A 230,686-nucleotide genomic window follows, 5' to 3' on the forward strand; every position below is an offset into this window, starting at 1 on the left:
AACGTCCTCATCAGCCAGTGGAACACGACCACAAACGACACATATACGGTCGAACAATTCCAAGTAAATCCGAACCGATAGGAACGAACAGTGCTTGCCAGATCTTTCGCTGCAGCTCTGAGCGCTACTGCGACCGCACTACTGACGGCTTGTGCAGCCCAGGCCGGTCCGCCGGCGTTCCCGGATTTGAGCAAGTACACACCAGTGAATCCTGCCGAGTACACCATTGAGCTAGCCAATACAGGTGGCCCCTCAATCCCTGTCGTGTATTTCGTAACCCCCGATGGCATTCCGTGCACTTTCACGGACGGATCAGCGGGATGCATCGGCGACAACCTGCCCGGGATTCAAAGCAAGGACAAGAACCCCTACACCTACGTCGACACCGTGAGTGGAATCCAGCGCGCCGGCTCGACCCAATTCGTGAACAACTCGGTACACGGCACGCCGATCAAGCAGCTCCCCCCGATGCACTCGATTGCGGTCGGTGGCGTGACCTGCGGGGTTGACGGAGCGGGCCTGACCGCGTGCAAAGACTCCGAGAACGAGGGCTTCATCCTGTCGCCGTCGTGGTCAGGCTGGCTGAAACACACCGGATAGCGGGACCGAGCAACGGTCACATTCCGGCCAACTAGCTCGACATTCCCCATCAGTGGGCCAGGCCACATATAACTGTCGCCTAGTCTTGAGCCTCGTGCCTGCCAGGACTGCCCGTCTCGTCGCGATCATCGCGGGCCTTGCCGGTCTGCTGCTCTGCGCGCTGACCCCACTGCTGCCCGTCAAGCAGACGACCGCGACCATCTTGTGGCCCCAGGCCCCAAATGCCAGCGGAAACGTCTCTGACCTCACCGCCCCGCTGGTGTCCGGTGCACCGCTTGCGCTGGATGTCTCCATCCCGTGCGCGGCCATCGCGACGCTGCCCGCCGAGGGCGGTCTGGTCTTCTCGACGATCCCGCCCGACGGCATCGACGCCAGCCGCAACGGCCTGTTCGTGCGGGCCAACACCGCCGACGTCGTCGTCGCGTTCCGGGACACCGTCGCCGCGGTCGCCAAGCGGTCCGACGTCGCCGCAGGGAAGTGCAGCAATCTGCACCTCTGGGCGACCAACGGCGGAGTCGGCGCCGACTTCATCGGCCTGCCCGGAGCCGCTGGCACCGGCAGCGTGGAGAAGAAGCCCCAGGTGGCCGGCATCTTCACCGGCCTCAAGGTGCCGGCGCAGCCGGGCTTGTCCGCGCGCGTCGACGTCGACACCCGGTTCATCGTGGTCCCCACGTTCGTGAAGTCGGCCGCCATGGCGCTCGGCGTGCTGCTCACGCTGGTGTCGATCGTCGCGCTGGCACTGCTGGACCGCCTGGACGGCCGCCGCGTGCACGACGGCTGGCAGCGCTTCTGGAAGGTCGGCCGCTGGCACTGGCTGGCCGACATCGCGGTATTCCTCGGTCTGGCCGGCTGGCACCTGATCGGCGCCATCTCATCCGACGACGGTTACAACCTGACCATCGCGCGGGTCTCCAGCCAGGCCGGTTACGTCGCCAACTACTTCCGCTACTTCGGCGCCTCCGAGGCACCGTTCGACTGGTACCAGTCGGTGCTCGCGCACATGGCGACCGTCAGCACCGCGGGCGTGTGGATGCGACTGCCCGCGCTGCTGGCCGGCATGGCCACCTGGACACTGCTGTCCCGCTGGGTGCTGCCGCGGCTCGGCCCCGGCGCTCGCGGCGTCTCGGCGAACGCCATCGCGGTCTGGACCGCGGCCGCGGTGTTCCTGGCGGCCTGGTACCCGTTCAACAACGGCCTGCGCCCCGAGCCGCTGATCGCCTTCGGCGTGATCGCGACCTGGGTGCTCATCGAATACGCCATCGCCACCCGGCGCCTGGCCCCCGCTGCCGTCGCGATCATCGTGGCGGCATTCACCGCGACGACGGCGCCGCAGGGCCTGATCGCACTGGCCCCGCTGCTCGTCGGCGCCCGTGCGCTGGTCCGCACGGTCCGCAGCCGCCGGGCCGGCACGGGCCTGCTGGCCCCGATCGCGACGCTGGCCGCGTCGGCGTCGCTGATCCTGACGGTGATCTTCCGAAACCAGACCCTGGCGACCGTCGCCGAATCGGCGCGCATCAAGTACACCGTCGGCCCGACCATCTCCTGGTACCAGGAATTCCTGCGCTACTACTTCCTCACCGTCGAGGACAGCGTCGACAGCTCGATGACCCGCCGGTTCTCGGTGCTGATCCTGCTGCTGTGCCTGTTCGCCACCCTCGCGTTGCTGCTGCGCAAGGGCCGGGTCCCCGGCTTGGCCAGCGGTCCGGTGTGGCGTCTGCTCGGCAGCACCATGCTGGGCCTGCTGCTCCTGCACTTCACGCCGACCAAGTGGGCCGTGCAGTTCGGTGCGTTCGCCGGGCTGTCGGGTGCTTTCGGTGCGGTCATCGCGTTCGCGTTCGCGACGGTCGGACTGCACAGCCGGCGGAACCTGGCGCTGTACGTAACGGCACTGCTGTTCGTGCTGGCCTGGGCGACGTCCGGGATCAACGGCTGGTTCTACGTCGGCAACTACGGCGTGCCGTGGTTCGACCGGCAGCCCGTGCTGGCCGGTCACCCCGTCACGTCGATGTTCCTGGTGCTCGCGATCATCTCGGCGCTGCTCGCCGGCTGGCTGCACTTCCGCATCGACTACGCCGGCCACACCGAGGTCGCCGAGACGCGCCGCAACCGCGCGCTGGCATCGACGCCGCTGCTGATCGTCGCAGTGATCATGGTCGTGCTCGAGGTCGGTTCGATGGCCAAGGGCTTCGTGCAGCGCTACCCGCAGTACACGACGGCCCGCGCCAACCTGGACGCGCTCGGATTGTCCGACAAGAGCTGCGCCATGGCCAACGACGTGCTGGTCGAAGCCGACACCAACGCCGGCACGCTGCAGCCCGTGCCCGGCCAGACCTGGGGCAAGTACGGACCGCTGGGCGGCGAGAACCCCGTCGGCTTCACCCCGAACGGCGTCAGTGACTCGCTCGCCCCGCCGCACCCGGTGGTCGCGAACCCCGGCACCGTCAACTCCGACGGGTCGCCCAACAAACCCAACGTCGGCGTCGCCTTCGCAGCCGGCACCGGCGGCGGCTACGGCCCGACGGGCGTCAACGGCTCCAATGTGTTCCTGCCGTTCGGTCTGGACCCCGCCCGCACCCCGGTGATGGGCAGCTTCAAGGAGAACGGCGTCGCCGCCAAGGCCACCTCGGCCTGGTACCAGCTGCCGCCGCGCAGTGCCGACCGGCCTCTCGTCACCGTCGCCGCCGCCGGCGCCATCTGGTACTACGACGAGGAGCACGAGTTCCACTACGGCCAGTCGCTCAAGCTGCAGTGGGGTGTGCACCGGCCGGACGGCAGCTACCAGGCCCTCGCCGAGGTTCAGCCCATCGACACCTTCGCTCAATACGCCTGGCGCAACCTGCGGTTCCCGCTCGCCTGGGCGCCGCCGGAGGCCAACGTCGCCCGCATCGTCGCCGACGATCCCAACCTGTCGGAAGACCAGTGGTTCGGGTTCACGCCGCCGCGGGTCCCGACGCTGCAGAGCGCGCAGCAGTTCCTCGGGACGCAGACGCCGATCCTGATGGACATCGCCACCGCCGCGAACTTCCCGTGCCAGCGCCCGTTCTCCGAGCATCTGGGTGTGGCGGAGCTGCCGCAGTACCGCATCCTGCCCAACACCAAGCAGGTCGTGGTGTCGTCGAACATGTGGCAGTCCGCGCAGAAGGGTGGCCCGTTCCTGTTCATCCAGGCCCTGCTGCGGACGTCGACCATCCCGACGTACCTGCGCAACGACTGGTACCGAGATTGGGGCTCCATCGAGCGGTACGACCCGGTGGTGCCGCCGTCCGTGGCCCCGCCTGCAGCGATTGACCAAGGCACCATGACCGTCAACGGCTGGAGCCGCCGCGGCCCGATCCGGGCCCTGCCATGACCGGGACGGGAATGAACGCACAGCAAGTCAAGGTCACCCGGTGGGTGGCGATCGTCGCGGGCCTGATCGGCTTCGTGCTGTCGGCGCTGACGCCGCTGCTGCCCGTGGTGCAGACGACCGCGCAGCTGAACTGGCCGCAGCAGGGTCAGTTCGGCAACGTGACCGCGCCGCTGATCTCGCAGACGCCGGTGACGATGACGGCGACGATCCCGTGCGACGTGCTGCGGACGCTGCCGCCGTCGGGCGGGCTGGTGTTCGGCACGGTACCCAAGGACGGCAAGCAGGCCGCGCTCAACGGCTTGCTGGTCAACGTGTCCAGCAGCCGCGTCGACATCACCGATCGCAATGTGGTGATCGCCAGCGTGCCGCGGCTGAAAGCCATTGGTAATCCAGGTTGTTCGCGCATCGAGATCATCTCCGACAAGAACGGGACGTTCGCGACGTTCGTCGGCCTGACCGGTACCGACGGCAAGGAACTGCGCACCGGGTTCGCCGACCCGAACCTGCGGCCCACCGTCGTCGGTATCTTCACCGACCTGAAGGGCGCTGCACCGCAGGGGCTTTCGGTGTCCGCAACGATCGACACCCGGTTCATCAACCGGCCGACCATCATCAAGTACACCGCCATGTTCGGCGGTATCGCGGCGACCATCGTTGCGCTGCTGGCCCTTTGGCGGCTGGACCGGCTCGACGGGCGCCGCATGCAGCGCCTGATCCCCAGCCGTTGGCGGACCTTCAACATCGTCGACGGCGTCGTGGTCGGCGGGTTCCTGCTGTGGCATGTGTTGGGCGCCGGGTCATCTGACGACGGCTACATCCTGCAGATGGCGCGCGTCGCGCCGCACGCGCAGTACATGATCAACTACTTCCGCTGGTTCGGCAGCCCCGAGGACCCGTTCGGCTGGTACTACAACGTGCTGGCCCTGATGACGCACGTCAGCGACGCCAGCATCTGGATTCGCCTGCCGGACTTGATCTGTGCGCTGATCTGCTGGCTGCTGCTGTCGCGCGAAGTGCTCCCCCGGCTCGGGCCCGCGGTGGCGGGCAGCAAGGCCGCCATGTGGGCCGCGGGCCTGGTCCTGATGGCCGCGTGGATGCCGTTCGACAACGGCCTGCGTCCCGAGGGCCAGATCGCCACCGGCGCCCTGATCACCTATGTCCTCATCGAACGCGCCATCGGCACCAGCCGGCTGACGCCGGCCGCCCTGGCCATCATCAGCGCGGCGTTCACCCTGGGCATCCAGCCCACCGGTCTGATCGCCGTGGCGGCCCTGCTCGCCGGTGGCCGCCCGATCCTGCGCATCCTGGTGAAGCGGCGCCGCGAGGTCGGCACGTGGCCACTGATCATGCCGCTACTGGCCGCCGGCTTCGTGGTCCTGACGGTCGTGTTCGTCAATCAGACTGCGGCAGGGGTGTTGGAGGCCACCAGGATTCGCACCGCGATCGGCCCGAGCCAGGCCTGGTACACCGAGAATCTGCGGTACTACTACCTGTTCCTGCCGACGGTCGACGGCTCGATGACCCGGCGCTTCGGCTTCCTGCTGACCGCGCTGAGCCTGTTCACGTCGATGTTCATGATCCTGCGGCGCAAGCGGGTTCCCGGCATCGCGCGCGGCCCGGTGTGGCGCCTGATGGGCATCATCTTCGCCACCATGTTCTGCCTGATGTTCACCCCGACCAAGTGGGTGCACCACTTCGGCCTGTTCGCGGCCGTGGGCGCCGCGATGGCGGCGGTGGCCACCGTGCTGGTGTCGCGTTCGGTACTGAAGTCGGCGCGCAACCGCATGGCCGTCACCTCGGCGGTGCTGTTCCTGCTGGCGCTGGTCTCGGCCACCACCAACGGCTGGTGGTACGTGTCGAGCTACGGCGTGCCGTTCAACAACGACATGGTCGCCGTCGGTGGCATCAAGCTCAGCACGATCTTCCTGGTGCTGTTCGTGATCACCGCGCTGTGGGCGTTCTGGCTGCACTTCAAGAGCGACCGCCCCGAAGGCCGCCTCACCCGGCTGGTCACGGCGGCCCCGATTCCCCTCGCCGCCGCGTTCATGGTCGTGGTGTGCGTGGCGTCGATGGCCATCGGCGCGGTGCGCGAATACCCGACGTACTCGAACCTGGCGAGCAACCTGCGGGCACTGAAGGGCGGCTGCGGGCTCGCCGACAACGTCCTGGTAGAGCCCGACTCGAACGCCGGGTTCCTGACGCCGCAGGCCGGCGACTACGGGCCGCTGGGCGCGTTGGGCGGCGCGGGTCCCGTTGGCTTCACTCCCAATGGCGTGCCGAATCGCATTGTGGCCGAAGCAATTCGACTCGACTTCCCGGTGTCGGGTACCGACGCCGACTGGGATGCCGCAGTCAAGCTGACGACCCCGGGCATCAACGGGTCGACGGTGCCGCTGCCCTACGGTTTGGACCCCGCGCGGGTGCCGGTCGCCGGGACGTACACCACCGGCCCGCACTCGCAGGCCAAGCTGACGTCGGCCTGGTACGGCCTGCCCGCCGCTGATGCCGCGCATCCGCTGGTCGTCGTCACCGCCGCCGGCACCATCACCGGGAACAGCTCGCTGAAGGGCCGCACCGAGGGGCAGACCGTCGAGCTGGAGTACGGCCGCACCGGCCCCGACGGCCGCCCCGTGCCGGGCGGGCGGGTCGTGCCCTACGACATCGGCCCGACGCCGTCGTGGCGCAACCTGCGCTTCGACCGTCGCCAGATTCCGGCCGACGCCACGTACGTTCGCGTTGTGGCGGTGAACCTCTCGCTCAATGAGGGCGACTGGATCGCCGTCACCCCGCCGCGGGTGCCCGAGCTCAAGACCGTCGAGCAGTTCATCGGCAAGACCCAGCCGGTGTTGATGGACTGGGCCGTCGGCCTGGCGTTCCCGTGCCAGCAGCCGATGTTGGTGCGCAACGGCGTGACCGAGGTGCCGAAGTTCCGCATCACCCCGGACTACACCGCCAAGAAGCAGGACACCGATACCTGGCAGGACGGCATCAACGGCGGCCTGCTGGGCATCACCGACGTGCTGCTGAAAGCCCACGTGATGTCGACGTACCTGTCCGACGACTGGGGCCGGGACTGGGGCTCGCTGCGCGCGTTCACGACGGTCGTCGACGCGACGACGGCCGAGCTGGACCTGGGCACCGCGGTCCACAGCGGCCTGTGGTCACCGGGCAAGATGCGAATCAAGCCGTAGCTCGCCGCGCCGAATGGCCTGGGGTACCAGGCCATTCGGCGTTCGATGTCATTGCCGGCGCCACCAGTGGGTGTCGGGCGCACCGGTCTTGTCGACCGACCTGAGGGTGAACGCCGTCGGCGTCACCGACACGGGCTCCAGCGCCCACTCCGACGGCGGCTCGATGGGTTCGTCTGGCCTGCCTGCCACGAAGCCGAACTGTGCGGTGACCGGGGTTCCCTCAGTGCTTCCGATACCGCAGGCGGCGACGCTGAACCCTGCGACCACCGCCCAGAGCGCCGTACCGCCCTTGCTGCTGTTCACCGTCTCCACGCTAGGACAGGCGTCATACCCGAGCCGACGGCACGCACTCTTGACAGATTCCCAACTAAACGCAATTATTAACAACCAAATCCAAGTGGTGCAGCTCACAAATCGAGGGAGGTGTCGTGGCAACCACAGGGCCCGCTCCGCGCGATGCGACAGCAGCCCTCTACGCCGATCAGCGCCAACAGCAATTGCTCGAGACGCTCCGGCGCGATGGTCGCATCGACGCCGCCCGGATCGCGTCCGAGCTCGGCGTGACGGGCGAGACCATCCGCAAGGACCTCATCCTCCTGGAACGCCAAGGCTTGTTACGCCGGGTGCACGGCGGCGCGGTGCGCGTCGACTACCTCTCCTACGAGCCGGCAGTCGAGACCCGGACCGAGTTCCTCGCCGAGAAGGCCCGCATCGCAAAGGCCGCGCTCGCACACCTTCCCGACCGTGGGTCGGTGCTGATCGACGCCGGCTCCACAACCGCACAACTGGTCGAGCAGTTTCCCGGCGACCGCGAACTCACCGTGTACACCAACTCATTGACGCAGGCACTGACCCTGGTCAGCAGGCCACAGCTCACGGTATACACCCTGGGTGGCCGGGTCCGTTCGAAAACCTTTGCCGAAGTCGATGATTGGGCCGCCCGCGCACTCGCCGAGATCAACGTCGACGTCGCGTTTCTGGGCGCCAACGGCGTCAGCGCCGACCGAGGGCTCACCACCCCCGCCCCGTCCGAAGCCGCCGTGAAACGACGCATGCTCGCGTGCGCGCACCGCCGCATCCTGCTCGCCGACCACAGCAAGTTCGGGGCCGTCAGCGGCGCCCAGTACGGCCGGCTGGAAGACATCCACCTACTCATCACCGACACCGGCGTCGACAGCCATCAGCTCTCCGAACTCTCCGCTGCCGGAGTGACCGTGGAGCAGGCGTGATATCTACCGATACCCCAACGACTTTCGCGAAGAGCTGAGTTCACCAGTCCGACATCGCGTGATCCACCACGGCGTTGCCCGCTGCCCAGAAGGAGAAATCACATGGCCGATCCGAAGATCCTCGGCCTGGTCCTGGCCGGAGGCGAAGGCAAGCGACTGTCGCCACTGACACTCGACCGGGCGAAGCCCGCGGTGCCGTTCGCCGGACTCTACCGACTGATCGACTTCGCGCTCTCGAACCTGGTGAACGCCGGAGTTCTGCGGATCGCCGTCCTCACGCAGTACAAGAGCCACAGCCTCGATCGCCACATCACCACGACGTGGCGGATGAGCAGCCTGCTCGGCAACTACGTGACGCCCGTACCCGCGCAACAGCGCCTGGGCCCGCAGTGGTACACCGGCTCGGCCAATGCCATCCACCAGTCGCTGAACCTCATTCACGACGAAAAACCGGATCTGGTCGTGGTTTTCGGAGCCGACCACGTCTACCGCATGGACCCACGACAGATGATCAAGCAGCACCTCGACGGTGGTGCGGGCGCCACCGTCGCCGGAATCCGGGTGCCGCGCACCGAGGCGAGTGCCTTCGGCGTGATCAAGACCGCACCCGACGGCCGGCAGGTCGAGGCGTTCCTGGAGAAGCCGGCGGACCCGCCGGGCCTACCCGACTCCCCCGACGAGGCATTCGTCTCGATGGGCAACTACGTCTTCTCGACCGAGGCGCTCATCGACGCGCTGAGCGCCGACGCCGACGACGAATTGAGCAAACACGACATGGGCGGCGACATCATGCCGATGATGGTCGAACAAGGCCGCGCCCAGGTCTATGACTTCCAGAGCAACCTGGTCCCGGGCTCTCATGCCGAGAACAGCGGCTACTGGCGCGACGTCGGCACGCTGGACTCCTACTACGACGCTCACATGGACCTGTGCGCCGTGGTCCCGGCGTTCGACCTGTACAACAGCGCATGGCCGATCCTCACGCACATTCCACCGCACCCGCCGGCGAAGTTCGTCCACGACGACGGCGACCGGGTCGGTCGCGCCGTCAACAGCGTCATCTCCAACGGCGTGATCATCTCCGGCGCGCTGGTACGCGAATCCGTGCTGTCGCCGGGTGTGCGCGTGGAGGAGTACGCAACGGTGGACCGCTCGGTGATTCTGGACAACACCGTGGTGGGCGCACATGCCTTGGTACGCAACGCAATCGTCGACAAGAACGTCGTGATTCCGCCGGGCGCGCAGATCGGAGTCGACAGCGAGCACGACCGGGCACGCGGCTTCGTCATATCAGAGGGCGGCGTGACGGTCGTCGGCAAAGGCCAACGGGTCACCGCATGACCAACAACCGAGTAGGAAGCACGAGGTAGAACATGACCGGGAAGCGAACCGCGTTGCCACTGCCCGCGCCGGCCATCCGGCCGGTGGCCGACGAATGGGAATGGCAGGAGTCTGCCCGTTGCCGCTCAATGGATTCCAGCGTTTTCTTTCATCCCGACAACGAGCGCGGTCGGGCGCGCAGACAACGCGAACAACGTGCCAAAGAGATTTGTCAGCAGTGTCCGGTGAAGGCCCCGTGCGCCGCCTTCGCGCTGCTGTCCGGCGAGCCGTACGGCATCTGGGGCGGCGTCTCCGAGTCCGAACGCCTTTCCGCGCTGGGTATTTCAGACCCGCGCGCAGCCGGAAACCTGAGTACGGCAATACGCCGCGAAGCCCGGCGCGCCGGTCTGGCTGCCGCGAGCGGCGAATAGCACCACCCTGGGCGACACCGACCTCATTCGTGGTCGACGACCGCCGTGCGCACACACTCGCGCAACCACTGCTGCCGGCGATCGAGCTCGAACGCGGGATGCCAGATCATCCGGTAGGGCATGGTGGCGATCTCGGCCGGTGCGGGCAGCAAACGTAGTTCGGAGTCGGTGACCCAAGCCTCGACGAAGCGACCGGGAAGCGTTGCCACCAAATCGGTTCCATGCAGCATCGGGAGCGCTGCGGTGTGATACGGCACGGTGACCACCGCCCGGCGCGGCCTGCCCAGCTCCGCGAGGCGGTAGTCGATATCGGGCTGCTTCCCATCCGCCACGTCGTCGACCACATGGCCGAAACCGAGGTAGTCCGCCAAGGTGAGCGCGCTTCGGGTGGCGAGTGGATGCCCCTCGGAGACGACGCACTTGAAGTGTTCGGTGACCAGTCGGGTGACGTTCAGATCGTCCGGCGCGTGGCCTCCGAAAAGGCCCAGATCGACCGCGCCACGACGGATTTGATCCGCGATCCCGTCCGGGCGCCAGCTGTGAAACCGTACTGCCGTGTCAGGTGACTGCGACCCGATCAGACGCGCGATGGCCGGGCCGTAAGTGTGGACGGCGTAGTCACTGCCGGCAATATTGACCGGCTGCGTTGCTGCGCGGGGATCGAACTCCGCAGGCGAGAGCAGGGTTTCGAGTAGCGGTATCAGCGTGGTGAGCTGGCGGTGGATATCCTCGGCGCGGGCCGACAACCGGAATCCGTCCGGATCTCGAACCAGCAGCGGATCGTCGAGCGGCCTGCGCAGGCGCTGCAAGGCGCGACTCATGGCAGGTTGACTCAGCCCGACGCGAGACGCCGCGCGCGATACCTGCCGTTCCTCCAGCAGGGCGACCAGCGGCGCCAGCAGATTCAGATCTGCCCGCTCGATATGCGTCGTAAGCATACATATCATCATAGATATGCATGTGACAGATGCTCACTCCGCGAGCAGGCTGGATGCCATGAAGATCTCCGGCAACACCATTTTCATCCCGGGTGCCACGAGCGGTATCGGCCTCGCGCTGGCAATCGCCCTGCGAGACAAAGGAAACAAGGTCATCGTCGGCGGCCGTCGAGAGCAACTGCTCCGCCAGATCACCGCCGAACATCCCGGCATCGACGCGGTCCGCATCGACACATCGGACGCCGACACCATCCAGTCCGTCGCTGCGCAGGTGCTGGCCGAGCATCCCGATCTGAATGTGGTGATCACCATGGCCGGGGTGATGAAGATCGAAGACTGGCACGCCCCGCAGAGCTCGCTGGCGGCCGCCGAATCGACGATCACCACGAACGTGCTGGGCACGATCCGGCTCATCGCCGCATTCATCGAGCATCTGCAGACCCGACCCGCTGCCACGATCATCACCGTGTCATCGGGTCTGGGATTCACCCCACTCAAGGTGACCCCGAGCTACAACGCTTCCAAAGCCGCCATCCACCTGCTGACCGAGACGCTGCGGCTGCAGTTCGCCGGTTCCACCGTGGAATTCAAGGAACTTCAGCCGCCTGCGGTACGGACCGATCTGGTGCCCGGACAGCGCGACAGCGAGTGGGCGATGCCGCTCGAGCAGTTCGTGAGTGAAGTCGTCGACATCCTCGAGAACCAGCCGGATGCCGACGAGATTCAGGTGGAGAACGTCAAGTTTCTCCGCTATGCCGAAGTCCGCGGTGAGTACGACCACGCGGTGGCCGTCCTGAATTCGGCTGACCCGCAAAGCAACTAGCCGGAACGGCCGGCTCAGGCCACGCTGACGGCCTCGGCCGGTGACGCAGGCGCGACCACCGTCAGCGGGGTGCGGATGTAGCGGGTCCACGTCAGCGTCAGTGCCGCCACGTAGAACGTGACGAAGACCCAGAACGCAGCGGTGGCCGAACCGCTGGACAGGTAGGACTGCCGCAGCGCCAGGTTGATGCCTACGCCCCCGAGCGCGCCGATGGCGCCGGCGAAACCGATGAGGGCACCGGACATTCCGCGCGACCAGTTCAGCCGGTCGGTCTCGCTACCCACCACGGCGTGGCTGCGGGCCTCGAAGATCGACGGGATCATCTTGTACACCGAACCGTTGCCGATGCCCGACAGGATGAACAGCGCGACGAAGCCCACGATGAAGCACGCCAGGGTGGCCGCGTCGACAGCGCCGCCGGTGTGGTCGTGGTACGTCGACGCCGAAATCAGCAGTGCACCAAAGAGGATCATGCCGGCGAAGGCCGCCACGGTCACCCGGGCACCGCCGATGCGGTCGGCGAGCTTACCGCCGTAGACCCGAGCCACCGAACCGAGCAGCGGACCCACGAACGCGATCTGCGCCGCGTGCAGCGCCGCCTGCGCGGCGGTCTGGCCACCGGCGACGAAGTTGATCTGCAGGATCTGGCTGAAGGCGAACGAGAAGCCGATGAACGAGCCGAAGGTGCCGATGTACAGGAACGCGATGCTCCAGGTGTCGGACTCGGTCAAGATGGCGCGCATGGCGCCGGAATCGATCCGATGCTGCGCAAGGTTGTTCATGAACAACGCGGCACCGATCGCCGCGACGGCCAGCAGCACCAGGTAGATTGCACACACCCAGTAGGGCGCGCGGTTACCCGCGACGGCGATCACCAGCAGGCCCACCACCTGGATGGCCGGCACACCGAGATTGCCTCCGCCGGCGTTGATTCCGAGCGCCCAGCCCTTGAGCCGCTGCGGGTAGAACGCGTTGATGTTCGTCATGGACGATGCGAAGTTGCCGCCGCCGAGACCGGCGAGTGCCGCACACACCAGGTACGGCCACAACGGGAGTCCGGGGTGGGCCAGCAGCCACATGCTGCCCAGCGTCGGAATGAAAAGGACGAGCGCGGAGAAGACGGTCCAGTTGCGGCCACCGAAGGTCGCGGTCGCCATCGTGTACGGGATGCGCAGGCAGCCACCGACGAGCGTCGCGGTGGCCGCCAGCAGGAACTTGTCCCCGGCGGTGAAGCCGTACACCGACTGCGGCATGAACAGCACCATGACCGACCACATGGTCCACACCGAGAGCCCGATGTGCTCCGCGATCACCGACCAGATCAAGTTCCGCCGGGCGACGAATTTGTTGCCGGCTTCCCAGGCAACGATGTCTTCAGGGTTCCAGTCGGTGATGGTCCGCGATCGAAACATACTGCAAACGTAGAGTTTTCATGTTTCCCCGACGCTCCGGGCGATGACCCGGTGGTGACGATTCACTCACCTGCCGCGCGGCCGAGCTGTGAAGAGACCCGGCTCACACCCAACGGTTGCGTGGCGGCGGTGCCTGCGGCGTCACCCAGGCCTTCGCGTACCGACTGTTGCTCGCGCGCTGCGGATCCCGGCTCCGGTAGACGACGTACGGCCGCACCAGGTAACCGACGGGGGCGCTGAACATGTGCACCAGCCGCGTGTAGGGCCAGATACCGAACAGCGCCAACACGATGAGCACGTGAACCTGGAACGACAGCGGCGCGGTCGACATCAACTCGGGCGTGGGATGCGGCGTGAACAGGCTACGCAGCCAAGGGGATACCGTCTCCCGGTAGTTGTACGCCGACAAGACATTGCCCAGGGTGTTGACCATGCCGGTGACCAGGGCGCCGACCAGCAGCAGGTACATGAGCTTGTCGCCGGCAGTGGTGGCGGCACGTACCGCCGGCACCGTGGTGCGGCGGTACAGCAGGATGGCGGCGCCCGCGATCACCGCGAACCCGGCCGGCGCGCCCATGCCGATCGCCAGCAGGTGGTAGGTGTGCTCGGAAATGCCGACCGCCGAGGTCCACGACTCCGGGATCAGCAGGCCGACAACGTGTCCGCCCAATACACCGAGGATGCCGAAGTGGAACAGCGGGCTGCCCAGCCGCAGCAGTCGGCTCTCGTAGATTTGAGACGACCGGGTGGTCCAGCCGAATTGGTCGGTCCGGTAGCGCCAGATGTGCCCCAGCACGAACGACGTGAAAGCGATGTACGGCAACGTCATCCACAAGAGGTTGGTCATCGTCGCCCTCCAGCCAGGGCCGGATCCATCATCATCGGATCCATGCCGAACGGGTCCAAGCCGAGGTCCTCCTCGGGCGGACCGTCGGCGGCGAGTTCAGTGATGCGCCGACGGTCGGCGGTGTTGATCGGCGGCAGGGTCGCCAGGACCGCGGCCAGTAGACCGGCGTACGGAGAATTGCTGTCCTGCAACGAGAGCCGGAGCAGTTCGAGTACCGGGACGTGCTCGGCCAGGAGGCGCTCGCCACGCGCCTGGTCCACGGTGGCCGCGAATTCCAGCACCAGCGGCAGGTAGTCGGGCAGCTCTTCGTCGCCGATGGTGATGTCCGCCTGCCGGTAGGCGTGCTTGAACCGCAGCAGCGCCATCCCGCGCTTACGGGTGTCACCGTAGGCGTAATACGTCAGATGCAGGCTGGCCCGCCGGCGCATGTCGAACGTCTCGACGTAACGGGTGGCACGCTCGGTCGCGTCCGTCTCGCAGAAGTACCGCAGGAAGTCGGTCACGTGGGTACGGATCGGCTCGGGCAGTTCGCCCGCAGCCGCCGCCAATTCATCTGTGAGCGCGCTTGTTTCGGCGGTCGGGTAGTCGAGCAACAGCGCAGTGACGCGCCACACGAGGCGCTGCTGATGCTCGGACAGGTCAGGACCGGTCGCCGTCCGGCGCCCCAGGGACAGGAGCTTCATCGGGTCGGCACCAGCCCGTCAGGGCTGCGCCCGTCCCAGTTGAGCAGATTGACGCGCGTCGGATCATCCTTCGGCACAGCGCTGTTGGTGTCGACGAGGTGGAACTTGTCGGCCATCGCGTCGAAGGCCGACATCCCCGGGCCACCGTCACCGTCGAGGCTGCAGCCGGTCGCGATAGCGTCGAGACGGTGCGCGTCGGAGCCGGCACCGCTCGGAATGACGTACCGGTCCTGGTATTTCGCGATGGCCAGCAGCCGGTACATCGACTCGATCTCCTCGCCGGTGAGACGCACCGACTCTGGAATGGTCTCGTCGAACTCCTCACCGAGGTTGGCCGACCGCATGTAGGCGCGCATGGCGGCCAACCGCTGCAGGGAGGCCCGAACCGGCCCGACCTCCCCCGCGGTGAACAGCTCGGCGAGGTACTCGATCGGGATGCGCAGGGTGTCGATGGCGCCGAACAGGTTGTTCTTGTTCTCGCCGTCGTGGCCGGTCTCCTTGAGGATGTCGACCACCGGGGACAGCGGCGGGACGTACCAGACCATCGGCATGGTGCGGTACTCCGGGTGCAGCGGCAGCGCCACCTGATAGTCGACGATCAGCCGGTAGACCGGTGAATTCTGCGCGGCCTCAATCCATTCCGGTGAGATGCCGGCGCGCTCGGCCTCGGCGACCACCCGCGGATCATGCGGGTTGAGGAACACGCCGAGCTGAGACGGATAGAGGTCCTTGTCATCGGTGACCGACGCCGCTTCCAGCACCTTGTCGGCGTCGTAGAGCATGACGCCGATGTACCGCAACCGGCCGACGCACGTCTCCGAACAGACGGTCGGGATGCCGACCTCGACACGCGGGTAGCAGAACGTGCACTTCTCGGCCTTGCCGGTCTTGTGGTTGAAGTAGATCTTCTTGTACGGGCAACCGGTGACGCACTGGCGCCAGCCGCGACACTTGTCCTGGTCCACCAGGACGATGCCGTCCTCTGCGCGCTTGTAGATGGCGCCCGACGGGCACGACGCAGCACACGCCGGGTTCAGGCAGTGCTCGCAGATGCGGGGCAGGTAGAACATGAACGTCTGCTCGAATTCGAGCTTGACCTTCTGACTGACCTCTTCGACCTTGGCCAGCAACGGATCCCGCCCGACCTGCTCGGGTCCGCCGCCGAGGTCGTCGTCCCAGTTGGCGCCCCAGGTGACCTTGGTGTCCTGCCCGGTGATCAGAGACTTGGGCCGCGCCACGGGTGTGGTGTCCATCAGCGGCGACGACAGGAGGTTGTCGTAGTCGTAGGTCCACGGGTCGTAGTAGTCGCTGACCGTGGGCAGGTCCGGGTTGGCGAAGATGTTCAGCAGCCGCTTGAACCGGGAGCCCGATTTGAGCGTGAGCTTGCCGCGCTTGTTGAGCGTCCAACCGCCCTTCCAGCGTTCCTGGTCCTGGTATTGGCGCGGATATCCCTGTCCGGGACGGGTTTCCACGTTGTTGAACCAGACGTACTCGACACCGCTACGGTTGGTCCACGCCTGCTTGCAGGTGACGCTGCAGGTGTGACAGCCGATGCACTTGTCGAGGTTCATCACCATCGCCAGTTGGGCCATGACTCTCATTGGTCTACTCCGCGAGCTTCGTATCCGGTCATGTCAGTACTCGACTTCCTGCGAACGGCGACGGATGGTCGTCACCTCGTCGCGCTGATTTCCGGTGGGGCCGTGGTAATTCAGCGCAAAGGACTGCTGGGCATAGCCGCCGATCAAGTGCGTCGGCTTGATCATGATGCGGGTCAGGGCGTTGTGGATACCGCCACGCTTACCGGTCTTCTCGGTACGCGGCACGTCCACCGCCTTGTCCTGGGCGTGGTACATGAAGACCAGACCCTCGGGCATCCGGTGGCTGACGATCGCGCGGGCATTCACCACACCGTTGCGGTTGGTGCACTCGATCCAGTCGTTGTCCTTGACCCCGATCTTGGCGGCGTCGACATCCGACATCCAGATCGCCTGTCCACCACGCGAAAGCGTCAGCATGTACAGGTTGTCCTGGTACGCCGAGTGGATTGACCACTTGGAGTGCGGCGTCAGGTAACGCACGGTGATGCCACCGCTGGTGTCACCGACCGCCGGTTCGTCGAACAGTGCCGTCATGTCCAGCGGCGGACGGAACGTCGGCAACTGCTCCCCCATCTCGTCCATCCAGTCGTGGTCGAGATAGAAGTGCTGGCGCCCGGTGAGCGTGTGCCAGGGCTTGAGCCGCTCGGTGTTGATGGTGAACGGCGAGTAGCGCCTGCCACCGGTCTCCGAACCCGACCACTCAGGTGACGTGTTGACCGGCATGGGGCGGGACTGCGTGTCCGCGAAGGTGATTCGCTTGCCTTCGTTCTCGGCAGCCAGGTCGACGAGCTCGGTCCCCGTGCGGCGCTGCAGGGCCTCGAAGCCCTCCACCGCCAGGCGGCCGTTGGTGGTGCCGGACAGCGCCAGAATGGCTTCGGCTGCGTGGGTGTCCTTGGCCAGCGACGGCCGTCCCGCCGCGACGCCGCGATCGGACACCCCGTTGACGCCGGCCAGGTATTCGACCTCGGCGTCGGGGTGCGTGGTGACGCCCTTGACCGTCAGGCCCAGGGTTTCCACCAGCGGGCCGAGCGCGGCCATCTTGTCGGCCAGCGCCGGGTAGTCGCGTTCCACCGTCACCAACCGCGGCATGGTCTTGCCCGGAATCGGTTCGCATTCACCGGCTTTCCAGTCCAGGACCTTTCCGCCGGGCTGGGCGGTGGCGTCGGAGCTGTCGTGTGCGAGCGGCATCGCGACGATGTCCTTGCGCTTACCCAGGTGCTTCTCGGCCAACCACGAGAAGCCGCGGGCGATCCGGTGGAAGGCGTCGAAGTCGGTCTTGGTCTCCCATGGCGGCGAGATGGCCGGCGAGAAGGCGTGGACGAACGGGTGCATGTCAGTGCTCGACAGGTCGTGCTTCTCGTACCACGTGGCGGCCGGGAGCACGATGTCCGAGTACAAGGTGGTACTGGTGTTGCGGAAGTCCAGGGACAGCAACAGATCCAGCTTCCCTGCCGGCGCCTCGTCGCGCCAGCGCACGTCCTGCGGGTGCACTCCGTCCTCGTCGCTGGCCGCTACGTTGTTGTCGGCGCCCAGCAGGTGCTTGAGGAAGTACTCGTTGCCCTTCGCCGACGAGCCCAGCAGATTGGACCGCCACACCGTCAGACAGCGCGGGAAGTTCTCCGGGGCGTCCGGGTCCTCGCAGGCGAACTGCAGGTGCCCGGACTTCAGGCCGTCGAGCACATGCTGCGCCGCGTCCTTGCCCTGACGCTCGGCCTCGTCGGCCAGGTCCAGCGGATTGCGGTTGAACGTGGGATAACTCGGCATCCACCCCAGCCGGCTCGCGAGAGCGATGTTGTCGGCCGCCGTCCGGCCGGCCAGCGTGCCGGTGGCGAGCGGCGACGTCATCGGTTCGGTGGTGAACCGGTCGTAGCGCCACTGGTCGGTGGCCAGGTACCAGAACACGGTGCCCTGCATCTGACGCGGTGCGCGCTGCCAATCCAGCCCGAATGCCAGTGTGCCCCAGCCTGTTACCGGACGGCACTTCTCCTGGCCGACGTAGTGCGCCCAGCCGCCGCCGTTGACGCCCTGACAGCCGGTGAGCATGACGAGAGAAAGGAACGAGCGGTAGATCTGATCCGAATGGAACCAGTGGTTGGTGCCGGCACCCATGAGGATCATCGAGCGCCCCTTGGAACGCTCTGCGTTGTCGGCGAATTCACGCGCGATACGCTCGGCGGCTTGGGCCGGCACGCCCGTGATGGCCTGCTGCCACGCCGGGGTGTACGGCTCGGTGGCGTCGTCGTAACCGGCCGGCCAGGTGCCCGGCAGGCCGTCACGGGCCACGCCATACTGCGCCAGCATGAGATCGAAGACCGTGGTGACCCGCTGGCCCGCAACGATTCTGGTGGGCACCCCACGTTCCAGCACACCGGGCTGGTCGGTGTCGAACCGAGGGAGTGCAACGGTAGCGACATCATTGGCGCCACCGTGCAGCGTGAGGAGGGGGTCGACCCCCTGCAGGTCCAGGTTCCATTTCCCTTCACCGGAGGCGGTGAAGCGATGGCCCAGGGACCCATTGGGCACCACCGGGGTGCCGTCGGCGTCGAGCAGTACCGGTTTGGAGACCGCGGCTTCCGTGTCCGCGTGTTCGCCGCCGAGATCCGCTGCGGTGAGGAACTTTCCGGGGACCAGCCGGCCGTCACGCTCGGTCAGGGCGACCAGGAACGGCAGGTCGGTGTACTTCTTGACGTAGTCGGTGAAGTACGGGGTGTTCTTCTCGACGAAGAACTCCTTGAGGATGACGTGGCCCATCGACATCGCGAGCGCGGCGTCGGTGCCCGGGTGGGCCGGCAGCCATTCATCGGCGAACTTGGTGTTGTCGGCGTAATCCGGCGACACCACAACGACTTTCTGGCCGCGGTAGCGCGCCTCGGTCATGTAGTGCGCGTCGGGCGTGCGGGTGACGGGGACGTTCGAACCCCACATGATGAGGTAGCCGGCGTCGAACCAGTCGGCGGATTCGGGCACGTCGGTCTGGTCGCCGAACACCTGCGGTGACGCCACCGGCAGATCGGCGTACCAGTCGTAGAACGACAGCATCGACCCGCCCATGAGCGAAATGAATCGCGCCCCAACGGCATGGCTCACCATCGACATGGCCGGGATCGGCGAGAACCCGGCCACGCGGTCGGGTCCGTAGGTCTTGACGGTGTAGACGTGGGCGGCCGCGGCGATCTCGGCGGCCTCCCACCATTCCGCGCGGACGAAGCCGCCGCGGCCGCGGGCAGACTTGTAGGCCTTGGCCTTCACCGGGTCCTCGACGACGTCGGCCCACGCCAGCACCGGGTCGTTCAGCCGCGCTTTGGCTTCGCGGTAGTAGTCGAGCAGCAGACCGCGTACGTACGGATACCGCACGCGCGCAGGCGAATACGTGTACCAGGAGAACGACGCGCCGCGGGGGCAGCCGCGCGGCTCGTATTCAGGCTTGTCGGCGCCGATCGACGGGTAGTCGGTTTGTTGCGACTCCCAGGTGATCACGCCGTCCTTGACGTAGATCTTCCACGAGCACGAACCGGTGCAGTTCACGCCGTGCGTGGAGCGCACCACCTTGTCGTGTGCCCAGCGGTCGCGATAGAAGTCGTCCGCCGATCGCCCGCCGACCTTGTGAATCGTGCGCTGGTCGCCGGAGATTTCACCGCGGTGAAAATACTTGGACAACCGCAACAACGCGTCGCCGGCCATCGCCGGGCTTCCTGCCAACTCGGCCACAAAGCCCTCCTCTCGAGCCGTCGGAACATGAGGTTAGAGCCGGTCAGAAGGCTGTCAAAAGAACGCACATGCCCCCTCCGTGCCTGTGCGACCGCGTTAACAGGGCTGTCATGTCATGAAACAGAGGCGATTTCGGCATCGCGGGTTCTACCTGCGGTGATCTGTTGATCAGGGTAAACGCGGAGCGGCGCGGTGCGTCGCCCGTCACATTGCCGAGGGGTCGCGATCCGGAATGTTATCAGCGCGGTAACAAACCGCAGCCGGTACTCGGAACGATGGATTCCCGCCAAAGACAGGCCACCGGCACCGTCACGGACGTCCTGATATGTCCCGCACCGACGTGAAAATCACCCTTGCCGTTCGAATGTTTGTTCGATACGGTGTGTTATGGGAATCGCACCGGATCTCAACGCACTCCTCGACCACCTGCGCGGCGTGGTCGTCCCCGAGAACATGTCGGGCGAGGACGCCGTCAACGTCACGCGGCTGCTGCTGCTGATCCGGGGCGTGGTCGACCATCTCGCCGCGACAATGACCGCGGTGCTCGACCGGTTGGGGGTGGCGGCATCGCAGGGCCGGTCGCCGCGCGAACTCCTGATGTCGCTGGGGTGTGCACCCTCGGTCGCCGAACGGCTGATCCGGGTCGGTGGAGCCTTACCGATGCTGCCAACCCTCGCCGCCCATGCCGGCGACGGGGCGATCCCCGGCGAGCATGTCGACGCGATCGTCAAGGGCATCAACCACATCCAAGCCCGCGCCCCCGGACCAGTCGACGAGGAAGCCCGGTTCGTGCAGGTGGCCGATCTCTTGGGGCAGTTCTTCTCCGGGGCCACCCCCGCCGACATCGGCAACCGAGCCCGGCGGCTCGGCAATCGGGTTGCGGCGGCTGAAGGCGGGCTGCCAGCCGCCGAAGACCGGTCGATCAACACCGTCGACCACCACGTCACCTCCGACGGGCGGGTCCAGGTCCGCGCGGACCTGGACGCCGAAGTCGGGGCCAAATACATCGCCGCGATGGAAGAACACTCGGCGCCGCGACCCGAACCCGACGGAACCCCCGACGTGCGGTCGGCGGGGCGGCGGCGCGCGGATGCGCTGGAGGCGGTGCTGGATATCGCCGCCCGCGGCGGCGACACCGCCAGCGCGCCGCGCACCCAGCTGCTGGTGACGGTGCCCGCCGACACCCCGGACCTGGCCACGCTGGAATTCATCGGATCGATCAGTTCGATGACCCTGGACCGGCTCACCTGCGACACCACCGTCACCACCATGATCGTCGACGGCGAACAGGTACCGCTCGATATGGGTCGGGAGAAACGGCTGTTCCCGCCCCATCTACGCAAGGCGCTGTATCACCGCGACCAGTGCTGCATCAAATGCGGCGCACCCCCAGGGCGCACCCACGCCCACCACATCGTGCACTGGACCCACCACGGCGAAACCAGCCTGGGCAACGGGTGCCTGCTCTGCCCGGCCTGCCACGCCAACGTGCACCACGACGGCTGGGACGTCGTCATGGGCCTGGACAAGCATCCCTGGCTCATCCCACCGACGACCGTCGACCCACAGCGAAAACCCATCCCCGCCTACAACCGCCGCACCATGCGCCTCGACCACGCCGCATAACACCTAAAGCGTTACGCACCTTGACAACTCAATAGTGAGCCTGGCCCTCATGTTCGCGCGGCGGGTGGAATTCGCATCCGCCGCGCGAACATCAGAGCCGCGAATCCAGCAGCGATCTAGGGTGTTCCGATGAAATCGACGCCCGCGGTGATCGCCGGGCGGTGCCGCAGAATCCGGTAGTGCGCGAGCCGGCCCAGACCCTTCGTGGTCTCGAGGCGCGCGCCCGGCCAGGCCTCGGCGATCTCGGTGCTGGACGAATACGGGCTGTCCGGATCATCGGGGTCGTGGATGAGCAGCAGCGGCCGGTCGCCGGCGTGCACGGCCGACGCGGTGATGTCGGTGTCCAGCAGCGGCATTCCGAGCCGTCTATCTAGACGCCGGTGCAGGCGATCCCGGATCCGCCGCCCGAAGTTGTGCCGTTCAGCGAAGGCGTCCAGGTACCACGTGAAGTCGCCCATCGGCGCGAGGAACACCAAACGCCCGGTCTGTGCACCGCGCGCCGCAGCCAGCGCAGCCGACTTCGCACCCAGCGAATGACCGATGACGGCATGCGCCGGACCGTGCTGAGCGATGACGGCCCGTACCGCCTCCGCGCACTCGACGATGGTAGTGCGGCCCGGCGCCAGCGCTCCCGGCTCGGAGTCGTGATGGCTGGGCAGGTCGAAGGCGATGACCCGATATCCCGCCGCGACCAGGGGTTTGACGAAAACCGCCATGTGCGCCCGGCACCCGCCCCAACCGTGTACCAGGTACACGAGCGGACCCGAGCCCCACGACTGCCCGGCGATGCGGTGGCCGTCCCACGACGCTTCCAGTGGCGTGCTGTCCGGCAGACCGGGCGGCATCTTGGTGCTCAGGTCGACATCCGGCACCGTGCACCACAATTCGGTGGCCCAGCGGGCCCCGATCGCCGGCGCGAACCGCTCCAGCCACCAGAAGGCGCGGCGCGTTCGGTCCGGGACCGGCGGGAGCACACCGGCGTCGGTGTCGGTCACCGCTTCGCCGTTTCGAGCCTGCCCGCTACGCGATTCCGTCAATGCCATGCGTCAACCGCCTTGGTACGAAGAGTGTCATCCTGCGACGACCGTCGCTGACGATCTGGCACTACCCACAATGGCCCCGCCGCAAACATCGGCCGCCGGACGCAAATGTCCCCCAAACACCGTGTGCCGGGGGACATTTGAGTCAGCTCGCGAGAGATCAGAGTGGCGTCAGGCCGTGCTTGCGCGCGATACGGTCGTGCTTCTGCTTGTCGCGCAACAACTTCAGCGACTTGCGCAGCAGCAACCGGGACTCGTGCGGCTGGATCACCGCGTCGATGTAGCCACGTTCGGCCGCCGTCCACGGAATCGCCATGTTGGCGTTGTAGCCCTCGATGAAGTCCGCCTTGATCTTCTGCACCTCGGGCGCCGTCGGATCCGGGAAGCGCTTGACCAGCAGCTGCGCCGCACCCTGGGCACCGATCACCGCGATACGCGCGGTCGGCCAGGCGAAGTTCAGGTCGGCAGACAGCTGCTTCGAGCCCATGACGGCGTAGCCACCGCCGTAGGCCTTGCGGATCACGAACGTCACCTTCGGCACATCGGCCTCGACGATGGCGTTGAAGAAGCGGCCACCGCGCTTGATGATGCCGCCCGTCTCCTCGGCGACACCCGGCAGGGCGCCGGGGGTGTCGACGACGAAAACCAAAGGCAGGTTGAAGGAGTCGCAGAAGCGGATGAACCCGGCCGCCTTGTCGGAGGCCTCGTTGCCGATGGCACCCGCCATGAACAGCGGCTGGTTGGCGATGACGCCGACCGGCCGGCCGTCGACCCGCGCGAACGCGGTGATCATCTCCGGAGCGCGCTGTTCGGCGATCTCGAAGATGTCGCCGTCGTCGAACATGCGGAGCAGGATGTCCATCATGTCGTAGCCGGCGTTGTCGGCGTCCGGCACGATCTTGTCCAGCTCGAAGTCGCTGGGCGTCAGCTCGGGCTCGAGGCCCGGGTTGACGATCGGCGGATCGTCCCAGGTGTTGGCGGGCAGGAAGCTCAGGTAGTCGCGGACGTACTGGAAGGCGGCGGCCTCGTCCTCGACGACCTTGTGGATGTTGCCGCGCTGCGCCTGGACGTCCGCGCCACCGAGCTCGTCGAAGGTCACGTCCTCACCGGTGACGTCCTTGATGACGTCCGGGCCGGTGATGAACATGTAGCCCTGGTCGCGCACGGCCACCAACAGGTCGGTCTGGATCGGCGAATACACCGCACCACCGGCGCACTTGCCCAGGATGATCGAGATCTCCGGCACCGTGCCGCGCAGCATCTCGTGGCGGCGGCCGAGCTCGGCGTACCAGGCCAGCGAGGTGACGGCGTCCTGGATGCGGGCGCCGGCAGAGTCGTTGATGCCGATGATCGGGCAGCCGACCATGGCCACCCACTCCATCAGCTTGGCGACCTTGCGGCCGAACATCTCGCCGACCGAGCCCTGGAACACCGTCTGGTCATGGCTGAACACCGCGACCGGACGGCCGTCGATGGTGGCGTGGCCGGTCACCACACCGTCGCCGTACAGCGCGTTCGGGTCGCCCGGCGTCTTGGCGAGCGCGCCGATCTCGAAGAAGCTGCCCGGGTCGACGAGCGCGTGGATGCGGGCGCGGGCCGACGGAATGCCCTTCTTGTCGCGCCGCGCCTTGGCCTTCTCGTCACCGGGATCGGCCGCCAGCTCCAGCTTTCGGCGAAGCTCTGCGAGCTTCTCTGCCGTCGTGGCAGGGCTGCGCTGTTCGGTAACTTCAGTCACGGTTCTCCTACTACTTCCCGGCCTGGATCTGGTTGATGGCCTGGCTCATGTGCGCCCCGACCTTGGCAATGTACGGCTCGTCGATGGCCTGGATGTGCTCGCCGCCGATATTCACGACCTCGAGATCGGGCGCGAACTCACCCCAACCGCCGTCGGGCTGACGGGTCGCGTACGCAGGTTCGAACACGATCGCGTCGTCGTGGTAACGGTCCGCCATGTAGAGCACGACGTGGCCGTCATACGGCTGGATGTCGATGGTGTCCAGCGCGCGGTTGTCGAGATACGACGTGCGCTGGTGCTCGATGATGCCGCCCGGGATCTGCACGCCGCTCTGCGCGACGATGTCCAGAACGAACTTCACCTGGCCCTCGTCGTCGAGCTTCTCCAGCTCCTCGTACGGAATCTCCGGAATCTCGACGTTGAAGGTGCGCTCGGCGAAGCGGGCATAGCGATCCCAGCGGGCTCGCATACCGGCCTGGCTCTTGTCGATCGGCGTGCCGGGTCGCACACAGTCGATCAACCCGACGTACTGCACATCGGCACCGGCCTGCTTGAGCCCGATGGCGCACGCGTACGCCAGCGCCCCACCCAGCGACCAACCGGCCAGCACGAACGGGCCCTTGTGCATCTCCAGCAGCTTCGGCACGTACTCGGCGGCGCGCTCCTCGATGGAGCCTTCGACGCGTTCGATGCCGTAGACCGGGATGTCCTCGGGCAGGCGCTTCAACAGCGGCTCGTAGACCACCGTCGAGCCACCGGCCGGGTGGAAGACGAACAGGGGTACCTGCGACCCACCTTCTTTCGGTGCCCGCAGGGTGCGGACGAAGCCGTCCACCACGCCGTCTTCCAGCTGATCACGCACGATCGTGGACAGCTCTTCGATCGTCTTGGCCGTCCGCACCTGCTCGACCGTCACGATGCCCTCGGCGCGCTCGGAGAGCCGCTCGGACAGCTTGGTCGCGGTCGCGTCGTCGACGGCGGGCAGTTCGTTGAAGATGCCGCCCGGCGACTTGCCGGTGACGATCGCCCACGTCGCGAAGGTGACGCGCTCAGCCGCATCGCGCGGCGGCACGTCGGCGCCGAGCGCCTCGGTGACCGCTTCCTGCGTGAGGACCTTGGCGGCAGCCGCAGCAGCGGTCGCCTGGCTCGGTCCAGCCGGTCCCGACGGGTTGGTCGGCGGCGGCGGGACGGCCGCCGGGCCGGCTGGGTTCGTCGGGGGCGGCGGAACCTCCAGCGCGACAGCGGAGTCCGTGGCGATCTCGGCCGCCGCCGGCTTGTCGTCGTCCTTGTCGGCGAGCGGGTGCCCGGCCTCGGCCAGCTTGGCCTCCAGCTCGGCGACCGTCGTCGCGCCACCCATCAACTCGGCCTGCGCGGCGGCGATCTCCTCGGCCGTCTGCCCCTTCTGCGCCTCGGCGAGCTGACCGACCTCGTCGCGGTGCTCGATGGCGTAGTGGATCAGCTTCTCCACCGCGTACAGGTTGGCGTCACGCACCGCGGTCAGCTGGATCGGCGGCAGGTCGAAGTCGTACTCGACGCGGTTCTTGATCCGGACCGCCATCAGCGAGTCCAGACCCAGCTCGATCAGCGGAACCTCCCACGGCAGGTCCTCGGGCTCGTAGCCCATGGCGCCACCGACGATGGCACCCAACCGGTCCGCGACGGTCTCGCCGGAATCCGGCGACCACTTCTTGAAACCGGCGGCCAGGCCGGCGCCCGCGGTCAGGTTGTCCTGCAGGATGGCGGCGTCGTCTTCGGGTTCCGGTGCGGCGGCGGCGGTTTCGGCCACCGATGCGCCGACGGCGGCCGGCAGGGCCGTACCACCCATGGCGACCGGCAGCGCCGCACCGTCACCACCGCGGGTGACGACGGCGTCGTACACCAGGGTGAAGGACTCGCCCATCCGGGCGTGCACCTGCACCGTGCCGCCACCGGGGTGCCGGGTCAGCGTGGTGACCAGGCGCGCGCCCTCACCCGGGATGGCACGCTGCTCGTAAGCGGTCAGCGCCGCATCCGGAAGCACCTGCGCCGCAGCGGCTTTCACCAGCTTGGCCAGCGCCGCGGCGTCGACCTCGCCGCGCGGGGCGTACTCCCACACGTGCCGGCCGTCCGGGGTCGCGACGTGGCTGCCCGGCTCGATGGCCGAGCTGTCGGCTGTGAAGTGCGCGTCCAGCCAGTGCGGCTTGCGCTTGAAGCGCGTCGGCGGGATGGGCGCGTAGTCGACGGCCGGGTTCTCGGCCGGCGAGAACAGCGTCCGGAAGTCGAGGTCGTGGCCGTGCACGAACAGCTGGGCCATGGCGTTGGTCATCGAGTCGACCTCGTCCTGCTTACGGGCGAGGGTCGGGATCAGCTGACCGTCATGCAGGCCGGCCGACATCGTGGTGAGCCCAACCTGCATGAGCGCCACCGGGTTCGGCGCGAGCTCGAGGAAGGTGGTGTGCCCGTTGTCGACGGCGTTGCGGATGCCGTGGGTGAAGTAGACGCTGTGGCGCAGCCCCTTCTTCCAGTACTCGACATCGTGGATCGGCTCCGCGCCGGCCCGGATCAGCTGACCCTCGTGCACCGTCGAGTAGTAGGCCGTCTGCAGCGGGCGCGGTTCGATGCCCTGGATTTCCGCGGACAGCTCACCGAGCAGCGGGTCCATCTGCTGCGTGTGGCTGGCGCCCTTGGTCTGCATCTTGCGGGCGAACTTGCCCTCGGATTCGGCGCGGGCGATGATCGCGTCGACCTGCTCCGGCGGACCGCCGATGACGGTCTGGGTCGGGGCGGCGTAGACGCACACCTCGAGGCCCGGGAAGTCGGCGAAGACCGTCTTGATCTCCTCGGCCGAGTACTCGACGAGCGCCATCAGGCGGATGTACTCTCCGAACAGCATGGCCTCGCCCTCACCCATGAGGTGGGCGCGCGAGCAGATCGTGCGGGTGGCGTCGGCCAGCGACAGGCCACCGGAGAAGTAGGCCGCGGCCGCTTCACCGAGCGACTGGCCAACCACCGCACCGGGTTTCGCGCCGTGCGCCTTCAGCAGCTCACCGAGCGCGATCTGCAGCGCGAAGATCACGGTCTGGACGACCTCGATCGGGTATTCGCAGGTCTCGTTGGTGTAGTCGATGGCATCGTCGAGGATCAGCTCGACGACCGAGTAGCCACGCTCATCCTGGATGAGCGCGTCGACCTTGTTGATCCACTCCGCGAAGATCGGGTCGTTCAGGTACAGGCTCTTGCCCATCTTGCGGTGCTGCGCACCGAAACCGGCGAGCACCCACACCGGGCCGTTGGTGACCGGGCCATCGGCGGCCAGCACCAGCGGGCTCTGCTTGCCCTCGGCCAGAGCCCGCAGACCCTTGACCGCTTCATCGTGGTCGTGCGCGAGAATCACTGCGCGCGAACGGCCGTGGTTGCGGCGCGACAGCGAGCGACCGATGGACTCCAGCGAGTACGACCGGCCCACCTCGCTGTCGATCCAGTCCGCCAGCTCAGCGGCAGCCGACTTCTTGCGCGAGGTGAGGAATCCCGAAACTGCAAGCGGGACAATGCGCTTGACCGGCTCGGCAGCCTCCAGTTCGGCGCGGCCGGCCTCGATCAGCTCCAGCGCCCGCTCGGTCAGGCCGGGGAGCTCGGGCTCATCGTCGGTCCCGTAGCCGTAGAACTCGGCGTCACCACGCGTGTCGTTGTCGTCGTCGATGAACTCGCCGTACTCGTCCATCTTGACGCCACCGACGTAGACGGCGTTCGCGTCGGACGACGGCTTCTCCTCGGCCACAACCTCTTTCGGCTCCGGCTCGACGAGGTCGCTGGGCAGCACCTGACGCATGACGATGTGCGCGTTGGCGCCGCCGAAACCGAAACCGGAGACGCCGGCGATGGCGTGACCGCTGTAACGCGGCCAGTCCGACAGCTCGGCGTTGACCTTGAGGTGTTCCTTGTCGAAGTCGATGTACGGGTTGGGGCCCGCGTAGTTGATCGATGCCGGCAGCTTGTCGTGGTACAGCGCCAGCGTCATCTTCGCGACGCTGGCCGCACCGGCAGCCGACTCCAGGTGTCCCACATTGGATTTCACGGCGCCCAGCAGTGCCGGCTTGTCGGCGGCGCGGCCACGGCCCACGACGCGGCCGAGTGCGTCGGCCTCGATCGGGTCACCCAGGATGGTGCCGGTGCCGTGCGCCTCGATGTAGTCGACGGTCTTGGGGTCGATGCCGGCGTCCTTGTAGGCCTTGCGCAGCACCGCTTCCTGCGCGTCGGGGTTGGGGGCCAGCATGCCGTTGGAGCGGCCGTCGTGGTTGATGGCCGAACCGGCGATCACCGCGAGGATCTCGTCACCGTCGCGACGGGCGTCGGCGACGCGCTTGAGCACGACCATGCCGCCACCCTCGGAACGGGCGTAGCCGTCGGCATCGGAGCTGAACGACTTGATGCGGCCGTCCGGCGCCAGGACGCCGCCGACCTCGTCGAAGCCGACCGTCACCATCGGGGTCACCAGGGCGTTGACGCCACCGGCGAGCACGACGTCGGCTTCACCCGAGCGCAGCGCCTTGACGCCCTCGTGGATCGCGACCAGCGACGACGAACACGCGGTGTCGATGGCCATCGACGGCCCGCGGAAGTCGAAGAAGTACGACACCCGGTTGGCGATGATGGAGCTCGCGGTGCCGGTGATGGCGTACGGGTGCGTGATCGACGGGTCGGAGACCGACAGGAAGCTGTAGTCGTTGGTCGAGCTGCCGACGAACACGCCGACCGACTCGCCGCGCAGCGACGACGCCGGGATACGGGCGAACTCCAGTGCCTCCCAGGTCAATTCGAGCGCCATCCGCTGCTGCGGATCGATGTTGTCGGCTTCCATCTTGGCCAGCGCGAAGAACTCGGCGTCGAAGCCCTTGATGTCCGACAGGTAGCCACCGCGGGTGCGGGCCTTGGCCACGCGCTCGGCGATCCGGGGCTCGGACAGGAACTCTTCCCAGCGGCCCTCGGGCAGGTCGGTGATGGCGTCGCGGCCTTCGACCAGCGCCTGCCACATCTCGTCGGGCGTGTTCATGTCACCCGGGAAGCGGGTGGCCAGGCCGACGATCGCGATGTTCATCGCGTCGTCGTCGGCGTCGCGGGACCAGTCCTCGGCGTTCGCGGCGTCCGTGTCTTCCTCGGGCTCGCCCTCGACGATGACCTGCGCCAGCGACTCGATGGTCGGGTGCCGGAACGCCACCGTGGCGGTCAGCGTGACACCGGTGAGGTCCTCGATGTCGGACGCCATGGCGACCGCGTCGCGCGACGCCAGGCCTAGCTCGACCATCGGCACCGACTCGTTGATGGAGTCCGCCGGCTGACCGGTGGCATTGGCCACCCAGTTGCGCAGCCACTCCCGCATCTCCGGCACGGACATGCCGTTAGCCCGAGCGGGAACCTGCCCCTCCTGCGGCGAAGTGTCGATTTCGTTCGAATTGTCTTCGGTGTCAGTCATTTTCACTGTTCACTTTCGCCGCCGGACAGGGGAGCCGGGTGTGGGTCAGTTCAGATCGTCGGGGAAGGCGTTGGCCACCTTGCCGCTGCGCAGCGTGCCGTCCAGGTACGCCGCACGGGTGGCCCGGCGGCCGATCTTGCCGCTGGAGGTGCGCGGGATGGCGCCGGCCGCGGTCAGCAGCACGTCGCGCACGGTGACGCCGTGACGGACCGCGATGGCGGCCCGGATGTCGTCGACGATCGGCTGCGGTTCGAGCTTGTGCGCGCCCGGGGCGCGCTCGGCGACGATGACCAGCTGCTCGGAGCTGTCGTCGGGATCGCGCTTGAGGCCCGAGTGGGCGTCGGCGAAGACCTCGTCGGGCAGCTGGTTGGCCGGCACCGAGAACGCCGCGACGTAACCGACGCGCAGCGCCTTGCTGGCCTCCTGCGCCGAGTACTCGAGGTCCTGCGGGTAGTGGTTGCGGCCGTCGATGATCACCAGGTCCTTGACGCGGCCGGTGATGTACAGCTCGCCGTCGTGGTAGGCGCCGTAGTCGCCGGTGCGCACCCAGGTGGCGTCGTCGGCCGCGCCCTCGGCGTGCGACGGGCTGGTGCGCGACTTGAGGGTGTTCTGGAACGTCTCGACGGTCTCCTCGCGCTTGCCCCAGTAGCCGGTGCCCATGTTGGCGCCGCTGATCCAGATCTCGCCGATCTGGCCGTCGGGCAGCTCGGTGGCGGTCTCGGCGTCCACGATGACGGCCCATTCGTCGACACCGACCTTGCCGGCGCCGGCCTGGGCGACAGCCTTGGGCGAGTCGTCCGGGACCACCACGAAGGTGCCGGTGTTGAGGGCGTCGCGGTCCACCGACACGATGGTCGGCTCGTCGGCCGACGGCGTGGTCGACACGAAGAGCGTCGCCTCGGCCAAGCCGTAGGACGGCTTGATGGCCTTGGCGGGGAAGCCGAACGGACCGAAGGCCTCGTTGAACCGGCGCACGGTCGCCGCCGAGATCGGCTCGCTGCCGTTCAGCACGGCCTTGACGTTGGAGAGGTCGATCTTCTCCTTGGGCACGCCGCGGGCGGCGGCGTGGTCGAACGCGAAGTTCGGGGCCACGGAGATGGTGCCGCCGGTGTCGCCTTCCTTGCGGGCGAGCTCACGGATCCAGCGCTCCGGCCGACGCACGAAGGCCGCCGGGGTCATGAACGTGAAGCTGTGGCCGATCATCGGCGCGAGCAGCGCGGTGATCAGGCCCATGTCGTGGAAGAACGGCAGCCACGACAGGCCGCGGTCGCCCTCTTCGCCCTCGAGGGCCTCGACGACCTGCACCACGTTGGTGGCCAGGTTCAGGTGGGTGATCTGCACGCCCGTCGGGATGCGGGTCGAACCCGAGGTGTACTGCAGGTAGGCGATGGTGTGCTCGTCGACGTCGTCGAACGGGATCCAGGTGACGGCGACCTCGTCCGGCACGGCGTCGACGGCGATGACACGCGGACGTTCATTGGCCGGGCGGCTGCGGAAGAACTTGCGGACGCCTTCGGCGGCGGCGGTCGTGGTCAGGATGGCCGACGGCTTGCAGTCGTCGAGCACGGCGTGCAGGCGGCCGACGTGGCCGGGCTCCGACGGATCGAACAGCGGCACGGCGATGCGGCCGGAGTACAGGACGCCGTAGAACGCCACGAGGTACTCGAGGTTCTGCGGGCACAGGATTGCAACGCGGTCGCCCACCTGGGTCACCTGCTGCAGCCGCGCGGCCACGGCTTTGTTGCGCGCGCTGAACTGCGACCAGGTCAGGTCTTTGGCCTCGCCGTCACGCTCCGTGGAGAAGTCCAGGAACCGGAACGCGAGCCGGTCCCCACGGACCTTCGCCCAGCGCTCGACGTGCTTCACGATGCCGGCGCCGTCCGGGAAGGTGATCTTCCCGTTCTTGACGAACGGGTTGTGGAACGCCATCAAAATCTCCTGTTCACAGCCTGCCGCGCTGGTTACGTCGTATGCGGCCAGTCACGCCAAATCCCGGCAAATGGTACCGGGCAGTAGCGATATGCCACCCCAAGATGCCCAGTCAATGATAAGACCGTGCTCTTAGCTATCTCTTAATGTTAGGTGACGCGAATTCGCAGGCCAAATCGCCCCGCCGGTTTTGTACTCGCCAGTAGCCAACAAGCGATGTCAGCCGTGTTTGGGGTGCGGCGCGTTGTCGACGAGGTCCTTGGCCCAGTTCAGCGTCCACTGTGTGGAGGTCTGGCCGTCAAGGCTCCAGAACTGCGTCGTGTTGTACAGCGCGTGCACCGGTCCCGCGGCGCTGCCCGACAGCGTGGCGAGCGTGCTGGGCAGGTTGACGACGTTGAACGCCTCGGTCGGCGCGGCGCAGATCAGGTCGCCCTTTCCGCAGATCTCGTTGACCCGGTCGTTGAGCGCACCGAAGCCGCCGACGCGCGGTCCCGTCATGTTCAGCCCGAGCATGCCGAGCGGCAGTTCGTGCAGCGTGATCTCGGCGCCCTGTCCCGGCGGGTTCGGACCGATGTCCTTGCCGACATTGGGCTGGCGCCGGCCGTCGGCGATCAACGTCACGCCGAGCACGAGGTCCTGGTCGATGGGACCGCGGCCGTTGCCGATGTCGCTGGCGATGTCGCCGGCGATCACCGCGCCCTGTGAGAAGCCGATGATGACGAAGCTCGTCAGCGGGCAGCGGTTGTTGATGTCCGTGATGGCTTCGACGGCCTTCTTCTTGCCCTCTTCGCGGCTGTCGTTGTACGACATCTGGTTGTCCGCGGCCAGCGGGTTATGGAACTGCGCGGTGTAGGGCACCGTGTACTGCGCCAACCGGTCGGCACCGAACTGCTGGCCGAGCGGGTTGCTGACGTTCAGCAGCAGCGCGATCGGGAACGACGGCGTCGGGTTCAGCGGGTCGAGCGCCCGTGAGGACTCCCAGGTGCCCGGGATCGAGATCAGCTGCACATCGGGGCAGTCGGCCGACTGGTACGCCGGCCGCGGCTTGGACGGCTTCGCGCTGGGACCGGACGTCGGCGGCTGCGCCGAGGGCGGCGTCGGCCCCGGGATCTCACCGGGCTGACGCAGCCACACCACGATCGCGAACGCGACCACGATGACCAGCAGTGCCACCGCACCCGCCGCGGCAATGGCGAGGATGCGATGGCGGCGGCGGCGATTGTTGGTGGCCATGTGGTGTGAGGTCTCCTGCGGGCTGAATCAAGCGGTTGCCATCCGAATCTAGTCAGCAGGCATCACGGACTGGTCACGCCGACGCCTTCCGTCGGCAAGATCACTCCGGTTGGGCTAGCGGATGACGCTCACCAGTTCGCCCGACATGGCACCGAGCTGACCGCTCCAGCTGCCCCAGTCGTGCTGCGGGCCGTCGGGGAAGTCGAAGTGCCCGTTGTGGCCGCCCACGCTGCGGTAATGCGCGTAGAAGGCGCGGTTGCTGCCCTGCGCCTGGTCGCAGTAGCCGATCATCGCGGCCGGGTCACTGCAGGTGACCGTCGACGGGCTGAACACCCAGATCCGGGTGTTGTTCTGGTTCAGCAGGCTCACGTGCACATCCGGGTCGTGCCACTTCCAGCGGCCCAGCTGCGGGGCGCCCCACATGCCGTAGGTGTCCACGCCGCCGAACTCGCGCATCCCGGCGGTGATGGCGCCGTTGAACGTCGTCGACGACGGGGTCAGGAATCCCGACAGCGAGCCCGCGAAACGGAACCGGTCCGGGTGGAACTCGGCCAGGGCCAGCGCGGCGGTGCCGCCCTGGGCCGCACCGACGACGCCGTGGCCGTTGGGGGCCAGGCCCTTGGTGGCGGCCAGATAGTCCGGGAGCTCCTGGCTCAGGAATGTCTCCCACTGCTTGCTGCCGTCCTGCTCCCAGTTGGTGTAGAAGCTGAACGCGCCGCCGGCCGGTGCGACGACCGAGATGCCCTTACCGGCCAGCGTGCCCATGGCATTGCCCGCGGTGACCCAGTTGCTCACGTCGGGGCCGGCGTTGAAGGCGTCGAGGAGATACACCGCGTGCGGACCGCCGGCCTGGAACGTCACCGGGATGTCCCGGCCCATCGCGGCCGAGGGCACCATCAGCGTCTCCACGCCCGCGGCCCGGGCCGTTCCGGTACCCGTCAGCAGGCCGCCGGCGAGCACAACCGCCGCCGCCGTCCCAGCCATCGTCCGGAACATCCCCCGCATTGCCTGCAGCCCCATAACCAACCTCACCTGTTCGTGATCGTCGAGCGTCCTGAACCCGCGTTGTAGTGAACCACATCACCTCGGCGGATGGTGACCGAACAACGGGAGGGAACGTTGCCACGGGGTGCCGCGGTGTGGGCCGGTCAGGGCATAAACGACTGGCGGCGACGACCCGTGAAGGTCGCCGCCGCCAGTGCGAGTTGTTGCCAGAGGATTTACCTCGGGATCAGGTTGTTACGCCTGGCCCGAAGCACCCAGCACACGCTGCAGGTCAGGCTTCATGGCCTGCAGCTGCTGGCCCCAGTAGCCCCAGTCGTGGGTGCCGCTGTTGGGGAAGTTGAACACACCGTTGGTACCACCGGCAGCCAGGTAGGTCTGCTGGAAGGTGCGGTTGGTGCGGATGGTCAGGCCCTCCAGGAACTTGGCCGGCACGTTGTCGCCGCCCAGGTCGCTCGGGTTGCCGTCGCCGCAGTAGACCCACAGACGGGTGTTGTTGGCGACCAGGGTGCCGATGTTGACGAACGGGTCGTTGCGCTTCCAGGCGTTGTTCGGGTCGCCAGTGGAGCCCCACATGTCGTCGGCCTTGTAGCCGCCGGCGTCACCCATCGAGATATTGACCAGGAACGGCCACCAGCCCTCGGACAAGTTCAGGAAGCCCGACATCGAGCCCGCGTAGATGAACTGCTGCGGGTGGTAGATGGCGAGGGTCATCGCGGCCGAACCGGCCATCGACAGACCGACAGCAGCGCCACCGGTCGGCTTGACCGACTTGTTGGCCTGCAGGTAAGCGGGCAGCTCCTGGGTCAGGAAGGTCTCCCACTTGTAGGTGGAGCAACCGGCCTTGCCGCAAGCCGGCTTGTACCAGTCGCTGTAGAAGCTGGACTGGCCGCCGACCGGCATGACCATCGAAATGCCCGAGCCGTTGTACCACTCGAAGGCGGCGGTGTTGATGTCCCAGCCGTTGTAGTCGTCCTGCGCGCGCAGGCCGTCGAGCATGTAGAGGGCCGGCGAGCCCGCGCCGCCGCTCTGGAACTGGATCTTGATGTCGCGACCCATGGCCGCGGACGGAACCTGCAGGTACTCAACCGGCAGACCGGGACGCGAGAAAGCCCCTGCAGTCGCCGTTTCACCGACGACACCGACAAGACCGGGCAGCGCTGCCGCGGCAACGGCCGCAACCGCCATCCGGCGCGGCATGGCCTTGGCCATCGACCGCATCTTCCCAACGAAACTCATACCGCTCCCTAATCTTTCCTATGACGGCGTACGGACAACCCTCATCCCCGCCTCTGCCGTTGAGGCGACGATCAGGCCGGGCGCACACGCCCGAGTGGTTATCGCCGCATGGTTCACCGGCGTTACCTACGCTTCAGACCGTGCCAGCGCTCGTGCGCTGAAACTACGGACCGGTAGCCGGTAAGCCAGTGTAAGGGGTCGACAGCCTCGGAGGCACATCGAGCCCACACCGGTGCAGCTCGTATAACGGCACGCGATCGATCCGGTAACGGGTAAATGTGAACGCGTGTACCAGATTTGACATGAACCGGTGGAAGCCCATCGGCGCGCGTACCGAACTGAGCATCGTCTCGGTCTCCGGGCATGTCAGCGCGACCGCCGCCTGCGCCACCCAGTCCTCGTCCAGGTACGTCGGAATCCACGGGCGCTTGCGCAGGTACGGCCCCTCGGCGACCGCCCAGTCCGGGAACAGGTCCTTGTCGTGGCCGATGCGCGCGTCGTCCAGCCGCGCCGTGTGGGCGGCCAGCGGGTTGGCGAGGCCGATCTGGTCGATCACCCGGACCTCGAGCGGCAGGTTCATGCCCATCATGCCCAGGTTGGTGAAAAAGACTGTGTGCGGACCTTTTTCGAACCAATTGGGCGGGGGTGGCGACGTCGGGTCCGGAACCGGCGGCGGCATGGCCGGAACCACGTCCCACTGGTCGTAGTTGCCCGACGGCAGCAGCAGCGCCCCGACCGGGGTGTTGTCGATGGCCGCCAGCACCGCCCGCATGCGCGGATAGTCCAGGTAGTCCGCGGCCGTCAGCGGATGCGCGTGCCCGGTGGCCTGCGAATAGAAGCGCCGTTCGTCGACGATGCCGGAGTAGGTCACGCGGGTGGCGTCATATCCGAGCCCCGGCGAGTTGGCCGCCCACAGCGACCAGCCGACCACCGCCAGCCACAGGGCGGTCGTCGTACCGGCGAGCGCGTAGCCGACCTCGCGGGCGATGTTCTTGCCGTCGGGAAGGACGATCGGAATCACCGCAACCGGGATGACCAGGCAGAACAGCGGAACCAGCAACACCCGGCCGTGCATGAAGTCACCACCCTGGCGCAGCCAGTACAGGCCCTGCACCAGGCCGCTGCCGGCCATGAAAATCACTACGGCAGTGGGACTTTGAATCCGGCGGGCCAGAGTGCTGTAGCCGCGCGGCGCCGACTGGCCCCACCACGGCCGGCTGTGAGTGACGAACAACACAATCGCCAGTGCCACGGTCAGCACCGCGGGCACCCACAACAGATAGGGCCGGTTGAAGTTGCCGAGGTAGACGAAGCCCTGCTGCCACTTGGATCCGGTGGCGTCCTTGGCCAGCGCGGTGATCGGCACCAACAGGCCGTAGTAGCCCATCCGGAAGATCTCGTAGGCGATCGGGAGCAGACCACCGGCCACCAGGATGACGACGCGGCGGCGCCGGCCCCGGGCCGCGACCAGCAGCATGACCAGGGCCACCCCGCCGATCAACGCCAACTCGGGCCGCACCAGGACCGACAGGCCGGCCAGACACGCCAGGGCGCCGTCGAACCGGGCGCTGGTGAGATTCGCGTCGCCGTCGCGGCCCTCGGCGGGCGCGCGCAGGGCACCACGGCCGGGAGGAGCGATCGAGCTCTGACACCAACACACCATCACCCACCAGAGCAGCCCCAGGTAGGCCATGATCAGGCCGTTCTCCAGGCCCGAGGTCGCGAAGTCGCGCGCCGGCGGCACAGCCATGTAGACGAGGGCGCCGGCCGGCACCAACAGCGCGCGGCGGCCCCGCAGCCCGGGGGCGTACAGCCGGCCGGTGCCGAGCATCGCGAAGACCAGGCCCGCCACACTCAGCGTCAGCGCCAAGACCAGCGCCACGTACTCGAGCTGCACCGAGCCGCCGATCCAGGCACCGACGGTGACCAGATAGGTCCACAGCGTCGAGGTATTGGACTCGACGCGCTCACCGACGTTGAAGACGGGGCCGTTGCCGGCCAACAGGTTTCGCACCGTGCGCAGCACGATGAGGCCGTCGTCCGCGATCCACCGGCGCTGCCAGGCGCCCCAGCCGAACAACGCGGCGGACACCACGACGCTCAACCACAGGCTGATCCGCGCGGCCCGGCCATACGGAAAGACCGGCCCGCGCAGCAATTGCCGAGCGGGCGAATCGGTCACCGGATCAGTCCGGGCAGAATCGCGGCAACGAGCGTCGCGACCAGGGCCACGCCCAGCAGCTGCAACACCCGGTCGTTCAGCACGATCTCCTCGGGCTCACCCGCCGCGCCACTGTCGACGTCGACGGCGTAACGCAGGATCGCGATGGTGAACGGCACCAACGACACCGCGAACCACGTGCCCTTGTTGCCCTCGAAGGCCCACAGGCCGTAGCAGAGCACCACGGCAGTCGCCGACAGCGTCCAGACGAACCGCAGGTAGCTGCTGGTGTAGGACTCCAGTGCCTTGCGGATCTTCGCGCCCGTGCGTTCGGCGAGTTGCAGTTCGGCGTAACGCTTTCCGGCCGACATGAACAGCGAGCCGAACGCGAACACCAGCAGGAACCACTTGGACAGCGGGATGCCGGCGGCGACACCACCGGCGATGCCGCGGAGCGGAAACCCGGAGGCGTTGATGCAGATGTCCAGCACCGCTTGATGTTTCAGGCCGAAACAGTAGGCCAGCTGGGACGCGATATAGACGGCCATGACGATCGCCAGGCTGGGCGTGAGCCACCACGAGATGGCCAGCGAGCCGACACCGAGCACGACGGCCAGCGAGTAGGCCAGCTGTACCGAGACGACGCCGGCGGCGATCGGGCGGTACTGCTTTGTCGGGTGCAGGCGGTCTGCTTCCACGTCGCGGGCATCGTTGATCAGGTAGATACACGACGCAGCCATGCAGAACACCACGAACGCGACGCCGACGGCTTTGAGCACCTCGGTGTAGCTGTAGTGCGCCTGCACGCCGAGGGCTGCCAGCGGTGCGACCAACACCAGGACGTTCTTCACCCACTGCCGCGGCCGCAGCGCCTTGACGATGCCGGCGGCCAGGTTCTTTGGTGGCCCCAGCTCCTGCGTCACTTCGGTCATGCCCCAGCCTTCGGTTCGCGCTTTGCAGTTCGCTCGGAAATCGCGCCGACTGATTCGGCGACCGCGGTTCCCACCACGACACCGGTCAGGACGTCAGTGGGATAGTGCACGCCGAGAACCAAGCGCGACAACGCCATCGGCGGCACCAGGAACCACGGCAGCGGCAGGCCCGTGGCCCGGCCGATGAGGATCGCGGCGGCGGTGGTCGACGTCGCATGCGCCGACGGGAAGCTCAGCCGGCTCGGGGTGCCGACGTTGACGGCGATGGCCGGGTGTTGCGGGCGTTCACGTTTCACGACCCGCTTGATCAGCACGGCCGCCGCATGCGCGAAGAAGGTGCCGACACCGGCCGTCACCCAGGCCCGGCGACGCTGCGGTTGCAGCAGCGCGCCCAGACCACAGACGGCGAACCAGCCCAGGCTGTGCTCACCGAAGTACGACAGCACCCGGGCGCCGGCGAGGACGCCGGGACGGCCGGTCAGTGCGGACTGGACGCCGACCAGGATGGCGTCCTCACCGCGCGGGACGTCGGCAATGACGTCACCCTCGATGCCTCCAGCGCCTTCGAGGCTCACCGGGCACCGGCCGATTCGGGCTGGGAGGCCAACAGCACGGTCTCCCACCTCTCCTTGCTCGTCAGCTCCGGCAGCGCGTTGCGGTAAACCTTCCGCAGGCGGTTGAAACTGCGGGCCAGCAGCGCCTGACGCTTGAGCGATTCCCGCAGCAACTCGAACATCTTCTCGCGGTCGCGCTGGCGGTAGACGACACCGCGGCCGTCGGCAGTGGTGACGGTGACACCGTCGACCATGCACAGCGAGAACCAGCGGGCGTCCTGCGTCGCGACGTTGATCTGCGGCCGCACATGGTGTTCCGGGTCGTGCGGCTTGAGCTGGTTGACGACGCCACGAGTGAGCCGGATCGCGATGGCCGGCGGGCTGGTGGGAATCTTGACCTTCCGGCGCCACTTCTTGTCCGATGGCGCGGGCAGCGAGGTGGCGCTTTCCAGCACAACGGCGTCGGGGTACTCGTTACGCATGGCGCGCACGTCGGGCAGTGCGGACTCGAGGATGGTGAACAGGTTGTCCGGCCCGGCGAGGAAGTCGTCCATCGCCCGGTTCTGGATGGCCACCGTCGAATACTCAAGGCACAGCAGGTGTTTCATGGTCGCCTTGAAGTGGCTCGCAACCAGGCCACGGATGTTGCCGTCCCAGTGCAGCGCCGCCACGACGAGGCGGTTGCGCAGGTGGAAGTACGCCTGCCAGTCGATGGCGTCGTCCTTGTCGCTCCACGCCATGTGCCAGATCGCCGCGCCGGGCAGCGTCACCGTCGGGTAGCCGTGTTCGCCCGCACGCAGGCCGTAGTCGGCGTCGTCCCACTTGATGAACAGCGGCAGCGGCTGCCCCAGCTCCTCGGCGACGGCGCGCGGGATCATGCACATCCACCAGCCGTTGTAGTCGACGTCGATGCGGCGGTGCAGGATTCGGCTGCGGTACTCCTCCTCGTCGGCGAGGGGGTACTTCGCGAAGTTGTGGTCGTACTCGGCGTTGATGGCGTGCGTCCACATGAAGTTGGCCGAGTCGACCATCTCGCCCATGACGTGCAGGTGCGAGGGCTCCTGCAGGTTGAGCATCTGGCCACCGACCAGGGTCGGCGTCTTGGCGAACCGGTTGAACGCCAGCGCCCGCAGGATCGAGTCGGGCTCGACGCGGATGTCGTCGTCCATGAACAGAATCTGTTCGCAGTCAGTGTGTTTCAGCGCTTCGTACATCACGCGGCTGTAGCCGCCGGAGCCACCGAGGTTCGGCTGGTTGTGGATGGCCAGCCGGTCGGCCAGCGGGGCCGCCGCGGCCGCGAAGTCGGGGTGGTCCTTCACCTTGTTCGCACCCTGATCAGACACGATGACCGCGCCGATCACCTGGTCCACCAACGGATCCGACGTCAAGGCCGCGAGCGCGTTGACGGCGTCCGCCGGCCGGTTGAAGGTCGGGATACCGATCGTGATGTTCGCCCGCCCGGGCGCCTCCACGGGCGCGTACCAGCCGGCGCCCAGCACCGTCACCGCGGTGTCGGTGGTGATGTCGAACCAGATCCAGCCGCCGTCCTCGAACGGCTCCAGCCCGATCTCGAACTCGACCACTGCCGGCAGGCCGTCGTCGCCGCTGGCGATCTCGCTGCCGCCCACGGTGATTCGGGCGCCGGTCGCCTTCGAGCGATAGACGTCGACACGGGCGCTGCCGGTCAGCTCGACGCGCAGCACCACCGAGGTCAGGATCGACCAGCGGCGCCAGTAGCTGGCCGGGAACGCGTTGAAGTAGGTGGCGAACGAAACCTCGGACTCCCCACCGATTTCCAGCGTGGTGCGGGTCGGGGCGTGTGCGCGCCGGGCGTTGGTGGACGACTCCTCGATGTACAGCTTGCGGACGTCGAGGGGCTCACCCGGACGGGGCAGGATGACCCGCGACAGCAGGCTCACCGCACGGGACTCTCCCGACGCCAATGCGCCGGACGGGATGTCGCTCATGGTCTTCAGCTACTTTCTGTACCGGCGTCGCCGAGTGCCGCGCCGTCACGCAGATGCGGCATCAGCACGTTGTCGTACATGTTCAGCGCACTGGCGATGGCCATGTGCATGTCGAGGTACTGATAGGTGCCCAGCCGGCCCCCGAACAGCACTCGGTTCTCCTCGGTTTCGGCCTTGGCCCTGGCGCGGTAGGCCGCCAGGATCGCGCGATCCGAATCGGTGTTGATCGGGTAGTACGGCTCGTCGTCGTCGTTGGCGAAGCGCGAGTACTCCCGCATGATGACGGTCTTGTCCGTCGGGTAATCCCGCTCGGGGTGGAAGTGCCGGAACTCGTGGATGCGGGTGAACGGCACGTCGGGGTCGTTGTAGTTCATGACGGGCGTGCCCTGGAAGTCTCCGATGGGCAGTACTTCCATCTCGAAGTCCAGCGTGCGCCAGCCCAGCCGGCCCTCGGAGTAGTCGAAGTAGCGGTCGAGCGGGCCGGTGTACAGCACCGGCGCGCCGGGGCTCTCGGCCCGCAGCTGCTCGCGCACGTCGAACCAGTCGGTGTTGAGCACGACGTCGATGCGCTCGTCGGCGGCCATGTTCTCGAGCCACGCGGTGTAGCCGTCGACCGGCAGGCCCTCATACGTGTCGTTGAAGTAGCGGTTGTCGAAGTTGTAGCGCACCGGCAGGCGGCTGATGATCGACGCGGGCAGGTCCTTGGGATCGGTCTGCCACTGCTTGGCGGTGTAGCCCTTGACGAAGGCCTCGTAGAGCGGCCGGCCGATCAGCGAGATGGCCTTCTCTTCGAGGTTCTGCGCGTCGTCGGTGTTGATCTCGGCGGACTGCTCGGCGATCAGGGCCCGCGCCTCGTCGGGGCTGTAATAACGCCCGAAGAACTGCGACACCAGGCCCAGCCCCATCGGGAACTGGTAGGCCTGGCCGTCGTACATGGCAAAGACGCGGTGCTGGTAGCCGGTGAAGTCGGTGAACTGCCGCACGTAGTCCCACACCCGCTGATTGGAGTTGTGGAACAGGTGGGCGCCGTACTTGTGCACCTCGATGCCGGTTGTGGGCTCGGCTTCTGAATAGGCGTTGCCGCCGAGATGGTGACGGCGCTCGACGACCAGCACCCGCTTGTCGAGTTGGGTTGCCGCGCGCTCGGCAATCGTCAGTCCGAAGAATCCGGAGCCGACGACGATGAGGTCATAAGGGCCGGAGGACTGGGTCGCAGCGCCCCGGGAATCAGCGGAGGTCATCGGCGTTCAGGGTATCCGACAGAGGCCGTTCGGCCCGAAAACACCCGGTCGGGTCGGGCAGTGCGCGGGCCGGTCGCAATTCGCTCACGATTCCGCATCGTCACTCTAATCCCACTAATCACAGCTTTAACATCGATGACGTCAGTACCGACGACTCAGCAAGCCAGCTCGAGCCGTACCCCACAGATTGAGGAGACTTCCGTGCCTAACCGACGTCGACGCAAGCTCTCGACAGCCATGAGCGCAGTCGCCGCCGTGGCCGTCGCAAGTCCGATCGCACTCGTGGCGGTCGCCGAGATGACCCCGGCAAACCCGACTCCGCAGCACCGGGAATTCGTCCAGGCCGCGCTCGTGACCGACCTCCCCAACGAGGTCATGTCCGCGCTGTCGCAGGGCCTGTCCCAGTTCGGCGTCAACCTGCCGAACCTCATGGGCGGAGCCGCGAGCTCCCCCAGCCCCCTGACCGGCGGCCTGTCCCCGCAGACCGGCCTGACCCCGGGCCTGGGCACCAGCCCCAGCCTGGGCGCCACCCCAGGCCTGACCCCGCCGGCCGGCCTCACCCCGGCGGGTGGCCTCACGCCGCCGGCCGGCCTGACCCCGGGCCTGGGCACCACCCCGGCGACCGGTCTGACCGCACCCGGCCTGACCCCGCCGACGGGCGCGACCGCACCCGGCCTGACCCCGCCCACCGGCCTCACCGGCACCAGCCCGTCGGCACTGACGCCGGGCCTGCCCGGCGCCGGCCTGCCCAGCGCCGGTCTCACGACCCAGGGCGCGACCCTCCCGAGCGTGAGCACGCCCGGACTGACCGCTCCCGGCCTGAACGCCACGGGCCTGACCACGCCGTCGATCAGCGCGAGCCCGGCCGGGCTCGGTGCCGCCGGCATGCCGATGACCGATCCCAACGCCAGCCTGGGCCTCGGCCCCGGCCAGGGCCTCGGTGGCAGCTACCCGATCCTCGGCGACCCGTCGGTCGGACTGGGCGGCGGCGACGGCCTCGGCCTCGGCGCGGCCCCGAGCAGCGGCGGCGGCGGACTGATCAGCGACCTGACCAGCGCCGCCAACCAGCTGGGCGCGACCCAGGCCATCGACCTGCTGAAGGGCATGGTCGTGCCGGCCATCACGTCGGCGGTCAAGTCCGCTCAGGCCGCCCCGGCGGCAGCCGCCGCGGCCGCACCGGCAGTGGCCGCTCCCGCGGTCTGACATCCGTCACACACAACTGAAGACCTGTAGCCGAGACGGCACCGCAGAAGCCCCAAGGCTCTGCGGTGCCGTTGCGGCGTCTTGCAGAGAATTGACAGCCCAGTAATCCGTGTCGAAACACGGGTAACACCTGACACATACGTAACATTCGCGCTGTGCCGCGCCGTCGTCCCGCACCGTCAATACTGTTGTCCGCTCTGGCGGCGACCGTCGTGATGGTGCCGTTGGCCGTCAGCGGCATCCCCAACATCCCCGGCCTGACGGACGACAAGCCGTCGGCGCCGGAGCTCCACACGCAGCCACTGGCCGGCGTCGGGGGCGGACAGACCGTCCGGGAAATCCATCAGGACACTCCCTTCTCCCTGGTCGCGCTCACGGCGTCGGACTTCACCGGAACCTCGGCCCGGGTGCGCGCCCAGAAGGCCGACGGATCCTGGGGCCCCTGGTACGAGGTCGAGGCGCCAGATGGTGTCGGCGAGGCGCGCGCCACGACGCGCGGCACCGAACCCGTGTTCGTCGGCCGCACAAATACCGTGCAGATCGCGGTGACCCGGCCCGCCGAAGCCGCTGCCACGCCACCCGCCGGCGACCGGCCGCAGGGTCCCGGCCTGGGTTACCGACCCGTCGACGTCGAGAAACCGTTGGGCCCCAGCATGAAAGCGGTGCTCATCAGTCCGCCGGAGGCACCGGCCGATGTGCAGTTCCAGCCGACCGCGGTGTCGGCGCCGAACCAGCCACCCAACATCATCAGCCGGGCCCAGTGGGGCGCCAACGAGAGCGTCCGCTGCGGACAACCGGTCTATGACCCGGGCGTGCGCGCCGCCATCGTGCACCACACCGCCGGCAGCAACGACTATGCGCCCGAGGATTCCGCGGGCATCGTCCGGTCGATCTACGAGTACCACACCCGCGAATTGGGTTGGTGCGACATCGCTTACAACGCCCTGGTCGACAAGTACGGCCAGGTTTTCGAGGGCCGGTTCGGCGGCATGACGCGCCCCGTCGAAGGTTCGCACACCGGCGGATTCAACGTCGACACCTGGGGTGTGGCGATGCTCGGCGACTTCGACGCCGTGCCCCCGACCCCGCTGCAGCTGAAGATGACCGGCCGGCTGATCGGCTGGCGGCTGAGCCTGGACCACGTCAATCCCCTCGGCAGCGTGGTGCTGACGTCGGGCGGTGGCTCGTTCACCCACTTCCCTGCCGGCGCGACGCCGACGCTGCCGACGATCTTCACCCACCGCGACGTCGGCAACACCGACTGCCCGGGTAACGCCGCCTACGCCGCCATGGGCGAATTGCGGGATATCGCAGCATCTTTCACGGCCCCACCGGGTGCCCTCAGTGCGATGGACATGCTGCGCGGCGGTGCCATCTTCGACAAGTGGCAGGCGATGGGCGGGGCATCCGGCCCGCTCGGCGTCGCCACGTCACCGGAGGCCGCGGCCGACGGGCACACCCGCTACGCCACGTTCGACCACGGCGCCATGTACTGGTCACCGGCCGCCGGCGCCCAGCCGCTCACCGGTGCCCTCTACGACGCCTGGGGCGCACTGGGTTTCGAACGCGGCGCACTCGGACTGCCGACCAGCGGCGAAATCGCCGAACCGCAGTGGATCGTGCAGAACTTCCAGCACGGCACCCTCAACTTCGACCGCGAGAACGGGACCGTCACGCGCGTCATCGACGGTGTGCCGCAAGAACTTCCGCCGCCGCCGAAGCAGGAGCCGGTGCAGCTCGAGCGGTTCAGCCGCATCGAGATGCAGAGCTGACCCGCTAGAGCCACCAGCGTTCGAGCACCCGGGCCACCCCGTCGTCGCTGTTGGTCGTGGTGACCTCGTCGGCAGCCTCCAGGGCCTCCGGATGCGCATTGCCCATCGCCACCCCCAGGCCGGCCCAGGTCAGCATCGGGATGTCGTTGGGCATGTCACCGAAGGTCACGACGTCGTCGGCGGTCAGACCCAGCGGGCGGATGATCTCGGCGACTCCCGTGGCCTTGCTGATGCCCAGCGGCACCACCTCGATGAGCCCATTGTTGGTCGAATAGGTCAGGTCGCCCGTGACGCCGACATGCGGGGCCAGCGCCGCGGCCAGATCGGCGCTGTGCGCGCCCGCCTTGCGGATCAACAGCTTCACCGCCGGCACGCTGAGCATGTCCTCGACCGACACCTCGGTGTTGTCGGGGTTGTGCCAGGCATGCTCGTAGCCGGGTGAACTCGCAAACTGCGGCATCGACTCGTCGAACGCGGTACGTCCCACGCGTTCGACCGCCAGCCCGACGCCCGGGATAACCCGGGTGGCGATCTCGGCCAACTCGCCCAACGCATCCGGGCTCAAGGTGTGGGCCGAGACGATGCGGTCCGTCGCGGAGTCGTAGAGCACCGCACCGTTGGCGCACACCGCGAGCGGCGACAGCCCCAGGGCGTCCACCACCGGCGGTATCCAGCGCGGTGGCCGGCCGGTGGCGAGCACGAACTTCGCGCCGTTCGCGACGGCGGCCTGCACGGCGGCGCGGGTCCGCGGCGTCACGCGCTCATGGGTGTCGAGCAGCGTGCCGTCGACGTCGGTGGCGATCAGCGCGGGCAGCATCACCGGCCCCCGGCTTCCCGACGGGCCCGCTCGGCCTTCTCCAGCACTTCGGCCTCCTCAGGCGTCGGGGCGCCGCCACCCAGCCGGCGCGGCACCCAGTACTCACCCGCCGGGTGCGGGTATTCCTCCTGCACCGCATGGAGCTGATCGGTCATCGTCTGCTGCAGCATCGCCATCACCTGGGCCACCGGACCGTTCGCCGAGATCGGCGCACCCACCCGGACGATGACCGGAATCTTCTTGCGCCCCAACCGCTTCGGGTGGTCCTTGGTCCACATCCGGTGCACACCCCAGACGATGACGGGGATGATCGGCACCTGCGCGTCGAGTGCCATCCGGGCCACGCCGGTCTTGAACTCCTTGAGCTCGAAACTGCGGCTGATCGTGGCCTCCGGGTACACCCCGACCAGTTCCCCGGCGCGCAGCCGCTCGACGGCGACGGGATACGCGTCGCCACCGGAACTGCGGTCGACGGGGATGAGCCCGGCCCGCTTGACCAGGAAGTTGCCCATCGGCACCTGCTGCACCTCGGCCTTGAGCATGAAGCGGACCCGGCGGCGGCGATGGGTGGCGGCCAGACCGGCCGGCAGGAAGTCGACGTAAGCGGTGTGGTTGATCGCGATCACCGCACCGCCGGTATCCGGAATGTGTTCCAGCCCTTGGTAAGTGATGCGGGTTCCCGTGGCGGCGACCGCCGCCTTTGCGGCAATCTCGATGCCGCGGAAAACTGGCTCCATGGCGCTACTCCGGCGCACCTTCCGCCTGCCGCGCCGCGCGGCGTGCCGCCTTCTCGCGCGCTTCGTCGAGGTCCATCTGGTCGGCCTCGGCCAGCGTCGGCGCCCCGCCGCCCAACCGATGCGGCACCCAGAACTCGCCGGCGGGATGTTCGGGATAGCGGTCCTGGACCTCCGACAGCAGGTGCTGCATCCGGGCGTGCAGCAGCGCCGTCAGCTCGGCCGCGGGCAGCGTCGGGTAGATGGGTTCACCGACGTGGATGAAGATCGGCACCTTGGGTCGGCGCATGTTGCGCGGATGGCCCTTGGTCCAGATCCGCTGGGCGCCCCAGATGATGTGCGGGACGATCGGCACGTCGGCCTCGATGGCCATGCGGGCCGCGCCCGACTTGAACGCCTTGATCTCGAAACTGCGGCTGATGGTGGCCTCGGGGTAGACGCCGACGAGCTCGCCCGCCTTGAGTTGCTTGACCGCCTCGGCGTACGAGTCCGCGCCGCTGCCGCGGTCGACGGCGATGTGGCGCATCTTGCGCATCAGCCAGCCGCCGTACTTGTTGTCGAAGACTTCCTTCTTCGCCATGAACCGCACCTTGCGGCCCCGCTTCTGCATGACGGCGGGCAACCCGGCGAACGTGAAGTCGAAGTAGCTGGTGTGGTTGATCGCGACCACCGCGCCGCCGCTGACCGGCAGGTTCTCCGCGCCGGTCACGGTGAATTTCAGACCCTGTGCCCGCCACACCGTGCGTGCCAGTTTGATCACGGTGCCATATACCGGTTCCACGGGGATCAGCCTAGTGCGGACCGCCGGTACTACGCCCAGAAAGGTACGCAAGGCTAGTCAGGTGACCTTCCCCAGCGGACCTGTTCCCGTTCCCGACGTCGTCCACGCGCTGGCCGCCGGCCGCCCCGTGACCGCGGTCTGGGAGAACGAACTCGGCGGCGTGACGTTCGCCATCGGCGCCGGCGACGAGTACGTCAAGACCTATCCCGCCGAGCACGCGCCGTTGCTGACCGACGAGGCCGTGCGGCTGCGCTGGGCCGGGCAGTACATCGCCGTCCCGCCCGTGCTCGGCGAGGGCGCGGGCTGGCTGCACACCGTCGGCCTGCCCGGCCGCGCCGCCGTCGACCCGCGCTGGGCCGACGATCCCGAGACCGCGGCCCGCGCGATCGGGGCCGGACTGCGGGCCATGCACGACGCGCTGCCCGTCGCGGACTGCCCGTTCGGGCGGCCCTCCTGGGTCGGGGCGGTCCCCGACCCCGACCGGCTCGTGGTCTGCCACGGCGACGCGTGCTCGCCGAACACCCTCATGAGCGACGACGGCGCGTTCGTCGGGCACGTCGACATCGGGGACCTCGGGGTGGCCGACCGGTGGGCCGACCTGGCCATCGCCACCATGTCCCTGGACTGGAACTATCCCGGCAACTACGAGGCCGCCCTGCTGGACGCCTATGGGGTGGTGCGCGACGACGAACGCATCGCCTACTACCGCTCGCTCTGGGACGCTCCGGAATCCGGCTAGACTCGCTGACGAACTCGTCACCGCCAAAAGGGGCATTAGTGCAGGTCACAAGCGTTGGACACGCCGGATTCCGGATCGATACCGCCGCGGGCAGCATTCTGTGCGACCCGTGGGTGAACCCGGCCTACTTCGCGTCGTGGTTCCCGTTCCCGGACAACAGCCAATTGGACTGGGACGCGCTCGGCGACTGCGACTACCTGTACGTCAGCCACCTGCACAAGGACCACTTCGATCCGGAGCACCTGCGCGCCCACGTCAACAAGGACGCGACGGTGCTGCTGCCCGACTACCCGGTGCCGGATCTGCGTCGTGAGCTCGAGGCCCTCGGCTTCCACACGTTCTTCGAGACCACCGATTCGGTGAAGCACCGCGTCAGCGGGCCCAAGGGCGACCTCGACGTCATGATCATCGCCCTGCGCGCCCCGGCCGACGGTCCGATCGGCGACTCGGGCCTCGTGGTGTCCGACGGCGAGACCGTCGCGTTCAACATGAACGACGCCCGCCCGATCGACCTCGACATGGTGGCCACCGAGTTCGGCGACGTCGACGTGCACATGCTGCAGTACTCGGGCGCCATCTGGTACCCCATGGTCTACGACATGCCGGCCCGGGCCAAGGAGGCCTTCGGCACCCAGAAGCGGCAGCGGCAGATGGACCGCTGTCGTCAGTACATCGCGCAGGTCGGTGCCACCTGGGTGGTGCCGTCGGCCGGCCCGCCATGCTTCCTGGACGCCGAATTGCGTTGGCTCAACGACGATCACGACGATCCGGCCAACATCTTCCCCGACCAGGCGGTGTTCCTGGACCAGCTGCGCAGCCACGGCCACGACGGCGGGCTGCTGATGATCCCCGGCACGGTGGCCTCGTTCACCGGGCCGGCATTGGACTCGCTGGTGCATCCGATTCCCGACGCCGAGGCCGAGGCGATCTTCACCACCGGCAAGGCCGCCTACATCGAGGCCTACGCCCAGCGCATGGCGCCCGTGCTCGCCGCTGAGAAGGCCTCGTGGGCACCGGCTTCCGGCGATTCGCTGCTGGAGCCGCTGCGCGCCAAGTTCGAGCCGATCATGGCGGCGAGCGACCAGATCTGCGACGGCATCGGCTACCCCGTGGAGCTCCGCATCGGCACCGAGACCGTGGTGCTGGACTTCCCGAAACGCGCTGTGCGGGAAGCCATTCCGGACGAGAAGTTCCGCTACGGCTTCGGGATCGCACCCGAACTGGTGCGCACCGTACTGCGCGACGACGAGCCGGACTGGGTCAACACCATCTTCCTGTCCACCCGCTTCCAGGCCTGGCGCGTCGGCGGCTACAACGAGTACCTGTACACGTTCTTCAAGTGCCTGACCGACGAGCGCATCGCCTACGCCGACGGCTGGTTCGCCGAGGCGCACGACACCTCGGCGTCGATCGACCTGGGCGGCTACGAAATTCAGCGCCGGTGCCCGCACCTGAAGGCCGACCTGTCAAAGTTCGGGATCGTCGAGGGCAACACGCTGACGTGCAACCTGCACGGCTGGCAGTGGAACCTGGACAACGGCCGCTGCCTGACCTCCAAGGGTCACGAGTTGCGGAGCGCCAAGCGGTGACGAGCGCCCAGTCCGGCGCTCGCTCGGACGCGCACTACGACGACGGCCAGATCTTCCTGGACCGGCAGGCGATCACGTTGCGCCGCTACCACTTTCCGTCGGGCACGTCGAAGATCATCCCGCTCGGCGCGGTCCGCGGCTACAAGGCCGAGTCGCTCGGCTTCATCATGGACCGGTTCCTGATCTGGGGTGGCACCGACCCGCGGCGCTGGCTGCCACTGGACATCTGGCGGCCCATCAAGTCGACGCTGGTGACGCTCGACGTCGTCGGCACCACGCCGGCGCCGGCGTGTACCCCGTTGCGGCCCAAGGAGTTTCTGGCCACGCTCGAACAGCTGCTGAGCGAGCGGCGCTAACCCGCCGCGCGCACCGTCTGCCGCAGCTCCGAGACATCGTCGGACGCGGTGTCGTACACGCGCACGATGGCCCGGTCGCCCGGCTTGAGGTAGGTGGACTCCCCGAGTTCGGTGTAGCGCGTCGCGCCGATGCCGACGAGCAGGTGCGCCGGGCGCCCCGCGGCCACCATCAGGGCGCCGACATCCTCCAAAGGTGTGTCGTCCGAACCCTTCTGGTTCGCCAGCCGGTCGACGATCCAGTCCAGCAGCTGCGTCCCGTAGTACGAGTAGCCCAGCAGCGGGCTGTCCTGGCCGTACGCCTGCTCGACACCGCTGCCATCGTCGAGGAAGCTCGCCAGCCGCAGCGACGACGTCGGTCCGTCGGGGCTCAGGTCGTCGATCGCGAAGAACCGCGGGGCCACCCCCTTGGAGGCCGGACCCCAGTTCTTCTTGTGGCTGATCTTCGGTGCGTTCGGCCGGCGGATCGAGCAGTCGTTGAACGCGCCCAGCGCGAACGGCCGCAGCCCGACAACCCGGTCGCCCGACCACGACACCTCGCACGCCAGCCCGACCTCGGGCTCGATCTGCAGGTTCAGCGGGGTGTCACTCACCGGCAGGATCACCGCGTCGGTCGACAGCGGGAACTCGCCGAGGAACGTGTCGCTGCCCGGCGCGTACCAGGGGAAGATGCCCTTCGGCGCCCCGCCCTCGGACCGGACGTTGACGAAATCGACTGCCTCCCCGGCCTGTTCGAGGTGTCCGGCGAAGTTGCCCGCCACCCCGAAGCCGAACCAGCCACGCATGTCGTCGAGGTCGAGATCGATCATGGCTGCCACCCTACTGCGGTCGTGACCAGCACCGACAAGCCACAACCAAGTCGCGCTTAAGTCACGGGCACCAGGCTGTGCACAACCGATCACGAGGAGTCTGCCGTGCCCACCTCCGTCCGCCCCGTCACCGTCGCACCCCGCCGGCCTGGCGAACCCGAGCCCGACCTCCTGGGCATCACGCTGGCGCACCGCGCCATGCTCGTCGACCTGGTCCGGCTCACCGAGCTCGCCAAGGCCGTGCGCGACCGCGACGTCATCTGCACGCCCGCCCGGGCGCGCGCCATCTCGCAGTACATCGAGCTGCTGTGCGACTCGATCCATCACCACCACAGCACCGAGGACACCGTGCTGTGGCCGGTCATCCAGGCCAGCGTCGGCGCCCACCTCGATCTGAGCGAACTCACCGACGACCACGCGGCGCTCGACCCGCGCCTGGATCAGCTGCGGGCCCGCGCCGCGGCGTTCCGGCTGTCCAACGGTGACCGCAAGGTCGCGTTCCTGATGGCGTTCGAACTGGCCGAACTCACCGCGCTGCTGACCGAGCACATCAACGACGAGGAACTCGACCTGTTCCCCCTCATCACCGAGCACGTGTCGGTGGACGACTGGGAGGAAGTCGAGGCGGCCGCCCGCGCCGGCAGCCGGATGTCGTTCGACGGCCCGCGCTCGCTCGCGGTGATGACCGACGACGAGCGCGCCTCGATGGCAGGCAAGTTGAGCATCGGGCTGCGCGCCTTCCTCGCGGTGCTGATGTTCCGGCACCGGCGCGTGATGCGCACCGTCTTCGGCGACCTCGCGGAGAGCCGGCTCGAGGCCCTGGCGGGCCAGCCGACGTAGTCCGTCAGTCGATGAAGCTCCGCGCCTCGGCCGCGAGCCGCGCCCGCAGCGTCTCGGCGGCCTTGCGGTACCGGCGGGCGTCGTCAGGCCGGCCCAGTGCGTCGGCGGCCGCGGCCAGCGCGTCGTCGACGGGGCCGACCATCAGCCCGTCGACCCCGAGCCCGGCGATGCTGCCGGAGTAGCGCTCCAGTTCGGCCGCGCGGTCCCGTACCTCGTCGAGGTCACCCATCGCCACGGCGGCATTGACCCGCAACACCGTGAACGGCACCCAGAAATAGGCCCGCTCGATCGGTTTGCGGTCCGGCCACAGCGCCCGGGCCTCGGCCTCGCGGCCCCGGGCGAACAGAGCCAGCACCGCCGCGTCCAACGCGGCGACCGAAATCTCGCGGTAGAAGAACACCAGCTCGTCGGCCAGCGTGCCCAGGTCGCCGAGGCCGAACTCACCCGTCACCCGGCCGACCATCGCCAGCTTCGCGCCATTGGCGGCGCCGTTCTCGGCCATCCGCGCGGCCAGGTCGGTGTATGCGCTCACCGCCTCGTCGAGCCGGCCGGCGAGCAGGTACATCCGGGCCTGGAACAGGCCGAGCACGCCGAGCAGGTGGACCAGCTGGCCCGTGCTCGCGCGCGCCACCGCGAGATCGACGTGGCGCTTCGCCGTCGCCAGGTCGGAGCGGTTGCCGGCGGCCAGCGACAGCAACCAGTGCGCCACCGCCTGATAGTCGGCCTGTTCGGCGGCTTCGGCGGCCTGCAGCAGTTCGGCGGCGAGCGCGTCGCGCTCGGCGTCGAGGTCCGGTCCGAGGGCGCAGAACGCGTGCACGTTGAGCGCGGTGCACAACAGGCGGCCCGCCCCGGGATCGTCGGCGTACACCTGACGCGCCAGCGCGAGCATCTCGGTGCTGGCAGCCAGCGCGCCGTCCGGGTCGTTGCCCTCGAGTTCCACGTAGAGCGCCTTGAGCAGCCGGATCCGGTCCGCCGCGGAAACGTCGCCGGCCAGCACGTGCCGCAGCAGCCCGATCATCTGGCCGTCGGATTCGTCGTACTCGCGGTCACGCCACACCAGCGGGGTGTCCCACGCGGTGAGGATGCGCACCACCAGGTCATCGCGCGACCGGCCCGACACCAGCTGCAGCGCGCACTTCATCTCACTGCGCGCGGTGACGGCGTCGCCGGACTGCGCGAGCGCGGCGATCAGGCCGCAGCGAACCTCGATGTCCTGATCCAGCATCGCCACGCTCGGCGCCAGCTGCCGGCTGGCGGCGAGTTCGAGCATCTGGACCGCGGCCCGCCACTGCCGGGCGGCTTCGGCGTGGGCCCCGACCGAACTCGCGTCGCGAGCCGCGGTGGTGGCGAAATCGGCTGCCGCCGAAGCGGTTTCCGCGGTCGCGGAGGCGACGGCGTGGTAGGCCAGCGCAGCCGGGTCGACCGAGCGGCCCGGTGCGCGCAGCAGCTCCAGCGCCGCGGCATGCAACCGGGACCGGCGCAGTTTCGAGGTGTCCTCGTACAGGGTGTCGCGGACCAGACCGTGCGCGAACTGCAGCCGGCCGGGCGTCGGCTCGTCGAGCAGGCCCAGCAGCACGGCCGGTTCCAGGGCGTCGAGCAGATCGTCGGGGTCACTGCGGCCCAGCTCGGCCAGCAGGTCTACGTCGATGTCGCGGCCCAGCACCGCGGCCTGGCGTAGCGCGGTCACCGTGGGACCGGGCAACCGGGCCAGCCGGCGCCGCAGCACGTCACGCACGCCCACCGGCACCGATGCCCATACCGCGTCGGGCCCCTCGGCGGCCATCAGCCGGGCCAGTTCCCGCACGAACAGCGGGTTGCCGCCGGTCCGTTCGCGCAGCAGGCGCAGCGCCTCGCCGCTGGTCGTCAGGCCGCAGTCGGCGGCGACGGCGGCGGTGGCCGCCGCGTCCAGGCCGCCCAGGATCAGGTGCGCTGACGTGTGGACCGTCAGCGCGGCCCGCGCCACCTCGAGTTCGCCGCGATCCTCCGACGGGCGGTAAGTCGCGATGACCAGCACGCGACGGTCCTGAATCCGGTCGGCGACGAGGCGCAGCAGCTCCAGCGTGAGGCCGTCGGTACGGTGCAGGTCGTCGAGGATGACCGCAAGGGGCTGCCGGTCGGCGACGGCGTTCAACGCATCGGCGACCGCCTGCCCCAGCCAGAACGTGCCCTGGTCGGTGGCGGCGTCGTCGTGCAGCAGCGGGGCCAGCGCCTGCCGGTCCTGATCCGTCGCATCGACCAGCTCGCGGAGCACCTCGGTCCACGCCCACCCCGCCGGCGCGCCGTGGACTTCCTGACACCGGCCGTGCACGGTCCGCCAGCCGGCCGCGCGCAGCCGGGCCGCGGCGGTCGCCGCCAGTGTGGTCTTGCCGGAGCCCGCCTCACCGCCGACCCACAGCACCGCACTGGCGCCGGCGGCGACGCGGCGCGCCACGGCGTCGATGGTCGCGAGCTCCTCGGCGCGGCCGTATGCCGCCTGCCCGGTGCGCTCGCGCGGCGCGGCGTCCGGGACCGCGGTCGACGGGAGCGGCACGGGCCGTGACGGTTCCAGATGGTCGGCCTGACGCAGGATGTCGCGCTCGAGATCGCGCAGGGCGCGGCCCGGCTCCAGCCCCAACTCGTCGATCAGGTGCTCGCGAGTGCGGCGGAGCACCTCGAGCGCGTCGGCCTGCCGACCCGTGCGGTAGAGCGCGGTCGCCAGGACCGCGGCCGCGCCTTCCCGCCCCGGATGCGCGGCGACGTGTCCTTCCAGCGCCGCGACGGCGGTGCCGTAGCGCCCGAGCTCGACGTGCGCGGCGGCGTGACTTTCCACCGCGGCCAACCGGAGTTCGGTCAGCCGCGAGACCTCCGGCACCGCCCACAAGGCGTCACCGGCTCCCGCGAACGGCTCGCCGGCCCAGCCGGCGAGCGCGCCGTCGAGCAACTGCGCACGCCGCAACGGATCTGATTCATCCTGCGCCGCAGCCACTTTCGCTTCGAAGGACCAGGAGTCGACGGCGTCGTCCGGCAGCCGCAGGCAGTATCCGGGCGCGGCGCTGACCAGGATGCGGGCCGGCGCCCGGCGCTGCCGGCCGGGTTCGAGCACGCGGCGCAGATGCGAGACGTAGACCTGCAGCGCGGACAGCGCCTTGGGCGGCGGTTCGCCTTCCCACAGATCGTGGATGAGCCGGTCGACGGACACCGTGTGCCCGCGCGCGGCCACCAACCGGGCCAGCAGCGCCCGCTGCATGCGCGCGCCCAGGTCCACCGGATCGTCACCGACCCACGCGCGCACCGGACCGAGCACCGTCACCCGCACCGGTTGTGCCACCGTCATGCCCCCGCCGACGTGGTTCCTACTTGGGCTGTAACACCGAGGTGCCGACGTACGGCACGAGTGCGTCGGGTACCCGGACGCTGCCGTCGGGCTGCTGGTGGTTCTCCAGGATCGCGACCAGCCAGCGGGTCGTGGCGAGCGTGCCGTTGAGGGTCGCCGCCGTCTGCGGCTTGCCGTTCTCGTCGCGGTAGCGGGTCGAGAGGCGCCGGGCCTGGAACGTCGTGCAGTTGGAGGTCGACGTCAGCTCGCGGTACGCCTGCTGCGTCGGCACCCAGGCCTCGCAGTCGTACTTGCGGGCCGCCGACGAACCGAGATCGCCTGCGGCGACGTCGATCACGCGGTAGGGCACCTCGATCATGGCGAGCATCTGACGCTGCCAGGAGAGCAGCTTCTGGTGCTCGACCTCGGCGTCCTCGGGCTTGCAGTAGATGAAGGCCTCGACCTTGTCGAACTGGTGCACCCGGATGATGCCGCGGGTGTCCTTGCCGTAGCTGCCGGCTTCGCGGCGGAAGCACGACGACCAGCCGGCGTACCGCAGCGGGCCTTCGGACAGGTCCAGGATTTCGTCGGAGTGGTAGCCGGCCAGCGGCACCTCCGACGTTCCGACGAGGTACAGATCATCGGCTTCGAGGCGGTAGATCTCGTCGGCGTGCGCACCCAGGAATCCGGTGCCGCGCATGACTTCCGGGCGCACGAGCACCGGCGGGATCATCAGCGTGAACCCGTTCTCGGTGGCCAGCCGTACGGCCAGCTGGAGCAGGCCGAGCTGCAGCAGGGCGCCCTGGCCCGTCAGGAAGTAGAACCGCGAGCCCGACACCTTGGCGCCGCGCTCCATGTCGAGCAGGCCCAGCGCCTCGCCGAGTTCCAGGTGGTCCTTCGGAGCCTCGATGGTGGTCGGTGTGCCGATCACATCGAGCACCTCGAAATCACTCTCGCCACCGGCGGGCACGCCGTCGATGATGACGTTGCCGATCGCCATGTGCGCGGCGGTGAACCTCTCTTCGGCCGTGCCCGCACGAGCTTCGGCGGACTTGACCGCCTCGGACAGTTCCTTGGCCTTCTCCAGCAGTGCGGGCCGCTCCTCCGGCGAGGCCGCGCCGACGAGCTTGCTCGCCGCCTTCTGGTTGGCCCGGGCGGTGTCGGCCTCGGCGATGGCGGCCCGCCGGGCCGCGTCAGCGTCGAGCAACGCATCGACAAGGGCCGGGTCTTCGCCACGGGACCGTTGCGATGCCCGTACCCGGTCCGGATCTTCGCGGAGCAACTTGAGGTCGATCACGGGCGTCAGACTACTTTTCTCGCCGGGACCGTGGAATGTCGAGGGCCCGTAGCGGGGCCCGGCCACAACCACATAACGGTACAACTGCAACTCTTGTCACAGCTCCTACGGCGGCTGTCACAATGGAACCGATGTTGGACGCACCCCCGGCAGTCGAACAGGGCCTGGACACGCCCGCAGACGCGCCGAAGACGACGACCACCTGGCGGCAGCGCATGCACGGCATGCATGCCACCGGGACGCAGCGCGCGCTCGTCCTCACCGCGCTCGGCGGACTGCTCATCGCCGGTGTCCTCACCGTCATCCCGGACGGCTCGCTGGGCCCGACCGGGCTCGGCTTCAACACCGGCCGCGTCAACGCCGGCCGCGTCAGCGACACCCTCGACCACGCCAAGCCCGGCGAGTGCCTCAACTGGCCGGACCGCTCGCCGGACGCCGTCGAGATCGTCGACTGCAAGAACGAACACCGCTTCGAGGTGGCCGAATCCCTGGACATGCGGACGTTCCCGGGCAGTGAATACGGCCCCGACGCCGCGCCGCCGTCGGACGCCCGGATCAAGCAGATCAGCCAGGAGCAGTGCCAGAACGCGGCGCGCGACTACCTCGGCCCGCGCTTCGATCCGAACGGCAAGTTCGCGGTCAGTCTGGTCTGGTCGGGCGACAAGGCCTGGAAGACCAAGGGGCAGCGCCGCATGCTGTGCGGCCTGCAGCTGCTCGGCCCCAACAGTCAGCAGCTGGCCTACAAGGGCAAGGTCGCGGACGTCGACCAGTCCAAGGTGTGGCCGGCCGGCACCTGCCTCGGCATCGACCCGGCGACCAACCAGCCAATCGACATCCCGGTCGACTGCTCGGCGCCGCACGCCATGGAGGTCACCGGCGCGGTGAACCTGGCCGACAAGTACCACGACGTCATGCCTGCCGAACCCGACCAGCTGGCGTACATCAAGGACAACTGCACCAGGGCCACCGACGAGTACCTGGCCCCGGTGCAGCTGCGCGCCACCACGCTGACGCTGATCTACAGCTCCATCGCGCTGCCCAGCTGGACCGCCGGCAGCCGGCAGGTGTCGTGCAGCATCGGTTCCTCGCTCGGCAACGGCGGCTGGTCGACGCTGGTCAACAGCGCCAAGGGTCCCTTGCTGATCAACGGGCAATCGCCCGTCGCGCCGCCGGCCATCCCGGAGGAACGACTGAACCTGCCGCCCATCCCGGTCGTCGAGCCGCCGGTGGACACGTCGTCACAGGGCTCGTCGTCATCGTCATCGTCATCGTCGTCATCGTCGTCGCAGGGTTCGCAGTCCGGTCAGTCGAGCCAGAACCAGCGCAGCCAGCAGACCTCACAGTCGCCACAGGGCAACCAGCACATGCCGGGCCAGACCGACACGTCGAACCAGAACGCGAACGGCAACACTCCCGGTACCCCGCAACAGCAGCAGGGCAACACGTTCCTCAACGGTCCGCCGCCCGCGCCCGCGCCGCCGCCCGGAGCCGGCGCGCCGCTCGACGGCCCGCCGCTCGAGGAGGCGCCCGCGCCGCCGCCCGCCGGACCCGTGGGCGGGGGTGCGCCGCCCGGACCGGTGGTGCCGGCGCCCGCGCCCTAGCCCATGCCGGTACGCATGGGCCGACAGCGGTTCGAGGAACTGGTGTCCGACGCGCTCGACCTGATCCCGCCCCGGCTCGCCGCGGCGCTCGACAATGTCGTGGTGCTGGTGCAGCCGCGGAACCCGGACGATCCCGACATCCTCGGGCTGTACGAAGGCGTCGCGCTGACCGAGCGCGATTCCTTCTACGCGGGCGCGCTGCCCGACACCATCACGATCTACCGCGACGCCCTGCTCGACATGTGCGACTCCGAAGAGCAGGTTGTCGACGAGGTCGCCATCACCGTGATCCACGAGATCGCCCACCACTTCGGGATCGACGACGAGCGGCTGCACGAGTTGGGCTGGGGCTGAGCCGCGCGGCAGCGCGGCATTGTCGGCCCGCGGTGCTACAACAGAGTTCATGAGCACCACCTGCCGCAATTGCGTGGATGGGCTGGCGCACTGCCACGGCACGGTCATCGTGCACGTCGGCCTGCCGGCCGAATGCACCGACGAGACGTGCGCGCTGCCCGAATCCGAACACACCCTGCGCATCGACTGCGACGTGGTCGGGTGTGGCTGCGCAGAACCCGCGATGGGTCTGCGCGCCGCGGGATAGTCAGGCCATCGGATCGGGCGCCGGCCGCGCCAGCGGGTCATGGCCCGGGTAGAATGGCGGCGTCTTCACGCCCCACTGCACGCAACTCCACCGTCCGTCGGTGATCGGGCTGAGCACGACGCATTCGGCGTTGAGCAGATGATGTTCCAACGCGAAATCGGCGTCCACACCGGCCAAGTGGGCGGCGACCAGCCGGATCGCCGCACCGTGACTGACCACGACGATGTCGCCGGCCCAGTCGTGATCATCGAGGCTGCGCACCCGCAGGTTCGTCAGCACCGGCACATACCGGTCCAGCACCTCGCGGCCGGTCTCGCCGCCCGGCATCGCGACATCCAGCTTGCCCCGCTGCCAGTCCTCGTAGATGGCGTCGAACTGCTCGATGGCATCCGTATCGCTGCGGTCTTCCAGGTCGCCGACCTGCACCTCGTGGATACCGTGTGCCTCGACCGGATCGAGGCCGAGCCCGTCGGCGATCTCGGCGGCGGTCTGCTGTGCACGCGCCGCGACCGAATGCACCACCAGGCCGACGGGATGCGCCCAGTCGATTCCGAAATCGCGAGCCTGTTGGCGACCGAGCTGGGTCAGCGACGCCCCCGGCGGCCGGGTGTCCAGCCGTTTGGCGACGTTCGCCTCCGACTGGCCGTGTCGCACCAGAACCAAACGGCCACTCATCCGCGTTGCCCCTCTCTCAACCCCGCCAACCACTGCGCCGCCTCATCGGTGACCGGCGGCGCCGCACCGGCAGCCACCCCGGTCGGCCATGACCCCAGGTACCGCACGTCGGCCACCCGCCGGTGCAACGCCTTCAGCGCCTCGGCGACCGGCGCGTCGTCGATGTGTCCGACACAATCCAAGAAGAAGATATAGGTACCCAATTCCGTTCTCGTGGGCCGAGATTCGATACGGGTCAGGTCGATGTCCCGGATCGAGAACTCCGTCATCGCAGACACCAGGGCACCCGGTTCGTTGCGCAACCGCAGCACGACGGACGTCCGGTCGGCGCCGGTGCGCGGCGGCGGCGGGCCGGGACGGCCGACGAGCACGAAACGTGTTCTGGCGTTGGGCTCGTCGACCACACCGTCGGCCAATGAGTCCAGTTCCCACCGTACCGCCGCGAGCGCGGTACTGACGCCGGCGTCCACCAGACCTTCGGAAACCTGCTGCGCCGCACCGGCATTGGAGATCGCGGGCACGAGGGTGGCGTGGGGCAGCTGTACGGCCAGCCAGCGGCGCACCTGGGCCGCGGCCACCGGGAACGCCGCGATGGTCGACACCGCATCGGCGGTGACGCCCGGCCGGACGACGATGCTGAACGCGACGTCGAGCGTGTGCTCGGCGAAAATCTGCACCCCGCTGCCGGACGACAAGCTGTCCATGGTCGGCAGCACCGAGCCCTCGATGGAGTTCTCGATCGGCACGCACGCGTAGTCCGCGGACCCCACCCGGACGGCTTCCACAGCCGCGCTCGAGCTGTCACAGGCGACCGGTTCGAAATCCGGGTCGCCGGCGACCAACTGCAGCATGGCCGCTTCGGTGAAGGTTCCCTGCGGCCCGAGGTAGGCGATGCGTGCCACGTCGCAACCCTACTGGCTGCCGGTCCGGCGAGGCCCGCGACGCGGGCCTTTCGAGAGGCCTTGCGCCAACACCATCCACTAGTTAACTTAGGCTTACCTCACTTACTAGCGAAGGCGGGACATGCGCGACCTCACGACGACAATCGCAGCACCGACCACGGCAGAACGCGTCCGCAGCGCATGCGCCCGGGCCGCCGACGCGACGCTGGCCGCCGACGGCGTCACGCCGACCACCACGCCGGTCCACCACCTGCTGGCCGACGGCTCCGTCGTCCTGACCGTGCCGGCGTCCGGCCTGCTCGCCGCCACCGTCACGGCCGCCGGGGCGCGCGGCGTCGCCGCCATGCTGGAGCTGACCGACCTGGCCGCCCTACCGCTGCGCGAACGGGTGCGCTCACTGGTCTGGTTCCGCGGCCGCCTGCACGATGTGCCCGCGGCACGCGTCCCGGCCATGCTCGACCTCGTCGCGTCGGAGAATCCGCACCCGGCACTGCTCCAGGTGAATGCCGGAGCTGACCACGAAGACCCACACACGCTGGTCCGGCTCGAGATCGAGTCCGTCGTGGTGGCCGACGCCACCGGCGCCGAGTCGGTGCCCGTCGGCGCGCTCCTCGCGGCCCGGCCCGATCCGTTCTGCGCCATGGAGTCGCACTGGGTACAGCACATGGAGAGCGCACACCGCGACATGGTCGACCGGCTCGCCAGCCGGCTGCCGGTGACGCTGCGCCACGGCCACGTGCGCCCGCTGGGCCTGGACCGCTACGGCGTCCAGCTGCGCATCGAACGCGAAGACGGCGACCATGACGTCCGGCTGCCGTTCACCAAGCCCGTCGACGATGTCACCAGCCTGAGCCGGGCCATCCGCATCCTGATGGGCTGCCCGTTCCTCAACGGGCTCCGCGCGCGCAAGCTCTGAGGGCGCCGATGAGCCGCTTGCGCGAAGAGCATTAGACCGGCGCGGTTACCGTAGCTGCGATGACGGGGCCGCAGCAGGAGCACACCGAACGTCGCGCGCTGCGCCTCGAGATCGTCGTGGTGCTGGCGGTGACGTTCGGCCTGTCGGCCTACACGGCCGTCGTCAGCCTGGCCGAGGCCGTCATCCTCGGGTTGTCCGGGCAGAAGGTGGCGCTCAACCACCGCCGCTCCCCGATCGACTTCATCGACTTCCTGCTCAATCTCAGCCCGGTCTTCACCCTGGTCGGTTGGGGCTTCCTTGCGCTGTACCTGTTGTGGCGCAGCGGCTTCCGGCCCGCGGCGATAGGCCTGGGGCGCTTCCGGTGGCGCCCCGACCTACTGGGCGGCCTGGGACTGGCCGCGCTGATCGGCCTGCCCGGTCTCGGTCTCTACGTCGCCGGCCGCGCGCTGGGCATCGGCGTCGACGTCGTCCCGAGCACGCTGGGCGACACCTGGTGGCGCATTCCGGTGCTGCTGCTGATGGCGTTCGCGAATGCCTGGGCCGAGGAGATCATCGTCGTCGGGTTCCTGCTGACGCGCCTGCGCCAGCTGGACGTCTCCGCGACCAAGTCACTCATCCTGTCGGCTCTGCTGCGCGGCACCTATCACCTGTATCAGGGGTTCGGCGCCGGACTGGGCAACATCGCGATGGGCCTGGTGTTCGGGTACACCTGGCGGCGCACCGGCCGGCTGTGGCCGCTGATCATCGGGCACGGCGTGATCGATGCCGTGGCGTTCGTTGGCTATGCCTTGGCCGCCCGCCATTTGGGCTGGCTGCATCCCGCGTAATTCCGCCGGACGGCAGCCAAGCCTTACCTCTATTCGTATTCAGCAATTCGAATTAATGGATATTGCATACGTCACAGCGGGTAAGGATATGCTTTCCTGAATTAGGTTGACCTTGCATGACAAGGCCATTTGACCTGCACTATCTTCATTTTCATGACCGACGTGACGCGCCTCGAGACGAAATTCCACCAACTGCTCCAAGAACAGATTCGGAGCGAATTCGGCGCGTCTCAGCAATACATTGCCGTCGCCGTCTACTTCGATGGAGAAGACCTCCCACAGCTCGCCAAGCACTTCTATGCGCAGGCCGTCGAAGAACGCAATCACGCCATGATGCTGGTGAAGTATCTGCTCGACCGGGACATCGACGTCGAGATCCCGGGCGTCGACCCGGTGCGCAACAGCTTCGCCTCCCCGACCGAGGCCCTCAAGCTCGCGCTCACCCAGGAACGCGTGGTCACCGAACAGATCAGCCGCCTGGCCAGCGTCGCCCGCGAGGAGGGCGACTACCTCGGCGAGCAGTTCATGCAGTGGTTCCTCAAGGAACAGGTCGAAGAGGTCGCAACCATCACCACGCTCGTGAAGATCGCCGACCGCGCCCGCGAAAACCTGTTCAATCTCGAGGATTTCGTCGCCCGCGAACTGGCCGGCACGGGTGCCGCCGACCCGACCGCGCCCGAGGCCGCCGGCGGCAACCTCTAGCCGTCAGGCCTCCGCGTCCTGGCCGGAGTCCCGGCCCGCGCCGGTCAACCCGTTCTGCAGCCAGTCCTTGGTCCGGCCCGGGTGATTGGTGGCGACCCACCCGACGCCGAGATCGGCGCAGTAGCGCACATCCTCGTAATGGTCGACGGTCCAGCAGTAGAGCGCACGCCCGTGCGCGGCCGCATGGTCGACCAGTTCGGGGTGCTCACGCAGCGTGGTGATGGACGGGCCCACTGCCGTCGCCCCGACCGTCGTCGCCGCGCTGCCACCCAGGTACCTAGACGTCTCGCCGAGCAGCACCGTCGGCAGCATCGGTGCGGCCCGGCGGATACGCCACACCGCGGCGGCCGAGAACGACATCACCACGGCGCGAGCGAGATCGGCCGAAGCCGGTGCCGCGATGCCGTACCGGTGCAGCAGTGCGAGCACCTTGCTCTCGACCAGCGCGCCGTACCGCACCGGATGCTTGGTCTCGATGAACAGCTTCACCGGCCGGCCCCAATCGAGCGCCAGCCGGATCAGGTCGTCGAGGGTGAGTAGGCCCGCCGAACTCTGGCCGCCGTCGGCCCGGCTGGGATGCCATGCGCCGTAATCCAATTCGCGCAGCTGCGCCAGGCTCATCTCACTGACCAACCCGGTGCCGTTCGACGTGCGGTCCACCTTGCGGTCGTGCACACACACGAGGTGTCCGTCCCGCGTCAGCCGGACATCGCATTCGAGGCCGTCGGCGCCCTGACTCAGGGCCAGTTCGTAGGCCCCCAGCGTGTGCTCGGGCCGCTCGGCCGATGCGCCACGATGTGCGACCACGAAAGAGTTGTTGCGTGTGCCGTCCGTCCCGCCAGTGCCGTCCACGCCCATGGTCCTATGCTGCCGGTTCCTCCGGCGTGGGCTCAACCGGAACCGCCGATTGGGCGCCTGATTCTTCGGCTTGTTCGGCGTCCACGACGACCCAGCGCTGCGCGGGTGCGTCGGCCTGCGTCCGTTCGAAGGCGTGGTAGACGCGCAGGACCATCGCCAGCGACAGCATGCCCATCAGGTACCCGATGATCGTGATCTCGGTGCTGTCGGCGATGCCCTGCGGGTCGGTCGCGAACATGCCCACGATGGACCAGACGACCACCAGACCCGAAACGGCCCAGATCGCCCACCAGATGCCGATCGGGCGGCGCAACGTGCTCATGCGGTTCTCGACCGTGGCCATCTCGGTGACGAACACCGGCGCGAGGAACATGTTGACCACCGGGACGAGGCAGCCGACCCACAGCACCCAGCGGCGGCGCGGCTCGGTGGTGCCGGCACGGTGATAGGCCGCCGCGCGGCGGGCGATCAGCCAGTTGGTGAACACGATCGCCGTCGCCAGCACCGCGAACAATGCGACGACGCTGGACGCGACGCCGAGCCAGCTGCCTCCGATCGCCACCCACGGGTTGAGCAGCACGGTGCGGTTGATCAGCAGCAGGATGTAGCGCACGACGTGCATCAGCGCCGCGGCGCCGAGCGCGATCATCGTGATGGCCGCGACCGTCTGCACCACCGCGGTCGACGGTCCGCGATGCGTCTGCTCCGACTCGGCGGGCTGCCCGGGCGCCTGGGCGAACTCTTCGGTCAGGCCCCAGCGCGGGATGTGGTCGTAATGCGGGGTCGGCCCCAACGGCGGCTGGTGCCGACGCGGCTTCGGTGCCGGACCCGGCCGGACGGCTATCCAGCGATAGCCGCGCGACGATTTCGTCTGCCCGGCGGCCGGCGTCTGAGCGACGGGCGCGAGCAGCGGACCGCGGCAGCGCGGGCACCACTGGCGCTGGCGATCACGCACGTTCCAACGCGTCGAGCACCGGGAACAGACCTGGATCACGGAACCAGCCTACGGGCCCGTCAGACGGCGCCGGGGGCGCCGTCGTCGGCGACGATCGCGCGGCCGGCCCCGGACCAGGCCAGCATGCCGCCGTTGACGTTGATCGGCTCGAACCCGTTGCGCGCCAGGTAGTGCGAGACCTTCAGCGACCGGCCACCGGCATGGCAGATGACGTACAGCGCGGCATCACCGTCGATCTCCCCCAGCCGGGCGGGCACCTCGCTCATCGGAATGTGCTGCGCGCCCGCGGCATGGCCGCGGGCCCACTCGTCGTCTTCTCGCACGTCGAGCAGGACCGCCGTCGAGTCGAACTCGGCGGGCAACTGATCGACGTCAATCTGTGGCACGTGCACATCGTCCATGCGTACATGCTGGCACGGGCAGCGTGCGCGACCACAGCACGCCACGACAGCAATCGGAGAACTATCCACAGTTTCCACAGGTTCATCCACAGGACCGGGCGCGGGCCGATGACGGCCGTACCGGCCACAGCGTGCCCAACGCATAATTGACTGGGGATAAACAAGGGGCCATTGGTCCTCGTTGATCAACAGGGCGACACGCGGCGTGAGCGAAAAAGCTTGCCGAGCTAAGTAATTCTGGGGCCGCGGATCCGACCCGCGGCCGATGGAGCCCGATTTCCCCGTCCCGCTGGCAAACGGTTATGATCGGCGTCACAACATCGGGTTGTGACAATCCTCACTCCGCTCGAGATCGGGAACTAAGGATTGTTCTGGCAGGTCAGGGAGTATGCAATGGCGGCACATCCGTTGCGTCCGGGATCGGGCGCATCGCCGGAGTGGCATTCCGCGTTCCCGTCGCGCACCCACAGCCAACTCGTCGCGTGCGTCCGCGCCGGCATCATCGCGTTGTTCCTGCTCGTCGTGCTCGTTCTGATCGTTCTGGTCTAAAGGCCCAACAGGCACAGATCACACCGCCGTTGACGGGGTGTCCTTGCGGTGCGCGCAGGGATGGAGCAATGTGGTCTCGGATCTGTGGACGAACCCCAACTAGGGTCGTTGATCCCGCACGCGATCATCTAAGGAAGGAATCCTGTGGCTGAGTACACCCTGCCGGAACTGGACTACGACTACGGCGCCCTGGAGCCGCACATCTCCGGTCAGATCAACGAAATCCACCACAGCAAGCACCACGCGGCCTACGTCAAGGGCGTCAACGATGCGGTGGCCAAGCTTGAAGAGGCGCGGGCCGGCGACGACCACGCCGCGATCTTCCTGAACGAGAAGAACCTGGCCTTCCACCTCGGCGGCCACGTCAACCACTCGATCTGGTGGAAGAACCTGTCCCCCAACGGTGGCGACAAGCCGACCGGCGAGCTGGCGCAGGCCATCGACGACCAGTTCGGCTCGTTCGACAAGTTCCGCGCGCAGTTCACCGCCGCCGCCAACGGCCTGCAGGGCTCGGGTTGGGCGGTGCTGGGCTACGACAGCCTCGGCGGCCGGCTGCTGACCTTCCAGCTGTACGACCAGCAGGCCAACGTGCCGCTCGGCATCATCCCGCTGCTGCAGGTCGACATGTGGGAGCACGCCTTCTACCTGCAGTACAAGAACGTCAAGGCGGACTACGTCAAGGCTTTCTGGAACGTCGTCAACTGGGCCGACGTCCAGGAGCGCTTCGCCGCGGCGACCACCAAGACCAACGGTCTGATCTTCGGCTGATCTCGCGCTTTCCGGGTAACGGGGCGTCGCGCTTCTGCGCGGCGCCCCGTTCTCGTATCACCGATGCGCCCACCGCGCGAGCCGGAAGCCACATTCAGCTCACGTGACACTTCTGGCACTCGGGCCATCTTGCGTGCTAACGCGCCACTGCCGCACCCTGGAATCAGCGATCCACTGCCGTATCGACAGATTGCTGATCGAGGTACCGGAGGGCAGCCATGGAGAGGTCTGGGCAAGCAGTCGAGATTGCACCGTTTCATTCCGGCGGCGCATTGAAGGGGTTCGTGGTGTCGGGCCGGTGGCCGGATTCCACCAAGGAATGGGCTCAGCTACTGATGGGCGCCGTCCGGGTCGCGTCACTGCCCGGGTTGCTGGCAACAACCACCGTCTTCGGTACGCGCGAGGAACTGCCAGAACATCCACAGCCCGGCACGGTCGGTCTCGTTCTCGCCGAAGGGCCCGTTGTTGGCGAAGAGGCGGTGACACCCGGATACTTCGCCGACCACCAGCCGACGGCGCTGTTGATGCTCCATCCGCCCGCCGAGACGACCCCGTCGCTCCCGGAGTGCCGGGGTGCCGCGTCGGGCTGCCTCCTCTTACCGGGGCTGCCTTACCTTGGCCTCGATCACCGGGCCGCCTGGGTCGAAGCCGAGGCGGACGGCACCATCACCTCGATGGTCAGCAGGGTCGGCGTCGATCCCATCAGCCACCCCGATACCGCCATTCTGGCGATGCTGCTTGCCGCCTGACCCAACAGTGGGTTAACAGCAAAGAAGTAGGCGATTTCGCCAGGTCACCGGGCGGCGGGCCGGGGCGCTCCACATGCAGCGTGGGCGGTTGCCGTGTCCTGCCGCTCCGGTTAATGGCCGGTACGCTAACGGCAAACACTTTGGACGACACCGACCGCCCCGCACCCGGATTGCTGAATCGTCCACCGCCCGACAGAGACTGTGACGCGACTTGCAGCCGAGGTCCGGGCAAAATAGCATACGCGTCAAAATTTGCCTCATCAGGCCGTGGGCGGGCGCCGGGATCCACCCTTAGAACCGCAGCTCGCAGCCTTTTGAACCGACAAATTTGGTAGCTGGATCGAGTTTTCCGTGGTTTGCACTTGGCTCTCGGCGCAACTCTCGCTACGATAGTCAGCAAATAGTGACACTGACGCCTGCAGATATCGCTAAGTGGAGGAATAACCGATGAGCATGACGTTCGCCGCTCGGCTGAACCGGCTGTTTGACACCGTCTACCCGCCAGGACGCGGTGCTCACACATCTGCCGAGGTCATCGCCGCACTCAAGGCCGAGGGTGTGACCATGTCGGCCCCCTACCTGTCGCAGCTGCGTTCGGGCAACCGGACCAACCCGTCCGTCGCGACCATGGCGGCGCTTGCCAACTTCTTCCGGATCAAGCCGGCCTACTTCACCGACGACGAGTACTACGAGAAGCTCGACAAGGAACTGACCTGGCTGGCCAACATGCGCGATGAGGGCATCCGCCGCATTGCCGCTCGTACCGTCGGCCTGTCCCCTGAAGCCAAGAAGGACCTCGCCGACAAGGTTGACGAGCTGCGTCGCCAGGAGAACCTCGACAGCTGACCCGGTTAGCCCGACCGGGCTCGACCACATTACGACCAGCGGATTCCGTTAATCCGCTGGTCGTACTGCTTTCACCCGACCGACGGACGCCTTGGCGGCGGTTCCGGTCGCCTCAGCCTTGCCCTGCCGATCCAGTTCGCGGTACTGCGCGGCAATCGCCAGAATCCACTCTCGGTCCGAATAGTTCGCGGGCTGTCTGAGCCAGCTCGGCCCGGGGAACTTCGTTCGCGATCCGCCCTTCGGCCGGCCGCTGCGGCCGTCGTAAATCCAGCTGGCCACCCGCCGCGCCTGCACATCCGGCGCCACGTCGACGCGGTCACTGCTACCGGCGCCGCCACCGTCCAGAACCGCGGTGGCCTCCAGGTACAGCGCGTCGGAGATCAGTGACATCTGTTCGGCCACCCGGAAGAGCAGCGGCCCGCGGGGCCGCACGCCGATCCCGATGTTCGGATGACGACGGCTCAATTCGGCCAGGAGCGGGGCGATGGTCCGCAGTTCGCGCCGCGCCCCGAACCAGTCTTCGACGCTGGGCAGGAGCGAGCCGCTGGCCACTACGAGCATCGCGCAGCCGAGGATGGTCGCCGCCGCGCCGACGCCGATCAGCTGGGTGCTGCCCACGGCTCGCAACAAGATGAAGGCGCTGGCCAACACGATCAGCACGATGCCGACGCTGAAGACGAACAGGGCCCGGCCCCGCCGGGTGCGGTTCGAGTTACGCACGCCGGCCCACGCGACCAGCGTCAGCGCCAGCAGCACGTACAGCAACGGCAGCAGCCAGGACAGCGAGTTGCCGCCCGACCCGAGATTGCGGCGCAGGTACTCCTCGGGCGCCATCTCGGGCTGGCGCGGCGTCAAGAAGAACAGCACCAGCGTCAGTGCCGCGATCGCCGCGGCAACGCTGTACTGCGCCAGGGCAATTCGGCGGATCGCCAGCGGCTTACGACTCGACGACGCCGACGTGATCATGACGCAGCTGCCGGCGGCGCAGGCGATCAGCGCGACCTGGCTGAGCATGCTGGACACGTTCGGCCAATGCAGGATCGTGTCGAGCAGCAGCGTGAGCGGCTCCCAGTTCAGTGCCGCGACCAAGCCCAGACTGCCGAGTGCGACGATCATCGCCGCGCTGACGAGCGACTGCTTGTTGACCAGTGCCCAACCGATACGAAGGCCGGTCGCCAGGCCGAGCAGGCCGGCGATTACCCAGATGATCAACCAAACGCCTCGCCGAGACGGATCTGAACGATCGAGGAGCGGTCAGAAGGCAGCCGGCCGAGCCGATGGATCAGCAGCGCGGCGAAATCCTCGGCTTCCTGTTCGGCTTCCTCGCCGGCCGGGCCCATACAGCCGGTCCGCTGATTCAGCATGTAGCCGATGAGATCGGAACTCGCCAGTTCCATGGAGTCCCTGGCGGCCTCGACGACGGAGACACCCTCATGACCGAGAACCAGGTGGCCGAGCTCGTGGGCGAGCGTCCGGTCCCCGGCCGGGAGTCCCTTTTGCAAGAGGAACACATCGCGGTCGTTGTACTGGCGCCACTGACCACAAACCCCTGGCGGCAGGTCGGCCATGGTCACCTCGATCGGGCGACCACGATCCTCACTGACCGCTTCGACGAGACGGGCAAGTGAGACTTCACCACGTCGCGGGGCAAGATCCAGCACCGAATTGACTGCGCGTGTGACACGGCGGCTCGCGGGCATGCCGAACCCCCTTTCACTGCGATTGGCACGGTTGCCATCAATTGTGCCGCAGACCCATTCCGTCAGGTCATAAATCGTGCAGTGCCGCTGCGGCGGACCACGTGACCAGCGCGCGCCTGCCGGTACCCGACCAACCCACCAGCGCCGGTCAGGATGAGGATGCCGGTGAAGCCGGGGACGGCCACCGCCGCCACCTCACTGAGACCGGCCGCACGCAGGTAGTCAGGATATCCGGCGCGGAAAGCGGGTTCGGCGATGATCTCGTTCTTGGTGCCGAATGTGGTCGGCTGCGGTGACCGCACCGCAGGCACTTCCGCCGGCGCGCTGACCACGACCGGGTTGTCCAGTTTCAGCGCGGGGAACGCCGGAGGTTCCAGCACCGGCGCTGTCGGCAGGCTCGCCATGACCGTGGGCATGCGGTTCGGACGCCCGACGTTCAGGTTCATGGTCGGAACGACCTGCTCGCTCAGCATCGAAAGCGACGTCTGCATGAACGGCAGTGATGTCGCGGCGTCGAGCGTCGCGTTGGTGAGTCCTGCGACGAAGTCATAGACCGGCTCGATGTGGGCGAGGACGAACACCGGAATCGCGGCGAGCTGCGCCAGCACCGGGATGTTCGACATGTCGGGCAGCTGCGGGAGCTGGTCCCACCGAGGCAGTCGCGGTACCAGCGACGCCAGGGGGATCTTCGTCAGATCGATGCTCTGCACGGCGCCGGTCGACGTCGTGTGGACGGCCGCGGTCGGCAGGGAGAACGTCAGCCCCATCAAGTTGATGCTGGTGGTCGCCCCGGCCGGGGTCGCCTTGACCGGCGTCTTGGTGGGCGAGGTGGCCGGCGCGGCAGGGCTGTCCGAACCGCTTCCCGGCTTGACGCCCCCCGGTGTGGGAACCGTCGGCAGGCCGGGCAGCTTGGGCAGGCCGGAGAGGGCGGGCAGACCCAACAGGTTGGGAAGGCTGGTCAGGCTGGGAAGCCGGATCCCGGGGAAGCTGGCCGCGGCTGCGGCCGCGGGCGTCGGACCGGTAGCGGCAGCCGGTTCCGGCTGGCTGGTTCCGACTGTCGTCGCGGGGGCGGTGGTGCCCGTCGCCGTACCGGCTTCGGCCTGCTGAGTCGACGAGCCGGCCGACGGCTGATGTTCGCCAGCGGCCGGCTTCGGCGTTCCAGAATCCTCTGATCGCGCCGGAGAAGTGGCATTTTTTTGTTTGCTGGAGGCATTACTTTCGGACGTATTCTTGCCGGAATCACCGGTTTTGCGGCTCTTCATGATTGAGGGTGTAGAACGGTCAGCTGCTGTCGGCCTGTGATTGGGGTGTCTGGTTGGCTGGGTGTGTGCCGGAGGAGAAGCGGAAGAGTAAGAGGAAGAGCGCGGTGTCCGGGGGTGGTGTGGACCTGTCGATGCTGCAACAGCTGATGGCCGATGCTGGCCGGGATTTGTTCGCGGGAGTGTTCGATGAACCGACACCCGAGGTGGGAGCTGTGCCGGAGCGTGTGCGGGGTTTCCGGGTGCGGGTCGACCTGATGTACGCCAAGCCGCCGATCTGGCGTCGTCTGGTCCTGCCGGGTGACCTCGTGCTCGATGAGCTGCATGACGTGCTGCAGGTTGCGATGGGCTGGCAGGACGGTCATCTGCATAAGTTCGGTGTCGGGGCGGACCGGCGTACCCGTGTCTACTTCGTCACCAGATTTGATCTCAGCGAAGGCGACGACGGTCTCGTCGAGGACGGTGTGCGCCTGGATCAGGTGGTCTCCGGTAAGGGCGACCGGTTGTTCTATGACTACGACTTCGGCGACGGATGGGAGCACGTGCTGGTGGTCGAAGACGTTCTCGATGATCCACCTTCGGCTCCGGTGTGCCTGGCGGGCAAGATGGCCTGCCCGCCGGAGGATTGTGGTGGCTTGGGCGGCTATGAGGAATTGGCTGCGTGGGTTCGTGGCGGGTACGACCCGCGGGCAACACCGATGGGGCTGGGTGCGCAGGAGATGCGCGACTGGCTGCCCCGAGGCTGGCACCCCGATCGTTTCTCGGTGACCGAGACCAATGACGCTCTGGCCGCGTCGAATATGCGTTGAGGACTCTTCACTGCCGAGGTGCAAGGAGCTGAGTTCGGAAGCCTCCGGTCTCGAGCAGTGACCGGGCGATGTAGTTGGTGAGGTTGCGGAAGCCCAGCGCGGATCCGCGCAGGTGTTCGAGGCGGCCGTTGATCGCTTCGGTGGGCCCGTTGGAGGTGCCGGGGCGGTCGAAGTAGGCCAGCACGTCGGCGGCACGCTTCTTCAGGGTCCGTCCCAGGGTGATCAGTTCGGTCAGCGGCTTGGGAACGCCGGTGCTCAGCGTGGTGATCAGCGCCGCCATCATCGTGCGGCCTTTCGTGCGGTCGGGTTCACGATACGCGGCCACGGTGCGCTGATACATCTGCCAGGTGGCCTCGACTTCTGCGTGGGCGTCGGCGGCGAACAAGGCGGCCAGCCGGGTGCGCTGGCGGTCGGTGAGCAGATCGGCACCGGTGTGCAGGGTGCGTCGGCAGGTGTAGAGCGGGTCGGACTTGCGGCCGCGGTGCCCACATGTCGCCAGCTGCACCCGGCGGCGGCACTCATCGAGGGCGTTGCCAGCCAGGCGCACCACGTGGAAAGGGTCCATCACCGTCGCCGCCTCGGGCAGTTCCTCGGCGGTAGCGGTCTTGAACCCGGAGAAGCCATCCATAGCAACAACGTCCACGCCGTCACGCCAGTCCTGCGGCCGCTCGGCCAACCAGTCCTGAAACGCCTTTTTTGAGCGACCCTCGACCATGTCGAGCAGCCGAGCCGGACCGGTCCCGTCACGCACAGGGGTGAGATCGATGATGACGGTGACGTACCTGTCACCGCGACGGGTGTGCCGCCAGACGTGCTCATCGACGCCGATCACCGCCACGCCGTCGAAACGGGCCGGATCGGCGATCAGCACCCGTCGGCCTTCTGCCAGCACCGCGTTGTTGGCGGTGTTCCACGACACCGCGAGCGCTTCGGCGATGCGAGCCACGGATAGATGCTGGCAGACAATGGCTTCCAGCGCCCACCGCAGAGCACGCCGCGACAGCTTGGCACGTGGTTCGGCCATCCTGGTGGTGTCTTGTCGCCACACGTGGGCGCAGCCGGCGCACCGGTAGCGACGGATGGTCACCAGCAGTGTGGTGGGGCGCCACCCGAACGGCTCATGGGCCAGAGTACGGGTGAGGCTGTCGCGTGGGATGCCTTCTTCGCCGCAGCGACGACACCACCGGTCCTCGTCGGTCACCCGGCACGCCAGCACAGCACGGCCGGGCTCAAGGCGTTGTCCGGTCACCTGCAGCCCAAGTTCGTCGAGGCGGCAGAAAGTCGTCAGGTCAGCGCAGGCGAAGCCCGCCCGACCGGTAGCGTCAGGCACGTCGAGGTCTTTCGGATGAGGAGTGTAGGAACCCTCATTTTCGAGAGACCTCGACCTCTATCCCGGCAACGACGCGCCAACCACCTCTACACCCTCATCTGTGAAGAGCCGGTTTTGCCGGGGTCGTGAGCACCGGCTTCGGAACCACTGTGAGCAACGCCGCCGGAGGCGCCGCTCTTATCCTTTTTCACGCCCGAACCGGTACCACCGGTCGACGGCGCCTGCGACTGGCCACCCGCCGGCTTGGCCGGCCGCGTAGGGGCCTTGTGCCCGCCACCAGCGGTTGAGCTGCCACCGGGCTTCGTGCCCTCGTGGGACGTCCCGCCACCGTGGCCGCTCGATCCACTACCGGAAGCTGCTGAATCAGCGAAGGCGTTCGCGCCCCCCATGCCAGCGATCAACAGCCCAGATGCCATCAGAGCGGCAGCTGCAGCTATTCGTTGGCGTGGCGCCATCGGTCCCTCCGCTTTCATGGCATCAAAAACCCGCTCCGATGAATTCCGAATAATTGTCGCACAGACGCCGGACTTTGTTTGCTGGATAAAGTAGCCAGAAATGTGGGAAATTCCACCCCGGAATTGCGGCGCAATTCGACCCAAGACCCAGTGCCCGATTCCGGCTCACGGACGATAGGGTGACGTCACCATCGCAGCAAGATCGTGCACACGTGTCGAGACGACCGGGAGGTCAGCCGGAATGGGCCTGTTCAAGCGACGCAAGAGCCGGGCAACCCGTCGCGCCGAGGCGAAGGCGATCAAGGCGAAGGCAAAACTCGAGGCACGGCTGTCTGCCAAGAACGAGGCCCAGCGCATCAAGGCGGACGGCCGTCGGCAAACGAAGCGGGACCGGGCCGGGGTGAAAGCCCAGCGGGACAGCGACAAGATGGCACTCAAGGTTGCTGAGACGCAGCTGCAGGCGGTCCGTGAGGGCAAGCTGCTGTCGCCGACCAAGATTCGCCGGCTGTTGATGGTGTCGCGCATCCTCGCCCCTGTTGTCGTCCCGGTGGCGTACCGGGCCGCGATTGCCGCGCGCGGCGTTATCGACCAACGCCGCGCGGACCAGCTGGGTGTCCCGCTGAGTCAGATCGGGCAGTTCTCCGGCGCCGGCGGCGTCTTGTCCGCCCGCATCGCGGGCGCGGAGCGCTCGCTGCGCCAGGTGGCCGAGAACAAGCCCAAGGATGCCGAGACCAAACAGTTCGTGGCGACACTGTCGGGCAAGCTGGCCGACCTGTCAGCGGCGGTGACGGCGGCGGAGAACATGCCGGCCCCGCAGCGGCGGACCGCGCACGCAGCCATCGAGAGCCAGCTCGACGGCATCGACGCGGACGTCCTGGCCCGCCTCGGAGTGGCATAACCGCTCAGAGGAGCATTCGCATGGCAGACGAGCAGAATTCCCCCGACGAGTCAGAGCCGGGCGTCCCCGCGAAGGAGACGCCGGCGAAGAAGACTCCTGCCAAGAAGACTCCGGCGAAGAAGGCCGCGGCAAAGAAGGCGCCCGCCAAGAAGGCGCCGGCGAAGAAGACGCCCGCCAAGAAGGCCGCGACCACCGCCCCGGCCAAGAAGGCCCCCGCTAAGAAGGCTCCGCCGAAGGTGGCCCCACCAGCGGCCCCGACTCAGGAGATCCCTGCTCCCCCGCCCCCGACTCCCGAGCCCCCGGCGCCCGCACCGCTGCCCGTGCTCAACCTGGCGCCGCCCGTTCCGCAACGCTCGCCGGTGCCTGTCGCCGCGGTGCTCGCCGCGGGCGTGCTGGCCTTGCTCGTCGTGCTGCTGGCCCGACGCCGCGCCACGGACTGACATCGCCCCTGAGATAATCGGCGGGTGACCATCGAACCCCGCGCCACCGCCGACCTCGTCGACGAGATCTATCCCGACGTCCGCAGTTGCGATCTGCAGTTGCAGAACTACGGCGGTCGGACCATGTTCGCCGGCCGGATCACCACGGTGAAGTGCTTCCAGGACAACGCCTTGCTCAAGTCGATCCTGTCGACGCCGGGTGACGGCGGGGTCCTCGTGGTCGACGGCGACGGCTCGATGCACACCGCCCTCGTCGGCGACATCATCGCCGGCCTCGCCCACGACAACGGTTGGTCGGGCGTCATCGTCAACGGACCGGTGCGCGACGCGTCGACGCTGCGCACCATCGATGTCGGCATCAAGGCGCTGGGCACCAATCCGCGCAAGGGCACCAAGACCGGCGCGGGTGAGCGCGACGTCGAGGTGACCTTCGGCGGCGTCACGTTCGTCCCCGGCGACGTCGCGTACTGCGACGAGGACGGCATCGTCGTGGTCGCCGGAGGCGACAAATAGGCCGAGTCACGCCTTCCATCCAAAGCCCCGGCATTACCGACAACGGAAAACCCCCCAAAATCGCAGATTTTGGGGGGTTTCGCGGCATAGCCGAGAACTAGGCGTTCACGGCAACCCGGTGCTTGGTGAACTGCAGGGCCTGCTCGTCGACCTTGCCGTACCGGATGGTCCGCATGTCGAAGAAGTAGTTCTGCTTGAGCTTCCAGGGCGCTTCCGAACCCGACTTGGGCAGGCTGTCCATGGCCCGTTTGAAGTAGCCGGGGGTGAAGTCCATGAAGGGCAGCTCGTCCACGCTGTCACCCGGGTGCTGCGGCTCGACGCGGTCAAACCCGTTGGCGTCCATGTAGTTCAGTACGCGGCAGATGAACTCGGACACCAGGTCGGCCTTGAGCGTCCAGGACGCGTTGGTGTATCCGAAGGTGATCGTCATGTTGGGGACGCCCGACAGCATGAGGCCCTTGTAGGTCATGGACGAGGGCAGGTCGATCGGCTCGCCGTTGCGGTTGGCGGTCGCGCCACCGAACAGCTGCATGTTCAAACCCGTTGCGGTGACGATGATGTCGGCCTGCAACTCCTCGCCCGAGGTCAGCTTGATGCCGTTCTCGGTGAAGGTCTCGATGGTGTCGGTGACGACGCCGGCCTTGCCCGAACGGATCGCCTTGAACAGATCACCGTTGGGCGCCAAGCAGACTCGCTCGTCCCACGGGTTGTAGCGCGGGCTGAAGTGCTTGTCGTAGTCGAAGCCCTCAGGCAGCCGACGCTCGGCCATCTGGCGCAGCGCCTTCTTGAACACGGCCGGGAACTTGCGGGCGAGCTGGTACTGCCCGGTGCTGTAGCCGATCTGCTTCCAGCGGTTCACGAAGTGCGCCAGGTGCTTCGGCAGGAACTTGTTGGTCTGCTTCGCCACCGGGTCCTCGAGCGGCAGCGCGCCGATGTAGGTGGGCGAGCGCTGCAGCATGGTCACGTGGCCGACGCCGCCGTTCACCAGCGACGGGATCAGCGTGACGGCTGTTGCGCCGGAACCGATCACGACGACGTTCTTGCCGGTGTAGTCCAGGTCCTCGGGCCAGTGCTGCGGGTGCACGATCTGGCCCTTGAAGTCGGCCGCGCCGGGGAACTCGGGCGAGTAGCCCTCGTCGTAGTTGTAGTAGCCGCTGCACACCGACAGGAATGACGCGGTGATCTGCTTGCTTTCGCCGCCGGCCTCGATGTTGATGGTCCAGCGGTTCTCGGCGTCCGACCAGTCAACCGACGTGACGCGCTGACCGGTGCGGATGTGTTGCCGGATGCCGTTCTCGTCGGCGGCCTCGTTGATGTAGTTCCAGATCGACTGACCGTCGGCGATCGACTTGGCCGACTCCCACGGCTTGAACCGGAAACCGAGGGTGAACATGTCGGAGTCCGAGCGGATGCCGGGGTACTTGAACAGGTCCCACGTGCCGCCGATGTTCTCCCGGCGCTCCAGGATCACGTAACTCTTGGTGGGGCAGCGGTCTTGGAGGTGCCAGGCGGTGCTGATGCCGGAGATTCCGGCACCGACGATGACAACATCGAAGTGTTCGATCATGGTACCGACGGTATCAACATGGTGTTGAGCCGGTCAACAGTGTGTTGAAAAACTCGACAAACTGTTAGGCTCAGCTGCATGAGTACCGCCGCACAGACCCGGGCACCCCGGGGCCGCCGCGCGGCTCGACCGTCCGGCGACGACCGGGAAGCGGCCATCCTGGCCACTGCGACCAGTCTCCTGGAGCAGCGATCGTTCTCCGAGATTTCCGTCGACGACCTGGCCAAAGGCGCCGGCATTTCCCGCCCGACGTTCTACTTCTACTTCGCTTCCAAGGAAGCGGTGCTGCTGTCACTGCTCGACCCGCTGATCAAGCGCGCCGACACCGGCTTCGACGGCGCGCTCGAAGACATGCCGGCGGACCCCAAGAAGGCAATCCGGCACGGCATCGAGATTTTCTTCAGCTCATTCGGTTCCCACCCGGCCACGGCGCGAGCCGGCGTCGAGGCCGTCAGGACGGTTCCCGAACTACGCGAGTTCTGGGCCGGCCTGATGCAGAAGTGGATCAACCTCACCGCCGCCCTGATCGCCGCGGAACGCTCGCGCGGCAGTGCGCCGGACACTGTGCCCGCCCGGGACCTGGCGACCTCGTTGAACCTGATGAACGAGCGCATGATCATGGCCACCCTGGCCGGCGAGCCCGGGGCCGTCGCACACGACGACGTCGTCAACACCCTCACCCACATCTGGCTGACCAGCATCTACGGCAGCTGACCTTTCGTGCATCGAACGTCTGTGCGAACATATGTTCGTGTCGGACGTCCAAGCACACGCCGGGGCAGCCATCCTGCACGCCGATCTCGACTCGTTCTACGCCTCGGTCGAGCAGCGCGACGATCCCGCGCTGCGCCGCCGGCCGGTGATCGTCGGCGCCGGCGTGGTGCTCGCCGCCAGCTATGAAGCCAAGGCCTTCGGCGTGCGCACCGCGATGGGCGGGCACCAGGCCCGCAGCCTGTGCCCGCAGGCCATCGTCGTCCCACCCCGGATGTCCGCCTATTCGGAGGCGAGCCGAGAGGTCTTCAAGGTTTTCCATGACACCACGCCGCTCGTCGAGCCGCTGTCGGTCGACGAGGCCTTCCTCGACGTCAGCGGTCTGGGCCGGGTGTCCGGCACCCCGGTGCAGATCGGCGCCGCGCTGCGCGAGGCGGTCCGGGAGCGCGTAGGACTGCCGATCACGGTCGGCATCGCCCGCACCAAGTTTCTGGCGAAGGTCGCGAGCCGCGAGGCCAAGCCCGACGGGCTGCTGCTGGTGCCGCCGGACCGCGAGCTGGCGTTCCTGCATCCGCTTCCGGTGCAACATCTCTGGGGTGTCGGCGCCAAGACGGCGGAGAAACTGCGCGAACACGGCGTCGAAACCGTGGCCGACGTCGCGGCCCTGACCGAGTCGGCGCTGGGCGCCATGGTGGGCGCGGCCATGGGACGTCAGCTGTTCGCGTTGTCGCACAACACCGACCGCAGGCGCGTGACCACCGGTGTACGACGGCGCTCGGTCGGCGCCCAACGCGCCGTCGGCAGACGCGGGAACACCATGTCCGACAACGATATCGACGCCATGATCATCAACCTGGTCGACCGCATCACCCGCCGCATGCGCAGCAGCGGGCGGACCGGCCGCACCGTGGTCCTGCGACTGCGGTTCGACGACTACAGTCGAGTGACGCGGTCGCACACCATGCGCCGCACGACTGCGTCGACGGAGGAAATCCTCACGGCCGCACGCGGATTGGTTGCCGCGGCAGGGCCGATGATCGCCGAGCGCGGGCTGACGCTGATGGGGTTCTCGGTGTCGAACGTCGACACCGCCGGCACCGAACAGCTCGAGCTGCCCTTCGATGGCGAGCCCGACACTGCCGCGGTGGACTGCGCCGTCGACCTGGTGCGCCAGAAATTCGGCAACGCCTGCCTGACGCGCGGCGCGCTGGTCGGCAAAGATCCCGGCTGGGAAATGCCGATGCTTCCGGAATAGACCGTGCGGCGCCAGCTGCCGCAGCGGAAGGCTGTCATCGGTGCCTGGCCCCCCGCCGGGCCTTGCGGTTTCGATCCGTCTTGACCAACCACATGGCGGCGAACTCCTCGTGCCTGCGCAGGCCGAGCCGGTTACAGAACATGTGACTTGCGCTCTGCAAAACACCGGGAGTCATCACAGCGGCGCTGTGAGCTGGGTGCTCCCAGAAGCTGCGCATATCAGCGACCAAGCCGTTGCCCTCATCGACCCCTGGCTGCCGCTGGCGCAACTCCGTTTTGATCTTGTGTACCACCGAACCGAGCTCCCCGCCGTAGTGATCGATAGTGGCGCCGACCACTTCGTTGGCGCTGACTCTATTCGGATCGAGACCGTCCAACCACTGCGCCAGGATGCCAGCAGCTGCCTCGATGCCCGACCTGACCAGGCGCGGCGTGTCGGTCGCGGGTAAGGACATACTGTCCAAGATCGGCAGCATCGCAACTATATGTGCTGACTCTCGGCAAAACAGCCGTTCATAGACCTGAAAGCTCCGGGGTCCGCCATAGCGTTCTAGCTCGCGGTGGTAAACAGGAATCGTATAATCACCGATGCGCCCGGCCAGCCGGGCCTCTGCCAGCCAAGCCAAGACCCCGGCGAGCTCCACAACGGGTCGCCTGACTCGCAAGCGCAGCTGGTCTTGGTCGTTTTGTCGATAACGCACGAAATACCAGTCGCCGACGAGGTCGGGGAAGTCGTCGGCAAAGGCCCTCAAGACGCGGTCGTGGGAATTGCTGGCCGCGTCTATGGCGAACGCCGTCCAGGCACCTCCCGGCACCAACAACCGCTGTTCGTCGTCGGAGGGGTCATGCAGTGGCCAACCAAGGAGGTCCGGCTCGCCGCGCCGTGTTCCCGGCGCTGCAACGGTCACCGCCACCTCAGCTGCGTGCATTGCCGACCGGTGATCGCGGATAACGCCTGTCTGCTCGGGCTCCGGTGCGCGATACAACCACTGGCTTCCGTCGATGATCTCGTCGAGCAGTAGGTCCAGGTGCCGTGGATGCCGCGTGTCGAGGTGCAGCTGGTTGTCGTAAGGTCCGACCAGCACGTAGCGGCTTATGCCAGTCGTGGTGATCCACTCCTTCAGCGCGACCTTGGATCGGTCTGCACTCGCCGGGAACCGCCATCGCTGTTCTGTGAGCGTGACACCCTTGTATCGGACTTCCGGCAGGCAATTCATGATCGACTCGGCCTCACCCCAGGACCAGAACGGCCGCTGGATCCCTGCATCGGAAATATCGCGTAGTAGCCGAACAGCTTTGGCTGAAGCGCGCGTCGTTGCCATGGTCAACTGACGGAAGCTCAACGGTGTGCCGTCGGCAAGCACCGTCCGCATACGTCCCTCGGCGAAACCGAGGTAGACGTCAGCGAGCGTGAGCACGGCACCGGCTGACTTAGGAGGACGCGCATTGACTGCCAATGTCATTGGGTAGAGCGGTGCGGTCGTGGACACTTCGTTGATCGAGTCCGACCCAGCAATGTAATCCACTCCGCAGAGGATGCCTCGGCCTCCTGTGCTATCGGCCCACCAGGCGCTATCGATCTCGACACAGCGCCGTGCGAAATCGTATGCACGGGGCATTACGGCGGTGAAGCGACCAACGGCCGATCCACCCGGAAAGCCCATGCCAATAATCGACGCGCGCAAGCCCAGAGGTTCGCGGCGGAGCTTGAGTATGACGTCGAGCGTACTCGGTAAGCCGCTTGGCTCCGAGAAGCCTGCCAGATCCGCATCAGTCAGCTCCACCGCATCCAACCGGTCAGCTGCAGCCTGCTGTAGCAGTCGGCCAATGAGAGCCCGGCGGCGTTCGACATCAGGATCTTCTTCGTTGGTGATAGCCGGGCGCCGCTGAGCGACGGCCTCGTAGGCGCGCGGGTAACCGATCCCGAGTTCCTCGTCGATGGCCGTCAGGAACGGCACAAGGGTTCGGCCGTACCGTTCCGCGAACTCGTCAGCAAACTCGTTGAGTCCCGAGTTCATCGGCAGGTGTCCCATTGTCGGAGCCAGGGCTGTGACGGCATTGCGTGCCGCGTCAACGACCAGCGTTGGGATTTGACCCGACACGTCCAGTTCGAGGTCGACATGGATGTCTCTTTGGACGCCGCCAACGAAGGACAAATGCAGTAACTCGTCGAGGCTGCCATCTTTTGCCGGATCCGACGCGTCGCTGTACTTCGCAACAGCAGCTCGCATCTCGACGACGCCCTCGACGGCGTCGGGCAGCCGCACCAACGGGTCGCTGTCGAACGCGGAATGCTCCGCCTCACACAACAACACCTCGGCCGCTAGCAGCTGGTCGATCAGTTCGCGGACCTTCGTTCGGCCGGCAGTTGGGTACGCCGCGGCTACCTGCCGCTCGACGTCCTGCCTCGTCGCGGTGCCCGAACAAGCCGCGACTGCCAGACGGGCAGGCCCGGTGGCCCTGATCGAGGACTGCGTGTGCGTGTCGTTAGAGCCACGCATGACGCGGACGACCATGCGGTCGGCACGTTCCATCAACGCCGGATTGGGATATAACCGCACCTGCGGCATCGTCCGCGCCAATCGCACCAGCCGTCTGGTTACCGCGCCGGACGCCCGAACGTGTCGGATATGAGAAGGCCCGAGCAAAGGCTCAACGTCGCCAACCGCCAGCACAGCGACACCGGCGAACGCGCCGAACGGCGTACATCTGCTGCTAAGGCGCAGCGCGTACTTCAGCAGGCCTTTGTGCAGGCGTCTGCGCTTTCTCGCCGGCGTATCAGCCGCCGAGCTCTCCAGCAACTTGTCAACCTGACTTGCAAGGCCGGGGCTGGCGATCAGCACTGCCTCGCGTATGGCATCGGCCGACCACAACAGCGCGATCGCGTCGAGGTCACCCCACTCAGCGGGGTAATCGGGATACTCAGCCACTGTTCCCAGAGAGCACCGAATAACAGCGACATCGGCGGGCGCGCCCAACTGCGCATGTGTACTACTCAATGCTAGATCTGTCATTCAAGGTTTATCCATCAAGACCGAGATCAAAGAGGCGGAGTGTCCGCCCTGGACTGTGACGGTGTGACGGCAGCTGCAATCGAACGGGTGGTGCTCGCAGACCGCTGAATCAAAGAGCGCTAGCGTTGCAGATTCGATGGTATGACGAGCTGCGACGCTGCAACAACTGGAACCACTGTGACTGAAGTAAGCATATTTGATCGGTTACGGGTCCGGGCACACTAACTATGCACTAGCAGAACAGCCACCTTATTGCATGTTAAGCCTCTTCGCCGGACTTGCTCAATTCTCGATCAGCTAGACTTTAAGTTCGAGCGCACGCTTTTGCCATTTTTCTCATTTGCTTTGACCCACTTCCTACGCGCAGTGCTTTCCGTTCGATCCCCCTGGCTGCGTCCACCATGTTTTTGTCTGGGTGACCTGAACGACCGTCATAGTGACGGCCGTCACCCCAGCCACGCACTCATAACCCGATTCAGGAGGAGGCGCCCCGCCGGGACCCCCGACAAGGCCTTGCGGGCGATTGAACTGTGTGTCCAGATCGAAACTGGCCTTCGATGTGCCGATGGGATCCATCGCGTTTGAGAGGTGAGCGTCAGCCTGCTCGGCCGCCCATCTAAGCTGATCTAGGCTCTGCTGCCCGATCTTGGTCGCATCTTGAACCAGGTTTCGCGTGGCCGGTGTCAGCGACGACAAGTTGGTCGGCGGCACGACACGGCTACCTCTCGCGTCAACTGTGATCGCATATTGCCCGAGGGTAGCCCTCAGCTCAGCCAGTTGCCTCTTGACCTGCCGAATCTCATTCGCCGCCGTATTGGCTGCTACCGCCACTGCCGACGCAGCCTGGCCATGTTGGTCCAACCCGTCGGCGTACTTCTCGGTACGTGCACGAGCCGCGTCTGCGCCCTCACCGCGCCAGGCGTCAAATGCAGACAGCCCCATCAAACTCGACCACGCCTCCGAAGCAGCTGCTGCTCTAGCTGCGGCCGCCGCACCTACGGCACTAATCGACTCGGGGTCCCACTCGTCAATGTCAGCTACCGACAAACCCATAGAACACCGGCCCCATCAGATGCACTCGGCCATTTATAAACCGAGCTTGGACGTACATTCGACTCAAATATCGTTGCCCAACAAGCACCGACCGCCCCGCACTCAATTCATCAGTTTCAACCTCGCCCCCGGACCTACACCATGACAACTTTCCACAAACAGCCGTACCGCCTCAGTCGGTTGCCGAGTAATAGCTGCGCCCCGGCGTGCGCGAACTGTTTCGCTGCGCCGAAAGGCAGCCAGCCTATCGATCCAGGCGTGTCGATGACATCCCCGGCATAAAGACTGTTCTGAACAATATCAATAGATTGAGCACGACGAGCATGGCATTTACATAGCTTCCGGGCGCGTGCATCGACGGAATCAATAGGACAAGTACACATAAAGTTGCCAATACGATTTTCGGTCCAGATTTTGCCCACATCCCACCACGAATCAAAACGACGAGAAGAATGCAGTACACCAGCGATGCAAGGATCCACCAATACTCGATCCACCAATGTCTAAGCATGGTCAGACTCACCTCCAATCGATACACGCGGACGCGACCTCGACTCAGTCCTCACTTGCAATGCTGCCCATCCGATCCACCCGGCTGCGTCCACCAGGTTTTTGTTTGGGTCACCTGAACAACCGTCATCGCGACTCCCGTGGCGGCGGCTACACATTCATAACCCGATTCGGGAGGAGGCGCCCCAGCTGGACCGCCGACAAGACCCTGTGGGCGGTTGAACTGCGTGTCGAGATCGAAGTCGCCACGTTTCGCCGGACCTGAGTCCGCTATGCTCGCGGCCGCACTTCGCACCGAGCGGGCCCCAGATTCGTCCGCTTGACCATATCGCTTTGCCGCGGAAGTGAGGTTCTCACCGTGTTCAGCAAGAGCCTGATAATGCGCCCTTGTCGCTTGCTGCCAATCGCTCGCCATCGACGCCAGGGCGCGAGCCGAATGACCCACCCAACGTGACTGAGCCGAAGCAAGTGTGTTGTCGACACTGGTGAACGCCGCGTTAATAGTTCCTGCAACGTTTCCGACCTCGACACCCGACCTATGGATCTCGGATGGATCGACCCTCAATTCGCTCATACGTGCCCCCACCGCTAAAACATCCGCTACCGCGGCTCCATCCACCCACACTAACCCGGACGTGCGCTCCAAATTCGCACGAATTTCCGATGGCTCGCTCGTCGGATCGTTGTGGGAGGACTTGGGCCTTGCCCCCATGTAGTGGACACGGGATTTGTGGTTACGCGGCTACTGGCAGCGTAGCCGGTGTTAGGGTCCTTTCGTAGGTCGCAGGGCTGGAATAGCGGCACCGGGAGTGCCGTCGTTTGGTGTTGTAGCGAGCCAGCCAGCGGAACACTTCGCGGCGGCAGGTAGCAGCGTCGGGCCAGTGGCTGCGGTCCTGCAGGATCTCGCGTTTGAGGGCGGCGTTGAACGATTCGGCCAGCGCGTTATCGGCACTTGACCCGACGCCACCCATAGACTGGGTGACCTCCAAGTCACGGCAGAGGTTCGCGAAATCCCTTGAGGTGTACTGACTTCCGTGATCTGTGTGGAACACTGCACCGGTCAGGGAGCCGCGCAGCGCCGCAGCGGCTTTGAGGGCATCTTCGACCAGTTCGGTGCGCATGTGCTCGGCGATCGCCCACCCCGCCACCCGTCCGGAGAAGCAGTCGATCACGGTCGCCAGATACAGATTCGAACCGCTTGCCAATGGCAGGTAGGTGATGTCGCCGACGTACTTGACGTTGGGTGCCGCGGCGGTGAAGTCCCGGTTGAGCAGGTCCGGGACTTTCTGTTTGGCCGGATCCGGCGTGGTGGTCTTCACCCGTCGCCGGCGGCGGTAGCCGGCGATCCCGGCACTGCGCATGACCCGGGCCACCCGCTTGTGGTTGACCCGCTCACCGTCGGGTGCACCGTCGTTGAGTTCAGCGGTGATCCGCGGCGCCCCGTAGGTGTTGTCCTCATCGTGCACGGTGCGGATACGCGCGGCCAGCGCCTTGTCAGCGGCCTGGCGGGCGGCGCGTCCGTCGGCAGCGGCCAACCAGGCGTAGAACGATGAACGCGCAACCTCGACGACTGCGCACAGCCACTTCACCTCGAAGGTGTGCAGGTGGTCGGCGACGAACTGGAAGCGGCTCACCAGTTCGTCTCCCCGGCGAAATACTTGGCCGCCGACCGCAGAATGTCACGCTCGGTAGACAACCGAGCCTCCGTGGCGCGTAACGCCTTGTTCTCGGCCCGTAGCCGGGCCAGCTCCTGCTCTGGGGTCTCAACGCCGGGGCTCGGCTGTGCTGCTGCGGTGGGGTTGCGGTGCCTGATCGGCACCCCGGCGGCTTTGCACCACGCTGAGAGCGTCACACCGGAGATGCCGAGTTCGTCGGCGATCTGCGTGATCGTGGCGCCCTCGGTGTCTCGGTACAGCGCTACCGCGTCCCGTTTGAACTCGTCAGGGTAATTTTTCCTTGCCATCGTGGTGGATCATCTCGCTTCCCCCGCCAACCTTGCGGGATTCAGCGTGTCCAACACACGGGGTCAAGTCCCCTTGGCTATCGCGCGTTGATAGTCTGAGCGAGCGGGGCGTTGGGCTCTCGTGGGGATTTCATACGCGACCGGGGGGCACGTTGGATGGTGATGAATGGGAAGGGTCAGACGACTGGGCTGACGACGCGGATTCCTATGACTACATAGCCCCACCCGGTTACATCGATGTCGCCCCCTTTAGCACTCTCACCCAGGATGACGAAAGCACCGCACCGATCACGCTCGCGGTCAGCGTGACCAATGGCGCGGGCACCGTCACTGCCACAGCGACCATCAGCGGCTGGCTGCAACGCATCGAGCTGGAACCGCAGGTGGCGTCAATGGACGAAACCCAATTAGCCCGCGAGATCGTCGCCACCGCCGCACTGGCAAGCTTGAAGGGTCGGGCCAGTCAGCGCTCGCTGATCGAAGACATGCTTACCCATCAAGGCGCCGACAGTCACATCGCCCGCGACTACGTCGACGAATACATGAACTTGCCGACGCCGGCTCAAGCGGCCGAGGCCGAAGCCGAAGCCAACGCGCGGTACCTGCGCGGCGAGTATTGAAACTAACCGGTCCGGTACGTCCATCCCGCGTCGTCGACGCACTGCTGGATCGGGATCTTGATGTCGTCGGTCGTGATCAGGTGGTACATGCAGTTCGAATTGCCCGACCAGAACAGCCGCAGGTCGCCGGTGTCGTGACACTCGATCCATTGGCCTTCGGCGTCTTGGCGCCATTCGACCAGGTGATCCCCCGCGTGTAGGAGCCGGTTCTCGGCGTCCAGGCGCAGATGGATCTGGAAGGTCAGCGCCACTGCCAGGTCTTCGAGCAGCTGCCGCCAGTCCGGATCGTCGGACTTCCACTCGGCCACCAGGTCGACGCCCTCGGGAGCGCCGTCGCGAATCAGCCACGGGCGCGCTGGACTGTTCAGCTGCAGCAGGCAGCCGTGCAGTTCACTGTCCGGGGATGATTTCAATGCTGAGCGCAATGTTCGATCCCTTGACGTCGACGGCCCGCACCGTGGCGCGGCGCGACTTCGCGCCGGTGACGACGGTGCACGTCTGCGCCGCTCCCACCTTGCCCTCGAGACCGCCGTCGCACACCACCGAATCGATGGTCGATGTGGTCTTGGTGCTCAGCTTGTCCTTGACCGCCGTCTCCAATTGGCCTTTGGACATGGTGGTCACCCCGCCGCCGACGTGCACGGAGCACGAAGTCAGCAAGCATGCCGCCGTGAGCAGTGCGGCCCATCGCGGCGTCGATCGACCAGCCATGATGAATCAGTATGCCCGCGCGCCGAGTTCAGAACTGCGCAACCACGAAACCCGCCAGCAGCACGAGAAATCCACCGACCTCGCCGAGGATCAGCGCCAGCATCCCGGCGTGCAGGCTGCCGCTGGGGTGCTCGAACTGGTTGGTGGTGTCCTGGCGAAACCCATGCTGGATGTACGCGGCGATCGCGACGACGAAGAAGAACACCAAAACCATTGCGGCCGTGAGGTTCACCCACGCCGGCCAGGCACTGAGCTGCACGAACACCGCGACCAGCAGGGTGGCGAACGAGTACATCAGCGCGGCCCGGTGCGCGATGTCCACGTAGGGATGCGCCAGATGGTCCGGATTGACGGCCATCTGCCGGTACTTCCAGATGCCGAGAACCAGCGCCAGCAGGAAGATCAGGCCGGCGGCGAAAAGCGTGACGGCGGTCGCCGTACCGAGAACCATGGGCCCGACGCTACGCGCCGGCCCACGACAGCAGTCGCTCGACCGGCCAGGTGTTGACGATCCGCTCCGGCGGCACGTCGGCATCCAGTGCCCGCTGCGCCCCGTAGCCGAGGAAGTCCAGCTGGCCGGGCGCATGCGCGTCGGTGTCGATCGAGAACAGACACCCGGCGTCCAGGGCCAGGTTCAGCAGCCGGGTCGGGGGGTCGCGCCGTTCGGGGCGCGAATTGATCTCCACCGCAACATCATTGGCGGCGCATGCCGCGAACACCGCCGCCGCGTCGAACTTCGATTCCGGCCGGGTGCCGCGGGAGCCTTCGACCAGGCGGCCCGTGCAGTGGCCCAACACGTTGGCTTGGCCGCCGGACACCGCGCGCACCATGCGCCGGGTCATCGCGGCGGCGTCCATCGACAGCTTGGAGTGCACGCTGGCCACCACGACGTCCAGCCGCTCCAACAGTTCGGGTTCCTGATCCAGCGAGCCGTCTTCGAGGATGTCGACCTCGATACCGGTGAGGATCCGCATCGGCGCGAACCGGTCACGGATTTCGTCGATGACGTCCAGCTGTTGACGGAGCCGGTCCGCGCTGAGGCCGTTCGCGACCGTCAACCGCGGCGAGTGGTCGGTGAGCGCGCAGTACTCGTGGCCCAAACGCTGTGCGGTGGCCATCATTTCGCTGATGGGTGCCCCGCCGTCAGACCAGTTGGAGTGCAGGTGCAGATCGCCTTTCAGCGCCGCGCGCAGTTCTCCCCCACCCAAATCGGCTGCCGCCGTACGAAGTTGGACCAGCGCGTCGGGCTCACGACCGGCCCAGGCCTGGGCGATCACGGCGGCGGTCTTGGGTCCGACGCCGGCGAGTGTCTGCCAGCTGTTGGTCCGGCCCAGCTTCTCGCGTTGTTCGGGTGTCAGCGCCTCCACGACGTCCGCGGCTTTGCGATAGGCCATGACGCGACGGGACTCCTCACGCGCGCGGTCTTTGTAGAAGGCGATCTCCCGCAGCGCGGCCACCGGGTCCATGGCGTCCAGTCTGCCAATGCTTCGAGAAAACTCACAGGAATTAGGAGCCGGTCGTGACTAGTTTCAATAAGCGTGCGATTCGCCTTCAAAACCTCACCGCAAGACACCACCTGGTCGGACATGCTCGCCGTTTGGCAGGCCGCCGACGATATCGACGCTTTCGAGTCCGGCTGGACCTTCGACCACTTCTATCCGATCTTCTCCGACTCGACCGGCCCATGCCTGGAGGGCTGGGTCACGCTGACCGCGCTGGCGCAGGCCACCAAGCGGCTGCGGGTCGGCGTTCTGGTCACCGGCATCCACTATCGGCACCCGGCAGTGCTGGCCAACATGGCGTCCGCGCTGGACATCGTGTCGAACGGCCGGCTCGAGCTGGGTATCGGCGCCGGCTGGAACGAAGAGGAGTCCGGCGCCTACGGCATCGAGTTGGGCTCCATCAAGGAGCGGTTCGACCGCTTCGAAGAGGCCTGCGAGGTGCTCAAAGGCCTACTCAGCCAGGACACCACGACCTTCGACGGCAAGTTCTATCAGTTGAAGGACGCCCGCAACGAGCCGAAGGGCCCGCAACAGCCGCATCCGCCGTTCTGCATCGGCGGTAGCGGCGAGAAACGCACCCTGAAGATCACCGCCAAGTACGCCGATCACTGGAATTTTGTCGGCGGGACGCCGGAGGAGTTTGCCCGCAAGCGCGGCGTGCTCGCGGCGCATTGTGCCGACATCGGGCGCGATCCCAATGAGATCACCCTGTCGGCGCACGTTCGGCTCGGCCAGGACCGGGACTACCGCAAGGTCGTCGACGAGGCCGCGGGCCTGGGTGCCGAAGGGCTGGACCTGGCGATCATCTACATCCCGCAACCGCACGACCCGGCCGTGCTGGAGCCATTGGCCGAAGCCATCCGGGACTCCGGGCTACTGACGGCCTGAGATACGGCAACCGCCCGGAGCCGAGAATTCGGTTCCGGGCGGGCGTGCGTTCTTAATTATCGCGGAGGTCACAAATCAATAACGATCAGCAAATCAGCTGACGTTACCGCCGAATACGGCCGGCTGCGGCAGTCGATCAGGCGCTAGACGCCGAAGCGGACCATGTCCGCGGCGGTGACCAGGCGCTCGTTCTTGGCCGGGAACTCGCGGCTCTTGACCGGGTGACGGAACAAGGACCAGGCAATACGTCCCATGCGTGAACGTGAAAGCGGGTTGTTGTACACGGTGATCACTCCTGCGGTCGGCGATTGGTTGCACCGTGGGGCCAGACTATCGCACGGCCCTCGCGTTTTCATTACAACGCCGGTCATCGGCAAACCTTTGGAGGCGCGCCGAAAGTAACAGCGGCGTGTCGGATGTGACTGGTGTGATTCCTGATGCAGGAGAAACCCTTAAAGTCTTCTTAATTTAAGAGGGTGGGGCGCCGACCAAGTGACCTACGAGACAATATGAGCTACGTCACGCGGGCGAATCAGACGGGAAGTTCGCGCGGCTTCCGAAACACGTCGTCGAGCGTGACGGTCCGCAGATTGCGTTCCTTCAGCAGGTCGACCAGCTGGCCGTAAACGTGCGTCACCGGTAGGTGGTTCAGGTGGCCGATGACGACCGTCTGCTCGGTGACGTACTTGCCCGCCATCTTGAGGATGTAGTCCTCGGTGACGATGTTCTCGTCGCCCAGCGATCCCGTCCACATCGTCGGCGTCGAGTAGCCGAGCTCCGCCGCGATCCGATCGACGATCGCGTTGTGGCTGCCATAGGGCGGCCGGTAGTACGGACGCGAGTCGACCCCGAAGGTCGACTGCAGGAACTTGTGGTTGCGCTCGAGCTGGTCGACGATCTCGTCCTTGGAGAGCTTCGCCAGGTCCGGATGCGACCAGGTGTGGTTGCCCAACTGAATCTGCCCCGACTCCACCAGCGGCAGCATCAGGTCCCGGTTCTCGGTCCACGACTGGTAGCGGCCGTTGACGAAATAGGTGAGCCGCATGCCGGTGTCCCGTGCGAGCTTGGTGTACGCGCACACCACCTCGGAACTCACGCCGTCGTCGAGCGTGATCGCCACGCGATTGCCGGCCACGTCCGGCAGGCTGCTGAGCTCGCCGCCGCCCGGCAACGCCAATCCCATGCCCCGCTGTACCGGTTCCTTGGGAGCCTTCGGCGGCGCTGCGGCCACGGTCGCGGCCGGCCCGTCGACGGCGCACCGCGCCAGACCCACGCCGGCCACCACCGAGGCCGACAAGCCCACGAGAAAGCGTCGCCGGCTCAGCTCGGAGCCGGCGAACAGGGATGCGGGTGCAGTGGAGTAGTTCGCCATAAGTATTCAGTTCTGGTCGATCGGGACCCGAACCGATCAATTGTGCAACTCCAGTCACACCAGCCTCACGCGACACACCCGACGGTATCGAGTCGTTATCAACGGCATCCGCCGCTCAGATAGCAGTTCGCCGGCCCCAGGAAACCCGGGACCGGCGAACTATGCGTCTGACAAAACTACCGCTGCGGCGCAGCCGTCGGCTTGATCGGCTTCGGCAGTGCCGACTCACCCATCAGGTAGCGGTCCACGCCGGCAGCCGCGGCGCGACCCTCGGCAATGGCCCACACGATCAGCGACTGACCGCGGCCCATGTCACCGGCGACGAAGACGCCGGGCACGGTGGTCTGGAAGTCGTTGTCCCGGGCCACGTTTCCACGGTCGGTGAGCTCGACGCCCAGCTCGGTCAGCAGGCCCTCGCGTTCGGGGCCGACGAAGCCCATGGCGAGGAAGACGATGTCCGCCGGGAGTTCGAAGTCCGAACCCTCGACCTTCTCGAACTTGCCGGCCTTCATGACGACCTCGTGCACCTTCAGTGCCGAGACCTTGCCGTCGGTGCCCAGGAACTCCTCGGTGTTGACCGAGAAGACGCGCTCGCCACCCTCTTCGTGTGCCGAGGACACCCGGAACATGAGCGGGTAGGTCGGCCACGGGGTCGACTCGGCGCGCTCCTCCGGCGGACGCGGCATGATCTCGAACTGGTGGATGCTCTCGGCACCCTGCCGGTGGGCGGTGCCCAGGCAGTCGGCGCCGGTGTCACCACCACCGATGATGACGACCTTCTTACCCTTGGCCGTGATCGGCGGCTGGCCGTCAGGTCCGAGGACGTCGTCACCGAGCTGCACGCGGTTGCCCCACGGCAGGTACTCCATGGCCTGGTGGATGCCGTCGAGCTCGCGGCCCGGGATCGGCAGGTCACGCCATGCGGTCGCGCCACCGGCCAGGACCACCGCGTCGAAGTCGTCCTGCAGCTGCTCGACGGTGATGTCGACACCGACGTTGACGCCGGCGCGGAACTGCGTGCCCTCGGCCGCCATCTGCTCCAGGCGACGGTCGATGTGCCGCTTCTCCATCTTGAATTCCGGGATGCCGTAACGCAGCAGGCCACCGATGCGGTCGGCCCGCTCGAACACGGTCACGTCGTGTCCGGCGCGGGTGAGCTGCTGGGCCGCGGCCAGGCCGGCCGGCCCGGACCCGACGACGGCGACCTTCTTGCCGGTCTTCACGTCCGGGATCATCGGCTTGACCCAGCCCTGGTCGAAGGCGTTGTCGATCAGCTCGACCTCGACCTGCTTGATGGTCACCGGGTCCTGGTTGATGCCGAGGACGCACGACGCCTCGCACGGCGCCGGGCACAGCCGCCCGGTGAACTCCGGGAAGTTGTTGGTGGCGTGCAGACGCTCGATGCCGTCGCGCCAGCGGTCCCGGTACACCAGGTCGTTCCACTCGGGGATCAGGTTCCCGAGCGGACAACCGTTGTGGCAGAACGGGATACCGCAGTCCATGCAGCGCGAGGCCTGGACCTGCAGGGTCTCCTTGGAGAACTCCTCGTAGACCTCTTTCCAGTCCTTGAGGCGCAGGTCGACCGGCCGGCGGGTCGGGGTCTGACGGTGGGTGTGCTTGAGGAAGCCGTTCGGATCAGCCACGAGCGGCCGCCATGATCGCTTCGCTGACGTCCTCGCCGGCGGCCTCGGCCCCGGCGATCGCCTCCAGCACCCGCTTGTAGTCGCGAGGCATCACCTTGATGAACTGCTCCTTCTGATTCTGCCAATCGTCCAGAATCCGCTGTCCCACAGCCGATTCCGTCCCGTCGACATGGGCGGTGATGATCTCGTGCAGCCACAGTTCGTCAGTGGCGTCCAGCGCATCGAGATCGACCATCTCGCCGTTGATGTTGCCCGGCAGGGCGCCCTTCGGGTCGTACACGTAGGCCATACCGCCGGACATACCGGCGGCGAAGTTACGGCCGGTCTCCCCGAGGATGACCACCTTGCCACCGGTCATGTACTCGCAGCCGTGGTCGCCCACGCCCTCGACGACCGCCACGGCGCCCGAGTTACGCACCGCGAACCGCTCGCCCACCACACCGCGCAGGAACGCCTGGCCGCTGGTGGCACCGAACAGGATCACGTTGCCGCCGATGATGTTCTCTTCGGCTACGTAGCCCGCCGGCGCGTTCTTCGACGGGCGCACCACGATGCGTCCACCCGAAAGACCCTTGCCGACATAGTCGTTGGCGTCGCCGTTCACCCGGAGGGTGATGCCCTTGGGCAGGAACGCGCCGAAGCTGTTACCCGCCGAGCCGTCGAACGTGATGTCGATGGTGCCGTCCGGCAGACCCTGGCCGCCATGCACCTTGGTGACCTCGTGGCCCAGCATGGTGCCGACGGTGCGGTTCACGTTGGTGATCTTCATGGCGAGGCTCACCGGCACCTTGGACTCGATGGCGTCCCGGCACTCGGCGATCAGCTGCTGGTCGAGCGCCTTGTCCAGACCGTGGTCCTGGCTCGACGTGCAGTACAGATCCTGCTTCATGAAGGCCGACTCCGGCTCGTACAGCACCGGGGTCAGGTCCAGCTTCTGCGCGCGCCAGTGGGCGACGGCCTTGCTGGTGTCCAGCGCGCCGACCTGGCCGACCATCTCGTTGATGGTGCGGAAGCCCAGCTGCGCCATGAGTTCGCGGACCTCTTCTGCGATGAACAGGAAGAAGTTCTCGACGAATTCCGGCTTGCCGGTGAACCGCTCGCGCAGCACCGGGTTCTGGGTGGCCACACCCACGGGGCAGGTGTCCAGGTGGCAGACGCGCATCATGATGCAGCCCGAGACCACCAGCGGTGCGGTGGCGAAACCGAATTCCTCGGCACCCAGCAGCGCGGCGACGACGACGTCGCGGCCCGTCTTGAGCTGACCGTCCACCTGCACGACGATGCGGTCGCGCAGACCGTTCAGCAGCAGGGTCTGCTGCGTCTCGGCCAGGCCCAGCTCCCACGGTGCACCCGCGTGCTTCTGCGAGGTCAGCGGCGTCGCACCGGTGCCACCGTCGTGCCCGGAGATGAGCACCACGTCGGCGTGCGCCTTCGAGACGCCCGCGGCGACGGTCCCGACGCCGTTCTCCGACACCAGCTTCACGTGGATGCGGGCCTCGGGGTTGGCGTTCTTCAGGTCGTGGATCAGCTGCGCCAGATCCTCGATCGAGTAGATGTCGTGGTGCGGCGGCGGCGAGATCAGACCGACACCCGGGGTCGAGTGCCGTACCTCGGCCACCCACGGGTACACCTTGTGCCCCGGAAGCTGACCACCCTCACCGGGCTTGGCGCCCTGGGCCATCTTGATCTGGATGTCGGTGCAGTTCGTCAGGTAGTGCGACGTGACACCGAAGCGGGCCGACGCGACCTGCTTGATGGCGCTGCGTCGCCAGTCGCCGTTGGCGTCCCGGTCGAAGCGCTCGACGTTCTCGCCGCCCTCACCCGAGTTCGACCGTCCGCCGAGGCGGTTCATGGCGATGGCCAGCGTCTCGTGGGCCTCGGCCGAGATGGAGCCGTAGCTCATCGCGCCGGTGGAGAACCGCTTGACGATCTCGCTGGCAGGCTCGACCTCATCGATCGAGATAGGTTCGCGCACACCGTCTTTGAAGGTGAACAGGCCACGCAGGGAGGCCATGCGCTCGCTCTGGTCGTCGACCAGCTTGGTGTACTCCTTGAACACCGAGTACTGCCCGGTGCGGGTGGAGTGCTGCAGCTTGAACACCGTGTCCGGGTTGAACAGGTGGTATTCGCCCTCACGGCGCCACTGGTACTCGCCGCCGACCTCGAGCTCGCGGTGCGCCCACTCGTCGGGCCGGTCGAGGTAGGCGAGGCTGTGCCGCGCCGCGACGTCGGCCGCGATGTCGTCGAGGTCGATACCACCGGTGGGACAGGAGATGCCGGTGAAGTACTCGTCGAGCACGCGCTGGCTGATGCCGACGGCCTGGAACAGCTGGGCGCCGGTGTAGGAGGCCAGCGTCGAGATGCCCATCTTGGACATCACCTTCAGCACACCCTTGCCGGCGGCCTTGACGTAGTTGGCCTTGGCCTGGTCGCTGGTCAGACCGGTGATGACACCGCGGTCGACCATGTCCTCGACGGTCTCGAAGGCCATGTACGGGTTGATGGCGGCGGCGCCGACACCCACCAGCATGGCCATGTGGTGCACCTCACGGGCGTCACCGGACTCAACCACCAGGCCGACCTGGGTGCGGGTGCGTTCCCGGACCAGGTGGTGGTGGACGGCCGCCGTCGACAGCAGCGACGGGATCGGCGCGAGCCATTCGTTGGACTCGCGGTCCGACAGCACGATGATGCGGGCACCGTTGCGGATGGCCTGCGACACCTTGGTGCGCACGTCCTCCAGGGCGCGGCGCAGGCCCTCGCCACCGTCGGCGACGGGGTACAGGCAGCTGATGACCGCGGCACGCATGCCGTGCTTGCGACCCCGGATCTCGTGGTCGGGGTCGACGCAGATCAGCTTGGACAGGTCGCCGTTGCGCAGGATCGGCTGCGGCACGACGATCTGCCGGCACGAGTTCTCGTCCGGGTTCAGCAGGTCACCCTCGGGGCCGATGACACCCGAGAGGCTGGTGACGACCTCTTCGCGGATGGCGTCCAGCGGCGGGTTGGTGACCTGGGCGAACAGCTGCTGGAAGTAGTCGTAGAGCATCCGCGGCCGCTGCGACAGCACAGCGATCGGGGTGTCGGTGCCCATGGAGCCCAGCGCCTCGGCGCCGGTGCGTGCCATGGGCACGACCAGCTGGGTGACCTCTTCGTTGGTGTAGCCGAACGCCTGCTGACGCAGCACCACGCGGTGGTGCGGCATCTTGACGTAGTCGCCCGGGGGCAGGTCGTCGATGTGGAACAGGCCGTTGTCGAGCCACTCCTGGTAGGGGTGCTCGGCCGCCAGCTTGTCCTTGATCTCCTCGTCGTCGACGATCCGGCCCTCGGCCATGTCCACGAGGAACATGCGGCCGGGCTGCAGGCGCATCTTCTTGACGACGGTCGACGGGTCCAGATCCAGGACGCCGGCCTCGGAGGCCATGACGACCAGGCCGTCATCGGTGACCCAGATGCGCGAGGGGCGCAGGCCATTGCGGTCCAGGACCGCGCCGACGATGGTGCCGTCGGTGAAGCACACCGACGCCGGGCCGTCCCACGGCTCCATGAGCGACGCGTGGTACTGGTAGAACGCCCGGCGGGCGGGGTCCATGGTCTCGCTGCGTTCCCACGCCTCGGGGATCATCATCAGCACGGCGTGGTGCAGCGGACGTCCACCCAGGTGCAGGAGTTCGAGCGCCTCGTCGAACCGTGCGGTGTCCGAGGCGCCCGGCGTACAGACCGGGAAAATCTTGTTCAGGTCGTTGTGGAACCCGAACACGTCGGTGTGGATGAGCGCCTCACGGGCCCGCATCCAGTTCTCGTTGCCGTTGACGGTGTTGATCTCACCGTTGTGGGCGACCCGGCGGAACGGGTGCGCCAGCGGCCACGAGGGGAACGTGTTGGTCGAGAACCGCGAGTGCACGATGCCGAGCGCGCTCTTCATCCGCTCGTCCTGCAGGTCCAGGTAGAACGCCTTGAGCTGCGGGGTGGTGAGCATGCCCTTGTAGACGATGGTCTTGCCCGACAGGCTCGGGAAGTACACCGTCTCGCGACCGGGGCCGTCCTGACCTGGGCCCTTGGTGCCCAGCTCATGTTCGGCCCGCTTGCGGATCACGTAGGCGCGGCGCTCGAGCTGCATGCCGTCGGCGCCGGCGATGAAGATCTGACGCAGGGTCGGCATGGCGTCGCGCGCCAGGGCGCCCAGCGACGACTCGTCGAACGGCACGTCGCGCCAGCCCAGGACCTGCAGGCCCTCGGCTTCGACGATCTTCTCGACGGCCTCGCACGCCAGCTTGGCGTCGCGGGCCGACTGCGGCAGGAAAGCGATGCCCGTGGCGTAGCTGCCCTCGGCGGGCAGCTCGAAGCCTTCCTCCGCGCACACGGCGCGGAGGAACTCGTCGGGTACCTGCAGCAGGATGCCTGCGCCGTCGCCGGTGTTCGGCTCGGCACCTGCAGCACCGCGGTGCTCCAGGTTCAGCAGTGCCGTGATCGCCTTGTCGACGATGTCGCGGCTCCGACGTCCGTGAATGTCCGCGACCATGGCGACGCCACAGGCGTCGTGTTCATGCGCGGGGTTGTACAGCCCGACCTTGCTGGGTCCGCCGTGCTGCGGCGCCATTCCCACCTAACCCTTCACCATCTTCTTTACGAAGCATCGCTTGACCGCCGCTTTCAGCGGCGCCAGCGGACTGAGCGACGGTATGCCAGCGTGCAGCACTGAACGACGGGCCGTCCCGCTCGCCTCGATTGAGACAAAACGATATGACAAACCCGGCCTGACATGCCAACTTAGGCAGGCCTAACGAGGTTGCTGCGACTGTGGTCGACAACACTCGAAAGCTACCGGTCGGTAGCGCCAATTTTATTGGAGCCCTTGCGTTTTCGCCAATCAATTCCGGTCACACCCGAACCGGACCCACCCGCACCACCGGTCACGACACCCATGTTTGGTTTGCTATATATCACATTTCCGCAGGCTGTTACCAAAAATTTATTTGCTGCAAAGATTGCTCAGATTCTTAGATTCGCGGCCCGGACACCGGGCAACCTCCGGTCACCTATGGGCGGCTGTTCAGCAACGACCGCCGACTGCGAGACCTATCGGCGGGACGCTCGAAATGCTGTTTGCTGACCCGGCTTTTTCGACTGGAATTGGAGGGTTTGACCAAATGAGTGCTCCCACGATGACACACAGGCTGGCGGCGGAGGCCGTCGGCACCTTCTGGCTGGTCCTCGGCGGCTGCGGCGCCGCGGTCTTTGCCGCCAACCCGACCGAACACACCTCCATCGGCATCGGATTCCTCGGTGTCGCAATCGCTTTCGGCCTCACGGTACTGACGGGCGTCTACGCCTTCGGCGCCGTCTCCGGCGGTCATTTCAACCCGGCAGTCACCCTCGGTGCGGCGCTGGCCCGCCGGATCGAGTGGAAAGCGCTCCCCGTGTACTGGATCGCCCAGGTGGTCGGCGGACTCGTCGCCGGCGGGGTCATCTACTGGATCGGCAGCGGCCAGAAGGGCTGGTCGGCGACCGGCAACATGGCCGCGAACGGTTTCGGTGACCACTCACCGGAACATTTCGGCCTGGCCTCGGTGCTCATCACCGAAATCGTCCTGACCGCGATGTTCCTGTTCGTGATCCTGGGTTCCACCGACGCTCGGGCGCCCAAGGGCTTCGCGGGCCTGTCCATCGGCCTGTCCCTGACCCTGATCCATCTGATCTCGATCCCGATCTCCAACACCTCGGTGAACCCGGCACGCTCGACCGGCGTCGCGTTCTTCAACGGCAACGGGGCACCCACGCAGCTGTGGGTGTTCTGGCTGGCGCCGCTCGTCGGAGCCGCCATCGCAGGCGTTGCCTACCCGCTGTTGTTCGGTTCCGCATCGGAGCCGGATCGGGACTAGATCTTCTTCAAACTCGGAATCGCCTGGCGCGCACCGAATCTCGGATTGCGCGCCAGGCCACTGACCTCGAGCAACCGTACCGCCCGATGCCGGTGCGGCCGGAGCGGTTCCAGCAGTTCGACCATCGCTGTGTCGTCGATCGGGTGACCCAGCAGGGTCCAACCGACCATCTTCGCGAGGTGATAGTCGCCGACCGAGAGCGCGTCGGCGTCGCCGAACGCCTTCTGCACCGTCTCGGCAGCCGTCCACAACCCGACTCCCGGCAACGACATCAGCGCCGTCGTCGCGGTCTCCGCCGTCAACCGCTCCAGCGCGTCGGCCCGCTGCGCGCAGCCGACCAGGGTGCGGGCCCGGCCGGGGTCCACGTTGGCCCGGTGGAATTCCCAGGACGGGATGCGGCGCCACGCCTCGGCGGTCGGCGGCAGCCGCATCCCGGCCGGCGCCGGGCCGGGTGCCGGCGCGCCATACCGCATGGTCAGGATGCGGAACGAATTCCACGCATCCCGGCCTTGTACGCGTTGCTCGAGGATCGCCGGGATCAGCACCTCGAGCACGCGGCCGGTGCGGCACAGCCGCAGATGCGGAACCCGCCGCCAGGCTTCGGCGATGGTCGGTTCCGCCGGCGCGAACCCCGTCGCGTCGTCCTCGGCACCGACAAGCCCGGGCAGCCGGTCCAGAAATTCGGCCGCGCCGTCACCCCACACCTCGCACTCGACGGTCTTGAGGTCGGGTGAGCTGAGCCGTGCCGTCACTCCGCCGGTGCGCATCAGGCTGGTGCGCCAGATGACGCCGTCGACGGTCCGGAAGGTCGGATCGGTCCCGCCGCGGCGCAGCGGCGACAACGTCAGTCCGAGGCCGGCCGGGCCGTCCAGGGCCAGGCTGGCGGTGGGCACGGATTCAGGTTAGGCGCGATGCCGCACGATGTCGGCCTTGTCCGGATAGAACGCCACCCGGCCGGCGATTTCCGCGACCGCCGGGTAGGGCTGTTCGTAGGTCCAGATGACGTCCTCGACGTCGCCGACGTGGTAGTAGCCGGCATCACCCTTGTACGGGCAGTAGCTGGTGGTCGTGCTGCGGGTCAGCGCCGACCGGTCGACGTCGGCGAGCGGAATGTATTGCACCGCTGGATAATTCGACTCCTGCAGGGTGAGTGCATCGGATGTCTCCGCGACCACCTGGCCATTGACCGTGACGGTGACGCGTCCGGCGGTCGGCGTGATCGTGATGGGGTGGGCCGCAGTGGGCTGCAGCACGGGACGCTCGGTCATGCTCATTGCAACACCTTTCTTCACAACGCCGATTCCCGACATGACGCTGGGCCTGTCACCAGTGACAGGCCCAGCCATCAGACGGCAACTACTGACGGATTACAGCGCAATCCAGATGCCGAAGAACCAGAAACCCCACGCCATGAAGCCCGGGTCCCACACCGGGTACACGGTGTAGCCCCAGTAGTCGAACGGCGGAGGCGGCGGAGCCCACGGCGGCGGCGCCACCCAGATGATGTTCGGCCTCGGCGGTGGTCCCCAGCCCCACGGGCCCGGCCCATGGCCCCACGGCGGCGGGCCGCCACGCCAGTGCCAGTCATTCGGTCCCGGGTCGCCCGGCCTGGGGTGCCAGTTGCCCTGGTCTCCGGGATGCCAGTTCCCCTGGTCGCCCGGATGCCAGTCATCGTGATTACCCGGGTTGCCGGGCGGTGGCCCGCCGGGCCCGCCGCCGGGACCACCGGGATTTCCGGGCGGACCGCCGGGGTTTCCGGGCGGACCGCCGCCACCCGGACCGTGCCCGTTACCCGGACCATTGCATACCTGCATCGGCGGGCAGGGTGCAGGCTTCGCCTGCGCGATATTGACTCCCAATCCCATGATCGCCGCGCTCACACCAGTGGTGAGCGCGGTAGCTGCCACAAACGTCTTTTTGCTCATATCAACCCAACTCCTTCGTTGGAAGGTGCCGTCACGCGGTATATCGCCGGGATACCCCCAAACGGTTACCCGCAAAGGTCGAGCATTCTTGTTGCGCCAGCGACAATTACCGCTTGCCCTACCCCCGGACGGTCTGTCTACGATCAGCCCCATGACCGCACAGGGCCCCGCCTCCGTCACCGCTGCCATCGAGATCGCCGCCAGCCCGTCGGCTGTCTACGCGTTGCTGACCGATCTGCCCACCTTGGCCTCGCTCGCCGAGGAGGCACACACCATGGAGTGGCAGAAGGGCTCGTCGGCGGTACCGGGTTCGGTGTTCAAGGGATACAACCGCAACGGCTCGAAGACGTGGACCACCAGCTGCACCGTCACCGAGGCCGAGCCGGGTCGGACGTTCGGCTTCGCCGTGAAGTCCTCGATCGTGCCCATCGCGCACTGGCGCTACGACATCACCCAGACGGCGAACGGCTGCCGCGTCGCCGAATCGACCTGGGACAACCGGCCGGGTCTGCTGAAGCTGTTCGCCGCCTCGCTCACCGGTGTCGCCGACCGTGATGCGGCCAACGCCGAGAACATCCGGTTGACGCTCGAGCGGCTGAAGGCCCGCGCCGAAGCGGCCTGACCGGCTTCCTCAAGCCTGTCAGCCCCACGCATACCGGTGGTACTGCGACATGTGCCGCATACCGGGTATCGCGCGCATGACGGCCGCCGTCACGCGCAGCCCCGTCGGCAGCCGGTCGTAGCCGTCGGGGCCCAGGGCGGACTCCCATGACAGCAGCCGCAGTCCCGGCACCGCCGACAGGACGTCGTCCGGGCCGTCCATGGCCCACTTCAACGTCGCACCCGAACGGCGCACCACGGAGTTCGTCCACTGCAGTTTCACGCCCAGCCGGCTGAAGGCGTCGAATTGCAGTTCCCCGCTTGGGAAATGCGCCACGATGCGACGGAACAGGGCCTGCCCGTCGGCCTCGCTGAGATACATGGTGAGACCCTCGGCGATCATCAGGACCGGGCGGTCGGCCGGGATGTCGGCGAGCCACGCCGGGTCCGTCACCGATGCGGACACGATGTGGCAGTGCTCGCGGGGAGGGTAGAGCTGACGCCGCAGATCGGCGACCTCCGGGTAGTCGATGTCGTACCAGTCGACGCCGGGCCCGGGGTCCAGCCGGTAGTACCGGCTGTCCAGGCCGCAACCCAGGTGCAGCACAACGGCTTTCGGATGCACGGCCAGGAACTGCCGGGCCGTCTTGTCGAAATAGGCCGACCGCAGCGTGATGCCCGGTGACCGGGCAGCCGTGACCGTGGTCTGCGACCAGTCGTAGTCGATGCGCGCGACGACATCCCGGGCATAGGTGTCGTGCAGGACCGGGTTCGGCAGGTCGGCGTCGAGCGCCTTGCCGTACAGCGTGGCAAGCATCGTCTGCGGTGCCCCGGTCAGGTCCACCTGCAATCTGTCCGTCATGTTTTCGACGCTAGCCGTGACCGCCACTGCGGCGCCACGACTTAACGCCGTACGGCGCGTTGTTCAGCCCGCGGACTTCTGGGCCTGGCGAGCCTTTCGCAGCCCCACCCAGAACCGCGCCGCTTCTCGCACCGCGTCCTCGACCGGCCTTGGCTCCCAACCTAATTCGGCCCTGGCCTTGCTGCAGTCGACGGGTGCCTCGGCGCGCATCAGCCGCAGCGACGCCAGCGACATGTGCTCGTCGGTGCCTTTGATCCGGCCTTTGACGGTGCCCATCGTGGCGAGCGCATAGGTCACCGGCAGCGGCAGCGACCTGGCCGGCGCCTGCACCCCGGCCTCGGCCGCGGCGATCCGCGCCACCGCGGCATTGCTGATCATCTTGTCGGAGATCAGATATCGCTCACCGGGCCGGCCCTTGCCGGCCGCCAGGATCAACGCGCGGGCGGCGTCGTTGACGTCGACCGCCTCCAGTTCGATGCCGCTCATCACGAACGGCAGCTTCCCGAACGCGGCACCGGCGATGATGGCGCCGTGCGGCGTCCGGCCCCAGTCGGTTCCGCCGTACGTGGTGGACACGCACATCGCGACCGCGGGCAACCCCCGCTCGCGGGCGTATTCGAGCACCAGTTTCTCGGCCTGCACGCGCGACCGCACGTACGGCGGCAGGGTGCGCTCGTCGGCGATGTCGTCCTCGGTGGACACGAAGCCGCGCTTGCGCCCCACCGTGGCGTAGCTGCTGGTGAAAACGAATTTCTTGAGATGCGAGGCGATTTCGGGCTCCACCGCGACATCCAGCACGTTGCGGGTGCCCTCGACGTTGGTACGGAACAACGGCGACGGGTCCCGGAGCCAGCCACGGGTGTCGACCACGCAGTAGTAGACGACGTCGGCGCCGGTCATCGCGGCGCGCAGGGTGTCGTCGTCCCAGATGTCGCCCTCGTAGCGGGTCACGTCGAGGTCGTCGATGCCGATGGTGTTGGCGCCGGCCCGCACCATGACCCGCACGTCTTCCCCGGCCGCCACGAGCTGCCGGGTGACGTGTGAGCCGAGGTAGCCGTTGGCCCCGATGACGAGGGCGGTCACCGGCGTCCCCTGCCACCGACCTTGCGCATCCACTCTTCGGCCACCTCGGGCAACGTGCCCAGCGCTTCGGCCTTCTTGCACCACGCCATGGTGGTCTCGAGGAACTTCATGGGGTTGTAGATGTCTTCCTGCTTGCTCCACAGGCCGTCGCCCGCGTACGTCATGATCGAGATGTTGGTGGCGCCGATGATGGTGCCGTCTCCCGGATCGCGCATGGGGTTGTCGAGTTCGCAGATGACGCGGCCAGTGGCCTCGTCATAGACCTTCCACAGCGACGGGAACGACGTCATGTAGCTGCCCGGGAAGTTCTCCATGGTGTTCCAGATCCAGGGCCGCACTTCCTCGCGCCCGCGCATGGTGCCCATGGCGTGCTCGATGTACAGCACGTCCTCGGTGTAGTGGTCGGTCCACGGATCCCAGTCGCGCGTCTGGGCGGCGCGGTCCACGGTCTGCTCGAAGACGTCGAATGCCGCGATGAGTTCCTCGCGACTGAAGGTGTTGCCCGTCACAGGAAAACTAGAACACGTTCTAGCGACGTTTGTCGAGCACTTGCGCAGTCGCCGGGACTTTGGTTCTCTGGAGTCAAAGCGAGGAGGCGTACATGACCGACACTGCGACCGCGATCCTGGCGGGCGGCTGCTTCTGGGGGATGCAGGACCTGATCCGCAAGCAACCGGGCGTGCTGACCACGCGCGTCGGCTACACCGGCGGATCGAACGATCACCCGACCTACCGCAACCACCCCGGCCACGCCGAGGCCGTCGAGATCATCTACGACCCCAGCCAGACCGACTTCCGGGCGCTCCTGGAGTTCTTCTTCCAGATCCACGACCCGTCGACCGTCAACCGGCAGGGCAATGACGTCGGCACCAGCTACCGCTCGGCCATCTTCTACACCGACGACGAGCAGAAGCGCATCGCCGAAGACACCATCGCCGACGTCGACGCCTCGGGTCTGTGGCCCGGCAAGGTGGTCACCGAGGTGACGCCGGCCGTGCCGTTCTGGGAGGCCGAGCCCGAGCACCAGGACTACCTGGAACGCATCCCCAACGGCTACACGTGCCACTTCCCGCGGCCGGGCTGGAAACTGCCCAAACGAGCGTGATTTGTGTACGATTTTCCGCGCCAGCCGCGGAAAATCGTGCACAAATCGCTAAGTCCCGGCGCGCTCGGCGATCAGCCGGGCGACCAGTTCGGGATGCTGATCCGGCAGCCAGTGGTTGGCGCCCTCGACGATCTCGAACTTGTACGGCGCATGGACGAACTGCTCGGTGAGCAGGGCGCCCTTGCGGCCGAGCGCGATGTCGCCGTCGCTCCAGATGTAGGTGGTGGGCCGGACCACCGGCGTGAACGCCGTCTTCGGGTTGACGAACGGCATGGCGCGGTACCAGTTGAGCGCGGGAGTCAGCGCCCCGCTGTCGAACACCTCGGCCTGGGTGACGGCCAGCGCATCGGCGGTCATGCCACTGCGCGGCATCGCCAGCTGCGCGAATCGTTCACCGAGCCAAGGTAGTTGGAAGATCAGCATGTAGTACGAGTGCAGCGCCTGCGTCCCGACGGCCATCGCCTTCAGGAAGGCACCGGTGTGGGGCACCGACACCGCGGTCAGGGTGCGCACCAACTCGGGTTTCGTCGCCGTCAGCGCCCAGGCGATCGCGGCGCCCCAGTCGTGCCCGACCACGTGCACCGGCCCGCCGACCAGGTCGATCAGCGCGGCGACGTCATCGGTCAGCTTGGGAATCGTGTACTGGCGCCGGCCCTTCGGCCGGGCACCGGGTGAATAGCCGCGCTGGTTGGGCGCCAAGGTACGGAAACCATTGGCGTGCAACAGCTCCGACACGGCGGTCCAGGACTCGGCGGTCTGTGGGAAGCCGTGCAACAACACCACGACGTCGCCGTCGATGGGGCCGGAGTCGACCACATCGAAGGTCAGTCCGTCATTGCGGTACTGCGTAATCCGTTCGGTCACAGCACGAACCTACAGCGGGGTGACGCGCCTGCGTAAGGTCACGCGACCACCGTCTTTCGGCGTGTAGGCCACGCCCCGCGAGAAGACCTTCTCCCCCGGCGCGCTGGTGACCTGAATGGCTAAGTGCCGCAACACCGTCCGTAGTACGACGTCCATCTCGACCTGCGCGAACACCGCACCGACGCAGCGCCGGGTACCGCCACCGAACGGCAGGAACGCCAGCGGCGGCCGCCGGCCGAGGAAGCGCTCCGGGTCGAACCGGTCGGGGTCGGCGAATTCCTTTGCGTCCTCGTGCATGTGGTCGATGGCGACGATGATGGAGAAGCCCCGCGGGATGACCCATTCACCGAGCTGGAAGGTCGGCGCGTACACATGCCGGCCGGCGAAGTCGATGATGGTGCGAATGCGCTGCACCTCCAGGATGGTTGCCAGACGGTACTCGTCGGTCTCACCGGCCGCCACCTCGCCTTCGAGGCGCCGCAGCACGTCCGGGTGCCGGGAGATGCGCTCGAAGACCCACGCCATGGTGGCCGCCGTCGTTTCGTGGCCGGCCGCCAGCAGCGTCAGCAGTTCGTCGGCGATGTCGCTGCGGGACATCGCCGTTCCGTCCTCGTAGGTGCTGCGCAGCAGCAGCGCCAGTACGTCGTCACGGCTCTCGAGCTGAGGGTCGGCGGCGACCGCATCGATCAGCCGGCCGACCACCTCGTCGTACCGTCGCCGGTATTCGGCGAGCCGGCCCCACGGCGTGAAGCGGCCGTAGGTACGCGGCGGCATCGGCAGCACCGCCAGCCGCGACCCCAGGGTGACCCACGGCGGGATGATCCGCCGTAGTTCATCGAGATGGTGACCGTCGGCGCCGAACACCGCGCGCAGGATGGCGTTGAGGGTGATGTGCATCATCGGCTCGATGGTGGGGAACGACTTCCCCTCGGGCCAGGACGCCGCCGCACGCAGCGTCTCCTCTTCGAAGATGCGCTCGTAGTTCTTGATGCTCTTGCCGTGGAACGGCGGAGTCAGCAGCTTGCGGCGCAGCCGGTGCTCGGAACCGTCGAGCGCGAAGACCGATCCACTGCCGAGGACGCGCGACAGGTTCGGCTGGATGTTGCCGACGTCGACGGGGTTCGCGGCGAACACCTGTTTGGCCAGTTGCGGGTCGGTCACCATCACGGCCCGACCGAAAACCGGTGCGTCGCAGGTGAATACCGGACCGAGTCGCGGCACCATCCGGTTGACGAACTTCCGCCGGTTGGTCGCGAACGCCACCCCTTGGAGAATCTTGGGCACCCCGGTCGCCGGCGGTAGGTGGATCGCCGGCGCACGCTCGGTGAGTTCAGCGGTGACGGTTTCGGTCATGGCACGCTCCAAGCCACTGATTACGCGGTACCACGGTGTACCGCGTGGTTATCCGGTACGGTACCGGCTGGTACCAGAGGTGACAAGGGTTTTGGGAGAGCGATGGCAGACGGCGAGGTCAACGCGGCGCAGACGGCGGCGCAGCCGTTCCGCGGGCGGCTGCTCGACGGGCTGGCCACCTCGCTGGAGACCCGGGGCTACCGCGACACCACCGTCGCCGACATCGTCCGGAACGCCAAGACCTCGAAGCGCACGTTCTACGACCAGTTCGCGAGCAAGGAAGAGTGCTTCGTCGAGCTGCTGCGCGCCAACAACGAGGACCTCATCGCCCGGATCCGCGCCGCGATCGATCCCGACGGCGACTGGGAGCAGCAGGTGCGCAACGCGGTCGACGCGTACGTCGCGCACATCGCTTCCCGGCCCGCGATCACCCTGAGCTGGATCCGGGAGGCGCCGGCGCTCGGTGACGCCGCGCTGCCGCTCAATCGCCTGGCCATGGAGCATCTGACCGACATGGTCGTCGATCTCACGAGCGGTTCGGGATTCGAGCGCGCCGGCATCGCCCCGATCAGCCGGCCGGTGGCCCTGATCCTGCTGGGCGGCCTCCGTGAACTGACGGCACTGCTCGTCGAGGACGGCCGCGACGTCGCAGAGCTCACCGAGCCGGCAGTCACCGCCGCGCTCGCGATGCTGGGACCCGCTCGTCAGCGCAGCATCAGCCGGGCTGACTTCTCCAGCCGCCCGGCAATCTCGTCGTACGACGTGAACCCCATGCCGGCCCGAACCAGCGCGCCCGAATAGAGCATCTCCAGTGACTCGATGACGTCGTTGTCCACGTCCGGGCCGAGTGCGGCGGCCAATCGCGAGCGAATGTCCCCGGCGATGCGCTGCCGCAGCACCTCGACATCCGGGTCGCGGCCGAGCAGCGCGTTGGTCACGGCCCCGGCGAACTCCGGCTCGTCGATCACCAACAGCGCGATGTGCCGCAGCACCTCGGTCACCCGGGTGGCAGGATCGTCGGAGTCGTGCGCCGCGGGGGGTGACGACGCCAGCCGGCGCCAGAACACCTCGGCGACCAGGTGTTCCTTCGACGAGAAGTAGGTATAGGCCGTCGCCGCGCCGACACCGGCGTCGGCCGCGACCCGGCGGACCGTCAGCCCCGCGAAGCCTTCGCGGCGCAACAGGTCGAGCGCGGCACGGCTCAGCCGGTCGACCGTATCGGCCTGTTTGGCCGTCAACCGGCGCCGGGTGGGCTCAAGCGCCTGTTCAGACACGTGTCCGGACGCTACGGCAACCAGCGAAGCGCAGCAAGCGGTCTACCGTGGACACATGCGGGCGTTGATCGTCGTCGACGTGCAGAACGACTTCTGCGAAGGGGGATCGCTTGCGGTCTCCGGCGGTGGCGAAGTGGCTCGCGCGATCACCGGCCTGCTGGCCCGCCGCCAGTACGACCATGTCGTCGCCACGGCCGACCACCACATCGACCCGGGTGCGCATTTCTCCGACCAACCCGACTTCCTGACCTCATGGCCGCCGCACTGCGTCGCGGGCACACCGGGCGCGCAGTTCCATCCCGAACTCGACGTGTCCACGGTCGAGGCGGTGTTCCGCAAAGGACCGTATTCCGCCGCATACAGCGGGTTCGAAGGCGAAGACGACACCGGCACCGCGCTGGCGGACTGGCTGCGCGCCCGCGGGGTCGACGAGGTCGACGTGGTCGGCATCGCCACCGACTACTGCGTCAATGCGACGGCAGCCGACGCCGCCGAAGCCGGGTTCCGCACCCGCGTCCTCCTCGACTACACCGCCGGGGTGTCGGCCGACGGCACCGCGAATGCCGTTGCCGCCCTGCGAGATTCCGGCGTCACGGTGGTCTAGACAGTCGGGTCCACCGGCCTGCCCGTCCACCGCGGCAGGCGTCCGGCCTGCAGCGCCCGCACCCCCGCCTTGGCGTCGTCATGCGCCATCACCGCGCGGTGAATCTCGGTCTCCCGCTGCCCCACCTCGTCGCGTGACAGCTCGAAGGACTCCCAGAGCAGCCGCTTGCTGGCCGCCACCGACATCGGCGCAGTGTTGTCCGCGATGTCACGCCCGCCGCATGGGCGCCTTCGCCTTGGTCGAATTGCAGAAGCTGCGGCACGACCGCACCGAGTTGGTCACCCGCACGGTTCAGCCCGCGCTGTGGCTGCTGATCTTCGGCCAGACCTTCTCGCGGCTGCACGTCATCAACACCGGCAACGTGCCCTATCTGTCGTTCCTGGCGCCGGGGATCATCGCCCAGTCGGCGTTGTTCATCTCGATCTTCTACGGCATCCAGATCGTCTGGGACCGCGACGCCGGCATCCTGGCCAAGCTGATGGTGACGCCGTCGCCGGCGTCGGCACTGATCACCGGCAAGGCGTTCGCGGCGGGAGTCCGATCGATCGCCCAGGTGATCGGGGTTCTGGTGATCGCGCTGCTGATGGGCATCCATCTCAGCTTCAACCCGCTGCACATCCTGGCCGCCATGGCGGTGGTGATGCTCGGATCAGCGTTCTACTCTTGTCTGTCAATGACTTTGGCTGGGCTGGTCCGCAACCGCGACCGGCTGATGGGCATCGGCCAGGCCATCACCATGCCGCTGTTCTTCGCCTCGAACGCGCTGTATCCGGTGGACATCATGCCGGGTTGGCTGCACGCGCTGTCCACCGTGAACCCGCTGTCGTACGAGGTGAACGCGCTGCGTTCGCTGCTGCTCGGCACGCCGGGCAACACCCTGCTCGATGTCGCGGTTCTCGCGGTCACGGCAGTGCTCGGCATCGTCGCAGCGTCGGCCCTGCTGCGCCGTTTGGTCCGCTGACGAACGCTGTTCGGCTACCTAATCGGCTCTCATCTCACGCCTAGGCGGCGGGCGTTGACTCGTCTCATGAAGCACAGCATCGTCGCGGTCGTCCTGGATGCCGGCACCGAAGCCGGCCTCGCCACCGCCCACAGCCTGCTGGCCGACGGACACCGCGTCGTGGTGACGGCACGGCAGGCCGGCCCACTGGTCCGCATCACCCACGGCTACCCGCCGACCGTGTCTACGCGCTCGCGGCCGACACTCACGATCGCAGCCAGCTCGACCAGGTGCTGGCCCTGAGCCGCGCCCGGTTCGGCCGCGTGGACATGATCGTCGACCCCGCGCTGTATCGCTCGGTCCTGCCTGCTTCCGCCTGAATTGCTGTTAGGTTCGAGCCAATCGGCAGATCACGGCCACAAGATTGGAACGAACGTTGCGCAACGCCCTCAAGATCGCTGCAGCAGTCTTCACCGTCGCGGCAGTTTCCGCCGCCGCCACCGAAACCCTGGCCAATTCCCCGGCCACCATTCCGTTCATCCCGACGGGCATCAGCCAGTCGGCCAGCAGCGTCGGCTTCGCCGATTCCGACGTCTACGGTATGAACGCCGACGACATCAACCACACCTTCGACCTGATGTCGGCGACCGGTGTGCGCACCGTCCGCATCATCATTCCGTGGGCCGGCATCGAGGGCACCCAGGGCAGCTTCAACTGGGGCCAGGTCGACACCGTCGTCGGTGCGGCCAATGCCCGCCACATGTCGGTCGTCGGCGCCATCGTCGCGACGCCGGCCTGGGCCGTGGCGCCGGGCGCCATCCCGATCAGCAGCCCGCCGGCCTCGGCCGCGGTGTACGGCGATTTCGCCGGCGCGGTGGCCGCGCATTACCGGGGCCGCGTGGACGCCTATGAGATCTGGAACGAGCCCAACGCCGTGATGTCCTGGACGTCCGGCCCGCAGGGCCCGGAGCCCGCCGTCTACGCCGACATGCTCAAGGCGTCGTACCCGAGGATCAAGGCCGCCGATCGTGGCGCCGTCGTCATCGGCGGTGTGGTCGGCGCGGTCGTGTCGTTCGGCTCGCTGACCCTGGACCCCGTGACCTTCATCCAGCGCATGTACGCCGCCGGAGCGGCCGGTTCGTTCGACGCGCTGTCGTTCCACCCGTACCACTACAACCTGAAGTTCTCGGCCGGCGCCGGAGTGCCCAACTCACCGCTGAGCCAGACCGACGGCATCCATCAGGCCATGGCGGCCAATGGTGACGGCGGCAAGAAGATCTGGGCCACCGAGTACGGCGAGCCCAACTCTGCCGTCGACGAGGCCACCCAGGCCGACTACATCCGCGACTTCCTGGCCAAGTGGCGCACGCTGCCCTACGCCGGTCCGTCGTACATCTACACCACGCGCGACCGCGTCACCGGCAGCTCGAACCCCGAGGAATCCATCGGCGTCTACCGCTCCGACTGGACCCCGAAGCCGGCTCAGGCCGCCGTCAAGGCAATGACCTAACCGCTGACGATGTTCGCGATGGCGCCCAGCGGCAGGTCCAGCCAGTGCGGCCGGTGCCGGGCCTCGTACCCCGCTTCGTAGACCGCCTTGTCGAGTTCGTAGGCGGCCAGCAGTTCCGCATCGGGTTCGGTGCCGCCGCCCTCGGCATAGCCGGCGCAGAACGCCGCCCGGTTGCGGTCGGCCCATTCGCGGGCGCGGGCGGCGAGCTGCTTGCGGCGCTGTTCGTTGCCGCCGCCCTCGGTCAGCCGCTGGAACGCCGCGTACTGATAGGACCGCAGCATCCCCGCGACGTCCCGCAACGGTGAGTCGGGGGCGCGGCGCTGATCCAGGGACTGCCCGGGTTCGCCTTCGAAGTCGATCAGCAGCCAGGTCTCGGGGGTGCGCAGCACCTGGCCCAGATGCAGGTCACCGTGGATCCGTTGCACCGTGATCGGCTGCCCCTCCAGCGCGCGGTAGCGACTCTCGATGGCCGCGGCATACTCGCGGACCTGCGGCACCGACGCGGTCACCGCGGCCAGCCGCTCCAGCATGGTCTCGACGGGAAACAGCGCCGTGGCGGTGCCGAGTTCGGCGGCCAGCGTGGCGTGCACCGCGGCGACGGACTGGCCCAGCCGCTCCGACTCACCGGCGAAATCACCACCCACCTCGTTGGCGTACAGGTCACCCTCGGCGTACAGATCCCGGGTGCTGGCGACGGCCATGTCCCAGCCCTCGGCGGCGTTGTCGGCGAAGCGGGCCAGCATGCCCAGCGCCGTCTCCGGTCCGCCGTCCAGCGACATCGTCCCTAACAGCGGCGCCACATGCGGGCTGCCGGCCCGGCCGAGAACCCGGGTGAGCTCGATGTCGGGATTCACTCCGGACGTCACGCGACGGAACAGCTTGAGGATGGCGGCTTCGTCGAACACGACGCTGGTGTTGCTCTGTTCGGCGCCCATCACGCGCGCCGTCTCGCCCGCGGGCAACTCGGCGTCGGGCTCCGCGGCGAATGAGACCGGACCGACCGTCGCCGAATCGGCGATCAGGCGTAGCAGCAGGTTCGCGACTTTCGGGTCACCCAGCGCGTCACCGACCTCGCCGTCGCCTTGACGCAGCACCAGCTGATACCGCTCGCCGGGGCCGTCGTCGTAGCTGACGTCGAGCAGCACCAGGTCGATGTCCTCGCGCAGCGCCACCACCAACGCCGGTTCGGCATCGGCCAGCTCTCGGTTGCGGCCGGCGTACCAGCGCTGCTGGGTCAGGTATTCGGTCAACTGTGGATCCATCACGGCTCCTCACCGACGGGCGCACGCAACGAGAACCAGTAGAAACCATGCCCCGGCAGTGTCAACAGGTAGGGCAGTTCCCCGATGCGGGGGAATTCGACCTGGCCGGTCAGTTCGACCGGTGTGTAGCCGTTCCAATGCTGCAGGTTCAGTTCGATCGGCTGGGGAAAACGGGACAGATTGTTGACGCACAAAACAGTGTCAGCCTCACCATCGTCTCGCACGAGCTCGCGGACATAGGTGAGCGCCGACGGATTGGAACCACCGAGTTCCCGGAACGAGCCGACGGCGAACGCGTCGTGCCGCCGCCGCACCGCGAGCATGGTGCGCGTCCAGTTGAGCAGGGAATTCGTGGTGTCGCGCTGGGCTTCGACGTTCACCGCCTGATAGCCGTACACCGGGTCCTGGCTCGGCGGGACGTAGAGCCGGCCGGGGTTGGCGGTGGAGAACCCGGCGTTGCGGTCGGCCGACCACTGCATCGGGGTGCGCACGCCGTCGCGGTCACCCAGCCAGATGATGTCGCCCATCCCGATCTCGTCGCCGTAGTACAGCACCGGGGAACCGGGCAGCGACAACAGCAGCGCGGTGAACAGCTCGGTCTGGTTGCGGTCGTTCTCGAGCAGCGGGGCCAGGCGCCGGCGGATGCCGACGTTGGCTTTCATCCGCGGATCCTTGGCGTACTCGGAGTACATGTAGTCGCGCTCTTCGTCGGTGACCATCTCCAACGTGAGCTCGTCGTGATTGCGGAGGAAGATGCCCCACTGCGCGAGGTCGGGGATCGGCGGCGTCTGGGCCAGGATCTCCGAGATCGGGAACCGGGACTCCCGGCGCACTGCCATGAAAATCCTTGGCATCAGCGGGAAATGGAACGCCATGTGGCATTCGTCGCCACCGGTCTCGGGATCACCGAAGTAGGCGACGACGTCCGCCGGCCACTGATTGGCCTCGGCCAGCAGCACCCGGCCCGGGAATTCGTCGTCGATCACCTTGCGGCAGCGCTTGAGGAAGGCGTGCGTCTCCGGCAGGTTCTCGCAGTTGGTGCCCTCCCGCTCGAACAGGTACGGCACCGCATCCAGCCGGAATCCGTCGATGCCCAGACCCAGCCAGAAGCGCAGCACGTCGATCATCGCTTCCTGCACCGCGGGGTTCTCGTAGTTCAGGTCGGGCTGATGGGAGAAGAAACGGTGCCAGTAGAACTGCTTGCGCACCGCGTCGAAGGTCCAGTTGGACTCCTCGGTGTCGACGAAGATGACGCGCGCGTCCTGGTACTTCTCGCTGGTATCACTCCAGACGTAGTAGTCGCCGTAGGGCCCGGCCGGGTCGCGGCGGGATTCCTGGAACCAGGCGTGCGCATCCGAGGTGTGGTTCATCACCAGGTCGGTGATGACGCGGATGCCGCGCTTGTGCGCGGCATCCAGCAAAGCGACGAAGTCGTCGACGGTGCCGAACTCCGGCAGCACCTTGTAGAAGTCACGGATGTCGTAACCGCCGTCACGCAGCGGCGAGTCGTAGAACGGTGGCAACCAAATACAGTCGACACCAAGCCATTTCAAATAGTCGAGTCGCTCGGTGAGACCTCGGAGGTCACCTGAGCCGTCGGCGTCTGAGTCGTAGAAGGCGCGGACCAACACCTCATAGAAAACCGCGTGCTTGAACCAGGTGCGGTCCTCGGGGAGGACTCGCGCATGTCCGAAGTCTGCGGCGCTTGGATGTTCCACGCCACCGTTGGAGGCGTCCATCGTCAACCAACGTACCCGCGCCTGGGTAGGGTGCAAACGTGGCGACACGCGATCATGGCGACCCAGGTGATGCTCCGACAATCCCGCCGCCGCTGGCCGAAATCGTCAACGCGACCCGGCCCTCGGCCGCCGAAGAGGCCCGCACCATCGCGGCGTCGACCAACACCGGAACCCTGGCCACCCTGACGGCCGACGGCGATCCGTGGGCGTCGATGGTCACGTATGGACTGCTCGGCGGTTCGCCGGTGCTGTGCGTCTCGAATCTTGCCGAGCACGGCCGCAACCTCGCCGGCGATCAGCGGGCCAGCATCTCGATCATCGCGGCCAGCACCGACAAGGATCCGCTGGCCGGTGGCCGGGTGACCTTGGCCGGCCGGGTGGCGCGGCCGGAGGGTGCCGAACGCGACGCCGCCCGGGACGCCCATGTCGCGGCGGTGCCGGCCGCGAAGTACTACATCGACTACACCGACTTCGCCCTGTGGGTGCTGCACGTCGACCGGGTCCGGTGGGTCGGCGGCTACGGCCGCATGGACTCCACCACGGGCGCGGATTACGCTGCGGCCCAGCCGGATCCGGTGACGCCGTCGGCCGCCGGGGCCATCGCGCACCTGAACGCCGACCATGCCGACTCGCTGGCGGCCATGGCCCGGGTTCTGGGCGGCTACCCCGACACCGAGTCGGCGACCTGTACCGGCGCCGACCGCTACGGCCTGGACTTACGGGTCGACACCGCCCGCGGCATGGCCTACACCCGGGTCGGCTATGCACAGCCACTCCAATCCATCGACGAATTACGTTCCGCGACAGTCGAATTGGCTCGACTGTCCCGTCAGGTTTAGGATTCGCATCATGTCTGATCGCCCGGAGAGCTGGGAAGCCGCATTCGACCTGATCCGCACCCGCGGCTACGAGCGCCGTGAGGAGCCGTTCCGGCTGGCCAGCGGGCAGCTGAGCCACGACTACATCGACGGCAAGTACGCCGTCGACAACGGCGTCAGCCTGACGATCGTCAGCAAGGCGGTGGCGGAACTCGCCGCGCTGCGCGGTATCGAGTTCGACGCCGTCGGCGGCCTGACCATGGGTGCCGACCCGCTGGCGCACGGCGTCGCGATGGTCACCGGCAAGGCCTGGTTCTCGGTCCGCAAGGAACAGAAGGCCCGCGGCCGCGAGCAGTGGATCGACGGCACCCGCATCGAACCGGGCACCCGCGTGCTGCTCGTCGACGACGTGATCAGCACCGGCGGCTCCACCGAGATCGCCTACGAACGTGTCACCTCCCTCGGCGCGGTGGTCACCGGTGTCATCCCGATGGTCGACCGCGGCGACATCGCCACCGAGCGTTTCGCCAAGCGCGGGGTGCCGTTTGCCGCACTGGTCAGCTACCGGGATCTGGGCATCGAACCGGTCAAGGACGTCTAAAGCGCGGACACGCGCGCCGATACCGAGCAATTGGCGCGACCCACCCCTAGCATCTGGGAGGTGGCTGACAGCGACGACCCAGAGCGCGAACTATCGCCGGGTGGCGTGCTGGAATCAGCCGCCGAGGAGCCGGACGACGACCCGGACACCGATCCGTTCCGCGCCGTCGACCCGGGGCCGCACGGCACGGGACCGTTTGCCGGCCCGACGACCGGCTCGTTCGTCATCCCCGAACCGGAGCCGACGGGCGACACCTTCGACGCGTTCAACACCGACACCTGGCGGTTCCGCGAGCCGCCGCCACCCTGGTACCGCAGGAAAGACGCCCGCCTGCTGCTGATCGTCGTCACCGTCGCGGTGATCGCTCTCGTCGTCTCACTGGTGGTCCTGGCCACCCGCCGGGATTCCGGCGCCGACGAGGCACCGGTGGAACCCAGCGCCACGACGACGACCACCACCACGACGACGCCGGCCCCGTCGACCTCGTCGACTCCCGCTCCGCCGCCGCCTCCCCCACCGCCGGCCGAACCGCCTCCGGCCGCGGCGCCCCCGGCGTACCACGCACCGGCCGCGCCGCCCGCACCGACGCGTCCGCCGGAGATCAACGTGACGCGCATGCCCATGAGCGTCGCCCCGAACCCACGCCACCGCTGATGACCGATCCCGCCGCCCTGTTCTCCGCCACGCCCGTTGCGGTGCTGGCGACGGTGTCCGGCGAGGGCCAGCCGCACGTCGTCCCCGTGGTTTTCGCGGTCAGCGGGGACCGGCTCTATACGGCGGTGGACGCCAAGCGGAAGTCGACGCAGCATCTGCGGCGGCTGGACAACATCGCGGCCAACCCGCGGGTGAGTCTGCTCGCCGAGGAATACGACGACGACTGGTCGCACCTCTGGTGGGCCCGGGCCGACGGCATCGCCACCGTGCACCCCAGTGGCGACGAGATGGCGATCGGTTACTCGCTGCTGCGCGCCAAGTACCACCAGTACGACCGGGTGGCGCTGGACGGCCCGGTGATCCGTGTCGCGATCAGCAGATGGAGTTCGTGGCACGCCTGAGGGCTTGAGTCTTGTGCCGACGGTTGCGACAGGAGCATGGTGGACGTGAGTCGTCGATAGGGGCACGCCATGGCCGACAAGTCGAATAGCTCATCCGGAGCCGCGCCCAGTGCGGACAGTCCGGCCGCGATCCGAAATGTGGTCCTGGTGGGGCCATCTGGGTCCGGCAAGACCACCCTTGTCGAGGCACTGCTGCTGCATGCCGGCGTGCTGACGCGGGCCGGGACGGTGCTGGACGGCACCACGGTCTGCGATCACGAGCCGGCCGAAGTCGAGCAGCAGCGGTCGGTGGGCCTGGCGCTCGCCTCGCTTCAGCACGGGGCGGTGAAGATCAACCTGCTCGATACCCCGGGCTACGCCGATTTCGTCGGCGAACTGCGGGCCGGCCTCCGCGCTGCCGATTGCGCGTTGTTCGTGATGGCCGCCAACGATGTGGTGGACGCTGCCACCAAGGCGCTGTGGCGCGAATGCGCTGACGTCGGGATGCCGCGCGCCGTCGTGGTGACCAAACTCGACCACGCCCGCGCGGCGTTCGCCGGGGCGGTGCAGTCCGCGCAGGAATCGTTCGGGGACAAGGTGATTCCGCTGTACCTGCCCGAGGGGGACGGGCTCGTCTCGCTTCTGGCGGACGATGCCACGTTGATCGAGGGCATCATCGAGGAGTCCGAGGACGAGACGTTGATGGAGCGGTACCTGGGCGGCGAACAGATCGACAACGCGGTGCTGGTCGCCGACCTCGAGCGCGCCGTGGCCCGCGGCTCGTTCTTCCCGGTGATCCCGGTGTGCAGCACCACCGGTACCGGAGCTGCCGAACTGCTCGACGTCATCGCCCGCGGGTTCCCTTCTCCCCCAGAGCATGTACCGCCGCAGGTGTTCACCCCGGCCGGTGTGGAGAAGTCCGCGCCCGCCTGCGATCACGCCGCCCCGCTGTTGGCAGAGGTGGTGAAGACGACGTCGGACCCGTACGTCGGCAAGGTCAGTCTGGTCCGGGTATTTTCCGGCACCATCAGGCCCGACACGACGGTTCACGTGTCGGGCCATTTCAATTCGTTCGCCGATCCCGCCGCCGGATGCGCCGCGCACGAGGACCACGACGAGGACGAGCGCGTCGGCGCGCTGTCGTTTCCGTTGGGCCGCAAGCAACGCCCGGCGGCCGAGGTGATCGCCGGCGACATCTGCGCCATCGCGCGGCTGACGTGCGCCGAGACCGGGGACACCCTGTCGGACAAGGCTTCCCCGCTGGTGTGCCGGCCGTGGACCATGCCCGCGCCGCTGCTCCCGATGGCGATCGTGCCGCACGCCAAGACCGATGAGGACAGGCTGTCGGTGGGGTTGACCCGGCTGTCCGCCGAGGATCCGACGCTGCGCATCGAGCAGAACCCGCAGACCCACCAGATCGTGTTGTGGTGCATGGGCGAAGCCCATTCCGCGGTGGTCCTGGACGCGCTGTCGCGGCGGTTCGGCGTCGCGGTCGACACCACGGAACTGCGCGTCCCGCTGCGAGAAACGTTCGGCGGCAACGCGAAAGGCCACGGTCGGCACGTCAAGCAGTCCGGCGGCCACGGGCAGTTCGCGGTGTGTGACATCACCGTCGAACCGCTTCCGGAGGGGGCCGGATTCGAGTTCGTCGACAAGGTCGTCGGCGGTGCGGTGCCGCGGCAGTTCATCCCGAGCGTGGAGAAAGGCGTTCGCGCCCAGATGGATCGGGGCATCTGCGGATACCCGATGGTCGACATCCGCGTGACCCTGCTGGACGGCAAGGCGCACAGCGTGGACTCGTCGGATTACGCCTTTCAACTCGCAGGCGGGCTGGCGCTGCGCGAGGCGGCCGCCGCCGCATCGGTGAATCTGCTCGAGCCCATCGACAGCGTCCACATCGTGGTGCCCGACGAGATGGTCGGCGCGGTGATGAGCGACCTGTCCGGACGGCGCGGCCGCGTACTCGGGACCGACACCGCCGGTGACTCCTGCACCGGCATCGACGCCGAGATTCCCGAGATCGAGCTGACCCGGTACCCGATCGAACTGCGGTCGTTGTCGCACGGCGCGGGGTCCTTCACCCGCTCCTTCGCCCGCTACGAACCCATGCCCGAGGCGGTGGCGGCGCGGGTGCGCTGACCTCTGCGCAGTGATCCACGACTTTGGCAAACCTGATCGTGACTGACATCACCCGATGTCATAGTGTCGTCAGATTCGTGCACGCGCGGGCGGGCACCAGGGATGTCAAAGGGGACACCTGTGGGGACACAGTCGGGGCTCAGTCTGCGTAAATCCGGTCGGTACCGCCTGGCAGTGATCGCCGCGGCCATGGGTATCGCAGCGGCGACCAGCCAGAACGTCGCCTGGGCCGAGACCGGGACAACCGATTCGCCAGGCACCTCGACCAGCCAGTCCGGACCGCAGAAGCCCGGCCCCGCCAAACCCAAGCCGGCGAACACCGACAAGAAGGACAAGAAGAAGCCCGGTAAGAAGGCCGGCAAGACCGAACCCGACGCGGGCAAGTCCGCCGCGTCCGGCACCAAGCCGGACGCGGCGACCGACACGTCGGCCACCGACCCCAAGTCCGGCGTGGATCCGGAAGCCAAACCGGACCCGAAGCCGGCCGCGAAACCCGACCCCAAGCCGGCCGCCAAACCGGCGAAGAACGGGTCCGATTCGGTCAAGCCCGCAGGCGACGGCAAGAAGGCGCCGAAGCTCCAGACCGCCACCGCGAGCGCTCCGGCCAAGGACGCGACGGTCAGTTCCCCAGTGGCCGCTGCACCGACTCCGGTAGCCGACGCCACCGCCCCCGCTCCGGCGAAGACGCCCGCGCCGATCACCCGGCTCGCCGCCCTGTCCGCGGCCAACAACACCGTCGGCACCCTGACGACGCCAACGCCACCGCAGCCGCTGAACCCGATCGCGAAGATCATCCAGCTGCCTGGCCGCATCATCAACACCGTCTTGCAGGTGCTGGACCTGACGGTCTCGCAGAGCGGCCCGAAGAGCCCGTTCAACTGGTCGCCCATCTCCGAGGCGCTGTTCGCGGGCTTCCGCCGCATCGAGGACATGCTCGGGCTGAGCAAGACCCCCACCGCGGCGCCCGTCGTCCCCGAGCTGACCTATACCGGGCCGACCAGCGGCGACACCCCGACGGTGGAGCAGTTCCTCAACGCCTCGGCCAACGCCTACGTGCTCGGCGCCCAGCCGGGTGATCTGAAGCCGTTCACCGTCAACGGTTTTCAGATGCAGACGTTCAATCCGCTGTCCGGCGCCGTCGGCAAGGCGTGGGTGACGCCCGAGGGCCAGATCATCGTCGCCTACCAGGGCACGACTGGCGGCACCAATCTGCTGTTCCACCCGCTGATCGCGCTGTCGCAGATCTTCACGGACATGCAGGTCATCTTCACCCACACCACGCCGCAGGCGTTCTGGGACTCGCTCGCGTTCGAGCGCAAGGTCGAAGCAGCGGCCCTCGAGCAGGGCTACACCACCGACGACATCTTCGTCACCGGTCACTCGCTGGGTGGTTGGGAAGCGCAGTTCGTCGCGCAGAAGACGGGCCGCGGCGGCATCGGCTTCGAAGGGCCCGGCCTCAACACCTCCGTCCCGGGCAACGGCATCAACTCGAACTTCGTGAACATCGAGACCTACGGCGACACCGCGGCGTACTTCTCCACCGACCTGCCGGGGTTGCAGCCGTTCATGGCGGCCTACGACCCCACCGGCGGCAGCAAGCCGCACTACGGCAACATCGTGATGATCGGTGACCCGGATGCGGTGAACCCGCTGTTCAACGCGTCGGCGCTGTGGGGTCCGAACCCGATCAACGACATCATCTTCGCGGTGGACATCCTCGGTAACTTCTTCGAGCACCACCTGCCCGGCATGCAGGCCTACAACCTCGGCGTCGCACCGGATCCCGGTGTGGTGCCGTGGCTGGGCTCCTACACCGGGCCGATCAACGACTGGGGCGACCTCGACATCTACGAACTGCAGCACGCCGCATCCGACGCGGGTGTCCTCATCGCCCCGTAACCAGTGATTTGTGCACGATTTTCCGCGCCAGCCGCGGAAAATCGTGCACAAATCCCCGTTGATGGAACCGCGGAGCCACCGCATACGTCCGAATCTGTGTGCTTGACGACTACCTTCGCCGCCACGATGGCGTAATCACCCGAGCCCAAGCCTTGACCGCGGGGATCAGCGATGACGCCATCAGCCGCAGAGTCCGCTCCGGCCACTGGCTGCGATGCGCCCCCGGGGTGTTCTTCGTCGACGATCGTCCGTTCAGCGATGCGGCCCGGGTCCGCAGTGCGGTGTGGTCCTACGGCCCGGCGGCCACCGCCAGCGGACTGGCCGCGGCATGGTGGCTGGGCGTCACTCACTACGCGCCGGAGAAGGTGGAAGTCACCGTGCCGAAGGTCAGCAATCACCGCAAGCGCGACGGCATCCGGGTCCGCCGCCGCGACCTGCTACCACAGGACATCGTCGAACGCGGCGGACTGCAAGTCACCGCACTCCCACTGACCGTCATCGAAGCCGCGACGCGGCGCGGAGGTGGCGCCAAACTCATGGACACTGCGTTGCAGCGACACGTCGAGCTGAAGAAACTCTGGGATGCGCACCTGCGCAACAAAGGACGACACGGATCGCCCGCGGCTCGGATACTGTTGCTGGCCGCTGAAGACGGGGCCCGCTCTCAAGCTGAACGCCTATTCGTAAAACTACTGCGCCGCAACAAGATAACGGGATGGAAGGCCAACTGTCCCGTTGCCGGATACAAGGTCGACGTCGTGTTTCCGGCAGCAAAACTCGCCATCGAAGTCGACGGCTGGGCCTATCACAGCAGTGCCGACGACTTCGAGAACGACCGAAAGCGGCAGAACGCCATTTCACTGCTCGGCTATCAGATCCTGCGGTTCACGTGGCTCGACCTGACCGAATATCCCGACCGAGTGCTCGCCGAAATCCGGAATGCCCTGCTGTTCAGGCAGGCCGCCTGAAGATTTGTGCACGATTTTCCGCGGCAACCGCGGAAAATCGTGCACAAATCCCTGGGTCAGAGCAGGCCGAGCAGCTGCAGGTCGGTGATGTACTTGACGATCACCGGCGCGGTGACGTGCGGGATGTCCTTGTCCGGGCCCAGTTTGGCCTCCTGCACGGCCTCGCGGAACACGACCACCGGTGCGATGGAGCCGTTGTGCGGGTGTTCCGGCTTCTGGTAGTTGTGCAGCAGCGGCAGCAGTGACGCCTGGCGCTGCCGGTCCGGCAGGGCCCGCAGGGTGGTCTCGAAGCGGGCCAGCCATTCGGCGTAATCATCAACGCGGGCAATGGAATACCCGGCGTCGATCAGCCAGTCGACGAACTCGTCCATGCCCAGGCCGTCCGAGTGCGGGTTCATCACGTGATAGGTGACGAACTCGCCCGCGGGCCGCACGCCGAGCGTGTCGATGGCCTCGGCGATGAATTCGACGGGCAGCCCGTCGTAGTGCGCGGCCTGCCGCTTGCCCTCGGCGTCCCGCTCGTAGAACGAGTACGGCGCGATGCCGGTCGCCACGAGCGAGAACATCATGCGGGTGAACATGTCCGGCAGGTTGAGCTGCCCGGCGTACGACGTGTCCGCGAGGATCATGTCGCAGCGGAACACCGAAACCGGCAGTCCGCAAAGGTCATTCGCCTCGCGCAGCAGCACCTCACCGGCCCACTTGCTGTTGCCATAGCCGTTGGCGTAACCGTCGTGCACGGCACGCACCGGGCTCATCACGCGCACGTCGGCCTCTTCGGTGAATGTGCCCGGCGCCAGCTGGTCACCGACGCCGATGGTCGAGACGTAGATGTACGGCTTCTGTCGGGTGGTCAGCGCGATGCGGATCAGCTCGGCGGTGCCGAGCGCGTTGGGTCCGAAGAGCTCGCTGTACGGCAGCACGTGGTTCACCAGCGCGGCGGGGTCGACGATGACGTCGACTTCGTCGGCCAGTCGCTGCCAAACCTCCTGCGACAGACCCAGATTCTCGTCGCCCTTGTCACCAGCGATGACTTCGAGGTGATCAGACAGCGCCCGGTAGTGCGCCAGCAGCTTCGGGTCACCGCTGTCGAACGTCGCATCCAGACGCGCCCGGGCCTCGTCGTCGGACTTGGCGCGCACCAGGGCGATCACCTTTCCGTCGACCAGATCCATGCGCTCCAGCCACTCCAGCGCCAGATAGCGACCCAGGAATCCGGTTGCGCCGGTGAGCAATACAGTTCGCACCTCGGCAGCCGGTCCCGGCAGCGACGGCGCCGCAGCCAACGTCGCCGCGTCGAGGAACTTGTCCAGCGTCAGATCCGCGGCACGCACCTCGACGGCGTTCTTGCCGTGCACCGAGCTGAAGCTGGGACGCTTGGCGCCGCCGCTGCGCTCGTTCTCGATGTAGGCGGCCAGCGCTGCCAGATCGTTGGCGGGGCTGACGATGATGCCGACCTGCACCTCGACACCGAAGATCTCCTCGAGCAGGTTGCCGAAGGTCAACGCGGACAACGAGTCTCCACCGAGATCGGTGAAGTGGGCGTCGGCCGACACCTCGCCGGAGGCGCCGAGCAGCGCGCTCGCCGCCCGGATGACGGTCGGCAGGGCCGGGCCTTCGGCGCCGTGCTGCCGCAGCTCACGGAGTTCATCGGCTTGTCCCGCGGCCAGGCTCACGTACAGGTCTTCCAGCGCCGGGCCGTAGTGCGCCTTGAGCTTCGGCCAGGCCAGCTTGCGGATGCCGGTCAGCAGCCCGTTCTCCAGTGAGAACGGTTCGGTCTCGATGATGAAGTCGCGGGGGATCTCGTAGGACTGCAGCTCGGCGGCCTTGGCTACCTCCTGCAGCGAATCGCTGATCCGCTGCTTCAGCTCTGCGGAATCCCAACGGGCCAAGGCGTCTTCGGTCGGAACCACGACGGCCAGCAGGTACGGCTGCGCGCTGTTGCCGTAGACGTAGATCTGCCGGACCAGCGGGCTGTTGTTGCTGAATTCGGCCTCCAGCTTGGCCAGCGTGACGAACTCGCCCTGCGCCAGCTTCAGCACGTTGTTACGACGGTCGACGTACTGGATCTGGTCGGGACCGATTTCGGCGACGACGTCGCCGGTGCGGTAGAAACCGTCCTCGTCGAAGACGCTCGCGGTGACCTCGGGCCTCTTGTAGTAGCCCGGGAACAGGTACTGGGTCTTCACCAGCAGCTCACCGCGCGGGTAGGGCTGGTCGGTCAGGTAGTAGCCCAGGTCGGGCACATCGACCAGCTTGTAGTCCAGGGTCGGCGGGCGCTGGATGACGCCGTCGAAGAAGACCATGCCGGCCTCGGTGGAGCCATATCCCTCCAGCAGGTGGATGCCGAGGAACTTCTCGACCCACGCCTTGAGCTCGTCGGTGATGGGCGCCGAGCCGGTCATCGCCTTTATGTAGCGGCCACCGATCAGGTTCTGCCGCATGTCGGCCATCACCTGCTGCTCGATGTCGTCGCGCTCGGCCTCACCGGCACCGGCGGGCACCAGCTTGTCGACGCGGCTCTGGAATTCCAGGTACAGCATCTCCCACACACGGGGCACCAGGTTCAGCTCGGTGGGCCGCGCCAGCGCGAAATCCTCGAGGAGAGTGGACAAGTCGCTCTTGGCGGCGAAGTAGACGATGCCGCCGTTGGCCAGGCTGGAGTACAGGATGCCGCGGCCCATGACGTGGCTCATCGGCATGAACGCCAGGTTGATCGACGCCTCGCTGGGGCCGAACCACGCCGTGCTGGCCCGCCGCCAGAAGCTCGTCATGTTGCTCTCGGGGTACATCGCGCCCTTGGGCGCACCGGTCGAGCCCGACGTGTAGATCAGCAGCGCCAGTGGGTCGGCCTCTGCGGAGACCGGGGTCGGGGCGTCCGGCAGTTCGCGGCCGCGGCTCAGCACGTCGCCGAAGGTCTCGACCGTGACATTCAGGCCGGACAGGGCGTCGCGCGCCTGGTCGATGGCGTCGCGTTCGTCGTCGACCTCGGCGTGGTGGTCGAACACCAGGAAGCGGGCCGGTGCAGGGCCACCGACCGCGAGTTCGACGGCGTCGGCCACGTAGTCGGCGCTCACCGCGATCAGCACCGGTTCGGTCTCGGCGACGATCGGCAGCAGCGACGACGCCGCGGAACTGGTCTGCAGCGGCACCGAGACGGCGCCGATCTGCCCGAGCGCGGTGTCGATGACGGTGTAGTCGGTGCTGGTGAAACCGAGGATGGCGACGCGGTCGCCGGCCTTCACACCGTCAGCGTGCAGGGCGGCGGCGACGGCGCGGATGCGGTCCCACAGTTCGGCGTAGGTGATGGTGTCGTACTTCGGCAGCAGCCGGGCCACGGTGCGGCCGTTCTCGGTGACGAACTCGACGGCGCGCTGCCCGAGGGCGGTCCGGTCGGCGTAGCCCTCGATGACGGTCTTCACGATCTCGGGCAGTCGCATGCCGGGCTTTTCGACCGACTCGGCGACCGACTGCAATGGCACGGCCGCGGCGAACTGCGGATCATTGGCGGACAATTCGGCGATCCGGCGGGCGAGCCCGTCGGCAGTGCTCTCGGCATGGTCAATCGACATGAAAAAACCTCACGAAAAATCGAAATCTCGAATGGGGTAGGCCCCGTTGCATCCCCACTAATTGAATGACGCTGGCGCGGCCGCCGTTGTTCCGGCGATTTCCTGCCAGTTCCCTGTGATTTGTGCACGATTTTCCGCGGTCACCGCGGAAAATCGTGCACAAATCACAGTGGTCGGCTCAGAGCAGGCCGAGCAGCTGCAGATCGGTGATGTACTTGACGATCACCGGCGCACCGATGTGCGGAATATCTTTGTCCGCACCGATTTTCGCGTTCTGCACCGCCGCGCGGAACCGCTCGACCGGGGCGATGGACCCCGGCACCGGGTAGCTCGGCTGCTGGTAGTTGTGCAGCAGCGGCAGCAGCGACGCCTGGCGCTGACGGTCCGGCAGGCCGCGCAGCGCCGTCTCGAACCGCGCCAGCCAATCGGCGTAATCGTCAACGCGGGCAACAGGATACCCGGCTTCGATCAGCCAGTCGACGAACTCGTCCATGCCGATGCCGTCGTCGTACGGGTTCATGACGTGGTACGTCTCGAACGTCGAGTCGGACTCGCCGGCCGCGACCTGCACAGCCAGGGTCGAGATGGATTCGGAGACGAACTCGACGGGCAACCCGTCGTAGTGGGCGCGCTGCCGCTTGCCGTCGGCACCGAGCTCGTAGAACGAGTACGGCGCGATGCCGCTGGCCACCAGCGAGAACATCATGCGGGTGAACATGTCGGGCAGGTTCAGCTGGCCCGCGTACGTCGTGTCGGCCAGGATCATGTCGCAGCGGAACACCGAAACCGGCAGTCCGCAAAGGTCATTGGCCTCGCGCAGCAGGACCTCGCCGGCCCACTTGCTGTTGCCGTAGCCGTTGGCGTAGCTGTCGTCGACCGACCGCACGGCACTCATCACGCGCACGTCGGCGTCCTCGACGAATTTCCCGGGCGCCACACCGCCGCCGACCGCGATGGTCGAGACGTAGGCGAATGGCTTGATCCGGGTGGTCAAGGCGATGCGGATCAGCTCAGCGGTGCCCAGCGCGTTGGGCCCGAACAGCTCGCTGTACGGCAGCACGTGGTTCACCAGTGCGGCCGGGTCCACGATGAAGTCGACCTCGTCGGCCAGACGCTGCCAAACCTCCTGCGACAGGCCGAGATTGGCCTCACCCTTGTCGCCGGCGATGACTTCGAGGTGATCGGCGGCCAGCGCCTGGTAGTGCGCCAGCAGCTTCGGATCGCCCGAGTCGAACGTCGCGTCGAGACGGGCCCGGGCGTCGGCGTCGGACTTGCCGCGGACCAGGGCGATCACCTTGCCGTCCACCAGGTCCATGCGCTCCAGCCACTCCAACGCCAGGTAGCGACCCAGGAATCCGGTTGCGCCCGTGAGCAATACGGTCCGCACCTCGGAAGCCGGTCCCGGCAGCGACGGGGCGGCGGCCAAGGTCTCGGCGTCGATGAACTTGTCCAGCGTAAGGTCCGCGGCCCGCGCCTCGGTGGCGTTCTTGCCGTGCACTGTGGAGAACGTCGGCCGCTTGCTACCCGGCGCGCGCTCCCCTTCGATGTAGGCGGCCACCCCGGCCAAGTCGGTGGCCGGGCTGACGATCACACCGACCGGTACCTCGACCTCGAAGATTTCTTCGAGCAGGTTGCCGAAGGTCAACGCGGACAACGAGTCTCCGCCCAGATCGGTGAAGTGGGCGTCGCCCGCCAGATCCGCGCCGGCGGCGCCCAGCGTCGCTCCGACAGCACGCAGCACGGTTTCGAGCACCGGCGCGTCCGAGGCGCGCAAGGACCGCAGCGCGCGCAGCTCGGCGGCCTGTCCTTCGGCCAGTTCGCTGTACAGCTGCTCCAACTCGGCGCCGTACCGGGCCTTCAGCTTGGGCCAGGCCAGCTTGCGCACACCGGTCAGCAGCCCGTTCTCCAGCGAGAACGGTTCGGTCTCGACGATGAAGTCGCGGGGCACCTCGTACGACTGCAGCCCGGCTTCGCGGGCCACCGCCTGCAGCGCGTCGGCCAGGGCGGGACGCAAGGCCTCCGGACCGCCGGCGTCGCTCAATGCCTCCGCGGTCGGCACGATCACGGCCAGCAGATAGGAGCGAGAACTGTTGCCGTACACGTAGATCTGGCGGATCAGCGGGCTGGTGCCGAAGGCGGCTTCCAGCTTGGACACTGTCACGAACTCGCCCTGTGCCAGCTTCAGCACGTTGTTGCGGCGATCGAGGTACTGCAGATGGTCGGGACCGAGCTCGGCGACGATGTCGCCGGTGCGGTAGAACCCGTCGGCATCGAATACGTCGGCGGTGACGTCGGGACGCTTGTAGTAGCCGGGGATCAAATCCCTTGATTTCAAGAGCAATTCGCCGCGCGGGTGCGGACGGTCGGTCGACAGGTAGCCGAGTTCGGGTACGTCGACCAGCTTGTAGTCGAGCACCGGGGGACGGCTCAGGTGGCCGCTGACCATGACACCGCCGGCCTCGGTCGAGCCGTAGGCCTCCAGCAGCTCGAGCCCGAGGAACTTCTGCACCCAGGCCTTGAGCTCCTGCGAGATCGGCGCCGACCCCGTCATCGCGACCAGCTGCCGCCCGCCGATCAGGCTGAGGCTGCGCTCGTCGAGCACCTGCTGCTCGGGGACGCCGTCGAGGGCCCGGCGGTCGACCTCGCTCTGCACCTCCTGGTGGATCATCTCCCACACCCGGGGCACGAAGGTCATCTGCGTCGGCCGGACCAGTGCGATGTCCTCCAGCAGGGTCGACAGGTCACTCTTGGCGGCGAAGTACACGGTGCCGCCGTGGGCCAGTGTGCGGTAGACGGTGCCGCGGCCCATCATGTGGCTCATCGGCAGGAAGCTCAGGACGATCGACGGCAGCTCCGGCTGCTGGTGCGTCAGGCCGGTCCGCCACGCGTTGGTGACGAGCCGTTCGGGGTACATGGCACCCTTGGGGGTACCGGTGCTGCCGGAGGTGTAGATCAGCACCAGCAGCGGGTCCACGTCGGCGGACACCGCCGGCTCGACGGCCGGCAGCGCGGCGCCGCGTGCGACCAGATCGGCAAGAGTCTCGACCACGACACCGCGCTCGGCCAGCCGTGCGGTGGCCCGCTCGACGGCCTCACGCTCGTCGTCGACCTCGGCGTGGTGGTCGAACACCACCACCCGCGTCAGCGCGGGACCCGCACCCAGAACCAGTTCGACGGCGTCGTCGAGGAACTTCATGTCGGCGAACAGCGCGCGGGGTTCCGTCTCGTCGACGATCGGGCGCAGCTGTTCGGCCGGTGCGCTGGTCTGCAGCGGGACGGCGACGACACCGGCGCGCGCGAGCGCGGTGTCGATGATGGTGAATTCGGCGCTCGTGAAGCCGAGCATGGCGACACGGTCGCCGGGCACCACAGCGTCCGGTCCGGCGAGCAGGGCGTTGTCGAGGGCCCGGACCTGCCGCCAGACCTCGCCATAGGTGATGGTGTCGTAGCGCGGCAGGAGCCGGGCGACGGTGCGGCCGGCGTCGGTGACGTACTCGACGGCGCGCTGTCCGAGCGCGGGCCGGTCGGCGTAGGCGGCCATGACCGTCTGGATGATTTCGGGGAGCCGGATGCCGGGCTCTTCGAGGGCGGCGCCGACCCCGGCGAGGGGGCGCGCGGCGGCAAGTTGGGGGTCGGCGGCGCAGAGGTCAGCGATGCGCTGCGTCAGCTCGTCGGTAAATACGGTTTCTTCGTTCGACATAACAACCTCATCAATAGATCACCAGCGTCGCCAAATACAACGTTAGCAAAACTAACGATATGCCCGAAGCGGCTGTGGGAGAAACCACACCTATTGTTTCAGCGCTCGGAGGTCGATCGCACCTGCGGCGCCGCGAGCGGCTGAGCCACCTTCGCGCCCGCCTGTGTTTCGTACGCCCCCTCGTCACGGCCGAGGGCAATGGTCGCCGCCGCCATGGCACCGATCGACGCCACGAGCGCCACCGCCTCGGCGCCGGTCGTGTCGAAGCCCTCGCCGAGCACCAGGGCGCCGAGCACGACAGCCACCACCGGTTCGAGCACGAGCATGGTCGGCACCGACGTCTGCAGCGCACCGGCATGGAAGGCGGACTGCTGCAGCACCGTCGCCACCGCGCCCAAGATGATGAGGAGGTACGGCGCCGGCGTCGTCAGCAAGCCGAGCCAGCCCCGCTGCTGCAGGATCGCCATGAAGACCTTGGTCACCACCGCGACGACACCGAACAGCACGCCGACACCGACGGCCAGCAGCACCGCGCGGGCCCAGCTGCTGCACCGCACCGCCAGCAGCACACACCCGATGATCACCGCGGCGCACACCGCGGCGACCAGCACGATAACCCCAGGTGGGGCCAGGTGTTCGTCGCGTTCCGGCCGCGCCAGCACGACGAATCCCGCCAGCCCGATGGTGAGCAGTCCGGCCCACAACCACTCACCGCGCGTCACCCGGCGGTGCGCCTGGCGGGCACTCAGCGGCAGCGCGAACAGCAGTGCCGAGACCAGCAGCGGCTGCACCATCAACAGGGAGCCGTGCGCCAACGCCAGCGCCTGGAAGACATAGCCCGCGACGGCGGCGCCGGTCCCGGCCCACCACAGCCGGCGGCTCAGCAACGTCGACAGCATGACAATGCTGACACCGTGTTCGGGCGGCACATCGATGGTCGCGCGCTGGCGCACGACGATCCCGACAGCCGCGCAGACGGCCGCACAGAGGGCGAACAGCACCACGAGTCCGTGTTGGATCAACGGAGGCGTCCGATCAGCGTGGCCGCGTACCGCGCCACAGGGCTCACCGGAAACATCACGCCCAAAGGGTAGTCGAGCGGGACTATCTGTCCCACTCGCGAACCACGACGCGAACGACGGTTCACTCCATCGGGGCGTGGGCCCCTGCGCGATCCGACGCAGCGTATCGCCTCGTCGGCCCCCACGCTCGACACGAGCACACCCTCGACGCGCCAGCCGCAACTATCGAAACCTTAGATTTCTCTCATTTTCTTAGATTGAGCGTTCCGCCGATGCGATGCACCCCAGAATTCCGCGCACATACACATACAGGAAGGCGGGGTCGATCACGTATCAGCCCAGTAGCCACCCACTACCAACGAAGGCAATTGGCGAGTCCCGATGACGTTGTTGACATGCGTTGAGCGCCGGTCGCTATGACGCCGATCATCCGGCGAGTCCTTTTCTCGAGCAGCTATGACGCAGACGGTCTGCCCGGCACCATGGTGGTGACCCGGAACTGAGTTCAGGTCGGAGGGATCAGTACGGTGCCAAACAGAGAGTCAGCCCGCAGTGGTCGCAGGCACCCTGGGTCGCCGATTCGACAGTGACTCTCGCATCTCCCGATGCATCTTGTGAGTGAGTGCGTAGCATCTGCCGACCTGATGCCTGCCGCGGTGGTTCTGGGTCTGGCCGCCCGACGCGCATCGTTCCCACCGTCGACCCGCACGTCGAGCGGGCCGATTACGACAATGCCAGCGGCGGGACCATCAGCATGACAAGCAGATGCGCAGGTCCGAAAACCCGCCGGGAAGTTGTCGAAAAGTTGCTTGCGGATCCAACAATCGGCACTGCGCAGTAACCGTGAGCGTGCGCGTTGACCCTCACCTAACACCGCTGCGATCGTGGACGATTGTGTTGCTGAACTATCGGATGTCGTTGCGACAGAACGGTATCCGAAGTGAGGCTGAGGTCGGGTGCCCGGCCGACGAGGAAAACTGGCGCTTTGCGCCAGCGACGCCGCGCGCCACCGAGCCGAGATGCAAACCGCGGCGGAAAATTCAGACGATTGGCCGACAGAGGACACCAATCCCGGGACGGTACCGTCAAAGTACCGTTCAGCGATTACCCAACCTGCACCTCCGGGAGTGTTATTGATCGACGCCGTCGAACCCGCTGGAGTCATCCGCGCGTTGGCCCGGGGGATCAAGCAGGGCATCGGTGCAGATGACCTGCCACCGAGCCTGTTCCTGTGGCGCGATGGCTCGCCATTCGGGTGGATCTCGGGACCGACGTCTGAGGCGGTTCTCAGTGCCGGCATTTTCTCGATCAAGGCTCACGACCCGCAGTGCGTGGTCTTCGTACTCGACAGTGTGGTCCCCTTAGCGACGAACAACCCTGCAACTGGCCGGCCCTGGCAATCCGGTGAAGCGTTGGCCTATCTGGAGGAACTGCAGCTGGGCGAGCGCGCCGAGCAGGACTTCGCCCGCGACTGTTTATCCATGTGTGTTACCACGCCCGACGGTGACCAGTCCGCGCTGCTCGACCTGTACAAGGTTATTGGTGGCGAATGTTATTGGACCGGAGAGGAATCCCAGTTCGCCGCACGCATGACCATCCCCGTATTGTCTGACGCCATGCGCGGCCCTCGAGTGGACCCTGCCCAGGTTCGCGACCTCGGAAATGGGTTCGTGGCCGCACCTGATGCGCCGTTCGTGTCCGCTGAACGTGGGCGTCTGATCCTCGATGTTGGGACGACGCGACACGTCGAGACCAAATTCGTCGAGCACGGTGTGTCGATGGCGCTCTTCGCCGTTTCCGACGAACGGCGTGAATTCTTGATCAATGAAGGCCTGCCGGAATGGCAGATTCTGTCGCTCCTGTGACAGCGGCCCCAGACTCGGCAAAAACACGTAAGTCTTTGCTGTAGTTCATCTCAGCGACCCACTCGTGCAGTCGGCACGGGCTGGGCGCCAATCATCGTGCCGCTGAAAGACCCGACTGAAGTCCGCTTCGCCGGAGATCGACATGTGTCGTACCGCGCGATTCCCCTTCGATAATTCGACACCGCCATACGAAATCAAAGCAGCACAGGCACTTTTTCTCGTGGACATGTCGGAGCAGTCGGATCCTGCGCCTGGAGAAGACCACAGGTAATTCTTTCAGCGCAACAGATCCCGTATACGCAACGGGTGCCGCCGCGACTCGGATGCAAGAGCATTGCCGCCACCGGGGCACAAGGCAGCCCGCCCCGCGTAGCAGCAGCGCGTGAAAGGTGAGCACGACGCGGTAGCTGCCGCCCACGCCCAGGAGGACGCCGCGGAGGCCCCGTCCCACGGCTGGTGGCCGTGCGGAATCGGTGTCTTCCGCTGGGGGATCGGTTTCCTCGATGCAATCAGTTCCCGACACCAACAGCACACCGTAAAGGATCCGATTGATGATTCAGCTCAACGACGAATTCCTGGCCAACGTGGGGTTGGCCGAGATGGCGGCCGACGATCGTCCGGCATTCCTGCAGATGATCTACGAGGAACTGGAGTTGCGGGTTGGGACAGCGCTTGGCGACGACCTGTCCGACGCACAGTTGGAAGAGTTCGAAGCCATCATCGACCGGGCCCCGGACCGTGTGTCCGCCTGGATCAACACTCACGCACCCGATTTCGAGAGCGACCCCGTCTATCAGCGGATGCAGACTGTGACATCCGATCGAGAAACGCCATCGGCGATCCTGTGCGAATACACGGCGACGAAATGGCTCGAAATCAACCGACCGGACTATCAGTATGTGGTCGCTGCTGAACTCGGAAAGATCGCTGACGCCATTCGCGCTCAAGCCTCCGCAATCCTTGTCCGGCACTCGGCTGCGGCCCTGCCCGGCCAGAGCCACTAGACGCGATGTGGATCATCTCGTTCTCATCGCCGACGGCGATCGTCAGGAGTTTCGATGCGTCAACCGGCGGGAGTATGTCGGTTGCGTCTTCATACGAGTGGATGACGGATGGTGATCCAGATTGCATCGTCGAGGGTCGTGACCTCGGAATCGCCGATGTCTCCGGCGTCGCGTATGGATGCTGTATCGAAGTGCTTCGTCCCCTGGCACAGGATGCTGAGCTCCAGTGCGTTCGAGTCGGTTGTCAACGTGATGCGGGCAGTGCCGGTAGTGGCGCCGAGCGCCCGGGCGGTCAGCAGGGCAAGACGTCGCGCGGCGCTGGCGCTGATCGCCGGTAGCGCGCGTTCGGCCGTGACGGACACCTCGACGCCCCGGTCCTGTGCGGCATCCACAACGGAACGAAGCTCACACAACAGGGCGTGCTCGACCGGCGACGATTGGTCGAAAAGCGCACGCAGATGCTGATATTCGATCTGCGCCTGACGTTGCATCACGGCGTCTGCTGGCGTCCCCGCGGCGAGCGCCCTCAGCAGCGGAGCGATCGTATTGGCGAGGTCGGCGTAGCGGCGCGTGTACTCCGCCTGCACCGCTTCGGCTATGCGGGCGGACGCGAGGATTCGCTTGCGGCCGTCGATTTCCGCGTCGGCCGCAGCGGCCGACGCGCGGATGAGCTTGTCGAACAAGAGTGCGCGCGTCTGGACCAGGAGAATACTTGCGGCGCCGTACCCGACCGCGATGACGTTCTGTGTTGAAGGATCACGAATGAGGACGGAGACTGCGGGGACGCCCCAGCACCACACGAGGACAGCGATGCTGTAGCGGAGACGCTCGTCGAGCAACAGCGGTAGCGCTGACCAACCGATGGCGCCTTGGGCCCATTGCGCCTGATAATCGACGAGGTCGGTCGGCTGGAACATGATCTGCACCAGCGAGATGACCACAAGCGCGGCGATAGCGGCGCGGCGCGGCAGCCCGGGAAGACCCCGCCCACGCGCGGCGGATGACACGGTGATCGTGGCGGCTGCGACCAGCAGTGCAGATTGTAGGTACGGGTATGAAATTGATTGTGCGGCAAAGGGTATCACCGCAAGCACATTCGCGACGGCGTAGGTGGTCAACGCCAGGTAGTACCGCGCGCGACCACGTTCGATCAGTCGTTCCGGATCTTCTGGCTTGTCCGCCGCGGCGGGAGCCTCAGCGGGCCAAGATAATTCAACCGCGGTGCCATGACCCGGCCGGCTAAGCACCATGGCGTCGCCGCCAAGCCGGTGCATACGCGCCGTGATAGAACCGACGATGCCGTGGCCGCGCGACGGTTGCGACGTGTCGAACCCACAGCCGTCGTCCTCGATACACACTAGTTCCGGGCGGACGGTGATGGTTACGATGGAAGCGCGGGCGTGGCGATCCACATTTGTGAGGGCTTCGCGTGCAGCCGCGGACACCAGGTCCGCGATCGCACCATCGATCCGCATCTCCGTGGGGCCCTCGATGCGGACCGGTGTCGTGAGGTGAGTAGTGTTGCTGCGCAGCGCCGCAACCAAATCGACTTGAGCTGCTGGCGCCGGAGCCTGGTCTGTGAATACTCGCAGATCGCGCCGTGCCTGTGCGGAAAGACGTTCGGGCGACAAGGGCGTGCCCGTACTGACCATCAGCAGCGTGCACGCAACGGTGTCATGCAACAGCCGGAGCTGTTCGCGGTCGTACTCGCGAACCGCCGTGTCGACCTCGTGCTGGAGTTCGGCGGCGAGTCGGTCGGCACGCACAGCGTCGACGGAGTCGGTCACGCGCAGGATCAGCGCACGGATCACCATCGACATCGCCCAAAGCCCGGCAAAGTAGTAGACGCCGAAGTTGTCGCCGATGTGACTCCAGCCAACGACCGCTCCGGCACCGACCGCGTAGGCGGCCGCCACCCCGGCAGTGAGGGCGATGTTGGTCCGTGGGTTCAAGCCTGTGAAGCTGCCGACTGCGGTTCCGGCGATCGTCAACGGACCCAATGTGGCAACGCGGACGTCGGATGTCAACGACGGGATGGCGACGCAGGCGGCAACGATGATCACGTAGTCAACCGCGAGAAACCGCGGCGCGGTCGATCGCGTCAGGAGTCGATATCCGGACCAGGCGACGGACATGGCGGCGAATGCGGCACCGACGGGAGCCGGCAGGGCCGACGTGGCGAGCATGACAACGAACACCACCAGGCTGCCCCCGTGACGGAGGATCAGGCTGAGCGGCAGCGTCTGCTGGACCAAGTTGCGCCGCGCGGCGCGCGCGGTCTCGGACATGCGGCGGCTACCGGTGTCGGGTCAAACGTCGCCGCGCCGCCGGTTCCCGGGGCGCGGCGACGAGGCCGAGGTGGGCAGCCACACCCCGGCGGCCGGCGAAGGCGCGGTGCCCGCCGTCAGCCACTGGACGTTGCGGCGAGAACACTCCCGGGTCAGGAGTCGTCTGCCCGGTCCTCGACGCTGTGTGGAGTCACGCCGGATCACGGCCAAAGCGACTCGACGCACCTGGACATCGCAAGGATCCATGGGAATCATTCGTTCCTCATTTCTGGGTCGCTCATCCCGCTCGTGCGATCGTTTTAGCATGTGCGACAACACTTGGATCGACGGTTCAGTCTCGACCCCGGACGAGGTGCGATCGATTCGTACATTCGGACGACAACCGTGGGGCCGTTCGCACTGATCCTGGGCCGGGCAACAGCGAGCACGACTGGCCGGCGGTGCGTTTCGCTGAACCGCCGGCGTCCACGCGCGGAGGATCAGCGGCGCCGCTCATTGTGGCGGCCCATCGCCGCTATGGCATCTCGGCACGCGGTCGGGTGGCGTCGACGATGTCAAGCGTCGTGGTACCCGACCCGACGCTGCGGCCCAGGAGGATGTCCCGGACGGCCACCGCAGCCAACGCACCACCGGCGGCTGCCGTCGAACCCAGCTGCGGCGTGCCCGCCAACTGCGCGCCCTTCAGCAGAACCGACTCGAAGAGTTCCGATGAAACATTCTCTCGGCCAACGATTCTGATCAATGTGTCCAGAGGGTTGCCCCCGGGCATCGTGCCGGCACGTAGCAGCGTAGCTTCGGTTTCGGTCAGCTTCCCGTTGAACGCCGGTACGCGATGGAGGTCGTGGCGCTCGACATCGAGAGTCGATACGTCACCGACGTCGCCCGCCGTGACCAACGGAATTCCGAGCTCCCGTGCCGACGCGCGGATGCGCGCTTTGGCCACCAGGTCGTCGACTTCCTCGACGATCACGTCAGGCCGGGACGCACGTAGCAGTTCGTCGGCGCCGCGCTGGTCGCCACCGGTGACGTGACGCTGGGAGACATACGGGTCCAGCTCCGCCAGCTTGCGGCCGGCCACCGTTGTTTTCAACAGGCCCACCTGCAGCACGCCCGCCTGAATGCGATTCAGGTTCGTCGGACTCAATCGGTCGAAGTCGAAGAGCAGGTATTCGTCGCCGATCCCGGCCTGCGCCATCCGGTCGACCACATTGCTGCCGACGCTCAGCCCGAACACCGCGATCCTGCGATGCCGCAACGACGCCTGCCCGGCCTTCGTGATCAGATTCCGGTTGCGATAGGTCCGCAGCTCGTAGTGCTCATCGGGCTCGGCCACACGCACGAGCGCATCGGCCCACGGGTAGTGAATCCAGCGGCCGAATCGTGGTCCCTGAGCGAGGACCCCGTCGACGAACCGGGTTCGCGCGACGAGGTCATGCATCTGGTCCGGGTGGTGAAGTTCGAACAGATCCGACGCGATCGTCGCAACCGGATCGATTTGGCTGGCGACGCCGAGGCTTGCGGACAGGTCCCCGAGCTCAGTCGGTGTTTCGACCGAGAAGACTTGTGGCTGTTGCCATTTGTCCTGCATGTTGCATTGAGCGTTCATGATGCCTGGGTTCCTTCTCTGAGTTCCTGCGGTGCATACATTGATGCGGCCAAATCGAGCCCGTCGGTCAAGAAGGCGGCCTTCGCCTCGAGCTGCGCCCGCTGCAACGGGTCCACCGATTCCCCGAGTTCGTCGGCGATGTTGTCCACCACGACACTGAGGTCGATCAATACCGGGGTGACCATGATTGATCGAGAGCGAGGGTCGGCCGAGAAGATTTGAACCGAGCTGCCAAGGACGGTCGCGGAGCGGCGCCCGATAAACTTCACGACCGGACCAAGCGAACGCGTCGTCAACGATGCGAGATACAGCTCCGGGTACCCTCTCGTTTGCGCTCTCAGGATGCAGTTCTGCGTCAGCGCGCGGATCAACTCGTACGAGCCGCGGTGCGATTGCACATCGATCGTCGCTAGGGCGGCGATCTCCCGGATACCTTGGGGTCCATTGATTTCCATGATCCTGCGCAGCTGCCGCTCGACCTCTGGGCTAAAGGTGTCGGCAAAATACGCGTACGTCGGAAGGTCCGAGAGCGACCCGTGCGGGCCGATGTCCAGAAGTCGCACAGTCGCAGTCGGACTGAACTCCCGACTGCGCGTCGGCGAGGCCACCAGATAACTGGCGACGATCTTGCCGTCTGGCCGGCTGCGGGTTCCGTCCAGTTCCGGGACGAGCCGACCGTCGACGGTCAGACCGCTCGCCTCGAAATAGCCGAAGTCGACGTAGCTCTGTCCGTGGATCTGCTGGGCCGCGCGCACGATGTCCGGAATGTCGTTCTCGCCGCGTGACCATCTGATCCGGTACTGCGCGTCGCGGCGCGGAAGGTCGAATCGATCCGGGCACAGTAGTTCGGCGACTCGGGTGATCGGGGTTGTGCTTGACATCGCTTCCTCCGGCACGCGTCGACCGCGAGTCTCGCGATCCGCACATGACACCGATTCCCCGCGCCCATCAGGTGGTCAACGCCAGATGTAGGGCGCGCTGGTAGACGTCAATCGGTTCGCGCGAGCAGCTCAGAGGGTGTTGCGCAGCTGTCGATGCAGGGGGTGCTGGGGTGCCACCGACCCAGGTATCCGCGCAGGCGGCTATGAGGAGAGTTGCGAAAGCTGTTGATCGAGAGCGTAATTCGGAATGCCATGGTTACCGATGCCATAGGCGCCCGCAAGACGGACCGGAGCTGACTGGCCGTGCATCGTCGACTGCCGGCCGGAACGGATGTCGACCAGGTAGTAGGTCTGCGGGTTTACGAGGCGCAGATCGCCGACGGGGAATCGGTTGTGACTGTGTACGTCGCCGCCCGGCGACGACCAGCCTGCGTCTGGGAAGGTACGCCGATTTCCACGTCGATCCGCCAGCGGAACGCTGGATTGCTCATGACGACGGCAGTCATCCGCACGGTCGCGGTGTCGTTGCTCCAATCGGCCACGCGGCCGTGCCTGTCGAGCGAGGCTGTCGGTGCCCGCCGATAGCCTCGGCCCCGTGGCGCCCGCGATGGAAAAGAAGGACGTCAGCGGCGCCGGACCCGCCTGGGGTGGAGGTCCGCTGGAATTCGACATCGCGTGCTTCAACTCCGTGTCCGGCGCAGGTGGCGAAAAGCATCGGGTCACGGTGTACCCGGACGGGGACTGGAGCATCACGACGCCTCACGACGCCGAAGCGGAGCGGATCGCCGTGGCGTTCGGCAGTGATGCCACCTGCGTGACGCACATGGAACGGACCGTCGCGGCATTTCGCGCAGCACTTCGCCTCCTCACCCGGTCCGCGCGTGTCCCCCTCAGTGTCGGCCGAGGCGGGAGTTGGCAAGTCGGCCAAGGGTATTCGATCGCACGGTGCTGTCGCGGCACCCTCTTCGGCAGTGCCGGCGCCGCGGCCCGTCACACACGCTCACCCAAACACCTGGCCGCCCAGCATCGTGTACAGCTCAAGCACATCGAAGCCTTCCTCGACGCCGCGTCGGCCACCTGGGGCAGTTGGGAGGTCTGCCCCGATTTCGATCCACGCCTCGAACGACTGGTGCGAGAAACGAGCGGCGTCCACGATCTATGGCAGGCCGGCATCCATCCCGACGACATCGCGGGGCTGGCGTCTGTTGGATCGGTCGTCGACGAGCCACTGCCGGTCCGATTCTTCCTCGGTCTGGTCTATGGCAGCGCCGAACACCAGTGGGTGTCCGAGGTCCTGACTCATCATCCCGACCCGGACACGGCCGCGTGGCTGGCCTGGCTTGACGGGCCGCAGTCGCGCGCAACTCCCGCCGCGTGGGGCCAGTGGCTGAGTTTCGGAGTCAGCAAGGCGCACGTCGTCGTCGCGATCGACGCGGGCTTGACGCCCGAACACGTCCGTGAAGTCGCGACGTCGAATGGGTGGTCCACCATCGGGGTTGCCGCCCAGTTCGTGAAGTGGGCCAACGTCGGCTGCCGCCTGGACGCAGTGCACTTTCATGCCCTCAAACGGCACCGCGTCTATTCACCGCAGCCGTCGTGCCGAACGATTGATTCGCTGTGCGAGTTGGTGGCCGGAGAGCCAAACCGGAATCCGAGCGCGCCGCGCGAGCAGCCGGACCGCACCGAGCTCGCGGTGATGCTGGAGATTCTCGGCAACCGCTACGCGGTGCTCAGGGCGCTCAACCACGGGGTACGCACCGTCGATGACCTCGACGCCTACGTCAAGCACCACGAGTAACCATCAACGGGAAGGGACACGGTGTGACGATCCGCACCAGACACGAGTACGAGAACGCCTTGCAGGCGCTGGGGATCTGCGTATCAGCACGCATCCCGGCGTTGCTGTGGGGCAATCCAGGGGAAGGCAAGACCGCGGCCGTCGAGTCTGCATCCGGACATGGGTGGCACATCGAGACGGTGATCATCACCCACAGCGAACCCTCGGATTTCGCCGGGCTGCCCGTCATCAGCGACGGATCCGTCAGCCTGGCGCCACCGGCGTGGGCGACGCGCCTGGCCGACCACGATGGCCCGTCGATCGCGTTCTTCGATGAGTTCAGCACAGCCTCGCCCTCGTTGCAGGCTGCGGCGCTGCGGCCACTTACGCACTACGAAGTCGGTTCGCTCCAACTCCCCCGGACCGTGTCGTTCGTCGCCGCCGCCAACCCGGCCGATGTCGCTGCGGCGGGCTGGGAGCTTGCGGCGCCGACGGCGAGCCGGTTCGTCCACCTCGACTGGGCGATGCCCTACGAGGTCTATTCCGAAGGGCTGGTCACCGGGAGTTGGCCCACCATGTGTTGACCGTCTCTCTGGATGGCTATCACGGGGTGGCCATTCGTCATTGATCTTGCCGATGTGATCGGTGGCGTGGCCCGCCGGCTTGAGCTTGGTGGTGTGCACCATCAGTGTGATGAGGAACTGATGGGTGCGCGGCACCCCGCCGAAGTCTTGGCGGGCTCGCAGGGTGCCGCGCTGTAGTGCACGGAGGCACTGATGGTGACGGTAGAGGCTGATCTGGTCTGCGTCGAGTCCCGGTTGGCAGCTGGCCAGATCAGCTGCCCGGCGTGCTCGCAGGGTGTTCTTGGCGGCTGGGGATTCGCCCGCACTCGCCGTGTCGTCGGTCTGGCCGGTGCGGTTCGGCCGCGGCGGGCGCGGTGCCGGTCGTGTCTGGTGACCCATGTGTTGTTGCCGGTCACGGTGTTGCTGCGTAGGGCTTATGCGGCACAGGTGATTTGGGAGTCTTTGTCGCTGCGCGGCCACGGGCAGGGGTATCGGCAGATCGCTGAGCAGTTGCGGGTTCCGGCGGCCACGGTCCGCGGCTGGCTACGTCGGGCCGGCGGGCGACTTGAGGCGGTTCGGGCGCGGTTCCTCATGGTGGCGGTTCGAGTCGGGATCGATGTGACGATTCCCGACGAGCGGAGCAGTCCCTGGGGTGACGTGGTGGCGGCGGTCAACGCCGCGGCGGCGGCGATCCGGCAGCGGTTCGGACCGGCCGGATTGGTGGGCGCGGTGACGCCGGCACAGGTGCTGGTCGCGGTCAGCGGCGGCCGGCTGCTCTCACCGGGCTGGTCCTGGATGCGGTAGGTCCGGTACGCAACACCAGTTGCCTCTGACGCGGCGCGGCGTGATCGGTGATCCTCGCGAAGGCACCTGCCCGGCATTGGTTTCGGGCAGGGCCTTCGACTGCGAGGAGGGCACTGCGGTGTCATTGGAGGAGCACAAGCGTCGGGAGCGGGCCCAAGCGATCGGACTGTTCCGGTATCAGCTGATCTGCCCGGCGCTGGACGAGGGGTTATCGACCCGCCAACGGGGTCGGCTGGTCCGCGAGATCGCCGAACGTCGCCATATCGACCCGTTCGGCACCCAGGTCCAGATCGCGCGAGCCACCCTGGACCGTTGGATCCGTCGCTACCGGGCCGGCGGGTTCGAAGCGTTGGTGCCCGAGCCGCGCCGGCTGGCCACCCGCACCGATGTCGGGGTGCTGGAGCTGGCCGCCTCGTTGAAGCGGGAGAATCCGTCACGCACCACCGCCCAGGTGGCCCGCATCCTGCGCACCGCGACCGGATGGGCACCCTCGGAATCGACCCTGCTGCGCCATTTCCATCGCTGCGAGCTGATGGGCCCGGCCGCCGGTGGCGCCAGGGAGGTGTTCGGCCGGTTCGAAGCCGCCGACCCCAACGAACTGTGGGTCGGCGACGCTCTGCACGGTCCGCGGGTCGGTGACCGCAAGACCTACCTGTTCGCCTTCCTCGACGACCATTCTCGGTTGGTGGTCGGTCACCGGTTCGGGTTCGCCGAGGACACCGTGCGTCTGGCGGCCGCGCTCAAACCCGCGCTGGCCGCCCGCGGCGTGCCAGCCTCGATTTATGTCGACAATGGTTCGGCGTTCGTCGATGCCTGGCTGCTGCGGGCGTGCGCGAAACTCGGTATCCGACTGGTACATTCGGCGCCCGGGCGCCCGCAGGGACGGGGCAAGATTGAACGGTTCTTCCGCACCGTGCGTGGGCAGTTCCTCGTTGAGGTCACCGACACCACCACCGAGGACCTCGCCGCCGCCGGGGTCGACCACACCGGTGCGCTGTTGGAGCTCAACCGGCTGTTCATGGCCTGGGTCGAGACCGAATACCACCGCCGCACCCATACCGAGACCGGGCAATCCCCACTGGAGCGCTGGGACACCGGCTGGGACCGCCTTGGTCACACTCCGGAGTTGCCGACGGCGGCGGATCTGACCGAGGCGTTCTTGTGGTCGGAATTTCGGGTGGTGACCAAGACCGCCACCGTCTCCCTGCATTCCAACACCTACCAGGTCGACCCCGCCCTGGCCGGGCGCCGCGTGGAGCTGGTGTTCTCCCCGTTCGACCTGCAGACCGTCGAGGTCCGCCACCGCGACCAGAGTTTCGGTGCCGCGACACCGCACACCATCAGCCGCCATGCCCACCCGAAAGCCCGACCCGAGACCGTCGAGACCCCGCCGGCAACGACGGGGATCGATTACCTGGCGTTGACCGCTGCCGCCCATCACGAGCAGCTGCGTGAGGATGAACGTATCGGCTATCACGCCCTCTACGGAACCGACTCCGACGGCGACCAGGTCGCCGCTCAGCTCTCGATCACCGACCTCGCTCCCACCGAGGACGAGTTCGAGGACGGGGTGTCGGCGTGAGTATTCAACGGTTGCAATCACATTGGGGCTTCACACGGATGCCGTTCGGGCGGGATCTGGCGCCGTCGATGCTGCACCGCCACCCCGGCCACAGCGAAGCGATCGCCCGCATCGGCTGGTGTGTGGACCAATGCGCCATCGGCGTCATCACCGGCGAAGTCGGCGCTGGCAAAACCGTCGCGATCCGCGCGGCAGCCACCTCCTTGGATCCGGCGCGGCACGTAATCATCTACCTCGCCAACCCCACCATCGGGGTGCGCGGCATGCTCACCCACATCGTGGCCACCCTCGGGCACACCCCGGCGTTTCACACCGCCCGGCTGGCTCCCCAAGCCGCAGACGCCTTGGCCGCCGAGCACGCTGAACGTGGCCGCAACCCCGTGTTAGTCGTCGATGAAGCCCACCTGCTCGACAACCATCAACTCGAAGCGATCCGGCTGCTGACCAACCACGACATGGACAGTGGTTCACCGTTCGCCGTGGTCCTGGTCGGGCAACCCACCCTGCGGCACCGACTGCGTCTGGGTGTTCTGGCCGCGTTGGATCAGCGCATCGCCGTGCGCTACACCCTGCCCGGCATGACAGCGGCCGACACCGCCGACTACATCGGGCATCACACCAAGATCGCCGGCCGCTCCGATGCGCTGTTCGCCGACGACGCGATGACCCTGATCCACAACGCCTCCCGTGGACATCCGCGTGCGGTCAACAATCTCGCCCTGCACGCGCTCACGGCCGCGTTCGCCGCCGGGCACTCCATCGTCGGGGAGAAAGCCGCCCGCATCGCCATCAGCGAAACAGCAACCGACTGAACCCGATCCGCTTCACCACGGCGACGACCACGTCACCGCGACGAGGATCCCGTCACCGAGATCACAAACGCCCCGCTCGCCACAGTCGAGCGGGGCGTTCTCATCAGTGCATCGTCATCAACACCGATGACGCCGACATCGTCATCTTCAACGACGGCCAACACCATGCCGGTCTTCACCGAGCCGGACAACTATCAGCGAATGCTGGTCGACGAAGTCGTCCTCGTCTCGGGGTTCCTGCGCGCTCGTGAGTCCCAGCTCAGCGTGATCCCGAAGAACGCCGAGGAACGGGGACGTGCTTTCCCAACCCCGCGCACCTGGGACTACGCCGCGCGGCTTTCCGCGTTCGCACAGGCAGTGGACGCCGGCGCCGATGTGCGGCGTCTGCTCATCGCGGGTTGCATCGGGGGCGCCGCCGCCCACGAGTATCTGACCTGGGCCGCCAACCAGGACCTACCGGACCCGGAAGTCCTCCTGGGGGACCCCGCCGCGATCAGCTTCGCCGGGATGCGCGCCGACCGTGTCTTCGTGACGCTGCAAGCCGTGCTCGGCGCATTCTCGCGACGACCGACGGCCGCTCGCTGGCAGAACGCCGTCGAGGTGTGTGCACGCGCGGCCAGCGAGGCCGGTGTCGACCCCGCCGTTCCCGTGGTGCGGTCGCTGATGCGACCCGGGACCCGGCCCAAAGGGACGGCGGTGCCGTCGTCAATCAAAGTGTTCGCCCCGGCCCTGGCGTTGGCCGGCCTTTTGTCGAAGGCTCCGTGAGGTGGACCACCACAAGTTGGCTGCTGCCAAGCTCTGGCTGATCAGCCCTCCGCCACCCTCCGCGGGTGCGGGGTATGCCAGTCCGAGGGACCTCCCGTACCTGTCCCACGCGCTGTACGCCTTGATCCCGGTCGTCGACGACGAGGTGGAGAAGCTGACGTGCGATGAGTGGTGGCGGATCTACATCAACGAGGAATGGTTCGAGACGGCCACGGTGCCCGAGATCGGCGCTGAGCTGGCGCACGTGACGTGGCACCTGCTGACCGATCATGCCGACCGGGCGCGTGATCAGGATGTCGACCACAGTACCGCCGCAGCCTGGGAGAAGGCCGCCGATGTGACCGTGTCCCACACCCTCACGCCGGACGGATTGAGGCCACTGATGTTACCGAGCGCCACCGCGTTGAACCTGCCAGAGGGACGTTCTGCGGAAGAATACTTCGCCCTACTCTCCCGGCTGCCCACCACGCCACCCGACGGCGACAGGCGCGGCGACACGTTGGGGCCGACCGACGGATGTGGCAGCGGCGCGGACGGCCTAGCCCGGAGCAACGAGTACGGGCCGGGCAGCGACATCGGTGCCCTGTCCAAATTTGAGGCAACCGAGATTCGCCGGCGGGTCGCCGTCGAGTATGACGCTCATGCCCGAGGCAGAGGCAGCACTCCGGGTGATGCGATGCGGTGGGTCAGGCGGACGTTGAAACCCGAGGTGCCATGGGAACGCCTGCTGAGCGGCGCGGTGCGCCGTGCTGTGGGGTGGGCCGCGGGTCGCGGCGACTACACGTACACCAAACCCTCGCGCCGGTCCTCGTCCCTTCCCTGCGTAGTGCTGCCGGGCCAGCATCGGCCGGTACCGCGGGTATCGATCATCATCGACACCTCCCGCAGCGTGGACGACAACCTGCTGGCCCGCGCGCTCGGCGAGGTCGACGGCGCACTGAGCGCGCTGGGGGTACCCGGCGCCCAAATGACCATCTATTCGGTCGACGCCGCCGTACACACCGCGGAGAAAGTCCGCCGCGCCCGGGACGCCAAGCTCATCGGCGCTGGAGGGACGGACATGCGACTCGGCTTCCGCGGCGTCGAGGCAGAACGGCCACGACCCGACGTCGTGATCTGCTTCACCGACGGAGACACACCATGGCCCAGCTCCCCGCCGCCCGGGGCCGCGGTCATCGCGGCCATCCTCGGCCGCACAGGTTTCGATCTGCCACCCAGCCCGACATGGGCGACCCGGGTCGAATGCCTGGTACAAGATCATTGGGCGAGGTCGTGAGGCCACGAGTGGGACATCGCCGGGGCTATCGGCTTATCGTATGCGCGAGAAATATGCGCTGGGCGTCGCCCGACAGTCCTTGGCGCGGGAGGTGGTCATGACTACTGGGGAAGCGTCGCCAGCGGCGGTTCGGGTGGCGATCATCGACGACCACGATGTTGTCCATGCGGGCGTGGAGGCCTGGTGCTCACAGGCCGATCCGCCGATCCACTTCGTCGGCAGTTACCTCGACCCCGACGCGTTCCTTCAGCACCACCCGATGCCCGACATCGACGTCGACGTGGTTGTGTTCGACCTGCAGATTGACGGCAACAGGCCTGAATTCGACGCATTGAAGGGTCTGTGCGCCGCCGGTTACCGCGTGGTGGTCTTCTCCCACCTCAGTGCGGACGAGGTCATCCTGCAGTGTCTCGACCTAGGCGCGGTCACCTACCTGGTCAAATCCGAGGGCCGGGCGCATCTGGTCGAGGCCGTCCATTCTGCTTCGTCGGTCACCCCTCATGTAGGCCCGCAGATGGCGCGCGCGCTGGTCAACGACAACGACGCCAACCGGCCGAATCTCTCCGTGCGGGAGAAGGAGGTGCTGGTGGCGTGGTTCCAGACGGAGAGCAAGGAGCTCGTTGGCAAACGTCTGTACATCGCACCCAGCACGGTGCGCACGCATCTGCAGCGGGCGCGCGCGAAATACGCCGGCGTCGGGCGTTCCGCACCAACGAAATCCGCGCTGCTTGCGCGCGCAATCGAAGACGGCATCCTCGGCCTTCCCGACCTATAGTTCCCTATCGCCGGTGCGGCGGTCACCGCAGCTTGAACCCCATCGCGAGTCCCGCTTCCTGCAATGACCGGCTCGACACCGTGCTGAACTGCTTGACCACAAGTAGTTGCAGCAGTCGCTTTTCGTCGTCATTGGTCTGAGATTTGTTGTGGAAGCAGGTGTAAAAGATCGACCCTTTTCCATGCTCGGCGTACGCCATGAGGGGCATGCCCACATCGCTGCTGCCATCGGCCGCCCGAAGCAGAACCTCGCCCCGGCACGAGCGAAGCTGGGCCCACGACCCCATGTCGAACTCGACGGTGACGTGCGATCCGAGTACGTCCCGCAGCTCGGGGTCGATCACGTCGGCGCGGACCTGCCCGGTGGTACCGCCGTGGCCGGCGAAGTCGAACAGGTCCGGAAAGGCTGCCGCAATGTAGCGGTCCGCGTGGTCCGATGCATAGACGCAGCCACCTGACTGCACAAACCCGACAAGGTCGGTCAGATCGATGTGATCGCTTGTGCCGCAATTGATGAACAGCAGCGAACAATCGAACAGCCCAGTGAATGGCTCATGCTCGACATTCATGGAGGTGAGGATCTCGCCGATGTTGTCGAATCCCGGCGAGGTTACATACACCTTTTGGTTGTTGAGCTTGGGGAGGTTTGGCCCCGGCGGGTACTCGGTGACCCACGGGGCGTCGAACGACCGCTTCCGCCACTTGCTGGTCACTGGTGCGGCCTTACTCGTCCCGCTGATCCGTTGTCGCTATTGGCGACTCACCGAAACTCTCGAGCATGCCCACGTGTTATGCACTCTTTTCTGGATATCGGGTCTTCTGCATGCTGGCATGGCGTGCCGGTGGTGTCTATCGCCCGTTCGGCTTACTGACAGAAGCAGTTACGGATGCGACGGTGTACGCGGGCGGCTCCTGAATCGCCGCAGGCGAACGCGGCCCTGGGTATGACGAGCGTTCGATACGTGGTCGTCAACCGACCGTCCTCGTTTACGTCAGAGTGGAGACTCTTTTGATGTCCGGTGACGGCTACGGGATCGATCTGGGCGAAATTACGCAGCGGGCGATCGAGACCGCGGCCGAAAAGTCGCCGGGCCTTACCATCGATCAACTGTTATTGGCGGGCGGCTCGACGCGGATGCCGATCGTGCACGACGCACTGCGGGCTGCCGGTTTCGACCCCATCTCCGGAGACTTCGATCTGGCCAAGGCAAAAGGAGCCGCGATCTATGGCCAGATGCTTCTCGACACATCCCAGCCACCGTTTTCGCTTGATGATCGAGCGAAGGTGTGCGGACATACCGTCATCCCGACAGCGGACACGTCGCCGAGATTTCTTCTCGGCGGCCCAGCGAAATCGGAGTTGGAACCCGTCCTCTCGCGGGCCATCGGTGTGCAACTCATGCGGGACGACGGCGCAGGGAAGGTCACCGAATGCATCCGGTTCCTGGCCCACGCCAACGACCCTCTCCCGCTGACCGCTACGAAATTAGAGGCCGCCGGGGCGCTTCGTGACCAGACCGGTGTACGGGTGCGTCTCTATCAGCAAGGCGGTGAAACCGAGTCGGAGAAGATCAGCGATAACCTGCTTCTGGCCGATCTTGAAATCTCCGGGCTGTCACCGCTGCCGAGTGGTTCACCCATCGAGCTGGGACTGAGCATTTCCGCCGAAGGTGAGATGACCCTGACCGTCCGCGAGCCGAAGTCGGGCCGAGACATCGTGTTACTGGCCAAGGTTCCGGTGTTGACATCCGGTGGATCTGTTGTCGGCGAGAAATTCATCGGTCGGCAACTTACTCCGGGCTGATCTTCCAGCGCTTACGCGTCGTAGCGGCAGGCCGGAACCAACGAGAGAACGCCGGGTGGCTCGGCGGATGTCGTTCGAACGGTCGACAGACAAGTCATCCGTCGTCAATTTAGAGTTGCCGAGCAAACATCAGACGCGCTGCCTCGATCGGTTACTCGAGGCCGCCTGCCGAGGCCACGCAGGCATGTAGCCGTCCGGCTATGGTGCCGGCTTTGACTTGACGGAGTAGGAGCACCACCACTACATGTCCGTGAACGACGAAGTGTCCGAAACCGTTCCATCGGCGATCGCAGCAGACGAGCAAGCGCACGCGACATCGACGACCGGGCCGGATTGCGCGGCTACCCAACCGGACGAGGTGGATCAACCCGACCACACCCCACCCAGACCTGACGATGAGGCAAAGTCGGAAGATACCATCCCGGTTGATCAATTGGCCGCGATGGCCGACGCGCTGGAACGGTTCCACGGCCGGGCCGAACAGTACGAGTCGATCATCCGGCGGATGCAGAGTCGCATCGAAGAACTGCAGGCTGACCAGGTCCGGGAACTGCTCAAGCCGGTGATCCTCAAACTTGCGTCGTTGCACACAGAGGCGGCGGAGGCCGAGGCTCGCGCGTCCACGCGCGAGGATGACTCGGCGCGAAAGGATTTCGACTACTTCGTCTCGGAGATCGAAGAAGTCCTGAGCTTACTGGACATCGAGTCGATCAAGGTGTCGACGGGCGACGAGTTCGACGCGAGCAAGCACGCGGCACGTCGCCGGGTCGATACCGATGACCCGTCCCTTGACCGCCGCGTCGGGAAGATTCTTCGGCAGGGCTTCACTTTCGTTGGCGCAGAACGAGTGTTCGTCCCCGCGATGGTGAACGTGTACCGCTACGTCGCACCGGAGCCGGCCATCGTCGCCTCCGCCACCCCCGAAACCACGAACTAGTCCCGCGGCCGCAGGCCCGAAAGAAGGAGTGAGCTGCCAATGTCCGGTGACGTATTTGGGATCGACTTGGGGACAACGTATTCCGCCGTGGCGGTGATCAACGACCTGGACCAGGCTGAGATCATCAAGAATCAGGACAGCCAGGACACCACGCCGTCGGTGGTGTACTTCGATGCTGGTGTCGCGATCGTGGGGGCGGAGGCGAAGTCGTCGCTCATCGCCGATCCGGACAGCGGCTGCGCTCTGATCAAGCGCCACATGGGGACGGAATTCCCGCAGGAGTTCGGCGGCCAGACCTACACCCCGGAGTCGATGTCCGGTGTGATCCTCAAAGAACTCGTACACGCAGCCAACTTGGAGCGGAGTACGGCGATCAACAAAGCCGTGATCACCGTGCCGGCGTACTTCGGGGTCAAGGAGAAGGAAGCCACCAGGCAGGCCGGTGAAATGGCGGGCCTGGAGGTTATCGGCATTCTCGCCGAGCCGATCGCGGCCGCCCTGTCGCTGGGTGTGCGCGGCGAGAAGCGGGAGACCATTCTCATTTACGATTTGGGTGGCGGCACCTTCGATACGACGGTGATGATCGCGGAGCCCGGCGATGTCCGGGTGGTGGCCGTCGACGGTAACCGCCTGCTCGGCGGCGCTGACTGGGATCAGGCGTTGGCCCACCTGGTGATCGACAAATTCCGGCAGCTGGCCGGGCCGACCGATGACCCGGGCGAGGACCCCGACTTCAACGCGTCAATCATGAAAGATGTCGAGGACTGCAAGAAGTCGCTCACCCGCAAACAGGATGCCATGGTCCTGTGCAAGTTCGAGGATGCCAAAGAGAAGGTGGTCGTCACGCGGGCAGAATTCGAGGCGGCGACAGCACATCTGGTCAAGCAGACGGTGGAGATCACCCAGCGGGTGATCGAGACCGCGAAGGAGAAGTCCGCGGGCCTGGTGATCGACAAGCTGCTGCTGGTGGGTGGCTCGTCGCGGATGCCGATGGTGCACGACGCGCTGAAGGCCGCGGGTTTCGACCCGATCCCCACGGACTACGACCTGTCGGTGGCCAAGGGCGCCGCAATTTATGGGGAGGCGATCCTCAGCGGTTCGGTGCCGTTCGAAGCCGGTGACACCAGCGCGGCGGCCGGCGACGGTGCGGGCCAGCCGGCGACGAACACCGAGCCCAAGTACTTCCTGGGCGGTGCCGCCACGCTGAACATCAGGAACGTCCTCTCGCGCGGCATCGGGGTGGAGTTCGTGCGTGAGGACGGCTCCGGGAACCTGGTCGACTACGTCGGGTTCTTGGCCCACGCCAACGACCCGCTGCCGGTGGTCGACACCTTGTTGGAGGCAGGTACCGCGACCGACAACCAGACCGGGGTGCGACTTCGGCTCTGCGAGCAGGGCGGCGAGGTCGAATCCGAGGACGTCGCCGCGAACAACGTCCTGCAGGAGGCCGAAATCAGCGGCCTGCCCCCGCTGCCGCGCGGCTCGACGATCGAATTGTTGCTCAGTGTGTCCAGCGAGGGCCTGGCGACACTACGGGCCCGCGAACCGAAATCCGGCCAGGAGCTGACCATCGAGGCGAGGATCTCGGAGTTGAAGCCGGAAGAGATCGAGGCCGGCAAGGAGCTCGTCGGCGGGCTCCAGACCCGGTCATGAGCTTCGATGCGAAAGCCTATGACACCGACGTCCTGAAGCCCCTGGGCAAGGACAAGGTGCAGCTGGCGGACATCCAGCGCGCGATCCGGGAGCTGCAGAAGACCCCCGGCGCCGAAGCTGTTGCCGGGCTGGACCTTCCGCGGCTGCTCGCCATCCCTGCAGATCACAACGATCTGGGGGCGCACTTCACGTCGGTCGAGATGCTGCTCAACAAGCGGCAGAGCATGTCTGCTGCCCAGCTGCTCAAGAAACTGGTTACGGAGCTCAAATCTGCGGGTCTGGAGCTGACGGAGCCGTCCTTTTGGGATCAATTCGAATCAGCCCAGTCCAAGGCGTTAGCAGCAAAAGTCACCGAGTTCGCTACCGCGGTGGCCCTGGAACACCAGGCCCTGAAAGTCATCACCGAGCAACAACTGCAGGAGAAGGCCAAGTCGCAGGGCCTGGTCGGTGCGATACCGGCCGAGAAACTGGCATCCGCGGTGGAGAGTGCCGGTATCGCGGTGCGCGCCGACTTCCAACTTCCCCAAGTTGCGATTCCGCGGGTCATCGGTGATGTGGCGAAACACACCGAGTACCGCAGCATCGTGGACGTCCTGCTGTTGGGTGATGCGGCGAAGCCTACGTCGATCCGGGTCATCGACACGCTGACCCATGGCAACAGTTCCACGATCACCGCGGCACACATCGATGCGGCCAAGAAGGCCGCCGAGAGTGGCAGAGACTCCGATGGTCTGCAGGCGGCTCAGAAAGCCTTGGGGCTCATCCGAACTGACTTCGCGAGCCCGGCCAAGCTCCACGAGCTGGTTCTTGCGACCTTCGTCGCCACCGCGAAGGAAATGCTGGCCCGCGGGGAGCTCCTCGCCAGCGCCCTGACCCGGTTGTCGACCGACACAGGACTTGATCGAGTCGATGCGGCAAGGTTGTTGGCGAAACTGTCGGGATCGACCAGCACCCGCGGTCTCAACGACGTCACCAATCTGCTCGCCGAAGGTGCACTCGCCGACGCCCGCCGCACCTTCGATGCGGTCGCCGACTCAGAGCAATTCGGCGCCGACGAAGTCCAGCGCGTCCATGATCTCCTGACGGCGGCAGAGACCCGCAAGACCACTCTGGTCGCCGAGTACGAGGCCGCGATGAAATCGCGGGACTACGGCGCCGCAGCCAAAGCCTTGAGCCAGGCCGTCAGCATCGACCAGCAGGACGCGCGCCTGCAGAACCAGCTCGACAGCCTGCCGCCGCCACCGCCGGACAACCTGTCGGTGAAACCCCTTGCGGAGAGCGGAATTTCCCTGAGCTGGAGTTCGAACGCCAGCAGCGGATGCAGCTACATCGTGGTCCGAAACACGGATGGTCACGCGCCGACGAATACCGGCGACGGCGCACAACTCGCCCGTGACGTGAATTCCACCTCGTTCACCGACGCGAATCCACCTGTCGCACAACGGCTTTACTACTCAATTTTCGCCGAACGTCGCGGGGCGGTGTCGCTACCGGTATCGGTCAGCTACCTCAGCCTGCCCCCGCCGACAGAGGTGTCAGCCAGTGCCACGCTGACGGAGATCACCGTGATGTGGCGGCTGGCCAAGGAAGCCGTCGGCATTCAGATCACGCGTGTCAACCCTGACGGTACCTCCACGCCGGTGAGCGTGAGCAGCGGCAACCGGGTCACCGTCAGCGGGTTGGCGACGGGCAACCGCTATCGCTTCAAACTCGAGGCCATCTATGTGCTCACCGACGGCACCCGGATGGTGTCGCCGGCGGCCGCGATCGATGCCACCCCGCGCGGCGCCATCAAAGCGGTACAGGACCTGCAGATCGGTGACGCGCGGCTAAAAGACGGGCGGGAAGGACACCGGGCCACCTGGTCCGAACCCGGCGGCTTTCCGGTGGAGCTGTGGTCGTTCCCCATCGACGAGCAGCTGCCCGCGGCCGGCAGCGAGATCGTCCTGGCCGACCTGGCCGCGCTCGACGGCCGGCGCGTCAGCGGCGTGCTCGACTCCACCGGCGGCCGCACCGGGCTGGGGTTCGCTTCACTACGTGAACTACGCGTGTTCGCCGCTATCACCGTGGACGGCGAGCGCGGTCTCCTCGGCGATTCGGCGGTCGTCGGATCAGCACCGAGCGTGAAGAACCTGCGCGCCGATCGCTACGGCGACCTACTCGTCGTGTCCTGGGAATGGCCGCACGGCGACTACTCCGCGGCAGTCACCTGGACTCAAGGCGCGGCCACGCAGTCCCGCCGGTGCACCCGGGCCGAATACAAGAACGACGGTGGCTTCCGTATCTCCGCCGCCGGCACCGTGGATCGCGTTGCGGTGGCCACCGTGGCCCACGGAAACGGCGCGGAATGGGTCGCCGGCCCGGTCGAGGTGCAACTCGCCGCACGACTGCCCGTCGTTCGCTACGAACTCGAGATTCCCCCCTCGCGTTTCGGGCGCCGTAAACCCGCTCGCGCGGTCGTGCACGCGAACGGCTACCGCGGTCAGCTCTCGTTCCTGGTGGTCGCGCGCACGAGTTCGATCATGCCCTCCCGACCCGACGATGGTGATGTGATCGACCGCCTCACTGTCACCGTTGACGGAATCAATTCAGCCGCAGTCGAATTCAATGTTCCGAAGCTGCCCAGCCCGTTCTGGGTTCGGCTCTTCGCGAACGGTACCGACATCAAACTCGTAGATCCTCCGACCACTCAGCTGAAAGGCTAGGTACGAATGGCACTCTTCCAGCGGAAGGTCCCCTGCCCGTACTGCTACAACGAGATCGCCCCGAATGCCCTGGCGGTGCGTTGTTCTGGGCGTGCCGCACCCGGAAAGAGCCGATGCACCGAAGCCCCGGACCCGGCGCGGGTGCAATACTTCACCGATGGCACGCCGGTACTCCCGGTGATTCTCGGACCCGACAAGAAACAGGTGCTATCACGGTCGGAGGCCACCTGCCCCGATTGTGGTTCGGTCAGCGCCATCCGGGTGTGCCCCGACTGTCATTCCCGCATGCCCCGCAGCTTCGACGCGGATTCACCGCTGTTCGGCTTGGTCGGCGTCCGTGGATCCGGAAAAACTGTGATGCTCGCGGTGCTACAGAAGGAGCTGTATTCGACCATCGCCCGCCGCTTCGACGCGTCCATCGATTCACCGGGCGGCAAGACCGGGTTGGCGGGTCAACTCGAGGCGTTTCTGCGGGGTATGGAAGACAGTGCGAACGGCGCGCTGCCGGCACAGACCGCACGCCACGACACCGGGATGAGCATCCCCGCAGTCTTCGAATGGCGGTTCGCCAAAAAATCGTTGGGCGGCAAGCTCACTCGCGATGCTTCGACGTTGTTCTCATTTTTCGACTCGGCGGGTGAGGACCTCGCCACCGAGGACCGAGCCCTCGGACAGCACTATCTGGCCGCGACCAGCGGGGTGATCTTGTTGCTCGACCCGTTCGGCTTCCCCGGAAATCGCGAGCGCGCCATTCGCAGCGGCGTGGATCCGGAGAGTTTGACGACGTCCCCCGAGACGGTCCTGCGGGCATTGACCACCGTGCTGCAGACCGCGGAAAAGACCAAGAAGAACAAGAAGATCAAACAACCGGTGGCAGTCGTGGTGTCCAAGATCGACGCATTCTTCGACGACATTCCCGACGATCACCCCATGCGGCGGCCATCGTCGAAACTGCGGTACTTCGACGAGCCGGAATCGCTGACCATCCACGACCACATCGCCGCGATGATCGAGCAGTGGGGCGGGGACGGGTTGCTCCGCATGCTGGAGAGCAACTTCGAGAAGTACCGATTGTTCGGGGCGTCGGCGCTGGGGGCGGAGCCGTCGTACTCCAGCCTCAAGGTGAACTCGCGGGGTGTACTGCCCCACCGCGTCGGCGAACCGTTGCTCTGGCTGATGGCAGACCGCGGCTTCCTGCCCAAGGAAGGCTGACATGTTCGATGTCACGGTCTACACCGATGCTCGCGAAGACGAAGCCCTCGACGGCGTGGCGGGCTTCAACTTCATCGCGGCATCGCCGGGAAGCACGTTGACAGACCAGAAATTCATCGCCCAGCACATGCTGCACGTGGTCAAGTCGAGCTGGCACGTCGACCACACCGATCAATTGGCGCATCCGCCAACCTGCCTCTACCGCAGGTCCGACGACCGCTACTTCCTGTCGCGCGGTAGATCGACCGGGCAGACGATCACCGCGCCGCGGCCCGGCAATCAGATCACCCAGACGATCGCAACTGCCGACTCCGACGACTTCGTTCCGTATCGCCCGGCGCAGCTGTACGCCGCCAGTCAGTGGCAGCTGTCCCGGGAGACTGGCGGCAAGCAGATCGCTGCATGGCCTACTCCGTTGGAGATCGACGCGGCGTACGAGCCGGACGAACTGAAGGCCGCGCTGGTCACCGGGTCGCCGTTCGGCGCGTCGTTCCTGCCCAGGTTCTTGACGATGGTCGAACAGGCGGTCGCCGATCCGGGCAAGAAGTTGATCATCGTGCACACCGAGCTCGATGTGGTGATGCGCTACATCGCGCTGGCCTCGCTGTTCCTGGATTCGGGCCGGGCGCTGTCCATGAGCTTCGTCGCATTCGCCGATCAGCCGCTCGCCGCAGTCGCCGACATTGTCGGTGCCACACCGGATTTCGGTGCCACACCGAGTGCAGGCTCGGCTGCTGCGGCCTACAACGTAGTCGACCTGCTGGCGGTGCAGATGTCACCGGTCGAGGTAAGTCAGTCCGCGGCCCGGCAGGCCGAATGGTTCGACGGTGATGCACTCGATGCGCTGGCCGCCATCGACGTGGCCCGGCGATGGGAAGCCGCACTGGGTGCCGATGTGGCCACCGACGCCGCCGGGATCGTTAGCTTCACCGATGGTTCCGTCGCGGCCCCGCGCGAGCGGGCGTCCGCGCTGCGGGCCGTCCGCGGGCTGGTCGCCGGCGGGTTGGGCGACGACCTCGCCATGTACGCCGACGAATTGCTGGACGCGATCGTCACCAACCCGCCGACGGGGGCGGAGGACATCGTGCTGGCGGCTGCCGCCATCGGCGCAGCCCACCAGGCCGGCCTGGACGAGGTGAGCACCGGAATTCTGTTGCCCACCTTGGAGGTCCTTGCGTCACGGTCAGATCTGATCCCGGCGTGGAGCGACGCCACCGCCAGCTGGCCGATCGGGTCGGCACCGGTCGGATGGGGCTCGGAGGACAGTCGAGACCACGCGCTGCGGGCGCAGTCGGAGATCGTCAACCACACCGACGCCGAGCATCTGGTCGACGTCCTGATCGCCGGCAAGATCGCCGGCCTGCTCCCGGACGCCAGAACCATTGCGCCGGCATTTGATCGTCTCAGCACGTACTGGTGCCAACATCCGGAGCTGTCCAACCGGAAGTCCGATCTGCCGTACCAGCCGGATCTGGGGCAGCGCTTGACGGCTCGTGTCGTCTCCGCACTGGAACGCCACGACAAACCGGTGGTCGACGCGTTCGCCGCGGGAGCGTGGGGCTGGCTGAGCGGGCCCGGTTCGGCGTTGGAGCCATGGCAGTCCGCGGTCCGGACCGGTGCGTTGGACATCGATCGCCGCGCCGACGCCATCACCGCGGCCGGCGCGCAGTTGCCGGAGCAGAGTTGGCCGTTGGTCCTGGCCGGGTGTGCGTTACCGGCCGCGGCCGCGGCGGTGGCCGCGTGGATTGAATCGCATCCCCAACTTCCCATCGATCTCAGCGCATGGATCTTCCAGGGGCTCAACGCATCACCGCAACGGTTCGAAGACGGTAGAGCCCGCCGGCGCGTGCTCTCGATGATGCTGCGGGTGCGGGCCATGACCAGGGACCCGGGTCTGGCGCGTCTGCTCGCTGACGCGGATCAACTCGGGAGCCTGTACCAGGAGGCGAAGAAAACGGCGAAAAACCCGCGTAATCCGGCCCTCCATTCGTTCGCCACCCGGGTGTCCCCCTACATCGGCTACTTCTGTCCAGAGGCCGGGACGCTCCTGGTGACGGCGCAGGACCAGCGCGGGGTCGAGCGCCTGGAACGCGCGGTGGGCGACTGGGCGGCGCCGTGCATCGACGCAGCATTCGCCACCATCGCCCGGCAGGCCGGCGATGTCGTGGCGGTGGAGTCTGCCTTGAACTTGTACGAGTCCGGCACGGAACTGCAGACCGACGCGGCGACCGAATTTCTGTTGGGGCTCATGGACTCTCGCTCGGGGCGCCACCGGCTCGACGAGCTCCGAGACGATCTTGCGCGGAGCTGGGTACCGGTGCTCGACAGGTTGATGGAGGAGTCCAAGAAGGGACGCCTCTCACGGAACATGATGCGGGGCGGCAAGCGCCTCTTCAGTAAGGAACGGTGAACAATGGATGAGCTGGGCGGTTTCCTCGTCTACGCGTTGTTTGTGATCAGCGCAGTCGTCTTCGTTGTGTGGGTGGTGTTGGCCATCGTCATGCGGGTGCTGGCGGTGCTCGTGATGTACTGGGCGGGCACGTTCGCTCTCGGTCTGCTGGTCGGTGTGCTGGGCGGACTGGCCATTCCGATCCGGGTACTGCGCGGACATGCCAGGGTGTCGCCGGTCATCGCCACACCGGCCTCGGTCGTGGCGAACAAGGTGATGGCCACGAAAGCCCGTGGTGCCGCGAAGAACTTCGGGTGGGATCACGCCTGGCCGGTGTACAACCCCTATCAGGCCAAGAACGACGCGCGTGCCGTGGTCGAGGAAACGCGCCTGATCGTCCGTTCGACCTGGAAGTCGGTCTCTCCGAGCAGCTGGAAGAAACCGGGGGCGGCTGCGGCGGGCGCCAAAGGCACCAAGAGCGGCCTGACCGGGCGGGCGCGGCGAGCCCTGACCAACTTGCCCGGCATAGCGTGGTTGGCCTTTGCCGCGGTTCCGGTGGCCGGCGCCTTCGTCGGCGTGTGGATCTCGATCGTGTTCTGGCTGGCGGCCATGGCCATCTTCGGTGGTGCGGTCTATCTCGGCCAGCAAGCGTGGGTGGTCGGTTATCGGTGGTTCGATCAGTTGAGCCGGAAGAAGGATCGCGCCTCACTGAAGTGCAAGAAGTGCTACCGCGAGACCACGATGCCGAGCTACCTGTGCCCCAACCCGAGCTGCGGCGTGATCCACCGAGATATCTCCCCCGGCCCGTTGGGACTGATGCATCGGCGGTGCGAATGCGGTACCGGCTTCCCGACCACGGTCAGCGCCGCGGCCACGAAACTGCAAGCGGTCTGCCCATTTTGCGGTGAGGCTGTCGCCGAAGGATCGGCGACCCGGCGCACGATTCAGCTGCCGACGATCGGCGCCGTCTCGGCCGGCAAGACCCGGTTCCTGGCCGCGGCAGCGACCACGCTCAACGGTGAGCTCTCCCGCCAAGGCGGCTCACTCACCCCGCTGACCGCCGCGGCCGGAGAATTTCTGCAAACGGCTCAGGCGCTGATGAATTCGGGGCAAGCTCCCATGAAGACCGCGGAAAACGACAACCCGGAGGCGCTGCCGTACAAACTGGAAGTCGGGCCCCGCCGGCTCGAGCTGCATTTCATCGACGCGGCCGGTGAGTCGTTCACGAGCATGGACAGCACTCAGAGCCTGGGCTATATCGACACCGCCGACGTACTGCTGCTAGTGCTCGATCCGCTGGGGCTGCCCGGCATCTATGACGAAGCGGTGCGGGCCGGTGTGCCGCAGCGGCTCGGTATCGCCACTGCCGACCAAGAGGACGCGTACGCCAGTGCCATCGACCGCCTACGGGCCGAGAACGTGAAGCTCAAGCAGCGCCACCTGGGTGTGGTGATCACCAAACTCGATGTGCTGCAGAGTCTCCCGTCCGGTTCCGGGATGACTCCGGGCAGTTCGCTCGGCATCCGGCAGTGGTTGATCGGCGTCGGGCAGGATGGGTTGGTGCGACGTCTCGAAGATGATTTCGAGGACAACATCGCCTACTTCGGGGTGGATCTCCTGCGCCAGCGCACCATCGACGATCCAATGCATCCCATCCATGTCTGCCAGTGGGTACTCGACACCTCGAACACCAAGATCATGATCAGCCCGTCGCTGGCCGCGACGGCAGCTGCGGAACCAGCGTAAGGCGGCACGATGAAAGACGGAATTCCCGCTATCTACTGGACCTTTCGCTACGCGTGGAGCGTCGCGCACCTGGTCATGGTGGCGCTTCTGGGCATCACTCTGGCAGCGTGGCTGTTGGAGGACAACCGTGGCGTCGAGCTGTTCAATTACGGCTACTACTGGGTGCAAGACCTGAGCAATCAGCTCGCTTCCCTGGTGCCGTTCCCGTGGAGCTGACATCGCTATGACCGCGCACACGATCGGGATCGATCTCGGTACCACCTACTCATGCGTATTCAGTTGCGCGCGAGGCGAACAGACGCTGATCCGGGCCTCGGACGGGGCAGACCTCACGCCTTCGGTCGTCTACTTCGACGATGACGGTTCGGTACAGGTCGGCGCAGATGCCAAGGCGCACCTGCGCGACGACCCGGACAACGTGGTGGTCGGTATCAAGAGGCAGATGGGCCGGGAGTTCCCGCTCCAGTTCGCCGGCCAGACCCTGACACCCGAGGCCATTTCGGCACTGATCCTCAAACGTCTGGCCAGGGACGCTGCGGAAGCGCTGCACTGCAGCCTGGCTGACCTCAAAGCGGTGATCACCGTACCGGCGTACTTCGGGGTCGCCGAAAAAGAGGCCACGCACGCCGCCGCCAGGATCGCCGGGCTGGCCTGTCTGCAGTTGTTGGCCGAGCCAGTGGCGGCCGGATATGCCTATGGTGCGCACAAGGATGCGGCAACCACGTCGCTGGTGTTCGATCTTGGCGGCGGAACGTTCGACGTCGCGGTTGTCGGCATCGACCGCGGCACCCCGAGAGTCTGGGCAGTGGACGGCGAAACACGACTGGGTGGTCTGGACTGGGACGCCAGGCTCACCGACATGCTCTGGGAGCAGATCGAACAACAGGTCGGCGACACCGATGACCTCCGCGACGACGAGGAATTCGCCGGGGAGTTGAGCGCTGCCGCGGAGCAGATCAAAAGGCAACTGAGTCAGTCGGTGTCGGCGCCAAAGACGATCAGGAACGGCCGCCACAAATTCGCTCTGTCGGTGTCCCGGGACGCGTTCGAGGAAGCGACCCGCGACCTGGTTCTGCAATGCGGTCAGAGTGTCGACCGGGTGACGTCGGCCGCCCGTGCACTCGGCGCACCGACGATCGGTCGCGTGCTGCTAGTCGGCGGATCGACCCGGATGCCGATGATCCGCGACTACTTGGCCGCGTTGCTACACGTTCCCGTGGAGATCAACGACCCGGACAAGGCAGTCGCCCGCGGTGCCGCGGTGCTTGCCGAACAGCTCGGTCAGCCGGCGCTGATCAACCGGCCGTCCGAGGTGGCCAGAATCACCCCAGTCCTGCCGAGATCGCTTGGGCTGTACACCCATTCGAGTCACGAGCCCTGGCGGCCCGACCCGTACATTCGACCGGCCCTCCCGGCCAACACACCACTGCCCATCGTGAACTACGAGATGTCGGTGGGCACCATTCTGAACAATCAGGAACGGGCCCGCATCCGCCTGTACGAGCAGGGCGGCGCAGTCGTGTCTGAACGCCCAGAGGACAACCGGCTGATCTTCGACGGGGAGGTGTCAGAAATCCCCGCAGCGAAAGGCGGTAGCGAAATCAAGTTGCTCATCTCGGTGGGGATCGACGGGCGTATCTCGGTCGTCGCACGCTGCCGTAAGAACAAGCCGCTGCCGATGGAGTGCTTCATCGAGGGCGTCCTCGATGACGATGAGGTCGTCCGCCAAACCCAGACCGTCGCCAAGCTGATGCTGGCCGATTAGCAGTAAGGGGAGCGCATGGCCGGCTGGACCAAGAAGAAATTCGATGCCGATCCGGTAACCGAATACCTGCCGGGACCCAACCTGGACCGGTTGCGGGCGAGCTTTATGGGAGCGGTGATTCTTGCGCTCGACGTGAGCGGGTCGATGTACGGTGCCCGCCTGGAACAAGCGCAGAAAGGCTGCCAGCGGTTCATCGATGAGGCCGTGGCCGACAACTACTCGGTGGGTGTGATTTTGTGGCACCACGGCATCGGCGCATTCAGCGCGCCCGACGCGTCGCCCACGAAGGCCCGCGCCATGATCGACTCGGCGACCGCCAACGGCGGCAACAACATCGTTCCGTGTCTCCAGGACGCGCACGCAGCACTCCTGAAAACACCCCCCGGCGATCGCGTGGTTGCGATCTTCGGCGATGGCGATCTCGGCGATCCTCAGTCTGCCGCCGACGCGGCCGCGCTGCTCAAAGCTGATGGTATTCGGATCATTACCTGTGGTTTGGGCGACGAGAGCGCCGCCCAGCTCGACGTGATTTCCACCGAACAATCCGAATCTCCGCGCGCGGCCACATCGGACACCATCGCCGACTCCATCGCATCCATGGCCCGTGGGCTTGTCCGCCGGCCTTCGTGAGCGGCTGACCATCCATGGAGGTGGCGACTGGTCTCGTCGTCGTTCTCGGCGTTCTGATGATGTCCTACTACTTCATCCTCGGGAGGCACGTCGGCGTTGGGCGGGTTCTCGACGGTAGGGACAAATGGGTCAGCAACACCACCTTCGGTGGGTCCGTAGCGGCATTCCTCGAAGGCGTCATCGTGGTTCTGGCCTCGGCAGAGATCGCTGTTGCCGGAGGCGGCGAAGGGCGGTCCTTCACCGCGGGCGCGTTCCTGGGTGGAGTCGCTTTGGTGGGTCTACGGATACGGCGTTGGTGGCCAGGAAGGCTCGGCTATGAACTGTTCTACAGTGTTCTCGGTCTCGTGGCCTCAATCCCCGCGATAGTCCGACTTGTCGGAGCTGCGGGCTGTGACGCAGGGACAACGCAGACCGTGCGCATTGTCGGGGCCGTGCTGATGGCCGCGTCCTGGGCGGCTCTGCTGACTCTTGGTCTATTGGTCAAGGCAATGTCCGGCTTTCGTTCGGCCCCAACCGGTTTGGCGGCATTCGGTGCCGTCGACGTCATCATCTATTTGTCGGGGCCGCTCGGCGACGGGGCCTCCGCGGCGGGGGCCGTCGTGCTGTTGGTTATTGCGGCCGCCATCGGCGCCGCGGCTGCGTTCGCCTCCGGCATCGTCATGATGGCATGCGGCCTGTTTCTCGGTTTTGCGCAATTCGCAACAGTGACTACCGGGCATGGTGCTGAATGCGGTCAGCTGATCTCCACGACGCCCGTGGCCATGCTCGCCGGATACGTGCTCGTGTTTTGGCTTGGCGCGCAGCTTGTTTCGAAGAGGAAGCTCCGCCGGATACGCGTCTTCGGACGGAAATGACGCGGCGACGGGTCACCTGAGCGGACGAGCCGCGATGCCCCCCGCCGTCATTGCCTCCTGTTGCACAGCGTCGGATCAAGGGATGGCTCGTGATCGCCTGTCGTCGGTCACGTAATTCCCCAGGGGTTGCTGTCACGTAATTCCCCAGGTGTGGGCCTCGTGTTGGTCTTACCGGTCGGGGCGGGCGTTGTCTAGGTGGTGGTGCGGCCGGGTCGTTTCCGGGGTCGGTAGCTGGGTCCGTCCATGAGGACTTGGTGGCTGGTGTTGATCAGTCGGTCGAGTAGGGATTCGGCCACGACGGGGTTGGGGAACAGCGGGTACCAGTCTTTGGGGGCGCGGTTGCTGGTCAGGATGAGGGGTTTGCCAGCGATGGCCCGGTCGGAGACCAGATCGTAGAGATCGTCGGATTGGGTGGTGGTGTGCTCACGCATCGCGAAGTCATCGACGATCAGTACCAGGGGCCGGGTGTACTCGCGCATGCGCTGGCCGATGGTGCGGTCGGCGTGTCCGCCGGCAAGGTCGGCGAGCATGCGGGCGCATTTGACGAAGCGGATGTCCCCGCCGCGGCGGGCTACGTGATGTCCGAGTGCTTGTGCCACATGGGTTTTGCCGACGCCGACGGGGCCGTAGAGGATGACTGATTCGCCGGCGTCGAGCCAGCGCAGGGCGGCCAGGTCGCGCAGCATCGCGGCGGGCAGTTTCGGGTTGGCGGTGAAGTCGAAGTCTTCGAAGGTGGCCTGTTCTTCGAACTTGGCGCGGCGCAATCGCCGTGTGAGAGCGGCGGATTCGCGGCGGGCGATCTCGTCTTGACAGAGGGCTTGCAGGAATTCGAGGTGGCCGAGGCCGCCGTCGCGGGTTTGGGCGAGCCGGGCATCGAGGGTGTCGAGCATGCCGGACAGTTTCAGGGTGCGCAGCGCGGTGCGTAGCGCCGGATCACAGATAGACATGGTGGGCTTCCTTTGAAGGTTGATTATGTTGCAGCAGTGTGGAATTGGTGACGATCAGGCGATGATGCCGGTATCGGTGCCGAACTGGTCGGGGCCACGCAGAAACGCCCCCGCCGCGCCGGTGCTGGCGGGCGGTTCGTCGCCGGCGTGTTCGGTGCCGGCGGCCAGGATGCCTTTGATGGTGCGGTAGGACGGGTCACCGACGGCGATGGCGCGGGCGCACGCGGCCTCCAACCGGTCGCAGCCGTGTTTGTCGCGCAGCCCGAGCACTCCTTGCGCGGCGCGCAGATGGTGGATGGCGTTGTCGGCCATGAACGCGGCGATCACCGCGACGCAGGCCGGGCCGACCAGTTCGGCGGTGCGCCGGCACCAGGTCGGGGTTTTCATCGCGAACGCGACCTTCTCCGGCGGGTAATGGGCGAAGTCGGTCGAGCGCCCCGATGGGCGGCGCACGTGGATGGCCACCACCGCATCGGCGTGAAAGACCTGTACCACGTCGCCGGCGGTGCGGGCATGCAGGCGTTGCCCGATCAGCCGCCACGGCACCGAGTACAACGCCTTGCCGACCTTGAGGTGCGCGTCGGTGCCGACGGTGCCGATCGACCAGGTGGACAGTTCAAATACTCTGGGCGGCAACCCGATCAACGCGCTGGCTTCGATCGCTTCAAACACCCGCAACGGCGGCGCGCCCTCCAGTGCCCGACACGACCTCGCCCCGGCCACCTCGATGCTCCAGCGCTGGGCGTCGGTTTGCATCGCGGGCAGCCCGTCGAACTGGCGGCCGCGCCAGAACGAATCCCGGATGTATTGCATGGGCCGTTCGACGCGGGGTTTGTCTTTGGGTTTGAACGCCCGCGCCGGGTCGATCAGGGTGCCGTAGTGGGTGGCCAGCTCGGCATAGGCGCGGTTGATCTTCGGGTCATACAGGTCGGGTTTGTCCACCCCGGTCTTGAGGTTGTCACACACCAACCGGGCCGGGACCCCGCCGAAGAACTCGAACGCCGCGACATGGCAAGCGCACCAGGTGGTTTGGTCCATCCGGATCACCGGGCGCACGAACAGGTGCCGCGAACACGCCAACACCATCACGAACGCCCACACCGCCACCCGGCGGCCCACCGCGGGATCGAACCACATGCCCAGGCGACCGTAGTCGATCTGCGCTTCACTGCCCGGCTCGACCGGCCCGCGCGGCACGGTCACCTTCGCTCGTGCCACCTCTTCCGCGAAATGTGTTGCGATCCAACGCCGAACCGAGGACTCCGACACCGCTACCGCATGCTCGTCCCGCAACCGCTGAGCGATCGTGGCGATCGTGACATCGGCATCGAGCCAGGTCTTGATCTGGTCCCGGTGCGGTTCGATCAGCGGCCAGGTCAGCGCCCGCGCCGCAGGATCGGACAGTTCCGGGAACCACCCGCCGATCAGCTCCGACCACTGTGGCGCGGTCAGCGGCTCCGTACCCGGGCCGATACCCGCCGCGACCGCCGGAGCCAAATATTTGCGGACGGTCTTGCGGTCAATGCCCAGCGACTCCGATAACTGGACCTGCGAACGGCCCGCGTGCCAGTGGGTGAACAACTCGACCAAATCGAGCATCACGATACTTCTCCTCGCCATCAGCGCCCTTCCATCCACCATCAGATGGATGCAGAGCGAACCGGTAAACGAGGCCCACACCAGGCAGACACACCGCCCAGGGTGGGGAATTACGTGACAGCCAGGGTGGGGAATTACGTGACGGACAACCCCTCAAACCTGGGGAAATACGTGACCGCTGACACCGAAATTTCGGCCTGTGGCTGACTATGCACACAGTGGGCCAGCACCCACGCAGGCTCAGAAGATCGCGAGTGCTGGATCGCGAAGCGACGGAAGCCACTTGATGATCAACGGGTCTCTACACGCTCGTGTGCATCGACAACGCCACGATTGTCGGGGACCTGGCGGTTGTTCGCGCCACGGCCAAGTTCGGAAGTGGCAATGATTACGGACAGGCCGCAATCGGCATTAGCTGGATTTCAATACTTCCCGGAAATTCCGGGATATATCAACCGTTTGACCGACATACTTCGAGACATCGGGTTTGCTAAGTTTCGCGAGTGGCCACTGATCCCGGCCATGGCCGGCGTCGGGACTCCGTCGACCTAGACGTTGTCGCGACGTCCCAGTCCGATCGACCAACGAACAGAACGGAATTCTCGAGGTGAAGATCAAGCATGTCGCTACCGGAGCACTGGTGGCGTTGACGGCGACGTCGTTCCTGCTCGCGGGATGTTCAAAGCACCAGAGTTCATCGTCGAGCTCGAACTCGGGCAGCTCTTCGTCAAGCGGATCGAGTGCCATCGGGACCGGTGGCGATATGACGTGCAAGGCGTTCCTCGCGCAGGACAAGCAGGGAAAGAACGCCACCATCGAGGAATTCCTTTCCTCCCGCGGCCAAAGCACGTCCAAGTCGAATATCACTGCGACTCGGCTCTCGGCTGAAGCCTTCTGCCACACAACGGGTAAGGACAAGTACGTGAAGAACGTCGAGACCGGATAGGATGTGGCGGGCAACCGGTCGGCCTCGGCGTCGCTGTGATCAGCCCGGACTGGCTCGCCGGAGCGGTCAGCCCGCGATCCAATGGTCGCCCAACCGGATCGGCGCCGCGACAGCAGCGGCATCGGTGCCGGACACCGGCCCCAGGAGCGACTCGTCGGCGACGTCGATGATGCCGTCCTGGATGGCGCGGATGAACAGGGCAAACTTGGTATTCGCGGGGCGGTCGACCGCGGCGTATCGGTCACGAATCCGCTGAATATGGGTCTTGACGGTGCTCTCGGTGACGAAAAGTTCCTGGGCTGCGCGCTCTTTGATCCGCCCCGGCATGTCGGGAGGTTCTCTTATCTGAGTGCCTCCTCGGCATGAGGGTGCCGTTGGCGATGGTAGTAGAGCGCTTCGGCCCGATCGGGGGTCAGGTCCTGGCAGTAGCCGTTGGGTCGCTGACGGTTGTAGAAGGCCACCCATTCGGCGGTCCCCAGCGCCAGTTCGGTGGCACCGGGATAGAGCGGCTGGCGGTCGATGAGTTCGGTCTTGTAGCTGCTGTTCACCGATTCGGCCAGAGCATTATCGAAACTATCCCCGACGGATCCGACTGAAGGCAGGATCCCCTCAGCGGCCAGACGTTCGGTGAACGCGACCGCGGTGTATTGCGAGCCCGCGTCGCTGTGGTGGATAAGTGAATCCAAAGATGCTGCACCCGAACGCTTTCTGGTGTCGATAGCGTGGTCGATCGCATCGGTCACCAGCTTCTGGGTCATCTCGGTAGCCACCTTCCAACCCACGATCTTGCGGGCATAGACATCGGTGACGAACGCCGTGTAGGCCCAGCCGGCACGAGTCCGGCAGTAGGTGAAATCGGCCACCCACAATCGGTCAGGCGCACCGGCGACGAAATTACGCCGGACCCGATCCGGGGCTCGCGTCGCTGCCGGATCGGCGACGGTGGTGCGCACCCGCCGGCGCTTGCACGCACCCCGCCAACCCATCTCCCGCATGACCCGTTCCACGACACAGCGCGATACGTCGATACCATTGGTGCGCAATACAATCCATGTTTTACGAGCGCCCAGGACTCGGTACAGACTCTGCGATTGGCGAAGCTGCCAGATCGCATCGATCACCTGCGCATCGGCCCAGTCGGCTTTCGAGGGGCCCTGACGGGCGCGGTGGGCGTAATACGTCGACGGGGCGATCGTGACGCCGTACTCGGAAAGCACAGCGCACATCGACTCGACACCCCACTTGAGACCATCAACGCCCACCCGCATGTGCTGGTGGGCGCTGATGAACTCCACGACTACTGAGAGGGCCGGTCGAGCTCGGCGGCGAAGAAAACCGAGGCCGCCTTCAAGATCGCGTTGGCCCGCTTGAGTTCGGCATTCTCCCGGCGCAGCTTGCGCAGGACCTCGGATTCCTCGCTGGTCTGCCCCGCCCGAGAGCCGGCGTCGATCTCAGCCTGGCGGACCCATTTGCGCACCGTTTCGGCAGTACCGACGCCCAGCAGGTCAGCAACCCGGCCCATCGCCTCCCACTCCGAAACTGTCTCGCTGCGCAGATCGGCCACCATCTGCACCGCCCGCACCTTCAGCTCGTCTGGATACCGCCTCGATGACTTCGATCCCACGTGCCCATCCTTCCCAACGGAAGAACTCTCCAGACACGCCGGGGCGGATCACTTTCGTGTCATGCATCAACCAGGCGATCAGGATCTCCCGTTGCCGGCGGGTAAGGTAGGGGTGCTGGATCGCCCGACCCGAATTGGGGATGCTCCATGGGCGGCAGGAGTGGCAGTATGAGCTGGTCGGTTCGGCGCTGGAATGCATGAGAGGTCCCTCCGGTGGAGTGCGGGCTGCACTACACCGACCGATTCCCCAGAATCATCGGCCGCGGCGTTTACTTCGGACGAAACCCGATTCGAGTCAACCTCGTCAGGACAACATCAACGCACTCGCCGACCTGCGGCGTCGCGTGGAGTGTGCCGATCCACGACGGCGAATCCGATTGTGACGCAGAGTCACTGCCTTGACAGGCAGTGACAGCCGACAACTCACGACCTCTCGTGCAGTTCAATTCACCGATTTCGCCTGGATATGTCGGTCAAACGGGTGAATTTTGCTCACAAGCCCGGTCGGTGCCCGATAACGCGTAACGCCGCCCCGGGGGATCGGTATACCCAGCGTAGAGCCGTCAAGGCTGACCCGAACGCAAGGGAGCGCGATGATCATCCGCACCGCCACGTTTGCCCGCACCGCGACGATCGCCGCATTGACGGCGTCCGCCGTGGCGCTGGGCGCACCGCCGGCCGCCTTCGCCGATGCCTCGGCGGCCGTGAAAGCCAAGACCCAGCGCATGTCCGCCGCCAACCTCACCTCGAACCAAAACGGGTGGTACAACCCCGGCGACCGCATCACCCTGGTCTGCTCCACCCGCGGACAGGCGGTAAAAGGCTTCTTCAGCTTCAACATCCCCAACGGCGGCTGGGACAACCTCTGGTACAAGACATCTGACGGCCACTACGTCGCCGACGTCGACATCGAGACCGGCACCCTGAACGTGGTGGCGCCCGACTGCAGCACGCCGCCGCCGGTCAACAACGCACCCCAGCAGTCCGGCGCTGGGTTGCGGGTACCGCTGGACGGTGCGCCGCCCATCAGCCGTGGCTTCGGCAACGGGCACGATGGCATCGACTACGCCGTCGGAACCGGCACGCCGGTCTATGCCGCCGGAGACGGCGTGGTCACCTTCGAGGGATACGGCGCCAACAACAGCTGGATGACCGGCATGGCCGGCATCTGCATGCTGATCAAACACTCCGACAAATACACCGGCTATGCACACCTCAGCCGCACCGTGACCAACAGCGGCCAGCAAGTGTTCAAGGGTCAACTGATCGGCTACACCGGCGCCACGGGCGAGGCCACCGGACCGCACCTGCACTTCGAAGTGCTCCCGCTCAACCCCGACTGGAGCGACCACACCTACCACGGCCGCATCGATCCGGCCCCGTTCCTGTGACCAGTCATGCAGGCCTCGCGGCACCACGGAATGGACACCCCATGACCAGGACTGGACTGACCGCCGCCATCGCGGCGGCGATCACCCTCGCGCTCGCCCCACCCGCGGTCGCCGATCCCGACCCGCATCTGCCCGACGGCGCCGCCAACTGGTGCCCCGGCGGCCAGCGACCCGGCTACGGCGGCCAACGGCACTGCCTCGGAATGCCATTCGCCGACGGCACTTTCTACGAGCAGACATGGTCTTACGGCCCGAGCGGCTTCTTCGCCCCCGGCCACTGGTTCGGCTTCGCCCACTGCAGCCGATGGATCGAAGGGTCCATCCAGGGTGCCGTGCCAGGAACCGGCGCCTGCGGTGACGGCCCGATGTCCCCCGACGTCGGCTAGGCCGTCGACGTGCAACCCGCCCGTATCGTACCCAATTTCGCATGTGCATAACGCTTCTCAGCTCCACGCACATCTCAGCCGGCGCTGCCTTGACGTCCCAACGGAACGATGGTCACGTCGATCGCCATCGCGGCAGCGACCAAACCAGGGCAGCTTCGCGTACTCACTATCACGACGTCGGGCGATTCAGAACGGACGCAGTCGACCGGGTTGAGCGCCACGCCAACGAGCCTGTCGGTGCGTTCGTCCAAGCTCAGCGTCTCTGGACAGGCGTGCTACTCGAAGCCATTTTGGGATCGCCCGGCTGTCAGCTACCGATCCCGCCCAATAGAGGGGAACGACCTCCGTAGGACGGTATGCGACTGATCGGCGACCGCGGAGCAGCCGGCGAGCGTCACGGCCGCGACCGTAGCGTTGATCGCTGCGGTGCCCCGCATCATGGTGGTGGACATAAAGATTTCTTTCGACGAGGCCACCGTCGGTGGTGGTGGTCAAGATGATCGCCAATCCCCCAGGGGTTTTGGTGGTGTGTCATGGTCGGTGTAGCCGGGAAAGCAACACCGGAAGACCTTCGGCACGGTTACCGTCGTGGCCCCGCGCCCGCATCGGCTCCGGCCGCTCACAACAATCACCCGTTCGGACGACAACACCGGCCCCCAGACCACCCGGACTTCCCCGCCATCCACCCAGCCGAAGTGCCGGGCGCTCAGAAGGCGCGCGCCCCCGACTTGGTGTCCTCCCCCGGCGACGCATCGCAGGCTCCGCCATCGGATGCCCCCGGCGAAGACTCGGCAGATGCCGACGACTTCTGCTGCACGACAGGGGAATCGGCATCTTCGGGCTCCGTCTTGGCCACAGCCAATCGTTGCCGCTTGGCCAGCCAGTCATCCAGGAACGAGCCGCCGCCCGCGGCAGACGACGGCTCATCGGGTCTGACCTTCGTCGGGGGCTGCCGCGGCGGGGCGGGTCGGGGGGCCCGCGGCATGTCCATGTGGAGCGCGGTGACGTTCGAAACGCCGGCGACAGCGGTCGTGGTGACCGACCGGTGCGGTGCGACGAGGTCCAGGTGTGTCGCGTTCTCCACAGCCCTGATGTGCTCCGCCAACGCTGCCCCCCGCCTCGGCACGGCCCGGTCGTTGTGATCGATCATCAGCGTGTGCGGGAACGACGGTCCCACGGCCGAGCTGCGCACGATGATCGAGGCCAGGTCCGGCAAGGTGACCAGCGCCGCGGGATTCACCATGTCGCCGAGTCGCCGGGCCAACTGTGCGGCGTCACTGGCAGCACAGCGAAAAGCGATGGTGGTGGCCACATTACCGCCCACTGCAGGACACAGGTCTTCGTCCAGCTGGTCGAGGTACTGGTGTGCCAGTACCACCGACAGGCCGAACTTGCGGCCTTCGGCGAGCATGTTGGTCAGTGACCCGGAAATCAGGGTGTGCGCCTCATCCACCATCACCGTGAACGGCCGTTCCGGGTGCCGGCGCCGCAGTGCCCCTTCCCAGACGCGGCCCAAGTACAGGTAGCCGAGCAACCGGCTGGCCGATTCGCCGAGGGTGGCTTTCGACAGATCCAACAGAATGATGCGACCCTCATCCATGGCAGCCGCGAAATCGATGGCGTCAGCACCGGAACCGAGGATGGCGCGCATAGCGACGGTGCCCGAGAGCGGCCCGAACTTCGAATTCACCCACGACAGCAAGTCGCCATGCTCGTCCGATCGAGACGACAACTTGAATGTCTGCCACCAAGTCCGCAGTCGCTCGTCCGTGGAGCGGGCGACGGCGTTGGTCATGAAGCGTTCGTCGGCGCAGGCGATCGGCACATCCAGCAGCGACGCGCGGGTCCCGTGCATCACTGCCAGTGCCCGCAGCACCATGGCCACGTGGTCGAGGAAGCGTGGCCCCACGATCCCGGTGTGCCGCTTGTCGAACAAGTATTGAAATGTCGCGCATGTTTCCTGGATCGTGATGTCCCGCCGCACCGGATCGCTCTCGGCCAGGGGGTTGAGCGGCACCGGGTGATCCACATCGCCGCAGCGGATCAGCCACACCCGGTCCCGCGCCAGCGCCGGCAGCTCGGCCAGGACACGGTCGCACAGCTGCCCGTGAGGATCGGCGATCAGCCCGCCATCCCCGCGGGTCGCCAGCCCGGCGACCATGCCCGCGAGCGCCGACGACTTACCGGTGCCGGTCTGGCCCAGCACATGAACGTGGCGGAGTCGTTCGGCTGTGGATAGTTCGACCGGGATCGGGCGACCGCCGCCGGTCACCGCCTGCCCGATCCGCAGGCCCCGTTCCGTGGCCCGCCGATCCGGAGCCACCGGGATCGGTGCCGCCGGGCCCGGGTACGTCCCGGCCAGCATCGTGGCACCGGCGACCGGGATCTGCAGCACCATCGGCAGACCCGAAACGTCCACATGGACTCGCACCGGGTCCACGCTGGAGTCGCTGGCGATCAGCAGGTCCGGAAACCGTCGGCGGAACTCCGCGCGCATCCGCAGGGACGGTTCCGCGTCCGTGGTCAGGGCCCATAGCCGGGCCTCCCACCTCGGCTGCGTCGATGCCCGCGGGGCCCGCAGCTCGATGTGCAGACCATGACCGGGCAACGCGGAGAGGTCCTCGACCAGCTGCCTCGGCGTGGCGTCGTTCGCGGGCACCAACGCGGTTACCCCACGCGGGTCGGGCCCGCGGCCGAAACCGATAGAGCCGCAGCGGTGTTCGGCGACGATGGGCCACCACATGGCATCCTCGTCGAACTCCGCGCAGACCGTCGTCTCCGCGACGGGCTGCAGAATGTCGTTCACCGCGGCAGCCAGCGCTCCCGTGGCTGGGCCGGCTTCAACGGCCACCGTCACCGCCACCATGCCGTCCGTATCGGTCATCAGCCTCAGACGGAGTGTGGCGTCGGGAACTTCGGCGAGCACCTCCCCCAGCGCGACCGGCAAACTGTGACGAAGCCGCGCACAATCCTGATCAGGGTTAGGACGCGCCGTCGCCAGTTCGACACCCTGCCACCGCGGTGCGGGTTCGAATTCGTGCCGTTCGGAGCCGATCATCGACAGTCCTTTCTGGGTGGGGCGGACGACCCACCCGCTGCTGCAACCGATTTCCCGGACCGGACACGGCGCGCCGGCCGGCTATCCCCGGCCAACCGCCGTACCTGTGGGCGCTGCGTCAGCGGTGTGGTCGCCCCGCAGCGCGGTCAGCGCCAACCGGCTGATCCGGCGGGCCGCCGTCGGGTTCGGCGCCAGGCCGACGGCCACCGTCTCCAGACCGGTGGTCACCTCATCGCGGCCGCGCGAGCGTCCCGCCGTCAGTTCCAGGACATGCGCGGCCAAGCGGGCGCGCCGCGAGTCGGCCACCTCGGGATCGGTCAGGAAGTACCGCAGCAAAGTCTGGCGGGCCAGCGCCTGTTCGGAGCCGGCCTCGGGGTCCCCCAACGCCGCGGCCGCGTCGAGCACCAGGTGCAGCATCGTGTCCGCGGCATCCACCACCAGAGTGTCGTCTCGGAGCGTATCTTCGCGCTCCACTGCCTCGGAATCGCTGATCTCGCGCGCGGCCCGCTGTGCTGCCTTGCCTGCGAAATCGGTTGCCGTGTTGGCCAATGCGGTGCGCACGAAACCCATGTCGAGGGTGCCGTCAGGGTCGTTGCGCAACGCCACAGTCAGCTTGAGCATGGTCTGCGCCACGATGTCCTCGGCATCGGTGCCGTAGCGGCGAGCCGCCCGCCGCAACTCGGGCAAGTGCTCGGCGGCGAACGCTTCCAGCCGCGCCGCCGCGCTGGCGCCGATCGTGGTGGGCACGGCCTGCTTGTCCAGTGCTGCGGTAACCACCGCCGAGGCCAGCCAGTCGAGGTCGGCCATGATGAGCCACAGATAGGACTCTGTGCTCGCTCCGACGCCGACCCGCGCTTGTATCGCCTGGGCATGCGGCCGGACCTGACCGACCACAAATCCGCGCAGTTGGCGGCGGGTCAGGCCGCTTTCTGGGTGCCGCGTCGCGACCAGGCGCGCCGCGGCATCGGCCACCGGCGTGCGGGCCAGCTGTATCGCCGCGGCCAAGGGCGCCATCAGCTCAGCCAACCGGCCGAAGGCCAAAGCTTCCTCACGCGGGACGTCGCCCCGGATCGTGGCGGTGCGCGCGGCGGCGAACGCCTCGACATCGATCCCCGCCGCCCGCAGCACCGACTGGGCATGCCCGGCCAGCCGGCTGCGCCCGCGTTGACGGCCGGTCTGCAGCAGCTCGGTCAGCAACTGCTGAGTGAACTTGGCCAGGTCGTTCACCGTGATGGCGTATTCAGCGTGCGCGCGCACCCAGCTCTCGGCGACCTCGGCAGTCGCCGCGGCGCGCGTCCAGAGCCGCGGGGCGGCCGGCCTCGCCGCTATCGCATCGAAGACGGGGGTTTGCTCGATCGTAGATCGAAGTTCGTCGTTGCGTCCGCTCATCGCTGACTCCTCCGGTAGGAGGTCGGCTTGTGCCGACCATCCCCCGGAGGGTGTCAACCGATGTTTTTCCAGGTCGTAGCGCTGACGACACTGCGGTCGTCAAAACGGCGACCGCAGAATCGGGAAATTCGGGACCTGCGGCATCCGGCCCATCACCAGATTTCTGGGTGCCGGCGAACTGCCGGAAAAAGTTGCCGCAACCGAGACCCGCCTGTCTTAGCGCGGCGAGTCGAGCACCTTCCGCAACGTGCGCGCGAGAGCGTCGACCGCCGGCAGCGAATGCCACAGCGCGTGGTGGCCGGGGATGCTCATCTCGGCCACCGGAATGCCGCGCCGCTGCAGGTCGGCCAACGGCGGATCACCCGCTGCCGTGGACAGCGCACTGCGGTCACCCCGGATGATCACCAGTCTCCGCGCCGGCGTGGCCAGCAGATCGGTGTACAGCCGGCCGTGCCGCAGCGCCAGCGCCAACGCCAGCAGGTCCCGGCGCCGTTCGTTCGGTGGCCGCGTCCCGGGTCGGCGATCCCAGGGAGCGACCACATGGGGAATGTCCTCGTTGCAGGACAGATAGTCATCAAGCCGGCGGTCTTCACGCCACGACGCGGCTAGCAGATGCAGCGCCCGCCACCGGTGCAGTGCCACCGGTTCCACCAGTACCACCTCACTCACCGGCCATCCCTGTTCAGCGGCCGCGCAGGCCATCGCCGCAGCGATCGAGGCGCCCAGGCTGTAGCCGAGGAAGGAGACCGGCGCGGCCGCGGCGTCGCCCTCCTCCAGGGCCGTCCGAGCCGCGGTGAACATCCGAGCCGCGACCGGACCAAAGTCACCCTGGCGCAGCGCTCGCCGCTCCGGGGCCAACAGGCGCGATCCCGGCGTACCGAAGCCGGGTGTCTCCACAATGACCAGTCGTGCCCTCAACCGCTCGGCGATAAGGGCAAACCGTTGCATCTCAAACGGTTCGATCCATGACCGGATGCCCTGCACCACGATGAAAGTGCGATCACCCGGCCGTCGGCGGCCGTCCGTGGAAGCCACCAGCAGCGGAGACCCAGCCTCCCCCGGCCGGGGATGGGTGACCGCCGACCAGCCCGGATGCTGATCAGTAGCCACCGTAGGGGTCCTCCTCGGCGATCCGAAGCTGGTTGGCGCGGTGGTAGGACAGGGCTGCGCGGGTATCAGGTGCGGTGAAGAAGGTGTGGTAGTCGTGACTCTTCAGGAAATCCAGCACCGGGTTGTGGCCATTCCAGTGCCGGGCCGATTTCGCCGTCCGCAGGTCCGGCCATCCACCGGTGTCCATATCGAATGCGGTCAGGATGCGGTGCAAAGCGGCCTGCCACCGGCACATGATCTGCACGTACACATCCGATTCCAGGCCCCGGCCCCCGAACCGCGCCTTTACCACGTTGGTGAACTCGGCAAGGGTGCCGCGGTACCCGCACTGGCGGTAGCCGTTCAGCCAGTCGAAAGCTTCCGCCGGCAAGGTGAGGAAATTCAGGCTGTCTGTGAGTTGGGTGAAACCCTCTTCAGCGCGGCTCAACTGCTGGTTGATTGGCAGAAAATGCTCCGGCGTGTCGGACATCAGCGCGTGCTGAATGGCCGACGGTGAGGTTTGTGCGTTGATCGCGCTCGCCTGCAGCCATACCCGCGCCGCAAGTTGGAACATCAGTGAATGGTTGGCATTGAGCTCACAGAACCCGTAGAGGGCAGTGTCCGGAGCGTGTTGCTTGACGTACAGCATGGCGCCGAGCCCGGTCGTCACATTCACCTGAGGGATCCCGACGGTGGTATGCCAGTCGTGCTCGCGCCGAGCGCGCTCGACACGGTCGGCGGACCCGCCGCCGGCCGCGATATCGGGGCAGTCGGGCTCGGTGCACGGATACCGCAGGTACTCGTAACCCGGCCATGTCGAGGTGTTCAGGTGGAAATCGATGATCGCCCCGTCAAGGATTTCCAGGTCGTTCCGCATACCGGCGAGCTCGTTCGCCTCAAAGGCGGTTTGAATCAACAGGGTCTCGGTGCCGACTTGCGTCTTGAACGTCTGGCTCCGCCCACCGTGGTCGTCCAGCAGCAAATAGATGCGGTGATCGGTGACGGCTTGGTCAGACATTGCGGAGCTCCCTCAAATTGGTCGGTGGTTTCTTCACCGGCCAGCTCGCCCGGATCTCCTTGCCCTGCGTCGGGTCGGCGATGTCGACGGGATGCTGGGTGAGGCCGTCCCGGCTGCCGCGCGCAAGCAGTTCGGTGTGCAGCCAGGCCGTGGTGGAGCCGGCAAGGCCCCAGTTGGTAACCAGCGGCAGCGGGTCGCGCACGTTGATGTACACCTGGCCGGCTCGAACCGCACCGACGACCGTCACGGGAACCCGGGCTGGCACCCCTTGGTCGTCTCTGCCCAGCGCCTGCTGCCGCCGCTCAACTGCCTGGCCGACGTTGATCAACAGCGCTGAGATCAATGAGCGTGCCAGCGTGTAGTTTTCGGACTGCAGGTCGTCAAGGCGGATGTCCGTGGTGAGCGCCAAGCCTCTGTCCGACGCGTGCTTGCCTGCGATGCCGGCCAGTGAGGGCCGTTGTCCTTGCCTCAGCCACTGTTCACGATCGACGGCCTCCGACATCAGGCTGATCAGCGGAGCCAGCTCCGCAGCCCGGATCCGCAATTCGACGGGCACCGAATCGTTGTTCGCGATACCACGGGTAAAGGACCGGATATCGGTATTGGTGTTGTGATAGTCCTTCGACAGCGCCCGCTTCGCGGCAGCCTGAACCTCGGGAATTTGCTCGGCACTGGCACGCAGGACTCGTTCGTACTCACGCTGTTTTGTACCGATGAGAACCGGAAACGTGCACAGCGCCCAGGCCAGCGGTTCCATCTCGGGTGCCCAACGGCCCGCCGCGATAGAACCGGCCACCATGGCGGTCATCGCGGCCATGATGATCAGCCACACGTGCGGCCGTACGGCCCGGAACATCCGGTGTCCCCGTCCTGGGCTCTGATTCGCCGAGTAATGGGTGGCATCGGCGAGGAAGCTTGTCATCGCCGACACTCCGTAGGCCGCGGCGGCGGCCAGCGTCAGCACTTTCGGCCAGGTCGGCTGCCCCGAGCCAGACAGGTAGGCGACGGCCACGATGTTGCACGGCACCGCCACCGCGCCGATCATCCCGGTGACGTTGACCAGGGTCCTCGCATGGGCGGATTCCGCTACCGTCGCAAGGGATTTCATCATTGCTCGACCCGGCTCTTCGCTTGCCGCGATGATCGGCTCCAGCATGATTTCCAAAGCCACCTGTATAACCGACGGGATCAGCAGGACCCAGGTCAGCGGCCAGGTGCCGGGTGTCAAGCCCAGAAAGAATGCCATCAGCCCCAGAAGAGCACCCCGAGTGACGAACGGCCGTATCCGGTCGTAATGGAAGATCCGCCGGCTCGTGACATCAGCGGCCCAATGGGACATCGGTGCCGGGGCCGTCATGTCCCGAAGTATCTGCCGCCACGGGTTGTCCACCCGGCACAGGTCGGGGATCAGATCCACCCCGGCATAGGGATCCTCGGAGTGGGGCGATTCCGCATCGGTCATCGGTTAGGCCTCCAAGTTCCTCGGGTGGTGGCACCATTCAAATCTGCCTCTGCCGCCCGGGTCGTGAAATTCACGACACACCGATCCCCGATTTGTCTGCGCACCCGAACCGCCCGAGTGCACCCAGTGCTGTGCCGGTCACCGCGATCAGCAGCGCCAAGGCGCCGGCGGCCAGGCCGACCATGCCCCACCCCATCTGGCCGGGCGCGAGGAACGGATACGGAATCACCGCGGCCCCCCGTATACCCACCATGGTGCACAAGCCGATCAGGTAGGCCACCGGCCACGCAAACGCGTAACCCACTGCCGCGCAGCCACGAATACCATTGCACCGCAACAGACAGCCGGCACTCACCAACACCGGCGCCACCGCGTGGAACAGCACCGTGGCCACCCGCACCACAGCATCGTCGTGACCCTGGAACCAGGCGCCACTGGGGCTTGCCGGCGCGATGATCGCCGCGAAGACCACCGCCGACACCACCACCCCCACCGCTGCGGTGTGACGCAACGCCGGCAGCCAGAGGGCACGTGGCACCGCCAGATCAGCGGCGGCACTCAATCCGGCGAGAATGGACGAGTCCACCGTGAAGTACCACAACGGGAATCGGGGATCGGTGTGCTGCAGGAACTGGCATGCAACCGCGACCACTTGGTTGATCAGCAGCACCGCGGTCATCAGCTCGGCGGCCCGCGTAGACCGGGACAGATCGGCGTGCACGGTCCTATTGTCCGCAGGCGTTTTCACCGGTGGTTCCGGGCCCGCTTACCGGTCCCCCGCGCATGCCATCGAAGTGCCTTTGGCGCGCTCGGCCGGAGCGCGCCAACGACGCGCTTGGCTTGGACTCAGACCCGACCGGTGCCGTGGCTTCGCGAGCAGTTGACCCAGTTGCCGAAATCGCTGATGCCGCCGGTGCCGTTGCACTTGGGACACACGCTCCGGCATGCGCGGAACAAGAATCTCATCGTGACCTCCGTCGATCGTCGTAGAACGTCGTCTGATCGTGTCCGAGCGGTGCGACGAAATCTGTCCCCCGTACGGGCTACATCGGGAGCGGTCACGGTGCGCGCCGCGGGCTATCGGGCGCTGGCCGGCGTTCAGAAGTGCGTGAAATTATTGTCCAGGAGAACGATTCGCTTGATCGGCCCCGCGACCCGCCAACGGCGTGAATTCGCTGGTCGGGTGGAACGGTGGGTTTCACCCGCCGGCGTGTGATTTTGGTTCATTGGTCGAGACCGATGAAGAACCGGCGAAGTGCCTCGTCGTCGATGCCGATCAGGCGGTCCCGGATGGCGCGGATGAACAGGAAGAACTTCGTGCCGGCGAGGCGACCGACGTCGATATAACTCTGCCGGATGCGCTGAATGTGGTCTTGGCATCTTGCGTAACCCGTTGTGCCTGAACATGGTTGTCCCGCTGCGAATCCCCCGCACGCGCTCCGTACGACAGCTATATCGACGACGCAGTGCAGCCGCCCGTTGAATACGCAAAGGCGTGGCTTGCAAATGCCTTTGCCCTGCAACTCAGCCCGGCGTAGCTGGGTGGCGAGCCTTTCCACCAAGTCGGGCCTCACCAGGCCGGTCTCGAGGGTGACGGTCGCGACGCGGTCATATCTGGGCCAATGCCGCCGCCAGGCCCACCGCGCTAAGCCGTCGAGGTCGGCGGCATCAATCCAGCGTTGAGGCTATGCACGGGGGTAATCAATCACCTGCGTGCCACCAAAGGATTTCACCACTTCGAATAGTGTGGGGAGCTTGTCGCAGGCGGACTTGATGGTCTCCTCGTTGCCGAGCAGCGTTTCCACGTCATCCACCGTCTGGGACGTTCCGGCCAACAGCTTGCCGATCGTGTCACTGGGAACTTGGGTACCTTGAAAGCTAACAAAGGTCAGCGGATATTCCATCAGTTTGTAGCGCTGAACGATGGGGTCTGCTGCACGATCAGGTGACAGTTTCGGTCACGCGGCCTGACTGGCCGGTGTGGTCATGATTGCTTCGAATTCGATCGGGGTCAACCGCCCGAGGCCGGACTGGCGGCGGCGCCGGTGGTAGGTGCGCTCGATCCAGGTGACGATCGCGATACGGAGTTGTTCTCGGGTGTCCCAGCGGCGGCGGTCGAGCACGTTCTTCTGCAGCAGGCTAAAGAAGCTCTCCATGGCGGCGTTGTCGCCGGCGGCTCCGACACGGCCCATAGAGCCGACCATCTCGTGTTGATTCAAGGCGTGTACGAATTTCCTTGACCGGAACTGAGATCCGCGATCCGAGTGCAGAATGCACCCCGCGACATCTCCGCGTCGGGCTACCGCGCTGTGTAGTGCCCGGATGGCCAGTTGTGACTTCATTCGGGAGTCGATGCTGTAGCCGACGATCCGGTTGGAGAACACGTCCTTAATCGCACAGAGGTAGAGCTTGCCCTCACCGGTGCGGTGCTCAGTGATGTCACTGAGCCACAACTGATTTGGCCCTTCAGCGGTGAAGTCACGCTCGACAAGATCGTCGTGCACCGGCGGCCCGACTTTGCCGTTCTTGCCGCGTTTCTTACCAAACACGCTCCACAGTCGATTCTGCGAGCAGATCCGCCATGCGGTGCGCTCGGCCATCGGCTCGCCGGCATCGCGCGCCTCCTCCACGAGGTAGCGGTAGCCGAACTCCGGATCGTCTGCGTGCGCGTCGAACAGCGCATTGGCGCGGTAGGCCTCGATGAGTTCGGCCTCGGTGATGGGGTCGGCCAGCCAGCGGTAATACGGTTGGCGGGAGAGCTTGAGTACCCGGCACGTCACCGCGACGGGGATCCCGTCGGCGGCGAGCTCTTTCACGAGCGGGTAGACCCTTTTCCCGGCAGATTGGCCTGCGATAAATACGCTGCGGCCCGACGCAGCACCTCGTTCTCTTGCTCTAGCAGTTTGATCCGCCGTCGGGCTTCGCGCAGCTCACCGGACTCGCTGGCGCTCTTGCCGGGCTTGGTGCCTTCGTCGATGTCGGCCTGACGGAGCCATTTCTGCAGCGTCATCGGGTGCACTCCGAAATCGGTGGCGATCTGCTCGATCGTTACACCGTCATCGCGGTTGCGAGCGACCCGGACGACGTCGTCGCGGAACTCGCGGGGGTAGGGCCTTGCCATGGGGACATCCTTCCAGCCCGCCCATGCTGGGCAAGCCAACTCAGATGTCACCTATTCGTGCAGCAGACCCATGTCCAGTTCGTCCCGCGTCAATTGCAGCTGGCAGGTCAGGCTGAATTTGAAACCCTTGCTGCCGCCCATCATTCCGCGAACCTCGTTCTGGCTACGTTGGATTACCAAACGCATCGGATTCTCGTTCTCCCGTTCCTTAATGTGCGCCAGCATCGATATGCCACGCGGTCCTCGTCACGCCAATCTCGCCGCAGTTGGGGTGGCGTGGCTTCCCGCTCGCGTGCGCGCTTCGCACCGGTCTTGGTCCACGCGAATGCGTCTCGGCTACCGAACTTTTCGCAACCACAAGAGCATGGCGCCAAAGTTCAGGGTTACGCGCGGCCCTGCCGGGGATGGCCGGTTGTTCCCCTACCGCAGAACCTGCGGATGACCCTTCTTCACATGACGCGGTGCGGTCGCGCCGTGCCACACACGCCCGGCGCGACCCCCGGGGCCAGGCCGATGCAAATCAGCCCCGCCCCGGCAGACTCATTTCCAGTGACCACCATGTTCGTTGCACACCAACCCGGTGTTGTTGCACTTGCTGCATGTGAGCTTGCCGCCAATACCGCTGGCTCGTCCGCCATTGCATCCTTGGCAATCATTCAGCGGTCGGTGACACTTCTTGCAGTTACTCACAACAATCACCCTCTCAAAGTTTGCTGAACCAGCGTCAACGATCGTCGCACTGCCGCGGTCGGATCGCAATCATACGTTCGGTTGACGCGGGAATGCATCGCTGTCAGTGACACTGGAGCGCACGTGGATCGGGTTATGTCGTCCGTTCGGGGGAGGGTGTGATGGTGTTGTTGGTTGTTAGGTTGCTGGTGTGACCGATACGAAGCAGGTTTTCGTCTCTCAGTTGGAGGCGCAGCTAACTGTCAAGCTGGGCCCGCGAGAGCAGGATTGGGGGTCGTTTCCTGATGAGAGCACACCGTTGGTGACCTGGCTGCGCGACGGCACGGTGTTCATCCACGCCGACCAGGAGAAGCTGTCGGTACGGGTTCCACTGGTCAGTGACCTGACAGTGTCCCCGGCGATTCTCGAGTGGATTAGCGGCCGCAACTCGGGGCAGTACGCGGGTCATTACTGGCTACGGCCGGGCTCTGACGAGCATCATTGGCAGTTGGTGTGTGAGGTTAAATTCCCATGGGACTGGATGGATCAGCATCTGGCCAATGTTGTGCTGCAGACCTGTGTCGGCCTGGGCACGGTGCTCAATCGGGACGTGGCCCCCGGATTCATGGAGCAGTTCGGTGGTCTGCGATGGTGGGATGAGTCGCACACCCCGGAGATGATGCGCGCTCAGACGCTGGCATTGCTGGACTGATCCGGCATCGGCGTCGTGACCACGACCAGATCGCCTGCAGCACGGCAACCGTGTGGACGGAAGGGCACCGATGGCTGACGAGCACATCCCACTGGCCGACCCCAACTTGGCCGACGGGCATCCCCGGCAGGTCGCCCACGAATTGCTCACCGCCGTGGGGCTGGGGTTCGTGTTTTACGGGCCCGGCGATGCCGTGTCCTGCTTCCAGTCGTTCCTCGCACTGGCACCGGCGTTACGGGACACCGACGGACATAACGGCGGCAGCTACCTCGGTGTCCTGCGCGGGCGGCCTGGGATCTTCTGGCTGGCCTTCGAAGGGCCGCACGGGTCGGCGATCGCGGTCTGCGTCACCTCCGACGCCGACACCGAGTTCGTAACCAACCACATCGCCATGCGATTGAGGGACGCTCGAGCACCCTGGCGATGGGGCATCTGCACCGGCGGCAACGTTCCGGCCGGGTGCACCCGAATCCTCGATACCGCCGACGTCATCGAACTCCACGCCCTGCCCGGATTGCAGCACATCCCCGCCGACGCATCGGGTGCACTACCCACCGACTTGGTAGCCGGCCTGACGGCACGGGGCTGGGAACCGGCCGGAAACGGACTGCGCAAAGACTTCCCGCTCATCGGTAGAGGAGTGCAGCCGGCGTTTGTTTTTTCCCGACACAACCAGACCTTCGGCATCGTCACTCAAATCGGCACGACCACCGACGGCGTCGTGCCCGAACAGTTCCGCCGCCGCCAGGAAGAACCGTACCTCGTGGAAGCGGCCGGGGACCTGGTATTGATGTGCCAACCGATCGGATACGAACACCCCACCGCCACAACGGAATATGTCGACGCCGCCGCCCGCGTCCTCGTCGCCCGCGCCGCGGCCCCGCACTTCCCGTTGGGCAACCACCACACACCCAGTACCCCTCCACAACCACAGACCGCACCCATCTCGGCGAGGCAGCCTGACTCGGGCCAGGCAACGACCTCCACGACTGCGGCGCCCGGGAGTCCGCCACAGCACGGACCGTCGGCTACTACCTCCGGGCGAGTCCGCGACGCTGCGGCCGGCCCACGCGATGCCGTTGGTGCCGTGGAAAGTCGGCGGTCGACAGTGCTGCTCGCTGGCGCGGCTCTTGCAGTAGTCGTTTTGGTGCTGCTCGCCATCGTGCTCACGAACAGCGGGGGCAGTTCGTCACCTGCAACGAGTCCCAGCGGGTCGACTGCACCGCCGCGCGTGGACCAAGTCGCCGTCTGCAATAGCACACCAACCTTCTCGCCCCAGTCGGCTAACCTAGGGACGGCTGGTTTATCGATCGATACCCGCATCACCCCGGCCTGTGCTGCCGGAGACCTACTTGCCAACAGTCGACTACAGGTCGACGTCATCGATGGTTCCGGGCGCAGCGTGGCTGCTGGCCTGTTCGACACGGCGTCCGCCCCACTGACCGCAGCGCCCGGAGGCAGTACCGCAACCTTGATCTTTCCCGCCGGAACCTACTGGCGGACACCAGGACCTGCCGATCAGCTGCGGATGACCATCACGCGACAAGGCACCGACCAGACGCCGACCACAGGCACCCTCGGCGCGTCCAGCATCACCGCCGCCGCCGTGGGCACTCCGGCAACCGGCACCGTCGACGAAGCGGCCCAGTCGGCGCTCAGCGATCTCGCCGCCGAGGACCGTGTGGCGATAGACGCGTCGCTGCTGGAGGTGTGGCAACCGCAACTCAGCTCGAAACGAACAGGCCTGGTTGCTGACGGAATCACTTGGTCGGCAAGCGATATTATGCGCGAACACATGCAGTTGCGGCAGCGTTTTCCCGGCGCACGCCTACTGTGGTCGGGTGATTGGCCGGTGTTCAGCTCCCCCACGTGGTGGGTGACGGTTGCCGGAGTCCCCTTTGCCGGCGGCGATCAAGCCAACGGCTGGTGTACCAGTGAGGGTTTCGACGCCGATCACTGCTTCGCGAAATTGCTCAGTCACAACCGGGGGTCCTCGGGGACCACTATCATGCGTCGATAGCCACCGCCGGCCCCGTGTCCGCCTCCAGCGGTGTGGTGAACGAAACTGGAAACTGGTACCGACCCTGTTTCTTGGCAAAGACGACACCACCGTCATGACCGACCGTCAGCGCGGCCGCGTGGTATTGATGCGCATCGCTCGTCCCGCTATCGCCCCGGAGACGCCTTTACGGCAAACGTTACAAGCCAAGTCTGGCAAGGACATTGAAGGAGTCGGCCGCCTGCCTATGGCCGACGCGCCGGCAATCAGGGCTCGAGCAGCACCTTGATGGCCGTGCGCTGATCCATCGCCGTGTACGCGTCGGCGACCTGAGCCAGCGGCAGGGACAGGTCGAACACCCGGCCGGGCTCGATGGCCCCCGACAGCACGTCGGGCAGCAGCTCGTCGAGGTACGGACGCACGGGCGCGATACCGCCCGCGACGTGGATGTTGGTGCTGAACAGTTTCTGCATCGGCAATTCGGGGGCGCCGGCCGGCACCCCGACGAACCCCAGAGAGCCACCGGGACGGACCGCCCCGAGTGCCTGGTGCATCGAATCCTTGGTGCCGACGCACTCGAGCACGGAGTCGGCGCCGACGCCCCCGAGCAGTTCCTCGATGGCGGCGATCCCGTCATCACCGCGTTCGGCGACGATGTCCGTGGCCCCGAACGCACGTGCCAGACGCTGCCGGTCTTCGTGCCGCGACATCGCGATGATCCGCTCGGCGCCAAGGCGTTTCGAGGCCAGCACCGCGCACAGCCCGACGGCCCCGTCACCCACGACCACCACGGTGGCACCGGGCTGCACGTTCCCGGATCGCGCGGCGTGGTGACCGGTGGACATGACGTCGGCCAGGGTCAGCAGGTGCGGGAACAGTTCTACGTCAGGCGATTCCGGCACCGTGACGAGGGTGCCGTCGGCGAAGGGCACCCGGACGTACTGGCCCTGGGCCCCGTCGAGCGGCTCGCCGGTCTTGGCGGTGCCGCCCCACACCCCGAAGTTGACGCACGACGTGGTGATTCCGTTGCGGCAGTGCACGCAGGTGCCGTCGCTGTCGGTGAACGGCGAGATGACGAAATCCCCGACGCGGATGTTCTTGACGTCAGCGCCGACGGCCTCCACGATCCCGATGAACTCGTGCCCGATCGGGTGCGGGGCAGGCGTCGGACGCACCCCGCGGTACGGCCAGAGGTCCGAACCGCACACGCAGGTCCGGACCACGCGCACCACGGCGTCGTTCGGTGACTGAATCTGCGGATCGGGGCGTTCTTCGAATCTAATGTCGCCCGGCCCGTGGATGATCGTGGTCTGCACGGTTGTCCCGCCCTTTCAGGTGTCGAATTCGACCCCTGAGTCTTGCCGATTTAGCCCGTCGGCGCGAGGACCAGTCCGCCGGTGGCTGCGGGAGCGGGTGCGACCGGCGCCGGAACCGCAGCGGGCGCGGCGGCGGGCAACGCCACGGGCACGGCGGCCGGAACTGCAGCGGGCACCGCGGCCGCGACGGGAGCGGGAGCCGGCAACGCGACCGGAGCGACGGCCGGTGCGGGCGCCGGGGCAGGCGCCGGCACCGGAGCACCCACGCCCAGGACCCGCAGCAGGTCCGGCTTCATGGCCTGCAACTGCTGACCCCAGTAACCCCAGCTGTGGGTGCCGTCCGCCGGGAAGTTGAAGACCGCGTTGCGGCCGCCGGCCTGCTGGTACACCTTCTGGAAGTCCCGGTTGGAGCTGATGGTCAGGTTCTCCAGGAACTGGGCGCTGTAGAGGATGCCCAGGTCGCCCGGGGTGTCGAGGTCGGACGGCGTGCCGTTGCCGCAGTACACCCAGACGGCGGTGTTGTTGGCCACCAGCTGCCGGACGTTGACGGTCGGGTCGTTGCGCTTCCAGGCCGGATCACTGGCGATACCCCACATCTGGGTCGGGTTGAAGCCGCCGGCGTCCTTCATCGCGAAGCCGATCAGCGTGGGCCACAGGCCCTGCGACGGGTTGAGGAAGCCCGACAGCGAGCCGGCGAAGATGAACTGCGCCGGGTGCCAGATCGCCAGCGTCAGCGCCGAGCCGCCCGACATCGACAGGCCGACGACGGCGTTGCCGGTCGGCTGCACGCCGCGGTTCGCGGCCAGCCAGGCCGGCAGTTCCTGGGTCAGGAACGTCTCCCACTTGTAGGTGATGACGCCATTGTTGTTGGTGGCCGGCTGGTACCAGTCGCTGTAGAAACTGGACTGCCCGCCGACCGGCATCACCATCGAGACGCCGGACTGGTAGTACCACTCGAACGCGGCGGTGTTGATGTCCCAGCCGCTCGCGTCGTCCTGGGCGCGCAGGCCGTCGAGCAGGTACACCGCGTGCGGTCCGCCGCCCTGGAACTGAACTTTGATGTCGCGTCCCATCGCGGGCGACGGAATGTTCAGCACCTCAACCGCTTTCGCGGCCGCATGCGCCTGCGGAGCCACCGCGGGCATCGCCATTGCTGGAACCGTCAGGGCAGCGACAGCCGCCACCGCGAGCCGCCGCAGTTTCGCGCCGTAATTCTTGCCAACCAGAGTCGCCAACACGAGAAAAAGCTAACGCCGTGCCGCGCCGTGCCGTTCGACCAACGCGCGGCGTGATCGCCTCGTTACCAAGGCGTTTGGCTATCGAGTCCGGAACCTCTCACGCCGTACCGTGATCGGTGCCGTCGCTGACGACCGTCACGTCGTCGCGGGTGCACGGTTCCTGGTGCCAGTCCCCGAACGGATCGGGGTAACCGGCCCACGTACCGGGTGCCGCGAATTCCTCGTCGGTGAGCAGGGCGTCGTTGAGCGCAGCGGTCACATCGTCGGGGCGGGCGCCGCAGACGAGGATCGTCATCGCGGTGTGCCGGTCACCGAATTCGTTGTCCCACATCAGGTCTGCGAGCGCGCGGCGTTCGCGGTCCAGGTAGGCCGCTTCGCTCACGGTCATCGCGGCGATCCACCGACCGGCGTTGCTGACACGCAGGCCACCGCCGGCCGACTCCAGCCACATGACGTGGCCGGGCCGGTTCGCCAGCCACATCCGGCCGCGCGTCCGGATCACGCCGTCCAGGAGGTGATCGATTGCGTCGTGCAGACGTTCTGGATGGAATGGCCGGCGCGCGTTGAACTCGACAATCTGAACGGGTCCTTCAGGTTTCAGGCTCGGTTGCCCTGCGAGCAGCGGCCCATGCGGCTCGTCGGCGCGGCCCAGCCGGGCGTCGGGCCACAGCGTGCGCAACGCGTCCTCGACCAGGTCAGGCCCGGTGACGAGCTGAGCCCGCGGCGCCAGGCGGCGGCACACCTCGAGGAGCACGGGTTCGGCGTGGGTCACGACGAGGACGTCGGCGAACTCCGCCTGGCCCACTGCCACCTGCGCGACGGTCCGGCCGTCGGGCAGTTCGTCGTCACCCAGCGCGTCGGTGAGCCAGTCGCCGGCTTCGATGCACGTCACCACGCCGGCGATCACGACGTCGCGGGCAGCCGGTCCGTCGATGTATCCCGGACCCACCCGGACCCGAACGTGGTTGATGGCCCAGCAGATCGGCTCGGGTTCCATCCACGGCTCCAGGTGGACGACGATCCGGTTCACGTCATCGCGTCGGTGCAGCAGGCGCAGGTAGAGCAGCAGGTCGTTGCGGACGGTGCAGGACACGCATCCGTGGGCCAGTTCCAGCGCGGCCTCGGTTTCGTTGACGATGCCGTGCGGCGCGGTGACGGTGCGGCGGCGCACGACGTGCCCGTCGAACTGGTGCTCCACGAGCACCGTGCCCGGCGCCTTCAGTAGTTCCTCGGTCACGTATCCGGTCGGTCCCTGACCAGCCACGACGATCACCGGCGTCCGCATCGCCACTCCTTATCGACAATCATTTTCAATTCCTTCGCCGTCACGGTACAGTGGCGACCGGCAACTTGTCGAAAACGATTTTCATTAGCGATAGGGCGAAGGACATGTCAGCGCACTGCCAGGTCACCGGGCGCAAGCCTGGCTTCGGCAATACGGTTTCGCATTCGAATCGGCGTACCTCGCGCCGGTGGAACCCCAACATCCAGAGCAAGACCTACTACCTGCCCTCGGAGGGCCGGCGCATCCGCCTCCAGGTCAGCGCCAAGGGCATCAAGGTGATCGACCGGGACGGCATCGAGGCCGTGGTGGCGCGGCTGCGCCGGGACGGGGTGCGAATCTAGATGTCCCGCACCGATATCCGCCCCGTGGTGAAGCTCAAGTCCACCGCGGGCACCGGCTACACGTACGTCACCCGCAAGAACCGGCGCAACGATCCCGACCGCGTGGTGCTGCGCAAGTACGACCCCATCATCCGCAAGCACGTCGACTTCCGAGAGGAGCGCTGAGCATGGCCAAGAAGTCCAAGATCGCCAAGAACGAGCGGCGCCGGCTGACCGTCGCCCGCTACGCCGAGCGCCGGGCCGAACTCAAGGCGATCATCAAGTCCCCGTCGAGCACGATCGACGAACAGTCGGCCGCCATGCGGGAACTGGCCCGCCAGCCGCGCGACGCCAGCGCGGTACGGGTGCGCAACCGGGACGCCGTCGACGGCCGTCCGCGCGGCCACCTGCGCAAGTTCGGCCTGTCCCGCGTTCGGGTGCGCGAACTGGCACACGAGGGACAGCTGCCCGGCATCAGGAAAGCGAGCTGGTGATGGCAAACCGCAAGACCGTTAGACGGCCGGTCCAAGCGAAACGGCCCGCCACGAACATGTTCACCAAGCTCGGGATCGAGCGCGTCGACTACAAGGACACCGCCATGCTGCGGCAGTTCATCTCCGAGCGCGGCAAGATTCGGTCCCGGCGCGTGACCGGCCTGACGGTCCAGCAGCAGCGGCAGGTCGCCACCGCGATCAAGAACGCCCGGGAAATGGCGCTGCTCCCCTAGCTCGGGATCATCCCGTACATCGTCTGTAGCTGCTGCGTCCGCAGCAGCACCAGGCCCACGAACAGTACGAGCAACACCGTGGTCACCGAGATCAGCGCCAGGAGTCGTTGCCGCGCAGGCACATAGGCGAAAACGGCCGCCACCAAGGTGCCGGTGACCAATCCACCGACGTGACCCTGCCAGCTGATCGCCTGCGAGCTGATGGCAGGGACCACAAAGGTGATCACCAGGTTGATGGCGATCAGCAACGCGATGCCGCGGACCTGCAGCTGCAGCCGCCGGAACAGGACGAACGTCGCGCCGAACAAGCCGAAGATCGCGCCGGAGGCACCGGCCGTACCCGAGTTCAGCGGTGACAGCAGATACACCAGGACCGCCCCACCGAGGCCACTGAGCGCGTACAAGACCCCGAAGCGAAGCCGGCCCAGCCATTGCTCCAACTGCGGCCCGACGGCCCACAACGCCCACATGTTGAACACGATGTGCGCCAGGCCGTAGTGCAGGAAGGCCGACGTCACCAAACGGTAGTACTGCCCGTAGACGGCAACGCCGGGCGGCCACAGCACCAGATCCTGCTGCATCTGCGCCGAGGTGTGCTGCAGCACGAACATCACCACGTTGACCGCGATCAGCGTGTAGGTGACCAGCGAGCCCTTGGCGATCCGGCCGCCGAAGTGGGTCCGGGCCTGCCGCACCGACCGCTTGCCTTCGTTGACGCACTCCGGGCACTGCTGGCCCACGGCGGCTGCGGTCATGCAGTCCGGGCAGATCGGTCGACCGCACCGGCTACAGCTCACGTACGTCGGGCGGCTGGGGTGCCGATAGCAGGTCGGCGTCGGGACGGTCATCAGTGAGAGTGATCTTCCGGGACTACAGCCGCCACAGGGCTTCCTGGCTGGTGCTGGCGATCAGCACCCCACCAGTGTCGTACAGAGCTCCCGTGACCAGCCCGCGGGAGTCCGTGTTGTTCAGTCGGGTGACCTCGTACCGGTGCCAGTCGTGCGGCACGAACGGCCGATGGAACCACACCGCGTGGTCCAGGCTGGCGGCGAATCCGTCCCGCAGGCTCGTGCCGTCGGGCCGCGCGACGGGCACCGGCCCGAAGTCGGACATGAAGGTCAGCGCGGCGGCCCGGGTCAGGGCGTCGTCCTCGATCTCGTCCTTGGTGCGAATCCAGAACGGGGGCACGGCGAACGGGCCCGTGTCCTCCGGCCGGACCCGCATATCGAAGAAGTCCGCGACGGTCCGGCTGGGCGGTTTGGGCACGGAGGCGTCGAACTCGAGACCGCGCACCTCGGGGCGCTGCCAGTCGGCGCCGGGTTCGGGCACATGGAACGACGCGATCATCTCCAGGATCGTCTTGCCGTTCTGCCTGGCCGTGACGCGCCGCGTGTCGAAGGACCGGCCGTCCCGGGTCCGTTCCACGTGAAACTCCACGTCGACGCCGTACCGACCGCCTCGGACGAAGTAGAGGTGCAGCGACTGCGGCAACTTGTCCGGCTCGACGGTGCGGCCGGCCGCACCGAGCGCCTGTGCGGCGATCAGGCCGCCGAACAGGGACCGTCCCGGCCCTTCGGTCGGCTGCGGGGCGATGAAGGTGTCGCCGTCGCGCGCGAAGTCCAGGACCTGGGCAATCCAGCTGGGCGCAGCAGAACTCATAAAGCGGCAGCGTATCGATCGGGATCCGGCCGGCGCCGCCGCCTAGGCTAAGCGCATGGTTCAACGCCGGGGATTCAACGACACCGTCACCCGCTTCTGGGGCTTCGCCGCCCCCGCCTATGACACCCAGGTGCTGCAGCGCTTCGTCTATCAGCCCGCGCAGGACGAGGTCCTGGCTCAGCTGCGCGCGCACGGCGCCCTGACGATCGCCGATATCGGCTGCGGCACCGGCATTTTCGCCGACCGGATCGAACGTGAGCTCAATGCCGTCGTCACCGGCGTCGACATGTCCGAGGGCATGCTGGCCCAGGCCAAGGCCCGGTCCTCGAAGGTCAACTGGGTCACCGCACCGGCCGAGCAGCTGCCGTTCAACGACGGCGCGCTGGACGCGGTGGTCACGACGTCGGCGTTCCACTGGTTCGATCAGCCCGCCGCGCTGCGCGAGTTCCACCGCGTGCTCAAGCCGGGCGGCATCGCGGCCGTCACCACCATCAGCCCGCGGCAGGTGCTGCCGCTGCACGCGCTGTCGTCGCACATTCTCAACCCCGCCCACAATCCTTCCCCCGCGGAGATGAAGAAGCTCTTCGAAGGCGCCGGGTTCACGGTGTCCGAGCAGCACCGGGTGAAGCGGCCGGCGTGGACGCTCATCGTCTCCGACCTGCTGACCGTCGGAACCAAGTAGCCGAGATGCCCGATCTGCACCCCGACGTCGCGGTCCTGGCCCCGCTGCTGGGTACCTGGGCCGGCAACGGCTCCGGTGAGTACCCGACCATCGCCTCGTTCGACTACCTCGAAGAAGTCACCTTCGGCCACGTCGGCAAGCCGTTCCTGGCCTACAGCCAGCGCACCCGCGCCGCCGATGACGGCCGTCCCCTGCACGCCGAAACCGGGTACCTCCGCGTCCCCGCGCCCGGACGCGTCGAGTGGGTGCTGGCGCATCCCACCGGCATCACCGAGATCCTGCAGGGCACGCTCAGCACCGACGGTGAATTCGTCCTCGACCTCGCCACCACCGACATCGGGCGCACCGACTCCGCGAAAGAGGTTGACGCCCTGCGGCGTTGGTTCCGCCTCGACGGAGACACGTTGAGCTACAACGTCCGAATGGCCGCCGTGGGCATCCCGCTGCGCCACCACCTCGCGGCCGTGCTGCATCGGAAGGACGCATGACGGAACCCCAGACCGGCCGCATTCGGGTCCCCGCCGACCTGGACTCGGTGACGGCCACCGGCACAGAAGACCACACCGGCGTCGATCCGCAAGCGGTGGAACGCATTTGGCAGGCCGCCCAGCACTGGTACGCGGCCGGTATGCACCCGGCCATCCAGGTCTGTCTGCGCCAGAACGGCCGGGTGGTGCTCAACCGCGCGATCGGCCACGGCTGGGGCAACGGGCCCGACGACCCTGCCGATGCCGAGAAGATCCCCGTCGGCGTCGACACCCCGTTCTGCGTGTACTCGGCCGCCAAGGCCATCAGCACGACGGTCGTGCACATGCTCGTCGAGCGCGGCGAACTCGATCTGGACGCCCGGGTCTGCGACTACCTGCCGACGTACACCAGCCACGGCAAGGACCGCACGACCGTGCGCCACGTCGTCACCCACAGCGCCGGGGTGCCGCTGGCCACCGGGCCACGGCCGGACCTCAAGCGGATGAACGACAGCGACTACGCCCGCGAGATGCTGGGGAACCTCCGGCCGATCTACCGGCCGGGCCTGGTCCACATGTACCACGGCCTCACCTGGGGGCCGTTGATCCGCGAAATCGTCTCGGCCGCAACGGGTCGCAACATCCGCGACATCCTGGCGACCGAGATCCTCGAGCCGCTCGGCTTCCGCTGGACCAATTACGGCGTTGCGCCGGAAGATGTTCCGCTGGTCGCGCCGAGCCACGTCACCGGCAAGCCGTTGCCGGCGCCGATGGCGGCGGCGTTCAAGAAAGCCGTCGGGGGCACCCCGAGCCAGATCATCCCGTTCAGCAACACCCCGGACTTCCTGACCAGTGTGGTGCCGTCGTCGAGCACGGTGTCGAACGCTGTCGAGCTGTCGCGGTTCGCTGAATTGCTGTGCCGCGGCGGTGAACTCGACGGCGTTCGGGTGCTACGTGCCGAAACGCTGCGCGCCGCAGCCGCACCGTGCCGGCGCCTGCGGCCCGACATCGCGGTCGGACTCATGCCGATGCGCTGGGGCACCGGATACATGTTGGGCTCCACGCGATTCGGACCGTTCGGGCGCAACGCACCGGCTGCCTTCGGGCACACCGGGCTGACCAACATCGCGGTGTGGGCCGACCCGGCCCGGAACCTTGCCGCTGCCGTGGTCAGCAGCGGCAAGCCCGGTGGTCATCCCGAGGCCAAGCGGTACCCGGCGCTGCTCGACGCGATCGCCAGGGAGATTCCACAGTCCGGGTAGCGGCGAAAGTACGTGAGCTCAGTCGCGATGGCGATCTGCCGTCGGTTATTGAACTCAGGGTCTTCTCAGAGCCCCAGAAGGTGCCTGCGTTCAATTGCATTGCGGATGAGCGCGTTCTGATTGAAGCCACGTACTTTCGCCGCTGCGGCAGCTCTCCAGACGACCGGTGCGATCCGGAGTACCCGGCTACGCCTTGGCCGCGGCCTTCGCGAACAGACGCAGCAGCACCTGGTTGATGGCGACCAACGCCAGCTTCACCGGCGGGAACGACGCGGTCGAGCTCAGCGAGTAGTCGATGCGCGTGCCGGAGCCCTCGGGGGTCAGCCGCACCTCACCCGCGTAGCCCGGGAACGGCACGCCGGAGCGGGCCTTGTAGCCGAAGACGTTGGGGGCGTCGAAGGTGACGACCTCTTCGACGATCGCCGGCGCCGGCCCGGGGGCCGAGATCCGGCGGACGGCGCCCAGGCCGTTCGGCGCCGGGGTGCCGGGCTGATCGATGGTCACGCTGATGCCGGGACCCCAGTTGGCCATGCCTTCGTGGTCGATCAGGGTCGCCCAAACAACGTCGATCGGGCGGGCAACGGTGGTGGTTGCAGTCGATTGCATGGACCGATCATGCCGCACCCCCTTTCAGTGCGCCTGGCAGGCTGACCCCATGCCCGACGAGCCGTTGCGTGACGACCACACCGAGCTGCTGCGCCGACGGGCGCTCACCGAGGACGCCGCCCGGCCGGACGCCGTTCAGCGTCGGCACGACGCCGGCGGCCGGACCGCCCGCGAGAACATCCTCGACCTGGTCGACGACGGCAGCTTCGTCGAATACGGCCGGTTCGCCATCGCGGCACAACGGGCGCGCCGCGAGCTCGACGACCTGATCGCGCGCACTCCGGCCGACGGCCTGGTGGCCGGTACGGCCCACGTCGACGGGCAGCCCTGTGCGGTGTTGTCGTATGACTACACCGTGCTGGCCGGCACCCAGGGCGCTCTCGGGCACCTCAAGAAAGACCGGCTGTTCGAACTGATCGAGCGGATGAAGCTGCCCACGGTGTTCTTCGCCGAGGGTGGCGGTGGGCGGCCCGGCGACACCGACCACCCGACGGTGTCGTCACTGGACGTGCGGGCCTTTGCGTTGTGGGCCGGCCTGTCCGGGGTGGTGCCGCGGATCGCGGTGGTCAAGGGCCGCTGTTTCGCCGGAAACGCGGTGATCGCCGGCTGTTCGGATCTGATCGTCGCGACCGAGGACACGTCGATCGGCATGGGCGGCCCCGCGATGATCGCCGGTGGCGGGCTCGGTGACATCGCGCCGGATGCCGTCGGCCCGATTTCGGTGCAGGCGCCCAACGGCGTGGTGGACGTCGTGGTGCCCGACGAGGCGACGGCGGTCTCGGTCACCCGGCAACTGCTCGGCTATTTCCGCGGACCTGCCGCACCTGGCACCGCACCGGACCAAACCGCTTTGCGCACAATCGTTCCCGAGCGCGCGCGGCGTGCCTACCAGGTCGCGCCGATCATCGAGACGCTCGCCGACGAAGGCTCCGTCATCTTCCTGCGGCAGAAGTTCGCACCCGAATTGGTGACCGCGCTGGCCCGTATCGAGGGCCGGCCCGTCGGCGTGATCGCCAACAACACCATGGTCATGGCCGGCGCCATCACCGCGGCGGCATCCGACAAGGCCGCCCGCTTCCTGCAACTCTGCGACGCCTTCGGGATTCCCGTGGTGTCTCTCGTCGACTGCCCGGGCTTCATGGTGGGACCCGCCGCGGAGGCCGAGGCGTTGGTCCGGCGCGGATCGCGGCTGTTGGTCGCCGGCGCGGCCCTGCGGGTTCCGCTGATCGCGGTGATCCTGCGTCGCGGTTACGGCCTTGGCGCACAGGCGATGTGCGGGGGCAGCCTGCGCGAGCCGCTGCTGACGGTGGCCTGGCCGGGTGCACACCTCGGACCGATGGGACTCGAGGGCGCGGTTCGGCTCGGGCTGCGCAAGGAGCTCGAAGCCATCGCCGACGACGATGCCCGCGAGCAGGCGGTGCGTGATGCCACCGCCGCCGCGCAGGCCAACGCCGCCGCGCTCAACTCGGCATCGATGTTCGAGATCGACGACGTCATCGACCCCGCGGAAACGCGGTCACTGATCGCCGCGACGCTGGCGACGGCCGAGCCGGCCGGCCTGGCGCCGCGGCGGGGCTTCGTCGACACCTGGTGAGTTCGTTGACCCTGAAGTGAGGGCGCAAAAGTGCGAGTAGCGGGCGCCCTGGTTACAGGGTCAACGCTTGTCAGTCGCGCACGCCGCGATACAGCTGCCGGCGCACGACGAACCGCTGCAACACCCGGTCGACGGTCCACGCCGGGAACCGGACGGCCTGCCCCCACGGGGTGAACACCTCGAGCCCGTCGGGCTGGGGGCCGAGCACGGAACCCCACCGCACAGCAGGCGGCCGGTAGCGCCGCAGTTTTCGAGATTTCAGCTGGGCCAGAATGTTTCGCGCGACCAGCGCACCACCACCGTTACGTGCTGACGTCCGCAGCGGATCGGTCGCCGCGACATCACCGACGGCGAAGACGCCCGGATACCCGGGTACCGCCAGTTCCGGGGTGACGCGGACGAAGCCGTCGTCGTCGAGAATCTGCGGCGGCAGCCACGCCGTGTTGGGCCGCACCCGTCCGACTGCCCACAGCACCGCATCGGCTTCCCCGTCGGGTTGCCCGGTGCTGAATTCGATTGGCCCGGCGGTGATCTCGTCACGGTTCGGGGGCAGGATCGCGCGGTGACCGAGATGTTGCCGGACGCCGAGCTCTGCCAGCCGCTGCGCAACGCGCACCTGTGTCCCGACGTGATACCCCGGAAGTATCTGGGCGCCAGGGAAATACAGGTCGATCACCTTGTCCGGCCACGACCGCGCCAGATTCCCGGCACTGCTCACCGCCGTGGCCCCGCCGCCCACCACGGCGATGCGCTGCGCACGAGCCAGGCGTTCATGGGTGTCGTGCAGGTCTGCTGCAACGTCGTCGGCCGTCTGCAGGGTCGGCCGCCGCCAGAATCCGTTGGTCGTTCCGGTCGAGATCAGCAGCACGTCGAACGGCTCGACGGTCTCGGTTCCGTCGGCCGCCGCCACCGTCACCGTGCGGGCGTCCAGGTCGGTGCCCGTCAGGGCGCCGTGCACGATCCGCACCGAGTCCAGGCCACGGAACCGCCGGAAACCGATGAAGTAGTCCCGTGCCCAGGCGTCGGGCCGCGCGACGCGCATGCCGAGTTCCTGCCCGCTGACCAGGCCGTCCTTGACCGAGATGCCGACGACGTCGGCGTGCGGGGCCAGTCGGACGGCAGCGAGGATGCCGCTGTCCCCCAGCCCCGCGACGACGATGCGCTTGCGCACGTCAGGGCAGGATCGAGTCGACGTAGCCGCCGTCGGCGCGCACCGCGGCGCCGGTGGTCGCCGACGACTGCTGCGAGCTGAGGTACACCACCATGTTCGCGATCTCTTCGGGCTCGATCAGCCTGCGCAGCAACGATTGTGGGCGGTACTTGATCATGAATTCGCGCTGCGCCTCGTCCCACGGCAGGTTCTTGTCGACCAGCTGGTAGACGAAGTCCTCGACGCCCCCGGTGTGGGTCGGGCCCGCGATCACCGAGTTCACCGTCACGCCGGTGCCTGCCGCGTCCTTGGCGAAACCGCGGGTCACCGCCAGCAGCGCGGTCTTGGATGTGCCGTAATGGATCATCTCCTCCGGGATGACGATCGCCGAGTCACTGGCGATCTGGATCGCGCGACCCCAGCCGCGTTCCGCCATCCCGGGCAGGTAGGTACGGATGAGCCGCACCGCGGACAGCACGTTCACCTCGAAGTATCGCCGCCACTCGTCGTCGGTGATCTCCTGTGCCGGGACCGATCCGAAGATGCCGAGGTTGTTGACCAGGATGTCGACATCCGGAAGTTGTTGCGTGAGTTGGGCAACACCTTCCTCGGTGGTGACGTCCGCGGCCACGCCGACGACGTCGGCGAACCCCTTGCCGGTGAGTTCGGCGACGGCCGCCCGGACTCGTTCGTCGCTGCGTCCGTTCACCACGACACGGGCTCCGCTGCCCGCGAGCCCTTCGGCAATGGCCAGTCCGATGCCCTGCGTGGAACCGGTTACCAGGGCGATCTTGCCGGTCAGATCAATGTGCACAATCAGCCTCCAATGAATGCTCCGGTCACACAACGCTAGCGCCCCCACTGAATAATCCGGGGCATGACCGAACTATTGGTGCTGCACATCGCCAAGCGGGAGATCCTGGCCGTGTCACTCGACGGTTCGCGGGTCCGCACGCTGGTCACCGATGTCGGTGAGACGCCCGACGGCATCGTCGTCGACCAGGCCCGGGGCCACATCTACTGGACCAACATGGGGACGCCCGACCCCGAATCCGGCCGCGGTGCCTTCTCGACGTTCTTCACCCGCAACGGGTCGATCGAGCGCGTCGATCTGGACGGTTCGGACCGGCGGACCATCGTGCCCCAGGGCGCGTTCACCACGGGCAAGCAGCTGACGGCCGACTTCGACGCCGGATTCCTCTACTGGTGCGACCGCGAAGGCATGCAGGTGCTGCGCTGTCAGCTGGACGGTTCCAGTTTGGAGACGCTGGTGGTGGCGGGTACCGACGCGCAGGACCCCCGCAATCACTGCGTGGGTATCGCCGTCGACCCGGTGAATAGCCTGGTCTATTGGACGCAGAAGGGCGCGCCGGATGCCGGTCAGGGCCGAATCTTCCGGTGCGGCACCGAGTTTCCCACGGGGCGGACGGCCGCTGACCGCGACGACATCGAGCTGCTGTGGCAGGACCTGCCCGAACCCATCGACCTGGATCTCGACCGCTCGGGAAACCTGGTCTGGACGGACCGGGGCGCCGAGCCGGACGGCAACACGCTCAATCGCGGTCAGGTCCAGCCTGCGGTCGGGTCGTACGCGATCCTGTCCCGCGGGTTCCAGGAGGCGATCGGCCTGGCCACCGCCGATGACACGACGTACTACGTGAGCGAGCTGCGCTCCGGCGGTATCCGCGTGGTGAACCTCGCCGACGGGACCGACCGTGAGCTGGCGCGACTGGGCCCGGGTGTCACCGGTGTCGCGCTGGCCGAGCTCTGAGCGCTAGCTGGCCTGGATGAACGCGGCGATGCCCTGGCAGATGGCGTTCGCGTAGGTCTGCCACCCCTGCATGGTGGCCATCGCGGCCCCCTCCTGCGGGTTCTTCATGTTGCCGCACTCGACCAGGATCGACGGGTACTGCGCGAGGTTCAGGCCGGTCAGGTCGGCCCGGCCGTACAGTCCGTTGCTGCCGATGTAGGTCGCCGGCGTCAGCCCCGAGGCCACCATCTTGTCGCGCATGATCTGGGCGAATCGCACGGACGGCCCTGCTTGCACCTGGTTGAGCGGCGGTGCGGAGTAGTTGACGTGGAATCCGTGGCCGCCGGCAGGGCCGCCGTCGGCGTGGACCGACACGACCGCATTGGGCCGCAGCGAATTCGCCATCTCGGCGCGCTGATCGACACATGGCCCCAGCGCGTTGTCGTTGTTGCGCGACAGGTGGACCTGAACACCGGCGTTCGCCAGCTGCTGCTGCATCAGCAGCACCACGTTCCAGGTGAACGAATGCTCGGGGAAACCTGCCGTCGTGGACGTGCCGCTGGTCTGGCACTCCTTGGTGCCGCCGCGGCCGGTGGGTACCTGCTTGCTGATCGACGAATCGTTGGCCCCGTTGTGTCCCGGGTCCAGGAACACCACTGCCCCCGCCAGACCGGCGGCTTTCGCCGCAGGCGCGGTGAGGGACGACACCACGGCAGGCATACCGACCAGAACCGGCGCCGCCGCAGCCATTCTCAGCATGCGCCGGCGCGAGATGCAGCCGACGCCCTTGGCCTCGTCGTCTCTTTCACACGGACTACTGGTCACTGATTGGATGCTACGGACCGACCCTGGGAACGCCGCCGAGCGCCCTGACACGGTTCCGTCACGAAGCAGTAACTTCTTTCGGGTTCGGCGTACGGTCGAGGTGTGGAGACGCATGTCGAGACACCAGGGGTGGGCGGACGGATCAAGGCCATGGCTGGTTGGGCCGCCACCCGTACCCGGAAGACCAGCCCATCGCCACTGTTGCCGGCGTGGGACGCGCCACCGGCGCAGTACGGCGTCGGCGTACATCACAACGTCGCGGTGCTGATGAGCGACGGCATCTCACTTCGGGTGGACATCCATTATCCGACCGACCCGGCTACGGGCGAGCCCGCATCCGGCCCGTTCCCCGTGCTGCTCTCGATGACGGCGTACGGCAAGAAGGCGCCGCCGCCGGCCGCCCAGATCGGTGGTGGCGCAACGCCGTATCTGATCCGTCGCGGCTACATCGAGGTGATGGCCGACGTGCGTGGCACCGGCGTGTCGAGCGGATCTTTCGAGATGCTCGGGCCCGAGCAGGTGCAGGACGGCGTCGATCTGGTGAATTGGGCTGCCTCCCTACCCAATTCAAATGGCCGCGTCGGCATGTTCGGTATTTCGTATCTGGCCATCAATCAGCTCATGACGGCGGCCGCGGTGGGCCCCGGCTCGCCACTGAAGGCGATCTTCCCGGCGATGGCCGCCAACGATTTCTATCGCGACGTCGTCACCATGGGCGGTGTCCCGCACATGCGTACGGTACGCGCGTACGGCGCCACCTACTCGCTGCTCAACGTGATCAACCCGGCACTGGAGTTCGCCCACCGCGGCGGCCATGAAAGGCCCAGGGCCGGTGGCATTTCCGCGGTACGGCAGCGGGGACGCGACCAGCGCAGCTACTTCCGGAACCTGATCAAGGACGCGATCGCCGGTGGTGACACCGCGTTCGACGGAACCTTCTGGGACACCATGCGCCCCGCGGAGGTGGTGCCGAAGATCGTCGAGAACGGCGTCGCGGTGTTTCTCGTGGGCGGCTGGCATGACGCGTTCCAGCGCGGCGCGCCGCTGAACTACGCGGCCCTGCAAAACACGTTCGCCGGCCGCCCCGCCGGCGCGGCCATGACCGCCGACCAGCCCGTGTCCGACAAGTTCCAGCTGATGGCGGGCCCGTGGTACCACGTCTCGGATCTCGACGGTCAGCACCTGCAGGCCTTGCAGCTACGCTGGTTCGACCACTGGCTCAAAGACGACGACACCGCGGCCGTCACCGGTGCGCCGGTGCGCTTTCAGGCGATCGGGAGCGCAAAGTGGTTCCGCACCAACGCTTATCCGTTCCCGGAAGCCACCCCGACGCGGCTGTACCTGGGCCTCGGCGGCGGCCTGTATGCCACGCCGTCGGCCGACGAATCGACCGCCACGCTCCAATATCTCTCTCGCGGACCGGTTTCCGGGCGCAGCCTGGAGCAGTGGAGCCTCGGCATGGGCAGCTTCATGGTCTCGCAGACCGGCCGCAGCGTCCGCTACGACCAGGACAACACCCGGCTCCAGCGTGACGCGCTCACCTACACCAGCGACGCCTTCGACACCGAACAGTTGCTGGCCGGTCCGGTCGGACTGACGATCTTCGCCACCGCCGACCGCAGCGAAACCCTGTGGGTGGCACACCTCGACGACGTCTCCCCCGAAGGCGTCAGCCGGCCCTTGACACAAGGGGCGCTCCTCGGTTCACACCGCGCCCTCGACCCCGAATCGAGCTGGGTCCTGCCCGACGGCACCATCCTGCGGCCACAGCACATCAGCACTCGGCAGGCGGCCGCACCCGTCGTACCCGGTGAGTTGACCCGCTACGACATCGAAGTGTTCCCCACCGCGGCGCTCCTCGCCCCGGGCCATCGGTTGCGGCTCACCGTCACGACCTACGACTTCCCGCATCTGGTGCCGACCCGCCCGCAGCGGACGGCCTTGACTGGCGGTACCTACCGGATTTCCCAAGGCGGCGTTCATGCTTCGCATCTGGTGGTGCCCTTGGCCGACCCGGCAACCATGGAGCAGCTCTAGTCCTAGTGTCCTGCGCCGTAAATTAGTTGATTAATTGTAGAATTGGCGGGTGGGAACCAGGGGTAGGCCGGTAGTCGAGTTGGTGTTGACCGACGACGAACGTGAGACGTTGCAGCGGTGGGCCCGTCGATCGAAGTCCTCGCAGGCGTTGGCCCAACGTTGTCGGATCGTGTTGGGTTGCGCGGCAGGGAAATCCAACAAGGAAGTCGCCGCTGATGAAGGTGTGTGGCCGCAAACGGTCGGCAAATGGCGTGGACGGTTCCTGGAGGCGCGACTGGAGGGTCTGGCCGATGAGCCGCGTCCTGGTGCGCCGCGCAAGATCACCGACGAGGCGGTCGAGCAGCTGATCGTGGCCACGTTGGAGCGTCAACCCAAAGGCGCCACGCACTGGTCGCGGTCTTCGATGGCGGCTGAGACCGGGTTGTCGAAGTCAACGGTCGGACGGATCTGGAAGTCGTTCGGCCTCAAGCCGCATCAGGTGGACACCTTCAAGATCAGCAACGACCCGCAGTTCGTCGACAAGGTCCGTGACGTCGTGGGGTTGTATCTGGACCCGCCGGAGAAGGCACTGGTGCTCTGCGTCGATGAAAAATCGCAGATCCAGGCCTTGGATCGCAGCGCGCCGGTGCTGCCGATGATGCCCGGCATGCCCGAGCGCCGCACCCATGACTACGTGCGGCACGGAATCACCACCTTGTTCGCCGCCCTGGATGTGGCCACCGGCGAGGTCTACGGCTCGATTCACCGCCGGCACCGCGCGATCGAGTTCAAGAAGTTCTTGACCAAGTTGGACAACACCGTGCCCGCTGACCTGGACGTCCATCTGATCTGCGACAACTACTCGACGCACAAATCGCCGACAGTAACCAAATGGCTTGCCGCCCATCCCCGATTCCACATGCACTTCACCCCGACCTACTCGTCGTGGCTCAACCAGGTCGAGCGGTGGTTCGGGTTACTCACCGACCAGAAACTGCGCCGCGGCGTTCACCGCTCAATTCAGGCCCTCGAGAAGGACATTCGCGAGTGGATCGCAGACTGGAACGACAACCCCCGCCCGTTCAACTGGACCAAGACCGCCGACGAGATCTTCGAACGACTCGGTTCATATCTTCAACGAATTCCCGGCGCAGGACACTAGGCCAGGAACCGCTGCGTGTAGGGCGCGAAGCGGGCCTTCAGTTCATCTGGGTCGAGGCCGAACATCTCGCACGACGTCTCGACCCGGCCCAGCCGGCCGCGTTGATGGCCGGCAAGGTAGTCGGCCATGGCACTACGCTCGGCATCCGAAAGTTGTTCCTCGGCAAGGGCGAAGACGCTCTCCGCGGTACCGAGATCGTCGGCCATGAAGTCGTCGAACCGGATGTCGATGGACCGATCCCGGCCGATGATCTCCCGGTCCCGGACCAGCCCGGCGAGCATATGCTCCAGCCGCTGCACCCAGTACGCCGCGATGTGCTCGACCGGAACCGGGCTGCGATGCATCCGCGCGGAATAGGTGAGCATGGCGATCATCGACAACACCACCGGCACCGGGTCGCGATGCGTGAAAACACCGACCACACCGGGTAATTCGGCGTTGAGTACCGGTAGTTGTTCGAGATGCTGCGGCGACTTGAGCAGCCAGCGCCGACCGCCGCGCAGGAACTGCAGGGCTTTGAGCTGGGTCACCATGTGCCGGTAGTGCGGCGCCTGGTCGTGCGATTCGTAGTAGTCGCGCCAGGCGGGGACGTCCGCCAAGGTCTCGAAGTACATCGTGGAAAAGTCGTTGGCGAGCAACTGGATTTCCTCGTGCACGTGGTCGGTGGTCATCTCGTGCATCAGCGGGAAATGCGGCATGACGATGTTCATCACGTTGATCGCGACGTCCATCCGGGTACGCCGGGGGTCCGGCTCGATACCCGCCTCGGACGCCAGCGGGAACGGCTCCATCGACTCCCAGTACGGCAGGGTCCGGAAGGTCCCGGCGGCAGCCAGCAGATTGTGCAGGTGCGTGGTGCCGGTACGCGGCAACCCGACGATCACCACCGGAGGCAGCAGTTCGATGTCGTGAATCTCGGGGTGCCGCTTCAGCAGATCGGTGAGCAGCAGGCGGTTCTTCAACAGTTGCAGCAGCTGGCCGTAGAAGTTGACCACGCCCGGGCCGTTGAATCCGTCGATCTGCCGGAGCGCGCCCAGCAGCACATCGAGACGTTCGCGATAGTCGGCGGGACCGAAGTCGTCGAGGCCGGTGTCGGCGCTCGCCTTGGCGTGTAATGCGTCGGCGTCGAGGGGACACTCCGCCGCCATCATCGTCATCATGTCGCGGAACTGCTGCGCCTCGGCCGTGAAGGTGGGATTGGCCAGGTCATCGAGCCGGACAACATCTGTGGTGTCAGTCACACCAATTATGTTACTATGAGTTTCGTAATGGCGAAAGAACTTGGCAGACCTCGTGATCGGCGCATCGATGACGCCGTGCTGGAGGCGACAACCGCACTGCTCGGCGAGGTCGGTTACGCCGCGCTATCCGTGGACGCGATCGCCAAGCAGGCCGGCACCAGCAAGCCCGCGATCTACCGGCGCTGGCCCAGCAAGGCGCACCTCGTCCACGAGGCGGCCTTCCCCGCGGGTATCGCCACGGAACTGCCCGACACCGGTTCCCTCGCGGGCGATGTCCGAGCGATGGTCCGTGGCACCGTGGCGGTCCTCAGCACCCCCGCGGCGCGCGCCGCACTACCCGGACTGCTCGGCGAGATGACCGCTGACGCCACCTTGCACAGCGCCCTGCTCGACCGGTTCGCCGACGCACTCGGGCCCGGACTGCATGCGCGCCTCGACGCCGCCGCAGCCCGCGGCGAACTCCGCGCCGACGTCACCGCCACCGACCTGACCGAGGCCATCACGGGCATCGCCCTGCTCGCCGCCCTCACCCGTAGCACCGCCCCCGATGACGACTGGATAGACCGCAACACCACCCTGATCCTGAAAGGTATTGGCGCATGACCGAATCCGCTGCCGCATGGCGGGAACTCCTCGACACCCTGCGTGAGCTCGACACCTCATTCCTCGAGGGTCCGCGCGCCGTCACCGACGACCGCCAGATCGCCGACGGCTACCGCATGCTCGCGACGGGTCTCGGGGTGGCGCTGGACTGCTACCTGTTTCCCGAGCCCGGCCGGCCCCAGTTCGTCGCCGTCAACACCCCCACCCGGCATGACAGGCGCTGGGGCGGCGACAACACCGACGCCTACTACACCATGTGCCCCGTCGACCCGGAGCGCAAATACCGCGTTTTCGGCAACAAGGGCGACAGCGTCTACCTCTCGCTGACCGCATACAACGAGCCGTCTCCCGGCGCCTGGTCGAACAAGGTCGTCGCGATAATCCGGGACACCGACATCGAATTCGACGCCGACGGCAACTTCTCGTTCGAGCTCGGACCACTGCCCGAGGCGGCCGTCTTCCTCACCCGCGACTACCAGGCCGATCCGGCGACGGGCCGTCCCGTCACCTGGAACATCGAGGCACTCGATCCTCCGGAGCCGTTCCGGCACAGTGACGCCGCGACAGCCGCCGCGTTGCGGTCCAGCGCCACGTGGATCCGCACGCTGTTCGCCATCATGCCGATGCCGGTGGGCACCCGCCCCGACGAAACCTCGCTCGGCCACTCGATTGCCCACGTGGCCAATGAATTCGCGGCGCCGTACCAGGTGCCCGATGCCAACTTCGGCTGGTCGGCCCGCGACGCCTGCTATTCGTACGGCAGCTTCGTGCTCGCCGAGGACGAGGCTCTGGTCATCACCCATCGCCCGCCGGCCTGCCGGTTCTGGAACCTTGTGGTGTGGAACCAGTTCATGGCCACCCCCGGTGCCAGCGACGCCCGTAGCTCGCTCAACGGATACAGCGCGGTGCCCAACTCCGATGGCACGGTAACGGTCGTCCTGTCCCGCGGCACCACCACACACCCCAATTCGCTTACCACGCTGGACTATCCGCAGGGCAACCTGGCATTTCGCTGGTTCCTGACCGACCAGGTGCCGGACCGTCCCGAAGTCCAGCTGGTCAAGATCGCCGACGCCCCCACCTCGCCCTCCTGAGCGATTTGTGCACGATTTTCCGCGCTCACCGCGGAAAATCGTGCACAAATCACGGGACTATGGCGTCGATCGCCCGGTAGATCCGTTGCTCGCTGACGGGCCGCGGGGTGCCCAACTGCTGGGCCCAGAGGCTGACGCGCAGCTCTTCGATCTGCCGGGCGATGTCGCGGACGTCCTCGCCTTGGCACCGAAGCGGTGAAAGCGCCTGCAGCAGTTCGTCGTACGCATCCTGGACGGCGCGGACGCGGTCCATCCGCTCCCGGTCTGCGGCGGGAGCCTGAGGCAGCCGCTCCAGCCGCCGGCCGATCGCGGTCAGGTACCGGGTCAGGTCGGCGAGGTGGGTGACGCCCGTCGCCGCGACGAATCCGACCGGGAGCAGCCGGGCCAGCTGTGCGCGGATATCAGCGACGGCGTCGGCCTGGAGCGCAGAAGGCTTGTCGGGCAACGCAACCTGCGCCGTGTGCGCGGTGGTCAAGACGCGCTCGACGCGGCCGACGACGTCGAGCGTCGTCGGAACCAGTTTGGCGGCGACGGTGTCGCGCAACGCGCCGAAGCCAGCGGAGGTCCACACGGGCTTGGGCGCCAGCACCCGCACGGCGGCGTCGGCGCAATCCTCAAGGAGCGCAGCCAGGCTGCCGTCGGGATTGCTCGCCAGCGCGAGGCGCGCGCGGGGATTGAGCACGCGCTCGGCCGCCTTGACCGGCGACGGCGCGGCGAGCCGCAGCAACCGTCGCAGTCCTGGACCCATGGCCGCGGCCTGCTCCGCTGCCGTCGGGAACACCCGGATATCCACCGCCGCACCGGTATCCACGAACGCGGGAAATCCGCGCACGGTGTGCCCGCCGGCCGTGCTCTCCACGCTGCGCGGCAACTCGGACAGATCGTCGGGCCACGCCTTCAGACCCGTCCGCTGCAGATCGCCTGCGACGGCCCCGGCGACTGCCTGCCGCACCGAGCCGGCCAGTCGATCATGCAGCGCACTTAGGTCCTTGCCGCGCGCCACCTCGGCGCCGTCCTTCTCGACCGCGAAGGTGACCCGCAGGTGGTCCGGAACCTTGCTCAGGTCGAAGGCGTCGATCGGCACCAGAATGCCACTGCGCCTGCGCAGTTCGCGCTGCAGTTCCTCGAGCAGCGAGCCGTCTCCCGGATTGAGGTCCGGCAGCACCGCCCGCGCGGTGTCGGGTGCGGGCACGAAGTTGCGCCGCAGGTCCTTGGGCAGCGATTTGATCAGCGCCGTGACCAGCTCTTCGCGCAGCGCGGGCACCTGCCACGCGAAGCCGTCACCGCCGAGCCGGGCCAGCACCTCGACCGGAACGTGCACCGTGACACCGTCATCGGCGGCGCCGGGCTCGAATCGGTAGCTCAACGGCAGCGAGAGGTCGCCGGTCTGCCAGGTGTCGGGCTGGTCGGCGTCGGTGTCAGTGCGCAGTAGATCCTCGCGCGTCATGGTCAGCAGGTCCGGCGTCACATGCCGCTGCTTCTTCCACCAGGCATCGAAATGCCGTGCCGACACCGCGCTCTCGGGCACCCGCTGGTCGTAGAAGGCATACACCTCGTCGTCGCCGGCCAGCAGGTCGCGGCGGCGGGCGCGCTCTTCCAGCTCCTCCAGTTCGGTCCGCAGGCGGGTGTTGTCGCGGAAGAAGTGGTGCCGGGTCTGCCAGTCGCCTTCGACCAGCGCGTGCCGGATGAACAGCTCGCGCGCCACCACCGGATCGACCTGCGCGTACCCGACCCGACGGCGCGGCACCAGCGGCAGCCCGTAGAGCGTCACTCGTTCGAACCCCATGACCGCACCCCGGCGGGCGTCCCAGTGCGGCTCACTGAAGGTGCGTTGCAACAGATCTCCGGCGACCCGCTCGACGGTCTCCGGTTCGATGCGTGCCGCGATGCGCCCGAACAGCCGGCTGGTCTCCACCAGATCCGCGACGACGATCCAGCGCGGCGGCTTCTTGGTCAGCACCGAACCCGGCGCCAGGACGAACCGCGAGTTGCGAGCACCCTGGTAGTCCCGCGTCTCGCCTTCGCGCAGCCCGACGTGCGACAGCAGCCCTGCGGTCAGCGCGGTGTGGATGCGCAGCGGGTCAGCATCATCGCCCGACTCCCGGATGCCGAGATCGCCCGCGATGCTGCGCAATTGGCCGACCAGGTCCTGCCATTCTCGGATCCGCAGGTAGTGCAGGAATTCGTCGCGGCACATCCGGCGGAAAGCGCTGCCGGACAACTGGTTCCGCTGCTCGCGCAGGTAGTTCCACAAGTTGAGGTAGGAAATGAAGTCCGAATGCTCGTCGGCGAAGCGGGCGTGCTTCTGCCGGGCGGCCTCTTCGCGGTCCGACGGCCGCTCCCGCGGATCCGGGATCGACAGCGCGGCAGCCAGAATCAGTACCTCGCGGACGCAGCCTTCGGTGTCGGCTTGCAGGATCATGCGGCCGACGCGCGGATCCAGCGGCAGCCTGGCCAGCCGGCGTCCGACGTCGGTGATGGCGCCCTTCGTATCGAAAGCGCCCAATTCCTGGAGCAATTGGATGCCGTCGCGGATGCTGCGCGCATCGGGTGGGTCCAGGAACGGGAAGGCCTCGATATCGCCGAGCCCCAGCGCCGCCATCTGCAGGATGACCGCACCGAGGTTGGTGCGCAGGATCTCCGGGTCGGTGTAGCGAGGCCGCGACGCGAAGTCCTCTTCCGAGTACAGCCGGATACACACACCCGGAGCGGTACGACCGGACCGGCCGGACCGCTGCGCGGCCGACGCCTGCGAGATCGGTTCGATCGGCAACCGCTGCACCTTGGTGCGCCGGCTGTACCGCGATATGCGCGCCGTGCCCGGGTCGACGACGTACCGGATGCCCGGCACCGTCAGGGAGGTTTCGGCGACGTTGGTGGCCAATACGATCCGGCGCGGCCCACCGGGCTTCGCGTTGAAAACCTTCTGCTGATCCGCGGTGGGCAGCCGGGCGTACAGCGGCAGGATCTCGGTCGGAAATGTGTCGCCGGACAGCGCATCCCGCAACGCCTCTGCGGTGTCCCGGATCTCGCGCTCGCCGGACAGGAAGACGAGCACATCGCCGGCCGGTTCGGATTCCAGCTCACGCACCGCGTCGACGATGGCTTCGGTCTGGTCCCGCGGCTCGGTGCGGACGATCTCGTGGTCCGGATCGTCGGGATCGTCGGTGTCGTCCGCGACGACCGGCACTTCCAAAGGGCGGTAACGGATTTCGACGGGATAGGTACGGCCCGAGACCTCGACGATCGGCGCATCGAAACTGCGTCCATGTTCGGCTCCGCCGAAGTGTTTCGCGAACCGCTCCGGTTCGATGGTCGCCGATGTCACGATGACCTTGAGGTCCGGGCGGCGCGGCAGCAGCTCGCGCAGGTACCCGAGCAGGAAGTCGATGTTGAGGCTGCGTTCGTGGGCCTCGTCGAGGATCAGGGTGTCGTACCGCAGCAGCCGGCGATCCCTCTGAATCTCGGCGAGCAGAATGCCGTCGGTCATCAGTTTGACCAGGGTCGAGTCGCTGGCCTGATCGGTGAACCGCACGGTGTAACCGATGGCCCCGCCCAGCGAAGTGCCGGTCTCGTCGGCGATGCGCTGCGCCACCGTGCGGGCCGCCAGCCGGCGCGGCTGGGTGTGCCCGATGGTGCCACGGATGCCGCGGCCGAGCTCCAGACAGATCTTGGGCAGCTGCGTCGTCTTGCCCGAGCCGGTCTCGCCGGCGACGATCACCACCTGGTTGTCGGTGATGGCGTTGGCGATCTCGGCACGGCGGTCGGTGACCGGCAGGTCGGGGTAGGTGATGCTCGGCACGGCCGCGAGCCGGCTGGCGATCACGCCTTCGGCTGCCGCGATCTGTTCGGCGATCTTCTCCGGGTTGTCGCCGCGGAGGTTCTTCAGCCGACGGTCCAGCCGCGCGGCGTCGCGGATGGTCAGGCCATCCAGACGATCACGCAGTTCGCGCAGCTGAAGGTCGGACACCAGTCCCAGGATAGGTGGTCCGCGGTCAGTCGCGTGTTGCCGGTGCGTGCGGGATCGGGCAGCCCGGCGCGATGTCGGCCGTCTGATTGTGGTGGTCGTAGGGGGTACCGGTAATCCCATTACGCGACGCCAGGAAGCGCGCCAGCTTGAGCGCCGTGCCCCACATGGCGGTATCGCTGCGGCGGGCGGCCGCACGAGCCGCGGCGCCCGGCGTGTGGTCGAGCAGGCGCCGGAAGCCGATGTTGACGTGGACCAAGACCGCCGCCGCGGCAGTCCACGGTATGAAATTGATATCGGCCCAACCGGTTCCACGGACCATGGCGCGCATCATGTCGCGGCCACCGTAGTAGGCCAGGAGACCGAGGAACGGGCTCACCCCGACTCGGGTCACCAGTGCCGACCGGAAGTTGTCAGCCGCGGCGCCGACCATGGTCTCGGTCCACTCCGACGGGCCGCCGGCGTACGCGACGATGAAGTCCATGGCCTCCAGGGCTTGCTTCGAGTCTTTGGGGATGAGTTCGTCGGCGACCCCGAACACGCGGGCGATGTACGCCCAGTACATCAGCGCCGCATCCAGATCCGCACGGCTGCAACGACGCCCGTGGGCGTGATCGATCAGCAGGGGCTGCAGGCCGAAGGTGATCGCCGCGTTCATCATCATCGCATTGGAGATGGGGTTGCCGTGTTCGGCGAACTGTTCGTCGCCCCAGGTGCGGCGCAAGCCGGCCCGAACCTGTGAGTGCATGAGCCGCACGCGCACGGTGTCCTTGAACGGCGCGGCGAAGCGGTCCAGCGCGCCGCGGTAGGTCATGTTGCGGAACCAGGCCATGGTTTCGAGGTTGCGACGGTAGAAGTCGTTGACCAGTCGGCCGGTTTCCCCGGTGGCATAGGCCACCTCGTCGCCGACGAACGTGCCGAAGGTGTCGCCCGCCGCCATGCCGAACTTCCCGGCGACGGAGGCGTTGTTCCAGAGTTGGCGGCCCCGTTCCCATTTCACCGGGTCGTACCACTCCGGCGGGTTGTCCAGGTCGGCGAACAACGCGATCAGCTCCGCGGGGGCGTGGTCGACCGACTCGATGCCGTGCTCGAGGGCCTGCTCCAGAAGTGCCCGGCCTTCGGCCATCCCGGTCTCACGGAACCGCGCGACGACGGCGTCCATCAGTTCGTCGCCCTGCCACAGGTGGTCGACGAAAAGGTCGGTCCACGGCGTCGCCTTCGGTACGTCGCTGAAATCCAGCCACGGCGACAGCTGCTGCCGACGGGTATGCGTCCAGATCGGCTCGAACCGGAGACGTGCGGGGGCGGGACGCAACGCCATGCCCTGCCGCCAGTAGTAGTCGTACGGATGACCACCGTTGGATACGCGTGAATTACCAGAACGACGCTGTTCTCGAGTCGACGATGCCATGCCAAAATGCTGACACGAGCATTTACTCGCATACAATTCGTTTCGTGACGGCCCGGTGAGCAGCACACAGAGGGTGCCGCGGCGCACCCCACGACAAGAACGCTCGCGTTTGATGGTCGAGCGCATCCTCGACGCCGGTCGGCAGGTACTGATCGAGCGGGGATACGACGGCGCCACGACGAATCGGATCGCGGAGGTCGCCGGCATCAGCCCGGGTTCGCTCTACCAGTACTTTCCCAACAAGGACGCGATCATCGCGGCGATCGTCGACGCCCACACCGACCACGTCGTGCGCTCGGTGACCACACGGCTGGTGGAGCAGGTTGGCCAGCCCGAAGACCTCGACAGCCTTCGGGAAGTCCTGGCGATCCTGCTGGACGCGATGGCCGAACAACCCGAGCTACTGCGGGCCCTGATCGAGCACACCCCGCGGCTCGGCCTCGGCAACAAGATCGCCGATTTCGAGCAACGTGTCGGCGAGCTTGCGATCGCCCACCTCCGGTTGCGGCCGCAACCGATTCACCACGCGGACACCAGAATCTGGATCGCGGTGCGCGCGGTCGAGCATCTGAGCATCCGCTACGTGCTCGACCGCCCGGACATCGACCACGACGAATTTCTCGACGAACTCGCCGCGCTCATGGCGTCCTACATGATGGTTCGCACCTGATCGGCCGCGACATCACGGGATGAGCGGATCGCGGCCGGTCGAGCCCATCGCCGCACCGGCCAGGCGATGTTCCAGCCCCTGGACGACGCGCAGCACGGTTGCCCGTTCCGCTTCGCTCAGATCGCCGACGGTCAACTCTTCGATCTCGCGCCACACACCCTCGATCTGGTCCCGCAGTCCGCGGCTGGCCGGCGTGGCCTCGATCAGATGGGCACGCTTGTCCTCGGGGCTCGGGAAGCGTCGGACGAACCCGGCATGCTCCAGCCGCTGGATCATGCGGGTCATCGTCGGCGCATCGGAGCTCGTGAGTCGCACCAGATCCGTCTGCCGAAGCGGGCCGCGGTCCCACAGGTACATCATCACCAGCTCCTGGCCCGGGTACAGGCCGAGGGGACGCAGCAGCGTCGCGATGATCGTTCGCGTCAGCCGGGTGAGTTGAAAGACCGCATGACTGACGGGACCGCTGCGGGCCGCCGTCGGCAATGCCATCGCCTCGCACGTCTCCCGGTCTTCATCGCCGTCCGTCGCCATCGACACCCCCAGAAACTCATTGGTTGTCTAACCATCTTACCTCGGCTAGATGACAAGGAAACCCCAGTTGGAATAGCCGCCGGAAGATACTTGTTCGAGCAAGTATCTAGAAAGGCGGCGCCATGAACACCACCCACCACACCGGCACCGAGCTCCGTCGTTCCATCTTGCGCCTCATGACAGGGACCGCCGTCGGACTGTCGGCGCTGTCCATCGCGCTGGCCGCGCCCGCGGCGGCGAAAGGCCCGCATCCCGGCCCGGTGATCGACCGCCCCGAGCCGACCAGTTCAGTCAGCGCGCAGACCAATGCCGGCCGCACGTCGACCACTCCGATGACACCCGCCGGACGCACGGCGCCCGGCGCCATCCCGCGATCTCAACCGGCGGTTTCCATCAGCGCGCAGCAGTACACCGGAGGGGCCGACAACCCCGCCGCGAATCAGATTCGTAAAACGTCGGACTCCACCGACGGTCCGGGCGACACCGCCCGACGCGCCGAGGTCCGCATGCCGCCCATGCCCGGCGGACTGACACCCGCCGACGCCGGCCGGCTGTTCGGGGGAATGGCCGGAGCCTCGAAATAGGCTCCGTCACAACGCCGTATCGGCGCGAGAGGCTAGCCCTTATCGGGCGCCCAGTACTCCAGCATCTCGGCGAACGTCTCGAACGCCGGCTTGGAGACGCCGTAGGCGGCTTCCAAGTGGATGCTGATCGGGAAGCCGAGCTCGCCGACGCCATCGATGACGCGCTTGTACAGGTCGAGCATCAGCGCGCGTTTGGCCGCGGGCTCCTCGCCGGCCAGCCGGGAAACGAAGTCCTGCTCGGCGGCGACCAGAGGGTTGCCCGGATCCTGGATCAGCCAGTTGATCAGTCCGACCTTCGACTCCATCTTCGGGACGAACCCGAACGACAGCAGAATTTCGGGGCGGTGCTCGGTGGTGGCAGCGAACTCCTTGAGGAAGCCCACGATCGTGTCCGAGTACAGCAACTGGGTCATGCCGTAGGTGGCGCCCTGGTTGATCTTGAAGTTGAAGCGGCCCTGCTCGCCGTCGCGCGTCGGGATCAGGATGACGCCGCGATTCGGCACCTGGTCGCGGTAGATCGTCAACGCGTCGGTCGGCGCCACGCCGGCGCCCTCGCCGTCGCTCATGGTGCGCGGGACGCCGACGAAAGCGATGCCGTCGAAGTCCGCGTCCTGCAGCACCGCCAGCCGCTTCGAGAGCGCGTCCTCGTCGAGGAACGACGTCACCTGCGTGCACAGCCCGCGGATCCCGGGCAGCTCGGGCTTCATCAACTGCCAGAAGTCGAGGACGTCCATCTTCGGCTTCATCTCGACGGGCCGGTCGCCGTCTTCCTCGATCATCCCGGGGATCATCACGTGCCGGATGCGGCCCTCGAGGCCGACGGCCGCGGCGTTGAGCAGCACCTTGTGCGCCTCGTCGACCGCAAACTGGGGGCCGCGCTCAATATTGGGCGGGACCAGTTCGAAGGCGATGGTGTTCAGGGTCACGACTCTGCTCCGGATCTCAGGACTACATACGGGGCGCAGGCGTCACTGACCGCTACGACCCGCAGGTCGTGTTTCCCGTGAAACCTCCACCCTACCGATGGCCTCCAGCAAAGAATCGGCCACGTCCGGCTTGCCAGCCGTGGTAAACCCGTCCCGTGGCTGAACGCGTCAAGTTCCAGAGTTCCACCGGCCCCATGCTCGCCGGGATCATCGACCTCCCCGAGGGCACCCCGCGCGGCTGGGGCGTCTTCTCACATGGCTTCACACTCGGCAAGGACTCCCCTGCCGCGGCGCGCATCTGCAAGCAACTGGCCTCCGATGGCATCGGGATGCTCCGCTTCGACGCCATCGGGCTGGGCGATTCGGACGGCCACTGGGGCGACGGGTCCTTCACCCACAAGACCAACGACGTCATCGAAGCGTGCAAGTTCATGTCCGACCGCGGCACGCCGTCGGCTCTGTTGGTGGGCCACTCGTTCGGCGGGGCGTCGGTACTCGCCGCGGCGCGGCAGGCGCCCGGGGTGCGCGCGGTGGCGACGGTCGCTGCGCCCATCGACCCGTCGCACGTCGAGAAGCAGTACGACGACATCCTCGACTGCGTGCTCGCCAACGGCAGTGCGCAGTGGATGGTCGGCGGCCGCGAACTGACCCTCAAGCGCGACTTCGTGGAGGACGTCCGCGCGGCCAAGCTGCACGCCAAGATCAAGGACCTGCACCTGCCGCTGTTGATCCTGCACTCCCCCACCGACAACACCGTGGGCATCGAGAACGCGAGTGAAATTTTCCGGACGGCCCGCCACCCGCGCAGCTTCGTCTCGCTGGAGGGCACCGAACACCTGCTCACCGGGCCGGGACAGGCCAAGCGTGCGGGACGGATCATCGGCGCCTGGGCCGACGCCTATCTGGGTCCGGACAAGGCGCGTCCGCGGTAACGCGACAACCCGCGCTTCAGTTACCGGCCGCCTTGTTGGCCTTCGCGATGGCCGCGGCGAGCTCCTCCAGTAGCGGCGGCACGTCCAATTCGGTCACCACGGCTTCGATGAAGACCAGATCATCTGGGTGGGCAGCCGCGTCGGCCAGTGCCGCGTCCAATTCGCCGCAGGTTGTCGCCCTGTGCGACAACGGGTTCCGGATACCCAGGGCAGCCGGGATGTCGCGCCACTGCCAGCCCACGATGTCGTTGTACGGCGCGGTGGGGCCGTGGATCGCGCGTTCGACGGTGTAGCCGTCGTTGTTCACCAGGATCACCACGGCGGGAACGCCCTCGCGGCCGAACTGGCCGAGTTCCTGGATCGTCAGCTGCGCGGCGCCATCGCCGATGAGCAACACCGGACGACGGTCCGGCTCCGCCAGACCCGCACCGAGTGCGGCCGGCAGCGTATAGCCGATGGACGCCCACAACGGCTGGCCGATGAACGCCACACCGCTGGGCAGCCGGTGCCGGGCCATGCCGTAGTACGACGTGCCCTGCTCGGCCAGCACCACATTGCCCGGCGTAAGAGCACCACAGACCTTGTCCCACAGGGCCTTCTGGGTGAGCGGCTGATCCGGTTCGAGCACCGCGTCGGGCGCGTCGGGCACCGGCTGCGGTACGGCGGGCGACCTGGTGGGCCGGGACTTCAGGATGCCGGTGATCGCCTCGAGCGCGGCCGACATGTCCAGTGGCGCAAAAACTTCCCCGGCCACGGTGCTCTGGTTGGGCCCGATGTCGATGGTCCGCGCGGGATCGATCTGCTGCGTGAACGATGCGCTCACCATGTCGGTGAACTGCACGCCGGCGGTGAGGAGCACCGGGGCGTCTTCGATGGCCCGCCGAACCGACTCCTGACTGGAGGTGCCGGCGTAGATGCCGAGGAACTCCGGCGCGGATTCGTCGACCAGGCTCTTGCCCCACATCAGCGTGGCGTGCGGCACGACGTCGGCCGCCAGCAGTGCCTCGAGCTGCGGGACGGCTTCCAGTCGGTGCACCAGCAGGTCGGCCAGCACCGTCAGCTGATGCTCGCCGATGAGACGGGCGGCGGCCACGGTGAACAGCGAGAGCGCCCGCGGGCTCGTGCCGCTGGTGTACCGCGGCAAGGGCCCGGTCGGTGGTTCGACGGGGAACCGGGCGACGTCGGTGGCCAGCATCAGGTAACCGGGCAGCTTGCGCTCGTGCACCTCGGACAGCACCCGGTCGATCTCGCGCGTGGCCGTGGCCGGCATGAGTTTGGCTTGTGCGCAGGTGATTTCGCGGGCAATGCGCAGAAAGTGATCGAAGTCGCCGTCGCCGAGCGAGTGGTGGATCACCCGGCGGGAGCCTTGCACGTCAATCGACGGCGTGCCGACGATGTGCACCACCGGGACATGCTCGGCGTAACTGCCCGCGATCGCATTGGCCGCCGATAGCTCACCGACACCGAATGTGGTGATGAGCGCCGCCATGCCGCGCAGCCTGCCGTAGCCGTCGGCGGCGTACCCGGCGTTGAGTTCGTTGGCGCTGCCGACCCACCGGAGATCCCGATGCGCGATCACATGATCGAGCAGTTCCAGGTTGAAATCACCTGGTACACCGAAAATCTCGGTCACACCCAATTCAGCGAGCCGGTCCAGCAGGTAGTCACCGACGGTGTACTCGGGCATCCCGGCCTCCCTGGGGTCGCTGGTATGGCGATGGTAACCGTCCAGGCCCGAACACCGCCCGACAAGCACTACCATGACGGCCATGACCGTTCGCCCGCGCCGGATCGTGTGGCAGGTCGCGGCACTGTCGCTGCTCGCGGCCTGTGGTTCGAACACGTCGGCGACGCCGTCGTCGAGCACTTCGAGCGCATCGCCGCCCACGACCACGACAGCCCAGCTCCCTTCGCCGGTCCCGATCGTGCCGATGAAACCGAATGCGCGCCAGGCCAAGTGGGTCGACCTGCAGGTCGGCGACTGCCTGAGCACACCGCCGCCCACCGACCCCAGCGTCGTCGAAGTGACGCTGGTGGACTGTGCCGCCCCGCACATCGCCGAGGTGTTCCTGCGCGCCAATGTCGCGGTCAACGACGCCATCGCCGGTGTCGCCGATCAGCGGTGCACAGCGGGCCTGACGGCGTACGCCGGTCAAGACAGCCGGTACACCTCGACCTACCTGATCGACTCGAACATGGACCGCACCGGACACACGCCGCTGCCCAGCACTGTCATCTGCCTGCTGCAGTCGGCCACGGGCCTCTCGTTGAACGGCTCCGCTAAGGCTTAGCCGTCAACAGGATGTATTGCGCGGCAACCTGTTCGTGCACGTCCTTCAACTCGGGGCCACGTGCCTCGATGGCATAGTCACCCGCCGGCGCGACACAGTAGAACTGCTTCGGGTTGGCCAACAGGATGCAGCGGCTCAGCGTCAGGGCCGGCACCGGATCGGCGGTCTCGGTGCCGTCAACCGACACCTCCTTGCCGAAGGTGTTCGCCACGTTGACCGCAGACGCCGGGTCCTTGGCGCGATACACGCTGGTCTTTCCACGGGCGAACGCCGTCACGCCGTTGTCCTGGAACACCCTGCTCGAGGTGACCGGGTTGCTCTGGAAGTGCAGGGCCCCGGTGCCGGAGTAGACCGCGTTCTGTGAATTGCGCGGCGCGTCGGTCTGCAGCGTCAAGGCCAGCAGACCCGTCGGATCGATCGGCACGGCCGGCAGTTCCGCCGCGGGTTTGAACGGCTCGATCGCGGCGGCCTGCGCGCCGATCGCCTTGGTCACCAACGCGATGGCCGGATCAAGACCGGCCGTTGACTGTGCCAATTGCGTCAGGACATAGGGACCGTGCGCGATGAAGGACCGCACGGTGGTCAACTTCGTGCCGCGGGCATCGACGTCGTACGTCGAAGCCAGCGCATCCGGATGATCTGGAATGGCAACGGTTTTCGGCACCGCGCCGCGGATGTTGAGCTGAAGCGCAGCCGCGTTCATCTCGCCGGCCGCGGCGCCGGCGTCCTCGGGCGAGGCAAAGCGCAGCACGCCGTTGATCAGCACGGTCTTGGTCGCAGACTCACGCGCCGAGACGAACCCATCGATGAACTTGTGCCTGCCGGCCGCGGTCGCGATGCTCTCTGGGCCGAACTGAGCCAGCAAGCCCGGCTCGTCGATGACGAAATATGTTGACAGATAAGGCTCGGTGAGTGTGCTGTCGACCTGCCAGGGCCCCACCACGTAGCCGGCCAGCTGTTGCGCCTCCAACCTCGCGCCGGCCTCGGGCGCACCCGCGGTGCCGTAGGGCTCATGGGCCTTGGTCGGGTACTTTCCGGGCTTCAACTGCGCAGGGGCGACGATCGCCGGCGGAGGTGGTGCCGTCGAGGTCGCCGGCTTGGTGGCTGACGTGGCGGGGCTGGACTGCGTCGACCCGCCACCACAGCCCGCGGCCAGCACCGCCACCGCGACCACCGCTCCACAGCTCACCAGACCCCGCATGCGTCCCTCCCCTGCCGACTGCAGACCAACCTACTCAGTGTCAGGTCTTCGCGGCACTGAACTGCATCACATGCCCAAACACCTTGGTACTCGTATCGATACGCAGCCCGTGGCGCCGTCCTTCGGCCGCCAGTTCATCGGGGTTCACCAGCCGGAACGGCGACCGGTCCACCCGGTGCACCGCCGTGGCCACCGGTGTCCGCGTCAGGTCGTAACCGACGAACACGCCTCCGGGCTTGAGCACCCGGGCGATCTCCGCGACCGCGGCCTCCCATTCGATGACGTGGTGCAGCACCAGGCAGCTGACCACCGAATCGAACGCGCCGTCGTCGAACGGCAGGCGGGTCGCATCGGCGCTCTGCACGGTGACGTCCGGGTTGTCCTCCAGCCTCCGCGCCGCGGCGTCGACCATCACCGGGTCCAGGTCGGTCGCGGTGATCGACAACCCGGGACGCGCCGACGACAGCCCTTCCGCGATTGCCCCACTCCCGGAACCGATCTCGAGCAACCGTTCTCCCAGCTGGTCGGTGGGCAGGATGTCGAGGACGGCACGGGTGGTGGTTCTCCACATGGCGCCGCAGCAGAAGGCCCGCTCGACCCTGGACATCACCGGCATTGCGGTCTCCTCCTCGTAGTGTCCTTCGAGTATGGAACCGCCTGCCTCCTCAGTACTTGGACGGATCCGTCGAATCCCGCAGCGCCCGGGCGATCTCGGACGGCGCCGCGCCGGTCATCTCACGGCATACCCGGTTGGCATGGGAGCCGTCGGCGAATCCGGCCAGATGCGCGGCGTCGGTGACCTGCTCACCGCCGGCGAGATGTTTCAACCCGGAGAGCAGTCGGGCCCAGCGGGTGGCCGCCGAGAAGGAGACACCGGTCTGCTGCCGGCACAGGCGGCCGAGGTAGTCCGGTGACACCGCGACCTCGTGCGCGATCGATGCCAGGTCCACGGATTCGGTTGTGCCGCTGTAGATCAGGTCCATCGCCTGCTTCAGCTGCGGATGCAGTCCGGGTTGTTGTCCCGGATCGCCGCAGAGACGCTGGATCAGCGTGGCGGCGGCCAACTCGGGGTCGGTGTCGAACGCGGCGGCCACGGCCTGTGCGAGCGCCTGGTCGTCGGCCGGCAGCCAGATGCCGTCACCGGATTCGCTCTGACTGAGGGCGTGCAGCGCTGCCCCGGGCCAGGTGTGCGGCGCCAGATACAGGGCCAACGTCAGATCGGTGGGCGCCGACCACACCGCGTGGCCGGCGCCGCTGGCGATGACGACGACGTGCCCGCTCCGGGGCGCCGCGCCGTCTGTTCGGACCGTCAGCGGACCCGTCAGGCCGACACCGATCTGCACCGCCGGATGGTGGTGAATCTCCAGGTCGCCGAACGTGCCGACGACCATGACCTGCGCTGGACCGATCTCCCAGACGCGCATGCCTCATGCTAACGCCGCGGCCGGCGCCGCACTTCTGCTAACGCCGCGGCTGCCGCCGCTCGATGACCTCCAATGCCTGTTGCGCCCACCGCAGATTCTCCTGCTCGAACGCGATGCCGCGCATCAGCGTCAGGTAGGGCCCCACGCGCTCCGCCTCGGACAGGAACATCGCCTCGCTGCGGCCGCCCAGTATGCGGCTGCGAATCCGTTCGTAGAGCTCGAGTTGATTGGTGGTCCACTGGATTCGGTCCCTCAGGCCCGCGCACACGGCCTCCGCATTGCCGCTGTCGACGGTGGACACCTGCACCAGTAGGTCGTCGCGCATGGCCAAGGGCTTCGGCGTGGCCTCGGTGAATGCATGCACCGCCTTCCGGCCGGCATCGGTCAGCGTGAACATCCGCTTGTTGGGCCGCCGCTCCTGCTCGACGACACGGGCCTCGATCAGCCCGTCGGCCGCGAGTCGGTCGAGTTCGCGGTACAGCTGCTGCGGGGTGGCCATCCAGAAGTTGGCGACGGACGCGTCGAAGCCCTTGGCCAGGTCATATCCCGAGGCCTCACTGTCGAGCAGGGCCGCCAACACGGCGTCACGCAGAGCCATGTCCAGGAGTCTAATAGTCAACAAAGTGATTAGTCACATATAGACATGCCGAGCTTGTCCCGCTAGCGTCACCCGTACCTAATCACCAAATTGACTATGCGAGGTATGCGATGCAGGCATTCCGCAAGGCGGTCGAGGCCGCTGACGGCGAAGCCATGGCCGCCTGTTTGGCCGACGACGTGGTGTTCACCAGTCCCGTCGCCTTCAAGCCCTACCCGGGCAAGCCCATCACCGCCGCCATCCTGCGCGGCGTGCTGCGAGTTTTCGAGGACTTCCGCTACATCCGAGAGATCAATGACCCCGAAAACAACAGCCACGCTTTGATTTTCGAGACCAAGGTCGGCGGCAAGACGATCAACGGATGCGACTTCATCCACGTCAACGACGAGGGCCTGATCGACGAGTTCACCGTCATGGTCCGGCCACTGTCGGGAGCGCAGGCCCTGTCGGAGGCCATGGCCGCCCAGTTCCCGCAGATCCAGGCCGAGGCCGCCGAAGCCATCGCCGCCCTGGCCTCGAAGGGGCAGTGAGCATGAAGATCGGTCTCGGCATCAACTACGCCGGCGGCTTCAAAGAGGTTGTGGCCGAGGTCGCCGATCTCGAAAAGGCCGGCCTGGACGTCGTTTTCGTCCCCGAGGCATACTCTTTCGACGCCATCAGCGCACTCGGCTATCTCGCCGCCGCCACCGAGCGGGTGGAACTGGCCTCCGGCGTCCTGCAGCTCTACACCCGCACACCCACGCTGACGGCGATGACCGCCGCCGGCCTCGACTATGTGTCCGACGGCCGGTACATCCTGGGTCTCGGCGCCTCCGGCCCGCAGGTGATCGAAGGCTTCCACGGCGTCCCCTACGACAGCCCGATCGGCCGGACCCGCGAGGTCGTGGAGATTTGCCGCCAGGTGTGGCGCCGCGAGCGACTCGCCTACCAGGGCAAGCACTACACCATCCCCCTCCCGGAGGGCCAGGGCACGGGGCTCGGTAAGTCGCTCAAGCTCATCAATCACCCTGTGCGCGAGCGCATTCCGGTGCTGCTGGCCGCACTCGGCCCGAAGAACGTCGAGCTGGCAGCGGAGATCGCCGAGGGCTGGCAGCCGATCTTCTACATGCCGGAGAAGGCCAAGGACGTCTGGGGCGACGCGCTCGCGGCCGGGTACGCCAAGCGCGACGCGACGCTGCCGCCCATGGACATCTACGCCGGACCGGCACTGGCCATCGGCGACAACGTCGAGGGAATGCGCGAGTTCATCAAGCCGCACATCGCGCTGTATATCGGTGGCATGGGCGCCAAGGGCAAAAACTTCTATCACAACGTGGCCACCAAGTACGGCTACGGCGCCGAGGCCGACCGCATCCAGGAGCTGTACCTGGCCGGCGACAAGGACGGCGCGGCGAAAGTCGTTCCCGACGAACTGGTCCGGGACATCTCGCTGATCGGTAGCCGCGAGTTCGTCAAGGAACGAGTGGCGGCATTCCGGGAGGCAGGCGTGACGGTACTCAACGTGGTGCCGATGGGTGCGACGACCGCCGACCGCGTCAAGCTCATCGAGGAGCTGCGCGAGCTGGTCTAGGCAGTCAGCCTCTACGCGCCAGGCTGACCGTACACCGCGACGACGACCGAACGGTCGGGGCTGTTCTCGGACCACACGCCCATGACGGTGTTGGCGCAGTTGGCCATGATCGCGTAGGTCGGCGGATCGTAGTACCACTGGTTCAATACATCCAGGTTGTTGATGGCGATGGACCGGTTGATCGCAACCGTCTGAAACACCTTGCCCCGGAAGCCCGCTGCTTCCGCGCGCCGCTGTGCCGTCGACCCGTCCGAGCCGAGGTCGCCGTCGAGGTCGCGGTTGTTCAGCACATCGTTCGCGTGCCACTCAGCGGCGAGCCGTAGCTGCGGGCTGACCGCCACGTCATTGGTGCAGCCGGCCTGGTGCTGAATGGTGTAGACGTTGGCGACCACGCTGTTGTTGAGGCGGGTGTTGTCGGCATGGGCCACCGCAGGCAGCGCGGCGCCGCACGCGAAGACCGCCAGGATCACCCCGGCGAATCGGGTACTCACTGTGCCCCCGGTCGATAGTTGCCTGCGGAATTGCGCAGCGGCCCGATCAGCTCGGGGCACAGTTCGTTGATCACCTGTCCGACAAGATAATTCGCCTGGCCTTCGTCGCCACCCGCGACGTCGACCTTGATGTCACCGATGATCTGCCCGTAACTCCGGCCCGCGGCGATCTTGTCGCACACGCCGCGCCCGTAGGCGATGGCGGCATCGCCGCTCGGGAAGTTGAAACCGCCCCGCACGTTGACGCTGTTCACGTAGGTCACCGGGTCGGCCTGCACCGACGGCACCATCCATCCGGCCGCGGCCCCCGCGGCGAACAACATCAGCAGCCCCCGCGTCACACGGGATCGAACTGTGAGATCAGCCATCGATCGTGCACCTTGTCGAGAGTCACCCGCACCGTCGAGGTCGACGCGGTGGGCGCGTCGGCACCGATGGTGGTCGTCTGGTTCACGAAAACCAGTACCACGGCATGGTTTTCGGTCGCCGACACCGAGGCGGCGTCCGGAACGGTCGCGACCGCGGAGATGTGTTTCTGCTTGGCCCCGGGCGCCACGACGGTGTCGACCAACTTGGTGTACTCGTCGCGGAAGCCGCCGGTCAGCCGGCCGGCGGCCGACTTCAGCTCGGTGTCAACCGTTTCCGGCCGGTAGGACAGCATGGCGACGGTGCCGTCACTTGCCGCCCGCACCGATTCGGTGGCCGCGGCTTGCGCGAGCCGCACCGACCCGTCCTGCCAGTTGAAGTACCCCGCAGCGACGGCAAGCAGCATCGCCGCGAACGCAAATGTCAGACCCGTCCACCGCGCCCAGGGCTTCCGTGAATCACTCTGCACCGCTGCGGGTTCGGCTTCGACAACCGTCGCCTCGGCGGCCTCGGTCTCGTCGGGTTCGACGGGACGTTCTTCGACATCCACGGTCATGATCTGTCCTTCATGTTGCCCTGACCGTCCGATCTGCTCATGACACGAACTGGACGTTGGAAATTCGGGCGCCCGCGCCGTCCTTGGCGACGCTGATCCGCATGCGCCAGTTTCGTGGTGGACCGGCCGGCGCCTCGGCCAGCGAGGTCCGCACCGACACGGCGAGAAGTACCTGTGCCCCATCACCGTTCACCGATTCGAGTCCGGCTTCGGTGACGGTGCCCTCGGATTTCGATCGGGCCTGCTTGACCACCGCGACGAACGGCTCGGACCGGCGCTGGAAGTCGTCGCGGAATGCGCCGGTCGACGAATCGAGTATGCGGCGAATGTCGGTGTCCGCCTCGGTGTAGCTGATCGTGGTCAGGTTCAGCGCGGCCTGGCGTGCGGTCTGCACGTACAGGTTCCGCAGTTCCTGCGCCTGTTCGGACTGGTATGCGCGAAAGCCCAGCCAGCCCGCCAGGGCACCGCCGGCGACGACCAGCGCCAGACCGGCTGCGACCACCGGCGAGATGCGCGCCAACCGTTGCCGCAGTGACGGTTTCCGTGCCGCGACAGCATCATCGTCGGCTTCGCCGACGGTGTCTAACTGCTCGGGGTCAGCATGCTCTGCCATGTCTTGCCTTTCTCGGTGGCGGCCAGGTCGGAGTCGGTGTACGGCTTCCCGTCGGGCCCGACGTACCCGCCGGTCACAGGGTCATAGGGCACCAAGGCCACCGGAGGCGCCGGGGGCGCGGGTCCAGGTGCGCCACTGGGGCGCTGCCGGGGATCGGTGCCCGGCGCGTACTGCGGTACCCCTTGCCCCGTCAGCGTGGCGTTGGGATCGCCCTTCCAGACGTATCCGTCGTTGAGGGGCACGTACTGCTCATTGCTTTCGCAGAGTTCGACGGTCGGTGCGCGCTTGGCCGGATTGTTCTCGCACGGAATGTTCCGTACGCCACGGACATTCAGGTCGGAATCCTGCGGAACCCGGCAGTACAGCTCACCGGCGGGACGTTCGGGATAGTCCACCTCGGTGGGTACCCGCTGCTGCTTGATCGGCAGGAAGCCGGTGTTGCACGGGGGCGGCAGGTTCATGTTCAGTTTGAAGTCCAGATAGATGCCCCGATAGGGCGTCTTGAGGTCCGAGTCGGCGACCGCGATCGCCGACATCAACGCGGTGCCCTGCGGGAAAAGCACCAGCAGTTGTTCGATGTCGTGCCGATAGACCACCGCGATCTCACCCAGGCTCACCATGTTGGCCAGCAGGACCGGCAGTGCGGGAGCGAACCTGTTGAACAGGGCGCGGCCCTCTTCCAAGGTCGGCTGGCCGAGCTTGAGCAGCTCGGCGAATGCCGCATCCTGGGCCTTGAACTGGCCGGTGATGGACGCGAGCCGCTGCGCCCACGTGGCGATCGAATCCGCTTTCTGCACTTGGGAGTTCAATACCGTGGGGCTCTGGTCGATCAGTTGCGTGATCGGGCCGACGGTCTTGCCGGCCGCGATGGCCAGCGACGTGGAGCCGTTGACGATGCGCGACAACTCAGGTCCGAGTCCGCTGACCGCTTTGTCTGCTTCGTCGACGACGGTACGCAGATTGTCCTGCGGGATGGCTTCGAGCGCCCGGTTGGTCGCGTCGAGCAGGTTGCCGATATCCGGCGGAATCCGCGCCTTCGCCACCGGGATGGTCGCGCCGCCGCGTAGGGTCGGGCCGGCGTCGGAATGCCCTGTCGCAGGGATCAATTCGACGAACTGTTCACCGACGGCCGAGCGGCTGTGTACCGCGGCCGACACGTCCGCCGGCACCTTGATGGCGGAGTCGAGGTTAAGCTCCGCGCGGACCCCGCCCGTCGTGACATCGACAGCCTTGACCCGCCCGATCTCGGTGCCGCGGTACGTGACCACTGACGTCGGGTACAGCCCGCCGGATTCGGGCAGCTCGACCGTCACGGTGTAGCGGCCGTACCCGAGCAGCGTCGGTACGTGCACGAAGCCGAATGCCATGACGCTGCACGCGATCACCGTGACGGCGCCGAGGATCGCCAGCTGGATCCAGACGGTCCGGGACAACCGCAGCCGCAGCATGTCAGTACCCCCCGAAGTGATAGGGGGCGATCAGGGGGTTGCCCGCGGTGTACGGGCTGGGCATCTGACCGATCGTGCGGCCCCACTGCATTTCGAGTTCGGTGAGGTTGCCCTCCCACCGGGTGCCGGTGAACAGGCTGCTGTCGAGCCGGCTCAGCGTGAGGTCGATGATCATCGTGATGTTGGCGAAGTCGCCCCGAAACCAGTTGCCGAGGTTGCTTTTCACCCACGGGTAGGTCGACAGGAAGTCCAGTCCCTTCGTCAGCGCCGGGCCCGAATCTGCCAGCGACCGCAGCACCGGCACCATGCTCCGCAGGTTCGCGACGAGGCTCTCCTTGGTCTGCTTGACCGTCGACGCCGCGACAGCGCTGAACCGACCGACGGCGTCGATCGCGTCGGCGAGCTTCGTCCGCTGCTCGGCCAGCACCGCCAAGGCCTGCGGAATGGTCGTGAGCGCTTTGTCGACGGTGCGCTGGTTCGCCGCGACCTGACCCACCAGCGAGTTCAAATGCTCGGTGGCCGAGATGATGTAGTCGGTCTGGTCGTTGAGCCGGGAGATGAACGTGTCGAGCTGGGTCAGCAGGCTGCGCATGTCGTTCTCGCGCCCGGCCAGGGCCTTCGCGAAGGTCTGGTTGATCTCCTGCAATTGGGCCAGGCCACCGCCGTTCAGCAGGATCGACGCCGACGCGAGCGCCTGCTCGGTGGTGGGATACGTGGCGGCCCTGGACAGCGGGATCACCGCGCCGTTGGTCAGTTCTCCCTGCGGCGCTTCGCTTGTCGGTGGGCTGAGCTCGATGTGCATCGACCCCAACAGGCTGGTCTGCCCGACCTTGGCGGTGCTGTTGGCGGGTAGATGAACGTCGCCGTCGATGCGCATGGTGACCAGCGCGTGCCAGTCCTGCACCTCGATCTTGGTGACGTTGCCGACGTTGACGTCGCCGACGCGTACCCGGGTGTTCTGTTGGATCACGACGACGTCCGGCAGCTGTGCCTGGATTGTGTACGAGCCCGGTCCGTCGCCGACCGTGCCGGGCAGCACCAGCGAATTCAGGCCCCGCCATTGGCATCCCGGCAACGCCAGGACGCTGACGAAGACGAGCGTCGCCGTCATGGAGCGCTTCATGGCTGCGTCCCCTGCTGCGGGACCATGAGGCCGGCCAGTCCCTGACCCGGGTCGGTCGGCGTCGGCGCAGGGGCCTCGGCCGGCAACGGGGCCGGCGCCGGATTCTGCTGCGGCGGCGCCCCGCCCGGCCGCAGGCGCGGCTCGCTGTAGGTGACCTCGTTGGGCCGGGCCGTGGCGCCGACGAACGGGTTGCCGCCGATCGGCAGGAAGTTGTACTGCCGGTTCTTGATGATCGGCGCCAGGTACTGCACGCACAGCTTGGCGGACTGCTCGAAGCCCTGCCGCGCCGCGGACTGGATTGCGCCGCACAGGAACTGCACGGTGTCGGCGAAGTTGACCGGTGCCAGGATGCCGGTGATGGCGCTCTGTGCGGGGTCGTAGATGTTGGTGAAGTTCTGGAACACCGTCGGCGTGATGTGCAGGACCTGTTTGAGGTCCGTGCGGCTGTCGTTGAGCGCTGTGGTGATCGCGTTGAGGTGATCGAAGGTAGTACCCAGCCCTTCGCGATTCTCCGCGATGAACCCGCGCAGATCCTTTACCGCGGTATCCAGGTTGCGCGTCGCGTCGGCGATGTTGTTCGGTGTGCTCGACAGGGCGGTCGTGATGGACGCCATGTTGGTGTTGAAGGACGCCAGCAGGTCGCTGCTCGACGACAGCGCAGACACCAGCATCTGCAAGTTGCGGACAGTACTGAAGATGTCGGTGCTGTGGTCACCGAGGGCCGACATGGCGCGGGACAGTTTGATCACGGTGTCGCGGGCGGTGTCGCCCTGGCCACGCAGGTTGTCGGCGGCACTGTTGATGAATTCACCGACGGCACTGGGACCGCCGGGGCTGGTCGGCTGCAGCGAGTCGGTCAGCTTCTCGAGCTGCTGCCGGAAATCGTCCCACTCCACCGGCACCACGGTGCGGTCGAGTGCGATGGTGGAGCCCGCGGCAAGCTTGGGGCCGCTGGTGTAGGCGGGCACCAACTGGATGGCCCGCGCACTGACCAGTGACGGCGACAAGATGGCCGCACGGACGTCGGCGGGCACCGCGTATTGCGAGTCCACCGTGAAGGTCACCTTGGCGGCATGCGGTTGCGGTTCGATCTTCTCGACCGTGCCGACGGTGACGCCCAGAATCCTGATGTCGTCGCCGGTGTACAGCCCGTTGGTGTTCGCAAAGTACGCGACGTAGGTGCTGCGGACGGCGGCAACCCACCAGGACCGCGCCAGTCCGGTCGCCGCGACCGCCAGGATGACCACCAGAGTGAGCGCAATGGCGATGCGCCATGCCCGGCGGCTGCCCACGCGCGGTGTGGTTTCGGGGGTGGACATGGTCAGCTCCCTCCCACGGGCGAAACGGGATCTGACACCACACCGGGCGAACCGCTGGGCGAATGGTTCGACGGCGGGAGCGGCGTCGGATGCGGGACCGTCGGCGGTGGCACCTCATTTGGGGCCGGAGCCAGCGCCGGAGGTCCGGGCGCCGGACCACCCGGCGGCGGCGCGGGCAGTGGCTCACGATAGGGGTAGCGCGGGTCACCAGGATTTCCGGTGATCGCATCGGGCAGCGTGAGATTCGGCGGTCCGCCCTGGCCGGTGCGGGGATACGGCGACGGCAGCGGCGGAGTACCCGGCTGACCGGCGCCGGGCTCGGTCAGCTGCGACGGCAGCAGCACGTTGGGGTCCAAGCCCAAGTCGGAGAACGCCGCGTCGACGAACGGCTGATCGAACTGACCCGGGAACAGGTTGACGAGTGACGCTTTGAAGAACGGTCCCGCACCCAGCACTTCGCCGAACGACATCGCGTACCGGCGCAACAGGTACAGCGTGCGCTGCAGCTCCTGCTTTCGGTTGTCGAGGATGCCGAGGACGCCGTTGAGCTTGTCGACGGCCGCTTTGAGTTGTGTCCGGTTGTCCTGGAGCAATGATCAGAACCTGTGGATGAGCCTCGGCGAGGCGGCGTAGGAAAGGGCGCACCTTCCCGAGGATGATCTGAATGTCGAAGGTCTGATCAAGAGCCGGCGTTGGCGCGCTGGTTCGGGAAGGTACGCCCATGCTCACGGTAGTTCACGATGCGGATTCATCCAACGAGGATGCTGGCTCGTCGCGGTCGTTGCTCGATGAGATTGTCCGCGACGGTGCCCGCCAGATGCTGGCCGCAGCGTTGCGGGCTGAGGTCGCCGCCTACATCGAGGCTCATGCCGGTGAGCTTGATGAGAACGGGCACCGGCTGGTGGTGCGCAATGGCTATCACCGCGAGCGCGAGGTGCTCACCGCGGCGGGCGCGGTGAGTGTGACCGCGCCGCGGGTCAATGACAAACGTGTTGACCCGGACACTGGTGAGCGGCAACGGTTTTCCTCGGCGATCCTGCCGGCGTGGGTGCGCAAGTCGCCGCAGATGACCGAGGTGTTGCCGTTGCTGTATCTGCATGGCTTGTCGACCAGTGATTTCGGTCCGGCGTTGGAGCAGTTCCTGGGCTCGGGTGCCGGCTTGTCGGCCACGACGATCACCCGACTCACCACGCAGTGGCAGGACGAGGCCAAGGCCTTCGAGGCCCGTGATCTGTCGGGCACCGACTACGTCTACCTGTGGGTCGACGGCATCCATCTCAAGGTGCGCCTGGAGCAGGAGAAGCTCTGTTTGCTGGTGATGATCGGTGTGCGCGCTGACGGCCGCAAGGAGCTGGTCGCGCTCACCGACGGGTACCGGGAGTCGGCCGAGTCGTGGGCTGATCTGTTGCGGTCGTGCCGACGTCGCGGGATGACCGCACCGGTGCTGGCCGTCGGCGATGGGGCCCTGGGGTTCTGGAAGGCCGTGCGTGAGGTGTTCCCGGCCACCGGCGAGCAGCGGTGCTGGTTTCACAAGCAGGCCAATGTTCTTGCCTGCCTGCCAAAGTCGGCTCATCCGGGGGCGATCGCGGCGATGCGGGAGATCTACAACGCCGAGGATATCGACCACGCGCAGGTGGCGATCAAGGCGTTCGAGGTGGACTACGGCGCCAAGTACCCCAAGGCGGTCGCCAAGATCGTCGATGACGCCGATGTGCTGCTGGAGTTCTATAAGTACCCGGCCGAGCACTGGGTCCATCTGCGCACTACCAACCCGATCGAATCAACGTTTGCCACGGTACGTTTGAGGACCAAGGTGACCAAGGGGCCGGGTTCACGCGTCGCCGGAATGGCCATGGCTTACAAGCTGATCGACGCCGCGCAAGCCCGCTGGCGAGCCGTCAACGCACCGCACCTGGTCGCTCTGGTCCGGGCCGGCGCGATCTTCCACAAAGGCAAACTGCTCGAGCGACCCACCGACATCACCCCGTCGGCGGACTCGGCACCGACCGAATCAACTGGAACGGAGGTCGCCTGAAACAAGCCGATCCACAGGTATTGACAATTCCTCGTTGTCCTGCACCAGACCGGACAGCTGGACAGTGGCGGCGCTGACATTGGTCATCAGCGTCTCGACCGAATTACGTTGCGACAGAACCTCACCCAGTAATGCGTCGGTGTTGACCACCAGTTGCGCGATCTGGTCACTGCGCTTGGCCAGCACCGCGGTCACCTTGTTCGCATCGGCGAGCAGCTGCCGCAGCTTGGCGTCGCGGGTGCCGAGAGTGTCGGAGAATCGCGCCACGCTCTCCAGCGCCAGCTTCAGGTCGGGAGGGGTGTTCTGGAATGTCTGCGCCAGTGTCTTGAGCGCCGACGACAGCTGTGTGGTGTCGAGGCCGCTGATGGTGGTCGTCAGGTCACCCAACGCCGCAGGCAGGTCGTACGGCGAGGTGGTGCGTTCGATCGGTATGGGGCCGTTGAGGTTTCGGTCACCGCGCGGCGTCAGCTCCAGCACCTTGGTGCCCAGCACGGTCTCGGTCTTGATGGCGGCCTCGGTGCGGTCGCCCAGTTCGACATCGTCACGCACCGTGAAATCCACCCGAACCTTGGCGCCCTCCAGATGGATTCCTGAGACCCGCCCGACACCCAGGCCCGACACTCGCACGTCGCTGCCCGTCTTGATGCCGCCCGCATCGGCGAAGTACGCCTGGTAGTCGGACGTCCCCTTGATGAATGGGATCTTGTCGTAGCTGAAGGCGGCGACGACGATCGCGACGATCAGCGCGATACCGGTCGCGCCGACCGCCATCCGGTTCCGTTCGGCCAGCGGCTTGATGTTCCACTTGGTGCGCGTCATTTCGGTGTGCACCGACCCGAATCCTGGCCGGCCACCTTGACGTACACCGGTTGGCCGCCTTTTCCGTTGAGCTTGAGCAGTGCATCGCAGAGGTAGAAGCCGAAGTAGTCGCCGTACAGCCCGTTGCGCGAGAGAATCTGGTACGCGTCGGGCAGCGTCCGCACCAGTTCGTCGACGTAGTCGTGGTCGGCCATGATCTGGCCGGAGACCCGGTCCGTCTGCTGCACAAACTGTTTGATCGGTTCACGAGCCACCGTCAGCAGGTCGGCGACCGACCGCGCCGCGGTGTTGATGTTCGCCACGCCGGTGGCGATGTCGGATCTGCGGTCGGCCAGCCCCTGAACGAGTTGCGAAAGTTTGTCCAGCCCATCGGCGAACTGGGTGTCACGCGCCGCGAACGTCCCCAGCACGGTGTTCAGGTTGGTGATGACCTCACCGATGAGCTGGTCCCGGCCCGCCAATGTTGTTGTCAGTGCCGAGGTCTGGGCCAGCACCGAGGAGATGGTGCCGCCCTGCCCCTGGAACACCCGCAGCAGTTCGCCGCTCAACGCATTGACCTGGTCCGGATCGAGCGCACGGAACAGTGGGCGGAAGCCGCCGATGAGCGCGTCGACATCCAGTGCCGGCGACGTCCGGGACAACGGAATGGTCTGGCCCGGCAGGAGTTTGCGCACCGACCCGGGGCCCTCCTCGAGCGCCAGATAGCGATCGCCGATCAGGTTCTCGTAGCGGATGGTCGCCGTGGTGCCTTCGGTGAGCGTCAGGTTTCTGTCGATGGCGAAGTCGATGGTGACGGTGCCGTCGCGGTGCAGGTTGAGGCTCTTGACCTTCCCGACCTCCACGCCGGCGATGCGAACGAAGTTGCCGCCCTTGAGCCCCGACACGTTGCTGAACACCGCCTGGTAGGAAGCCCGCGAATCGAAACGGAACTGCCCGAACACCGTCAGCAGCCCGAACATGAAGAGCAGGCTCACCACGGTGAAAATCACGACGCGGGTGGCGATCCCGCGAATCCGGCTTCTCACGGCGCCCCCGGCTCGGGTTGGGGTACACCCATCTCAACACCGGGCAGCCCCGGTGCCGGCCCGCCCGGGTACCGAATCCGCGGCGGTTCCGGTTGCGGTTTGGTCACCGGGAAGTAGTTGGCGAAACCGGGGAAACCGATACCCGGGTTGGGCCGCATGTCCAGGCCGTCACCGAAACCGGTGTCGGTCACCAGGTATTTGACCGGAAAGTGCTTGCTGACGTTGGGCAGCGAACCGCAGCTCGGCTTACCACCGGGCCCGCCGCTGGCATTGACGACGGGCAGGTTGTCGGGGAACCGGTAGGGGTCGGCGCCGGCCAGCAGCGCGGCGTCCATGATCACCGATTTACCGTTGCCGCCCATGGCATATCGACCACCGTGTTCGAGGAACCATTGAGCGCCCTGGAACAGGCAGGTATACGTCGGCGAGTATTTGTCGAGCAGTGCGGTCGTCGGCCTCAGCAGTTCCATCGACCGGGCCAATGCGGTCTCGTTGGTCCCGATGGTGTCGATGCCCGCCTGGGAGAAGCCGACCGCCGACAACAACAGGCCGTCCAGCTCCTTCGACTGGCCGGCGATCGTGGTGGCGGTGGTCGAGAACGAATCCAGGCTGGACACGATGTCCTGTGCCGCAGTCGAATACGCCTGCGCGGTCCGCCCGAACAGCTGCCAGTCCGTGCGCACGGTGTCCATGCGCGGATTCACCTCGAGCAGAACGTGGTTCGCGTCGGTGATGGCTTGGCCGATGACGTCGCCCTTGCCGCGCAACGACTCGGCCACCGCCGAGAGCACCGAGTTGAGCTTCGTCGGATCGATCACCTGGACCACCGACTGCAGGTTCTCGAATACGGTGTTGACCTCGACCGTCACGTTCTGCGACTGCAGTACCGCACTTGACCGGAGGTGGCCCGCGCTGGGACCGCTCGAGGGTACGTTCAGTTCGACGTACTTGGCGCCGAACGCGGTGCTCGACCGGATCTGAGCTTCGACATTTCCGGGCAACTGTGCAAACGGTCCCGGGTACATCCGGAGCTTCAGCGTCGAAAGTACATGTCCCGCAGTATCTGTGCGACTACCGATCGATTCGACCTCGCCGATCTGGACACCCCGGAGTTTCACCTTCGCGCCGTCTTCCATCACCAGGCCGGCACGGTCGGAGATCAAGGTCAACGGTACGAATCCCCGCAAGGATCCGGAGAACAGCAGCCACGTCATCGCGGTCATGGCGACGACCAGGATCACCAAGACCGGCGCCCACCAGATCGGGTCGATCTGCTCACGCCGAGTTCCGTTCGCTCCCTTCGCCATCCGGGTCAGCCCGCGAGGTGGAAGTTGCCGGACTGGCCGTAGACGGACAGCGTGATGGTGAGCAGGATGAACACGCCGGCGGTGATCGAGGTGCGCACCGCGCGGCCGACGGCCTCACCGACACCGGCCGGTCCGCCGGAGGCGGTGAAGCCGTAGTAGGTGTGCACCGCCATCACCGCGGCGGCCATGGCCAGCGCCTCGAAGAAGGACCAGGCCAGATCGTTGGGGTGCAGGAACGTCGTGAAGTAGTGGTCGTAGACGCCCCGCGACTGGCCGTAGATCATCGTCGTGCCGAACCGGGTGGCCAGGAAGGACATCAACACCGCGACGGTGTAGATCGGGACGACGGCCACCACCCCGGCGACGACCCGGGTCGCAGCCAGGTATGTGACCACCCGGATGCCCATCACTTCCAGGGCGTCGATCTCCTCGTTGATGCGCATGGCGCCGAGCTGCGCTGTCGCGCCGGCACCGATCGTGGCGGCCAGCGCCACCCCGGCGGTCGCCGGGGCGATGAAGCGCACGTTCAGGAAGGCCCCCAGGAAGCCCGTGAGGGCTTCGATGCCGACGTTGGACAGGGTGTTGTAGCCCTGCAC

The 230,686-nt window shown here is 66.8% G+C and carries 204 protein-coding genes and 1 pseudogene (2 of these 205 cut by a window edge); 96 read left to right on the plus strand and 109 right to left on the minus strand.

Annotation, left to right across the window (positions count from 1 at the left end):
* From ACJEIK_RS27610 to ACJEIK_RS27625, 4 genes are all read left to right on the plus strand, one after another.
* On the plus strand, positions 1–81 hold the 3' end of the coding sequence (locus tag ACJEIK_RS27610; protein ID WP_409430655.1) for a DUF4185 domain-containing protein. 696 nt of this gene lie to the left of the window's left edge; only the last 81 of its 777 coding nucleotides appear in the window; its start codon lies beyond the left edge, outside the window; the stop codon is at positions 79–81.
* 183 nt (positions 82–264) lie between these two features.
* Entirely contained in the window at positions 265–600 is a 336-nt protein-coding gene (locus ACJEIK_RS27615) for a hypothetical protein (RefSeq protein WP_409430656.1), read from the plus strand.
* A gap of 94 nt (positions 601–694) precedes the next feature.
* Positions 695–3,949, plus strand: coding sequence for an arabinosyltransferase domain-containing protein (locus tag ACJEIK_RS27620; RefSeq protein ID WP_409430657.1), 3,255 nt, complete (start codon positions 695–697; stop codon positions 3,947–3,949).
* An 11-nt stretch (positions 3,950–3,960) separates the two neighbouring features.
* Positions 3,961–7,140, plus strand: coding sequence for an arabinosyltransferase domain-containing protein (locus ACJEIK_RS27625; RefSeq protein ID WP_409430658.1), 3,180 nt, complete (start codon positions 3,961–3,963; stop codon positions 7,138–7,140).
* 48 nt (positions 7,141–7,188) lie between these two features.
* Here ACJEIK_RS27625 and ACJEIK_RS27630 read toward each other — a convergent pair whose 3' ends face one another.
* Positions 7,189–7,443, minus strand: a complete 255-nt coding sequence (locus tag ACJEIK_RS27630; RefSeq protein ID WP_409430659.1) for a hypothetical protein — start codon at positions 7,441–7,443, stop codon at positions 7,189–7,191.
* A 125-nt stretch (positions 7,444–7,568) separates the two neighbouring features.
* Between ACJEIK_RS27630 and ACJEIK_RS27635 the strand changes: the two genes are divergently transcribed.
* The 3 genes from ACJEIK_RS27635 (at position 7,569) to ACJEIK_RS27645 (ending at position 10,120) form a co-directional block, all read left to right on the plus strand.
* Positions 7,569–8,369 carry a DeoR/GlpR family DNA-binding transcription regulator gene (locus ACJEIK_RS27635; protein WP_409430660.1) on the plus strand — a complete coding sequence of 267 codons (801 nt, stop codon included), beginning with the start codon at positions 7,569–7,571 and terminating at the stop codon, positions 8,367–8,369.
* 102 nt (positions 8,370–8,471) lie between these two features.
* Positions 8,472–9,710 carry a glucose-1-phosphate adenylyltransferase gene (gene glgC / locus ACJEIK_RS27640; RefSeq protein ID WP_073693937.1) on the plus strand — a complete coding sequence of 413 codons (1,239 nt, stop codon included), beginning with the start codon at positions 8,472–8,474 and terminating at the stop codon, positions 9,708–9,710.
* A gap of 53 nt (positions 9,711–9,763) precedes the next feature.
* The gene (locus ACJEIK_RS27645; RefSeq protein ID WP_374704294.1) at positions 9,764–10,120 is read left to right on the plus strand and encodes a WhiB family transcriptional regulator; all 357 of its coding nucleotides are present in this window, start codon (positions 9,764–9,766) and stop codon (positions 10,118–10,120) included.
* Between the two features lie 23 nt (positions 10,121–10,143).
* Here ACJEIK_RS27645 and ACJEIK_RS27650 read toward each other — a convergent pair whose 3' ends face one another.
* A complete protein-coding gene (locus ACJEIK_RS27650) occupies positions 10,144–11,070 on the minus strand; it encodes a LysR family transcriptional regulator (protein ID WP_409430661.1) in 927 nt (308 codons plus the stop codon).
* 46 nt (positions 11,071–11,116) lie between these two features.
* On the opposite strand from ACJEIK_RS27650, the gene ACJEIK_RS27655 reads away from it, so the two are divergent.
* A complete protein-coding gene (locus tag ACJEIK_RS27655; RefSeq protein WP_073693935.1) occupies positions 11,117–11,881 on the plus strand; it encodes an SDR family oxidoreductase in 765 nt (254 codons plus the stop codon).
* 14 nt (positions 11,882–11,895) lie between these two features.
* Here ACJEIK_RS27655 and ACJEIK_RS27660 read toward each other — a convergent pair whose 3' ends face one another.
* The 5 genes from ACJEIK_RS27660 to ACJEIK_RS27680 form a co-directional block, all read right to left on the minus strand.
* Positions 11,896–13,293 carry a nitrate/nitrite transporter gene (locus ACJEIK_RS27660; RefSeq protein WP_061006217.1) on the minus strand — a complete coding sequence of 466 codons (1,398 nt, stop codon included), beginning with the start codon at positions 13,291–13,293 and terminating at the stop codon, positions 11,896–11,898.
* 103 nt (positions 13,294–13,396) lie between these two features.
* The gene (gene narI, locus ACJEIK_RS27665) at positions 13,397–14,140 is read right to left on the minus strand and encodes a respiratory nitrate reductase subunit gamma (protein WP_064861186.1); all 744 of its coding nucleotides are present in this window, start codon (positions 14,138–14,140) and stop codon (positions 13,397–13,399) included.
* Entirely contained in the window at positions 14,137–14,823 is a 687-nt protein-coding gene (gene narJ / locus ACJEIK_RS27670; protein ID WP_409430662.1) for a nitrate reductase molybdenum cofactor assembly chaperone, read from the minus strand. The genes narI and narJ overlap by 4 nt, the downstream gene beginning before the upstream one ends.
* Positions 14,820–16,415 carry a nitrate reductase subunit beta gene (narH, locus tag ACJEIK_RS27675; protein ID WP_082761695.1) on the minus strand — a complete coding sequence of 532 codons (1,596 nt, stop codon included), beginning with the start codon at positions 16,413–16,415 and terminating at the stop codon, positions 14,820–14,822. Before narH ends, narJ begins: the two co-directional genes overlap by 4 nt.
* 42 nt (positions 16,416–16,457) lie before the next feature.
* A complete protein-coding gene (locus ACJEIK_RS27680) occupies positions 16,458–20,105 on the minus strand; it encodes a nitrate reductase subunit alpha (RefSeq protein ID WP_061006213.1) in 3,648 nt (1,215 codons plus the stop codon).
* A 414-nt stretch (positions 20,106–20,519) separates the two neighbouring features.
* Between ACJEIK_RS27680 and ACJEIK_RS27685 the strand changes: the two genes are divergently transcribed.
* Positions 20,520–21,758, plus strand: coding sequence for a DUF222 domain-containing protein (locus tag ACJEIK_RS27685; protein WP_409430663.1), 1,239 nt, complete (start codon positions 20,520–20,522; stop codon positions 21,756–21,758).
* 116 nt (positions 21,759–21,874) lie between these two features.
* Here the strand turns inward: ACJEIK_RS27685 and ACJEIK_RS27690 are convergent, their stop codons facing one another.
* The 12 genes from ACJEIK_RS27690 to glf all read right to left on the minus strand — a co-directional run bounded on the left by ACJEIK_RS27690 (position 21,875) and on the right by glf (position 42,240).
* Positions 21,875–22,801: an alpha/beta fold hydrolase gene (locus ACJEIK_RS27690; RefSeq protein WP_061006997.1), complete on the minus strand. Its 927-nt coding sequence runs from the start codon at positions 22,799–22,801 to the stop codon at positions 21,875–21,877.
* A gap of 157 nt (positions 22,802–22,958) precedes the next feature.
* The gene (locus ACJEIK_RS27695) at positions 22,959–24,533 is read right to left on the minus strand and encodes an acyl-CoA carboxylase subunit beta (RefSeq protein WP_409430664.1); all 1,575 of its coding nucleotides are present in this window, start codon (positions 24,531–24,533) and stop codon (positions 22,959–22,961) included.
* Between the two features lie 10 nt (positions 24,534–24,543).
* Complete coding sequence (gene pks13 / locus ACJEIK_RS27700) at positions 24,544–29,982, minus strand: polyketide synthase Pks13 (protein ID WP_409430665.1); 5,439 nt, start codon at positions 29,980–29,982, stop codon at positions 24,544–24,546.
* Between the two features lie 45 nt (positions 29,983–30,027).
* Positions 30,028–31,911 (minus strand): long-chain-fatty-acid--AMP ligase FadD32, encoded by a 1,884-nt coding sequence (fadD32, locus tag ACJEIK_RS27705; protein WP_409430666.1) that lies wholly within the window; start codon positions 31,909–31,911, stop codon positions 30,028–30,030.
* Between the two features lie 219 nt (positions 31,912–32,130).
* Positions 32,131–33,144, minus strand: a complete 1,014-nt coding sequence (locus ACJEIK_RS27710; RefSeq protein WP_409430667.1) for a cutinase family protein — start codon at positions 33,142–33,144, stop codon at positions 32,131–32,133.
* A gap of 114 nt (positions 33,145–33,258) precedes the next feature.
* Complete coding sequence (locus ACJEIK_RS27715) at positions 33,259–34,128, minus strand: alpha/beta hydrolase-fold protein (protein WP_234785360.1); 870 nt, start codon at positions 34,126–34,128, stop codon at positions 33,259–33,261.
* Between the two features lie 255 nt (positions 34,129–34,383).
* Positions 34,384–35,385 (minus strand): esterase family protein, encoded by a 1,002-nt coding sequence (locus tag ACJEIK_RS27720; protein ID WP_061007001.1) that lies wholly within the window; start codon positions 35,383–35,385, stop codon positions 34,384–34,386.
* 163 nt (positions 35,386–35,548) lie between these two features.
* Positions 35,549–37,567 carry a flagellar motor control protein ZomB gene (gene zomB / locus ACJEIK_RS27725; RefSeq protein ID WP_409430668.1) on the minus strand — a complete coding sequence of 673 codons (2,019 nt, stop codon included), beginning with the start codon at positions 37,565–37,567 and terminating at the stop codon, positions 35,549–35,551.
* Positions 37,564–38,478, minus strand: a complete 915-nt coding sequence (locus tag ACJEIK_RS27730) for a decaprenyl-phosphate phosphoribosyltransferase (protein ID WP_061007002.1) — start codon at positions 38,476–38,478, stop codon at positions 37,564–37,566. The genes zomB and ACJEIK_RS27730 overlap by 4 nt, the downstream gene beginning before the upstream one ends.
* Positions 38,475–39,014 (minus strand): phosphatase PAP2 family protein, encoded by a 540-nt coding sequence (locus tag ACJEIK_RS27735; RefSeq protein WP_061007007.1) that lies wholly within the window; start codon positions 39,012–39,014, stop codon positions 38,475–38,477. Before ACJEIK_RS27735 ends, ACJEIK_RS27730 begins: the two co-directional genes overlap by 4 nt.
* A 35-nt stretch (positions 39,015–39,049) precedes the next feature.
* The gene (locus ACJEIK_RS27740) at positions 39,050–40,999 is read right to left on the minus strand and encodes a glycosyltransferase (protein WP_409430669.1); all 1,950 of its coding nucleotides are present in this window, start codon (positions 40,997–40,999) and stop codon (positions 39,050–39,052) included.
* 5 nt (positions 41,000–41,004) lie between these two features.
* The gene (glf, locus tag ACJEIK_RS27745; RefSeq protein ID WP_061007004.1) at positions 41,005–42,240 is read right to left on the minus strand and encodes a UDP-galactopyranose mutase; all 1,236 of its coding nucleotides are present in this window, start codon (positions 42,238–42,240) and stop codon (positions 41,005–41,007) included.
* A 201-nt stretch (positions 42,241–42,441) separates the two neighbouring features.
* Between glf and ACJEIK_RS27750 the strand changes: the two genes are divergently transcribed.
* Positions 42,442–43,443 carry a hypothetical protein gene (locus ACJEIK_RS27750; protein ID WP_061007005.1) on the plus strand — a complete coding sequence of 334 codons (1,002 nt, stop codon included), beginning with the start codon at positions 42,442–42,444 and terminating at the stop codon, positions 43,441–43,443.
* 155 nt (positions 43,444–43,598) lie between these two features.
* Entirely contained in the window at positions 43,599–45,215 is a 1,617-nt protein-coding gene (locus ACJEIK_RS27755; protein WP_409430670.1) for an N-acetylmuramoyl-L-alanine amidase, read from the plus strand.
* 4 nt (positions 45,216–45,219) lie between these two features.
* Here the strand turns inward: ACJEIK_RS27755 and ACJEIK_RS27760 are convergent, their stop codons facing one another.
* The 3 genes from ACJEIK_RS27760 to ACJEIK_RS27770 are packed head-to-tail and all read right to left on the minus strand — an operon-like array spanning position 45,220 to position 47,547.
* Entirely contained in the window at positions 45,220–46,032 is an 813-nt protein-coding gene (locus tag ACJEIK_RS27760) for an HAD family hydrolase (RefSeq protein WP_138251133.1), read from the minus strand.
* The gene (locus tag ACJEIK_RS27765; RefSeq protein WP_406784085.1) at positions 46,032–46,769 is read right to left on the minus strand and encodes a lysophospholipid acyltransferase family protein; all 738 of its coding nucleotides are present in this window, start codon (positions 46,767–46,769) and stop codon (positions 46,032–46,034) included. Before ACJEIK_RS27765 ends, ACJEIK_RS27760 begins: the two co-directional genes overlap by 1 nt.
* 4 nt (positions 46,770–46,773) lie before the next feature.
* Entirely contained in the window at positions 46,774–47,547 is a 774-nt protein-coding gene (locus ACJEIK_RS27770) for a lysophospholipid acyltransferase family protein (protein WP_061002440.1), read from the minus strand.
* Positions 47,548–47,608: 61 nt separating this feature from the next.
* Between ACJEIK_RS27770 and ACJEIK_RS27775 the strand changes: the two genes are divergently transcribed.
* The 3 genes from ACJEIK_RS27775 to ACJEIK_RS27785 are packed head-to-tail and all read left to right on the plus strand — an operon-like array spanning position 47,609 to position 50,231.
* Positions 47,609–48,286, plus strand: a complete 678-nt coding sequence (locus ACJEIK_RS27775; protein ID WP_409430671.1) for a phosphotransferase — start codon at positions 47,609–47,611, stop codon at positions 48,284–48,286.
* Between the two features lie 38 nt (positions 48,287–48,324).
* Positions 48,325–49,875, plus strand: coding sequence for a Rieske 2Fe-2S domain-containing protein (locus ACJEIK_RS27780; RefSeq protein WP_409430672.1), 1,551 nt, complete (start codon positions 48,325–48,327; stop codon positions 49,873–49,875).
* Complete coding sequence (locus ACJEIK_RS27785; protein ID WP_133426192.1) at positions 49,872–50,231, plus strand: hypothetical protein; 360 nt, start codon at positions 49,872–49,874, stop codon at positions 50,229–50,231. Before ACJEIK_RS27780 ends, ACJEIK_RS27785 begins: the two co-directional genes overlap by 4 nt.
* Here the strand turns inward: ACJEIK_RS27785 and ACJEIK_RS27790 are convergent.
* Entirely contained in the window at positions 50,228–51,037 is an 810-nt protein-coding gene (locus tag ACJEIK_RS27790; RefSeq protein ID WP_409430673.1) for a DUF5718 family protein, read from the minus strand. The genes ACJEIK_RS27785 and ACJEIK_RS27790 overlap by 4 nt on opposite strands.
* 105 nt (positions 51,038–51,142) lie before the next feature.
* Between ACJEIK_RS27790 and ACJEIK_RS27795 the strand changes: the two genes are divergently transcribed.
* Positions 51,143–51,877 carry a hemerythrin domain-containing protein gene (locus ACJEIK_RS27795; protein ID WP_409430674.1) on the plus strand — a complete coding sequence of 245 codons (735 nt, stop codon included), beginning with the start codon at positions 51,143–51,145 and terminating at the stop codon, positions 51,875–51,877.
* A 4-nt stretch (positions 51,878–51,881) separates the two neighbouring features.
* On the opposite strand, the gene ACJEIK_RS27800 is transcribed toward ACJEIK_RS27795, so the two are convergent.
* A complete protein-coding gene (locus ACJEIK_RS27800; RefSeq protein WP_409430675.1) occupies positions 51,882–55,190 on the minus strand; it encodes a BTAD domain-containing putative transcriptional regulator in 3,309 nt (1,102 codons plus the stop codon).
* Positions 55,191–55,209: 19 nt separating this feature from the next.
* Positions 55,210–56,466, minus strand: coding sequence for a serine--tRNA ligase (gene serS, locus ACJEIK_RS27805; protein WP_138251119.1), 1,257 nt, complete (start codon positions 56,464–56,466; stop codon positions 55,210–55,212).
* Positions 56,467–56,588: 122 nt separating this feature from the next.
* Here serS and ACJEIK_RS27810 point away from each other — a divergent pair, with 122 nt between their 5' ends.
* Genes ACJEIK_RS27810 through ACJEIK_RS27820 form a run of 3 tightly spaced genes read left to right on the plus strand, consistent with a single transcriptional unit; the run spans position 56,589 to position 58,668 of the window.
* A complete protein-coding gene (locus ACJEIK_RS27810) occupies positions 56,589–58,067 on the plus strand; it encodes a septum formation family protein (RefSeq protein ID WP_409430676.1) in 1,479 nt (492 codons plus the stop codon).
* A gap of 3 nt (positions 58,068–58,070) precedes the next feature.
* Positions 58,071–58,421, plus strand: coding sequence for a metallopeptidase family protein (locus tag ACJEIK_RS27815; RefSeq protein ID WP_064861169.1), 351 nt, complete (start codon positions 58,071–58,073; stop codon positions 58,419–58,421).
* Between the two features lie 49 nt (positions 58,422–58,470).
* Positions 58,471–58,668: a hypothetical protein gene (locus tag ACJEIK_RS27820; RefSeq protein ID WP_061006653.1), complete on the plus strand. Its 198-nt coding sequence runs from the start codon at positions 58,471–58,473 to the stop codon at positions 58,666–58,668.
* Here the strand turns inward: ACJEIK_RS27820 and ACJEIK_RS27825 are convergent, their stop codons facing one another.
* Together ACJEIK_RS27825 and pheA are read right to left on the minus strand one after the other, a co-directional pair.
* Positions 58,669–59,343 carry a histidine phosphatase family protein gene (locus ACJEIK_RS27825; RefSeq protein WP_409430677.1) on the minus strand — a complete coding sequence of 225 codons (675 nt, stop codon included), beginning with the start codon at positions 59,341–59,343 and terminating at the stop codon, positions 58,669–58,671.
* The gene (gene pheA, locus ACJEIK_RS27830; RefSeq protein ID WP_409430678.1) at positions 59,340–60,245 is read right to left on the minus strand and encodes a prephenate dehydratase; all 906 of its coding nucleotides are present in this window, start codon (positions 60,243–60,245) and stop codon (positions 59,340–59,342) included. Before pheA ends, ACJEIK_RS27825 begins: the two co-directional genes overlap by 4 nt.
* Before the next feature lie 121 nt (positions 60,246–60,366).
* On the opposite strand from pheA, the gene ACJEIK_RS27835 reads away from it, so the two are divergent.
* The 3 genes from ACJEIK_RS27835 (at position 60,367) to ACJEIK_RS27845 (ending at position 62,690) form a co-directional block, all read left to right on the plus strand.
* Positions 60,367–61,161, plus strand: coding sequence for a DUF2470 domain-containing protein (locus tag ACJEIK_RS27835; protein WP_133426197.1), 795 nt, complete (start codon positions 60,367–60,369; stop codon positions 61,159–61,161).
* Between the two features lie 59 nt (positions 61,162–61,220).
* Positions 61,221–61,988 carry a CPBP family intramembrane glutamic endopeptidase gene (locus ACJEIK_RS27840; protein WP_409430679.1) on the plus strand — a complete coding sequence of 256 codons (768 nt, stop codon included), beginning with the start codon at positions 61,221–61,223 and terminating at the stop codon, positions 61,986–61,988.
* A gap of 153 nt (positions 61,989–62,141) precedes the next feature.
* Positions 62,142–62,690 carry a ferritin gene (locus ACJEIK_RS27845; protein WP_061006648.1) on the plus strand — a complete coding sequence of 183 codons (549 nt, stop codon included), beginning with the start codon at positions 62,142–62,144 and terminating at the stop codon, positions 62,688–62,690.
* A gap of 3 nt (positions 62,691–62,693) precedes the next feature.
* Here the strand turns inward: ACJEIK_RS27845 and ACJEIK_RS27850 are convergent, their stop codons facing one another.
* Genes ACJEIK_RS27850 through ACJEIK_RS27860 form a run of 3 tightly spaced genes read right to left on the minus strand, consistent with a single transcriptional unit; the run spans position 62,694 to position 64,904 of the window.
* Entirely contained in the window at positions 62,694–63,548 is an 855-nt protein-coding gene (locus ACJEIK_RS27850; RefSeq protein WP_061006647.1) for a glycerophosphodiester phosphodiesterase, read from the minus strand.
* Between the two features lie 4 nt (positions 63,549–63,552).
* Positions 63,553–64,503 (minus strand): DUF4328 domain-containing protein, encoded by a 951-nt coding sequence (locus tag ACJEIK_RS27855; protein WP_409430680.1) that lies wholly within the window; start codon positions 64,501–64,503, stop codon positions 63,553–63,555.
* A 59-nt stretch (positions 64,504–64,562) separates the two neighbouring features.
* Positions 64,563–64,904, minus strand: coding sequence for a rhodanese-like domain-containing protein (locus tag ACJEIK_RS27860; protein ID WP_409430681.1), 342 nt, complete (start codon positions 64,902–64,904; stop codon positions 64,563–64,565).
* 393 nt (positions 64,905–65,297) lie between these two features.
* Between ACJEIK_RS27860 and ACJEIK_RS27865 the strand changes: the two genes are divergently transcribed.
* The 4 genes from ACJEIK_RS27865 to ACJEIK_RS27880 all read left to right on the plus strand — a co-directional run bounded on the left by ACJEIK_RS27865 (position 65,298) and on the right by ACJEIK_RS27880 (position 67,816).
* Entirely contained in the window at positions 65,298–65,453 is a 156-nt protein-coding gene (locus ACJEIK_RS27865) for a hypothetical protein (protein WP_020099574.1), read from the plus strand.
* Positions 65,454–65,597: 144 nt separating this feature from the next.
* On the plus strand, positions 65,598–66,221 hold the full coding sequence (locus ACJEIK_RS27870) for a superoxide dismutase (RefSeq protein ID WP_043402473.1): 624 nt from the start codon (positions 65,598–65,600) through the stop codon (positions 66,219–66,221).
* A 218-nt stretch (positions 66,222–66,439) separates the two neighbouring features.
* Positions 66,440–66,970: a peptidase gene (locus ACJEIK_RS27875; protein WP_409430682.1), complete on the plus strand. Its 531-nt coding sequence runs from the start codon at positions 66,440–66,442 to the stop codon at positions 66,968–66,970.
* 447 nt (positions 66,971–67,417) lie between these two features.
* Complete coding sequence (locus ACJEIK_RS27880) at positions 67,418–67,816, plus strand: helix-turn-helix domain-containing protein (RefSeq protein ID WP_020099577.1); 399 nt, start codon at positions 67,418–67,420, stop codon at positions 67,814–67,816.
* Positions 67,817–67,864: 48 nt separating this feature from the next.
* Here ACJEIK_RS27880 and ACJEIK_RS27885 read toward each other — a convergent pair whose 3' ends face one another.
* The 3 genes from ACJEIK_RS27885 to ACJEIK_RS27895 all read right to left on the minus strand — a co-directional run bounded on the left by ACJEIK_RS27885 (position 67,865) and on the right by ACJEIK_RS27895 (position 70,778).
* Positions 67,865–69,028, minus strand: a complete 1,164-nt coding sequence (locus ACJEIK_RS27885; RefSeq protein WP_346415269.1) for a hypothetical protein — start codon at positions 69,026–69,028, stop codon at positions 67,865–67,867.
* Positions 69,025–69,516 (minus strand): ImmA/IrrE family metallo-endopeptidase, encoded by a 492-nt coding sequence (locus tag ACJEIK_RS27890; protein ID WP_061006642.1) that lies wholly within the window; start codon positions 69,514–69,516, stop codon positions 69,025–69,027. Before ACJEIK_RS27890 ends, ACJEIK_RS27885 begins: the two co-directional genes overlap by 4 nt.
* A 62-nt stretch (positions 69,517–69,578) precedes the next feature.
* Entirely contained in the window at positions 69,579–70,778 is a 1,200-nt protein-coding gene (locus tag ACJEIK_RS27895; protein ID WP_409430683.1) for a hypothetical protein, read from the minus strand.
* Between the two features lie 104 nt (positions 70,779–70,882).
* Here ACJEIK_RS27895 and ACJEIK_RS27900 point away from each other — a divergent pair, with 104 nt between their 5' ends.
* Positions 70,883–71,584 (plus strand): plasmid pRiA4b ORF-3 family protein, encoded by a 702-nt coding sequence (locus ACJEIK_RS27900; RefSeq protein ID WP_052583420.1) that lies wholly within the window; start codon positions 70,883–70,885, stop codon positions 71,582–71,584.
* A gap of 7 nt (positions 71,585–71,591) precedes the next feature.
* Here ACJEIK_RS27900 and ACJEIK_RS27905 read toward each other — a convergent pair whose 3' ends face one another.
* Positions 71,592–72,914, minus strand: coding sequence for an ISL3 family transposase (locus ACJEIK_RS27905; protein ID WP_052545499.1), 1,323 nt, complete (start codon positions 72,912–72,914; stop codon positions 71,592–71,594).
* 696 nt (positions 72,915–73,610) lie between these two features.
* Here ACJEIK_RS27905 and ACJEIK_RS27910 point away from each other — a divergent pair.
* Genes ACJEIK_RS27910 through rraA form a run of 3 tightly spaced genes read left to right on the plus strand, consistent with a single transcriptional unit; the run spans position 73,611 to position 75,220 of the window.
* Positions 73,611–74,267, plus strand: coding sequence for a DUF6474 family protein (locus ACJEIK_RS27910; protein WP_409430684.1), 657 nt, complete (start codon positions 73,611–73,613; stop codon positions 74,265–74,267).
* A 20-nt stretch (positions 74,268–74,287) separates the two neighbouring features.
* Positions 74,288–74,707 carry a hypothetical protein gene (locus tag ACJEIK_RS27915; protein WP_409430685.1) on the plus strand — a complete coding sequence of 140 codons (420 nt, stop codon included), beginning with the start codon at positions 74,288–74,290 and terminating at the stop codon, positions 74,705–74,707.
* Between the two features lie 24 nt (positions 74,708–74,731).
* The gene (rraA, locus tag ACJEIK_RS27920; RefSeq protein ID WP_409430686.1) at positions 74,732–75,220 is read left to right on the plus strand and encodes a ribonuclease E activity regulator RraA; all 489 of its coding nucleotides are present in this window, start codon (positions 74,732–74,734) and stop codon (positions 75,218–75,220) included.
* A 97-nt stretch (positions 75,221–75,317) separates the two neighbouring features.
* Here the strand turns inward: rraA and ACJEIK_RS27925 are convergent, their stop codons facing one another.
* The gene (locus ACJEIK_RS27925; RefSeq protein WP_409430687.1) at positions 75,318–76,787 is read right to left on the minus strand and encodes a flavin-containing monooxygenase; all 1,470 of its coding nucleotides are present in this window, start codon (positions 76,785–76,787) and stop codon (positions 75,318–75,320) included.
* A gap of 78 nt (positions 76,788–76,865) precedes the next feature.
* On the opposite strand from ACJEIK_RS27925, the gene ACJEIK_RS27930 reads away from it, so the two are divergent.
* A complete protein-coding gene (locus tag ACJEIK_RS27930) occupies positions 76,866–77,501 on the plus strand; it encodes a TetR/AcrR family transcriptional regulator (RefSeq protein ID WP_409430688.1) in 636 nt (211 codons plus the stop codon).
* Positions 77,502–77,532: 31 nt separating this feature from the next.
* A complete protein-coding gene (gene dinB, locus ACJEIK_RS27935; RefSeq protein WP_409430689.1) occupies positions 77,533–78,753 on the plus strand; it encodes a DNA polymerase IV in 1,221 nt (406 codons plus the stop codon).
* A 34-nt stretch (positions 78,754–78,787) separates the two neighbouring features.
* Here dinB and ACJEIK_RS27940 read toward each other — a convergent pair whose 3' ends face one another.
* The 4 genes from ACJEIK_RS27940 to ACJEIK_RS27955 form a co-directional block, all read right to left on the minus strand.
* Positions 78,788–81,682, minus strand: coding sequence for a lantibiotic dehydratase (locus ACJEIK_RS27940; RefSeq protein WP_409430690.1), 2,895 nt, complete (start codon positions 81,680–81,682; stop codon positions 78,788–78,790).
* A 1,271-nt stretch (positions 81,683–82,953) separates the two neighbouring features.
* Positions 82,954–83,316 carry a hypothetical protein gene (locus ACJEIK_RS27945; protein WP_409430691.1) on the minus strand — a complete coding sequence of 121 codons (363 nt, stop codon included), beginning with the start codon at positions 83,314–83,316 and terminating at the stop codon, positions 82,954–82,956.
* 65 nt (positions 83,317–83,381) lie between these two features.
* Entirely contained in the window at positions 83,382–84,041 is a 660-nt protein-coding gene (locus ACJEIK_RS27950; protein WP_409430692.1) for a WXG100 family type VII secretion target, read from the minus strand.
* 22 nt (positions 84,042–84,063) lie between these two features.
* Positions 84,064–85,292, minus strand: a protein-coding gene (locus tag ACJEIK_RS27955) for an IS3 family transposase (protein WP_109557065.1) whose coding sequence is annotated in 2 segments (ribosomal slippage) — positions 84,064–84,980 and positions 84,980–85,292 — 1,230 coding nt in all. Because the reading frame shifts where the segments join, the coding sequence is not laid out codon by codon here.
* A gap of 152 nt (positions 85,293–85,444) precedes the next feature.
* Between ACJEIK_RS27955 and ACJEIK_RS27960 the strand changes: the two genes are divergently transcribed.
* Positions 85,445–85,912 carry a hypothetical protein gene (locus ACJEIK_RS27960; RefSeq protein ID WP_409430693.1) on the plus strand — a complete coding sequence of 156 codons (468 nt, stop codon included), beginning with the start codon at positions 85,445–85,447 and terminating at the stop codon, positions 85,910–85,912.
* A gap of 2 nt (positions 85,913–85,914) precedes the next feature.
* On the opposite strand, the gene ACJEIK_RS27965 is transcribed toward ACJEIK_RS27960, so the two are convergent.
* The 4 genes from ACJEIK_RS27965 to ACJEIK_RS27980 are packed head-to-tail and all read right to left on the minus strand — an operon-like array spanning position 85,915 to position 88,089.
* Positions 85,915–86,325: a hypothetical protein gene (locus ACJEIK_RS27965; RefSeq protein ID WP_409430694.1), complete on the minus strand. Its 411-nt coding sequence runs from the start codon at positions 86,323–86,325 to the stop codon at positions 85,915–85,917.
* Entirely contained in the window at positions 86,303–86,623 is a 321-nt protein-coding gene (locus ACJEIK_RS27970) for a DUF4333 domain-containing protein (protein ID WP_064857328.1), read from the minus strand. Before ACJEIK_RS27970 ends, ACJEIK_RS27965 begins: the two co-directional genes overlap by 23 nt.
* Before the next feature lie 28 nt (positions 86,624–86,651).
* Positions 86,652–87,074, minus strand: coding sequence for a hypothetical protein (locus ACJEIK_RS27975; RefSeq protein WP_064857329.1), 423 nt, complete (start codon positions 87,072–87,074; stop codon positions 86,652–86,654).
* A 10-nt stretch (positions 87,075–87,084) separates the two neighbouring features.
* A complete protein-coding gene (locus ACJEIK_RS27980) occupies positions 87,085–88,089 on the minus strand; it encodes a PHP domain-containing protein (RefSeq protein ID WP_409430695.1) in 1,005 nt (334 codons plus the stop codon).
* A gap of 72 nt (positions 88,090–88,161) precedes the next feature.
* Between ACJEIK_RS27980 and ACJEIK_RS27985 the strand changes: the two genes are divergently transcribed.
* Positions 88,162–89,013, plus strand: coding sequence for an LLM class F420-dependent oxidoreductase (locus ACJEIK_RS27985; RefSeq protein ID WP_061002230.1), 852 nt, complete (start codon positions 88,162–88,164; stop codon positions 89,011–89,013).
* Between the two features lie 532 nt (positions 89,014–89,545).
* Here ACJEIK_RS27985 and ACJEIK_RS27990 read toward each other — a convergent pair.
* From ACJEIK_RS27990 to gltB, 3 genes are all read right to left on the minus strand, one after another.
* The gene (locus tag ACJEIK_RS27990) at positions 89,546–90,337 is read right to left on the minus strand and encodes a polysaccharide deacetylase family protein (protein WP_409431771.1); all 792 of its coding nucleotides are present in this window, start codon (positions 90,335–90,337) and stop codon (positions 89,546–89,548) included.
* 224 nt (positions 90,338–90,561) lie between these two features.
* Positions 90,562–92,028, minus strand: coding sequence for a glutamate synthase subunit beta (locus ACJEIK_RS27995; protein ID WP_346415275.1), 1,467 nt, complete (start codon positions 92,026–92,028; stop codon positions 90,562–90,564).
* Positions 92,021–96,628 (minus strand): glutamate synthase large subunit, encoded by a 4,608-nt coding sequence (gene gltB / locus ACJEIK_RS28000; RefSeq protein WP_409430696.1) that lies wholly within the window; start codon positions 96,626–96,628, stop codon positions 92,021–92,023. The genes ACJEIK_RS27995 and gltB overlap by 8 nt, the downstream gene beginning before the upstream one ends.
* Before the next feature lie 565 nt (positions 96,629–97,193).
* On the opposite strand from gltB, the gene aqpZ reads away from it, so the two are divergent.
* A complete protein-coding gene (gene aqpZ, locus ACJEIK_RS28005) occupies positions 97,194–97,910 on the plus strand; it encodes an aquaporin Z (protein WP_409430697.1) in 717 nt (238 codons plus the stop codon).
* On the opposite strand, the gene ACJEIK_RS28010 is transcribed toward aqpZ, so the two are convergent.
* The 3 genes from ACJEIK_RS28010 to ACJEIK_RS28020 all read right to left on the minus strand — a co-directional run bounded on the left by ACJEIK_RS28010 (position 97,907) and on the right by ACJEIK_RS28020 (position 99,835).
* Entirely contained in the window at positions 97,907–98,803 is an 897-nt protein-coding gene (locus ACJEIK_RS28010; protein WP_409430698.1) for a DNA-3-methyladenine glycosylase family protein, read from the minus strand. The two genes, aqpZ and ACJEIK_RS28010, sit on opposite strands and share 4 nt — an antisense overlap.
* A 9-nt stretch (positions 98,804–98,812) precedes the next feature.
* Entirely contained in the window at positions 98,813–99,178 is a 366-nt protein-coding gene (locus tag ACJEIK_RS28015; protein ID WP_061002302.1) for a DUF427 domain-containing protein, read from the minus strand.
* A 99-nt stretch (positions 99,179–99,277) separates the two neighbouring features.
* Positions 99,278–99,835, minus strand: a complete 558-nt coding sequence (locus tag ACJEIK_RS28020) for a hypothetical protein (RefSeq protein WP_082761935.1) — start codon at positions 99,833–99,835, stop codon at positions 99,278–99,280.
* A 151-nt stretch (positions 99,836–99,986) separates the two neighbouring features.
* Here ACJEIK_RS28020 and ACJEIK_RS28025 point away from each other — a divergent pair, with 151 nt between their 5' ends.
* Positions 99,987–100,457, plus strand: coding sequence for an SRPBCC family protein (locus ACJEIK_RS28025; protein WP_409430699.1), 471 nt, complete (start codon positions 99,987–99,989; stop codon positions 100,455–100,457).
* Positions 100,458–100,475: 18 nt separating this feature from the next.
* Here ACJEIK_RS28025 and ACJEIK_RS28030 read toward each other — a convergent pair whose 3' ends face one another.
* The 3 genes from ACJEIK_RS28030 to ACJEIK_RS28040 all read right to left on the minus strand — a co-directional run bounded on the left by ACJEIK_RS28030 (position 100,476) and on the right by ACJEIK_RS28040 (position 102,889).
* The gene (locus ACJEIK_RS28030) at positions 100,476–101,297 is read right to left on the minus strand and encodes a class I SAM-dependent methyltransferase (protein WP_409430700.1); all 822 of its coding nucleotides are present in this window, start codon (positions 101,295–101,297) and stop codon (positions 100,476–100,478) included.
* A 63-nt stretch (positions 101,298–101,360) separates the two neighbouring features.
* Positions 101,361–102,380, minus strand: a complete 1,020-nt coding sequence (locus tag ACJEIK_RS28035) for an NAD-dependent epimerase/dehydratase family protein (protein ID WP_135355610.1) — start codon at positions 102,378–102,380, stop codon at positions 101,361–101,363.
* Positions 102,377–102,889, minus strand: coding sequence for a nuclear transport factor 2 family protein (locus tag ACJEIK_RS28040; protein ID WP_409430701.1), 513 nt, complete (start codon positions 102,887–102,889; stop codon positions 102,377–102,379). The genes ACJEIK_RS28035 and ACJEIK_RS28040 overlap by 4 nt, the downstream gene beginning before the upstream one ends.
* 92 nt (positions 102,890–102,981) lie before the next feature.
* Between ACJEIK_RS28040 and msrA the strand changes: the two genes are divergently transcribed.
* Positions 102,982–103,485, plus strand: coding sequence for a peptide-methionine (S)-S-oxide reductase MsrA (gene msrA / locus ACJEIK_RS28045; protein ID WP_061002255.1), 504 nt, complete (start codon positions 102,982–102,984; stop codon positions 103,483–103,485).
* Positions 103,486–103,533: 48 nt separating this feature from the next.
* On the opposite strand, the gene ACJEIK_RS28050 is transcribed toward msrA, so the two are convergent.
* Complete coding sequence (locus ACJEIK_RS28050; RefSeq protein WP_064858037.1) at positions 103,534–104,349, minus strand: alpha/beta fold hydrolase; 816 nt, start codon at positions 104,347–104,349, stop codon at positions 103,534–103,536.
* Positions 104,350–104,358: 9 nt separating this feature from the next.
* Positions 104,359–105,702 carry a cytochrome P450 gene (locus tag ACJEIK_RS28055; RefSeq protein WP_409430702.1) on the minus strand — a complete coding sequence of 448 codons (1,344 nt, stop codon included), beginning with the start codon at positions 105,700–105,702 and terminating at the stop codon, positions 104,359–104,361.
* 102 nt (positions 105,703–105,804) lie between these two features.
* Here ACJEIK_RS28055 and ACJEIK_RS28060 point away from each other — a divergent pair, with 102 nt between their 5' ends.
* The gene (locus ACJEIK_RS28060; RefSeq protein ID WP_409430703.1) at positions 105,805–106,503 is read left to right on the plus strand and encodes a TetR/AcrR family transcriptional regulator; all 699 of its coding nucleotides are present in this window, start codon (positions 105,805–105,807) and stop codon (positions 106,501–106,503) included.
* On the opposite strand, the gene ACJEIK_RS28065 is transcribed toward ACJEIK_RS28060, so the two are convergent.
* Positions 106,407–106,976, minus strand: coding sequence for a TetR/AcrR family transcriptional regulator (locus tag ACJEIK_RS28065; RefSeq protein ID WP_133426221.1), 570 nt, complete (start codon positions 106,974–106,976; stop codon positions 106,407–106,409). The two genes, ACJEIK_RS28060 and ACJEIK_RS28065, sit on opposite strands and share 97 nt — an antisense overlap.
* A 55-nt stretch (positions 106,977–107,031) precedes the next feature.
* Between ACJEIK_RS28065 and ACJEIK_RS28070 the strand changes: the two genes are divergently transcribed.
* Positions 107,032–107,580, plus strand: coding sequence for a nicotinamidase (locus tag ACJEIK_RS28070; protein WP_409430704.1), 549 nt, complete (start codon positions 107,032–107,034; stop codon positions 107,578–107,580).
* On the opposite strand, the gene ACJEIK_RS28075 is transcribed toward ACJEIK_RS28070, so the two are convergent.
* A complete protein-coding gene (locus tag ACJEIK_RS28075) occupies positions 107,577–107,759 on the minus strand; it encodes a hypothetical protein (RefSeq protein WP_237162801.1) in 183 nt (60 codons plus the stop codon). The two genes, ACJEIK_RS28070 and ACJEIK_RS28075, sit on opposite strands and share 4 nt — an antisense overlap.
* A 41-nt stretch (positions 107,760–107,800) precedes the next feature.
* Here ACJEIK_RS28075 and ACJEIK_RS28080 point away from each other — a divergent pair, with 41 nt between their 5' ends.
* The 3 genes from ACJEIK_RS28080 to ACJEIK_RS28090 all read left to right on the plus strand — a co-directional run bounded on the left by ACJEIK_RS28080 (position 107,801) and on the right by ACJEIK_RS28090 (position 110,030).
* Positions 107,801–108,541 carry an ABC transporter permease gene (locus tag ACJEIK_RS28080; RefSeq protein ID WP_133426223.1) on the plus strand — a complete coding sequence of 247 codons (741 nt, stop codon included), beginning with the start codon at positions 107,801–107,803 and terminating at the stop codon, positions 108,539–108,541.
* Positions 108,542–108,607: 66 nt separating this feature from the next.
* A complete protein-coding gene (locus tag ACJEIK_RS28085) occupies positions 108,608–108,823 on the plus strand; it encodes a hypothetical protein (protein WP_133426224.1) in 216 nt (71 codons plus the stop codon).
* A gap of 121 nt (positions 108,824–108,944) precedes the next feature.
* Positions 108,945–110,030: a cellulase family glycosylhydrolase gene (locus ACJEIK_RS28090; RefSeq protein ID WP_409430705.1), complete on the plus strand. Its 1,086-nt coding sequence runs from the start codon at positions 108,945–108,947 to the stop codon at positions 110,028–110,030.
* Here the strand turns inward: ACJEIK_RS28090 and ACJEIK_RS28095 are convergent.
* Both ACJEIK_RS28095 and treS read right to left on the minus strand, forming a co-directional pair.
* Positions 110,027–111,292, minus strand: a complete 1,266-nt coding sequence (locus tag ACJEIK_RS28095) for a maltokinase N-terminal cap-like domain-containing protein (protein ID WP_133426226.1) — start codon at positions 111,290–111,292, stop codon at positions 110,027–110,029. The two genes, ACJEIK_RS28090 and ACJEIK_RS28095, sit on opposite strands and share 4 nt — an antisense overlap.
* Positions 111,292–113,031 (minus strand): maltose alpha-D-glucosyltransferase, encoded by a 1,740-nt coding sequence (gene treS / locus ACJEIK_RS28100; RefSeq protein ID WP_135355617.1) that lies wholly within the window; start codon positions 113,029–113,031, stop codon positions 111,292–111,294. The genes ACJEIK_RS28095 and treS overlap by 1 nt, the downstream gene beginning before the upstream one ends.
* Before the next feature lie 38 nt (positions 113,032–113,069).
* Here treS and ACJEIK_RS28105 point away from each other — a divergent pair, with 38 nt between their 5' ends.
* From ACJEIK_RS28105 to ACJEIK_RS28135, 7 genes are all read left to right on the plus strand, one after another.
* Positions 113,070–113,870 (plus strand): HugZ family protein, encoded by an 801-nt coding sequence (locus tag ACJEIK_RS28105; RefSeq protein ID WP_409430706.1) that lies wholly within the window; start codon positions 113,070–113,072, stop codon positions 113,868–113,870.
* Positions 113,871–113,880: 10 nt separating this feature from the next.
* Positions 113,881–114,450 (plus strand): orotate phosphoribosyltransferase, encoded by a 570-nt coding sequence (locus ACJEIK_RS28110; protein ID WP_409430707.1) that lies wholly within the window; start codon positions 113,881–113,883, stop codon positions 114,448–114,450.
* 60 nt (positions 114,451–114,510) lie between these two features.
* The gene (locus ACJEIK_RS28115; RefSeq protein WP_061010110.1) at positions 114,511–115,104 is read left to right on the plus strand and encodes a hypothetical protein; all 594 of its coding nucleotides are present in this window, start codon (positions 114,511–114,513) and stop codon (positions 115,102–115,104) included.
* On the plus strand, positions 115,104–115,505 hold the full coding sequence (locus tag ACJEIK_RS28120) for a TIGR03668 family PPOX class F420-dependent oxidoreductase (protein WP_061002696.1): 402 nt from the start codon (positions 115,104–115,106) through the stop codon (positions 115,503–115,505). Before ACJEIK_RS28115 ends, ACJEIK_RS28120 begins: the two co-directional genes overlap by 1 nt.
* A 69-nt stretch (positions 115,506–115,574) precedes the next feature.
* Complete coding sequence (locus ACJEIK_RS28125; RefSeq protein WP_409430708.1) at positions 115,575–117,623, plus strand: elongation factor G; 2,049 nt, start codon at positions 115,575–115,577, stop codon at positions 117,621–117,623.
* Positions 117,624–117,743: 120 nt separating this feature from the next.
* Entirely contained in the window at positions 117,744–119,522 is a 1,779-nt protein-coding gene (locus ACJEIK_RS28130; protein WP_409430709.1) for a hypothetical protein, read from the plus strand.
* Positions 119,523–119,620: 98 nt separating this feature from the next.
* Positions 119,621–120,490 carry a type IV toxin-antitoxin system AbiEi family antitoxin domain-containing protein gene (locus ACJEIK_RS28135; protein WP_135356346.1) on the plus strand — a complete coding sequence of 290 codons (870 nt, stop codon included), beginning with the start codon at positions 119,621–119,623 and terminating at the stop codon, positions 120,488–120,490.
* Positions 120,491–120,546: 56 nt separating this feature from the next.
* Here ACJEIK_RS28135 and car (ACJEIK_RS28140) read toward each other — a convergent pair whose 3' ends face one another.
* The 3 genes from car (ACJEIK_RS28140) to ACJEIK_RS28150 all read right to left on the minus strand — a co-directional run bounded on the left by car (ACJEIK_RS28140) (position 120,547) and on the right by ACJEIK_RS28150 (position 128,784).
* Positions 120,547–124,062 (minus strand): carboxylic acid reductase, encoded by a 3,516-nt coding sequence (gene car / locus ACJEIK_RS28140; protein ID WP_409430710.1) that lies wholly within the window; start codon positions 124,060–124,062, stop codon positions 120,547–120,549.
* Positions 124,063–124,240: 178 nt separating this feature from the next.
* Positions 124,241–127,762, minus strand: a complete 3,522-nt coding sequence (car, locus tag ACJEIK_RS28145; protein WP_409430711.1) for a carboxylic acid reductase — start codon at positions 127,760–127,762, stop codon at positions 124,241–124,243.
* A 98-nt stretch (positions 127,763–127,860) separates the two neighbouring features.
* Positions 127,861–128,784, minus strand: a complete 924-nt coding sequence (locus tag ACJEIK_RS28150; protein ID WP_409430712.1) for a DMT family transporter — start codon at positions 128,782–128,784, stop codon at positions 127,861–127,863.
* A 1,133-nt stretch (positions 128,785–129,917) separates the two neighbouring features.
* On the opposite strand from ACJEIK_RS28150, the gene ACJEIK_RS28155 reads away from it, so the two are divergent.
* Both ACJEIK_RS28155 and ACJEIK_RS28160 read left to right on the plus strand, forming a co-directional pair.
* A complete protein-coding gene (locus ACJEIK_RS28155) occupies positions 129,918–130,649 on the plus strand; it encodes a hypothetical protein (RefSeq protein ID WP_409430713.1) in 732 nt (243 codons plus the stop codon).
* A 551-nt stretch (positions 130,650–131,200) separates the two neighbouring features.
* Complete coding sequence (locus ACJEIK_RS28160) at positions 131,201–131,653, plus strand: DUF5663 domain-containing protein (RefSeq protein ID WP_409430714.1); 453 nt, start codon at positions 131,201–131,203, stop codon at positions 131,651–131,653.
* 89 nt (positions 131,654–131,742) lie between these two features.
* Here ACJEIK_RS28160 and ACJEIK_RS28165 read toward each other — a convergent pair whose 3' ends face one another.
* The 3 genes from ACJEIK_RS28165 to ACJEIK_RS28175 form a co-directional block, all read right to left on the minus strand.
* Positions 131,743–133,941 carry a sensor histidine kinase gene (locus tag ACJEIK_RS28165; protein ID WP_409430715.1) on the minus strand — a complete coding sequence of 733 codons (2,199 nt, stop codon included), beginning with the start codon at positions 133,939–133,941 and terminating at the stop codon, positions 131,743–131,745.
* Between the two features lie 514 nt (positions 133,942–134,455).
* A complete protein-coding gene (locus ACJEIK_RS28170) occupies positions 134,456–135,547 on the minus strand; it encodes a ThiF family adenylyltransferase (RefSeq protein ID WP_409430716.1) in 1,092 nt (363 codons plus the stop codon).
* Entirely contained in the window at positions 135,544–136,443 is a 900-nt protein-coding gene (locus ACJEIK_RS28175; RefSeq protein ID WP_409430717.1) for a hypothetical protein, read from the minus strand. Before ACJEIK_RS28175 ends, ACJEIK_RS28170 begins: the two co-directional genes overlap by 4 nt.
* Before the next feature lie 580 nt (positions 136,444–137,023).
* Here ACJEIK_RS28175 and ACJEIK_RS28180 point away from each other — a divergent pair.
* From ACJEIK_RS28180 to ACJEIK_RS28220, 9 genes are all read left to right on the plus strand, one after another.
* Positions 137,024–138,226, plus strand: coding sequence for a hypothetical protein (locus ACJEIK_RS28180; RefSeq protein ID WP_409430718.1), 1,203 nt, complete (start codon positions 137,024–137,026; stop codon positions 138,224–138,226).
* Positions 138,227–138,249: 23 nt separating this feature from the next.
* Positions 138,250–138,789: an AAA family ATPase gene (locus ACJEIK_RS28185; protein WP_409430719.1), complete on the plus strand. Its 540-nt coding sequence runs from the start codon at positions 138,250–138,252 to the stop codon at positions 138,787–138,789.
* A 12-nt stretch (positions 138,790–138,801) separates the two neighbouring features.
* The gene (locus ACJEIK_RS28190; RefSeq protein ID WP_160109707.1) at positions 138,802–138,966 is read left to right on the plus strand and encodes a hypothetical protein; all 165 of its coding nucleotides are present in this window, start codon (positions 138,802–138,804) and stop codon (positions 138,964–138,966) included.
* Positions 138,967–138,981: 15 nt separating this feature from the next.
* Positions 138,982–139,572: a hypothetical protein gene (locus tag ACJEIK_RS28195; RefSeq protein WP_061000565.1), complete on the plus strand. Its 591-nt coding sequence runs from the start codon at positions 138,982–138,984 to the stop codon at positions 139,570–139,572.
* Between the two features lie 118 nt (positions 139,573–139,690).
* Complete coding sequence (locus tag ACJEIK_RS28200; protein ID WP_071289796.1) at positions 139,691–141,154, plus strand: DDE-type integrase/transposase/recombinase; 1,464 nt, start codon at positions 139,691–139,693, stop codon at positions 141,152–141,154.
* A 38-nt stretch (positions 141,155–141,192) separates the two neighbouring features.
* Complete coding sequence (locus tag ACJEIK_RS28205) at positions 141,193–141,966, plus strand: ExeA family protein (protein WP_226522213.1); 774 nt, start codon at positions 141,193–141,195, stop codon at positions 141,964–141,966.
* A gap of 165 nt (positions 141,967–142,131) precedes the next feature.
* Positions 142,132–142,731 carry a hypothetical protein gene (locus ACJEIK_RS28210; protein WP_409430720.1) on the plus strand — a complete coding sequence of 200 codons (600 nt, stop codon included), beginning with the start codon at positions 142,132–142,134 and terminating at the stop codon, positions 142,729–142,731.
* Position 142,732: 1 nt separating this feature from the next.
* Complete coding sequence (locus ACJEIK_RS28215) at positions 142,733–144,007, plus strand: DUF2201 family putative metallopeptidase (RefSeq protein WP_409430721.1); 1,275 nt, start codon at positions 142,733–142,735, stop codon at positions 144,005–144,007.
* A 97-nt stretch (positions 144,008–144,104) separates the two neighbouring features.
* Complete coding sequence (locus tag ACJEIK_RS28220) at positions 144,105–144,782, plus strand: response regulator (RefSeq protein ID WP_409431772.1); 678 nt, start codon at positions 144,105–144,107, stop codon at positions 144,780–144,782.
* Positions 144,783–144,804: 22 nt separating this feature from the next.
* On the opposite strand, the gene ACJEIK_RS28225 is transcribed toward ACJEIK_RS28220, so the two are convergent.
* Positions 144,805–145,494 carry a hypothetical protein gene (locus ACJEIK_RS28225; RefSeq protein WP_409430722.1) on the minus strand — a complete coding sequence of 230 codons (690 nt, stop codon included), beginning with the start codon at positions 145,492–145,494 and terminating at the stop codon, positions 144,805–144,807.
* Positions 145,495–145,793: 299 nt separating this feature from the next.
* Between ACJEIK_RS28225 and ACJEIK_RS28230 the strand changes: the two genes are divergently transcribed.
* The 11 genes from ACJEIK_RS28230 to ACJEIK_RS28280 all read left to right on the plus strand — a co-directional run bounded on the left by ACJEIK_RS28230 (position 145,794) and on the right by ACJEIK_RS28280 (position 160,476).
* Entirely contained in the window at positions 145,794–146,585 is a 792-nt protein-coding gene (locus ACJEIK_RS28230) for a hypothetical protein (protein ID WP_409430723.1), read from the plus strand.
* Between the two features lie 250 nt (positions 146,586–146,835).
* Positions 146,836–147,522, plus strand: coding sequence for a nucleotide exchange factor GrpE (gene grpE, locus ACJEIK_RS28235; protein WP_409430724.1), 687 nt, complete (start codon positions 146,836–146,838; stop codon positions 147,520–147,522).
* Between the two features lie 87 nt (positions 147,523–147,609).
* Positions 147,610–149,175, plus strand: a complete 1,566-nt coding sequence (locus ACJEIK_RS28240) for an Hsp70 family protein (protein ID WP_409430725.1) — start codon at positions 147,610–147,612, stop codon at positions 149,173–149,175.
* Positions 149,172–151,880: a hypothetical protein gene (locus tag ACJEIK_RS28245; RefSeq protein WP_409430726.1), complete on the plus strand. Its 2,709-nt coding sequence runs from the start codon at positions 149,172–149,174 to the stop codon at positions 151,878–151,880. The genes ACJEIK_RS28240 and ACJEIK_RS28245 overlap by 4 nt, the downstream gene beginning before the upstream one ends.
* Before the next feature lie 6 nt (positions 151,881–151,886).
* On the plus strand, positions 151,887–153,092 hold the full coding sequence (locus ACJEIK_RS28250) for a hypothetical protein (protein ID WP_409430727.1): 1,206 nt from the start codon (positions 151,887–151,889) through the stop codon (positions 153,090–153,092).
* Between the two features lies 1 nt (position 153,093).
* Positions 153,094–155,502, plus strand: coding sequence for a hypothetical protein (locus ACJEIK_RS28255; protein WP_409430728.1), 2,409 nt, complete (start codon positions 153,094–153,096; stop codon positions 155,500–155,502).
* Positions 155,503–155,505: 3 nt separating this feature from the next.
* Positions 155,506–157,227 (plus strand): TRAFAC clade GTPase domain-containing protein, encoded by a 1,722-nt coding sequence (locus tag ACJEIK_RS28260; protein ID WP_409430729.1) that lies wholly within the window; start codon positions 155,506–155,508, stop codon positions 157,225–157,227.
* 9 nt (positions 157,228–157,236) lie between these two features.
* Entirely contained in the window at positions 157,237–157,443 is a 207-nt protein-coding gene (locus ACJEIK_RS28265) for a hypothetical protein (RefSeq protein WP_409430730.1), read from the plus strand.
* A gap of 7 nt (positions 157,444–157,450) precedes the next feature.
* Positions 157,451–158,992 (plus strand): Hsp70 family protein, encoded by a 1,542-nt coding sequence (locus tag ACJEIK_RS28270; protein ID WP_409430731.1) that lies wholly within the window; start codon positions 157,451–157,453, stop codon positions 158,990–158,992.
* Positions 158,993–159,007: 15 nt separating this feature from the next.
* Positions 159,008–159,622, plus strand: coding sequence for a VWA domain-containing protein (locus tag ACJEIK_RS28275; RefSeq protein WP_409430732.1), 615 nt, complete (start codon positions 159,008–159,010; stop codon positions 159,620–159,622).
* Positions 159,623–159,642: 20 nt separating this feature from the next.
* A complete protein-coding gene (locus tag ACJEIK_RS28280) occupies positions 159,643–160,476 on the plus strand; it encodes a hypothetical protein (protein ID WP_409430733.1) in 834 nt (277 codons plus the stop codon).
* A 191-nt stretch (positions 160,477–160,667) separates the two neighbouring features.
* Here ACJEIK_RS28280 and istB read toward each other — a convergent pair whose 3' ends face one another.
* Complete coding sequence (gene istB, locus ACJEIK_RS28285; RefSeq protein ID WP_074360265.1) at positions 160,668–161,423, minus strand: IS21-like element helper ATPase IstB; 756 nt, start codon at positions 161,421–161,423, stop codon at positions 160,668–160,670.
* Between the two features lie 54 nt (positions 161,424–161,477).
* The gene (istA, locus tag ACJEIK_RS28290) at positions 161,478–163,022 is read right to left on the minus strand and encodes an IS21 family transposase (RefSeq protein ID WP_109558051.1); all 1,545 of its coding nucleotides are present in this window, start codon (positions 163,020–163,022) and stop codon (positions 161,478–161,480) included.
* Positions 163,023–163,629: 607 nt separating this feature from the next.
* Between istA and ACJEIK_RS28295 the strand changes: the two genes are divergently transcribed.
* Positions 163,630–163,968, plus strand: coding sequence for a hypothetical protein (locus tag ACJEIK_RS28295; protein ID WP_409430734.1), 339 nt, complete (start codon positions 163,630–163,632; stop codon positions 163,966–163,968).
* Positions 163,969–164,034: 66 nt separating this feature from the next.
* On the opposite strand, the gene ACJEIK_RS28300 is transcribed toward ACJEIK_RS28295, so the two are convergent.
* Positions 164,035–164,295: a hypothetical protein gene (locus ACJEIK_RS28300; RefSeq protein WP_409430735.1), complete on the minus strand. Its 261-nt coding sequence runs from the start codon at positions 164,293–164,295 to the stop codon at positions 164,035–164,037.
* A 14-nt stretch (positions 164,296–164,309) separates the two neighbouring features.
* Positions 164,310–165,535 (minus strand): IS3 family transposase gene (locus ACJEIK_RS28305; RefSeq protein WP_085976171.1). Its coding sequence is split into 2 segments (ribosomal slippage): positions 164,310–165,304 and positions 165,304–165,535, totalling 1,227 coding nucleotides; the frame shifts between segments, so codons are not numbered across the junction.
* A gap of 650 nt (positions 165,536–166,185) precedes the next feature.
* Here ACJEIK_RS28305 and ACJEIK_RS28310 point away from each other — a divergent pair.
* Together ACJEIK_RS28310 and ACJEIK_RS28315 are read left to right on the plus strand one after the other, a co-directional pair.
* Positions 166,186–166,983, plus strand: a complete 798-nt coding sequence (locus ACJEIK_RS28310) for a M23 family metallopeptidase (RefSeq protein ID WP_409430736.1) — start codon at positions 166,186–166,188, stop codon at positions 166,981–166,983.
* Between the two features lie 41 nt (positions 166,984–167,024).
* Positions 167,025–167,369: a hypothetical protein gene (locus tag ACJEIK_RS28315; protein WP_409430737.1), complete on the plus strand. Its 345-nt coding sequence runs from the start codon at positions 167,025–167,027 to the stop codon at positions 167,367–167,369.
* A gap of 706 nt (positions 167,370–168,075) precedes the next feature.
* On the opposite strand, the gene ACJEIK_RS28320 is transcribed toward ACJEIK_RS28315, so the two are convergent.
* The 6 genes from ACJEIK_RS28320 to ACJEIK_RS28345 all read right to left on the minus strand — a co-directional run bounded on the left by ACJEIK_RS28320 (position 168,076) and on the right by ACJEIK_RS28345 (position 176,106).
* Positions 168,076–170,427, minus strand: coding sequence for a type IV secretory system conjugative DNA transfer family protein (locus ACJEIK_RS28320; RefSeq protein WP_409430738.1), 2,352 nt, complete (start codon positions 170,425–170,427; stop codon positions 168,076–168,078).
* Positions 170,428–170,508: 81 nt separating this feature from the next.
* Positions 170,509–171,816 (minus strand): RNA polymerase subunit sigma-24, encoded by a 1,308-nt coding sequence (locus ACJEIK_RS28325; RefSeq protein ID WP_409430739.1) that lies wholly within the window; start codon positions 171,814–171,816, stop codon positions 170,509–170,511.
* A 216-nt stretch (positions 171,817–172,032) separates the two neighbouring features.
* A complete protein-coding gene (locus ACJEIK_RS28330; protein WP_409430740.1) occupies positions 172,033–172,926 on the minus strand; it encodes a hypothetical protein in 894 nt (297 codons plus the stop codon).
* On the minus strand, positions 172,916–173,887 hold the full coding sequence (locus tag ACJEIK_RS28335) for a hypothetical protein (protein ID WP_409430741.1): 972 nt from the start codon (positions 173,885–173,887) through the stop codon (positions 172,916–172,918). The genes ACJEIK_RS28330 and ACJEIK_RS28335 overlap by 11 nt, the downstream gene beginning before the upstream one ends.
* Positions 173,888–173,915: 28 nt before the next feature.
* The gene (locus ACJEIK_RS28340; protein ID WP_409430742.1) at positions 173,916–175,385 is read right to left on the minus strand and encodes a hypothetical protein; all 1,470 of its coding nucleotides are present in this window, start codon (positions 175,383–175,385) and stop codon (positions 173,916–173,918) included.
* Positions 175,386–175,455: 70 nt separating this feature from the next.
* On the minus strand, positions 175,456–176,106 hold the full coding sequence (locus tag ACJEIK_RS28345; protein ID WP_409430743.1) for a Pr6Pr family membrane protein: 651 nt from the start codon (positions 176,104–176,106) through the stop codon (positions 175,456–175,458).
* 445 nt (positions 176,107–176,551) lie between these two features.
* Between ACJEIK_RS28345 and ACJEIK_RS28350 the strand changes: the two genes are divergently transcribed.
* Positions 176,552–176,788: a hypothetical protein gene (locus ACJEIK_RS28350; protein ID WP_409430744.1), complete on the plus strand. Its 237-nt coding sequence runs from the start codon at positions 176,552–176,554 to the stop codon at positions 176,786–176,788.
* A 282-nt stretch (positions 176,789–177,070) separates the two neighbouring features.
* On the opposite strand, the gene ACJEIK_RS28355 is transcribed toward ACJEIK_RS28350, so the two are convergent.
* The 3 genes from ACJEIK_RS28355 to ACJEIK_RS28365 all read right to left on the minus strand — a co-directional run bounded on the left by ACJEIK_RS28355 (position 177,071) and on the right by ACJEIK_RS28365 (position 178,692).
* Positions 177,071–177,289: a hypothetical protein gene (locus ACJEIK_RS28355; RefSeq protein WP_409430745.1), complete on the minus strand. Its 219-nt coding sequence runs from the start codon at positions 177,287–177,289 to the stop codon at positions 177,071–177,073.
* Positions 177,290–177,343: 54 nt separating this feature from the next.
* A protein-coding gene (locus ACJEIK_RS28360) for an IS3 family transposase (RefSeq protein WP_099156389.1) occupies positions 177,344–178,506 on the minus strand; the annotation gives its coding sequence in 2 pieces (ribosomal slippage) (positions 177,344–178,219 and positions 178,222–178,506; 1,161 coding nt in all).
* 51 nt (positions 178,507–178,557) lie between these two features.
* A complete protein-coding gene (locus ACJEIK_RS28365) occupies positions 178,558–178,692 on the minus strand; it encodes a hypothetical protein (RefSeq protein WP_409430746.1) in 135 nt (44 codons plus the stop codon).
* 694 nt (positions 178,693–179,386) lie between these two features.
* On the opposite strand from ACJEIK_RS28365, the gene ACJEIK_RS28370 reads away from it, so the two are divergent.
* On the plus strand, positions 179,387–179,887 hold the full coding sequence (locus tag ACJEIK_RS28370) for a hypothetical protein (RefSeq protein ID WP_409430747.1): 501 nt from the start codon (positions 179,387–179,389) through the stop codon (positions 179,885–179,887).
* 70 nt (positions 179,888–179,957) lie between these two features.
* Positions 179,958–181,907 carry a hypothetical protein gene (locus tag ACJEIK_RS28375; RefSeq protein ID WP_409430748.1) on the plus strand — a complete coding sequence of 650 codons (1,950 nt, stop codon included), beginning with the start codon at positions 179,958–179,960 and terminating at the stop codon, positions 181,905–181,907.
* 245 nt (positions 181,908–182,152) lie between these two features.
* Here ACJEIK_RS28375 and ACJEIK_RS28380 read toward each other — a convergent pair whose 3' ends face one another.
* The 3 genes from ACJEIK_RS28380 to mrf form a co-directional block, all read right to left on the minus strand.
* Entirely contained in the window at positions 182,153–183,202 is a 1,050-nt protein-coding gene (locus ACJEIK_RS28380; protein WP_409430749.1) for a zinc-dependent alcohol dehydrogenase family protein, read from the minus strand.
* A 50-nt stretch (positions 183,203–183,252) separates the two neighbouring features.
* Positions 183,253–184,353: an esterase family protein gene (locus ACJEIK_RS28385; RefSeq protein ID WP_409431773.1), complete on the minus strand. Its 1,101-nt coding sequence runs from the start codon at positions 184,351–184,353 to the stop codon at positions 183,253–183,255.
* A 184-nt stretch (positions 184,354–184,537) separates the two neighbouring features.
* Positions 184,538–185,725, minus strand: coding sequence for a ribosome hibernation factor-recruiting GTPase MRF (mrf, locus tag ACJEIK_RS28390; protein ID WP_409430750.1), 1,188 nt, complete (start codon positions 185,723–185,725; stop codon positions 184,538–184,540).
* Positions 185,726–185,829: 104 nt separating this feature from the next.
* On the opposite strand from mrf, the gene rpmB reads away from it, so the two are divergent.
* Genes rpmB through rpsR form a run of 4 tightly spaced genes read left to right on the plus strand, consistent with a single transcriptional unit; the run spans position 185,830 to position 186,772 of the window.
* A complete protein-coding gene (gene rpmB, locus ACJEIK_RS28395; RefSeq protein ID WP_029119200.1) occupies positions 185,830–186,066 on the plus strand; it encodes a 50S ribosomal protein L28 in 237 nt (78 codons plus the stop codon).
* On the plus strand, positions 186,067–186,231 hold the full coding sequence (rpmG, locus tag ACJEIK_RS28400; protein WP_409430751.1) for a 50S ribosomal protein L33: 165 nt from the start codon (positions 186,067–186,069) through the stop codon (positions 186,229–186,231). It begins immediately after the preceding gene.
* Positions 186,232–186,233: 2 nt separating this feature from the next.
* Positions 186,234–186,539, plus strand: a complete 306-nt coding sequence (rpsN, locus tag ACJEIK_RS28405) for a 30S ribosomal protein S14 (protein WP_409430752.1) — start codon at positions 186,234–186,236, stop codon at positions 186,537–186,539.
* On the plus strand, positions 186,539–186,772 hold the full coding sequence (rpsR, locus tag ACJEIK_RS28410) for a 30S ribosomal protein S18 (RefSeq protein ID WP_409430753.1): 234 nt from the start codon (positions 186,539–186,541) through the stop codon (positions 186,770–186,772). Before rpsN ends, rpsR begins: the two co-directional genes overlap by 1 nt.
* Here the strand turns inward: rpsR and ACJEIK_RS28415 are convergent.
* Entirely contained in the window at positions 186,769–187,620 is an 852-nt protein-coding gene (locus ACJEIK_RS28415; RefSeq protein WP_409430754.1) for a rhomboid family intramembrane serine protease, read from the minus strand. The genes rpsR and ACJEIK_RS28415 overlap by 4 nt on opposite strands.
* A 22-nt stretch (positions 187,621–187,642) precedes the next feature.
* A complete protein-coding gene (locus ACJEIK_RS28420; RefSeq protein ID WP_409430755.1) occupies positions 187,643–188,431 on the minus strand; it encodes an acyl-CoA thioesterase in 789 nt (262 codons plus the stop codon).
* Between the two features lie 55 nt (positions 188,432–188,486).
* Between ACJEIK_RS28420 and ACJEIK_RS28425 the strand changes: the two genes are divergently transcribed.
* From ACJEIK_RS28425 to lipE, 3 genes are read left to right on the plus strand one after another with little or no spacing between them, the layout of a single operon-like run.
* Positions 188,487–189,113: a class I SAM-dependent methyltransferase gene (locus ACJEIK_RS28425; protein ID WP_061010088.1), complete on the plus strand. Its 627-nt coding sequence runs from the start codon at positions 188,487–188,489 to the stop codon at positions 189,111–189,113.
* Complete coding sequence (locus ACJEIK_RS28430; protein WP_374704305.1) at positions 189,068–189,601, plus strand: peroxynitrite isomerase; 534 nt, start codon at positions 189,068–189,070, stop codon at positions 189,599–189,601. Before ACJEIK_RS28425 ends, ACJEIK_RS28430 begins: the two co-directional genes overlap by 46 nt.
* Positions 189,598–190,842 carry a lipase LipE gene (gene lipE / locus ACJEIK_RS28435; protein ID WP_061010084.1) on the plus strand — a complete coding sequence of 415 codons (1,245 nt, stop codon included), beginning with the start codon at positions 189,598–189,600 and terminating at the stop codon, positions 190,840–190,842. The genes ACJEIK_RS28430 and lipE overlap by 4 nt, the downstream gene beginning before the upstream one ends.
* A gap of 186 nt (positions 190,843–191,028) precedes the next feature.
* On the opposite strand, the gene ACJEIK_RS28440 is transcribed toward lipE, so the two are convergent.
* Positions 191,029–191,448 carry an SRPBCC family protein gene (locus ACJEIK_RS28440; protein ID WP_064860277.1) on the minus strand — a complete coding sequence of 140 codons (420 nt, stop codon included), beginning with the start codon at positions 191,446–191,448 and terminating at the stop codon, positions 191,029–191,031.
* Between the two features lie 49 nt (positions 191,449–191,497).
* Here ACJEIK_RS28440 and ACJEIK_RS28445 point away from each other — a divergent pair, with 49 nt between their 5' ends.
* Complete coding sequence (locus ACJEIK_RS28445) at positions 191,498–193,042, plus strand: acyl-CoA carboxylase subunit beta (protein WP_409430756.1); 1,545 nt, start codon at positions 191,498–191,500, stop codon at positions 193,040–193,042.
* 70 nt (positions 193,043–193,112) lie between these two features.
* On the opposite strand, the gene ACJEIK_RS28450 is transcribed toward ACJEIK_RS28445, so the two are convergent.
* Together ACJEIK_RS28450 and ACJEIK_RS28455 are read right to left on the minus strand one after the other, a co-directional pair.
* Positions 193,113–194,213 carry an FAD-dependent oxidoreductase gene (locus tag ACJEIK_RS28450; RefSeq protein WP_409430757.1) on the minus strand — a complete coding sequence of 367 codons (1,101 nt, stop codon included), beginning with the start codon at positions 194,211–194,213 and terminating at the stop codon, positions 193,113–193,115.
* Between the two features lies 1 nt (position 194,214).
* Positions 194,215–195,006, minus strand: coding sequence for an SDR family NAD(P)-dependent oxidoreductase (locus ACJEIK_RS28455; protein ID WP_409430758.1), 792 nt, complete (start codon positions 195,004–195,006; stop codon positions 194,215–194,217).
* A gap of 63 nt (positions 195,007–195,069) precedes the next feature.
* On the opposite strand from ACJEIK_RS28455, the gene ACJEIK_RS28460 reads away from it, so the two are divergent.
* Complete coding sequence (locus ACJEIK_RS28460; protein ID WP_409430759.1) at positions 195,070–195,963, plus strand: hypothetical protein; 894 nt, start codon at positions 195,070–195,072, stop codon at positions 195,961–195,963.
* 3 nt (positions 195,964–195,966) lie between these two features.
* Here the strand turns inward: ACJEIK_RS28460 and ACJEIK_RS28465 are convergent, their stop codons facing one another.
* Positions 195,967–196,701: an Rv3717 family N-acetylmuramoyl-L-alanine amidase gene (locus tag ACJEIK_RS28465; RefSeq protein ID WP_374704307.1), complete on the minus strand. Its 735-nt coding sequence runs from the start codon at positions 196,699–196,701 to the stop codon at positions 195,967–195,969.
* A 333-nt stretch (positions 196,702–197,034) separates the two neighbouring features.
* Here ACJEIK_RS28465 and ACJEIK_RS28470 point away from each other — a divergent pair, with 333 nt between their 5' ends.
* Positions 197,035–198,804: a CocE/NonD family hydrolase gene (locus tag ACJEIK_RS28470; RefSeq protein WP_064858356.1), complete on the plus strand. Its 1,770-nt coding sequence runs from the start codon at positions 197,035–197,037 to the stop codon at positions 198,802–198,804.
* 49 nt (positions 198,805–198,853) lie between these two features.
* Positions 198,854–199,945, plus strand: coding sequence for an IS630 family transposase (locus tag ACJEIK_RS28475; protein ID WP_036429724.1), 1,092 nt, complete (start codon positions 198,854–198,856; stop codon positions 199,943–199,945).
* Here ACJEIK_RS28475 and ACJEIK_RS28480 read toward each other — a convergent pair.
* Positions 199,942–201,105, minus strand: coding sequence for a sulfotransferase (locus ACJEIK_RS28480; protein ID WP_267326058.1), 1,164 nt, complete (start codon positions 201,103–201,105; stop codon positions 199,942–199,944). The genes ACJEIK_RS28475 and ACJEIK_RS28480 overlap by 4 nt on opposite strands.
* 108 nt (positions 201,106–201,213) lie before the next feature.
* Here ACJEIK_RS28480 and ACJEIK_RS28485 point away from each other — a divergent pair, with 108 nt between their 5' ends.
* Entirely contained in the window at positions 201,214–201,789 is a 576-nt protein-coding gene (locus ACJEIK_RS28485; protein ID WP_267326059.1) for a TetR/AcrR family transcriptional regulator, read from the plus strand.
* Entirely contained in the window at positions 201,786–202,883 is a 1,098-nt protein-coding gene (locus tag ACJEIK_RS28490) for a DUF1214 domain-containing protein (protein WP_267325990.1), read from the plus strand. Before ACJEIK_RS28485 ends, ACJEIK_RS28490 begins: the two co-directional genes overlap by 4 nt.
* Before the next feature lie 49 nt (positions 202,884–202,932).
* Here ACJEIK_RS28490 and hrpA read toward each other — a convergent pair whose 3' ends face one another.
* Both hrpA and ACJEIK_RS28500 read right to left on the minus strand, forming a co-directional pair.
* Positions 202,933–206,853 carry an ATP-dependent RNA helicase HrpA gene (hrpA, locus tag ACJEIK_RS28495; RefSeq protein WP_409430760.1) on the minus strand — a complete coding sequence of 1,307 codons (3,921 nt, stop codon included), beginning with the start codon at positions 206,851–206,853 and terminating at the stop codon, positions 202,933–202,935.
* Positions 206,854–206,878: 25 nt separating this feature from the next.
* Positions 206,879–208,261: an oxygenase MpaB family protein gene (locus ACJEIK_RS28500; RefSeq protein WP_133426246.1), complete on the minus strand. Its 1,383-nt coding sequence runs from the start codon at positions 208,259–208,261 to the stop codon at positions 206,879–206,881.
* Between the two features lie 112 nt (positions 208,262–208,373).
* On the opposite strand from ACJEIK_RS28500, the gene ACJEIK_RS28505 reads away from it, so the two are divergent.
* Positions 208,374–208,931 (plus strand): TetR/AcrR family transcriptional regulator, encoded by a 558-nt coding sequence (locus ACJEIK_RS28505; RefSeq protein ID WP_133426247.1) that lies wholly within the window; start codon positions 208,374–208,376, stop codon positions 208,929–208,931.
* Between the two features lie 12 nt (positions 208,932–208,943).
* Here ACJEIK_RS28505 and ACJEIK_RS28510 read toward each other — a convergent pair whose 3' ends face one another.
* Positions 208,944–209,462 carry a MarR family winged helix-turn-helix transcriptional regulator gene (locus tag ACJEIK_RS28510; RefSeq protein ID WP_061003816.1) on the minus strand — a complete coding sequence of 173 codons (519 nt, stop codon included), beginning with the start codon at positions 209,460–209,462 and terminating at the stop codon, positions 208,944–208,946.
* A 122-nt stretch (positions 209,463–209,584) separates the two neighbouring features.
* Between ACJEIK_RS28510 and ACJEIK_RS28515 the strand changes: the two genes are divergently transcribed.
* Entirely contained in the window at positions 209,585–210,046 is a 462-nt protein-coding gene (locus ACJEIK_RS28515) for a hypothetical protein (protein WP_409430761.1), read from the plus strand.
* A 32-nt stretch (positions 210,047–210,078) separates the two neighbouring features.
* Here the strand turns inward: ACJEIK_RS28515 and ACJEIK_RS28520 are convergent, their stop codons facing one another.
* Positions 210,079–210,972, minus strand: coding sequence for a mycobacterial-type methylenetetrahydrofolate reductase (locus ACJEIK_RS28520; RefSeq protein WP_406784068.1), 894 nt, complete (start codon positions 210,970–210,972; stop codon positions 210,079–210,081).
* A 155-nt stretch (positions 210,973–211,127) separates the two neighbouring features.
* Here ACJEIK_RS28520 and ACJEIK_RS28525 point away from each other — a divergent pair, with 155 nt between their 5' ends.
* Complete coding sequence (locus ACJEIK_RS28525; protein WP_061003773.1) at positions 211,128–211,904, plus strand: S9 family peptidase; 777 nt, start codon at positions 211,128–211,130, stop codon at positions 211,902–211,904.
* Between the two features lie 16 nt (positions 211,905–211,920).
* On the opposite strand, the gene ACJEIK_RS28530 is transcribed toward ACJEIK_RS28525, so the two are convergent.
* Positions 211,921–213,591 carry an alpha-keto acid decarboxylase family protein gene (locus ACJEIK_RS28530; RefSeq protein ID WP_061003814.1) on the minus strand — a complete coding sequence of 557 codons (1,671 nt, stop codon included), beginning with the start codon at positions 213,589–213,591 and terminating at the stop codon, positions 211,921–211,923.
* Between the two features lie 82 nt (positions 213,592–213,673).
* Here ACJEIK_RS28530 and ACJEIK_RS28535 point away from each other — a divergent pair, with 82 nt between their 5' ends.
* Positions 213,674–214,195 (plus strand): hypothetical protein, encoded by a 522-nt coding sequence (locus ACJEIK_RS28535; RefSeq protein ID WP_064858355.1) that lies wholly within the window; start codon positions 213,674–213,676, stop codon positions 214,193–214,195.
* On the opposite strand, the gene ACJEIK_RS28540 is transcribed toward ACJEIK_RS28535, so the two are convergent.
* The 4 genes from ACJEIK_RS28540 to ACJEIK_RS28555 are packed head-to-tail and all read right to left on the minus strand — an operon-like array spanning position 214,185 to position 217,418.
* Positions 214,185–215,396 carry a hypothetical protein gene (locus tag ACJEIK_RS28540; RefSeq protein ID WP_135357396.1) on the minus strand — a complete coding sequence of 404 codons (1,212 nt, stop codon included), beginning with the start codon at positions 215,394–215,396 and terminating at the stop codon, positions 214,185–214,187. The genes ACJEIK_RS28535 and ACJEIK_RS28540 overlap by 11 nt on opposite strands.
* A 40-nt stretch (positions 215,397–215,436) precedes the next feature.
* Positions 215,437–216,012, minus strand: a complete 576-nt coding sequence (locus ACJEIK_RS28545) for a class I SAM-dependent methyltransferase (RefSeq protein WP_135357397.1) — start codon at positions 216,010–216,012, stop codon at positions 215,437–215,439.
* 49 nt (positions 216,013–216,061) lie between these two features.
* On the minus strand, positions 216,062–216,820 hold the full coding sequence (locus ACJEIK_RS28550; RefSeq protein WP_406784064.1) for a helix-turn-helix domain-containing protein: 759 nt from the start codon (positions 216,818–216,820) through the stop codon (positions 216,062–216,064).
* 37 nt (positions 216,821–216,857) lie between these two features.
* Entirely contained in the window at positions 216,858–217,418 is a 561-nt protein-coding gene (locus ACJEIK_RS28555) for a PadR family transcriptional regulator (protein ID WP_135357399.1), read from the minus strand.
* A gap of 110 nt (positions 217,419–217,528) precedes the next feature.
* Between ACJEIK_RS28555 and ACJEIK_RS28560 the strand changes: the two genes are divergently transcribed.
* Both ACJEIK_RS28560 and ACJEIK_RS28565 read left to right on the plus strand, forming a co-directional pair.
* Positions 217,529–217,948 carry a nuclear transport factor 2 family protein gene (locus ACJEIK_RS28560; protein WP_406784063.1) on the plus strand — a complete coding sequence of 140 codons (420 nt, stop codon included), beginning with the start codon at positions 217,529–217,531 and terminating at the stop codon, positions 217,946–217,948.
* Between the two features lie 2 nt (positions 217,949–217,950).
* Positions 217,951–218,988, plus strand: a complete 1,038-nt coding sequence (locus tag ACJEIK_RS28565) for an LLM class F420-dependent oxidoreductase (protein ID WP_029104802.1) — start codon at positions 217,951–217,953, stop codon at positions 218,986–218,988.
* Positions 218,989–218,999: 11 nt separating this feature from the next.
* Here ACJEIK_RS28565 and ACJEIK_RS28570 read toward each other — a convergent pair whose 3' ends face one another.
* The 8 genes and pseudogenes from ACJEIK_RS28570 to ACJEIK_RS28605 form a co-directional block, all read right to left on the minus strand.
* Entirely contained in the window at positions 219,000–219,479 is a 480-nt protein-coding gene (locus ACJEIK_RS28570) for a CAP domain-containing protein (protein WP_409430762.1), read from the minus strand.
* On the minus strand, positions 219,476–219,847 hold the full coding sequence (locus ACJEIK_RS28575; protein WP_234785525.1) for a DUF732 domain-containing protein: 372 nt from the start codon (positions 219,845–219,847) through the stop codon (positions 219,476–219,478). The genes ACJEIK_RS28570 and ACJEIK_RS28575 overlap by 4 nt, the downstream gene beginning before the upstream one ends.
* The gene (locus ACJEIK_RS28580; protein WP_409430763.1) at positions 219,817–220,401 is read right to left on the minus strand and encodes a hypothetical protein; all 585 of its coding nucleotides are present in this window, start codon (positions 220,399–220,401) and stop codon (positions 219,817–219,819) included. Before ACJEIK_RS28580 ends, ACJEIK_RS28575 begins: the two co-directional genes overlap by 31 nt.
* A gap of 37 nt (positions 220,402–220,438) precedes the next feature.
* Positions 220,439–221,014, minus strand: a complete 576-nt coding sequence (locus ACJEIK_RS28585; RefSeq protein WP_133426259.1) for a mammalian cell entry protein — start codon at positions 221,012–221,014, stop codon at positions 220,439–220,441.
* The gene (locus ACJEIK_RS28590) at positions 220,984–222,462 is read right to left on the minus strand and encodes an MCE family protein (protein WP_082762090.1); all 1,479 of its coding nucleotides are present in this window, start codon (positions 222,460–222,462) and stop codon (positions 220,984–220,986) included. The genes ACJEIK_RS28585 and ACJEIK_RS28590 overlap by 31 nt, the downstream gene beginning before the upstream one ends.
* Before the next feature lies 1 nt (position 222,463).
* The gene (locus tag ACJEIK_RS28595; RefSeq protein ID WP_409430764.1) at positions 222,464–223,585 is read right to left on the minus strand and encodes an MCE family protein; all 1,122 of its coding nucleotides are present in this window, start codon (positions 223,583–223,585) and stop codon (positions 222,464–222,466) included.
* On the minus strand, positions 223,582–224,904 hold the full coding sequence (locus ACJEIK_RS28600; protein WP_409430765.1) for an MCE family protein: 1,323 nt from the start codon (positions 224,902–224,904) through the stop codon (positions 223,582–223,584). The genes ACJEIK_RS28595 and ACJEIK_RS28600 overlap by 4 nt, the downstream gene beginning before the upstream one ends.
* 2 nt (positions 224,905–224,906) lie before the next feature.
* Positions 224,907–225,497: pseudogene (locus tag ACJEIK_RS28605) on the minus strand (mammalian cell entry protein); the annotation flags it as partial.
* Positions 225,498–225,625: 128 nt separating this feature from the next.
* Here ACJEIK_RS28605 and ACJEIK_RS28610 point away from each other — a divergent pair.
* On the plus strand, positions 225,626–226,939 hold the full coding sequence (locus ACJEIK_RS28610; protein ID WP_052536990.1) for an IS256 family transposase: 1,314 nt from the start codon (positions 225,626–225,628) through the stop codon (positions 226,937–226,939).
* On the opposite strand, the gene ACJEIK_RS28615 is transcribed toward ACJEIK_RS28610, so the two are convergent.
* The 4 genes in view from ACJEIK_RS28615 to ACJEIK_RS28630 are tightly spaced (at most 5 nt apart) and all read right to left on the minus strand, a layout consistent with a single transcriptional unit that may run on beyond the window.
* Positions 226,916–227,758, minus strand: coding sequence for an MCE family protein (locus ACJEIK_RS28615; protein WP_409430766.1), 843 nt, complete (start codon positions 227,756–227,758; stop codon positions 226,916–226,918). The two genes, ACJEIK_RS28610 and ACJEIK_RS28615, sit on opposite strands and share 24 nt — an antisense overlap.
* On the minus strand, positions 227,755–228,783 hold the full coding sequence (locus tag ACJEIK_RS28620; RefSeq protein ID WP_409430767.1) for an MCE family protein: 1,029 nt from the start codon (positions 228,781–228,783) through the stop codon (positions 227,755–227,757). The genes ACJEIK_RS28615 and ACJEIK_RS28620 overlap by 4 nt, the downstream gene beginning before the upstream one ends.
* Positions 228,780–230,090 carry an MCE family protein gene (locus ACJEIK_RS28625; RefSeq protein WP_409430768.1) on the minus strand — a complete coding sequence of 437 codons (1,311 nt, stop codon included), beginning with the start codon at positions 230,088–230,090 and terminating at the stop codon, positions 228,780–228,782. Before ACJEIK_RS28625 ends, ACJEIK_RS28620 begins: the two co-directional genes overlap by 4 nt.
* 5 nt (positions 230,091–230,095) lie before the next feature.
* Positions 230,096–230,686, minus strand: partial view of an ABC transporter permease gene (locus ACJEIK_RS28630; protein ID WP_409430769.1) — the 3' portion only. 264 nt of this gene lie beyond the right edge of the window; the window shows 591 of its 855 coding nt (coding positions 265–855); its start codon lies off the right edge, out of view — the gene reads right to left on this strand; the stop codon is at positions 230,096–230,098.

It is taken from the genome of Mycobacterium sp. SMC-16 (assembly GCF_046250085.1).
GTDB lineage: Bacteria > Actinomycetota > Actinomycetes > Mycobacteriales > Mycobacteriaceae > Mycobacterium > Mycobacterium phocaicum.

Excerpts from the sequence above, each read along its gene's own strand:
- ACJEIK_RS27910 (WP_409430684.1), top strand. The coding sequence starts at position 73,611 with ATGGGCCTGTTCAAGCGACGCAAGAGCCGGGCAACCCGTCGCGCCGAG.
- ACJEIK_RS27975 (WP_064857329.1), bottom strand. The coding sequence starts at position 87,074 with ATGGTTCTCGGTACGGCGACCGCCGTCACGCTTTTCGCCGCCGGCCTG.
- ACJEIK_RS28060 (WP_409430703.1), top strand. The coding sequence starts at position 105,805 with ATGGCAGACGGCGAGGTCAACGCGGCGCAGACGGCGGCGCAGCCGTTC.
- ACJEIK_RS27650 (WP_409430661.1), bottom strand. The coding sequence starts at position 11,070 with ATGATGATATGTATGCTTACGACGCATATCGAGCGGGCAGATCTGAAT.
- ACJEIK_RS28470 (WP_064858356.1), top strand. The coding sequence starts at position 197,035 with ATGAGCGACGGCATCTCACTTCGGGTGGACATCCATTATCCGACCGAC.
- ACJEIK_RS28190 (WP_160109707.1), top strand. The coding sequence starts at position 138,802 with ATGGCTATCACGGGGTGGCCATTCGTCATTGATCTTGCCGATGTGATC.
- ACJEIK_RS28275 (WP_409430732.1), top strand. The coding sequence starts at position 159,008 with ATGGCCGGCTGGACCAAGAAGAAATTCGATGCCGATCCGGTAACCGAA.
- ACJEIK_RS28440 (WP_064860277.1), bottom strand. The coding sequence starts at position 191,448 with ATGCAATCGACTGCAACCACCACCGTTGCCCGCCCGATCGACGTTGTT.
- ACJEIK_RS28080 (WP_133426223.1), top strand. The coding sequence starts at position 107,801 with ATGGGCGCCTTCGCCTTGGTCGAATTGCAGAAGCTGCGGCACGACCGC.
- mrf (WP_409430750.1), bottom strand. The coding sequence starts at position 185,725 with ATGCGGACGCCGGTGATCGTCGTGGCTGGTCAGGGACCGACCGGATAC.
- ACJEIK_RS28030 (WP_409430700.1), bottom strand. The coding sequence starts at position 101,297 with ATGACGGACAGATTGCAGGTGGACCTGACCGGGGCACCGCAGACGATG.
- aqpZ (WP_409430697.1), top strand. The coding sequence starts at position 97,194 with ATGACACACAGGCTGGCGGCGGAGGCCGTCGGCACCTTCTGGCTGGTC.
- ACJEIK_RS28485 (WP_267326059.1), top strand. The coding sequence starts at position 201,214 with ATGGCGAAAGAACTTGGCAGACCTCGTGATCGGCGCATCGATGACGCC.
- narI (WP_064861186.1), bottom strand. The coding sequence starts at position 14,140 with ATGACCAACCTCTTGTGGATGACGTTGCCGTACATCGCTTTCACGTCG.
- ACJEIK_RS27815 (WP_064861169.1), top strand. The coding sequence starts at position 58,071 with ATGCCGGTACGCATGGGCCGACAGCGGTTCGAGGAACTGGTGTCCGAC.
- ACJEIK_RS28415 (WP_409430754.1), bottom strand. The coding sequence starts at position 187,620 with ATGACCGTCCCGACGCCGACCTGCTATCGGCACCCCAGCCGCCCGACG.
- ACJEIK_RS28600 (WP_409430765.1), bottom strand. The coding sequence starts at position 224,904 with ATGTCCACCCCCGAAACCACACCGCGCGTGGGCAGCCGCCGGGCATGG.
- gltB (WP_409430696.1), bottom strand. The coding sequence starts at position 96,628 with ATGGCGCCGCAGCACGGCGGACCCAGCAAGGTCGGGCTGTACAACCCC.
- ACJEIK_RS28015 (WP_061002302.1), bottom strand. The coding sequence starts at position 99,178 with ATGACCGAGCGTCCCGTGCTGCAGCCCACTGCGGCCCACCCCATCACG.
- ACJEIK_RS27930 (WP_409430688.1), top strand. The coding sequence starts at position 76,866 with ATGAGTACCGCCGCACAGACCCGGGCACCCCGGGGCCGCCGCGCGGCT.
- ACJEIK_RS27680 (WP_061006213.1), bottom strand. The coding sequence starts at position 20,105 with ATGGCCGGCGACGCGTTGTTGCGGTTGTCCAAGTATTTTCACCGCGGT.
- ACJEIK_RS28365 (WP_409430746.1), bottom strand. The coding sequence starts at position 178,692 with ATGCGTTTGGTAATCCAACGTAGCCAGAACGAGGTTCGCGGAATGATG.
- ACJEIK_RS28490 (WP_267325990.1), top strand. The coding sequence starts at position 201,786 with ATGACCGAATCCGCTGCCGCATGGCGGGAACTCCTCGACACCCTGCGT.
- ACJEIK_RS28510 (WP_061003816.1), bottom strand. The coding sequence starts at position 209,462 with ATGGCGACGGACGGCGATGAAGACCGGGAGACGTGCGAGGCGATGGCA.
- ACJEIK_RS28170 (WP_409430716.1), bottom strand. The coding sequence starts at position 135,547 with ATGAACGCTCAATGCAACATGCAGGACAAATGGCAACAGCCACAAGTC.
- ACJEIK_RS28260 (WP_409430729.1), top strand. The coding sequence starts at position 155,506 with ATGGATGAGCTGGGCGGTTTCCTCGTCTACGCGTTGTTTGTGATCAGC.
- ACJEIK_RS28590 (WP_082762090.1), bottom strand. The coding sequence starts at position 222,462 with ATGCTGCGGCTGCGGTTGTCCCGGACCGTCTGGATCCAGCTGGCGATC.
- ACJEIK_RS28595 (WP_409430764.1), bottom strand. The coding sequence starts at position 223,585 with ATGAAGCGCTCCATGACGGCGACGCTCGTCTTCGTCAGCGTCCTGGCG.
- ACJEIK_RS28085 (WP_133426224.1), top strand. The coding sequence starts at position 108,608 with ATGAAGCACAGCATCGTCGCGGTCGTCCTGGATGCCGGCACCGAAGCC.
- dinB (WP_409430689.1), top strand. The coding sequence starts at position 77,533 with ATGTTCGTGTCGGACGTCCAAGCACACGCCGGGGCAGCCATCCTGCAC.
- ACJEIK_RS28585 (WP_133426259.1), bottom strand. The coding sequence starts at position 221,014 with ATGGCAGAGCATGCTGACCCCGAGCAGTTAGACACCGTCGGCGAAGCC.
- ACJEIK_RS28195 (WP_061000565.1), top strand. The coding sequence starts at position 138,982 with ATGGTGACGGTAGAGGCTGATCTGGTCTGCGTCGAGTCCCGGTTGGCA.
- ACJEIK_RS28230 (WP_409430723.1), top strand. The coding sequence starts at position 145,794 with ATGTCCGGTGACGGCTACGGGATCGATCTGGGCGAAATTACGCAGCGG.
- ACJEIK_RS27730 (WP_061007002.1), bottom strand. The coding sequence starts at position 38,478 with ATGACCGAAGTGACGCAGGAGCTGGGGCCACCAAAGAACCTGGCCGCC.
- ACJEIK_RS27880 (WP_020099577.1), top strand. The coding sequence starts at position 67,418 with ATGAGCATGACGTTCGCCGCTCGGCTGAACCGGCTGTTTGACACCGTC.
- ACJEIK_RS27970 (WP_064857328.1), bottom strand. The coding sequence starts at position 86,623 with ATGGCTGGTCGATCGACGCCGCGATGGGCCGCACTGCTCACGGCGGCA.
- ACJEIK_RS28270 (WP_409430731.1), top strand. The coding sequence starts at position 157,451 with ATGACCGCGCACACGATCGGGATCGATCTCGGTACCACCTACTCATGC.
- ACJEIK_RS28420 (WP_409430755.1), bottom strand. The coding sequence starts at position 188,431 with ATGAGTTCTGCTGCGCCCAGCTGGATTGCCCAGGTCCTGGACTTCGCG.
- ACJEIK_RS28505 (WP_133426247.1), top strand. The coding sequence starts at position 208,374 with ATGGTCGAGCGCATCCTCGACGCCGGTCGGCAGGTACTGATCGAGCGG.
- ACJEIK_RS27685 (WP_409430663.1), top strand. The coding sequence starts at position 20,520 with ATGGGAATCGCACCGGATCTCAACGCACTCCTCGACCACCTGCGCGGC.
- ACJEIK_RS28545 (WP_135357397.1), bottom strand. The coding sequence starts at position 216,012 with ATGCCGGTGATGTCCAGGGTCGAGCGGGCCTTCTGCTGCGGCGCCATG.
- ACJEIK_RS27710 (WP_409430667.1), bottom strand. The coding sequence starts at position 33,144 with ATGGCCACCAACAATCGCCGCCGCCGCCATCGCATCCTCGCCATTGCC.
- ACJEIK_RS28550 (WP_406784064.1), bottom strand. The coding sequence starts at position 216,820 with ATGCGCGTCTGGGAGATCGGTCCAGCGCAGGTCATGGTCGTCGGCACG.
- ACJEIK_RS27660 (WP_061006217.1), bottom strand. The coding sequence starts at position 13,293 with ATGTTTCGATCGCGGACCATCACCGACTGGAACCCTGAAGACATCGTT.
- ACJEIK_RS28160 (WP_409430714.1), top strand. The coding sequence starts at position 131,201 with ATGATTCAGCTCAACGACGAATTCCTGGCCAACGTGGGGTTGGCCGAG.
- ACJEIK_RS28245 (WP_409430726.1), top strand. The coding sequence starts at position 149,172 with ATGAGCTTCGATGCGAAAGCCTATGACACCGACGTCCTGAAGCCCCTG.
- ACJEIK_RS27790 (WP_409430673.1), bottom strand. The coding sequence starts at position 51,037 with ATGATCGATCTCGACCTCGACGACATGCGTGGCTGGTTCGGCTTCGGG.
- ACJEIK_RS27810 (WP_409430676.1), top strand. The coding sequence starts at position 56,589 with ATGGAACCGATGTTGGACGCACCCCCGGCAGTCGAACAGGGCCTGGAC.
- glf (WP_061007004.1), bottom strand. The coding sequence starts at position 42,240 with ATGACCTCCGCTGATTCCCGGGGCGCTGCGACCCAGTCCTCCGGCCCT.
- ACJEIK_RS28315 (WP_409430737.1), top strand. The coding sequence starts at position 167,025 with ATGACCAGGACTGGACTGACCGCCGCCATCGCGGCGGCGATCACCCTC.
- ACJEIK_RS27850 (WP_061006647.1), bottom strand. The coding sequence starts at position 63,548 with ATGGGCGTGGACGGCACTGGCGGGACGGACGGCACACGCAACAACTCT.
- ACJEIK_RS28300 (WP_409430735.1), bottom strand. The coding sequence starts at position 164,295 with ATGCCGGGGCGGATCAAAGAGCGCGCAGCCCAGGAACTTTTCGTCACC.
- ACJEIK_RS27980 (WP_409430695.1), bottom strand. The coding sequence starts at position 88,089 with ATGGACCCGGTGGCCGCGCTGCGGGAGATCGCCTTCTACAAAGACCGC.
- ACJEIK_RS27765 (WP_406784085.1), bottom strand. The coding sequence starts at position 46,769 with ATGGAGCCAGTTTTCCGCGGCATCGAGATTGCCGCAAAGGCGGCGGTC.
- ACJEIK_RS28515 (WP_409430761.1), top strand. The coding sequence starts at position 209,585 with ATGAACACCACCCACCACACCGGCACCGAGCTCCGTCGTTCCATCTTG.
- ACJEIK_RS28540 (WP_135357396.1), bottom strand. The coding sequence starts at position 215,396 with ATGCGGGGTCTGGTGAGCTGTGGAGCGGTGGTCGCGGTGGCGGTGCTG.
- rpsR (WP_409430753.1), top strand. The coding sequence starts at position 186,539 with ATGGCAAACCGCAAGACCGTTAGACGGCCGGTCCAAGCGAAACGGCCC.
- ACJEIK_RS28625 (WP_409430768.1), bottom strand. The coding sequence starts at position 230,090 with ATGGCGAAGGGAGCGAACGGAACTCGGCGTGAGCAGATCGACCCGATC.
- msrA (WP_061002255.1), top strand. The coding sequence starts at position 102,982 with ATGACCGACACTGCGACCGCGATCCTGGCGGGCGGCTGCTTCTGGGGG.
- ACJEIK_RS27720 (WP_061007001.1), bottom strand. The coding sequence starts at position 35,385 with ATGAGTTTCGTTGGGAAGATGCGGTCGATGGCCAAGGCCATGCCGCGC.
- ACJEIK_RS28125 (WP_409430708.1), top strand. The coding sequence starts at position 115,575 with ATGGCCGACAAGTCGAATAGCTCATCCGGAGCCGCGCCCAGTGCGGAC.
- ACJEIK_RS28565 (WP_029104802.1), top strand. The coding sequence starts at position 217,951 with ATGAAGATCGGTCTCGGCATCAACTACGCCGGCGGCTTCAAAGAGGTT.
- ACJEIK_RS28110 (WP_409430707.1), top strand. The coding sequence starts at position 113,881 with ATGTCTGATCGCCCGGAGAGCTGGGAAGCCGCATTCGACCTGATCCGC.
- ACJEIK_RS28220 (WP_409431772.1), top strand. The coding sequence starts at position 144,105 with ATGACTACTGGGGAAGCGTCGCCAGCGGCGGTTCGGGTGGCGATCATC.
- ACJEIK_RS27800 (WP_409430675.1), bottom strand. The coding sequence starts at position 55,190 with ATGACGGTGGCACAACCGGTGCGGGTGACGGTGCTCGGTCCGGTGCGC.
- ACJEIK_RS28205 (WP_226522213.1), top strand. The coding sequence starts at position 141,193 with ATGCCGTTCGGGCGGGATCTGGCGCCGTCGATGCTGCACCGCCACCCC.
- narJ (WP_409430662.1), bottom strand. The coding sequence starts at position 14,823 with ATGAAGCTCCTGTCCCTGGGGCGCCGGACGGCGACCGGTCCTGACCTG.
- ACJEIK_RS28210 (WP_409430720.1), top strand. The coding sequence starts at position 142,132 with ATGCCGGTCTTCACCGAGCCGGACAACTATCAGCGAATGCTGGTCGAC.
- ACJEIK_RS28325 (WP_409430739.1), bottom strand. The coding sequence starts at position 171,816 with ATGAGCGGACGCAACGACGAACTTCGATCTACGATCGAGCAAACCCCC.
- fadD32 (WP_409430666.1), bottom strand. The coding sequence starts at position 31,911 with ATGGCGTTCCACAACCCGTTCGTCAAGAACGGGAAGATCACCTTCCCG.
- ACJEIK_RS28500 (WP_133426246.1), bottom strand. The coding sequence starts at position 208,261 with ATGGCATCGTCGACTCGAGAACAGCGTCGTTCTGGTAATTCACGCGTA.
- ACJEIK_RS28425 (WP_061010088.1), top strand. The coding sequence starts at position 188,487 with ATGGTTCAACGCCGGGGATTCAACGACACCGTCACCCGCTTCTGGGGC.
- ACJEIK_RS27845 (WP_061006648.1), top strand. The coding sequence starts at position 62,142 with ATGACCGACGTGACGCGCCTCGAGACGAAATTCCACCAACTGCTCCAA.
- pks13 (WP_409430665.1), bottom strand. The coding sequence starts at position 29,982 with ATGACTGACACCGAAGACAATTCGAACGAAATCGACACTTCGCCGCAG.
- ACJEIK_RS27835 (WP_133426197.1), top strand. The coding sequence starts at position 60,367 with ATGCGCGACCTCACGACGACAATCGCAGCACCGACCACGGCAGAACGC.
- ACJEIK_RS27820 (WP_061006653.1), top strand. The coding sequence starts at position 58,471 with ATGAGCACCACCTGCCGCAATTGCGTGGATGGGCTGGCGCACTGCCAC.
- ACJEIK_RS27740 (WP_409430669.1), bottom strand. The coding sequence starts at position 40,999 with ATGAGCGACATCCCGTCCGGCGCATTGGCGTCGGGAGAGTCCCGTGCG.
- rpsN (WP_409430752.1), top strand. The coding sequence starts at position 186,234 with ATGGCCAAGAAGTCCAAGATCGCCAAGAACGAGCGGCGCCGGCTGACC.
- ACJEIK_RS28535 (WP_064858355.1), top strand. The coding sequence starts at position 213,674 with ATGACCGTTCGCCCGCGCCGGATCGTGTGGCAGGTCGCGGCACTGTCG.
- ACJEIK_RS27690 (WP_061006997.1), bottom strand. The coding sequence starts at position 22,801 with ATGGCATTGACGGAATCGCGTAGCGGGCAGGCTCGAAACGGCGAAGCG.
- ACJEIK_RS27895 (WP_409430683.1), bottom strand. The coding sequence starts at position 70,778 with ATGAAGAGCCGCAAAACCGGTGATTCCGGCAAGAATACGTCCGAAAGT.
- ACJEIK_RS28095 (WP_133426226.1), bottom strand. The coding sequence starts at position 111,292 with ATGGATCCACAGTTGACCGAATACCTGACCCAGCAGCGCTGGTACGCC.
- ACJEIK_RS27655 (WP_073693935.1), top strand. The coding sequence starts at position 11,117 with ATGAAGATCTCCGGCAACACCATTTTCATCCCGGGTGCCACGAGCGGT.
- ACJEIK_RS28610 (WP_052536990.1), top strand. The coding sequence starts at position 225,626 with ATGCTCACGGTAGTTCACGATGCGGATTCATCCAACGAGGATGCTGGC.
- ACJEIK_RS27840 (WP_409430679.1), top strand. The coding sequence starts at position 61,221 with ATGACGGGGCCGCAGCAGGAGCACACCGAACGTCGCGCGCTGCGCCTC.
- ACJEIK_RS28020 (WP_082761935.1), bottom strand. The coding sequence starts at position 99,835 with ATGAGCAAAAAGACGTTTGTGGCAGCTACCGCGCTCACCACTGGTGTG.
- ACJEIK_RS28465 (WP_374704307.1), bottom strand. The coding sequence starts at position 196,701 with ATGCTGAGAATGGCTGCGGCGGCGCCGGTTCTGGTCGGTATGCCTGCC.
- ACJEIK_RS28355 (WP_409430745.1), bottom strand. The coding sequence starts at position 177,289 with ATGGAATATCCGCTGACCTTTGTTAGCTTTCAAGGTACCCAAGTTCCC.
- ACJEIK_RS27950 (WP_409430692.1), bottom strand. The coding sequence starts at position 84,041 with ATGGGGGCAAGGCCCAAGTCCTCCCACAACGATCCGACGAGCGAGCCA.
- ACJEIK_RS28615 (WP_409430766.1), bottom strand. The coding sequence starts at position 227,758 with ATGACGCGCACCAAGTGGAACATCAAGCCGCTGGCCGAACGGAACCGG.
- ACJEIK_RS28055 (WP_409430702.1), bottom strand. The coding sequence starts at position 105,702 with ATGACCGAAACCGTCACCGCTGAACTCACCGAGCGTGCGCCGGCGATC.
- ACJEIK_RS27925 (WP_409430687.1), bottom strand. The coding sequence starts at position 76,787 with ATGATCGAACACTTCGATGTTGTCATCGTCGGTGCCGGAATCTCCGGC.
- narH (WP_082761695.1), bottom strand. The coding sequence starts at position 16,415 with ATGGCCCAACTGGCGATGGTGATGAACCTCGACAAGTGCATCGGCTGT.
- rpmB (WP_029119200.1), top strand. The coding sequence starts at position 185,830 with ATGTCAGCGCACTGCCAGGTCACCGGGCGCAAGCCTGGCTTCGGCAAT.
- ACJEIK_RS28580 (WP_409430763.1), bottom strand. The coding sequence starts at position 220,401 with ATGACCGTGGATGTCGAAGAACGTCCCGTCGAACCCGACGAGACCGAG.
- ACJEIK_RS27865 (WP_020099574.1), top strand. The coding sequence starts at position 65,298 with ATGGCGGCACATCCGTTGCGTCCGGGATCGGGCGCATCGCCGGAGTGG.
- treS (WP_135355617.1), bottom strand. The coding sequence starts at position 113,031 with ATGGACGCCTCCAACGGTGGCGTGGAACATCCAAGCGCCGCAGACTTC.
- ACJEIK_RS28025 (WP_409430699.1), top strand. The coding sequence starts at position 99,987 with ATGACCGCACAGGGCCCCGCCTCCGTCACCGCTGCCATCGAGATCGCC.
- ACJEIK_RS27825 (WP_409430677.1), bottom strand. The coding sequence starts at position 59,343 with ATGAGTGGCCGTTTGGTTCTGGTGCGACACGGCCAGTCGGAGGCGAAC.
- ACJEIK_RS27860 (WP_409430681.1), bottom strand. The coding sequence starts at position 64,904 with ATGGACGATGTGCACGTGCCACAGATTGACGTCGATCAGTTGCCCGCC.
- ACJEIK_RS28555 (WP_135357399.1), bottom strand. The coding sequence starts at position 217,418 with ATGGCTCTGCGTGACGCCGTGTTGGCGGCCCTGCTCGACAGTGAGGCC.
- ACJEIK_RS27915 (WP_409430685.1), top strand. The coding sequence starts at position 74,288 with ATGGCAGACGAGCAGAATTCCCCCGACGAGTCAGAGCCGGGCGTCCCC.
- ACJEIK_RS28310 (WP_409430736.1), top strand. The coding sequence starts at position 166,186 with ATGATCATCCGCACCGCCACGTTTGCCCGCACCGCGACGATCGCCGCA.
- ACJEIK_RS27890 (WP_061006642.1), bottom strand. The coding sequence starts at position 69,516 with ATGCCCGCGAGCCGCCGTGTCACACGCGCAGTCAATTCGGTGCTGGAT.
- glgC (WP_073693937.1), top strand. The coding sequence starts at position 8,472 with ATGGCCGATCCGAAGATCCTCGGCCTGGTCCTGGCCGGAGGCGAAGGC.
- ACJEIK_RS28385 (WP_409431773.1), bottom strand. The coding sequence starts at position 184,353 with ATGGCGATGCCCGCGGTGGCTCCGCAGGCGCATGCGGCCGCGAAAGCG.
- car (WP_409430711.1), bottom strand. The coding sequence starts at position 127,762 with ATGTCGAACGAAGAAACCGTATTTACCGACGAGCTGACGCAGCGCATC.
- ACJEIK_RS28375 (WP_409430748.1), top strand. The coding sequence starts at position 179,958 with ATGGCTGACGAGCACATCCCACTGGCCGACCCCAACTTGGCCGACGGG.
- lipE (WP_061010084.1), top strand. The coding sequence starts at position 189,598 with ATGACGGAACCCCAGACCGGCCGCATTCGGGTCCCCGCCGACCTGGAC.
- ACJEIK_RS28120 (WP_061002696.1), top strand. The coding sequence starts at position 115,104 with ATGACCGATCCCGCCGCCCTGTTCTCCGCCACGCCCGTTGCGGTGCTG.
- ACJEIK_RS27875 (WP_409430682.1), top strand. The coding sequence starts at position 66,440 with ATGGAGAGGTCTGGGCAAGCAGTCGAGATTGCACCGTTTCATTCCGGC.
- ACJEIK_RS27715 (WP_234785360.1), bottom strand. The coding sequence starts at position 34,128 with ATGGCTGGGACGGCGGCGGCGGTTGTGCTCGCCGGCGGCCTGCTGACG.
- ACJEIK_RS28530 (WP_061003814.1), bottom strand. The coding sequence starts at position 213,591 with ATGCCCGAGTACACCGTCGGTGACTACCTGCTGGACCGGCTCGCTGAA.
- ACJEIK_RS28265 (WP_409430730.1), top strand. The coding sequence starts at position 157,237 with ATGAAAGACGGAATTCCCGCTATCTACTGGACCTTTCGCTACGCGTGG.
- ACJEIK_RS28480 (WP_267326058.1), bottom strand. The coding sequence starts at position 201,105 with ATGATGACGATGATGGCGGCGGAGTGTCCCCTCGACGCCGACGCATTA.
- ACJEIK_RS28340 (WP_409430742.1), bottom strand. The coding sequence starts at position 175,385 with ATGACCGATGCGGAATCGCCCCACTCCGAGGATCCCTATGCCGGGGTG.
- car (WP_409430710.1), bottom strand. The coding sequence starts at position 124,062 with ATGTCGATTGACCATGCCGAGAGCACTGCCGACGGGCTCGCCCGCCGG.
- ACJEIK_RS28320 (WP_409430738.1), bottom strand. The coding sequence starts at position 170,427 with ATGATCGGCTCCGAACGGCACGAATTCGAACCCGCACCGCGGTGGCAG.
- ACJEIK_RS27760 (WP_138251133.1), bottom strand. The coding sequence starts at position 46,032 with ATGCTGCCCGCGCTGATCGCCACCGACGTCGACGGCACGCTGCTCGAC.
- istB (WP_074360265.1), bottom strand. The coding sequence starts at position 161,423 with ATGTCTATCTGTGATCCGGCGCTACGCACCGCGCTGCGCACCCTGAAA.
- ACJEIK_RS28560 (WP_406784063.1), top strand. The coding sequence starts at position 217,529 with ATGCAGGCATTCCGCAAGGCGGTCGAGGCCGCTGACGGCGAAGCCATG.
- ACJEIK_RS28445 (WP_409430756.1), top strand. The coding sequence starts at position 191,498 with ATGCCCGACGAGCCGTTGCGTGACGACCACACCGAGCTGCTGCGCCGA.
- istA (WP_109558051.1), bottom strand. The coding sequence starts at position 163,022 with ATGCTCGATTTGGTCGAGTTGTTCACCCACTGGCACGCGGGCCGTTCG.
- ACJEIK_RS28250 (WP_409430727.1), top strand. The coding sequence starts at position 151,887 with ATGGCACTCTTCCAGCGGAAGGTCCCCTGCCCGTACTGCTACAACGAG.
- ACJEIK_RS28165 (WP_409430715.1), bottom strand. The coding sequence starts at position 133,941 with ATGTCCGAGACCGCGCGCGCCGCGCGGCGCAACTTGGTCCAGCAGACG.
- ACJEIK_RS28255 (WP_409430728.1), top strand. The coding sequence starts at position 153,094 with ATGTTCGATGTCACGGTCTACACCGATGCTCGCGAAGACGAAGCCCTC.
- ACJEIK_RS27625 (WP_409430658.1), top strand. The coding sequence starts at position 3,961 with ATGAACGCACAGCAAGTCAAGGTCACCCGGTGGGTGGCGATCGTCGCG.
- rpmG (WP_409430751.1), top strand. The coding sequence starts at position 186,067 with ATGTCCCGCACCGATATCCGCCCCGTGGTGAAGCTCAAGTCCACCGCG.
- ACJEIK_RS28575 (WP_234785525.1), bottom strand. The coding sequence starts at position 219,847 with ATGGCTGATCTCACAGTTCGATCCCGTGTGACGCGGGGGCTGCTGATG.
- ACJEIK_RS28070 (WP_409430704.1), top strand. The coding sequence starts at position 107,032 with ATGCGGGCGTTGATCGTCGTCGACGTGCAGAACGACTTCTGCGAAGGG.
- ACJEIK_RS28460 (WP_409430759.1), top strand. The coding sequence starts at position 195,070 with ATGACCGAACTATTGGTGCTGCACATCGCCAAGCGGGAGATCCTGGCC.